Annotated in this window: 185 protein-coding genes, 10 tRNA genes, 3 rRNA genes, 4 pseudogenes and 5 riboswitches (1 of these 207 only partly in view); of the genes and pseudogenes, 107 read left to right on the forward strand and 95 right to left on the reverse strand. The window is 52.0% G+C overall.

The features are described 5' to 3' along the window. The 4 genes from C1A10_RS08600 to C1A10_RS08615 all read right to left on the reverse strand — a co-directional run. A protein-coding gene (locus C1A10_RS08600) for a sodium ion-translocating decarboxylase subunit beta (protein WP_101909894.1) crosses the window boundary here: on the reverse strand, nucleotides 1–189 show its beginning. It extends 990 nt beyond the left edge of the window; only the first 189 of its 1,179 coding nucleotides appear in the window; the start codon lies at nucleotides 187–189; its stop codon lies beyond the left edge, outside the window. A gap of 32 nt (nucleotides 190–221) precedes the next feature. Further along, nucleotides 222–602, reverse strand: a complete 381-nt coding sequence (locus C1A10_RS08605) for an OadG family protein (protein ID WP_101909895.1) — start codon at nucleotides 600–602, stop codon at nucleotides 222–224. A gap of 206 nt (nucleotides 603–808) precedes the next feature. Beyond that, entirely contained in the window at nucleotides 809–1,786 is a 978-nt protein-coding gene (gene galT / locus C1A10_RS08610; RefSeq protein WP_101909896.1) for a galactose-1-phosphate uridylyltransferase, read from the reverse strand. Beyond that, nucleotides 1,779–3,095 (reverse strand): galactokinase, encoded by a 1,317-nt coding sequence (locus C1A10_RS08615; protein WP_101909897.1) that lies wholly within the window; start codon nucleotides 3,093–3,095, stop codon nucleotides 1,779–1,781. Before C1A10_RS08615 ends, galT begins: the two co-directional genes overlap by 8 nt. Before the next feature lie 147 nt (nucleotides 3,096–3,242). Here C1A10_RS08615 and C1A10_RS08620 point away from each other — a divergent pair, with 147 nt between their 5' ends. Continuing rightward, on the forward strand, nucleotides 3,243–4,082 hold the full coding sequence (locus C1A10_RS08620; RefSeq protein ID WP_101909898.1) for an AraC family transcriptional regulator: 840 nt from the start codon (nucleotides 3,243–3,245) through the stop codon (nucleotides 4,080–4,082). A gap of 20 nt (nucleotides 4,083–4,102) precedes the next feature. Continuing rightward, the gene (locus tag C1A10_RS08625; protein ID WP_101909899.1) at nucleotides 4,103–4,987 is read left to right on the forward strand and encodes a mechanosensitive ion channel family protein; all 885 of its coding nucleotides are present in this window, start codon (nucleotides 4,103–4,105) and stop codon (nucleotides 4,985–4,987) included. A gap of 57 nt (nucleotides 4,988–5,044) precedes the next feature. On the opposite strand, the gene C1A10_RS08630 is transcribed toward C1A10_RS08625, so the two are convergent. The 23 genes from C1A10_RS08630 to C1A10_RS08745 form a co-directional block, all read right to left on the reverse strand. Continuing rightward, the gene (locus tag C1A10_RS08630; RefSeq protein ID WP_242968891.1) at nucleotides 5,045–5,482 is read right to left on the reverse strand and encodes a spore coat protein; all 438 of its coding nucleotides are present in this window, start codon (nucleotides 5,480–5,482) and stop codon (nucleotides 5,045–5,047) included. A gap of 14 nt (nucleotides 5,483–5,496) precedes the next feature. Then, on the reverse strand, nucleotides 5,497–5,679 hold the full coding sequence (locus tag C1A10_RS08640) for a spore coat protein (RefSeq protein ID WP_101909900.1): 183 nt from the start codon (nucleotides 5,677–5,679) through the stop codon (nucleotides 5,497–5,499). A 69-nt stretch (nucleotides 5,680–5,748) separates the two neighbouring features. Continuing rightward, complete coding sequence (gene mreB, locus C1A10_RS08645) at nucleotides 5,749–6,765, reverse strand: rod shape-determining protein (protein ID WP_101909901.1); 1,017 nt, start codon at nucleotides 6,763–6,765, stop codon at nucleotides 5,749–5,751. Nucleotides 6,766–6,852: 87 nt separating this feature from the next. Beyond that, entirely contained in the window at nucleotides 6,853–7,572 is a 720-nt protein-coding gene (locus tag C1A10_RS08650; protein ID WP_101909902.1) for a ComF family protein, read from the reverse strand. After that, the gene (gene recD2, locus C1A10_RS08655) at nucleotides 7,569–9,782 is read right to left on the reverse strand and encodes an SF1B family DNA helicase RecD2 (protein ID WP_101909903.1); all 2,214 of its coding nucleotides are present in this window, start codon (nucleotides 9,780–9,782) and stop codon (nucleotides 7,569–7,571) included. Before recD2 ends, C1A10_RS08650 begins: the two co-directional genes overlap by 4 nt. A 72-nt stretch (nucleotides 9,783–9,854) precedes the next feature. Then, entirely contained in the window at nucleotides 9,855–10,187 is a 333-nt protein-coding gene (locus C1A10_RS08660; RefSeq protein WP_145997716.1) for a hypothetical protein, read from the reverse strand. A gap of 60 nt (nucleotides 10,188–10,247) precedes the next feature. Then, nucleotides 10,248–11,429, reverse strand: a complete 1,182-nt coding sequence (gene metK / locus C1A10_RS08665; RefSeq protein ID WP_101909905.1) for a methionine adenosyltransferase — start codon at nucleotides 11,427–11,429, stop codon at nucleotides 10,248–10,250. Between the two features lie 40 nt (nucleotides 11,430–11,469). Continuing rightward, the gene (locus C1A10_RS08670; protein ID WP_180951064.1) at nucleotides 11,470–13,251 is read right to left on the reverse strand and encodes an N-acetylmuramoyl-L-alanine amidase; all 1,782 of its coding nucleotides are present in this window, start codon (nucleotides 13,249–13,251) and stop codon (nucleotides 11,470–11,472) included. Nucleotides 13,252–13,370: 119 nt separating this feature from the next. Next, nucleotides 13,371–13,464: riboswitch (SAM riboswitch) on the reverse strand. A gap of 95 nt (nucleotides 13,465–13,559) precedes the next feature. After that, nucleotides 13,560–14,180, reverse strand: a complete 621-nt coding sequence (locus C1A10_RS08675; RefSeq protein WP_101909907.1) for an ECF transporter S component — start codon at nucleotides 14,178–14,180, stop codon at nucleotides 13,560–13,562. A 100-nt stretch (nucleotides 14,181–14,280) separates the two neighbouring features. Beyond that, nucleotides 14,281–14,400, reverse strand: a riboswitch (FMN riboswitch). A gap of 104 nt (nucleotides 14,401–14,504) precedes the next feature. Further along, nucleotides 14,505–15,707 carry an elongation factor Tu gene (tuf, locus tag C1A10_RS08680; protein ID WP_101909908.1) on the reverse strand — a complete coding sequence of 401 codons (1,203 nt, stop codon included), beginning with the start codon at nucleotides 15,705–15,707 and terminating at the stop codon, nucleotides 14,505–14,507. 132 nt (nucleotides 15,708–15,839) lie between these two features. Beyond that, entirely contained in the window at nucleotides 15,840–17,924 is a 2,085-nt protein-coding gene (fusA, locus tag C1A10_RS08685) for an elongation factor G (RefSeq protein ID WP_101909909.1), read from the reverse strand. A gap of 105 nt (nucleotides 17,925–18,029) precedes the next feature. Further along, entirely contained in the window at nucleotides 18,030–18,500 is a 471-nt protein-coding gene (gene rpsG / locus C1A10_RS08690) for a 30S ribosomal protein S7 (RefSeq protein WP_180951065.1), read from the reverse strand. Nucleotides 18,501–18,627: 127 nt separating this feature from the next. Next, nucleotides 18,628–19,053 (reverse strand): 30S ribosomal protein S12, encoded by a 426-nt coding sequence (rpsL, locus tag C1A10_RS08695; protein WP_101909910.1) that lies wholly within the window; start codon nucleotides 19,051–19,053, stop codon nucleotides 18,628–18,630. A gap of 206 nt (nucleotides 19,054–19,259) precedes the next feature. Continuing rightward, nucleotides 19,260–22,853, reverse strand: a complete 3,594-nt coding sequence (gene rpoC, locus C1A10_RS08700) for a DNA-directed RNA polymerase subunit beta' (RefSeq protein WP_101909911.1) — start codon at nucleotides 22,851–22,853, stop codon at nucleotides 19,260–19,262. Between the two features lie 24 nt (nucleotides 22,854–22,877). Beyond that, nucleotides 22,878–26,615, reverse strand: a complete 3,738-nt coding sequence (rpoB, locus tag C1A10_RS08705; protein WP_101911611.1) for a DNA-directed RNA polymerase subunit beta — start codon at nucleotides 26,613–26,615, stop codon at nucleotides 22,878–22,880. Between the two features lie 333 nt (nucleotides 26,616–26,948). Then, nucleotides 26,949–27,545, reverse strand: a complete 597-nt coding sequence (locus tag C1A10_RS08710) for a LysO family transporter (RefSeq protein ID WP_101909912.1) — start codon at nucleotides 27,543–27,545, stop codon at nucleotides 26,949–26,951. Beyond that, the gene (locus C1A10_RS08715) at nucleotides 27,542–27,841 is read right to left on the reverse strand and encodes a LysO family transporter (RefSeq protein ID WP_101909913.1); all 300 of its coding nucleotides are present in this window, start codon (nucleotides 27,839–27,841) and stop codon (nucleotides 27,542–27,544) included. Before C1A10_RS08715 ends, C1A10_RS08710 begins: the two co-directional genes overlap by 4 nt. A 39-nt stretch (nucleotides 27,842–27,880) precedes the next feature. Continuing rightward, a complete protein-coding gene (locus C1A10_RS08720) occupies nucleotides 27,881–29,287 on the reverse strand; it encodes an aminopeptidase (RefSeq protein ID WP_101909914.1) in 1,407 nt (468 codons plus the stop codon). A 26-nt stretch (nucleotides 29,288–29,313) separates the two neighbouring features. Further along, complete coding sequence (locus C1A10_RS08725) at nucleotides 29,314–29,889, reverse strand: lytic transglycosylase domain-containing protein (protein ID WP_101909915.1); 576 nt, start codon at nucleotides 29,887–29,889, stop codon at nucleotides 29,314–29,316. 14 nt (nucleotides 29,890–29,903) lie between these two features. After that, nucleotides 29,904–30,587 carry a dephospho-CoA kinase gene (gene coaE / locus C1A10_RS08730; RefSeq protein ID WP_101909916.1) on the reverse strand — a complete coding sequence of 228 codons (684 nt, stop codon included), beginning with the start codon at nucleotides 30,585–30,587 and terminating at the stop codon, nucleotides 29,904–29,906. 21 nt (nucleotides 30,588–30,608) lie between these two features. Beyond that, a complete protein-coding gene (locus tag C1A10_RS08735) occupies nucleotides 30,609–31,637 on the reverse strand; it encodes an L-threonylcarbamoyladenylate synthase (RefSeq protein WP_101909917.1) in 1,029 nt (342 codons plus the stop codon). A 34-nt stretch (nucleotides 31,638–31,671) separates the two neighbouring features. Then, nucleotides 31,672–32,742: a peptide chain release factor 1 gene (gene prfA / locus C1A10_RS08740; RefSeq protein WP_101909918.1), complete on the reverse strand. Its 1,071-nt coding sequence runs from the start codon at nucleotides 32,740–32,742 to the stop codon at nucleotides 31,672–31,674. 52 nt (nucleotides 32,743–32,794) lie between these two features. Continuing rightward, nucleotides 32,795–33,016 (reverse strand): DUF951 domain-containing protein, encoded by a 222-nt coding sequence (locus C1A10_RS08745; protein ID WP_101909919.1) that lies wholly within the window; start codon nucleotides 33,014–33,016, stop codon nucleotides 32,795–32,797. A gap of 176 nt (nucleotides 33,017–33,192) precedes the next feature. On the opposite strand from C1A10_RS08745, the gene C1A10_RS08750 reads away from it, so the two are divergent. Beyond that, complete coding sequence (locus C1A10_RS08750; protein ID WP_101909920.1) at nucleotides 33,193–34,134, forward strand: S1 RNA-binding domain-containing protein; 942 nt, start codon at nucleotides 33,193–33,195, stop codon at nucleotides 34,132–34,134. Between the two features lie 36 nt (nucleotides 34,135–34,170). Here the strand turns inward: C1A10_RS08750 and C1A10_RS08755 are convergent, their stop codons facing one another. The 19 genes from C1A10_RS08755 to C1A10_RS08845 all read right to left on the reverse strand — a co-directional run bounded on the left by C1A10_RS08755 (nucleotide 34,171) and on the right by C1A10_RS08845 (nucleotide 49,160). Beyond that, a complete protein-coding gene (locus C1A10_RS08755; RefSeq protein ID WP_101909921.1) occupies nucleotides 34,171–35,430 on the reverse strand; it encodes a replication-associated recombination protein A in 1,260 nt (419 codons plus the stop codon). 71 nt (nucleotides 35,431–35,501) lie between these two features. Next, the gene (locus C1A10_RS08760) at nucleotides 35,502–36,755 is read right to left on the reverse strand and encodes a serine hydroxymethyltransferase (protein ID WP_101909922.1); all 1,254 of its coding nucleotides are present in this window, start codon (nucleotides 36,753–36,755) and stop codon (nucleotides 35,502–35,504) included. 43 nt (nucleotides 36,756–36,798) lie between these two features. Further along, nucleotides 36,799–37,233: a DUF2752 domain-containing protein gene (locus tag C1A10_RS08765; RefSeq protein ID WP_180951066.1), complete on the reverse strand. Its 435-nt coding sequence runs from the start codon at nucleotides 37,231–37,233 to the stop codon at nucleotides 36,799–36,801. 324 nt (nucleotides 37,234–37,557) lie between these two features. Beyond that, complete coding sequence (locus C1A10_RS08770; RefSeq protein ID WP_101909924.1) at nucleotides 37,558–37,884, reverse strand: hypothetical protein; 327 nt, start codon at nucleotides 37,882–37,884, stop codon at nucleotides 37,558–37,560. A gap of 485 nt (nucleotides 37,885–38,369) precedes the next feature. After that, nucleotides 38,370–38,816 carry a cupin domain-containing protein gene (locus tag C1A10_RS08775; protein ID WP_242968974.1) on the reverse strand — a complete coding sequence of 149 codons (447 nt, stop codon included), beginning with the start codon at nucleotides 38,814–38,816 and terminating at the stop codon, nucleotides 38,370–38,372. A gap of 178 nt (nucleotides 38,817–38,994) precedes the next feature. Next, nucleotides 38,995–39,222, reverse strand: coding sequence for a hypothetical protein (locus C1A10_RS08780; protein WP_101909926.1), 228 nt, complete (start codon nucleotides 39,220–39,222; stop codon nucleotides 38,995–38,997). Then, nucleotides 39,219–40,322, reverse strand: a complete 1,104-nt coding sequence (locus C1A10_RS08785) for a GerAB/ArcD/ProY family transporter (protein WP_101909927.1) — start codon at nucleotides 40,320–40,322, stop codon at nucleotides 39,219–39,221. Before C1A10_RS08785 ends, C1A10_RS08780 begins: the two co-directional genes overlap by 4 nt. Beyond that, nucleotides 40,319–41,569: a Ger(x)C family spore germination protein gene (locus C1A10_RS08790; RefSeq protein ID WP_101909928.1), complete on the reverse strand. Its 1,251-nt coding sequence runs from the start codon at nucleotides 41,567–41,569 to the stop codon at nucleotides 40,319–40,321. The genes C1A10_RS08785 and C1A10_RS08790 overlap by 4 nt, the downstream gene beginning before the upstream one ends. After that, a complete protein-coding gene (locus C1A10_RS08795; protein WP_101909929.1) occupies nucleotides 41,566–43,179 on the reverse strand; it encodes a spore germination protein in 1,614 nt (537 codons plus the stop codon). Before C1A10_RS08795 ends, C1A10_RS08790 begins: the two co-directional genes overlap by 4 nt. A gap of 295 nt (nucleotides 43,180–43,474) precedes the next feature. Further along, nucleotides 43,475–43,550, reverse strand: a tRNA-Thr gene (locus tag C1A10_RS08800). A 30-nt stretch (nucleotides 43,551–43,580) separates the two neighbouring features. Then, a tRNA-Trp gene (locus C1A10_RS08805) sits at nucleotides 43,581–43,656 on the reverse strand. Nucleotides 43,657–43,718: 62 nt separating this feature from the next. Beyond that, nucleotides 43,719–43,795: transfer RNA gene (locus tag C1A10_RS08810), tRNA-Ile, on the reverse strand. A gap of 46 nt (nucleotides 43,796–43,841) precedes the next feature. After that, nucleotides 43,842–43,917, reverse strand: a tRNA-Asn gene (locus C1A10_RS08815). 8 nt (nucleotides 43,918–43,925) lie between these two features. Beyond that, a 5S ribosomal RNA gene (gene rrf, locus C1A10_RS08820) occupies nucleotides 43,926–44,042 on the reverse strand. 21 nt (nucleotides 44,043–44,063) lie between these two features. Beyond that, nucleotides 44,064–44,138: transfer RNA gene (locus C1A10_RS08825), tRNA-Glu, on the reverse strand. A 6-nt stretch (nucleotides 44,139–44,144) separates the two neighbouring features. Continuing rightward, a tRNA-Lys gene (locus tag C1A10_RS08830) sits at nucleotides 44,145–44,220 on the reverse strand. Nucleotides 44,221–44,433: 213 nt separating this feature from the next. Continuing rightward, nucleotides 44,434–47,263 (reverse strand): 23S ribosomal RNA (locus C1A10_RS08835). A 146-nt stretch (nucleotides 47,264–47,409) separates the two neighbouring features. Further along, a tRNA-Ala gene (locus tag C1A10_RS08840) sits at nucleotides 47,410–47,485 on the reverse strand. A gap of 162 nt (nucleotides 47,486–47,647) precedes the next feature. Next, nucleotides 47,648–49,160: ribosomal RNA gene (locus C1A10_RS08845) — 16S ribosomal RNA — on the reverse strand. Together the 16S, 23S and 5S rRNA genes with 7 tRNA genes alongside form the textbook arrangement of a ribosomal RNA operon. Nucleotides 49,161–49,635: 475 nt before the next feature. Here C1A10_RS08845 and sleB point away from each other — a divergent pair. From sleB to C1A10_RS08860, 3 genes are all read left to right on the forward strand, one after another. After that, entirely contained in the window at nucleotides 49,636–50,343 is a 708-nt protein-coding gene (gene sleB, locus C1A10_RS08850; RefSeq protein WP_101909930.1) for a spore cortex-lytic enzyme, read from the forward strand. 92 nt (nucleotides 50,344–50,435) lie between these two features. Continuing rightward, nucleotides 50,436–50,891 (forward strand): PH domain-containing protein, encoded by a 456-nt coding sequence (locus tag C1A10_RS08855; protein WP_180951067.1) that lies wholly within the window; start codon nucleotides 50,436–50,438, stop codon nucleotides 50,889–50,891. Continuing rightward, on the forward strand, nucleotides 50,884–52,335 hold the full coding sequence (locus tag C1A10_RS08860; protein ID WP_180951068.1) for a PH domain-containing protein: 1,452 nt from the start codon (nucleotides 50,884–50,886) through the stop codon (nucleotides 52,333–52,335). Before C1A10_RS08855 ends, C1A10_RS08860 begins: the two co-directional genes overlap by 8 nt. Nucleotides 52,336–52,402: 67 nt before the next feature. Here the strand turns inward: C1A10_RS08860 and C1A10_RS08865 are convergent. The 15 genes from C1A10_RS08865 to rpmH all read right to left on the reverse strand — a co-directional run bounded on the left by C1A10_RS08865 (nucleotide 52,403) and on the right by rpmH (nucleotide 65,102). Continuing rightward, a tRNA-Glu gene (locus C1A10_RS08865) sits at nucleotides 52,403–52,477 on the reverse strand. 46 nt (nucleotides 52,478–52,523) lie between these two features. Further along, a tRNA-Met gene (locus C1A10_RS08870) sits at nucleotides 52,524–52,600 on the reverse strand. Nucleotides 52,601–52,699: 99 nt separating this feature from the next. Then, nucleotides 52,700–53,425, reverse strand: a complete 726-nt coding sequence (locus C1A10_RS08875; RefSeq protein WP_101909933.1) for an acyl-[acyl-carrier-protein] thioesterase — start codon at nucleotides 53,423–53,425, stop codon at nucleotides 52,700–52,702. A gap of 146 nt (nucleotides 53,426–53,571) precedes the next feature. Beyond that, entirely contained in the window at nucleotides 53,572–54,843 is a 1,272-nt protein-coding gene (gene serS, locus C1A10_RS08880; RefSeq protein WP_101909934.1) for a serine--tRNA ligase, read from the reverse strand. Between the two features lie 50 nt (nucleotides 54,844–54,893). After that, nucleotides 54,894–55,751, reverse strand: coding sequence for a ParB/RepB/Spo0J family partition protein (locus C1A10_RS08885; protein WP_101909935.1), 858 nt, complete (start codon nucleotides 55,749–55,751; stop codon nucleotides 54,894–54,896). 11 nt (nucleotides 55,752–55,762) lie between these two features. Then, on the reverse strand, nucleotides 55,763–56,548 hold the full coding sequence (locus tag C1A10_RS08890; protein ID WP_101909936.1) for a ParA family protein: 786 nt from the start codon (nucleotides 56,546–56,548) through the stop codon (nucleotides 55,763–55,765). A gap of 337 nt (nucleotides 56,549–56,885) precedes the next feature. Further along, on the reverse strand, nucleotides 56,886–57,710 hold the full coding sequence (locus C1A10_RS08895) for a ParB/RepB/Spo0J family partition protein (protein WP_207654722.1): 825 nt from the start codon (nucleotides 57,708–57,710) through the stop codon (nucleotides 56,886–56,888). 108 nt (nucleotides 57,711–57,818) lie between these two features. Next, the gene (gene rsmG, locus C1A10_RS08900) at nucleotides 57,819–58,532 is read right to left on the reverse strand and encodes a 16S rRNA (guanine(527)-N(7))-methyltransferase RsmG (RefSeq protein WP_101909937.1); all 714 of its coding nucleotides are present in this window, start codon (nucleotides 58,530–58,532) and stop codon (nucleotides 57,819–57,821) included. Further along, nucleotides 58,529–60,439 (reverse strand): tRNA uridine-5-carboxymethylaminomethyl(34) synthesis enzyme MnmG, encoded by a 1,911-nt coding sequence (gene mnmG, locus C1A10_RS08905; protein ID WP_101911613.1) that lies wholly within the window; start codon nucleotides 60,437–60,439, stop codon nucleotides 58,529–58,531. The genes rsmG and mnmG overlap by 4 nt, the downstream gene beginning before the upstream one ends. 70 nt (nucleotides 60,440–60,509) lie before the next feature. Further along, nucleotides 60,510–61,877 (reverse strand): tRNA uridine-5-carboxymethylaminomethyl(34) synthesis GTPase MnmE, encoded by a 1,368-nt coding sequence (gene mnmE, locus C1A10_RS08910; RefSeq protein WP_101909938.1) that lies wholly within the window; start codon nucleotides 61,875–61,877, stop codon nucleotides 60,510–60,512. Nucleotides 61,878–61,973: 96 nt separating this feature from the next. Next, nucleotides 61,974–63,143, reverse strand: a complete 1,170-nt coding sequence (jag, locus tag C1A10_RS08915; protein ID WP_101909939.1) for an RNA-binding cell elongation regulator Jag/EloR — start codon at nucleotides 63,141–63,143, stop codon at nucleotides 61,974–61,976. A 12-nt stretch (nucleotides 63,144–63,155) separates the two neighbouring features. Next, on the reverse strand, nucleotides 63,156–64,223 hold the full coding sequence (locus C1A10_RS08920) for a YidC/Oxa1 family membrane protein insertase (RefSeq protein ID WP_101909940.1): 1,068 nt from the start codon (nucleotides 64,221–64,223) through the stop codon (nucleotides 63,156–63,158). A 16-nt stretch (nucleotides 64,224–64,239) separates the two neighbouring features. After that, a complete protein-coding gene (gene yidD, locus C1A10_RS08925) occupies nucleotides 64,240–64,479 on the reverse strand; it encodes a membrane protein insertion efficiency factor YidD (protein WP_101909941.1) in 240 nt (79 codons plus the stop codon). Further along, entirely contained in the window at nucleotides 64,476–64,811 is a 336-nt protein-coding gene (gene rnpA / locus C1A10_RS08930; RefSeq protein ID WP_101909942.1) for a ribonuclease P protein component, read from the reverse strand. Before rnpA ends, yidD begins: the two co-directional genes overlap by 4 nt. Nucleotides 64,812–64,967: 156 nt before the next feature. After that, nucleotides 64,968–65,102, reverse strand: coding sequence for a 50S ribosomal protein L34 (rpmH, locus tag C1A10_RS08935; RefSeq protein ID WP_101909943.1), 135 nt, complete (start codon nucleotides 65,100–65,102; stop codon nucleotides 64,968–64,970). Between the two features lie 350 nt (nucleotides 65,103–65,452). On the opposite strand from rpmH, the gene dnaA reads away from it, so the two are divergent. The 10 genes from dnaA to C1A10_RS08985 all read left to right on the forward strand — a co-directional run bounded on the left by dnaA (nucleotide 65,453) and on the right by C1A10_RS08985 (nucleotide 77,754). Next, nucleotides 65,453–66,781, forward strand: a complete 1,329-nt coding sequence (dnaA, locus tag C1A10_RS08940) for a chromosomal replication initiator protein DnaA (RefSeq protein ID WP_101909944.1) — start codon at nucleotides 65,453–65,455, stop codon at nucleotides 66,779–66,781. A gap of 428 nt (nucleotides 66,782–67,209) precedes the next feature. Further along, the gene (dnaN, locus tag C1A10_RS08945) at nucleotides 67,210–68,316 is read left to right on the forward strand and encodes a DNA polymerase III subunit beta (protein WP_101909945.1); all 1,107 of its coding nucleotides are present in this window, start codon (nucleotides 67,210–67,212) and stop codon (nucleotides 68,314–68,316) included. A 50-nt stretch (nucleotides 68,317–68,366) separates the two neighbouring features. Next, complete coding sequence (locus C1A10_RS08950; protein WP_101909946.1) at nucleotides 68,367–68,579, forward strand: RNA-binding S4 domain-containing protein; 213 nt, start codon at nucleotides 68,367–68,369, stop codon at nucleotides 68,577–68,579. A gap of 3 nt (nucleotides 68,580–68,582) precedes the next feature. Beyond that, on the forward strand, nucleotides 68,583–69,692 hold the full coding sequence (gene recF / locus C1A10_RS08955) for a DNA replication/repair protein RecF (protein WP_101909947.1): 1,110 nt from the start codon (nucleotides 68,583–68,585) through the stop codon (nucleotides 69,690–69,692). A gap of 16 nt (nucleotides 69,693–69,708) precedes the next feature. Further along, on the forward strand, nucleotides 69,709–69,984 hold the full coding sequence (gene remB, locus C1A10_RS08960; protein WP_101909948.1) for an extracellular matrix regulator RemB: 276 nt from the start codon (nucleotides 69,709–69,711) through the stop codon (nucleotides 69,982–69,984). A gap of 86 nt (nucleotides 69,985–70,070) precedes the next feature. Beyond that, nucleotides 70,071–72,002: a DNA topoisomerase (ATP-hydrolyzing) subunit B gene (gyrB, locus tag C1A10_RS08965; protein ID WP_101909949.1), complete on the forward strand. Its 1,932-nt coding sequence runs from the start codon at nucleotides 70,071–70,073 to the stop codon at nucleotides 72,000–72,002. Between the two features lie 11 nt (nucleotides 72,003–72,013). Then, nucleotides 72,014–72,601, forward strand: a complete 588-nt coding sequence (locus tag C1A10_RS08970) for a YcxB family protein (protein ID WP_101909950.1) — start codon at nucleotides 72,014–72,016, stop codon at nucleotides 72,599–72,601. Beyond that, nucleotides 72,598–73,158 carry a hypothetical protein gene (locus C1A10_RS08975; RefSeq protein WP_101909951.1) on the forward strand — a complete coding sequence of 187 codons (561 nt, stop codon included), beginning with the start codon at nucleotides 72,598–72,600 and terminating at the stop codon, nucleotides 73,156–73,158. Before C1A10_RS08970 ends, C1A10_RS08975 begins: the two co-directional genes overlap by 4 nt. A gap of 59 nt (nucleotides 73,159–73,217) precedes the next feature. Further along, a complete protein-coding gene (gene gyrA / locus C1A10_RS08980) occupies nucleotides 73,218–75,776 on the forward strand; it encodes a DNA gyrase subunit A (protein WP_101909952.1) in 2,559 nt (852 codons plus the stop codon). Nucleotides 75,777–75,972: 196 nt separating this feature from the next. Next, a complete protein-coding gene (locus tag C1A10_RS08985) occupies nucleotides 75,973–77,754 on the forward strand; it encodes a Na/Pi cotransporter family protein (RefSeq protein WP_242968893.1) in 1,782 nt (593 codons plus the stop codon). A gap of 41 nt (nucleotides 77,755–77,795) precedes the next feature. Here the strand turns inward: C1A10_RS08985 and C1A10_RS08990 are convergent, their stop codons facing one another. From C1A10_RS08990 to C1A10_RS09000, 3 genes are all read right to left on the reverse strand, one after another. Then, nucleotides 77,796–78,767, reverse strand: a complete 972-nt coding sequence (locus C1A10_RS08990) for a polysaccharide deacetylase family protein (protein WP_101909954.1) — start codon at nucleotides 78,765–78,767, stop codon at nucleotides 77,796–77,798. 109 nt (nucleotides 78,768–78,876) lie between these two features. Further along, nucleotides 78,877–79,482: a class I SAM-dependent methyltransferase gene (locus C1A10_RS08995; protein WP_101909955.1), complete on the reverse strand. Its 606-nt coding sequence runs from the start codon at nucleotides 79,480–79,482 to the stop codon at nucleotides 78,877–78,879. A 40-nt stretch (nucleotides 79,483–79,522) separates the two neighbouring features. After that, the gene (locus C1A10_RS09000) at nucleotides 79,523–80,074 is read right to left on the reverse strand and encodes an NUDIX domain-containing protein (RefSeq protein WP_101909956.1); all 552 of its coding nucleotides are present in this window, start codon (nucleotides 80,072–80,074) and stop codon (nucleotides 79,523–79,525) included. A gap of 105 nt (nucleotides 80,075–80,179) precedes the next feature. On the opposite strand from C1A10_RS09000, the gene C1A10_RS09005 reads away from it, so the two are divergent. Next, nucleotides 80,180–81,082: a M14 family metallopeptidase gene (locus tag C1A10_RS09005; protein WP_101909957.1), complete on the forward strand. Its 903-nt coding sequence runs from the start codon at nucleotides 80,180–80,182 to the stop codon at nucleotides 81,080–81,082. A gap of 177 nt (nucleotides 81,083–81,259) precedes the next feature. Here C1A10_RS09005 and C1A10_RS09010 read toward each other — a convergent pair whose 3' ends face one another. Together C1A10_RS09010 and C1A10_RS09015 are read right to left on the reverse strand one after the other, a co-directional pair. Further along, a complete protein-coding gene (locus C1A10_RS09010; RefSeq protein WP_101909958.1) occupies nucleotides 81,260–82,258 on the reverse strand; it encodes a GGGtGRT protein in 999 nt (332 codons plus the stop codon). Nucleotides 82,259–82,278: 20 nt separating this feature from the next. Further along, nucleotides 82,279–82,971 carry an iron-sulfur cluster assembly scaffold protein gene (locus C1A10_RS09015; RefSeq protein ID WP_101909959.1) on the reverse strand — a complete coding sequence of 231 codons (693 nt, stop codon included), beginning with the start codon at nucleotides 82,969–82,971 and terminating at the stop codon, nucleotides 82,279–82,281. 299 nt (nucleotides 82,972–83,270) lie between these two features. On the opposite strand from C1A10_RS09015, the gene secA reads away from it, so the two are divergent. From secA to C1A10_RS09050, 7 genes are all read left to right on the forward strand, one after another. Next, on the forward strand, nucleotides 83,271–86,012 hold the full coding sequence (gene secA / locus C1A10_RS09020) for a preprotein translocase subunit SecA (protein ID WP_101909960.1): 2,742 nt from the start codon (nucleotides 83,271–83,273) through the stop codon (nucleotides 86,010–86,012). Nucleotides 86,013–86,227: 215 nt separating this feature from the next. Continuing rightward, complete coding sequence (typA, locus tag C1A10_RS09025; RefSeq protein WP_242968894.1) at nucleotides 86,228–88,054, forward strand: translational GTPase TypA; 1,827 nt, start codon at nucleotides 86,228–86,230, stop codon at nucleotides 88,052–88,054. A gap of 61 nt (nucleotides 88,055–88,115) precedes the next feature. Further along, nucleotides 88,116–88,733 carry a GntR family transcriptional regulator gene (locus tag C1A10_RS09030; RefSeq protein WP_180951069.1) on the forward strand — a complete coding sequence of 206 codons (618 nt, stop codon included), beginning with the start codon at nucleotides 88,116–88,118 and terminating at the stop codon, nucleotides 88,731–88,733. Between the two features lie 164 nt (nucleotides 88,734–88,897). Then, nucleotides 88,898–90,028, forward strand: coding sequence for a betaine/proline/choline family ABC transporter ATP-binding protein (locus tag C1A10_RS09035; RefSeq protein ID WP_101909962.1), 1,131 nt, complete (start codon nucleotides 88,898–88,900; stop codon nucleotides 90,026–90,028). Then, nucleotides 90,025–90,669 carry an ABC transporter permease gene (locus tag C1A10_RS09040; protein WP_101909963.1) on the forward strand — a complete coding sequence of 215 codons (645 nt, stop codon included), beginning with the start codon at nucleotides 90,025–90,027 and terminating at the stop codon, nucleotides 90,667–90,669. Before C1A10_RS09035 ends, C1A10_RS09040 begins: the two co-directional genes overlap by 4 nt. Continuing rightward, nucleotides 90,666–91,268, forward strand: coding sequence for an ABC transporter permease (locus tag C1A10_RS09045; RefSeq protein ID WP_101909964.1), 603 nt, complete (start codon nucleotides 90,666–90,668; stop codon nucleotides 91,266–91,268). Before C1A10_RS09040 ends, C1A10_RS09045 begins: the two co-directional genes overlap by 4 nt. Nucleotides 91,269–91,281: 13 nt before the next feature. Next, nucleotides 91,282–92,178 (forward strand): glycine betaine ABC transporter substrate-binding protein, encoded by an 897-nt coding sequence (locus C1A10_RS09050; RefSeq protein WP_101909965.1) that lies wholly within the window; start codon nucleotides 91,282–91,284, stop codon nucleotides 92,176–92,178. A gap of 59 nt (nucleotides 92,179–92,237) precedes the next feature. Here the strand turns inward: C1A10_RS09050 and C1A10_RS09055 are convergent, their stop codons facing one another. Next, complete coding sequence (locus C1A10_RS09055; protein ID WP_101909966.1) at nucleotides 92,238–93,191, reverse strand: hypothetical protein; 954 nt, start codon at nucleotides 93,189–93,191, stop codon at nucleotides 92,238–92,240. A 403-nt stretch (nucleotides 93,192–93,594) separates the two neighbouring features. Here C1A10_RS09055 and C1A10_RS09060 point away from each other — a divergent pair, with 403 nt between their 5' ends. The 12 genes from C1A10_RS09060 (at nucleotide 93,595) to C1A10_RS09115 (ending at nucleotide 107,981) form a co-directional block, all read left to right on the forward strand. Next, nucleotides 93,595–93,906: a hypothetical protein gene (locus C1A10_RS09060; RefSeq protein ID WP_101909967.1), complete on the forward strand. Its 312-nt coding sequence runs from the start codon at nucleotides 93,595–93,597 to the stop codon at nucleotides 93,904–93,906. Between the two features lie 5 nt (nucleotides 93,907–93,911). Next, nucleotides 93,912–94,955: a V-type ATPase subunit gene (locus tag C1A10_RS09065; RefSeq protein WP_101909968.1), complete on the forward strand. Its 1,044-nt coding sequence runs from the start codon at nucleotides 93,912–93,914 to the stop codon at nucleotides 94,953–94,955. Between the two features lie 124 nt (nucleotides 94,956–95,079). Continuing rightward, nucleotides 95,080–97,068, forward strand: coding sequence for a V-type ATP synthase subunit I (locus tag C1A10_RS09070; protein WP_101909969.1), 1,989 nt, complete (start codon nucleotides 95,080–95,082; stop codon nucleotides 97,066–97,068). A 29-nt stretch (nucleotides 97,069–97,097) separates the two neighbouring features. After that, a complete protein-coding gene (locus C1A10_RS09075; protein ID WP_101909970.1) occupies nucleotides 97,098–97,523 on the forward strand; it encodes an ATP synthase subunit C in 426 nt (141 codons plus the stop codon). Between the two features lie 101 nt (nucleotides 97,524–97,624). Then, a complete protein-coding gene (locus tag C1A10_RS09080; RefSeq protein WP_101909971.1) occupies nucleotides 97,625–97,933 on the forward strand; it encodes a V-type ATP synthase subunit F in 309 nt (102 codons plus the stop codon). Between the two features lie 43 nt (nucleotides 97,934–97,976). Then, nucleotides 97,977–98,576, forward strand: a complete 600-nt coding sequence (locus C1A10_RS09085) for a V-type ATP synthase subunit E (RefSeq protein ID WP_101909972.1) — start codon at nucleotides 97,977–97,979, stop codon at nucleotides 98,574–98,576. Nucleotides 98,577–98,591: 15 nt separating this feature from the next. Then, a complete protein-coding gene (locus C1A10_RS09090) occupies nucleotides 98,592–100,361 on the forward strand; it encodes a V-type ATP synthase subunit A (RefSeq protein WP_101909973.1) in 1,770 nt (589 codons plus the stop codon). Nucleotides 100,362–100,377: 16 nt separating this feature from the next. After that, entirely contained in the window at nucleotides 100,378–101,772 is a 1,395-nt protein-coding gene (locus C1A10_RS09095; RefSeq protein ID WP_101909974.1) for a V-type ATP synthase subunit B, read from the forward strand. Nucleotides 101,773–101,799: 27 nt separating this feature from the next. After that, complete coding sequence (locus C1A10_RS09100; protein WP_101909975.1) at nucleotides 101,800–102,426, forward strand: V-type ATP synthase subunit D; 627 nt, start codon at nucleotides 101,800–101,802, stop codon at nucleotides 102,424–102,426. Between the two features lie 360 nt (nucleotides 102,427–102,786). After that, nucleotides 102,787–105,741 carry an acyl-CoA dehydratase activase gene (locus C1A10_RS09105; RefSeq protein WP_101909976.1) on the forward strand — a complete coding sequence of 985 codons (2,955 nt, stop codon included), beginning with the start codon at nucleotides 102,787–102,789 and terminating at the stop codon, nucleotides 105,739–105,741. Then, nucleotides 105,728–107,095, forward strand: coding sequence for a 2-hydroxyacyl-CoA dehydratase (locus C1A10_RS09110; protein ID WP_101909977.1), 1,368 nt, complete (start codon nucleotides 105,728–105,730; stop codon nucleotides 107,093–107,095). Before C1A10_RS09105 ends, C1A10_RS09110 begins: the two co-directional genes overlap by 14 nt. Before the next feature lie 142 nt (nucleotides 107,096–107,237). After that, nucleotides 107,238–107,981: a VanW family protein gene (locus tag C1A10_RS09115; protein WP_242968897.1), complete on the forward strand. Its 744-nt coding sequence runs from the start codon at nucleotides 107,238–107,240 to the stop codon at nucleotides 107,979–107,981. Between the two features lie 66 nt (nucleotides 107,982–108,047). Here C1A10_RS09115 and uxaC read toward each other — a convergent pair whose 3' ends face one another. Together uxaC and C1A10_RS09125 are read right to left on the reverse strand one after the other, a co-directional pair. Continuing rightward, nucleotides 108,048–109,457: a glucuronate isomerase gene (gene uxaC / locus C1A10_RS09120; protein WP_101909979.1), complete on the reverse strand. Its 1,410-nt coding sequence runs from the start codon at nucleotides 109,455–109,457 to the stop codon at nucleotides 108,048–108,050. Nucleotides 109,458–109,588: 131 nt separating this feature from the next. Continuing rightward, a complete protein-coding gene (locus tag C1A10_RS09125; protein ID WP_101909980.1) occupies nucleotides 109,589–110,584 on the reverse strand; it encodes a LacI family DNA-binding transcriptional regulator in 996 nt (331 codons plus the stop codon). A gap of 316 nt (nucleotides 110,585–110,900) precedes the next feature. On the opposite strand from C1A10_RS09125, the gene C1A10_RS09130 reads away from it, so the two are divergent. Together C1A10_RS09130 and C1A10_RS09135 are read left to right on the forward strand one after the other, a co-directional pair. Continuing rightward, on the forward strand, nucleotides 110,901–112,367 hold the full coding sequence (locus C1A10_RS09130) for a tagaturonate reductase (protein ID WP_101909981.1): 1,467 nt from the start codon (nucleotides 110,901–110,903) through the stop codon (nucleotides 112,365–112,367). A 42-nt stretch (nucleotides 112,368–112,409) separates the two neighbouring features. Continuing rightward, the gene (locus C1A10_RS09135) at nucleotides 112,410–113,891 is read left to right on the forward strand and encodes a UxaA family hydrolase (protein WP_101909982.1); all 1,482 of its coding nucleotides are present in this window, start codon (nucleotides 112,410–112,412) and stop codon (nucleotides 113,889–113,891) included. 60 nt (nucleotides 113,892–113,951) lie between these two features. Here the strand turns inward: C1A10_RS09135 and C1A10_RS09140 are convergent, their stop codons facing one another. From C1A10_RS09140 to C1A10_RS09155, 4 genes are read right to left on the reverse strand one after another with little or no spacing between them, the layout of a single operon-like run. After that, nucleotides 113,952–115,106 (reverse strand): AI-2E family transporter, encoded by a 1,155-nt coding sequence (locus tag C1A10_RS09140; protein ID WP_180951070.1) that lies wholly within the window; start codon nucleotides 115,104–115,106, stop codon nucleotides 113,952–113,954. Then, entirely contained in the window at nucleotides 115,103–116,020 is a 918-nt protein-coding gene (locus C1A10_RS09145) for a DMT family transporter (RefSeq protein WP_101909984.1), read from the reverse strand. The genes C1A10_RS09140 and C1A10_RS09145 overlap by 4 nt, the downstream gene beginning before the upstream one ends. Before the next feature lie 30 nt (nucleotides 116,021–116,050). Continuing rightward, complete coding sequence (locus tag C1A10_RS09150) at nucleotides 116,051–116,230, reverse strand: hypothetical protein (protein ID WP_101909985.1); 180 nt, start codon at nucleotides 116,228–116,230, stop codon at nucleotides 116,051–116,053. A gap of 17 nt (nucleotides 116,231–116,247) precedes the next feature. After that, nucleotides 116,248–116,475 carry a hypothetical protein gene (locus C1A10_RS09155; protein ID WP_101909986.1) on the reverse strand — a complete coding sequence of 76 codons (228 nt, stop codon included), beginning with the start codon at nucleotides 116,473–116,475 and terminating at the stop codon, nucleotides 116,248–116,250. 371 nt (nucleotides 116,476–116,846) lie between these two features. Here C1A10_RS09155 and C1A10_RS09160 point away from each other — a divergent pair, with 371 nt between their 5' ends. Continuing rightward, the gene (locus C1A10_RS09160; RefSeq protein WP_180951071.1) at nucleotides 116,847–117,356 is read left to right on the forward strand and encodes an FUSC family protein; all 510 of its coding nucleotides are present in this window, start codon (nucleotides 116,847–116,849) and stop codon (nucleotides 117,354–117,356) included. A 32-nt stretch (nucleotides 117,357–117,388) separates the two neighbouring features. Here the strand turns inward: C1A10_RS09160 and C1A10_RS18470 are convergent, their stop codons facing one another. Further along, the gene (locus C1A10_RS18470; protein ID WP_180951072.1) at nucleotides 117,389–117,562 is read right to left on the reverse strand and encodes a hypothetical protein; all 174 of its coding nucleotides are present in this window, start codon (nucleotides 117,560–117,562) and stop codon (nucleotides 117,389–117,391) included. A gap of 90 nt (nucleotides 117,563–117,652) precedes the next feature. On the opposite strand from C1A10_RS18470, the gene C1A10_RS09165 reads away from it, so the two are divergent. Beyond that, a complete protein-coding gene (locus C1A10_RS09165; protein WP_101909988.1) occupies nucleotides 117,653–117,868 on the forward strand; it encodes a helix-turn-helix domain-containing protein in 216 nt (71 codons plus the stop codon). A gap of 32 nt (nucleotides 117,869–117,900) precedes the next feature. Here the strand turns inward: C1A10_RS09165 and C1A10_RS09170 are convergent, their stop codons facing one another. Genes C1A10_RS09170 through C1A10_RS09190 form a run of 5 tightly spaced genes read right to left on the reverse strand, consistent with a single transcriptional unit; the run spans nucleotide 117,901 to nucleotide 122,948 of the window. Next, nucleotides 117,901–119,643 (reverse strand): NADH-dependent [FeFe] hydrogenase, group A6, encoded by a 1,743-nt coding sequence (locus C1A10_RS09170; RefSeq protein ID WP_101909989.1) that lies wholly within the window; start codon nucleotides 119,641–119,643, stop codon nucleotides 117,901–117,903. 18 nt (nucleotides 119,644–119,661) lie between these two features. Beyond that, nucleotides 119,662–121,449, reverse strand: a complete 1,788-nt coding sequence (locus C1A10_RS09175) for an NADH-quinone oxidoreductase subunit NuoF (protein WP_101909990.1) — start codon at nucleotides 121,447–121,449, stop codon at nucleotides 119,662–119,664. Between the two features lie 20 nt (nucleotides 121,450–121,469). Next, nucleotides 121,470–121,841 (reverse strand): (2Fe-2S) ferredoxin domain-containing protein, encoded by a 372-nt coding sequence (locus C1A10_RS09180; protein WP_101909991.1) that lies wholly within the window; start codon nucleotides 121,839–121,841, stop codon nucleotides 121,470–121,472. Between the two features lie 51 nt (nucleotides 121,842–121,892). Next, nucleotides 121,893–122,447 carry an ATP-binding protein gene (locus C1A10_RS09185; protein ID WP_101909992.1) on the reverse strand — a complete coding sequence of 185 codons (555 nt, stop codon included), beginning with the start codon at nucleotides 122,445–122,447 and terminating at the stop codon, nucleotides 121,893–121,895. A gap of 3 nt (nucleotides 122,448–122,450) precedes the next feature. After that, nucleotides 122,451–122,948, reverse strand: a complete 498-nt coding sequence (locus C1A10_RS09190; protein ID WP_101909993.1) for an NADH-quinone oxidoreductase subunit NuoE family protein — start codon at nucleotides 122,946–122,948, stop codon at nucleotides 122,451–122,453. 458 nt (nucleotides 122,949–123,406) lie between these two features. Between C1A10_RS09190 and C1A10_RS09195 the strand changes: the two genes are divergently transcribed. Genes C1A10_RS09195 through C1A10_RS09220 form a run of 6 tightly spaced genes read left to right on the forward strand, consistent with a single transcriptional unit; the run spans nucleotide 123,407 to nucleotide 126,988 of the window. Continuing rightward, on the forward strand, nucleotides 123,407–123,763 hold the full coding sequence (locus C1A10_RS09195) for a DRTGG domain-containing protein (protein ID WP_101909994.1): 357 nt from the start codon (nucleotides 123,407–123,409) through the stop codon (nucleotides 123,761–123,763). Then, nucleotides 123,756–124,181 carry an ATP-binding protein gene (locus C1A10_RS09200; protein WP_101909995.1) on the forward strand — a complete coding sequence of 142 codons (426 nt, stop codon included), beginning with the start codon at nucleotides 123,756–123,758 and terminating at the stop codon, nucleotides 124,179–124,181. The genes C1A10_RS09195 and C1A10_RS09200 overlap by 8 nt, the downstream gene beginning before the upstream one ends. Nucleotides 124,182–124,219: 38 nt before the next feature. Continuing rightward, a complete protein-coding gene (locus tag C1A10_RS09205) occupies nucleotides 124,220–125,548 on the forward strand; it encodes a [Fe-Fe] hydrogenase large subunit C-terminal domain-containing protein (protein WP_101909996.1) in 1,329 nt (442 codons plus the stop codon). 41 nt (nucleotides 125,549–125,589) lie between these two features. Next, nucleotides 125,590–125,925 carry a hypothetical protein gene (locus C1A10_RS09210; protein WP_101909997.1) on the forward strand — a complete coding sequence of 112 codons (336 nt, stop codon included), beginning with the start codon at nucleotides 125,590–125,592 and terminating at the stop codon, nucleotides 125,923–125,925. Continuing rightward, nucleotides 125,922–126,632, forward strand: coding sequence for a PHP domain-containing protein (locus tag C1A10_RS09215; RefSeq protein ID WP_242968899.1), 711 nt, complete (start codon nucleotides 125,922–125,924; stop codon nucleotides 126,630–126,632). Before C1A10_RS09210 ends, C1A10_RS09215 begins: the two co-directional genes overlap by 4 nt. Further along, complete coding sequence (locus tag C1A10_RS09220; RefSeq protein ID WP_101909998.1) at nucleotides 126,629–126,988, forward strand: NusG domain II-containing protein; 360 nt, start codon at nucleotides 126,629–126,631, stop codon at nucleotides 126,986–126,988. Before C1A10_RS09215 ends, C1A10_RS09220 begins: the two co-directional genes overlap by 4 nt. Before the next feature lie 77 nt (nucleotides 126,989–127,065). Here C1A10_RS09220 and C1A10_RS09225 read toward each other — a convergent pair whose 3' ends face one another. Both C1A10_RS09225 and C1A10_RS09230 read right to left on the reverse strand, forming a co-directional pair. After that, the gene (locus tag C1A10_RS09225; protein WP_101909999.1) at nucleotides 127,066–128,013 is read right to left on the reverse strand and encodes a transketolase family protein; all 948 of its coding nucleotides are present in this window, start codon (nucleotides 128,011–128,013) and stop codon (nucleotides 127,066–127,068) included. Nucleotide 128,014: 1 nt separating this feature from the next. Then, complete coding sequence (locus C1A10_RS09230; protein WP_101910000.1) at nucleotides 128,015–128,860, reverse strand: transketolase; 846 nt, start codon at nucleotides 128,858–128,860, stop codon at nucleotides 128,015–128,017. A 1,030-nt stretch (nucleotides 128,861–129,890) separates the two neighbouring features. Here C1A10_RS09230 and C1A10_RS09235 point away from each other — a divergent pair. Together C1A10_RS09235 and C1A10_RS09240 are read left to right on the forward strand one after the other, a co-directional pair. Then, nucleotides 129,891–129,976 (forward strand) — tRNA-Ser (locus C1A10_RS09235). Nucleotides 129,977–130,124: 148 nt separating this feature from the next. Next, nucleotides 130,125–130,556: a YkvA family protein gene (locus tag C1A10_RS09240; protein WP_101910001.1), complete on the forward strand. Its 432-nt coding sequence runs from the start codon at nucleotides 130,125–130,127 to the stop codon at nucleotides 130,554–130,556. Nucleotides 130,557–130,744: 188 nt separating this feature from the next. Here C1A10_RS09240 and C1A10_RS09245 read toward each other — a convergent pair whose 3' ends face one another. The 3 genes from C1A10_RS09245 to C1A10_RS09255 all read right to left on the reverse strand — a co-directional run bounded on the left by C1A10_RS09245 (nucleotide 130,745) and on the right by C1A10_RS09255 (nucleotide 132,883). Next, the gene (locus C1A10_RS09245) at nucleotides 130,745–131,329 is read right to left on the reverse strand and encodes a DNA-binding protein (protein ID WP_101910002.1); all 585 of its coding nucleotides are present in this window, start codon (nucleotides 131,327–131,329) and stop codon (nucleotides 130,745–130,747) included. Nucleotides 131,330–131,338: 9 nt separating this feature from the next. After that, nucleotides 131,339–132,565, reverse strand: a complete 1,227-nt coding sequence (locus tag C1A10_RS09250) for a tyrosine-type recombinase/integrase (RefSeq protein WP_101910003.1) — start codon at nucleotides 132,563–132,565, stop codon at nucleotides 131,339–131,341. Between the two features lie 99 nt (nucleotides 132,566–132,664). Then, nucleotides 132,665–132,883 carry a helix-turn-helix domain-containing protein gene (locus C1A10_RS09255; protein WP_101910004.1) on the reverse strand — a complete coding sequence of 73 codons (219 nt, stop codon included), beginning with the start codon at nucleotides 132,881–132,883 and terminating at the stop codon, nucleotides 132,665–132,667. 123 nt (nucleotides 132,884–133,006) lie between these two features. Between C1A10_RS09255 and C1A10_RS09260 the strand changes: the two genes are divergently transcribed. The 20 genes and pseudogenes from C1A10_RS09260 to C1A10_RS09355 form a co-directional block, all read left to right on the forward strand. Beyond that, a complete protein-coding gene (locus C1A10_RS09260; protein ID WP_101910005.1) occupies nucleotides 133,007–133,666 on the forward strand; it encodes a sigma-70 family RNA polymerase sigma factor in 660 nt (219 codons plus the stop codon). Nucleotides 133,667–133,738: 72 nt separating this feature from the next. After that, nucleotides 133,739–134,461, forward strand: coding sequence for a hypothetical protein (locus tag C1A10_RS09265; RefSeq protein WP_101910006.1), 723 nt, complete (start codon nucleotides 133,739–133,741; stop codon nucleotides 134,459–134,461). Nucleotides 134,462–134,639: 178 nt separating this feature from the next. Beyond that, nucleotides 134,640–134,843 carry a helix-turn-helix domain-containing protein gene (locus tag C1A10_RS09270; protein ID WP_101910007.1) on the forward strand — a complete coding sequence of 68 codons (204 nt, stop codon included), beginning with the start codon at nucleotides 134,640–134,642 and terminating at the stop codon, nucleotides 134,841–134,843. Between the two features lie 3 nt (nucleotides 134,844–134,846). Further along, complete coding sequence (locus tag C1A10_RS09275) at nucleotides 134,847–137,987, forward strand: DEAD/DEAH box helicase (RefSeq protein WP_101910008.1); 3,141 nt, start codon at nucleotides 134,847–134,849, stop codon at nucleotides 137,985–137,987. Then, complete coding sequence (locus C1A10_RS09280; protein ID WP_101910009.1) at nucleotides 137,987–138,289, forward strand: hypothetical protein; 303 nt, start codon at nucleotides 137,987–137,989, stop codon at nucleotides 138,287–138,289. The genes C1A10_RS09275 and C1A10_RS09280 overlap by 1 nt, the downstream gene beginning before the upstream one ends. Before the next feature lie 2 nt (nucleotides 138,290–138,291). Next, complete coding sequence (locus C1A10_RS09285) at nucleotides 138,292–138,684, forward strand: (deoxy)nucleoside triphosphate pyrophosphohydrolase (RefSeq protein ID WP_101910010.1); 393 nt, start codon at nucleotides 138,292–138,294, stop codon at nucleotides 138,682–138,684. After that, nucleotides 138,665–138,985, forward strand: a complete 321-nt coding sequence (locus C1A10_RS09290; RefSeq protein WP_101910011.1) for a nucleoside triphosphate pyrophosphohydrolase — start codon at nucleotides 138,665–138,667, stop codon at nucleotides 138,983–138,985. The genes C1A10_RS09285 and C1A10_RS09290 overlap by 20 nt, the downstream gene beginning before the upstream one ends. Nucleotides 138,986–138,987: 2 nt before the next feature. Further along, nucleotides 138,988–139,320 carry a hypothetical protein gene (locus C1A10_RS09295; RefSeq protein WP_101910012.1) on the forward strand — a complete coding sequence of 111 codons (333 nt, stop codon included), beginning with the start codon at nucleotides 138,988–138,990 and terminating at the stop codon, nucleotides 139,318–139,320. 10 nt (nucleotides 139,321–139,330) lie between these two features. Continuing rightward, nucleotides 139,331–141,601 carry a DEAD/DEAH box helicase gene (locus C1A10_RS09300; protein WP_101910013.1) on the forward strand — a complete coding sequence of 757 codons (2,271 nt, stop codon included), beginning with the start codon at nucleotides 139,331–139,333 and terminating at the stop codon, nucleotides 141,599–141,601. 238 nt (nucleotides 141,602–141,839) lie between these two features. Continuing rightward, nucleotides 141,840–142,163, forward strand: coding sequence for a hypothetical protein (locus C1A10_RS09305; RefSeq protein WP_101910014.1), 324 nt, complete (start codon nucleotides 141,840–141,842; stop codon nucleotides 142,161–142,163). Next, entirely contained in the window at nucleotides 142,153–142,554 is a 402-nt protein-coding gene (locus C1A10_RS09310; RefSeq protein ID WP_101910015.1) for a hypothetical protein, read from the forward strand. Before C1A10_RS09305 ends, C1A10_RS09310 begins: the two co-directional genes overlap by 11 nt. A 339-nt stretch (nucleotides 142,555–142,893) precedes the next feature. Next, the gene (locus tag C1A10_RS09315) at nucleotides 142,894–143,979 is read left to right on the forward strand and encodes a tyrosine-type recombinase/integrase (RefSeq protein ID WP_180951073.1); all 1,086 of its coding nucleotides are present in this window, start codon (nucleotides 142,894–142,896) and stop codon (nucleotides 143,977–143,979) included. Beyond that, nucleotides 143,972–145,396: a tyrosine-type recombinase/integrase gene (locus C1A10_RS09320; protein ID WP_180951074.1), complete on the forward strand. Its 1,425-nt coding sequence runs from the start codon at nucleotides 143,972–143,974 to the stop codon at nucleotides 145,394–145,396. Before C1A10_RS09315 ends, C1A10_RS09320 begins: the two co-directional genes overlap by 8 nt. Beyond that, complete coding sequence (locus C1A10_RS09325) at nucleotides 145,389–146,924, forward strand: tyrosine-type recombinase/integrase (RefSeq protein WP_101910018.1); 1,536 nt, start codon at nucleotides 145,389–145,391, stop codon at nucleotides 146,922–146,924. Before C1A10_RS09320 ends, C1A10_RS09325 begins: the two co-directional genes overlap by 8 nt. Next, complete coding sequence (locus C1A10_RS09330; RefSeq protein WP_101910019.1) at nucleotides 146,917–147,480, forward strand: DUF6262 family protein; 564 nt, start codon at nucleotides 146,917–146,919, stop codon at nucleotides 147,478–147,480. The genes C1A10_RS09325 and C1A10_RS09330 overlap by 8 nt, the downstream gene beginning before the upstream one ends. Before the next feature lie 163 nt (nucleotides 147,481–147,643). Further along, entirely contained in the window at nucleotides 147,644–149,329 is a 1,686-nt protein-coding gene (locus tag C1A10_RS09335; protein ID WP_101911616.1) for a DUF8193 domain-containing protein, read from the forward strand. Nucleotides 149,330–149,343: 14 nt separating this feature from the next. Then, nucleotides 149,344–149,814: a hypothetical protein gene (locus C1A10_RS09340; protein WP_101910020.1), complete on the forward strand. Its 471-nt coding sequence runs from the start codon at nucleotides 149,344–149,346 to the stop codon at nucleotides 149,812–149,814. Between the two features lie 70 nt (nucleotides 149,815–149,884). Further along, nucleotides 149,885–150,115: pseudogene (locus C1A10_RS09345) on the forward strand (DUF3852 family protein); the annotation flags it as partial. Between the two features lie 599 nt (nucleotides 150,116–150,714). Beyond that, nucleotides 150,715–152,532: a reverse transcriptase domain-containing protein gene (locus C1A10_RS09350; RefSeq protein ID WP_101908603.1), complete on the forward strand. Its 1,818-nt coding sequence runs from the start codon at nucleotides 150,715–150,717 to the stop codon at nucleotides 152,530–152,532. 102 nt (nucleotides 152,533–152,634) lie between these two features. Beyond that, a pseudogene (locus C1A10_RS09355) lies at nucleotides 152,635–152,742 on the forward strand (DUF3852 family protein); the annotation flags it as partial. Between the two features lie 169 nt (nucleotides 152,743–152,911). Here the strand turns inward: C1A10_RS09355 and C1A10_RS09360 are convergent. Genes C1A10_RS09360 through C1A10_RS09370 form a run of 3 tightly spaced genes read right to left on the reverse strand, consistent with a single transcriptional unit; the run spans nucleotide 152,912 to nucleotide 154,989 of the window. Next, a complete protein-coding gene (locus C1A10_RS09360; protein ID WP_101910021.1) occupies nucleotides 152,912–153,634 on the reverse strand; it encodes a DUF5131 family protein in 723 nt (240 codons plus the stop codon). A gap of 59 nt (nucleotides 153,635–153,693) precedes the next feature. Beyond that, complete coding sequence (locus tag C1A10_RS09365; protein ID WP_101910022.1) at nucleotides 153,694–154,164, reverse strand: VOC family protein; 471 nt, start codon at nucleotides 154,162–154,164, stop codon at nucleotides 153,694–153,696. A 3-nt stretch (nucleotides 154,165–154,167) separates the two neighbouring features. Further along, nucleotides 154,168–154,989: a helix-turn-helix domain-containing protein gene (locus C1A10_RS09370; RefSeq protein WP_101910023.1), complete on the reverse strand. Its 822-nt coding sequence runs from the start codon at nucleotides 154,987–154,989 to the stop codon at nucleotides 154,168–154,170. A gap of 358 nt (nucleotides 154,990–155,347) precedes the next feature. Here C1A10_RS09370 and C1A10_RS09375 point away from each other — a divergent pair, with 358 nt between their 5' ends. The 4 genes from C1A10_RS09375 to C1A10_RS09390 all read left to right on the forward strand — a co-directional run bounded on the left by C1A10_RS09375 (nucleotide 155,348) and on the right by C1A10_RS09390 (nucleotide 157,619). Continuing rightward, nucleotides 155,348–156,241: a helix-turn-helix transcriptional regulator gene (locus C1A10_RS09375; RefSeq protein ID WP_101910024.1), complete on the forward strand. Its 894-nt coding sequence runs from the start codon at nucleotides 155,348–155,350 to the stop codon at nucleotides 156,239–156,241. Nucleotides 156,242–156,307: 66 nt separating this feature from the next. Next, nucleotides 156,308–156,748 carry a GyrI-like domain-containing protein gene (locus tag C1A10_RS09380; protein WP_101910025.1) on the forward strand — a complete coding sequence of 147 codons (441 nt, stop codon included), beginning with the start codon at nucleotides 156,308–156,310 and terminating at the stop codon, nucleotides 156,746–156,748. A gap of 14 nt (nucleotides 156,749–156,762) precedes the next feature. Then, nucleotides 156,763–157,152, forward strand: a complete 390-nt coding sequence (locus C1A10_RS09385) for a VOC family protein (RefSeq protein WP_101910026.1) — start codon at nucleotides 156,763–156,765, stop codon at nucleotides 157,150–157,152. 47 nt (nucleotides 157,153–157,199) lie between these two features. Beyond that, the gene (locus tag C1A10_RS09390; protein WP_101910027.1) at nucleotides 157,200–157,619 is read left to right on the forward strand and encodes a pyridoxamine 5'-phosphate oxidase family protein; all 420 of its coding nucleotides are present in this window, start codon (nucleotides 157,200–157,202) and stop codon (nucleotides 157,617–157,619) included. 161 nt (nucleotides 157,620–157,780) lie between these two features. Here C1A10_RS09390 and C1A10_RS18475 read toward each other — a convergent pair whose 3' ends face one another. Further along, nucleotides 157,781–157,948, reverse strand: a complete 168-nt coding sequence (locus C1A10_RS18475; protein ID WP_180951075.1) for a hypothetical protein — start codon at nucleotides 157,946–157,948, stop codon at nucleotides 157,781–157,783. Between the two features lie 199 nt (nucleotides 157,949–158,147). On the opposite strand from C1A10_RS18475, the gene C1A10_RS09395 reads away from it, so the two are divergent. The 19 genes and pseudogenes from C1A10_RS09395 to C1A10_RS09485 all read left to right on the forward strand — a co-directional run bounded on the left by C1A10_RS09395 (nucleotide 158,148) and on the right by C1A10_RS09485 (nucleotide 178,990). Further along, entirely contained in the window at nucleotides 158,148–159,053 is a 906-nt protein-coding gene (locus C1A10_RS09395) for a conjugal transfer protein TrbL family protein (RefSeq protein WP_101910028.1), read from the forward strand. Nucleotides 159,054–159,072: 19 nt separating this feature from the next. Further along, nucleotides 159,073–159,456, forward strand: a complete 384-nt coding sequence (locus C1A10_RS09400; RefSeq protein ID WP_101910029.1) for a DUF7768 domain-containing protein — start codon at nucleotides 159,073–159,075, stop codon at nucleotides 159,454–159,456. Further along, entirely contained in the window at nucleotides 159,456–161,870 is a 2,415-nt protein-coding gene (locus C1A10_RS09405) for a DNA cytosine methyltransferase (protein ID WP_341456902.1), read from the forward strand. Before C1A10_RS09400 ends, C1A10_RS09405 begins: the two co-directional genes overlap by 1 nt. Then, complete coding sequence (locus C1A10_RS09410) at nucleotides 161,846–162,103, forward strand: hypothetical protein (protein WP_018306600.1); 258 nt, start codon at nucleotides 161,846–161,848, stop codon at nucleotides 162,101–162,103. The genes C1A10_RS09405 and C1A10_RS09410 overlap by 25 nt, the downstream gene beginning before the upstream one ends. After that, entirely contained in the window at nucleotides 162,091–162,693 is a 603-nt protein-coding gene (locus C1A10_RS09415; protein ID WP_479724265.1) for a hypothetical protein, read from the forward strand. The genes C1A10_RS09410 and C1A10_RS09415 overlap by 13 nt, the downstream gene beginning before the upstream one ends. A gap of 61 nt (nucleotides 162,694–162,754) precedes the next feature. Then, nucleotides 162,755–164,284, forward strand: coding sequence for a VirB4 family type IV secretion system protein (locus C1A10_RS09420; protein WP_341456935.1), 1,530 nt, complete (start codon nucleotides 162,755–162,757; stop codon nucleotides 164,282–164,284). Nucleotides 164,285–164,985: 701 nt separating this feature from the next. Next, the gene (gene ltrA / locus C1A10_RS09425) at nucleotides 164,986–166,863 is read left to right on the forward strand and encodes a group II intron reverse transcriptase/maturase (protein WP_101908613.1); all 1,878 of its coding nucleotides are present in this window, start codon (nucleotides 164,986–164,988) and stop codon (nucleotides 166,861–166,863) included. 204 nt (nucleotides 166,864–167,067) lie between these two features. Next, nucleotides 167,068–167,328: pseudogene (locus tag C1A10_RS09430) on the forward strand (type VI secretion protein); the annotation flags it as partial. A 20-nt stretch (nucleotides 167,329–167,348) separates the two neighbouring features. Further along, complete coding sequence (locus C1A10_RS09435; RefSeq protein ID WP_242968902.1) at nucleotides 167,349–167,828, forward strand: hypothetical protein; 480 nt, start codon at nucleotides 167,349–167,351, stop codon at nucleotides 167,826–167,828. Nucleotides 167,829–167,841: 13 nt separating this feature from the next. Beyond that, a complete protein-coding gene (locus C1A10_RS09440) occupies nucleotides 167,842–168,879 on the forward strand; it encodes an amidoligase family protein (RefSeq protein ID WP_101910032.1) in 1,038 nt (345 codons plus the stop codon). Between the two features lie 12 nt (nucleotides 168,880–168,891). Next, on the forward strand, nucleotides 168,892–169,395 hold the full coding sequence (locus C1A10_RS09445; RefSeq protein ID WP_101910033.1) for a gamma-glutamylcyclotransferase family protein: 504 nt from the start codon (nucleotides 168,892–168,894) through the stop codon (nucleotides 169,393–169,395). 124 nt (nucleotides 169,396–169,519) lie between these two features. Continuing rightward, the gene (locus C1A10_RS09450) at nucleotides 169,520–170,917 is read left to right on the forward strand and encodes a peptidoglycan DD-metalloendopeptidase family protein (RefSeq protein ID WP_479724270.1); all 1,398 of its coding nucleotides are present in this window, start codon (nucleotides 169,520–169,522) and stop codon (nucleotides 170,915–170,917) included. 24 nt (nucleotides 170,918–170,941) lie between these two features. Continuing rightward, nucleotides 170,942–171,316 (forward strand): DUF3846 domain-containing protein, encoded by a 375-nt coding sequence (locus tag C1A10_RS09455; RefSeq protein WP_101910035.1) that lies wholly within the window; start codon nucleotides 170,942–170,944, stop codon nucleotides 171,314–171,316. Nucleotides 171,317–171,328: 12 nt separating this feature from the next. Continuing rightward, nucleotides 171,329–171,595, forward strand: a complete 267-nt coding sequence (locus tag C1A10_RS09460; protein WP_101910036.1) for a DUF6103 family protein — start codon at nucleotides 171,329–171,331, stop codon at nucleotides 171,593–171,595. A gap of 380 nt (nucleotides 171,596–171,975) precedes the next feature. After that, nucleotides 171,976–172,392, forward strand: coding sequence for a hypothetical protein (locus C1A10_RS09465; RefSeq protein ID WP_101910037.1), 417 nt, complete (start codon nucleotides 171,976–171,978; stop codon nucleotides 172,390–172,392). Continuing rightward, nucleotides 172,392–175,265, forward strand: a complete 2,874-nt coding sequence (mobP3, locus tag C1A10_RS09470) for a MobP3 family relaxase (RefSeq protein ID WP_101910038.1) — start codon at nucleotides 172,392–172,394, stop codon at nucleotides 175,263–175,265. Before C1A10_RS09465 ends, mobP3 begins: the two co-directional genes overlap by 1 nt. A gap of 147 nt (nucleotides 175,266–175,412) precedes the next feature. Continuing rightward, complete coding sequence (locus C1A10_RS09475; protein WP_101910039.1) at nucleotides 175,413–176,831, forward strand: DUF3991 and toprim domain-containing protein; 1,419 nt, start codon at nucleotides 175,413–175,415, stop codon at nucleotides 176,829–176,831. Nucleotides 176,832–176,897: 66 nt separating this feature from the next. Continuing rightward, nucleotides 176,898–178,712, forward strand: coding sequence for a type IV secretory system conjugative DNA transfer family protein (locus C1A10_RS09480; protein WP_101910040.1), 1,815 nt, complete (start codon nucleotides 176,898–176,900; stop codon nucleotides 178,710–178,712). Between the two features lie 11 nt (nucleotides 178,713–178,723). Continuing rightward, on the forward strand, nucleotides 178,724–178,990 hold the full coding sequence (locus tag C1A10_RS09485; protein ID WP_101910041.1) for a helix-turn-helix domain-containing protein: 267 nt from the start codon (nucleotides 178,724–178,726) through the stop codon (nucleotides 178,988–178,990). Nucleotides 178,991–179,410: 420 nt separating this feature from the next. Here C1A10_RS09485 and C1A10_RS18840 read toward each other — a convergent pair whose 3' ends face one another. Next, on the reverse strand, nucleotides 179,411–180,034 hold the full coding sequence (locus tag C1A10_RS18840) for a TetR/AcrR family transcriptional regulator (protein WP_101910042.1): 624 nt from the start codon (nucleotides 180,032–180,034) through the stop codon (nucleotides 179,411–179,413). A gap of 228 nt (nucleotides 180,035–180,262) precedes the next feature. On the opposite strand from C1A10_RS18840, the gene C1A10_RS09495 reads away from it, so the two are divergent. Continuing rightward, nucleotides 180,263–188,104 (forward strand): GLUG motif-containing protein, encoded by a 7,842-nt coding sequence (locus C1A10_RS09495; RefSeq protein ID WP_101910043.1) that lies wholly within the window; start codon nucleotides 180,263–180,265, stop codon nucleotides 188,102–188,104. 14 nt (nucleotides 188,105–188,118) lie between these two features. Beyond that, nucleotides 188,119–188,207, forward strand: a riboswitch (cyclic di-GMP riboswitch). 141 nt (nucleotides 188,208–188,348) lie between these two features. Here C1A10_RS09495 and C1A10_RS09500 read toward each other — a convergent pair. The 3 genes and pseudogenes from C1A10_RS09500 to C1A10_RS09510 form a co-directional block, all read right to left on the reverse strand. Then, nucleotides 188,349–189,620, reverse strand: coding sequence for a sensor histidine kinase (locus tag C1A10_RS09500; protein WP_101910044.1), 1,272 nt, complete (start codon nucleotides 189,618–189,620; stop codon nucleotides 188,349–188,351). Between the two features lies 1 nt (nucleotide 189,621). Continuing rightward, nucleotides 189,622–190,350: a LytR/AlgR family response regulator transcription factor gene (locus C1A10_RS09505; RefSeq protein WP_101910045.1), complete on the reverse strand. Its 729-nt coding sequence runs from the start codon at nucleotides 190,348–190,350 to the stop codon at nucleotides 189,622–189,624. 110 nt (nucleotides 190,351–190,460) lie between these two features. Next, a pseudogene (locus C1A10_RS09510) lies at nucleotides 190,461–190,661 on the reverse strand (helix-turn-helix domain-containing protein); the annotation flags it as partial. Nucleotides 190,662–190,958: 297 nt separating this feature from the next. Between C1A10_RS09510 and C1A10_RS09515 the strand changes: the two are divergent. The 7 genes from C1A10_RS09515 (at nucleotide 190,959) to C1A10_RS09545 (ending at nucleotide 203,587) form a co-directional block, all read left to right on the forward strand. After that, entirely contained in the window at nucleotides 190,959–192,959 is a 2,001-nt protein-coding gene (locus C1A10_RS09515; RefSeq protein ID WP_101910047.1) for an SH3 domain-containing protein, read from the forward strand. A gap of 157 nt (nucleotides 192,960–193,116) precedes the next feature. Continuing rightward, a complete protein-coding gene (locus C1A10_RS09520) occupies nucleotides 193,117–193,539 on the forward strand; it encodes a hypothetical protein (RefSeq protein ID WP_101910048.1) in 423 nt (140 codons plus the stop codon). A 101-nt stretch (nucleotides 193,540–193,640) separates the two neighbouring features. Continuing rightward, complete coding sequence (locus C1A10_RS09525) at nucleotides 193,641–194,195, forward strand: LemA family protein (protein WP_101910049.1); 555 nt, start codon at nucleotides 193,641–193,643, stop codon at nucleotides 194,193–194,195. A gap of 8 nt (nucleotides 194,196–194,203) precedes the next feature. Beyond that, a complete protein-coding gene (locus C1A10_RS09530) occupies nucleotides 194,204–195,889 on the forward strand; it encodes a DUF2207 family protein (RefSeq protein ID WP_101910050.1) in 1,686 nt (561 codons plus the stop codon). Nucleotides 195,890–195,913: 24 nt separating this feature from the next. Beyond that, nucleotides 195,914–196,822 (forward strand): DUF4428 domain-containing protein, encoded by a 909-nt coding sequence (locus tag C1A10_RS09535; protein ID WP_101910051.1) that lies wholly within the window; start codon nucleotides 195,914–195,916, stop codon nucleotides 196,820–196,822. Nucleotides 196,823–196,859: 37 nt separating this feature from the next. Further along, a complete protein-coding gene (locus tag C1A10_RS09540; protein WP_101911618.1) occupies nucleotides 196,860–197,039 on the forward strand; it encodes a hypothetical protein in 180 nt (59 codons plus the stop codon). Then, the gene (locus tag C1A10_RS09545; RefSeq protein ID WP_101910052.1) at nucleotides 197,036–203,587 is read left to right on the forward strand and encodes an S-layer homology domain-containing protein; all 6,552 of its coding nucleotides are present in this window, start codon (nucleotides 197,036–197,038) and stop codon (nucleotides 203,585–203,587) included. Before C1A10_RS09540 ends, C1A10_RS09545 begins: the two co-directional genes overlap by 4 nt. Before the next feature lie 13 nt (nucleotides 203,588–203,600). Further along, nucleotides 203,601–203,688, forward strand: a riboswitch (cyclic di-GMP riboswitch). 194 nt (nucleotides 203,689–203,882) lie between these two features. Here C1A10_RS09545 and C1A10_RS09550 read toward each other — a convergent pair. Genes C1A10_RS09550 through C1A10_RS09560 form a run of 3 tightly spaced genes read right to left on the reverse strand, consistent with a single transcriptional unit; the run spans nucleotide 203,883 to nucleotide 208,802 of the window. Beyond that, nucleotides 203,883–205,817 carry a sensor histidine kinase gene (locus C1A10_RS09550; RefSeq protein WP_101910053.1) on the reverse strand — a complete coding sequence of 645 codons (1,935 nt, stop codon included), beginning with the start codon at nucleotides 205,815–205,817 and terminating at the stop codon, nucleotides 203,883–203,885. Next, nucleotides 205,810–208,080 (reverse strand): peptidase, encoded by a 2,271-nt coding sequence (locus tag C1A10_RS09555; RefSeq protein ID WP_101910054.1) that lies wholly within the window; start codon nucleotides 208,078–208,080, stop codon nucleotides 205,810–205,812. The genes C1A10_RS09550 and C1A10_RS09555 overlap by 8 nt, the downstream gene beginning before the upstream one ends. After that, nucleotides 208,077–208,802 carry a LytR/AlgR family response regulator transcription factor gene (locus tag C1A10_RS09560; RefSeq protein ID WP_101911619.1) on the reverse strand — a complete coding sequence of 242 codons (726 nt, stop codon included), beginning with the start codon at nucleotides 208,800–208,802 and terminating at the stop codon, nucleotides 208,077–208,079. Before C1A10_RS09560 ends, C1A10_RS09555 begins: the two co-directional genes overlap by 4 nt. Nucleotides 208,803–209,017: 215 nt before the next feature. Here C1A10_RS09560 and C1A10_RS18750 point away from each other — a divergent pair, with 215 nt between their 5' ends. The 8 genes from C1A10_RS18750 to C1A10_RS09600 all read left to right on the forward strand — a co-directional run bounded on the left by C1A10_RS18750 (nucleotide 209,018) and on the right by C1A10_RS09600 (nucleotide 230,456). After that, nucleotides 209,018–209,479 carry a response regulator gene (locus C1A10_RS18750; protein WP_242968903.1) on the forward strand — a complete coding sequence of 154 codons (462 nt, stop codon included), beginning with the start codon at nucleotides 209,018–209,020 and terminating at the stop codon, nucleotides 209,477–209,479. Then, a complete protein-coding gene (locus C1A10_RS09570; RefSeq protein WP_180951076.1) occupies nucleotides 209,470–214,611 on the forward strand; it encodes an S-layer homology domain-containing protein in 5,142 nt (1,713 codons plus the stop codon). Before C1A10_RS18750 ends, C1A10_RS09570 begins: the two co-directional genes overlap by 10 nt. A gap of 245 nt (nucleotides 214,612–214,856) precedes the next feature. After that, a complete protein-coding gene (locus C1A10_RS09575) occupies nucleotides 214,857–215,231 on the forward strand; it encodes a response regulator (RefSeq protein WP_101910056.1) in 375 nt (124 codons plus the stop codon). Next, the gene (locus C1A10_RS09580) at nucleotides 215,228–215,650 is read left to right on the forward strand and encodes a response regulator (protein ID WP_180951077.1); all 423 of its coding nucleotides are present in this window, start codon (nucleotides 215,228–215,230) and stop codon (nucleotides 215,648–215,650) included. The genes C1A10_RS09575 and C1A10_RS09580 overlap by 4 nt, the downstream gene beginning before the upstream one ends. Before the next feature lie 26 nt (nucleotides 215,651–215,676). Next, a complete protein-coding gene (locus C1A10_RS09585; RefSeq protein WP_180951078.1) occupies nucleotides 215,677–221,904 on the forward strand; it encodes an S-layer homology domain-containing protein in 6,228 nt (2,075 codons plus the stop codon). A 197-nt stretch (nucleotides 221,905–222,101) separates the two neighbouring features. After that, a complete protein-coding gene (locus C1A10_RS09590) occupies nucleotides 222,102–222,476 on the forward strand; it encodes a response regulator (RefSeq protein ID WP_101910058.1) in 375 nt (124 codons plus the stop codon). Then, entirely contained in the window at nucleotides 222,473–222,775 is a 303-nt protein-coding gene (locus tag C1A10_RS09595; RefSeq protein WP_101910059.1) for a response regulator, read from the forward strand. The genes C1A10_RS09590 and C1A10_RS09595 overlap by 4 nt, the downstream gene beginning before the upstream one ends. 43 nt (nucleotides 222,776–222,818) lie before the next feature. Then, complete coding sequence (locus C1A10_RS09600; protein WP_101910060.1) at nucleotides 222,819–230,456, forward strand: S-layer homology domain-containing protein; 7,638 nt, start codon at nucleotides 222,819–222,821, stop codon at nucleotides 230,454–230,456. Between the two features lie 14 nt (nucleotides 230,457–230,470). Beyond that, nucleotides 230,471–230,559: riboswitch (cyclic di-GMP riboswitch) on the forward strand. Nucleotides 230,560–230,686 lie beyond the last annotated feature (127 nt).

The raw sequence follows: 230,686 nt of genomic DNA on the forward strand, positions 1-230,686 counted from the left end.
GTTGGGGATATTGGTAAGGAACATACCGAATGCAATCGGGAGCAGAAGAAGAGGCTCAAATCCCTTTCCAATTGCAAGATACATCAGCAAAAACGACACCAGAATCATCAGAGCCTGTCCGCCCGACAGATTAAAAAAACCGCTCTTACCAACAAGCGTCTCCACTGACTGCATAAAGATTTCAAACATATTGTCAGCCCTTTCGTAAAAGTTTGTCTCGATTAAAACGGTTGCGTATTCTGCATCAAACCGGCCGCAGTCCACGCAGAACGGGCTTCTCTGACACGTTTGACACTGCGCAGTGCAAATCCGCCGGCAGCGCCGCCCATAGCAGCCACAGCAGCAGCAATTACAGCAACGATCTCATCGCTGATGCCGTCTTCAACCACCATCGCATTTTTCACAGCAGCGCTGGCAGAAGCCTTGGGGGCTGCTGGTTTCGGCGCTTCCGTTTTTGGCTGGGGTTGCGTTGGTTTCGAGCTGATAGCAACAAACAGCTTGCCAAACAGCCAAACGAGTAGCCAGAGGCCCATCAGGGCAATGAAAACGACCACAAGTCCGGTAATAATTACCGCGCCCGCAAGAGTAAAATCAATGTTCATAGTCCCTCTCCTTGCTATATAAAATATAATATTGATAACAAATTCACATTCCGGATAAAATCCGAAACTGGAAATAAGTATACTATATTTTGTGCTTTTTTGCAATCAATTTCTTGTATGAAAATGAAAAATAATTCACAAACCGGTAACATAAATTTGAAAAATACGGAAAGCCGCCATTCGGCGGCTTTCTGTTAATTCCCCTTTTAAACCTCTGACATCTGATAACGCTGATAGGCCGCCCGCAGTTCTTCAGCGGTTTCTTCCGGACAGGTGGGATTACAGTGCGCCCAGCATCCGGTCTCGGATGACGCGTTATATTTCACTTTCTCTGCGCTGCGCATGGGCGGGAAAAACTCGATATGAAAGTGATAGTCGTTCGAATAATCTTTTTCACCGTTAACCGGCGCATTATGCATACACATCATATAGGGAAATTGATACCCGAACAGGCCGTCCAGCATGCCCACCGTCTGTTTCACGGTTACCGCAAGAGCACGCCGCTCCTCTTCACTGAATTCCGTAATATATCTCCTGTGCGCCTTGGACATGATATAAACGCCGTACGGATACTCTGTAAAAAAAGGCAAAAACACAATAAAATGTTTATTTTGAAAGATCACACGTTTGCCGAATTCCTGTTCGGACTGCCACAGATCGCAGAAAAGGCACTTGCCGTTCTTCTGATAGTATTCCCCGGCGGATTCCGTTTCAAGCTGGATTTTTTTCGGAATAAACGGATAGCCGTAGATCTGGCCATGCGGGTGCGGCATGGTAACGCCCACTGCGTCGCCCCGGTTTTCAAAGATAAAGACATATTTTATGTTTGGGTCGGCCGACAGCGCTTCAAAACGTTTACACCACAAATCGACGAGTTTTTCCACATGGCTGTCGGAAAGTTCGGGCAGAGTAGCGGTATGCCTGGGCGAGTACAAAATCACCTCGCACTTTCCATAGGCCGGCGCCGTTTGAAAGAACGCCGTTTCCACCGCGTCCGGCGCGGGCGGGTTCTGGCTCAGCGCCGGAAAATCATTGTCATAGCAATATACCTCATAGTCCTCAGGGACTTTTCCGGAACCGGGGCAAAACGGGCACCAGTCCTTCGGCATCTGGGGCCTTTCCTGACGGTTGGATGCAATCATCACCCAGTCCTTTGTCAGCGGATGCCATCTCAGCTCAGCCATTGTTTTCCACCTTTCCCATTGAATCACTTAAATCCGGACTTAGGCGGACGCCGCCCACCGGTCTGATTGACAAAATATGGCAGCTTCCCTCACCAAACACGTTTTCCATAACTGCTTTATAAACTCCCAGCAGGTCATTGGGAACAAAGCATTGAATCGTGCCGGCAAATCCTCCGCCATGCACCCGCCATGCGCCCCGCCCGGTCAAAAGATGTTCGCTGATCGCCAGTCCCAGCGAAAGGCCCTGCTCGTCCGGGTTTTTGCAGGTATAAACATTTTGCAGATACATAAATGACGATTGCCCGCTTTCAATCACCAGTTTCTTGAACGCTTCAAAGTCGCCCGACTCCAGCGCCGCAACTTCCAGCGGCACCCGGTCATTATCCGCAAAAAAATGAAATGCGCGCAGGATCGCCCGGTCGCTGCATGCACAACGCACACGGGACAGATTCTGATAAAACAGTTCCGGTTTTACCTCGCGGAGGACCTCCCCGCCAAATACCTTTGCCACCGATTTCATCTCGGCGGGCGCAGAGGCATAATCGCCGGTCAGGTCCGCATGGTTGCCGCCCGTGTCCACAATGCACAGTTTGTGCCTGTATTTTGCAAAATCCACCGCCAGTTTTTTGACTGCCGGTTTGTCCGGGTTTTCAAAATCAATGGTAACAAATCCGCCTACCGAACAGGCAGTCTGGTCCATCAGCCCGCAGGGTTTTCCAAAATAGGCATTCTCCGCATATTGCCCAATCTGAGCGATCTGCACAGGATCGGCTTTCCCGCCTGCATAAAGCTCATTGAGCATCACGCCGACCAGCGTTTCAAACGCAGCCGAGGAGGACAGGCCGGAGCCTTTCAGAACATTGGAAGTGGTATATGCGTCAAATCCCCCGATTTCGAGACCCAGTTCCTGGAAACGGGCGGCAATTCCGCGGATGAGCGCGGCGGCATGATTTTTTTCGCTCTCCTGCACAGACAGGTCACTTAGCTGAATGGTATCCATCGGATACCCCTCTGACTGGATGCGGATGACACCGTCGCTGTTTTTCCCCGCTACCGCCAGAATGTCGAGGTTGACCCCGGCAGCCAGAACCCGCCCATGTTGATGGTCGGTATGGTTTCCGCCGATTTCCGTCCGGCCCGGCGCACTGAACAGCGCGATTCCCCTGTCCGTGCCAAAACATTCTTCAAACTTCTGTATTGCGGCACAGTACCGGTCTTTCTGCCCGGGTGCTTTTTCGCTGTAAAGACAGGAAAACGTCCGGTCAAATGCCCCGCCGGAAATTTGCTCTGCCGTCTGCCGTGTATTCATATGGCAACCGCCTTTCAAGCATTTGTTTCTATGATTAAGCCTACCGCACAAACTTCCATTTTGCAACATAAAATTATCCCATTTCTATGGATATTTGTTGCAACAAATCACGCTTTACGCTACACTCTATAAGAAAGGAGTGATAAGATGGGACCCGGTCTGTTTAAATATTCTTATAAAACCAAAACGCGGGAAAGTCTCCCGATCGCTATATATAACAGCGGAATTCAGCAATGTGCCCCCGGTTATACCTGGGGGCCCGGCCTGCGCGACCATTTTTTGATCCACCACGTCATTTCCGGAAAAGGTGTTATCACTGTCTCCGGAGTGACTCACCGTGTTTTCGCGGGCGATACTTTTCTGATTTATCCATCCGAGATGGTTTCCTATACGGCGGACAGACAGGAGCCGTGGGAATATTGCTGGGTCGGTTTTCAGGGCGCTCAGGCAAAGCTGCTGCTCTCACAGACGCCTTTCGCGGAAGAAGCACCTGTGACACAGTTTAAAGAGACCCAGCAGGTTCAGGACGCCATTTTGGCAATTTATCACGCGGTCGGCTCCACTCCGGCAAGCGAACTGCGCGCAATCGGGCTTCTCTATGTTTTTCTGGCCCTTCTCGTTGAGCAGAAACAGGACACGCCGTCCGCGGAAGAACCCTCGCTGGAATATGTGGAAAATGCCGTCCGTTTTATCGCGCATAATTATTCCCGCGCCGTGGACACAACCGATATCGCCAGTAGCGTGGGGATCAGCCGCAGCCATCTTTACCGGGTGTTTATGAAGCATCTGGACACGCCGCCGAACGAATACCTGACGCGATTCCGTATCTCGCGGGCGTGTGAACTGCTGGAGCATTCGCCGCTGCCCATCTCCGCAATCGCGGCTTCCGTGGGCTATGAAGACCAGCTCTATTTTTCCCGCGTGTTTAAGAAAATAACCGGCAGGCCACCTTCGCTCTACCCACGCGGCGAAAAAAAGCAATCTTGACAAAGGAAAGGATGTAAACCATGGATACTGTTGCAATGGACCCCAACACCGTCACGCAGGAGGCTGTGGACGCGCTCAAAAACCTGGCGGAAATGCCCGGAACCACCCGCTGGGACTACCTGTGGGACGGTTTCATAAAATTGCTGCCCAAGCTGTTTACGGCGGCCGGCATTTTAATTATCGGGATCATCCTGATCCGACTGCTTCTCCGGCTGACCCGCAAAATGCTGCAAAAGTCCAAGCTGGACCCGACCCTTCATCATTTTATGCTGTCTATCTTCGGCATCTGCCTGTACCTTGTGCTCGGCACCATGGTTCTGGCAATACTGGTTCCCGACGCTGTCGGCGGGCTGATCGCACTGATGAGCGTTTTTGGGCTGGCCATTTCACTGGCGGTGAAAGATTCGCTGGCCAATCTGGCGGGAGGAATTTCCGTTCTGTTCACAAAGCCTTTCGCGCTGGGGGATTATGTTCAGATCAACAGCACAGAGGGAACTGTCGAAGAAATCCGCCTTAACTATACCGTACTAAAAACCTTTGACAACAAGGTTGTTCACATCCCGAACGGCGATGTCGCCAAGGCCCAGATCGTGAATTTCACCTGCGAGCCTACCCGGCGGCTGGACATTACCTTCTCAATCAGCTACTATGACGATTTTCAAAAGGTGCAGGAATTGATCCGGGCAGCGGTGAGCACCCATCCTATGGCGCTGAGCGACCCGGAACCCGTCGTCCGCGTATCTGAGCACGCCTCCTCCGCAATTCTGATCTGCTGCCGTGTCTGGTGCAAGACCCCGGATTACTGGCCGCTCAAATTTGACCTTCTGGAAGAAGTCAAACGCAGCTTTGATCAAAACGGCATTTCGATTCCATATAATCAGCTGGACGTCCATATCGCAAAATAACTGCCGAAATACGGAAGAACGCCCGCAAAACGCGGGCGTTCTTCAATTCCTGTCTGTTTAGCCTTGCAGAGAAGCCTGCTGGGTCGCATACTGCTGTTTGCACTGGTCGACTTTCTGCTGCTGTGCGGGCTCGGTCTGATACCAGCCGCGTTTTTGCATTTCATCAAATACCTGGTGCTGTATCTGATGTTCTTCATTCAGAATATTCATCATTTCGCTCAGCAAGGCAGGCGAGGCACATTCATTCGCAAAATTATTATAGTTGCCGGTTAACAGCTTCTGACTGGAAAGCACATCGTTCATCATCTCCTGATCTCCGAACGACTGCTGACTCCCTGAAGACCCCATCTGGCTGCCGGAAGATCCCATCTGGCTACCGGAAGATCCCATCTGGCTACCGGAAGATCCCATCTGGCCGCCGGAAGATCCCATCTGGCCGCCGGAAGATCCCATCTGGTTCATTTGGCTCATCGGATTTTGATTTGACTGTTTCATGATTCATTTCCTCCCTAGTTCAGCTGCGACAGCAGACGGTTGTAATGGTTCTGATGCTTGGTGGAAGCGTTCTGAAACTGTGTTTTGAGCTGAGGATCGGTTGCATTCTGGGCATAGTAGTTGCATTTTTTAATAACTACCTGTTCCATTTTCAGCTGATCTTCAATGGCTGACAATTCTTTGCTTGTTAATGGCATAACAAAAAACCTCCTTAGATTTGGATACTCAAAGTATTCCAATTCAAGGAGGCTTTATACGTCCAATTTTTAATGTTTATGGGTAGAAGAGGTAACAAAACCGTCAACAAGCTGGTCGATAAATTCGAACGAACGCCCCGTGCCGATGGCAACACACTCCACCGGGTTTTCCGCGATCCGTACCGGAATCCGGAACTGCTTGCCGAGATAGGTGTCCAACCCGTGCAGAAGCGCGCCGCCGCCTGTCATAACCAGACCGTTGCCGCGGATGTCCCCCGCAAGCTCCGGCGGTGTCTTCTCAATTACAGAATGTACGGCGTCGCGGATTTCCGTTACGCAGTCGATGATGGTCGGGAACAGCTCTTTCCGCGTAATTTCCATACGAGTGGGCAGCCCCGCCGCAAGATTCCGTCCCTTGATTTCGCAGGAAAGGTCCTCAGCGTTTTCGTCGGCGCTGGCAACCGCAATTTTGACACTTTCCGCCATGCGTTCCCCAATCAGAACGTTATACTTCGCCCGGACATAACGGACGATCGCGGCGTTAAATTTGTCCCCCGCCATTTTTATCGAATTTTTGCAGACAATGCCGTTTAAGGACAGGACGGCAATATCCGCAGTTCCTCCCCCGATATCGAGAATAATATTCCCTTCCGGTTTGGAAATATCAATTCCCGCCCCGATTGCCGCCGCTACCGGCTCTTCGATCAGATAGACGCTGCGGGCACCCGCCATGACCGCCGCATCCACGGCGGCCTGCGCCTCTACGCCGGTAATCAAGGAAGGTACGCAAAGCGCGACGCGCGGCTTGAAAATGCTGGTGCCGCAGGATTTTTTCATAAAATACTTGATCATTTCCTCCGTCATTTTATAGTCGGAGATCACACCGTCTTTCAGCGGGCGGATCGCGGTAATTTTTGCAGGCGTTTTGCCGATCATCTCATGCGCTTCATCGCCGACACTGAGAATATCCTGTGTTTTCGTATTAATCGCGACAACCGACGGTTCACGCAGAACGATTCCCTTCGAGCCAACATAAACCAATACCGTTGCCGTTCCAAGATCAATGCCGATATCATTTGCAGCCATATGTAAAGTCCTCCAATCAGACAGTGGTTTGTACGAGCCGAATTTCTTTTTATTATACATCAACTGTCCTTCCAATGCAATTGCCGTTTACTGGATTCGATGCCGGTAGCAGGTAGTTGCCGCAGCGGCAAGATAGACCGCCTGTGCGCCTTTCTGCCGCATCAGGCCGGCGCAGCGGCCGGCTGTCGCGCCGGTTGTAAGCACATCGTCCACCAAAAGGAAAATCCTTCCTTGCAGCTTTGTGTCTTTGCGGATGGCAAAAGACAGCCTCGCATTTTCCTTTCTGGCTTCCGGCCCCTTTTGCTCCATCTGCGCCCCGCCTTTTCCGGTATGCCGCAGGAACCCGCTTTCGACGGGGATCCCAAGCAAAGCGGAAAGCTCGTCCGCCAGCAGACGGGTCTGGCAATAGCCTCTGCGGCGCAGCTTTGCGGGATGCAAAGGTACATAGGTAATCGCTGAAAACTGCATGTCCCCATAGGTTTCCCGCACGCTTTGCGCCATCAGTTCCGCGAGAAAAGGAGCGTAATAGCGTTTCCCCTGATATTTAAAGCTGCCGATTCCGCGCGCGACGGCATCTGTATAGAAAAGCGGAACCGCCGCGCCGTCAAAGCCGGGAGAGTCCTCTTTGCAGACACAGTCTTCCGGTGCCTTTCCGCACCGCCTGCAGAGAGCCCCGGAGGTAAGCGGCAGCTCGGACAAACACCGATCACACAGCCAGACGTCCGCAGGCACCGACTCGCTGCGGCATAAAAAGCACTTGTGCGGAAAAATAAGCGACAAAAGGCGTTCAGACAGCGTCGTTTTCATCCGCACACCTCGCCAAGCAGATAAACCAGATTGGTGTATCTGCGGGATTTGCGATGGTTGTCCACCATATAGCAGACCGTTTCCCGGGAGCCCAGAATGATCAGCAGCTTTTTGGCACGCGTCACGGCGGTATAAAGCAGGCTGCGGTAGTACATCCGGCTTTTCCCAGCCATCAGCGGGAGAATCACCGCATCGTACTCATTGCCCTGGCTCTTATGAACGGTAATCGCGTAAGCCAGTTCCAGCTCGTTTGCCATATCGAAGGAATATTCGGCCGTCCGGTCATCAAACCGGACAATGATGGAAGTCGAGGGCTTATTAATCAGTTCAATCACGCCGATATCCCCGTTAAAAACGCCCATGCCCGCTTCCCCGTCTTCCTTTTCCCATACCAGATCATAATTGTTTTTGATCTGCATGACCTTGTCGCCTTCCCGGAAAACAACCGATCCCGCGGTGAATTCTTTCTTTGACGGGTCGGGCGGGTTAATTGCCTGCTGCAAAATCCGGTTCAGCTCTCCTGTACCGGCCGCGCCCACGCGGGTGGGGGCGATCACCTGAATATCCCACATTGGGGAATAGCCGTAGCTCTGCGGCAGGCGCCGCACGCACAGATCAGCTGCGGTTGCCGCCATATGGAGCGCGGAACTGTCCGGAAGAAAGAAAAAGTCGTTGTCCCGCGTGTCCATCTGAGGATATTCCCCTGTCACAATCGCGTGCGCGTTGGTAATAATCAGGCTTTGGGCCGCCTGACGGAAAATCTCCGTCAGGTGGACTACCGGGAAGCATCCGGAATCAATCAGATCTCCCAGCAGATTTCCCGCGCCGACCGACGGGAGCTGATCGGGGTCGCCGACCAGAATGAGACGGCAGGAAAATTTCAGCGCCCGCAGCAGCGATTCAAACAACAGCGTGTCCATCATGGAGGTCTCGTCAATAATGACCGCGTCGCATGGCAGCGGATTTTTCTCATTGCGTTTGAATTTCGTCGTCCCTGAGCCGTCGGAAAAGTCCACTTCCAGCAGCCGATGGACCGTTTTCGCCTCGACGCCGGTCAGTTCGCTCATCCGTTTGGCGGCGCGGCCTGTGGGCGCCGCCAGCGACACCTTTTCCCCCATCTGCCCCAGCAGATGGATAATGGCGGAAATCGCGGTGGTTTTTCCGGTTCCGGGGCCGCCTGTCAGAATCATCACCTGCCGCGAAATTGCCGTAATGATCGCTTTGCGCTGCAAATCCGCATAAGTAATGCCCTGTTCCTGTTCGTGGCGCGCCACAAATTCCTCCGCGTCGGGCAGGTTTTCCGGTTCCGTCTGGCCCAGCATCATCGACAGCTTTGAAGCGATGAAGCACTCCGCTTCATAATAGCGCGGCAGATACACAAACGACTCCTCCCGCACTTTCAGGCGTACCAGTTCGTTTTTCTCCACCATATCGGCTATGACATCGCCCACCAGATAACTGTCCACGTCGACCAACTTATGGCCTGTTTCAGCTACCTTCCGTTCGGGCAGGCAGACATGGCCGTTTCCGCTGTTGTGGCGCAGGATATACAGAACACCCGCAGACACCCTTTCGTAGCTGTCCGGCGCAAGCCCGTTTTTCACGGCGATCTGGTCGGCCAGCTCAAACGGCACGCCAATTTCGTCACAGCACAGAATAAACGGATTATTCGAAACCATTTCCTGCGCGGAAACGCCGAACTTTTTCCATGTCCTGATCGCATAGGATGCGGAAATTCCGAACTGATTTAAAAAGATCATCACCGTGCGGATGCCAAACAGTTTTCCGTATTCTCCGGCAATCTGCTGCGCCTTTTTCGGGGAAATCCCATCAATTTCCGCCAGTTTTTCCGGCGTTTGCTCAATTATGGTCAGGGTATCGTCGCCGAATTTCCCCACCATCTTTTTTGCAAGAACAGGCCCCACGCCCTTGATTGCTCCGGAGGACAAATAAGACGCGATAGCTGAAGCGGTGGCGGGCATCAGGCGCTCATAAATCTGGGCTTTCAGCTGAAGCCCGTATTTCGCGTGGGTGGAGTAGGTTCCGGTTACAATCAGCGTCTCACCCACCGCGATATCGGCAAATTCCCCAACCACCGTTACCAGTTCCGAATCCGTCGCCATTTCCAAAACGGTGAAGCCGGTTTCCGCGCTGTGGAACACAATCGATTCCACGCTTCCCTCCAGTCTGTACAGGTCTGCGCCGTTCATCCGTTACACCGTCCTTCATTTGCTTTAACCGTTTTATTATAATGCATTGCGTTCCTGTTTGCAACGCCGCCTCTAAACCTTCATCAGTGCGATCAGTTCTTCCGGAGTTCGCGCGAACAGCGCGCCGGTGCTTTTTGTAAGCTGTTCGCAGGCCTTGACTTCCTCTTCGTTCAGCCCCGCGTTGTAAAGTACATAGATTTGACGGCTGGGGTTGGCCTCCCACTGCATGCAGGCATACAGAAGCGACATCTGGTCCCCGGTATTTTTCCCCTCGCCACCGATTGGGATCACCTTGTAAACACGGTTGGATTTGCGGCTGTAACGGACGGCAGTCCATGTGCATAACTGAACCAAACCAACACACGCCAACAGCGCTACTGCTACCCAGATCAACACATCCAACATAAAAATCACCTCGAAGTATCCTATGCTTCGAGGTGAAAAAGTGTTATGATTTTTGCATTTTTATTTTAAAGCGGCCAAAATGGCATCGGTTTTGTCTGTTTTTTCCCAGCTGACGCCCAAATCTTCCCTCCCCATATGGCCGTATGCCGCAAGCTGGCGGTAGATCGGCCGGCGCAGGTCGAGATTTTTGATAATCATAGCCGGGCGCAGATCAAATACTTTGTCGACTGCCTGCGCAAGCCGTTCGTCGCTGACAGTTCCTGTCCCAAAGGTGTTGACATTGACCGAAACCGGGCGCGCCACCCCGATGGCGTATGCCACCTGCACTTCACAGCGTTTTGCCAGCCCTGCGGCCACAATGTTCTTCGCTACATGCCGCGCCGCGTAAGCAGCGGAACGATCCACCTTGGTCGGGTCTTTCCCGGAGAACGCTCCGCCGCCATGGCGCCCGAAGCCGCCATAGGTATCTACAATGATCTTGCGTCCCGTCAGGCCGCTGTCCCCCTGAGGACCGCCGATTACAAACCGGCCGGTGGGATTCACAAAGATTTTCGTGCGGTCATCCATCAGCTCTGCCGGGATGATTTTGCGGATGACATGCTGTACAATATCCTCACGGATTTGCTCAAGCGGGATTTCCGGCGAGTGCTGATTGGAAATGACAACCGTATCGACCCGGACAGGGCTGTCATTTTCATATTCGACCGTCACCTGCGTTTTACCGTCCGGACGAAGATACCCGAGCGTCCCGTCCTTGCGCACCTTTGTCAGCTGCCTTGCCAGCTTATGGGCAAGGGAAATCGGCATCGGCATCAGTTCCGGGGTTTCGTCCGAAGCATAGCCGAACATCATCCCCTGGTCCCCGGCACCGGTTGAAAAGGCTTCATCCTTCTGTCCTTCCCTGATTTCCAGAGCGTCATTCACACCTTGCGCAATATCGCCGGACTGTTCGTGAATGCTGGTGAGTACCGCGCAGGTCTCGGAGTCAAAGCCGAATTTCGCGCGGTCATATCCGATCTCATGGATGACACTGCGCGCAAGCGTCGGGATATCTACATAGCATTTGGTGGATATTTCTCCCATAATCATCACCATACCGGTAGTAACGGCAGTTTCACATGCCACACGGGCGGTAGGGTCCTGCTCAATAATCGCATCCAGCACGGCATCGGAAATCTGATCGCAGATTTTATCAGGATGCCCTTCTGTTACGGATTCTGATGTAAAAAGATATTTTCCCATTGATGTTCTCCTTTACTTTTGCTGACAGCGCGTTCAGCTTCTAGCGCAGCGCCGTGACAATGCTGTCCCCGACAGCGTTGGCTGTTTTAAAGATGCCCTCGCGTGAAGTCAGGTCATCGTACTCGACCGCGTTGGTCAGGAAGCCCATTTCGACCAGTACAGACGGCGCAAAACTGTTCATGGTCACACGATAGTTGGAAAACAGAGCGCCGCGGTTTTTTCTTCCCGTATAACCCGCCACATTGCTGGAGAGGGTCGAGGCAAAGTTTTTCGCAATTCCTTCATAATAGAACACTTCCGCGCCGGAAACGGTGTTGGAATTCTGCTCATAGCCGATGCTGTTGCAGTGCAGAGAAATAAAGAAATCGGCATAAACATTCTGTGTCATGGTCATACGGTCATTCATGGTCAGGTCCATATCCTTGGGGCGCAGCTGCAGCACAGTCGCTCCCAGCGATTCCAGCCGTTTCTGAACGGCAATAGCCGTCGCAAGTGTGATGTCCTTTTCCATTGCGCCCGCGGTACCGGGAATTCCAATCGCGCCCGGATCCGTACCGCCGTGGCCCGCGTCCAGCGCAACCGTGATACCCGTAAGCGGTTTGCTGCCCGAAGACAGGGACGGCGCATATTTCGCGTAGATGGTGGTAACCCCGTTGCTGTATTTAATATCATACCCCCAGAGCGCCCGTTTACCGGAGAGGGTAAACACAATCGTAGTAGCGCCGTTCTTTTCCGTTACAGATGCGCCGGAAAACAATTTGCTTTTTGCGACCGAGAAGTTCTGAACCCCCGTTGTATGGAACAGCTTCACAGTCAGTTTGTCGCTTTCCTGCACTGCGCGGAAAAACGGGGCACTGGCGCCGGTCAGGACAAGCTGTTCGCCTTTCTGCCCGATTTCATAGGAGGCGCTGCTGATCTGGTTGCTGACAGCCACCTTCCCGGTAAGCGGAATAACAGAATCCTTGGGAATCCATCCGCCGGAGGAAAGCTGGTAGCTTGTGCTGCCGATGTCCGTTACATAATCCACGGCACCAAGGCGGGCAGTCTCAATGAACGCGCTGCGCGCATGGTCCTTATAAATGCTGGCTGCATTGTTTTTTACCTTTACAACAAGGCTGGTGTTGCCTTTCGGGGCGATAAAGACACTTCCTGCGGACTGATACTGTGTAATTTTTCCATTATAGGTCAGCGTATAAGTAACAGGGCCGATATTTTTTGTGGCGGAAACGTTGCCTGCCGTTGTGCTTCCGGTAAACGAAGCAGGAACGCCCGCCTTTTCGGTAGCCGCGGCCTGTTTCATTGCCACCTTGCGTCCGCCGATCGTAGCGGTCACCGACGCGCCCGACGGGGCCACGCAGGAGAGGTTGATCGTACTGCCGGAAAAAGTCGCGCAGTCAAAAGACGGGGCCATGCTGCTGACCACCGAAGTAGTCGGGGCAAACGCGGCGTTCCCCTTCGTAATGGTGACCGTTGCAACCACATTCCCCTGCTGGAATGTATAGACGTTCTTTCCCGAATCCAAAGCCACATAGACGCCGAAGCTTCCACGCGAACCGCGTGTCGTCACCGTCTCACCGTTCATTGTCAGACTCTGCCCGGGATCGGAGTCTCCCGTAATGAAAAAGGCGGCGGCTGTTGTCGTGATATCTGCTGACGGCCTGGTAATGATCAGCTTTGCCGGAACCTTCAGATTGACGTGGCTGACAATCGCGTCAAAATCGTTGTATCCTGTTTTCGCCATCGTGACTGTGCCGATTCCCGCGCAGACCGAGGCTGCTACCGCCAAGCTTACTGTTTTTTTCATCCATACTTTTAAATCCATACTGCTGCCCCATCTCGTCATATATTTTTTATACTGTGTTATTTTTGTCGATTTTTACTGCAAAATCTGTCAATTTCAATTAAAAACGCGCCCGGCGATAATTCCGAGCGCGTTTCTCATCCTCATCTGTCGGTCATACCGCAGGATTTAGCACCTTGCAATGCAGGTTGCCGGGTTTCACAGGGCCTGTCCCTCCGCCACTCTTTATAAGGTAGGTAATATTCACTTTTTAAGTATATTTTACATGATCCGGTGGAGGTTGTCAAGAACTCCCTGCAAATTTCCGCCAAAACAATTCCCAAACCGTTTTATTTATGCAGCAGCGGCGATACTCTTTTGTAAAGCAGGAGCGTGACAACCGCAGTCATGACTCCTTTGAGCAGATTGAAGGGGACAACCGCAAGGAGGATAAACGATCTCATATCGGTAATGCCGGCGTTTACTTTGCTTCCCATCTCGACCAGCGCAGAGAGCGGCATCCCGAAAGCCCCCGCATAGACCGGAAGCAACACATATGCGTTGACCAGTGCTCCAATCGCAGCCATCAGGATGGTACCGGCAGCCATTCCGGCAACCGCGGTTTTGACAGATTTCTTCGAACGATAAATGAGTGCGGCTGGTACGATAAACGAACACCCGAACAGGAAATTGGCAAACTCACCGACGCCGGCGGTGAGCGTACCGTTAATCAGCAGGTTCAAAATGATCTTGATCGCCTCAATCATGACTCCCGCGAGCGGTCCCATAGCAAATGCGCCGATCAGCACGGCCACTTCGCTTAAATCAATTTCATAAAAAGACGGGGCAAACCAGAGCGGAATTTCAAACAGCATGAGCAGGGTGGCCGACGACGCCAGCAGTGCGATTTTTACCAGATTTCTGACGTTGACCCTTCTGGTGGATGTCTGTTTGTTTGTGATTACTTCCATAACTTCTTCCTCCATTGAGGTCTGTTGTTAGGGAATGAAAAAGCCCCTGAACCTCTCGGTTCAAGGGCGTTGCGTTTCGTCGGAATCCATCCGTGCGGATACGCAGTTTCTTTCATCCGGACTGTACCGTTGGTATGGGAATCGCACCCATTCGGCCGATCATAATCGGTTCGCGGACTATACCGCCAGTGGGGAATCGCACCCCGCCCTGAAACAGACGTTTATTTATTTCTTTTTCATTATAAGCAGAATCAATCGAATTGTCAATATGCAAAGAAAGCCTGTCAAATGACAGGCTTTCTTTTAATCCCGTTTCAGGAAAAATTAAGCATTGACCTTGGTAACAACGCCGGAACCAACGGTACGTCCGCCTTCACGGATAGCGAAACGGAGGCCCTCTTCGATAGCGATTTCAGTGATCAGTTCCACATCCATCTCAACGTTATCGCCAGGCATGCACATCTCAACGCCTTCCGGCAGAGAAACTACACCGGTAACGTCGGTTGTTCTGAAATAGAACTGCGGTCTGTAGTTGTTGAAGAACGGGGTATGACGGCCGCCCTCGTCCTTTTTCAGGACGTAAACCTGGCCATGGAACTTGGTGTGCGGATGAATGGAACCGGGTTTGCACAAAACCTGTCCGCGCTCGATATCAGTTCTCTGAATACCACGGAGCAGTGCGCCGATGTTATCGCCAGCCTCAGCATAGTCGAGGATCTTGCGGAACATTTCGATACCGGTAACAACAGTCTTCTTCTTCTCTTCGGAAAGGCCGACAATCTCAACTTCGTCGCCGGTCTTCAGCTGTCCACGCTCAACACGGCCGGTAGCAACAGTACCACGACCGGTGATGGTGAAGACGTCTTCAACAGGCATCAGGAACGGCAGGTCAGCTTTTCTTTCCGGGGTCGGAATATAGGAGTCAACAGCATCCATCAGATCCTGCAGCGGCTTGTAAACCGGATCGCTGGGGTCTTTGCTGTCGGATTCCAGAGCCTGAAGAGCAGAGCCCTTGATGATGGGCACATTGTCGCCATCAAACTCATAGAAGGAGAGCAGCTCACGGATTTCCATTTCAACCAGCTCAAGCAGCTCAGGATCGTCGACCTGGTCAGCTTTGTTCATGAAAACAACGATATAAGGAACACCAACCTGACGGGAAAGCAGGATGTGCTCACGGGTCTGAGGCATCGGGCCGTCAGCCGCGGAAACAACCAGAATCGCGCCGTCCATCTGAGCAGCACCGGTAATCATGTTTTTCACGTAGTCAGCATGTCCGGGGCAGTCAACATGCGCATAATGGCGCTTGTCGGTCTCATATTCAACGTGAGCGGTGTTGATGGTGATGCCGCGCTCTCTTTCCTCAGGGGCCTTATCGATCATGTCATAAGCCTCGAAGTGGGCCTGTCCCTTCATCGCGAGAAATTTGGTGATCGCAGCGGTCAATGTGGTTTTGCCGTGGTCTACGTGACCGATGGTGCCGATGTTTACATGGGGCTTGTTTCTTTCAAAATGTGCCTTTGCCATCGAAAATTTCCTCCCTTATCATACATAATTTTAATTTTTAAGGAATTGGGGCGCCCTCCCAAAAGGTGAAAATTCAGGGGCCGACCCTATTATAGTTTGTATTTTATCAAGTTGCATGAAAAATTGCAAGCATTATTCGTCGGACTTGCCTTTGCTGCTGATAATTTTTTCTGCAATTGACTTCGGAACCTCAATGTAGTGACTGGGCTCCATTGAATAGTTGCCGCGGCCCTGCGTTTTGGAGCGCAGATCGTTGGAATAACCGAACATTTCGGACAGCGGAACGAACGCGCGGATTTCCTGTGCGCCAAAGACCGATTCCATGCCCTGGATCTGTCCGCGGCGGCTGTTCAGGTCACCGATCACGTCGCCCATATAGTCCTCCGGCGTGTTGACGCTTACGCGCATGATCGGCTCGAGAAGAACCGGGTCCGCCTTCTGCATCGCCATCTTGAACGCCATCGAAGCGGCAATCTTAAATGCCATTTCGGAGGAGTCGACTTCATGGTAAGAACCGTCGTACAGCGTAACCTTCACGTCAACTACAGGGAACCCTGCAAGAATACCGGCCTGCATTGCGCCCTGGATACCCTGGTCGATAGGACCAATGTATTCCTTGGGAATCGCGCCGCCGACAACAGCATTGATAAATTCGTAGCCCTTGCCGCTTTCGTTCGGTTCAATCTTGATCTTGACATGACCGTACTGACCTTTACCGCCTGACTGACGGGCATATTTATGGTCAACATCGGCCAGTTTGCGGATGGTTTCCTTGTAAGCAACCTGCGGCTTGCCGACATTCGCCTCTACCTTGAACTCACGCATCAGGCGGTCAACGATGATCTCCAGATGGAGCTCGCCCATGCCGGCGATAATCGTTTGGCCGGTTTCCGGATTGGTGTAGGTCTTAAAAGTCGGGTCTTCTTCTGCAAGCTTGGAAAGTCCGATTGCCATTTTCTCCTGGCCGGCCTTTGTTTTCGGCTCAATTGCCAGGTCAATAACAGGTTCAGGGAACTCCATAGACTCCAGAATGATCGGATGCTTGGGATCACAGAGGGTATCGCCGGTACCGGTATTTTTCAGACCTACCGCGGCGTAGATATCCCCCGCATAGCAAACGTCGATATCTTTCCTGTGGTTCGCATGCATCTGCAGAATACGTCCCATACGTTCTGTGTTGCCCTTATTGGAATTGTATACCGAGGAGCCTGCTTCAATGGTACCCGAGTAGACGCGGAAGAAGCAGAGCTTTCCGACATAGGGGTCGGTAGCGATCTTAAATGCCAACGCTGTAAACGGCGCGTTGTCAGTAGAAGGTCTGGTTTCTGCTTCATCCGTATCAGGATTGATTCCCTTAATGTCGGCAACATCGGTCGGCGAGGGCATATAGTCCACAACCGCATCCAACAGCTTCTGCACGCCCTTGTTTTTATAGGATGTGCCGCAGCAGACAGGCACCATTGTGTTGGCAATGGTGGATTTGCGGATCACGGCTTTCATCTCTTCCACCGTGACTTCCTCGCCGCCCAGATATTTTTCCATCAGGGCCTCATCCTGATCGGCAAGATGTTCCAGCAATTCCTCGTGATACTTCTGAGCAAGCTCCATCATATCTTCCGGAATTGCTTCCTCGCGCATATCTTTGCCCATGTCGTCATAATAGATGTCGGCTTTCATTTCCACAAGGTCGATAATCCCTCTGAAGAAGGCCTCTGCGCCGATCGGCAGCTGAATAGGAACAGCGTTGCACTTCAGGCGCTGCTTCATCATGCTGATCACGCGGTAGAAATCTGCGCCCATGATGTCCATCTTGTTGACATAGCCCATACGCGGGACATTATATTTGTTCGCCTGACGCCATACGGTTTCAGACTGAGGCTCAACACCGCCCTTTGCACAGAAAACCGTTACCGAACCGTCGAGCACTTTCAGCGAGCGCTCAACCTCCACAGTAAAGTCAACGTGTCCGGGTGTGTCGATGATATTGATTCGGTGGCCTTTCCAGTAGGCGGTGGTAGCAGCGGAGGTAATGGTAATACCTCTCTCCTGCTCCTGCGCCATCCAGTCCATTGTCGCCGCGCCCTCATGCACCTCGCCGATCTTATGGTTGATACCTGTATAGTACAGGATACGCTCGGTCGTGGTGGTTTTGCCGGCGTCAATGTGGGCCATTATGCCGATATTACGTGTAAGATCCAAAGAGACGTCTCTTGGCATAGTGTCCTCCCTTTTGATACTCCGACGCCTAGACAGCCAGGGGCTGGCGTCGCCGGTTGAAATAAATGCTTAACATCCGGTTGCGGCAGCTCCAAAAGCAGCAGACTACCATCTGTAATGTGCAAACGCCTTGTTGGCCTCTGCCATTTTGTGGGTATCTTCGCGCTTCTTCACTGCACCGCCGGTCTGGTTGAGAGAATCCATGATTTCACCTGCAAGGCGTTCTTTCATAGTCTTCTCTCCGCGGTTCCTGGAATAAGTGGTGATCCAGCGCAGACCCAATGTCTGGCGCCGTTCCGGACGCACCTCCATAGGAACCTGATAGGTAGCGCCGCCGACACGACGGGCTTTTACCTCTAACACAGGCATGATGTTCTCCATGGACTGCTCAAAAGCTTCCAGGGGATCCTTGCCTGTTTTTTCCTTGACGATATCGAATGCACCATATACAATTTTCTGTGCGACACCTTTTTTGCCATCATACATGATGTTGTTAATCAGGCGTGTAACCAGTTTGGAATTGTACAGTGGATCTGGCAAAACATCACGTTTTGCGATACGACCTCTTCTTGGCACTTCGCTTCCCTCCTTCACAATTATAATGAATTCATTGGTACTCGAAAGTGACAAAACTTTCGTCTGCGCCAAAAAACAAGTCTACTATATAGTAGCCTGAAATTGGCAGAATAATCGAAAAGTTTTATTACTTCTTGGCACCAGCCTTAGGACGTTTTGCTCCGTATTTGGATCTTGCCTGCATTCTCTTCGCTACGCCCTGCGCATCGAGAGTACCACGGATAATGTGGTAACGAACACCAGGAAGGTCCTTAACACGTCCGCCGCGGATCAGCACAACGCTATGCTCCTGCAGGTTGTGTCCGATACCGGGAATATAAGCTGTTGCCTCGATTCCATTGGACAATCTAACCCTTGCAACTTTTCTGAGCGCAGAGTTCGGCTTTTTCGGGGTAGAAGTTCTGATGGCTGTGCAGACTCCTCTTTTTTGCGGGGAATTCTGATCAATGGAAACCCTTTTCTTGGAGTTCCATCCTTTCAGAAGCGCGGGAGCTGTCGATTTCTTCACCATGACCTCTCTGCCCTTACGTACGAGCTGGTTAAAGGTTGGCATATTGCACCTCCTTACATGATTGTTCGGCCTTTCGGCCTTTATTTATTTCAAAGGGGCAAAGCGGAATGCTCTGCCCCACCGAAATCAGGGAGCGGAACGCCACCCTGAGGGTGGCCTCACAAGCTCTAATTATATCTCGTGCAGGGTCAAATTGTCAATACATACAGACTGATTTTACACGTTTTGTACGATTACACAATGACATTTTACGCATTCGACGCTTCGTCAGTATCCACATCAAGGTCGCTGATAAAATCATAATCCGCTTTATCGGAATGACTGCCACTTGTACTGTCAATTTCCAGCGTATCATAATCCACCGTACCTGTGCCTGCGGGAACCAGTTTGCCGATGATGACGTTTTCTTTGAGCCCCATGAGGTGGTCGATTTTGCCTTTGATGGCTGCTTCCGTCAGGACACGGGTGGTCTCCTGGAAGGAAGCTGCCGACATAAACGACTCCGTCGCAAGGGAGGCCTTGGTAATACCGAGCAGCACCGGGATTCCTTCTGCGGGACGGCGGCTGCCGCCATCTTTTGCGTTCAGCTCGCTAATTTCATTATTGATGCGCAGAAGCTCGCCTTTTTCAATGTTCGCGCCTGTAATGAGCGAGGTATCCCCGCCGTCAACAATCTTCACCTTGCGCATCATCTGGCGGACAATGACTTCGATGTGCTTATCATTGATGTCAACACCCTGCGTACGGTAGGTTCTCTGCACTTCCTTGATCAGGTAATCCTGTACGGCAAGATGACCGCTGACAGTCAGAATCTCATTCGGTTCCACAGAGCCTTCAGTAATCAGGTCGCCTTTCTTCACAGTATCGCCGGCAGAAACGCGCAGCGTAGAACCGTAAACCACCTGGCGCTCGAAGCGTTCGCCGTCTTCCGCGGTGATCACCACAAAATCTCCGCCCTTCGGGTCCTTCTCAAAGGAAACCACACCGTCCAAATGGGAGATGATCGCGCTGTTCTTCGGCTTTCTGGCTTCAAACAGTTCCTCGACGCGGGGAAGACCCTGTGTAATATCCGCGGCCGACGCGATACCGCCGGTATGGAACGTTCTCATGGTAAGCTGTGTGCCCGGCTCACCGATCGACTGCGCCGCGATGATACCCACCGCCTCGCCGACGCCGACCGGCTGTCCGTTTGCAAGATTGGCACCATAGCATTTTGCGCAGACACCGATCTTGGATTCGCAGTTGAGCGGCGTGCGGATCTTGATTTCCGTATATCCTGCATCCTTGATTTTCTTAGCGTCCGCCTCGGTCATCATCTTGTCGCGGCTGACCAGCACTTCCCCGGTCTTCGGGTCAACGACGTCGTCAGCCACATATCTGCCGATCATACGCTCCGCAAAATCCTCAATGACACGGCCGCTGTCTACGATATCGCAGACGACAAGGCCTTCGTGCGTGCCGCAGTCATGCTCACGGATGATGACATCCTGCGAAACGTCGACCAGACGTCGGGTCAGATAACCGGAGTCCGCCGTTCTCAGCGCGGTATCGGCCAGGCCTTTACGGGCGCCTCGGGAGGACTGGAAGTATTCCAAAATATTGAGGCCTTCACGATAGTTGGATTTAATCGGGATTTCAATCGCACGTCCGGAGGTGTTGGCAATCAGCCCGCGCATACCGGCAAGCTGCCTGATCTGGTCCATGGAACCACGGGCCCCGGAATCCGCCATCATATAAATCGGGTTGCGCTCTCCAAACGTCTTGGTCAGAGCATCCTTAACCTTGGCGGAGCAGTCGTTCCAGGTTGCAACCACGCGCTCGTAGCGGACTTCATCGGAAATAAATCCGCGGTCGTACTGGCGTTTGATCGCATCCACCTTTTTGTCGGCCTCAGCGATGAACTCCGCTTTTTCCGGCGGAATCAGGGCATCGGATACCGCAACGGTGATCGCGCCCTTTGTGGAATATTTGAAGCCCTGCGCCTTAACACGGTCAAGAACCTCAGCGGTTCTCGCGGTTCCATAGGTGCGGATGCATTTATCAATGATTTTTCCAAGTTCCTTTTTGCGGACGAGGAAGCTGATTTCAAGGTCGAAAGCATGTTCCGGATCGCTTCTGTCGACATAGCCCAAATCCTGTGGGATCGGGTCATTAAAGATGATCCGGCCGACCGTGGTGTCAACAATGCGCGAAACACGCTCATCGCCTACCTGTTTGGTAATACGCACCTTAATCGGAGCATGCAGGCCGACAGCGCCAGACTGGTAAGCCATTATGGCCTCGTTAAAATCACGGAACACCTTGCCGGCTCCGATTTCGTCCTCGCGCACCATGGTAAGATAGTAGGAACCCAGCACCATGTCCTGCGTCGGCACAGTCACCGGCTTGCCGTCGGAAGGTTTGAGCAGGTTGTTGGCGGCAAGCATCAGGAAGCGGGCTTCCGCCTGCGCCTCGGCGGACAGCGGGACGTGAACGGCCATCTGGTCGCCGTCGAAGTCCGCGTTGTACGCGGTGCAGGCGAGCGGATGCAGCTTCAGCGCGCGCCCCTCAACAAGAACCGGCTCGAACGCCTGAATACCGAGCCTGTGCAGGGTAGGTGCACGGTTCAGCAGCACGGGGTGATCCTTGATGACCACTTCCAGGCAGTCCCACACGTCCATGACGGTTGCGCGCTCGACCATCTTACGCGCGTTTTTGATGTTGGTTGCCACTTTCAGGTCAACCAGCCGCTTCATGACAAACGGCTTGAAGAGTTCCAGCGCCATCTCCTTCGGGAGGCCGCACTGATACATCTTGAGTTCAGGCCCGACAACGATAACCGAACGTCCGGAATAGTCCACACGTTTGCCGAGCAGGTTCTGACGGAAACGGCCCTGTTTCCCCTTGAGCATGTCGGAAAGGGATTTCAGCGGGCGGTTATTCGGGCCGGTCACCGGGCGGCCGCGGCGGCCGTTGTCGATCAACGCGTCCACCGCTTCCTGCAGCATCCGCTTTTCATTGCGGACAATGATATCCGGCGCACCCAGCTCCAGAAGCTTTTTCAGACGGTTATTACGGTTAATCACACGCCGGTAGAGGTCGTTGAGATCGCTTGTGGCGAACCGTCCGCCGTCCAGCTGCACCATCGGGCGGATATCCGGAGGGATAACCGGGACAACATCCAGAATCATCCATTCGGGCTTGTTGTGGCTGTGGCGGAACGCCTCCACCACTTCCAGCCTCTTGAGGAGCTTAATGCGTTTTTGCCCGGCGGCGGTTTCCAGATCGGTTTTCAGCTCTTTGGAAAGCGCATCCAGATCCAGCTCCGCCAAAAGCTCCTTGATCGCCTCCGCGCCCATTCCGGCGCGGAAGTCGTCCTCATAAGCTTCCTTCAGGTCCCTGTATTCCTTTTCGGAAAGCAGCGTATATTTTTTCAGGTTGGTCATACCCGGGTCAAGTACGACGTAAGATGCAAAATAAAGTACCTTTTCCAACAGACGCGGGGACATATTGAGCAGAAGGCCCATCCGGCTGCTGGTGCCTTTGAAATACCAGATATGGGATACGGGGGCGGCCAGTTCAATATGGCCCATACGCTCGCGGCGGACCTTGGAGCGCGTCACCTCAACGCCGCAGCGCTCACAGATCTTGCCCTTATAGCGGATCCGCTTATAACGCCCGCAGTAGCACTCCCAGTCCTTGGTCGGGCCAAAAATCTTTTCACAGAACAGCCCTTCGCGCTCCGGTTTCAGGGTACGGTAGTTGATGGTCTCCGGTTTTTTCACTTCTCCCCAGGACCATTCCCTGATCAGGTCGGGCGACGCGAGTCCGATCTTTATTGATTCAAAAACGTTAAATTCCAAATGCGAACCCCTCTTTCCTTTATCTTAGAAATTGTCGTCATTCGCTATATCATCCAGTCCCAGCGCCTCAATGGGATCAAAACTATCCTCTATGTCCTCATCAAGTTCCACATCGAGCAGATCGATATCCGCATCGGTATCCGGGTGCTCAATGTCGAAGCCATCCTCAAAGTCGCTCGCGACTTCGGTGCCCGCCGTCAGCGAATCATCCACAGGGGTCAGCCCCATATTATCATCGTCATCGAAGGTCTGCTTCATATCGATTTCCTGATTGTCCTTGTTAAGAACCCGAATGTCAAGGCCAAGTGACTGCACTTCCTTGATCAGCACTTTAAACGCCTCTGGAATACCGGGTCTCGGAACGTTTTTACCTTTGACAATCGCTTCAAATGTTTTTACACGTCCGACCACGTCGTCCGATTTGACCGTCAGGATTTCCTGCAGCGTGTAAGCGGCGCCGTAGGCCTCCAGCGCCCAAACCTCCATCTCTCCGAAACGCTGTCCGCCGAACTGAGCCTTGCCGCCCAGAGGCTGCTGCGTTACCAGCGAGTACGGCCCGGTAGAACGGGCATGGATTTTATCGTCGACCAGATGATGGAGTTTCAGGTAGTACATATAACCCACAGTAACCGGATTATCGAACTCTTCACCGGTTCTGCCGTCGCGCAGACGGATTTTTCCGTCGCGGGGCAAGCCGGCCTTTTCCAGACAGTCAGCAATATCAGTTTCGTTTGCTCCGTCGAATACCGGCGTCATGACCTTCCAGCCCAGTTCCGCCGCCGCGCGTCCGAGATGGACCTCAAGCACCTGTCCGATATTCATACGGGAAGGCACGCCCAGAGGGTTCAGCAGGATGTCAAGCGGGCGTCCGTCCGGCAGGTAAGGCATATCCTCCTGCGGCAGAACACGCGAAACAACACCCTTGTTTCCGTGGCGTCCGGCCATCTTGTCGCCGACGCTGATCTTTCTTTTCTGGACAATATAGCAGCGCACCACCATATTGACGCCGGGAGAAAGTTCGTCGCAGTTGTCGCGGGTAAATACCTTGACATCCACGATGGTTCCATATTCGCCATGCGGCACGCGCAGCGAAGTGTCACGCACTTCACGCGCCTTCTCGCCGAAGATGGCGCGCAGCAGGCGCTCTTCCGCATTCAGCTCCGTTTCTCCCTTCGGAGTTACCTTGCCAACCAGAATATCTCCGGCGCGCACCTCGGCACCGATGCGGATAATGCCGCGCTCATCCAGTTCCTTGAGCGCATCGTCGCCCACGTTCGGAATGTCGCGGGTAATTTCCTCAGGTCCCAGCTTGGTGTCACGCGCTTCAATTTCATATTCCTCAATGTGAATTGAAGTGTACAGATCGTCCTTGACCAGTTTTTCATTGATCAGAACCGCGTCTTCGTAGTTGTAGCCTTCCCACGTCATAAAGCCGATGAGCATATTGCGTCCGAGACTGATTTCTCCGTTTTCAGTCGAAGGTCCGTCCGCAATGACCTGGCCGACTCCCACCCGCTCGCCTTTATTGACAATCGGGCGCTGGTTGATGCAGGTACTCTGGTTAGAACGCAGGAACTTGATCAGATGGTAGGAGTGCCGTTCCCCCTGATCGTCGCGGATCACGATTTCATTCGCGGATACGGCGTCAATTACGCCGGCCTGTTTCGCAACCACAACGACGCCGGAGTCCACAGCGGATTTGTATTCCATACCGGTAGCCACAATCGGCGCCTCCGGTTTCAGCAGGGGTACCGCCTGACGCTGCATGTTCGCGCCCATCAGCGCGCGGTTTGCGTCATCGTTTTCCAGAAACGGAATCATCGCGGTCGCGACGGACACCACCATCTTCGGCGAAACGTCCATGTAGTCGACTTTTTCCCGTTCACAGATCATGACGGAATCGCGGTAGCGCACACTGACCTTTTCATTGACAAAACGGCCTTCTTCATTCAGCGGCTCGTTGGCCTGTGCAACGATATACATGTCCTCAATATCCGCAGTCATATACTCTACTTCATCAAGAACAATTCCGGTCGCTTTATCCACCCGTCTGTATGGGGCCTCGATAAAGCCGTACTCATTGATTCGCGCAAAAGAAGCAAGGTAGGAGATCAGGCCGATGTTCGGGCCTTCGGGCGTCTCAATCGGGCACATGCGGCCGTAATGACTGTAATGCACGTCGCGGACCTCAAATCCCGCGCGGTCACGGGAGAGGCCTCCGGGGCCCAGCGCGGACAGACGGCGCTTATGCGTCAGCTCGGCGAGCGGGTTTGTCTGATCCATGAACTGGCTCAGCGGAGAAGAACCGAAAAACTCTTTAATAGATGCCACTACCGGGCGGATATTGATCAGTGCCTGCGGGGTAACGACATCCATATCCTGCGCCTGAGTCGCCATGCGCTCACGGATTACACGCTCCATACGGGAAAAACCGATTCGGAATTGATTCTGAAGCAGCTCGCCGACCGAACGGATACGGCGGTTGCCCAAGTGGTCGATGTCGTCCACAGTTCCAACGTCATGGCCAATCCCGCAGAGATAATTGATGGATGCGAAAATATCGTCTTTTATAATGTGTTTGGGAATCAGTTCGTCACGGCGCGCTACAATCTGAACCTTCAGCTCGCCGTCATTCTGACAGTTCTCCAGAATCTCGCGCAGCACCGCGAAGCGAACCTTTTCATTGATTCCAAGCTCCGCACAGTCGAACTGAACAAAGTTCTTGAGGTCCACCATGCCGTTGGAAAAGACTTTGATCTCACGTTCGCCGTCCTTGATATAAACGGTGTCCACGCCGCATCTGCCGATTTTTTCAGCAAGCTCGCGGGACAGGACGGTGTCCGGTTCGGCGAGCATTTCGCCGGTCAGCGGGTCGACAACCGGACGGGCCGCGATACGACCCATAATCCGCGGCGTGATTGCGAGCTTTTTATTGTATTTATAGCGTCCGACCTTGGAAAGGTCGTAACGGCGCGGGTCAAAGAACAGGGAATCGATATGGCTTTGGGCCGAATCCACCGTCGGCGGCTCGCCGGGGCGCAGCTTGCGGTAAACCTCGAGCAGCGCTTCCTCCATATTAACGGTGCTGTCCTTTTCCAGGGTTGAGAGAATCCGCTCGTCGTCGCCGAAAAAGCCTATAATCTCGTCGTTGGACGCAAGGCCCAGGGCGCGAATAAAGGTGGTTACCGGCAGTTTGCGGTTTTTATCGATGCGCACATAAAAAACATCATTGGAATCGGTTTCATATTCCAGCCAGGCGCCTCGGTTGGGGATAACGGTGGCTGTGAACAGTTGTTTTCCGCTCTTATCGTGAGAAGAACCATAGTAAACGCCCGGGGAACGGACTAACTGGGATACAATAACACGCTCCGCACCATTGATGATGAATGTGCCGCTGTCAGTCATCAGCGGAAAGTCTCCCATGAATATGTCTTGCTCTTTTACCTCGCCGGTCTCCTTGTTCAAAAGGCTGGCCCTGACCCTCAAAGGCGCGGCATAGGTCGCGTCGCGTTCCTTGCACTCCTCGATGGTGTATTTCGGTTTGTCGTCCAGACGGTAGTCGATGAAATCCAACACGAGATTCCCCTGATAGTCAGTGATCGACGAGACGTCCTTAAACACCTCTTTCAGCCCTTCATCAAGAAACCACTGATAAGAATTCTTCTGGACTTCAATGAGGTTCGGCATCTGCAGCACCTCATTGATGCGAGAAAAACTCATACGAGTCGTTTTGCCTTGCTTTACTGGCTTGACATTCACCATAGGCTTTTGCTCACTCCATTCATCTGATTTGCCCGACAAAATTTTACCTTTGCCGGACATGGTCCTCCATGCCCCGCGGACATTTGGAAAAATCTATCACAATGTTGTGCAAAATTTATAAGATTTCCAACCAACACCTATAAATTTTGCAAATCACTATTGCCAAACCTGTCGAAACATGTTATACTCTTTATAGTTTAATGCAAAATTAGCCATTTTGATACAGTATATTAGTCTACCATACTTCATTATGGTTGTCAATACAATTTTATAAACCGCAAAAGAAAATCCATGCGAACATGCATGGATTTTTTGTTGTTTTGTCCTTTCGGACTACAAATTGTAGAGAACCGGCACTAAAATTGGAACCAGCGCTGTGAGCACTACGCCTGTGATGACTGCCATCAAAGCGGTTTCATGATCGGTGGATTTTGCGATGGCGGGAAGCGTGGTATCCATGGCGGTCGCTCCGGACGGCGCAATTGCCGCATAACGGCCGCAGTATTTCGCCACAAGAGGAATCAATAAATAGGAAAGCAGTTCCCGGAACATATTCGTCATAAATGCAACGGTGCCAAGCCGGGAGCCTCCCAGTTCGCGCAGAATCACTGCCGAAACGCTGTAAAAACCAAAACCGGAGGAAATCGCCGCGCTGACATTCGGTGCGTCACCAAGGAAAATTCCCAGCAGAATTCCTCCGGAAATCGACCCGACCGCCACGCCCAGCGGAATTGCCAGAATCTTAATATGATACTCCCGTATCTTCCGAAACACTGTTTTATTGGTGCCCACTTCAATTCCGACGGAAACCAGCAGAATCATGAGCGCGTAGGACATCAGCGTATCCATGCCCGCCGTCATCTCCGGAGACAGGAACAGGCCGCCGCATAAAATTCCAAGCACAAGGCTTCCCAATGCGACAAAAATCACTTGTCATCCTCCCCCTTTTTCATGACGGCTCTGCATAAAAGAAATACGGCCAGCACAGACCCCGCGATGGACACCAGCGCATAAAGAAACGCTTTCATGCCCGCGCTGCGCAGATCCGCAAAGAAGGTGGGGCTGCCTGCCATGGACGCGCCCATGGAAAACAGGGTGAGCGCAATGCCCACGATTTGCAGCCAGCCGTTTGCCTTCAGCCATTTGAGGGGGAAAACAGCCGCGCCGATGACAATGCCGATCACAAAAAAGACAATCAGTGAAAACGGCCCCAAGAAGTCAAACAAAATACAAACATCCTGTCATTCAAAATTGCGTGCAGCCCGCTATTCCGCCTCCGCGTAAGCCTTAAACGCACAGTAGGTGGCATAAACGTCGTTTTTGGAAACCACTTCAAAAGGTGCGTGCATCGAGAGCACCGGTACGCCGACGTCCACCACGTCTACATTCAGCTTGGCGACATATTTCGCGACCGTTCCGCCGCCGCCGCCGTCAACCTTTCCAAGCTCGCCGGTCTGCCAGGAAATTTTTGCATCGTCCAGCATACGGCGCACAGAAGCCATGAATTCCGCCGAGGCCTGACTTGTGCCGTATTTCCCGCCCGAACCGGTATACTGGGTGACAACCACGCCGTAGTTGAGATAGGCGCAGTTGCGCTTTTCCATCGTATCCCCGAAGGTCGGGTCAAACGCGGCGTTGACATCTGCGGAAAGGCAGGTGGATTTCGACAGCACATCCCGCGCGTCCGCGTCCTGCTGCGCCGCAAGATCCGCCACAAAATATTTGAGATAATAGGAATCCAGACCGGTATTTCCGTCGGAACCGGTTTCTTCCTTATCTGCAAAAACAGTGACTGTTGTATAGGGAGGATTCTGCACCTCCAGCGTCGCCATCAGGGACGTATATGCGCAGACGCGGTCATCATGACCGTATGCGCCGACCATCGAGCGGTCAAACCCGATGTCACGCGCTTTAAATGCCGGCACCATCGAAAGCTCTGCGGAAAGGAAATCCGCCTCCACAATGCCGTATTTTTCGTTCAGCAGACGGTGAATATTCAGCTTGACTTTTTCGCTGATCTTGTCATCCTTGAACGGGCGGCAGCCGATCAGAACATTCAGTTCCTCGCCTTTCAGCCCGTCTTTCAGACTCCGCTTCATCTGCTCGACTGCAAGATGCGGCAGAAGATCGGTTACGGTGAAAACAGGATCTCCCTCGTCTTCGCCGAGGGCAACACGGAGGGTCTCTCCGTTCTTTTTTACAATCACGCCGTGCAGCGCAAGCGGAATGGTCCCCCACTGATAGCGCTTGATTCCGCCGTAGTAGTGTGTCTTGAAGAGCGCCAGCTGAGCCTCCTCGTAAACAGGGTTGGGCTTCAAATCCAGACGGGGCGAATCGATATGGCTCGCCATAATGCGTACGCCGTCGGTAATCGGTTTTTCCCCGATGGTTGCGAGCAACAGCGCTTTCCCGCGGTTATTGCGATAGACCCGGTCTCCGGGCTGGTAGTTTTTCGTGCGGTCAAATTCCGTATAACCTGCCGCCTGCACCATTTCAATCATCGCAGAGACCGCTTCGCGCTCCAGCTTGCAGCGGTCCAGAAACGCTTTATAAGGCTCACAGAAAGTCTGCGCGGCTTCCTCAGCCGCTTCGTCGTTCGTCATGCCCATATTCTTGCGGTTCAGCAGAAGTTCTTCCTGCAGAAGCTCGCCCTGGGTTTTTTCTTTCTCCATCAAGATTCCTCCCTGTCAATACAAATTTATAAATCATAAAGCTTTCGGTAAATTCCCATCGTCTTCGTTACTTTCGCCACATAGGCCGCCGTATCCTGATACGGAATATTGGTCACCGTCTTCCCGTCCGGCGCATAGTCGCTGTTTGCCAGCCACTTTTTCACACTCCCCCAGCCCGCATGATACGCGCACAGCACATTTTCAGGCTTAGAAAACTCATCCTGCAATAGTTTCAGCATCGTGGTTCCATAGTCAATATTGACCGCCGGGTCGAACAGCAGGTCGTGGTCCAGCCCCGAGGCCTCCCCGCGGCGCATCTGAACCCACTCAAACGCGTCCGGCATCAGCTGCATCAGTCCCCGCGCGCCCACACCGGACACTGCCTTTGGGTCAAAGCCGCTTTCTGTGCGGACAACCGCGTAAACCAGCGCACGGTCAAGCCCTTTTTCAGCGCAGGCTTGGTCAATCAAATCCGAATACTTCATCGGATACGCGCTGCGGTAATACTGCTCAAACCCATATCTTGAGGCAAAAATTCCTCCGAATACGGCAAGGAGCAGCAAAAACAGTTCAAAAATCGTTTTTCGTACATGTTTGCTCACGATCGCCCTCCGTGTCAAGAGTTCAGTTCGCCGAATTCCCCTGTATCACCCGGAGTCCCATCAGGAGTTTCCCGCCTGCCCGGCGGTCCTTTTTCCAGACGTTCACAAAGCTCTATGAACGCGAGGCGAAGCGCATCCATATCTTCGTCGTTATAAAGGACTTCATCGGCCCGGGAACTGTAAAAATCATCCCCATTCTGCGCTTTGATACGGCGCGCAGCTGCTTCCTCTGTCATATGATCCCGGCTGATAATCCGCGCCATCCGGGTTTCTTCCCTGGTAATCACCGCAACCACCAGATCACATTCCTTATCCAGACCCGATTCAAACAGAGTTGGCGCGTCCAGAACAAGGAACGGCACCCCGCGCTTCTCCGCATCTTTTAGTTTATGCGTGATCGCCTCAATGATGTACGGAAAGGTAATTTCATTCAGGCGCCGCAGCTTGCTTTTATCTCCAAAACAAATGGCCGCCAGCTTTTCCCGGTTCAGCGTCGCGTCGGGATGGATGACCTCCGTTGAAAATTCCAAAACCAGATCGGAGAGGCAGAGATTCGATGTTTCCATCGCTTCCCGCGCCACCGCATCCGCATTAATCACTTCATAGCCGTGATCGGCAAACATCCGGCTGAGGGTGGACTTTCCGGCGCCGCTCTGGCCCGTCAGCCCTACCACGGTTGTTCCTCCTGTTTCCTTCAAATTGCAGCCTCCTAATCTATCTCATAGCCGGATCTCGTCAAATCCCGCGGCACGCAAAAGCCGGTTATAAACGGCCTGCCCGATTCCTTCGCCGTCCGCAATCCGGACGTAGACCAGCTTCATTTGTTCTTTATCCACTTTTCGCAGCGCGTCAAACAGATGTTTTGCCTGCGACGCCGCGTCCCCTTTTACGCCGTAAACGATGCACGGCCTGGAAAATCCGGATTCTTCCCCTGAAAAACATAAAATTCCAAAATCGCCGCTCTGTCCGTCGATAAACTGCCGGAACGCTTCCAGCGGCCCGCGCACAAGCACCACCCGCGCCTTTGGGGAATAGTGCTTATATTTCATTCCGGGAGACGACACCTTGCGGTCGTCCGAAAGATGCAGGAATATACCCGGGTCAAGCCGGATATCCGGGAGAACCTCCCGCAGCATTTCCAGCGTCACAGCGCCGGGCCTGAGCACCGTGGGGGGCGTTGTGCAGAGCGTCAGCACAGTGGATTCCACACCGACCTCACAACTGCCGCCGTCCACAATCGCCTCGACGCGCCCGGTCAGGTCATCCATACAGTGCTGCGCGCAGGTCGGGCTGGGAGAACCGGAAAGATTTGCCGAGGGCGCCGCCAGCGGCACGCCGGAGCGGCGGATCAGTTCCCGCGCGACAGGATGCGACGGCATCCGAATCGCAACGGTGTCCAGCCCGCCCGAGGTCTCATATGGCACCAGGTCGGATTTTTCCATTATAATTGTCATTGGCCCGGGCCAGAAACGCTCCGCCAGCCGGTACAGCGTTTCTGGAACCTGCTTGACCAGCGGCGGAATTTCCCGAATATCCGAAACGTGCACAATCAGCGGATTGTCGCTCGGGCGCCCTTTTGCCGCATAAATGGCAGAGGCGGCCTTAGGGTCGAGCGCATTTGCCGCCAGCCCGTAAACCGTTTCGGTCGGGATTGCCACCAGATGACCCGCCGCGAGCAGTCCGGCGGCTTCCTTCAAAATCGCTTCGTCCTGCTGTGTATGAGTTATTTTTAACAATTTGGTCTGCAAAATTACATCTCCGTTAATTTGGTATCCCGCGCTGTCAATCTTCCGCCGACGCCTGCAGCTTCTCCGCCTGATCAAACGTAATCAGTGCGTCCAGCAGTTCGGCAAGGTCGCCGTTAAGGATCGAATCCAGTTTATAGAGGGTCAGCCCGATGCGGTGGTCGGTCATACGCCCCTGCGGATAGTTGTAGGTACGGATGCGTTCCGAGCGGTCGCCGGTACCCACCTGGAGTTTTCGTTCGGTCGCAATTTTGTCGTTCTGCTCCCGCACCTTGATGTCAAGCAGACGGGAACGCAGAACTTTCAGCGCCTTATCCTTATTTTTATACTGGCTACGTTCATCCTGACATTCCACAACCATGCCGGTCGGCAGATGGGTCACGCGGATGGCGGAGGAGGTTTTGTTGACATGCTGGCCGCCCGCGCCGCTGGAACGGAATACGTCAATCTGCAAATCCTTCGGGTCAATTTCCAGTTCGACCTCCTCCGCTTCCGGCAATACGGCGACTGTTACGGTGGAGGTATGGATGCGTCCCTGCGTTTCGGTTTCCGGAACGCGCTGGACCCGGTGGACCCCGCTTTCAAACTTCAGGCGGGAATATGCATTCTCGCCGTTGATAGAGAAACTGATTTCCTTATAGCCCCCAAGTTCCGTCTCGTTGGCGTTTAAAACCTCCCAGTTCCAGCCCAAGGAATCCGCATACATGGTATACATGCGGAAGAGGCTGTTGGCAAACAGCGCCGCCTCTTCCCCGCCGGCACCCCCGCGGATTTCCACGATCACGTTTTTGTCGTCGTTGGGGTCGCTGGGCAGCAGCAGGATTTTTAGTTCCCGCGCGGCGGTTTCCATCCGCTCCCTGTTGAGGTCATATTCCTCCTGCGCCAGCTCGCGCAGTTCCCTGTCGCCTTCCTCCAGCAGCTCAAGCGCGTCCTGATAGCCCTGCTTTGCTTTCTGATACTCCTGATATTTTTCCACAATCGGAGTCAGGCGTTTATATTCCTTCATCAAATCGGTATATTTTTTCTGGTCATTTACCACGTCCGGCTCCATCAGCCTGTGGTTGATTTCCTCGTAACGCGCAGCAACAGAATCCAGCTTGTCAAACATAAATGAACTCCTTTATTCGATAAAATCACATTGGCGGACAATTCCTGTCCGGCTACAAATGTGATTCCCGGAGCGCATTTTTGTCAATCTCCACGCCGTCCCGGAAAACCTTTTTGATGTTCTTTTCCACCTTTGCGCGCGGCACCATCACTTCGTGCCCGCAGCCGTTGCAGCGGATACGGAAGTCCATCCCCACCCGGCCGACGGTGAAATGCGTCTCCCCGCACGGATGCGGCTTTTTCATTGCCAAAATGTCGCCCACCCGGATATCCACAGGAGTCCCTCCATTCTTGCAGAATCTTACAATCTATTATTATACAGGCAACTCCCTCTTAACGCAAGAATTCTGCTGTAAATTATTTGACATTTACCCAAGCGGCCCTTCCTCCCGCATAATCTGTGCGGGTCACCGCATATGATAGGACATGTGCAAAGAGGAGGGGTATCAAAATGTCAACCTATAAACCAGAAGGTATGTGGGCGGATACTTTAGCAAATCGGCAGTCCTTCCGTTCGGTTTCAGCCCTGCAGGATGCCTTTGCCGCCGAAAAAATTCTTGAAAGCCGCGCAATTGTCTGCGATGCCCAGCACAACCTGATTGTGGATATGGGGGCATTCCGCGGCATCATCCCGCGCGAGGAAGGTGCGCTCGGTATTGCGGACGGCACCACCCGCGATATTGCAATCATTTCCAAAGTTAATAAGCCCGTATGCTATAAAATCACAGAGCTGACCCGCCATGAAGACGGGTCTGTCGTACCCCGGCTGTCCCGGCGCGCGGTTCAGCAGGAATGCATGGAGAATTATATCAGCAAGCTGACGCCGGGTGATATCATAGACGCAAAAGTGACTCATTTGGAGTCGTTTGGATGCTTTGTCGATATCGGCTGCGGCATTCCCTCCCTGATTCCCATCGACGCCATTTCCATCAGCCGGATTTCCCACCCGCGGGACAGGTTCCGCCCCGGGCAGGATATCAAGGCGATTGTACGCGCGGTGGAGCCGGACGGGCGAATTTCCCTATCCCACAAAGAACTGCTCGGCACCTGGAGCGAAAACGCCGCACTGTTTTCCCCGGGTGAAACGGTCGCGGGCATTGTGCGCTCGATTGAAGATTACGGTGTCTTCGTCGAACTCACCCCCAACCTTGCCGGGCTGGCGGAACCGCGGGACGACATCAGCGTGGGGCAGCACGCAAGCGTTTATATCAAAAGTCTGATTCCCGAAAAGATGAAGGCCAAGCTGATTATCGTGGACGCGTTCGACGCATCGTATCGGGTGGCGCCCTCCGCTTATTTTCTCACACAGGGGCATCTGGACAGATGGCGGTATTCCCCGGAATGCTCCGACCGCTTAATTGAAACCGTGTTCAAACCTCCTACATACAATTGAAGATAAGCCGCCCGTTACCGGGCGGCTTATCTTTGTTTACTCAGATTCCCGCACAATCTTTTCGCGATAAGCCCTGGCGGCGGATTCCAGCTTGTTTTCCCCAAACCGGTAATAAACACGGTCCTTGAGCGCGTCAGGAAGATACTGCTGCTTCACATAATCATTCGGATAGTCGTGGGCATAACGATAGTCCTGCGCATGGCCCAGCTTTTGGGCGCCCGAATAGTGCCCGTCCCGCAGGTGAGCGGGAATTTCGCCGGTCTTTCCGTCCCGCACGTCCGCCATCGCGGCGTCGATCGCGCAGATCGCGGTATTGGACTTGGGGCTGGTGCAAAGAAGTATCACCGCCTGTGCAAGCGGGATCCTGGCTTCCGGCAGGCCAAGCTGCACCGCGGCGTCCACGCAGGATTTCACAATGGAGATCGCCTGCGGGTACGCAAGCCCGATATCCTCGCTCGCAATGACCAGCAGCCGGCGGCAGGGGGAAATCAGATCGCCCGCCTCCAGCAGGCGCGCGAGATAGTGCAGCCCGGCGTTCTCATCCGACCCCCGGATGGACTTCTGGAACGCGGACAGGATGTCGTAATGGGCGTCCCCGTCCCGGTCATAGCGCATCGCGCTTTTCTGTGCCACCTGTTTGGCGTCCTCCAGCGTAACATGTCCCCCGGCGGAGGCCAGCGCGAGCATCTCCACCGCATTGACGGCTTTGCGCACGTCCCCGCCGCAGGCGGACGCAATATGCTCCGCGACGCCCGCTTCCACGGTAAACTGCCCTCCGAAATACTCCTCCGCTTTTTGGAACGCACGCCGGACCGCGCGCAGAACATCCTCGGGCCCGACAGGCAAAAACTCAAACACCGTGCTCCGGGAAAGAATCGCGTTATATACGTAAAAATATGGGTTCTCGGTGGTTGACGCAATCAGGGTTACTGAGCCGTTTTCGATAAACTCCAGTAACGTCTGCTGCTGTTTTTTATTCAGATACTGGATTTCATCCAGATAGAGGATGACCCCGCCCATCCCGTCCAGGGTATCCAGCTGGCTGACGACCTCCCGGATATCGGAGGTCGAAGCCGTGGTGCCGTTGAGCTTAAACAGTTTTTTCCCCGCGCGCTTTGCAATAATGGATGCAACAGTGGTTTTCCCCACTCCGGACGGGCCGTAAAAGATCAGATTCGGGATATTTCCGGTTTCCACCATGCGTCGGAGGACTTTATCCTTCCCCAGCAGGTGGGGCTGCCCCACAACATCGTCCAGCGACTGCGGGCGGATTTGATCGGCAAGCGGTGCAGACATCACGCCAGCCTCCTTTCGAAATAAAGATGAAAAGCCCGCCGCGGCGCGGCGGGCAGTCGAAAAATACGGCTTTATTCGTACAGCGGATATTTTGCGCAGAGCGCTTCCACACCGGCGCGGATTTCTTCCACTTTGTTGTCAAAGTCGGTGGCGCACAGATAGATAAACTCCGCAATTTTGTCCATATCCTCTTCCCTGAAGCCGCGGGTGGTAACCGCAGGGGTACCAATCCGCACACCGCTGGTAATGAACGGGCTCTGTGGGTCGTTCGGGATTGCGTTTTTGTTGACGGTAATATAAACCTCGTCAAGCTTTTTCTCAAGCTCCTTACCGGTAACTCCGAAGTTGCGCAGATCCAACAGGACAAGGTGGTTGTCGCTCCCGCCGGAAACGAGCTGGAATCCGCGTTTGGTGAGCCCCTGAGCCAGCGCCCGGCAGTTCAGGATGATCTGATGCTGGTATGCCTTGAACTCGGGTTTCAGCGCTTCCCCGAGGCAGACGGCTTTCGCGGCGATAATGTGCATCAGCGGCCCGCCCTGCGTGCCGGGGAAAATGGCCTTGTCAATTGCCTTGGCAAGCTCCTCGCGGCACAGGATCAGGCCACCGCGCGGTCCGCGCAGGGTTTTATGGGTGGTGGTTGTCACAACATCCGCATAGGGGACCGGAGAAGCGTGTTCCCCCGCGGCGACAAGACCCGCGATGTGCGCCATATCCACCATAAAGTAGGCGCCGACTTCCTTTGCGATGCTGCTGAGCTTTTCAAAATCGATCGCGCGCGGATAGGCGGAAGCGCCGGCCACAATCAGCTTCGGCTTATGCTCCAGAGCCAGTTCACGGCATCTTTCATAGTCAATCTGCTGCGTTTCGGGATTGAGCCCGTAAGGGATAAAATGGTAGTATTTCCCCGACATATTCACCGGAGAACCGTGGGTCAGATGGCCGCCGTCCGCCAGGCTCATGCCGAGTACCGTATCGCCGGGGTTCAGCAGCGCAAAATAGACCGCAAGGTTGGCCTGCGCGCCCGAATGCGGCTGTACGTTGGCATGCTCGGCGCCGAACAATTTTTTGGCGCGTTCAATGGCAATTGTCTCCGTGATATCGACATCCTGACAGCCGCCGTAATAGCGCTTACCGGGATAGCCTTCCGCATATTTGTTGGTGAGCACGGTGCCCATTGCCGCCAGCACGGCAGGGCTCACAATGTTTTCAGATGCAATCAGCTCAATATTTCTGCGCTGACGAGCCAGTTCCTTCTGCATTGCCGCCCCGATTTCGGGGTCCCTTTCCGAGACAAACCCAATTGAATCCATGAAATCCTGATACATTTTAAAAACCTCCGATTAAATTCGTATAATAAAAACCCAAGGATCAGAAAAACTGGCGTATAAAATGAAACACCCGCGGAATAACAGCCCGAGGCTCATAAAAAGCGGGATACTGCCCATTGACGTATGCAACGGCCCTGACAATCCACCAAATGACAAACAGGATCATCAGCGGTATCCACAATCCTTTCGCGCGCATCATTTTATCTTTTCCCAAAAGCCACAAAACAGCCAGAATTCCCGCGTAAAGCAGAACAACAAAAATCAGGGGATGATAACGCCACGCCTGCAGAAAATGAAAATGCAGCAGGGCGTTTGCCGCTCTTGTCATCCCGCAGGTGGGACATTCTATGCCTGCTGTCCACCGTAACGGGCAAAAGTATGGCAGTCCATGCGTAAATGCCCATACCAGCAGAGCCGCCCCGCCTAAAACAAGGGCCAGCCGGATACAGCGCCTGCAAAATTCCCGCTTTGTCATCAGATCGGAATTCTGAAAATTGCAATGATTTTTCCGAATAACAGCAGAATAAGCGCCGAAGCTGCACAATATACTATGATTCGCCATGTCGGAGGCGTCGGGCGGTTGAAAAAAGACATCCAGTCATTCCCTTCTTTCATTGTTTTTAGTTTAGCATATTTATGTGAAAAAGAAAAGAATATATCTGACATGAAACCAGTCATACTAACGATCAGAATTCCATCATCTTGCACAATCCTTATCTGATACAGACATAAAAACAAACCGGCGCCTTGCGGCGCCGGTTTGTTTTTATGAATTAGGAGAAAAAATGAAAAGCAATTGTTAAGCTGTTCTGCCCATCTGTGAATCGGCCGGAAAACAGTGCAGCTTTGCAGGCTTCGATTGCCTGGTAGTTTTTTCGCTTCGGGCGCCCAAAACAACTCTGCTGGTCAGATAAGCAATCAGTCCCAGGAAAAGGGATGCCGCCAATTTCTGAGTAAACTTATTCATCAGTGCATAAAGCACTGCCTCACGTGCCCAGCGCAGCAATCCCACGTCGGGCGATATCTCAATCAGGCCCGCGGCGACAACCGAAAAAACAACTAAGGTAGCAACTGCCACTACGCCTGCGATCATGGCAGAAATTTGTTGAATCTCTCTCTTTTTCACAGCAGTCACTCCTTTAAAGGTTACAATTTGTAACTTTTTCAATAAATTAATTGAACTTTTTTACGATTAGTATATCTTATAGTTTTACTATACCATAGTATACGCAAAATGCAAGAGGAAATTACATGTTTGTTAAAATTTTTTTCATATTTGTTACTCTTTTGTTACCGGTCTGTAATTGATTTGTAATATTTGTCCAAAAGTTCATTTCTCTAGACCAATGAAAAAATAATTGGATAAAAAATCGAATCCTGACGGTTCTTGCCGCATCTTGTATCAATGTAGTCTTTTATGCGGCCGCAACCTATTATAAACCGGGGGATAAATATCAGTTTTTACAGATTAACCGCATATATCCGCATGGACAGTATCCATGTCAGAAAGTATGGATACCGGTGACCTCGTCCCATATGCCGAATGAAAACCCGCATAAATTTATGCGGGTTTTTCAAACACTGCGTTTATACCGAAGATCAGCCTGGACGTTAATAACCATTATTTTTTTCGGCAGCCTGTGCAATCTCTTTTGTCTCATGAACTGTACCATGCGGGTGCTGAGGCGGCGAATAGATCGAATACAATTTAAGCGCTGTATTACCTGTATTAATCAGATTATGCCATTTACCCGCGGGGATCATGATCGCGCAGCCATCATAGACCAGTTTTTTGAAATCCACTCTGTCTTTGGTGTCCCCGATCAGGATGAGTCCCTGGCCATCTTCAATCCGCAAAAACTGGTCGACATCGGGATGAATCTCCAAGCCTATGTCCTCCCCGACTTTGATACTCATCAAGGTGACCTGCAAATGTTCGCCTGTCCAAATCGCTGTACGAAACGTATTATTTATCTTAGTCGCTTCTTCAATATTGAATGCAAATGGATTAGGTCCATAATCAGTTAATTTCGTAACCTGCTTTGATAGATTGCACATTTGTGCATCAGCATGGTACGGACATGGACGCCCTTTATAATACATATGCACCTTCCTTTCCACATTTTCTAATTTATCTTATTCCTTTTGTCGGAAAGTGTGTTTGTTCTGCAAAAAATCAGAAAGAGGTGCCGCGGCATCCCATTTTACGCCGGATTTGATACAGTCCGGCGGTGTATCAGGAAATTTGGAAGCTCAGGTGGAGAATATCCCGATAAAATGCCTGAACCGCTTTTATCGGGCTTGGCACTTTGATACCCAGCGCCATGAGTATCGCAAGCGTGAGCACCGCGAGAAAAAAGAGCAAATAGACGGCAAGATCGCGCCACAATTTCTTTTTGATCATGCCCGGCAGGTTGATTGCAGCCATTGCGGCAAACCCGATAAAGACCATCAGAAGCCTCATGACTTCACCTCCGAAACACTGTTTACTTTGCGCAGGCAGGCTACCAGCAGAGAAACCGCCGGCAGAAGAAATTCAAAGGTCAGCGAGAAAAAAGGAGCTGTGCTTGCACCCCAGTTCATGTTTTCCATCACCGATTCAAATACAAAAAGCGAATAAAAAAATACCAACGATGCGGAAAGAAGCGTGAGCGGCAGATAGCTTTTGAGGTTTAGCAGTTCCGACAGTCCCAACACGAATGCATACAGCAGAATGCTCACCTTAAATAAAAACAGAATGATCAGAACCACTGCATAAAGGCTCTCCATCCTTGTCAGGACACCCGCGAGACTCACATAGCGCACAGATTCAAAGGAAGCCAGCGACACGACCGAAACGAGAGGCCCCAATGTTATGATATCGCGCAGGATGACGACCGCCATAAATACAGCCGAAGAGGTCAGTCCGAACAAAAGCGGCTTCCCCGCTTTTTGGCTTTTTTTCAGCATTGGGGCAAGCATGATAAAAGCTAAGACCTCCCCCATCGGAACCGCTGTCACAGAGACCGTGCCCTGCACATATTTCATAGGTGGCAGCCGGAAAAACGGCTTTAGAAAATCAACCTGCACGTCTTTGAGTATCAGAATAAAGTTAAAGACTATCGCACCCACGGCGAGGATGCAAAAAACGATAGACAGGCGCAGCAGGGTTTTCATATTCTTGTAAATCGCATAAACACATACGAGCAGAAAAAGAAGATTGATTGCCGCGATTGGAGTTTCCGGCATCATATAGCCTACCACAAAATCCCCGAGGTCGCGGGTGTTGAGTGCGCAGAGCGACAGGAAGAAAAAGAGATACAAAATAGATACGGCTTTTCCCAGAACCGGGCCAAAGATGATATCATCGATCTCTATAAGGCTTTTCCCCGGGAAGCTATACAGAAGCGCAGCGTAGATCCCAACAATCGGCAGCGCGAGCAAAAGACCGGTAAAGGCCATGGCCCAGGAATCGTTCCGGGTCACGCTGATAATAAAGCCGGAGCGCAGCATAGTGCCCTGCATAAAGCAGAATACCGAAAATAAAAATTCCCATCCGGATATGCATCCCTTTTCGAGTTTCATTCCGCACCTCCCGGAGTCACCGGCCTCGTCAGGCCGCCTGTGGAACGCAGTTCGACCTCTACTTGGACATCCAGCCCGATTTCACGGAATACCTCGTCCCAGTTTTCTTTCATCTTCTCCCACTCCTCCGGGTATTCACGGCGGATCGCTTCCCCGAATCCGAACACGTCGGCAGAAAGCGATCTTGCCTGTGAAAGCGCACTCTCGACATCCGAGCGGATTGCCTCCTGCCCGAGCTTCTTAAGCAGTTCAAGGTTTTCTAAACGCGACATATCCTCGGTGGTCTCATTGCTCTCGATGGCTCCATTCTCATTGATTTTGAGCTCTATCCGGATACTGCCGTCCTCCGCTTTCACGGGCTCTAAGCTGGTTCTTGAATGAACCATTTCCAAAACGACCTGCCCCCACTTCGTATCTACGGTTATTACACTGCTCTTTGCCTTGCCTGTGGCAAACATAAGTCCTCTTGTCTGCATTCCGTCCAGCTCCCCTACCATCTTTCCGTCTTTAAAAACCGCTGTGCCCTCAAGTTTTCCACGCTTCTTCCCGCCCGACTCATGTACTTCGATCATCGGAGCCACAGGAGCCGTTGAACCGCTCAGCATCGCAATAGCGAAGTCGCGCATAGTTACAATCACCGTCTCCGAGTTGGATTCCTGGTTTTCTATCATCCCTGAGATATGGACAGACGGTATCTTTTCAAGCTCGCACTCCTCTTCCAATACCTCTGATGCTTTGCCCTTCGAGACCAGAATATGGACATTCATACGCGCCTCGTAATCACGCAGGAACGCGTCCAATCCTTCCGCAATATCCTGTTTTGCCAGCTCACTGCTGAAAATAAGCACCTGATTATGCGGAAAATACAGCCTCCGGTTAGCCATATGCGATATTCCCCGGACGGCGGCGAGCACGCTTTTATCTGTGCCTTGCATGTTGACGAAAGCTTTCTCCGCCGATGCGCTGCCGTCGGGCGAAGAACCTCCCGACTTCATTTCTCCGGCCCGCACCACCTGCGCGGTCAGCTCCAGCGTATCCGGCTGGTTTCCCACATCCAATCCTGTTCCAAGAACGATGGCCAGCGTATTAAGTTCCCTCCGGTTCCAGCAGGCACAAAAATTCAAAATAAGCACCGTACAAAGAAATAATACGGCGGCCCGGCGCACCCATTCCCGGTACTTTCTGAGGAAGGGGATAGGAAGGAATTTAAAAAATTTCCTGTAAGCTCCAATGGCCTGTTTTTTCATGGTTTCTCCCCCTGATTTCCCCCGTTCCCTGCAGCCGGATCAAATGGGATATCGAAATTCTGCCGCTTCAGGTCCTGCGGTCTTAACGACCTGGGGCGTGTCCGCATAGACCAGAGCGGAGCACGAACGGCGGTATCTTTCAGGTCGGCTGGCCGGAATGGAGCAAACGGAGCAAAATAATCGGCGTTGAAGGACTTCAGCGAGGTAAGGTGGATGAGTATGGCAAGCGTACCAAGGGTGATGCCAAAGCTTCCCATGCTGGCGGCCAGAATCATCAAAACCCATCTCAGCAGTGAAATGGCGTCAGAGGCATATGGGCTCACAAAGCTTGATACCGCCGTAATTGCAATGACGATCACAACCGGCGCACCTACCAGACCGGCCTGCACGGCCGACTGCCCCATCACCAAAGCGCCCACGATGCTGATGGCCTGGCCAACTGGCCGGGGCATGCGGATGCCGGCTTCTTTAAGAATTTCAAAAGTGAACATCATAATAGCCGTCTCCACCGCCGCCGGGAAGGGTACACCCTCGCTTGAAGCCGCCATGGTGAAGAGCAGAGAGGTGGGAATCAGTTCCTGATGGTAAGTGCTGAACGCTACATACAAAGCGGGGGCAAACAGACTGATAAGGAAGGCAGACAAGCGGAGAAAGCGTATGACAGACGCATAATAACTGCGTACAATATAATCTTCCGCGGTCTGAAAGTTCTCCATAAATAACATGGGAACCGATAGCACGAAGGGCGTCCCGTCCACGATAATGGCGGCCCGGCCCTCCATCAGTTTGCCGGCAATGGCATCCGGCCTTTCGCTGTACCAGATGGTCTGGAAAACCGAATATGGCGCGTCTTCGATATACTGTTCAAGATAGCCTGCGGCAAGGATCGCATCGGTGCTGATATCCTTCAGCCGCCGTTCGATTTCCTGGATCAGGGCCGGGTTTGCAATGCCTTCCATATAAAGGATATTCACCTGGGTACGCGTCCGCCTCCCGATTTCAAGGGTACGGATTTTAAGCGCAGGGTCCCGGATCTTCCGGCGGAGCATGGCTGTGTTGGTGCGCAGATTTTCAGTAAATCCTTCGCGCGGGCCACGAACCACCGTTTCCGTATTGGGTTCGCTGATTGCCCTTTTCTCCCAACCTTTCGCACTTACGTCAAGAGCATTGCAAAAGCCATCGACCAACAGTACGGCGTCGCCCGAGAGGCAGGCTCCCATCACCTCGTAAAGAGTGCTGACGACCTTCACATCTCCGACGGATAGGAGTCTGTCCCGAAGCTCACCTATGCTTGAGATACCGGTAGTTTCTTCCGTACGGAAAAAACGGCTGTCATACATCAGCGGCTTGATAATGTTGTTGTTTATCAGCGGCAGGTTCGCCATCCCATCCAAAAAGATCAGTGCAGCCTTGATTTTCCCGTCTTTTCCGAAAGAAAATTCCCGGACGACCAAGTCGCAGCTTTCCCCAAATTCAGCTGTGACAGCATCGAGATTCTTTTTAAGTTCCTGTGAAAGGCTCTGTGGCTTTTCCGCTTCGTCAGCGTTTTCTTTTTTCGCTTTTTTATTTTGTTCTTTAAACCGCCAAATCAACTTTTGAAAATAACGCATTGGGTCAGTCCCCCGCTTTACACGATTAAAGACAATTTACAGTATAGGATTTGCATTTATGTCCATATTTATGTAAATTTATTTTCCCAAGCCTTCCAAAAAAAGTCTAAAAAATAGCCATCTAACAGCAAAGGCAGACAGCGAATTCCGCTGTCTGCCTTTGCAAAAATCTTTAACTGCTCTTTGACTATTCTCTAATATCCAAACTCTCTAAATTAATCACAATCACCGTCAGTTCCATAAATTGCAAAAACCCTGTAAATCAGCCATTCAAGCCATTCTACAAGGTTTTTTCTGGAGCTGATAACGCGATTCGAACGCGTGACCTCATCCTTACCAAGGATGTGCTCTGCCGACTGAGCTATATCAGCAAATACAGGCTGCCCAGCCTGTGTAGATATTGGCAGGGGCAGAAGGATTTGAACCCTCGGCACGTGGTTTTGGAGACCACTGCTCTACCAGCTGAGCTATACCCCTATAAATACCATTTCATAGCGATTTTGCAGGGCCACTCCCTAATCGATGGTCACAATAAGCGATGGTGGGCCATCAGGGACTCGAACCCCAGACCGACCGGTTATGAGCCGGTTGCTCTAACCAACTGAGCTAATGGCCCTAAAAGGGTCGTGCCGCCGTCGCAAGACGACGGCACAATTTAAAATTGGCTCCCCAAGTTGGACTCGAACCAACGACCCTGCGGTTAACAGCCGCATGCTCTACCGGCTGAGCTATTGAGGAATATCAAGAGCTGGCAAAGACCTATTTTCCCAGGCAGCTTCCCGCCAAGTATCATCGGCACTGCTGAGCTTAACTACTGTGTTCGGAATGGGAACAGGTGGGACCTCAGCGTAATAAACACCAGCCATATGAAACTGTAAAAGAGTTGGTGACCCGTACGGGAATCGAACCCATGTTAACGGCGTGAGAGGCCGCTGTCTTAACCGCTTGACCAACGGGCCACAAGATGGTGCGCCATCAGGGACTCGAACCCGGGACCCGCTGATTAAGAGTCAGCTGCTCTACCAACTGAGCTAATGGCGCATATAGCCTCCTCGGCTTTCAGCCGAGCGCGCTTCGCGCGACGGCTATTCAAAGGGCCTCGCCGGTCCTTTGGAACCTGCTTGGTATCGCCTTCGGCGACCCGTCGCTCCGCGCCGGATTTCCTAAAAAGAATGCTTTCGGCATAGCCTATATACGCACCCTCAAAATCGAACAATGAAAACTTTCTCCGCACCAGAGTACCTTAGATTACGCTTGGTCAAGCCCTCGACCGATTAGTATCACCTTGCTCAACGCCTCGCGACGATTACACATGTGACCTATCAACCTCATAGTCTTTGAGGGGTCTTACCTGATTATTCAGTGGGATATCTTATCTTGAGGTCGGCTTCACGCTTAGATGCCTTCAGCGTTTATCCGATCCGCACTTAGCTGCCCAGCTGTGCCGTTGGCACGACAACTGGTGCACCAGAGGTGCGTCCATCCCGGTCCTCTCGTACTAGGGACAGCTCCTCTCAAATATCCTGCGCCCACGACAGATAGGGACCGAACTGTCTCACGACGTTCTGAACCCAGCTCGCGTACCGCTTTAATTGGCGAACAGCCAAACCCTTGGGACCGAATACAGCCCCAGGATGCGATGAGCCGACATCGAGGTGCCAAACCTCCCCGACGATGTGGACTCTTGGGGGAGATCAGCCTGTTATCCCCAGGGTAGCTTTTATCCGTTGAGCGATGGCATTTCCACTCACATACCACCGGATCACTAACTCCAACTTTCGTTACTGCTCGAGATGTCTCTCTCGCAGTTAGGCCCGCTTATGCGTTTACACTCAAAAGCATGGTTTCCGTCCATGCTGAGCGAACCTTTGAGCGCCTCCGTTACCTTTTTGGAGGCGACCGCCCCAGTCAAACTGCCCACCTAACAATGTCCCCCGGCCGGATTCACGGCCGCAGGTTAGAATTTCAGCACTTCAAGAGTGGTATCCCAACGGTGACTCCCCAAACACTGGCGTGCTTGGTTCCCAGTCTCCCACCTATCCTGTACATGAAATACCGAAATCCAATATTAAGCTACAGTAAAGCTCCATGGGGTCTTTCCGTCTTGTCGCGGGTAACCGGCATCTTCACCGGTACTACAATTTCGCCGGGCGGGCTGTTGAGACAGTGTCCAGATCGTTACACCATTCGTGCGGGTCAGAACTTACCTGACAAGGAATTTCGCTACCTTAGGACCGTTATAGTTACGGCCGCCGTTTACCGGGGCTTCAATTCAGAGCTCTCACTCCTCCTCTTAACCTTCCGGCACCGGGCAGGTGTCACCCCATATACGTCATCTTTCGATTTAGCATAGAGCTGTGTTTTTGCTAAACAGTCGCCTGGACCTATTCTCTGCGGCTCACTTTCATGAGCACCCCTTATCCCTAAGTTACGGGGTCAACTTGCCGAGTTCCTTAACAACCCTTCTCCCGTTGGCCTTGGAATTCTCTTCCTATCTACCTGTGTCGGTTTGCGGTACGGGTATCTTGGATATACATAAGACTTTTCTCGCCTGCCGCCAAGTATGCTTCCCTACTAAATTTCGGTCCCTTTCGCCCGGGGCAACCAACGCCCGGGACATACCCTTTGACAGTGTCCTCTTACTTAAATCCTTCGACAGCTACGGAATTTCTACCGTATGTGCATCGGCTACGCCGTTAGGCCTCACCTTAGCTCCCGGCTAACTTGGAGCGGACGAACCTTCCTCCAAAAACCTTAGACTTTCGGCCATTATGATTCTCACATAATTCTCGCTACTCATTCCGGCATTCTCACTCGTGTAAAATCCACATGCGCTTCCGCTCATGCTTCGCCTCTTACACGACGCTCCCCTACCATTCCTTTCGGAATCCCAAGCTTCGGTGATGATTTTAGCCCCGTTACATTTTCGGCGCAGAGTCACTCGACCAGTGAGCTATTACGCACTCTTTAAATGAGTGGCTGCTTCTAAGCCAACATCCTGGTTGTCTGAGCAACTCCACATCCTTCTCCACTTAAATCATCTTGGGGACCTTAGCTGTGGGTCTGGGCTTTTTCCCTTTTGACCACGAGACTTATCTCACGTAGTCTGACTGCTGTACATCAATTATCCGGCATTCAGAGTTTGATAAGGTTCAGTAACCTCTCGGCCCCTAGCCTATTCAGTGCTTTACCTCCGGTAATCTAATACAACGCTAGCCCTAAAGCTATTTCGGGGAGAACCAGCTATATCCGGGTTCGATTGGAATTTCTCCGCTATCCACAGTTCATCCGCCGCCTTTTCAACGGAGGTCGGTTCGGTCCTCCATGGGATTTTACTCCCACTTCAACCTGACCATGGATAGGTCACCCGGTTTCGGGCCCTATGCATGCAACTTGACGCCCTCTTCAGACTCGGTTTCCCTTCGGCTCCGCACCATAAGTGCTTAACCTTGCTGCATACATACGCTCGCCGGACCATTCTACAAAAGGTACCATATCACACATTGACGTGCTCTATGTGCTTGTAGGCGCAAAGTTTCAGGTTCTTTTTCACTCCCCTCCCGGGGTGCTTTTCACCTTTCCTTCACAGTACTGTTCTCTATCGGTCACTAGGGAGTATTTAGGCTTGGAGGGTGGTCCCCCCAGCTTCCCACGGGGTTTCACGTGTCCCGCGGTACTCTGGATCCTGCTCGCTGTCTCAACCTTTCGAATACGCGACTCTCACGCTCTCCGGTCTGCCTTCCCATGCAGTTCTTCTAGGCTTTAACATGCTAAATGCAGTCCACAACCCCGGAAACATTGCTGCTTCCGGTTTGGCCTCTTCCGCGTTCGCTCGCCACTACTAGCGGAATCTCTGTTGATTTCTCTTCCTCGCCCTACTTAGATGTTTCAGTTCAGGCGGTTCCCCTGGTATACCTATGTATTCAGTATACCATGACAGGCCGTTACACCTGCCGGATTGCTCCATTCAGAAATCTGCGGATCAATACTTATTTGCAGCTCCCCGCAGCTTATCGCAGCTTATCACGTCTTTCTTCGGCTCCTAGTGCCAAGGCATTCACTTTGTGCCCTTTGTAGCTTGACCATGCTTGAATCTTTGGTTCTCTGTTTTACGGTTATTTCTAACCGCTCGGCTTTATTGTAGTTTGTTTACCCTTATTTCTAAGTCTAAACTTTTAATAAAACTTTATTGCAGATATTTGTTTTCATTGTTCAATTTTCAAGGTGCGTTGGTGGAGATGAGGAGGATCGAACTCCTGACCCCCTGCGTGCAAGGCAGGTGCTCTCCCAGCTGAGCTACACCCCCACATAGCTGTACGCATGAAGACTCTTTTCATCTGCGCCTCCGCCTCACAGCGGCCGATCGCGCAAANCTACAGCGCCTTCAAAAATAAACAACGAGCAGTCTAAAATCAATCCCTGAAACTGACCAGAGTCACCGGCATTTTACTGCCGGATGTCTCCTTAGAAAGGAGGTGATCCAGCCGCACCTTCCGATACGGCTACCTTGTTACGACTTCACCCCAGTCATCAATCCCACCTTCGACAGCGTCCCCCTTGCGGTTAGACTACTGGCTTCGGGTGTTACCGACTCCCATGGTGTGACGGGCGGTGTGTACAAGGCCCGGGAACGTATTCACCGCGGCATGCTGATCCGCGATTACTAGCAATTCCGACTTCATGCAGGCGAGTTGCAGCCTGCAATCCGAACTGAGACACTTTTTCGGGATTCGCTTCATCTCGCGATGTAGCAGCCCTCTGTTTAAGTGCCATTGTAGTACGTGTGTAGCCCAGGTCATAAGGGGCATGATGATTTGACGTCATCCCCACCTTCCTCCGTTTTGTCAACGGCAGTCTCACTAGAGTGCTCTTGCGTAGCAACTAGTAATAAGGGTTGCGCTCGTTGCGGGACTTAACCCAACATCTCACGACACGAGCTGACGACAACCATGCACCACCTGTCTATGCGCCCCGAAGGGCTTCCCATATCTCTATGGTATGCGCACGATGTCAAGACCTGGTAAGGTTCTTCGCGTTGCTTCGAATTAAACCACATACTCCACTGCTTGTGCGGGCCCCCGTCAATTCCTTTGAGTTTCAACCTTGCGGCCGTACTCCCCAGGTGGATTACTTATTGTGTTAACTGCGGCACGGAAGGGGTCAGTCCCCCCACACCTAGTAATCATCGTTTACAGCGTGGACTACCAGGGTATCTAATCCTGTTTGCTCCCCACGCTTTCGAGCCTCAGCGTCAGTTAAAGCCCAGCAGGCCGCCTTCGCCACTGGTGTTCCTCCTAATATCTACGCATTTCACCGCTACACTAGGAATTCCGCCTGCCTCTACTTCACTCAAGAACTGCAGTTTTGGATGCAGTTACCGGTTAAGCCGGTAGTTTAAACATCCAACTTGCTGCCCCGCCTACGCTCCCTTTACACCCAGTAATTCCGGACAACGCTCGCTCCCTACGTATTACCGCGGCTGCTGGCACGTAGTTAGCCGGAGCTTCCTCTTAGGGTACCGTCATTTTCTTCCCCTAAGACAGAGGTTTACAATCCGAAGACCGTCTTCCCTCACGCGGCGTCGCTGCATCAGAGTTTCCTCCATTGTGCAATATCCCCCACTGCTGCCTCCCGTAGGAGTCTGGGCCGTGTCTCAGTCCCAATGTGGCCGATCAACCTCTCAGTCCGGCTACCGATCGCTGACTTGGTGGGCCGTTACCTCACCAACTATCTAATCGGCCGCGAGCCCATCTTTCAGCGGATTACTCCTTTGGTTGCAATAGGATGTCCCATCGCAACATCATGCGGTATTAGCGATCGTTTCCAATCGTTATCCCCCTCTGAAAGGCAGGTTACTCACGTGTTACTCACCCGTCCGCCACTAACAGAAGCTAAGCAAGCTTCTCTTCTGTCCGTTCGACTTGCATGTGTTAGGCGCGCCGCCAGCGTTCGTCCTGAGCCAGGATCAAACTCTTTGTTTATTGTATTAAACGCCTTTCGGCGGTTTAACCGTTCTACAAAGTGTAGATCCAGCATCATGTTACTTTTGCTGGTTTCGCTTTCGCGTTTGTACGTTCACACTTCCATGTGAATGCACTCAAAAAATTTTCAAGGGTTTTTACTTCGTCTCTTGTGATTGCTCACCAGAAACGTTGTGATTTCTTCCTTACTCGTTGTTCATTTTTCAAGGTGCTGTGCCTCTCGTTTTCGCCGTTTTCCGCGTCGCTCACGAGACAGCTTAGTTATAATACCATTCCCATCCCTTTTTGTCAACACCTTTTTTGCAAAAAGGTTCTATTTTTTTAAAAAACTGTATCTAGGCACCGCTTCTAAGATTCTACACTATATATAGGAAGAATTTGTTCTCCTTTTCTTCCGTTTCATTGTAATTAAGCGCTCATAATTTAGGAACAGCTGTGCATACTACAATTGACCGTTTCAAAAAGGAGGATTTTTATGTCACAGCAGTCAGAAAATTGTTCTCAATCTACTTTCATTTTGCGTGTACTCTCTCTTTGTGTAGCACTTTTTCTGCTGGTCGGCCTTCTATTATATAGTACACAGCTTGAAGTGACCAGCGTGCTTTCAAAAACAGGCTCGCAGGGCAACGAAGTGCGCCAGATTCAAACCGTGCTGAAAAACTGGGGATATTATAACGGTGCCGTAGACGGGATCTTCGGCGTCAAAACCAAAAACGCCGTGGTATCGTTCCAGAAAAAGAACGGCCTGACCTCGGACGGAATCGCCGGACCTGCCACACTCAGGGCAATGGGGATTTCTACCGGCGGCTCCCAGGGCGGCAGCGGTACCTCCGGCAGCGACGTTAACCTGCTTGCGAATATTATTTCGGCGGAAGCAAGAGGCGAACCGTTCGAAGGGCAGGTGGCCGTTGGCGCCTGTGTGCTCAATCGTGTTGAGCACCCCTCCTTCCCCGACACCCTTTACGGTGTTGTTTACCAGCCCGGCGCGTTCACCGCGATTACCGACGGCCAGATCAATGAGGCAATTTCAGAATCAGCCCGCAAAGCTGCACGCGAGGCGCTTAATGGCTCAGACCCTTCCGGCGGTGCCATCTACTATTATAATCCGGATAAGACCTCAAATAAATGGATTCGTACCCGTCCAGTTATCAAACGGATTGGGTCCCACCTGTTTTGCAGCTAATATCAGGCGCCCAGCGCGCCTTTTACATAAGAATCTGTCTTCTGATTGACATGATCCTTTTTCTTCTTATTTTATTCATAGGGGCTTTTTCCATGCAGCTTAAAAAACCGGATCCTCGCATCCTGACTGTCTGGAGGCTGCGGCTGCTGCCAGCCGCGGCCCTTTTCTTTTTTTTGTCGATTCGATTCGTGGCTGTGCACGAACCGGTCTGGTGGCTTTTTACCGGATGTTGGATTACGATATGTATGATTCTTCTGTGTTTCTACTTTCCGTTAAAATATCGTTATCTTTCCTACGCCGTAAAACACCGTGTCTTCCTGCTGCACTGGGGTGTTCTGTACACCCGTATCAGAGCGGTGCCGTTTCATGCAGTGCAGTATGCCGCGATTTTGTCCACACCGCTGGAACGGCGGTTTTCGATTTGCTCGCTGAAGTTATATATGGCGGGCAGTCATATTTCTGTTCCGGGGCTGCATAACGAAGATGCGAAAGAACTCCGTGATATTCTGTCGCCAAAAAAGCCGGAGAGGGAGAATCCGCATGAATAAACCAGACAGTCTTCGGCGTACACACCCTTTCTCGATTTTCCTTTACCTTTACCGGTTTTTGTTCCTGCTGATGATCCCGTTACTGCGCAGTTTTTTCTCCGCGCTGAACGGAGGGCTTGCACAATGGTTTGCAGGGGCGTGGATCGATGTGTTGCTGGTCCTGTTTCTTTTTCTGATATCCACGCTGAAGTGGATGAATTTTAAATACAATATGGATAGTAATGAGTTTTATTTAACTTACGGTATATTAATTCGGCATAAATTACGGATTCCAATGCACCGTATTTCTACCCTGTCCGCGCTTTCTTCTGTCTGGCTGCACCCGCTTCGGATTACAAAAATCCGTATTGATACGGCAGCCAGAGGAGTCAAAAAAGCCGATTTTTCTTTTTATGTCCGTCAGTCGGAAGCGTATCGAATTCTGGAACTGCGCAGCGAACCGCTTCAAAATCAGAACGGCGTTCCAAACGAATACCGTCCGGGCATCTGGAGCATTGTGCTCCTGTCTTTGTTCACCTCCAACACCTTTCCGGGAATTGTAATGGTTTCCACGTTCGTCTCACAGGCGGGCAAGCTTCTGGGGGAGGAACTTTCCGTCCTGCTGCGTCATACGTTTGAGGAAACCGCCCGCAAGATCGCGTTCGGCCTCCCGCCGATTGCCGCTGCCGCCGCGCTCTTTTTATTTATTGGCTGGTTTGTGGCGTTCCTCGTCAACCTTTTGCAGACAAAGGACCTGCTGACTACCCGTACAACGCACACCCTACGGGTAAGCGGCGGCATCCTGATGCGGAAGCGCTATTCCCTGCGGCTCTCCGAGATCAGCTTTGTGGATCTCCGGCAAAGCCTGCTTACCCGTCTGCTGCGGCTCTATTCTGTCTATCTCAATGCAATCGGCTTTGGAAAAGAGCAGGCGGATATTGCCGCCATTGTGCCGTTTTCCCGAAAAACACGCGTCCTTTCCCATCTGTCGCTTTTGCTGCCCGAATTTGTGCCCTCCGACCGCACACTCCGTCCGGGGCGTGGAGCGTTCCTCAAATTCCTGTTATGGCCCGCCGTTTACTGTGCGCTGATTCCGGTCTCAGCGGCTTTTGCCATGCGCCTGTTCCCGTTATGGGCGGAAGTGATCCGGTTTGTCGCTTTTATGGCAGCAGCACCCGCGGTCTGGTATTTCGGGGTGTGTATGCTGGATTTTGTTTCATCAGGCTTATCTAAGGAAGAAAATTATTATACGATTCGTTATTCATCCGGATTTTATCTACACACAGTAGTTGTTTCCTGGCAGAAAATCACGGTGATTGATCTTCGACAGAGTATTTTCCAGCGCAGAAGCAAAAAATGCGATGTTTCAGTTCTAACACGGGCAGAGGGGCGCACGCATCATAAGCTGCGTGCATTCTATCTGGAGGAATGTCTCAGCCTGTTCGGCCTTGGAGACAATGGCTGACCCTCTCCCCTCCCCTGCCATAAAAAAGGGATGAAAAAAGGACGCTTTACAAAGAAAGCGTCCTTTTTGGTGACCTGTGCGGGAATCGAACCCGCGAACCCGCCGTGAAAGGGCGGTGTCTTAACCGCTTGACGAACAGGCCTTGCAGTTATGAGTGAAGCCTCAATTTGAGGCGAAGCTTCACTCGGTGGTAGCGGTAACTGGATTTGAACCAGTGACACTTCGGGTATGAACCGAATGCTCTAGCCAGCTGAGCTATACCGCCATTTATTTCGCTCAGGGATGTCCTGCACAAGTGAGCGAATTAAATTATAACCCACGAATTTGTGTTTGTCAATAGTTAATTTCTGATTTTCAGCACAAATTAACAAAACAGGATTTCCGCTTCAAAGCAGCGTTCTCCAGCAACCCGACCCCCGATGTAATAGCCGCCTTCTTCTCTTGGACAAACTTCCAGATGAATGACCTGTCCGAATTTTGCCTCCTTCTGAAACAGGATGCCAAACGAAACGGGTTCCTTTTCCATTGCCGTCTCAGCGGGGAGCGCGTCCATCACCACTTCGGCATAGATGGCATTGTTCATATGCCCGTTATAGTCCAAATCACTGAACCGTACCTGACGCAGGTGGGTAACTCCCGTGCTGTCCGGCCTTTGAATCCGGTATCGGGTAATGGATTCCCCGTCGTTGGGGAACATTTCCAAGCCATAGACATCAAACATCGACGGACGCAGAATTTTGTGGGTTTGCGGATCGGCAAGCAGCCATGCAATGCTGACATCAATCAGCCGCTCCCCATCCTCCGTTTCAAACAGTGTGTCACGGATAAACTGGGCGCCCTTAGGCTTGCGGGGTATCGTGGTCAGCAGCAGCTTTTCCCCGAAGGAAGGCCGCCTGTGGATGGTAATGAGCTGTTTGGCAACCAGAAATACCATGCCGTCCCTGACCATCTGATTATAATCCAGCCCAAACTGCTCCAGATGGTCACTGCCCATCTGCTGGGCGTGCCGCATGATATTGGAAATGCTCATCTTCTGCCGGATATCACATTCCGGCTCGATAACTTTGATATGTTTCTGGCAAGTCTCCATCCACGCTGTCCCTCCTTATAGCTTGTTCGGTTCACCGCCAAACATGCGCCAGATTCATCTTCCTGATTCTGCCTTTTCCATGCAAAAGCCGGGAACCTGCCGAAACTGACAGGTTCCCGGGCAATCAAAGCCCTTTATAGCCGGGTTCAGCGGATGACGTCTACGCCCATTGCGGCACGCAGCGCCTCCGGAACGGTGACGCTGCCGTCATCATTCTGGTAGTTCTCCAAAATTGCCGCGACGGTGCGGCCCACAGCCACGCCGGAACCGTTCAGGGTGTGCACCAGCTGCGCCTTTTCCTTGACATTGTCTTTAAAGCGGATGGCCGCGCGGCGCGCCTGGAAGTCCTCAAAGTCCGAGCAGGAGCTGATTTCCACATATCTGCCATAGGAGGGCATCCAGACCTCGATATCATAGGTTTTCGCGCTGGAGAAACCAAGGTCGCCTCCGCAGAGCGTTACCACGCGGTACGGCAGGCCAAGGCCCTGCAAAACAAACTCCGCGTCGTTGGTCAGCTTTTCCAGTTCCTCGTAGGAATTTTCCGGACGGGCGAATTTCACCAGCTCCACCTTGTTGAACTGGTGCTGACGGATCAGGCCGCGGGTATCACGCCCGGCGCTTCCCGCTTCGCCGCGGAAGCATGCGGAATAAGCGCAGTATTTCAGCGGCAGTTTTGTGCCGTCAAGAATCTCGTCACGGTGCATATTGGTGACGGGCACCTCGGCCGTCGGGATCAGATAAAAATCCTCATGTTCGATTTTATACATATCCTCCGCGAATTTCGGCAGTTGGCCGGTACCGGTCATCGATGCGGTATTCGCAAGGAACGGCGGAAGAATTTCGGTATAACCGCGGCTGGTATGGGTGTTGAGGAAATAGTTGATGACCGCGCGCTCCAGCCGCGCGCCTAATCCTCTGTAAAAATGGAAGCGGGCCCCCGTCACCTTTCCGGCTGTTTCAGGGTCAAGGATGCCCAGGGACGCGCCGATGTCCCAGTGCGCCTTTGGCTCATAGGGGAATTTGGTCGGCTCGCCAAAGCGGCGTACTTCAAGGTTGTCGCGGTCGTCCTGCCCTCCGGGGACAGATGCATGCGGAATGTTGGGGATACTGTAGATAATCTCCTGCTGGCGGGATTCCAGCTCGGCCAGCTTCACGCCGCATTCCTTTACCGCTTCCGAAAGCTCCTTCATCCTCGCCATCAGCTCATCGGTGGATTTGCCTTCCTTTTTCATTGCGGGAATCTGTTTGGAGGCGGCGTTCTGCTCCGCCTTCATGCCGTCGGATTTCGCGCTGATTTCGCGTCGTTCGCGGTCGATTTCCAAAATTTCGTCTACCTGGGCGTCCATATTTTTATTGCGCTTTTTCATGCCTTCTTTAACGGCGTCCGGGTTGCTCCTGATAAACTTAATGTCCAACATGGTTTTTGTTCCTCCAATTATCTGTTCCAAATGAATTTTGCACGAAGCAGCTAGTTTTCACACTTCTCCAGCACGGCGGCGATCTGCCGCAGATCATCCTCGTCATAGAATTCAATGACCAGCCGTCCCTTGTTCCCTTCCCCTTCCACCTTGACCTTTCGAGAAAGGCATTGGCAGAGCGCGAGCTGAACTTCCGCGAAATAGCTGTTGTCCCACGCGCTCTGCTGCCTGGGAGCTTTCTTTTCCTGACGGCTCTTTTTTGCCAGCGCTTCCACCTGGCGCACCGAGAGCCCTTTTTTGAGAATTTCCTTCGCCACCATGCGGATCGCGCTGTCGCCGTCAAACGCCAGCAGCGCGCGCGCATGTCCCGCCGAAATCCGACCCGACTCCACCATGGCCCGCACCTCGGACGGCAGGTTGAGCAGGCGCAGCGCGTTGGTCACCACCGGGCGGGATTTCCCGACCCTTGCGGAAACCTGTTCCTGGGTAAATCCAAATTTTTCCATAAGTTCTTTATAGCCGGATGCTTCCTCAATCACGTTGAGGTCTTCACGCTGTAAATTTTCAATCAGCGCGAGTTCCATCGTCTGCACATCGCTCAGTTCCCGCACAACCACGGGAACCTCCGAAAGCCCCGCCATGCGCGCGGCACGCCAGCGGCGTTCACCGGCGACAAGCTGATAGCTGCCGTCGGTCATCGGCCGCACCACCAGCGGTTGGAGTACGCCGTATTCCCGTATCGAATCGGCCAGATCAGCCAGAGCCGCCGGGTCGAACTGCTTACGCGGCTGATCCCGGTTTGGCTCGATATCACTGACAGCAAGCACCGAAGTAGAAGCCGCGTCGGTGTTGTTATCCACAAACAGCGCGTCCAGCCCTTTGCCCAGTCCGCCTTTTGCTTTTGCCACTTCGCATCCTCCTAACTGTTCTGTTTCATTAATTTCCTGTTTTTCTGCAAAAATTCATCCGCCAACTCGTCATAAGCGGCACAGCCTCTGGATGCGCGGTCATAATACATCACCGGCTGCCCGAAACTGGGGGCCTCGGAAAGACGCACATTGCGCGGGATTACCGCGCGGTAGATTTTCTGCGGAAAATATTTTTTCAGTTCCGCCACGACCTGCACGGTGAGGTTCAGACGGCTGTCATACATAGTAAGCAGGACCCCTTCGATGTCGATATTGGGGTTATACAGCCGTTTGACCTGCCGCAGAGTAGACATCAGCTGAGAAAGCCCCTCCAGCGCATAATATTCACATTGAATCGGTATTAATAAGGTATCGCAGGCCGTAAACGCGTTAAGTGTAATAATGCCGAGGGAGGGAGGGCAATCGATCAGGATGAACTCATAGCTCGATTTCAGCTTGATGAGCGCGTTTTTTAAACGCATCGTGCGGTTTTCCAGTTCAATCAATTCAATCTCCGCACCCGCAAGCGCAATATTGGAAGGCAGCAGATCCACATTTTGGAACGGCGTATGCACTACCGCTTCAGCAGCAGGAACATTGGAAACCAAAAGCTCATACGTAGACAGCTTCAGGTCCCGTTTATTGACACCAAGCCCGGAGGTGGAATTCCCCTGCGGGTCAATATCCACCAGCAAAACTTTATGACCTTTCGCGCCCAACGCCGCTGTCAGGTTGACGGCGGAGGTCGTTTTACCAACGCCGCCCTTTTGGTTTGCAATTGCTACTATCTTGCCCATTTTTTCCTCCCGCTTACCTATCTGCTGTCGGAAACTTCATTTCTTTTTGATTATAGCACACTTTCTTCCTCCTGGAAAGTATCATCTGTGACAAAAAATGTTTCATGTGAAACAATGGTTTTGCCGGATACCTCTTTTTCTCTCCCCTGCCCTGTTATTCAATTTTCTGAGTATAAATCGACAGACGCAAAAAAACCGCCTATAGGCGGCCTTTTTGCAGGGAAACGTGTATTTATTTTGACCAATTCCGAACGCGATTCATCGTGTGCTGTTTCACGTGAAACAACGCCGCGGAATGTGGCAACCAATTTAGCCTGCCTGTCCGCTTTATGCGGGTTCAGGCAGTGTGCGTTTTATAAGCGCTCTTTTTCGGAATTTTTAAGGTATAATGAATGTACTCGTCATCCTCGGTTTTACGGGTATCCACTTCGATTCCCGCGAGCTTCATCGTTGAGACCGCGCGGGAGATGGTGTTCATAAAAATCCGCAAATCCTTCACCACAAACAGGCGGGTCGGCTTCGGTTTTTCCGGTTCTACCGGCTGTGCGATTTGGTCAATGTATCTCTCGCTCTCGCCCACATTCAGCCGTTCCTGCACAATATGTTCCAGCGCCTGACTGATCATCATTTCATCAGATAGCTTGAGCAGTGCTCGTGCGTGCCGTTCCGTCAGACCGGCATCCAGCATTCTCCGGCGCATCGACTCGCTGAAGCTGAGCAGCCGCAGCTTGTTCGCAATGGTTGACTGTGCTTTTCCAAGTCGCTGTGCAACCTGCTGCTGGGTCATGTGGTAGTGTTCCATCAGCTGATGAATTCCGGCCGCTTCTTCAAAGTAGTTGAGATCGCGCCGTTGCAGATTCTCAACCAGAGAAAATACCGCGGATTTCTCATCGTCATACCGCTCAATAATCGCGGGAATCTGTTCCATGTGAAGTATCTTGCACGCCATCAGGCGGCGTTCGCCCGCAATCAGTTCGTATCCGGAATCAACTTCCCGAACGGTAATCGGCTGAAGCAGGCCGCTTTGCGCGATGCTGTCCGCCAGTTCCTGAAGCGCCTTTTGCTCAAACTGGCGGCGGGGCTGATAGGGACTTGGCGAGATTTTTTCGGTGTCAAGCAGAACAACGCGGTTAACGGTCCGCTGTTTTAAAAGCATCCCCATCTGTTCACACGTCCTTCCAGTTTTATGTTACGCTCATGTTAACATGAATTATGCAAAAATTCCAGAACTTTCGGTCGCAATAACCAACAAAATCCGCTGATTTTATCATTAAATCAGCGGATTTTTTGCGATTTTCGCAGACGGTCTCGGATATTTTGTCGTGTTCTGCGATATTTTTTTGATGATGATGATACTTCTCCGGCTCTCGTCAGGCAGCGAAAAGCGTTTGATTTCCTCTACCTTCCCGCCCAGCAACCCGATTGCTTTTGAAGATTCGGCAAGTTCGGCATCTATATCGCCGCCTTTCATTGCCGCGAACCTCCCCCCTACCCTGACAAACGGCAGGCAGTATTCGGACAGTTCCCGCAGATGTGCAACTGCGCGCGCGGTTGCGAGATCGAACTGCTCCCGGTAAGCGGGGCTCCTTCCAGCTTCTTCGGCGCGGAAGTGGATGCATGTATTTTCCTGCCCCAGTGCAGCGGAAAGCGCGTCAAGAAAAACCACACGCTTGTTTAAGCTGTCGAGCAAGGTCAGGTGAATATCCGGGCGGGCGATTTTCATCGGGACAGACGGAAAGCCCGCGCCGGTTCCCACGTCTATTACTTTGGCGCCTTGCGGCAGTTCCACGGCGGTCAGCAGCGCGAGGCTGTCTACAAAATGCTTAATTACAATTTCCTGCGGCTCGGTAATTGCCGTCAGGTTCATTTTTTGGTTCCACTCCACTAATGTCTGAGCATAGCAGTCGAACTGCTCGAGCTGGACATCCTCCAGCGAAATACCCAGCGCGGACGCGTATTCCTTCAGTTTTGCCCTGACAATCATGGTCCCACCTCTGTCTTATTTGATTTTCGCTCGTTCTTATGCTGTTCCAGCCAGATCAACAGCACTGAAACATCTGCCGGACTGACTCCGCTGATGCGGGAAGCCTGCCCGATATTGGTGGGGCGCAGTCTGGACAGCTTTTCGACCGCCTCCAGACGCAGACCGCCCACACGCGTATAATCCAATCCTTCCGGCAAGCCTTTCCCTTCCAGACGGCGCATCTGTTCCACCTGCGCCATCTGTTTTTTAATATAACCCTCGTATTTGATGGTGATTTCTACCTGCTCGCGGACATCAGCAGGAAGCAGCTCCCGGCCGCTGTCAAACGGCACGAGATCTTCATAGCCGATCTGCGGACGGCGCAGAAGGTCATAAAGCCGGGTACCCGTGGTAACCGGCGCTGTTTCACGTGAAACAAGCAGCTTGTTCAGCGTTTCGCCCGGTGAGACAGAGGTTTTTTCCAGACGTCTGATTTCTGCGGCAATCTGCCCCTGCTTTTTGCAGAATTTTCCCCAACGTTCTTCGCTGATCAGCCCGACTTGATGGCCAATCGGCGTCAGACGGGCATCGGCATTATCCTGCCGCAGCAGCAGGCGGTATTCCGAACGCGAAGTCATCATACGGTAGGGGTCGTTGCAGCCCTTGATGACAAGATCATCAATCAGCGTCCCGATATAGGAGCTTGCACGATCCAGGATAACCGGCGATTTTCCCTGCAGCATCCGTGCTGCATTAATTCCCGCAATCAAGCCCTGCGCCGCGGCTTCCTCATAACCCGAAGTGCCGTTAAACTGCCCCGCACCATAGAGGCCACCCACCATTTTAAATTCCAAGGACGCGTTCAAACTGGTGGGGTCTACCGAATCATATTCGATGGCGTAGGCGTTGCGCATGATTTTGAGATGCTCGAATCCCTCAATCGTGCGATACATTTTGATCTGCACTTCCTCCGGCAGCGAAGAGGACATCCCCTGAAGATAAATCTCGTTGGTATCCAGCCCCATCGGTTCAATAAACAACTGGTGACGGTTCTTATCATGGAAGCGGACAACCTTATCCTCAATACTCGGGCAGTATCGCGGCCCGACACCCTCAATTTTGCCGCCATAAAGCGGAGAACGGTGCAGATTTTCGCGGATAACCTCATGCGTACGCTCATTAGTGTAGGTCATGTAGCAGACCGAACGATTTTGCAAAATAGCAGGATCGGTTTCAAAAGAAAACGGTACAATCGGGTCATCTCCCTCCTGCACCTCCATTTTGCTGAAATCAATCGACCGTTTATCAACGCGTGCCGGTGTGCCGGTCTTAAACCGGCGCAGTGGGACTCCAAGCGCGCGCAGGGAATTTGAAAGCTCCCTCGCGGGGTGCATCCCGTCGGGGCCGCTTTCTGCGGTGAATTCCCCTACATAGATTTTACCGCGCAAAAAAGTCCCCGTGCAGAGGATTGCCGCCTGAACCGGAAAAACCGCACCAAGATCGGTTACAACCGCCGAAACCTTGCCATCTTCTGTACGAATCTCAACAATTTCAGCCTGTTTGATATCCAGCCCGTCCTGATTTTCCACACAGTGCTTCATATAACGGTGGTAGTCCTTGCGGTCGGCCTGCACCCGCAGACTGTGAACCGCAGGGCCCTTTCCCCGGTTGAGCATACGGCTCTGCAGAAAAGTGGCATCCGCGGCCTTCCCCATCTCTCCGCCAAGCGCGTCTATTTCACGAACAAGATGCCCCTTTGCAGTTCCGCCGATCGACGGATTACAGGGCATATTGCCGATCGCATCCATTGATATGGTAAAAAGAATTGTTTTTGCGCCTAAACGCGCGGACGCCAGCGCCGCTTCAATCCCAGCATGTCCGGCACCGATTACCGCGACATCATAGCTGTCCGCAAGATATGTTTGCATACGAATCTCCCCTATTGCCAAGCCAAAATGTTTCACATGAAACATCCGGCAATTTCTCCTACTTGAATTCCTATTTTCCCACACAAAATCTCGAGAACACCTGATCGACCACTTCCTGCGAAGCACGTTTCCCAGTCAGTTCCAGCAGTCTATCAATTGCGTTTTCAATACAAACGCAGACCGCGTCATAAGAGACACCTGAAGCAAGTGCCTCTCTTGCCTCCCTGATTTCCAAAACCGCATCCAGAGCCCCGGCGCGCTGCCGCTCATTTGCCAGCATCGCGGCGGAGCTGTCAAAAGCTCCGAGGCCAAACAGCTCCTGAATTTTCAGCCGAAGTTGTTCAGCACCATTCCCCTCTTTTGCCGAAAGAGACAGCACAACGGAAAACTGTTCCTCCAGTTCGTGAAGGTTAAGCACCTGCGGCAGGTCATTTTTATTGACGAGCGCGATGGAAGTCATTCCTCTGCAAAAAGAAATTACTTTTCGGTCATCCTCATCGAGAGACTGAGAACCGTCGAATACCGCAAGCACCAACTGTGCACGTTCCAGATGTTCCACCGCAAGCTCGACCCCTGCCCGCTCAACCGGGTCATCGGAAGAACGAATCCCTGCGGTATCCGAAAGATGCAATACGATGTCACCAAGCTGTACAGTATCACTCACCACATCACGGGTTGTCCCTGCAAGGTCCGCGACAATGCTTCTGCGATAACCGGACAGCAGATTCATCAAAGTAGACTTTCCCACATTCGGACGCCCCACAATCGCGGTGTCAATTCCTTCACGGATCACTCGTCCCGCGTCGTAAGAATCCAGAAGCTGGGAGAGTTCTTCCTCGCAGTTTTGCAAAGCGGAAGCCAGCTCCCCAGCGTCTACCTCCACGATTTCTTCTTCGGGATAATCAATCCATGCCGCCAGATGCGCCGCCTGTTCCACAAGGCGTCCGCATATACGGTCGACTTTATGGAAGAGCGCACCGTCACGCGCGGTGAGCGCGGCCTTCGCCGACTGCTTTCCCTGCGCGGAAATCAAATCGGCAACCGCCTCCGCTTGCGTCAGGTCCAGTTTGCCGTTGAGAAAGGCACGCTTGGTAAATTCACCGGCAAGCGCGGGCCGCGCGCCATTTTCACAGCAAGCACGCAGGATACGCCGGACGAGATAAACGCCGCCGTGCGACGAAATTTCCACAACATTTTCCCCGGTATAACTTCGGGGGGCACGAAACACTGAGACCACCACTTCGTCAATGTCCCCTTCCGTATCATAAGCGCGACCGTAAGCGCAGGTATAACCCCGCATCTCAGAGATCGCGTGGTTCTGCGCGGTTTTGATCAGCCTGTCCGCAACCGTGAAAGCATCTTCACCGGATATCCGCACGACACCGATCCCGCCGACACCGAGCGGTGTTGCAATCGCGGCAATTGTATTTGTATCCATAGCTTCCTCCAATCACTTCTGGAACAATAGGAATCGCGTTCGTCAAAAAGGGGAAGTTTCACGTGAAACCTCCCCTTTTGTCGTATTCAAACAATCTTACAGCTCAATTTTTCCGTACAGCGGAAGATCGTCGCCCTCTTTGCGCACTTCTGTCCGTGCGGGAACCGGCTTCTCTGCGGGCTGAGGATTTGCCTGAACCGGACGCGGTGTCTGCTCCAGTTCTTTTGCAAAGACGCGGTCAACATTGGTAGGGGTCGGGCGCACAACCTCGCCCGTTCTCTCCCGGTTAAACGGAGGACGGGAACCATTCCCGTTTCCGCGTCCCACATTATCACGGCGCTGGTTTTCTCCACCCTCACGGCGGTCATTTCTGCGGAGTGGGCGGTCACCAAACTGTTTTCCGCTCTTTCCTCTGCCGCCGCGGTTTCCCTGCGGACGCAGACGGTCGGGCGTTATGACGACACGGCGATTTGGTTCCTCTCCGATAGAGGAAGAAGAGACGCCTTCAATTTTAGAAACAGTCGAATGAATGATACGGCGTTCATAAGGGTTCATCGGTTCCAGCGTGGACGGACGTCCATAGCGGATTGCAGACGCGGAAAGCTTCTTCGCAAGCTGTTCCAGCGTATGTTCTCGTTTTTCCCGGTAATTTCCGGAATCGATCGTCACACGCATGTAGTCGCCTTCCTGACGGTTGGCAACCAAACCCGCAAGATGCTGCAAAGCGTCCAGCGTTTCACCGCGGCGGCCAATAATTACCCCCAGTCCTTCACCGGAAAGACGAAGAATAATTCCATTTTCTGTAAATGCAACAGAAATTCCAGCTGTAACGCCCATTTCAGCCAGCACATTCCGGACATAATCAGCTGCAGTCTTTGCCTTGCCATCCACTTCCTCAGCACTTACAAACTTCAACTCAACGGGTTCCGTTTCCTTCTGAGGAGCGCTTGCCTGAATTTTTTCCGGAATCTGTGCTTCCTGCCTGCCTGACTGTTTTGGCTCCGGCTTCGGCTGAACAGGCTTTGAAGGCCTGTCCGCTTTTCTTTCGCGTTCCTGAACAGAATTTACACGAGTTTCCTGAATGGCCTGCTCGGGTTCCTCCACATAAACGCGCACTTTGGCGGGCGTATTCCGCAGCCCCAAGAATCCGCGTTTGGGAAGACTGATAATTTCAAATTCAACTTCATCTCTTGACATGCCAAGTTCCCGGCACGCAAGTTCAATCGCTTCCTCAACATTCCTCGCTTCTTTAATACTCTCTTTCATAGTGCCCTCCTGTCACTTCAAATCTTCATCCGTGACTTCTTTGTATTCTTCGCCGTATTTCTCCGCGTCACGTTTTCTCGCTGCCGCAAGTTTCTGGCGATTCAGTTCCTTCAGGGACACTGTATCGTCGTCCGGAAGCCCCTGCTCCCGAAGTTTTTTCTTCGCTTCTATCCGTTTTTGACGTTCTGTTTCTTTTCTTTCCTCGTATTCCTTTTTCGCCTGCTCAGCAAGTTTTGCGGGGTTCATATACTTATTCAGCAAATAGGTCTGCACTGCCATCAGCAGGTTGGAAATAATCCAGTAGATGCCCACGCCGGCCGGCAAAATAAACGCAAACCAGGTCGACATAACCGGCATCATCAGCATCATACTTTTGGACATGCCGGCCATCTGCGGATTATCCCCGGCGGTCGCGGCAGTCTGCTTCATGGTGAAGAACGATACCAACAGCGAAGTAACGCCGGAGAGTACCGGCACCAGAATCAGCATGTTAAACGCAAGCGTTGGGGTCTGGGTGAGGTCGATACCCAAGAAATGCAGATTCAGAGTGGAAATTGCGTCCATGAAGCCCGGAAGAGAGGCAAATGCATCCGGGTTTTGCTGAGCCGCGCCGATAATTTTCAGCTGAGAGGAATAGTCCTTCGTAAGGTTGGCCACTTCCACATTTAAAAGAGGAGCGGCAATCGTGGCTGCCTGGGAAATCAGATCAGAACCCAAGCGCAGAATATGAGTCATGGGTTTATAAATGACATCGATTAAACCAAAGAGGATCGGAAATTGAATCACCATAGGCAGGCATCCCGACATCGGGTTATAGCCTTCCTCCTGGTACAGCTTCATCAGCTCTTCATTCATCTTTTCCTTATTATTGGCATATTTCTTCTGGATTTCTTCCATGCGGGGCTTAAAAATCTGCATTTTCACCATGGATTTTTGCTGCTTAATCGAAAACGGCACCAAAATTCCTCTCGTAATAATGGTGAACAGAATCAACGAAACACCATAGATGGGAATGACTTTATAACAAAGCCACATTACCCAGCCGAGCGGATAACCCAATATCATATACAACCATTGCATCTATTCTTATTTCCTCTCATTTCAATTTTCGAAACGTAAACTTGTCCGGAACGGGATCCAGCCCGCCCGGATGAAACGGATGGCATTTCAGGATGCGTCTCAGCGCCAGCCATCCGCCGCGAAGCGCGCCAAATCGCTGGATAGCGGTGTAGGCATAAACCGAACAGGTGGGGTAAAACCGGCAGGTAGGACGACCCTTCAGCGGAGAAAGCCGTTTTTGATAGAACCGGATGAAAAAAAGCAGCAAATCTTTCATGATTCAGGAAACAGCCGCAGGATGGCTTGGCGCATCGCTTTCATAATATCTCCCGTTTTGCAGAAAACAGTCCTGGAACGCGCGACAAAAACGAAATCCCATCCGACGGGAAATTCCGGTTCAAGTAACCGATAAGCTTCGCGGATAATGCGGCGCGCGCGGTTGCGCTGCACCGCCTTTCCAATCTTTTTGGTAGCGGTCAGTCCAATGCGGTTGATGCCTTTGTGGTTTTTGATAGCGTAGACCACGACTACGGGAGTAGTAAAGGCACGGCCCCGATAGTAGGCTCTGCGGAATTCTTTGTTCAGCGTCAGTGTTGTGGTATGAAACATGTTTTGCCCTCCGGACAGCGGCGCTCCTAGATTAAAAATAAAGACCACAAGCATAGCTGTGGTCGAATATTTTCTGCCAGCGCCCGCGGCAGCCAAAAATTCCTGACTTGATCGGTATTTTACGCAAAAACGGAACAAAACAGGAATTCTGCGCTCTTAGTGAGTCAGTTTTGCTCTCCCTTTGGATCTTCTGCGGGCAAGCACTTTACGACCATTCTTTGTGGCCATTCTTTTACGAAAACCGTGCTCCTTTTTTCTCTGGAGCTTCTTGGGCTGATAGGTTCTAAGCATCTTTAACCCTCCTCTCATCGTTGCATCAACACCTCCGGCAGGAGGGTGAAATGAACATCAATCATCAAAGCATACTTTCATACCTTGCAGAGTAGCATTATACCCCAGAAACAAGGGTTTTGTCAAGCCTTTTCAGCCGTTGTTCCCAATCGGCACGGGTTTTACACAGCCTGCCAACCCCTTTATACATATTAATATATATATAATGTCAACGGTTGAATACTTGAAACAACCGCGCCGGTGTGTTACAATGTATAAGTTATAAAATAGTTAAAAGTGTGTGTAAAACTTTTTTCTGCACAGAATTTCTCTCTGATTTCCACATGTTATTCACTAAAGGAGCTGCTTTTATGGAATCATTTGCCGATTTGTTTCAGTTCGTTCTTGAAACCTGCCGGGGAAAAATGTCGGATGTGGCGTTCAGCCTCTGGCTGAAAGATATCGTCCCCCTTCGTCTGGACGATACCACTGCTTATCTGAAAGTAAACTCTGAATTTAAGATGAACATCGTTAAGGAAAAATATACATCCATTCTCAAAGCAGCTTTTGAAGAAGTGCTCGGTTTCGATGTGGAAGTAGAAATCACCTGCGACGCGCCCGCGGCGGAGCCTCCGGCCGGTTCCGTCTCCGATGCCGCTGCGCAGAACAGTTTCACGGCAAATGGTGAATATGAATATACATTCGATACCTTTATCGTCGGCCCATCCAATAAATTTGCGCACGCGGCTTCCGTCGCTGTCGCAGCAAATCCCGCCAACGCCTACAACCCCTTATTTATCTATGGGGCTTCCGGGCTCGGCAAAACGCATCTGCTTCACGCCATCTGCACCGATATCCGGAAAAACCGGCCGGGTTACAACATCATCTATGTCAAGGGCGATGAATTTGCCAACGAAATGATTACCTCTATTCAGGACAAGACTACCCCTGCCTTCCGCGAAAAATACCGACAGGCCGATGTCCTGCTGGTGGATGACATTCAGTTCATCGGCGGCAAGGAGAGTACGCAGGAAGAATTCTTCCATACCTTTAATACGCTCTATGAATCCGGAAAACAGATTGTGCTGGCATCCGACCGGCCGCCCAAAGAAATCAAAACGCTGGAAGACCGTCTGCGCACCCGCTTTGAATGGGGCTTGCTCGCGGATATTCAAACACCGGATTTTGAAACCCGCATCGCGATTATCCGCCGCAAGGCGCAGCTTTTGGATATTCAGGTTCCAGACGATGTCGCTGAATATATCGCCAACCGGCTCAAAACTAATATCCGTCAGCTGGAGGGCGCGGTTAAAAAGCTCAAAGCCTATAAGCTTCTACAGGGCACCTCCCCCTCGATCGTAATTGCGCAAAACGCCATCCGCGATATTCTGAACGATAATCAGCCCGTTCCCGTTACGGTAGAACGAATTATCGCGGAGGTTGGACGCACTTACGGCATTACGCCGCAGGATATCCGCTCCAACAAGCGCAGCGCGCAGATTTCATCAGCGCGGCAGATTTCTATTTATATCGTACGGGAAATCACTCAAATGTCGATGTCCACGATCGGAGAAGAATTCGGCGGACGTGATCACAGCACGATTGTCTACGCGATCCAGCAGGTTGACAAAAACATGTCCAACGACCTGCGTTATAAAGAAACGATCGAAGATATCATTAAAAATATCCGCGACAGCTGACTCTTGACCTTCCGCCCGATTCCGAATTTCACTTTCAACATTACACGGATTGTGGAAAAAGTGGAACCAAAAGAAAAGATTTCACACTTTCCACTAAGTTTTCAACATTTTTTTCACTTTCCCCTGTTGTTTTCCACGTTCAAGTGCATTTCTTTTTCTTTTTACACCGCCTCCACAACTATTTCACACGCTCTCTAAGCTGTCCTCGGCTCACGGACGAGCCTGTAAAGCGGGGTCTCGTCCATTCCCAACTTTCCAACTGCTTCTACTACTATTACTATTTGTAATATACTCACTCTATCTATATTATCTTGTTTTTTTCTTTGTGGAAATGATATGCCGCCTATTTTCATCCATGCAGGATTATAATATAAAACTTTCAAGGCAATTCATTTTAATGAATTTTTATCAAACCCGGAGGTGTTCTAATGAATATAGTTTGCAATAAACAGTCTCTGTCAGAAGCGGTATCCAATGTATCCCGCGCCGTCTCTGCGAAAAACACGCTGCCCGCGCTGGAAGGCATTCTGCTGAAAGCAAAGGGAAACCTTCTTTCGCTTACCGGATACGATCTGGAGCTTGCAATTTCCACGGAAATAGAGGCAAAAGTCTATTCACCAGGGGAAATCGTGCTTTCTGCCCGGCTATTTTTTGATATGATCCGTAAAATGCCTTCTGAGGAGATCAGTATTGTTTCTGATGAAAAGCTGCTGACTGTTATCAAAGGTTCTATGATGGAATACACCATTCTCGGTATTCCGGCCTCGGAATACCCGGAGCTCCCTTCGGTTGAACAGACCACAGAGTTGGTTATCCCGCAGAATACACTGAAAAATATCATTGGTCAGACGCTCTTTGCTATTGCGGTCAGCGACAGCAAACCGGTGCATACCGGTTCACTGTTTGACATCAAAGAAGGGGAGCTTAATGTGGTTTCGGTGGACGGCTACCGCCTGGCACTGCGTCGGGAGCCTGTAGCGTTTGCCGAGATGATGTCGTTTATTATTCCCGGGAAATCGCTGTCTGAGGTTTCCAAACTGCTGCATGACGAGGATATTCCCGCGGAGCTTGGTGTAGCGAAACGGCATATTCTTTTCCGTATCGGCGGCTATCAGATCATCTCCCGTCTGCTCGAAGGAGAGTTCTTAGATTACCGCTCCGCGATTCCAGCCGGTGAAGCAACAGTTATTAAAATCAGTACAAGAGAGTTGATTAATGCCATTGAGCGTGCCAGCCTGCTGATTTCCGATAATATTAAAAGCCCTCTCCGGATGCTGTTTGAAAACGGTGTCATCAAAATTTCCTGCTCCACCGCGATCGGTCGCGCGTACGATGAAATTCCCTGTGTTCAAACCGGAGCCAATGTGGAAATCGGTTTTAATAACCGCTATATGCTCGACGCGCTCAAGGCTTCCGAATGTGATGAAATCAAACTGATCCTGAATGGGGCACTGTCCCCGATTAAGCTGGTGCCGCCGGAGGGCGAAAGCTTTACCTTCCTTGTCCTGCCGGTACGGCTGAAATCTGAGCTATAAAATCCGGTACGGCAGAAAAAATCCGTACAAACGGAAACGGAGAGGTCCAAATGAAAAAAGAACAGATCAGGATTGAAACGGAATTTATTAAGCTGGATTCCCTGCTGAAATTTGCGGGAGTCGCCGAAACGGGCGGCCAGGCTAAAGAACTGGTGGCCGGCGGGCTTGTTACGGTAAACGGCGAAATATGCACCATGCGGGGCAAAAAAATCCGTTCCGGTGACAAAGTAGGCGTTGATGAAATTGAAATTGAGGTTGTGTAGCGTTTGAAAGCAGACCGTATCAAACTGCATGATTTCCGAAATATCTGCAATTTGGAGCTTACTCTGTGCGAAACTGCCAATATTATCTATGGAGATAATGGGCAGGGTAAAACCAACCTGATTGAAGCTGTCTGGCTGTTTACCGGAGCAAAAAGCTTCCGCGGCGCGCGCGACAGCCAGCTTGTCCGGTTTGAGCAGCCGCAGGCAAAGCTGGAATTGGAATTTACTTCCGAGGAACGCGCCCAGACAGCGTCGATAACGATTGAGTCACGCCGTTCGGCGCAGGTGAATGAAATCCCGCTCAAATCTCCGGCAGAACTTGCCGGAAAATTCTGCGCTGTGGTTTTTTCCCCGGTTCATTTGGCCCTCGTCAAAAATGGACCGCAGGAAAAACGGCGGTTTATTGATACCGCGGTCTGCCAGATGAAACCCCGGTATATTCATATACTCGGCCAATATAACAGGGTGCTGGACCAGCGTAACCGCTTGCTGAAAGATATTGCTTATCAGCCCGTCCTTCTGGATACGTTGGATGTATGGGACGCAAGGCTTGCTTCTTTCGCAGCGGTGCTGATCAAAACGCGGGCCAGCTTTCTGAAAAGGCTGCTCCCCTATGCGCAGGAAATCTATGCGGGGATTTCCCGGGAAAAGGAAACGCTGGATTTCTTCTACCAGTCGTCGCTTTCCTGCGATCTTTCCGCTGACATCCCCGATATGGAGCAGCAGGTGCTCGGATGTCTGCGAGACACAAGGCAGGAAGACATCCGGGCGCGTGTCACCTGTAACGGTCCCCACAGGGACGACATTGAGATCACGCTCAGCGGCAGCAGTGCGCGGCTGTTTGCTTCCCAGGGGCAGCAGCGAAGCTGTGTGCTTTCACTCAAGCTTGCGGAATGTGAACTGATCCGTGAGACCATCGGGGAATATCCTGTGGTGCTGTTGGATGACGTCATGAGCGAGCTGGACGAATCCCGGCGGGATTATCTGCTCAACCATCTGCGGGGCAGGCAGGTTCTGATTACCTGCTGCGATGAGAAAGATTTCAGAAACCTTGGGCAGGGCCTCGGCGTGCGGCTGGAAAATGGCGCCGTCACTTCCTGCAACCGATACTGAAACGGGAGGAAAATGCATGTATCTTCATCTTGGGCAGGAGACAGTGGTACGTACAGATGATATTATAGGAATTTTCGATTTGGAAAACACCTCAATCTCCAAGATCACCAAGGAATTTCTCGCCAAAGCCGAACAGGCCGGGCGGGTGGTCAATGTGTCCTATGAACTGCCGAAATCCTTTGTCATCTGCACCTGCAAAAGGAAAACCGCCGTCTATATCACGCAGATTTCCTCCGCTACGCTGCGTAAACGCGCGGGATTTATCGATGGGATCGCTAATATTGACCGTTAGACAGAATCTTTTACCAATCAGCTTATAAATTTTCCCCGGCTCTGCCGGCGGAGCTTTTGAAGATAGCCTAAGAGAGGAGTACAAACGTGGAGAACACACCGCAAATTCAAAATTACGATGAAAATCAAATTCAGGTTCTGGAAGGACTGGAGGCGGTTCGGAAACGACCGGGCATGTATATCGGTTCCACAGGGCCCCGCGGGTTGCACCATCTGGTCTACGAAATCGTGGATAATTCCATCGATGAAGCGCTGGCGGGCCACTGCGATAAAATTACGGTGGAGATTCTGCCCGGCGAAATCATCCGGGTAACGGACGACGGCCGGGGAATTCCGGTTGGCATCCAAAAACAAACCGGCCTGCCGGCTGTTACCGTTGTGTTCACCATCCTGCACGCGGGCGGAAAATTCGGGGGCAGCGGCTATAAAGTTTCCGGCGGTCTGCATGGCGTGGGCGCTTCGGTCGTCAACGCGCTTTCCGAATGGCTGGAGGTAGAAGTCTGCGACGGCAGCCACTGTTATTTCCAGAGGTTTGAACGCGGCAAGGAATGTGAACCTCTGAAAATCATCGACGAAGCAGAATCCACCGGCACGCGGATCACCTTTAAGCCCGATACGGAAATTTTTCAGGAAACGACCGAATTTGATTACGATATACTGCTCACCCGCTTGCGGGAACAGGCATTTTTGAACGCGGGTGTTTATATTGTCCTCAAAGATCTGCGCGGCGCCGAGCCGAAAGAAAATGATCTGCATTACGAGGGCGGTATCCGCAGCTTTGTGGAGCATATTCATCAGCGCAAGGGGCTGGAAACGCTGCATGACGAGGTCATCTATATTTCCTCGCGTGATGGTGACAACACCGCCGAGGTGGCAATGCAGTATAACGACAGCTACAACGAGCTGATCCTTTCTTTCGCAAACAACATCCATACGACCGACGGCGGCACCCATGAGGCGGGCTTCAAGGCGGCGCTGACGCGCGTCTTCAACGATTACTGCCATAAATACAATATCCTGAAGGATACCGAGAAACTGTCCGGAGAGGACGTGCGTGAGGGGCTGACCGCGATTGTCTCAGTCAAGCTCACCGATGCGCAGTTTGAAGGCCAGACAAAAGCCAAGCTGGGCAATACCTCGATGCGCACTTTGGTAGACGGCATGGTCAGCGAAAAGCTGACAACCTATTTTGAAGAGAATCCTGCCGTTGCGCGCGCAATCATGGATAAATCTCTGACGGCTTCCCGCGCACGCGAAGCCGCCCGCAGGGCAAGGGAACTGACCCGCCGCAAGTCGGCGCTGGAAACCGCCGCCCTGCCCGGAAAGCTGGCCGACTGCTCTCAGCAGGGACGCGACGGAACGGAAATTTATATCGTCGAGGGAGATTCCGCAGGCGGCTCCGCGAAAATGGGACGCGACCGGAAATTCCAGGCGATTCTCCCCCTCTGGGGCAAGATGCTCAATGTGGAAAAAGCTCGGCTTGACAAAGTCTACGGCAACGAAAAGCTGATGCCGATTGTCACAGCGCTCGGAACGGGGCTCGGTGATGAGTTTGATCTCAGCAAGCTGCGCTACGGGAAAATCATCATCATGGCCGATGCCGATGTTGACGGCTCCCATATCCGCACGCTGCTGCTCACGTTCTTCTACCGGTTCATGCGCCCATTGGTTGAGGAAGGGCATGTCTGCATCGCGCAGCCGCCGCTCTTTAAAGTGAGTCGCGGTAAGCAGGTGCGCTATGCGTTTTCCGATAAGGAACGCGATCAGTATACCAAAGAACTTTGTCCTGAAGGCAGCGGGAAATGTGATGTCCAGCGCTATAAAGGTCTTGGTGAGATGGACCCCGAGCAGCTTTGGGAAACGACCATGAATCCCGAAAACCGCACCATGATCCGCGTGGAGCTTTCCGACGCGGTCAAGGCTGACGAGACCTTTACCATCCTGATGGGGGATAAGGTTGCCCCGCGCAAGGAGTTTATTGAACAGAACGCGCAGTATGTGCAGAATCTGGATATCTGAGGAGGGACGAAATGGAGGATTTGGAGACTACAGGAAGAAGTTCCCCTCTTTTTTCGCTTACATTCCAAATCCCGCTGGAAGACTATATCCGGTTTCATCTGGTTATCGGTGCGGAAAACGAGAAAAAAGGAAGAAAAAAAACGGTTCTGCTGGGATGGGTGGAATTTGTAATCGGCGTTTTGCTGCTGATTTCCCTGTTTGTCAGCGACACCGAAAGCGGCCTGTTTTTCTATTTTATGATCGCCGTCATGATTCTCATGGGACTTTACAGCATTACCTACTACCGGTTTTTTTACCGGAAATCTCTTGAAAAGGTGTTGGCGAAGCAGCACGCCTCCACCCCTTACCTGCAAAGCGATCTTACAATTGATCTATACGAAGACAAATTAACCGAACATGTGGAGGATAAGCAGGCGGATACACCGTGGAATGCGATCCACGAGATAAAAAGCACTGACGCGCTGTTGCTGCTCATGCTCGATACGAAACGATGCCTGCTGATTCCGAAGAGCCAGCTTTCTCCGGTCGAACTGGAAAAACTAGAAAGCCTGCTGGATGAAGTCAGCGAAAAATACGGAAAGCCGAGGTATGCCGTGTGAACGAGCCGGAAAAGAATGAAGGGGTAACCTTTTCCTTTGACAGCAGCGCGGAGGATTTTTACGAGGCGGCCTGTGCGGTTGACCGCAAAAACCGGTCGGAGACCCGCAGGAATCTTGAAAGCGCCGCGCTTGTGATTGTGTTTTTTATGTATCTTCCTCCACAAAGCCTGCTGCACTGGGCAATGCTGGCGCTCTGCGTGGCAATCGGACTGCTGCTTTGGAAATATCCCGATTATACGAACCGCAAATTTGCCGAGCGTAAAGCGGCCGCTTCGCCGCGCTTTGAAATGACCGTCACAGATGAAAAACTCGAATTCCACGACGGCCAGAGCCGCGAAACCATCCGGTTTGAAGAGGGCGGCGCGGTCTATCATTACCGCGGCGTTCTGGCAGTGAACTGGGATAAAAACCGGCTGGTGGCGATCCCGCTTTCCCGGCTGGACGAAGAAACCGCCGGGAAACTGACTGCCCTTTTGAAAAGTGGCCTTGGAGAACGATATGAAACAGTTTCAGATAAACGAAACGCGGGAGGGCTGTTTTTCCGCAAAAAAAGCTGACGCGCCGGCGCGTTTGCTCTGAACAGACATGACAAGTTTGAATCCAGGAGATGAAGCAGATGAACCGCAAAGAAGATTCGTCCATTAAGGACGAGGCCTTTGATCAGGAATTGATTGAAAAACGCATTCACCATATCGATATTGAGAACGAGATGAAAAAATCCTTTCTCGATTATTCGATGTCGGTCATTGTAAGCCGTGCGCTTCCCGATGTGCGTGACGGGCTGAAACCCGTTCACCGGCGTATCCTGTATACGCTGCATGAAAACGGGCTGACGCCCGATAAGGCTTACCGCAAATGCGCCGATACGGTAGGTTCCGTATTGGGACGCTATCACCCGCACGGAGACGCATCGGTTTATGACGCGATGGTCCGTCTTGCACAGGATTTTTCGATGCGCTATCCGCTTGTGGACGGCCACGGAAACTTCGGCTCGGTAGACGGAGACCCGCCCGCGGCCTATCGATATACCGAAAGCCGCATGAGCAAGATTTCCCTTTCCCTGCTGACAGATATTGATAAAGAAACGGTCGATTTCATGCCCAACTACGACGACCGCCTCCAGGAACCGGTCGTCCTGCCCTGCCGCTACCCCAATCTGCTGGTCAACGGCTCTACAGGCATTGCGGTCGGCATGGCCACCAATATTCCGCCCCACAATCTGGGAGAAGTCATCGACGCGGTGGATCTGCTCATCGATAACCCCGACGCCACCCTTGAAGATCTGATGCAGTTTATTAAGGGGCCGGATTTCCCCACCGGCGGCGTCATTATGGGCCGCAGCGGAATCCGCGCCGCCTATGCGACCGGACGCGCACGCCTGACTCTGCGTGCCAGATCGGAAATTGAGGAGCAGCCCAATGGCCGCCAGCGCATTATCGTCACCGAGATCCCCTATATGGTCAACAAGGCGCGTCTGATTGAAAATATTGCCGATCTCGTTAAGGAAAAGCGAATTGAACAGATATCCGATCTGCGCGACGAATCCGACCGCGACGGCATGCGTATTGTCATTGAGCTCAAACGCGACGCGAACGCGCAGATTGTTCTGAATCAGCTTTATTCCTTCAGCCAGCTGCAGGACACCGTCGGCGTCATCATGCTCGCGCTGGTGAATGGTGTGCCCAAGGTTATGGGGCTTAAAGAAATGCTGGTTCACTATGTTGATTTCCAGGGGGAGATCATCACCCGCAGGACAAAATATGATCTGCGCAAGGTGAAGGAACGGGAACATATCCTGGAAGGGCTCAAGCTCGTCTGTGATAACACTGACGAAGTGATTTCAATCATCCGTAAATCCAAAGACCAGCCGGACGCGAAGGTAAACCTGATCGCCCGCTTTGGTGTCACCGAGCTGCAGGCGTCCGCCATCGTGGCAATGCGTCTGGGACAGCTCTCCGGTCTCGAGCGCATCAAGATTGAAGAGGAACTGGCCGAAATCCTCAAGAAGGTGGCGGAATACGAGGAAATCCTCGGCGATTACAGCAAGGTTATGGCGATCGTAAAAAACGAACTGAAAGAGATTAAAGCCAAATTCTCCGACGAGCGGCGCACGGAAATCGTCTCCGTAAGCGGCGAAGTCGACATCGAGGACCTCATTCCTGTGCAGGACTGTGTCATCACGCTGACCCATTTCGGCTACATCAAGCGCCAGCCTCTGGATGTCTATAAAGCGCAGCGGCGCGGCGGCCGCGGCGTTGCGGGCATGACTCAGCGTGAGGAGGATTTTGTGGAGGAACTGTTCATCTGCTCCACCCACGACTATATTATGTTCTTCACGACGAAAGGGCGTTGTTTCAGGCTCAAGAGCTATGAAATCGCGGAGGGCTCCCGTACATCGCGCGGCACCAATATTGTGAATTTGCTCCAGATGGACCCGGACGAAAAGGTCTCTTCCATGATCAAGGTCTCCTCTTATGACGACGAGCATTATCTGGTTATGGTAACCCGCAAGGGTATCATTAAGCGCACCGAACTGACCGCTTACCGTAATGTCCGCCGGATGGGGCTGATCGCCATCGGGCTGGACGAGGATGACGAGCTTGCGTGGGTGCGTCAGACGGACGGCGGCAGCGAGCTGATCGTTGCCACCAAAAACGGTATGGCCATCCGGTTTTCTGAGCAGGATGCGCGCCCGCTCTCCCGTACGGCGCGCGGCGTAAAGGCAATCACGCTGGACGAGGGCGACGAGGTCGTCGATATGGCCCGCGTACGTCCGGGCGCGACGGTGCTGACTGTCTCCGAAAGCGGCCTGGGCCGCCGCAGTGAGTTGGACCAGTACCGCATTCAGAGCCGCGGGGGCAAGGGTATCCGCAACTATTACACCGATAAAAACGGACCGGTTGCGGGAGTCAAGATGGTCAATGAGGATGACGACATTATCATGATTTCCGATGACGGCGTCATTATCCGGATTCAGGCCGTTGAAATCACCGTCCAGTCCCGTTACGGCGGTGGCGTGCGCGTCATGCGTATCGGCGAGGGAAGCCGCGTAGTTACGTTGGCCCGTGCCCCGAGGGAGGAAACGGAGGACGACTCTGAGGAAAAGCCGGAAAATGATGAGGAAAATGATTCCCAAGTTGTTCCGGAATCCGAAAATCAGGAAGAATCCCTGTAATTTTCAGCCAGGCATAGAAAGGACAGGCAGTCGGAAAAACCATCCGGCTGCCTGTTTTGTTGTTGAAAACCGTCTAATTTCACCAAATCCTGCGGGACATACTATACAAAGAACCCCTCGTAAAGTATAATAAAACCTGTGAATGTAAAAGACATGTCAAGAATGTGAAAAAATTTGATTACGAGTGGTGTTGTAAGTGAGTGTATTTGGGGTAATCAGTATGTTCGGCGGGCTTGCGCTGTTTCTTTACGGTATGGCGCTGCTCGGGACTGGACTGGAACGCGCTTCGGGCGGAAGGCTTGAACAAACGTTGGAAAAGCTGACGGATACCGTGCTGAAAGGAGTACTGCTTGGTGCGCTTGTGACAGCCGCTATCCAGTCTTCTTCAGCTACAACCGTTATTGTAGTAGGGCTTGTGAATGCCAATATGCTAAAGCTGCGCAACGCCATCGGCGTCATTATGGGCGCCAATATCGGAACCACTGTAACCGCCCATATCCTGAGGCTGAGCGGCTCCGAGTCAACCGGATTTTTTATGGCATTTCTCAAACCGGCAACGATCGCCCCGCTGGCGCTGATTGTCGGTGTTTTGCTGTTCCTGTCGTCCAAAACGGACCGCCGGCATGATGTGGGGCAGATTCTGCTTGGCTTCGGCATCCTGTTCACCGGTATGTTCACGATGGAAGCGGCCGTAAAGCCGCTGGCGGCTTCTCCGTCTTTCAGCGCGGCATTCACCGCGTTCGGTGATATTCCGCTGCTTGGTGTTCTGGTGGGCGCGGTAGTCACTGCGGTCATTCAGTCTTCTTCCGCATCTGTGGGCATTCTGCAGGCGCTCACAACGACCGGACAGATCACATTTGCCATGGCCTTTCCGATCATTATGGGCCAGAATATCGGAACCTGCATCACGCCGGTTCTCGCATCGATCGGCGCCTCCAAAAACGCAAAGCGCTCTGCCTGCGTCCATGTGACGTTTAATGTGATCGGGACGATCGTATTTTTCATCGCGGGGTACTCTATTCAGGCCATGTATCCCCTGCCGTTCTGGAATCTGCCGATTGACAAAGGCGGCATTGCAAATTTCCACACGGTGTTCAATGTGGTTGTCACATTGATGTTCATCCCTTTGGCCGGCGTGCTCGAAAAAATTGCCTGTACCATTGTGAAGGACCGCTCCCATGGATCGGAAACGGAAGGAATGGCGCCCTTTACTTTGGATGACCGCCTCCTGGTTTCCCCCGGCCTTGCCGTCGAGCATACCCGCGAGGCGGTGGTACGGATGGGAGAACTGGCGCGGAAAAATTTTATCAGCGCGGTTAGCCTGATGAGAAATTACGACGAAAAGGAATTTGAGCGCATCAACGAAAACGAAGATCTGGTGGACAGGCTGGAGGACAGCGTGGAAACCTACCTGCTTAAGCTGTCCCACCTGGAGCTTTCCGAAAGCGATAACCGTTCGGTTTCGGAATTGCTGCGGACCTGCGGAGAATTTGAGCGCATGTCCGACCATGCGCTCAATGTTGCGGAAAGCGCACAGAAGCTGAAGAAGAGCAAATCGGAATTCTCCAAAAAGGCTGCGGAACAGCTTGGCGCGATCAGTGAGGCAGTCATCGAAATTATGGACCTTGCGATTGACGCTTTTAAAACCCGCAACTTCACGGCGGCGGGCAATATTGAGCCGCTGGAGGAAGTCATCGATGTCATGGAGCAGACCCTCAAAGACCGGCATATCGAGCGTCTCCGCAAAGGTAAGTGCACCGTGGACGCCGCGTTCCCGTTTGTCGAAACCCTGTCCGATCTGGAACGGATCGCCGACCACTGCTCCAACGTGGGCGTTTCGGTGCTGACCTATGACAGCGATCAGAATGTGATCGACCGCCATGACTATGTGCACAAGCTGCATAAGGGGCAGACAGAAAACTATCTGGACAAATATACGGTTTACACCACAAAATATATTTCCCGCATCAAAAAATAAAAAAATAGAAACCCTGTCCGGAAAACCGGACAGGGTTTTTACTATTTTGCGGGAACATAAGGCAGATCAAATTTTGAAATTTCCAATCCCTGATCGCGTATTTTATCGATCAGTTGCCCGAGGATTGTCGCATTGTCGCGGCTTACGGCATGAAGCAGATAGATAGCGCCTTCGTGAATGTACTTGGTGGTCCGGGCAAGCGCTTCCTCCTCGCCGACCTGGTTGTTGGGGTCCCAGTCGGAATAGGCGAAACTCCAGAGCACGGTGGTATAGCCCATCTGCTGTACCATGGCAAGCGTCTGTTCACTGAACGCGCCTTCGGGCGGACGGTAAAGATGCATCTCATAGTCGAAGTGTTCCAGCATATAATCATGCAGGTCGCTGATATCGGATTTCGCTTCCGCAAGGGTTTTCTGGGTGGGGTTCCAATGATGGTTTGTGTGGTTGCCCACGATATGTCCTTCATCAATCATCCGCTGTACGAGTTCCGGCTCCGACTTTACAAACGGCAGTGTGACAAAAAAAACAGCGCTTGCGCCTTTTTCTTTCAGAGTGTCCAGAATCTGCGGCGTGTAGCCGTTTTCATAGCCTTCGTCAAAAGTGAGGTAAAATTTACCGCAGTCTTTCGGAGCGATAAAATATACGCCGTATTTCCCATAAGTATCCTGCAACCCTTCGGCATCCGCAGTGCGATTGGTATCGGGGTCCCGCTGGACGCCCGGCCCCCATTTTACCTGACTTGCGCTATGAGCACCGATTTTGTTAAAATCGGTGCTCATAGTCGGCTTTACGGCGCTTTCAACATCTGATGCGGTATCCTCTAGTTCTTCTTCCAGTTCGGACACCGGCTTCGGCTCCGACGAAGCTGCCGGAGATGCTGCCGGGGAGGCCGCGGGAGAAGCTGCTACGGAGGTAGTGGGAGCGCTGGACGCCCCGGTGTTGCCGGTGTTGGTGCAACCAATCATACCGGTTACAATAGCGAGCGTCAAAACCAAGGTCATAAACGCTTTCATAGGATTCTTCCTTTCACTGTATACTGGAAAGCTAAGATTGTCGATGAAATAAAAATGCTTTATTTCGGAGTTAGTTTGTGCAGTTCAGCTGCGAATAACACAATCTTAGTCAGGAATTATTTTCCATTTTAATCGGAATCCGCGTACCCGATACCACATAAAGCTCGGATGAATCCACTAATGTATCCACATCGAAATAAGGATTCAGGGAGATGGTCAGTGTTTTCGCGGCCGGCAGCGGCATTGTGAGCTGGATCGCATTTGCATCGTGGTTGGAATTGACGGCGCTTCTGCCCTGCGGATGGCAGATGATGGCACGCCCGCCCGGCGCAAGCAGATTGTGCAGCTGGCGGATGATGCTGCCACGATTTTCAAACAGCGGAAATGCGCCGCAGATGATGGCGCAGTCGAACTCCTCTCCGGTAATCTCCATAATATCCGCGCAGCGGAATTCCACGCGCGGGTCGGAGCATTTTTCCTTTGCGGTACGTATCATTTCCGGCGAAAAATCGACGGCCAGAATACGGGACGGGTTTTTTTCCAACAAAAAAGGTTCGAAACTTCCGGTCCCGCTTGCCACATCCAGAATACGGGCGCCCTCTTTTAGATCACAAAGCTCAGCAAAACAGCGGAGCTTTCCGGAATCTGCGGGAAATTCGGCGTCCCAGCGGTCGGCCAACTGGTTGAAATAAGCAATTAAAGAGGGTTTGTCCATATCGTTAAGGTTCCTTTCTTATGAAAAAATCGCAAAGCGTTCACGGGCTGATCCGACCCGCGTCGCGCAGGGTTTTGTATTTGAGGATTCCAAGCTGAGTCTTTGCGTCGGGGATTTTGCCCGCAAGCACCAGTTCCACAGCCTCGGCAACCGGAATTTTCTGAACGGTTAAAAATTCGCCGGGATCAAGATGCTGAGCACCTTCGGTCAGCCCGGCGGCATAAAAAACATGAATGATTTCATTGTCGTAGGCACAGGTGGGATAAAGTATCGCCAGCGGCTCAAAAATGTTTGCTTCGCAGCCGCATTCCTCCAGCAGTTCGCGCCGGCCGCACTGCGCCGGATCCTCCCCTTGTTCGAGTTTTCCGGCCGGAAGCTCCAGAAGTACTTCCCCAAACGGATAGCGGAATTGGGAGACAAACAGGATGTTCTCCTCGCTGTCCACGGCAAGCACCGCAACACCCCCGTTGTGCTCCACAACCTCGCGGAAAGCGGTCCGCCCGTCTTCAAGCTCAACCTTATCGCGTCGGAGATTGAGTATTTTACCCTGATACAGCTGGGTGGATTCCAGTTTTTTTTCATAATGCCGCATTGGAAAAACCTCCTTGCCGATTCATCCCGCCGCGTCCCCGGACGGTAGGGAAATCGCGTATAATCCAAGCTTTCCCCTACATAAACTGGCGTAGAGGTGAAGCGAATGTTTGACGGGTTTTACAAAGAGCCGCCATGCTATGAAAATATGCACCGCGCGGTGTGCGAACTGGGAAACAGGTTCCCGGGGCTTCGCACCTTCCCGATTGGGAAGTCGGTGCTGGGACGAAGCATCTATGCGCTGGGAATCGGCGACCTTTATAGGGGCACGCTTTACGTGGGGGGCGTGCATGGAATGGAATGGCTGACCACACTTCTGCTGTTCCGCTTTATGGAAGATCTTTTGTGCGCAATCGAAAGCGGCGCGCCTTTGGCGGATATTGACATCGGCCGCACACTGGAAAACCGTTCTGTCATTGTTGTGCCCTGCCTGAACCCGGACGGGGTGGAAATTTCGGTGAACGGGGCGGCGTCCGCGCGCCATCTTGCGGACTTTGTTGAAAAAGCAAGCGGCGGCGACACCCTGCACTGGCAGGCGAATGCCAGGGGCATCGACCTCAACCACAACTTCAACGCAGGCTTCGAAAGACTCAAGCAGCTGGAGCGCGAAGCGGGCTACACAGCGCCCGGCCCCACGCGTTACGGCGGTTCAGTGCCGTGCAGTGAGCCGGAAACGCGCGCGCTTTGCAATTTCTGTACGGCGTTCGAGCTGCGGCAGGCGTATGCATTCCATTCACAGGGGGGTGAAATTTATTACCGCTACGGCAGCCATACGCCTGCCCGCTCGCAGCTGATGGCACAGGTTCTCGCGTCCGCATCGGGCTATAAGCTGGCGTCGCCGGATGAAATCGCTTCGCACGGCGGCTTTAAGGACTGGTTCATCGATTGCCTGTGCCGGCCGGCGTTTACCATTGAAATCGGCCGAGGGACCAATCCTCTGCCGGTGGAAGAGCTGGAGCCGATCTATGCACGGCTATTGGAAATGATGCTCATTTCTATTTTACTGTAAAATAGATCAGAAAGCATCTGTAAAAAAAAGGAATTTTCCCGGTTCGTTAGTATTATACCGCTTTTCGCACGAAAATGAAAGCGAAAATTTGTAAATATCATATGCAATCAACAGCACAAAATGAACGGGGACCGTCCCGCAAGAGACAGCCCCCGAAAAACGAAATGAGTACCAAACTTATTTGAGCGCTTCTTCCACAGCAACCGCGCAGGCGACGGTAGCGCCGACCATCGGGTTGTTGCCCATGCCGATGAGGCCCATCATTTCCACATGCGCCGGGACGGAGGACGAGCCGGCGAACTGAGCGTCACCGTGCATTCTGCCCATCGAGTCGGTCAGACCATAGGAAGCGGGACCCGCAGCCACGTTGTCCGGATGCAGGGTACGGCCGGTGCCGCCGCCGGAGGCAACGGAGAAATATTTGACGTCGTTTTCATACGACCACTTCTTGTAAGTGCCGGCAACCAGATGCTGGAAGCGGGTCGGGTTGGTGGAGTTGCCGGTGATGGAAACGTCCACTTTCTCGTGTTTCATGATGGCAACGCCTTCAAGGACGTCGTTGGCACCGTAGCATTTTACCTTGGCACGCTCACCGTCGGAATAGGCGGTTTCGCCCAGAACCTTGAGTTCGCCGGTGGCAAAATCATAATCGGTATTTACATAGGTAAAGCCGTTGATTCTGGAGATGATAAAGGCGGCATCCTTGCCCAGCCCGTTGAGGATGATGCGCAGCGGCTCCTTGCGGGCTTTGTTTGCGTTTCTCGCAATACCGATGGCGCCTTCCGCGGCCGCGAAGGACTCATGTCCGGCGAGGAAGCAGAAGCATTTGGTTTCATCTCTCAGCAGCATGGCGCCGAGGTTGCCGTGGCCGATGCCGACGTTGCGCTGCTCGGCGACAGAGCCGGGGATGCAGAACGCCTGCAGGCCGATACCGATTGCTTCGGAAGCGTCGGCGGCCTTCTTACAGGATTTTTTGATTGCGACAGCGCAGCCGAGGGTGTAAGCCCAAACAGCGTTTTCAAAAGCGATCATCTGAACGCCCTTTACGATTTTTTCGACATCAATGCCCTTTGCAGCACAGATATCTTTTGCGTCTTCGAGAGAAGCAATGCCGTATTCCTTCATACAGGCTTCAATTTTGGGCATTCTTCTTTCCTGTCCTTCAAACTTAACCATGTTGTTACCTCCTTCTCCTCTTATTCTTCACGCGGGTCGATGTACTTCGGCGCGTCGGCGTAGCGGCCGTAGGTGCCGATGTTCTTTTCGTAGGCAGCCGCGGGGTCCACGCCGTGGCGGATGTCCTCAAGCATTTTCCCTACGCGCAGGAATTTATAGCCGATTGTTTCTCCGTTATTGTCTACCGCGACGGAGAGGATGTAGCCTTCGGTCAGTTCCAGGTAGCGAACGCCCTTTGCCTTGGTGGAGAAGATGGTGCCGACCTGCGAGCGCAGGCCTTTTCCGAGGTCCTCGAGCCCCGCGCCGATGGGCAGGCCGCCCTCGGAGAACGCGGTCTGGGTGCGTCCGTAGACAATCTGGAGGAACAGCTCGCGCATAGCGACGTTGATAGCGTCGCAGACGAGGTCGGTGTTGAGCGCCTCCAGGATGGTTTTGCCGGGCAGGATTTCGCCTGCCATGGCGGCGGAATGGGTCATTCCGGAACAGCCGATGGTTTCTACCAGCGCTTCCTCAATGATACCGTTCTTCACGTTCAGGGTCAGCTTACAGGTACCCTGCTGGGGAGCGCACCAGCCCACGCCATGTGTCAGGCCGGAGATATCTTTGATTTCGTAGGCTTTCACCCACTGTCCCTCTTCGGGAATAGGAGCCGGGCCGTGCTTGGGCCCTTTGGAGAGGACACACATTCTCTCCACTTCATGGGAATAATTCATATCGGTACTCCTTTCGGTTTTTTGACGGCAAGGTCAATCTTTATTATATTAGGTCGAATCTGAATTATCAAGGGGCTTGTTTCCGATTTGTTAATCTTTAGACAACAAATTCGCCATAGTTATCAGATGTTTTCTGTATATAATAGTAGAGGCCGGCCGATGCCGCGAAAACTTCACAAAATAAGGATTGACATTGACACAGGCACATTGTAAACTATATAAGTTATAATGTGTTCATTTTCAGATGAGAGTACGTTCTGTCCGGCATAATTGCAGAACGAGTTTTATGAGGTGACAAAATGGGATTGATTCAAAAAATCTTCGGGACCTATTCCGAACGGGAGCTGAAACGCGTTTACCCCATTCAGAAGAAAGTGCTGGAACTTGAAGAAAAATACCGGGCGATGACCGATCAGGAGCTGAAGGCCTGCACACCCGCTCTGAAAGAGCGTCTTGCCGCCGGGGAAACACTCGATGATATTCTGCCGGACGCTTTTGCAGCCTGCCGCGAGGCGGCTGACCGTGTGCTTGGGATGCGCCACTTCCCGGTGCAGATCATCGGCGGCATCGTGCTGCATCAGGGTCGTATCTCCGAGATGCGTACCGGCGAAGGTAAAACGCTGGTGGCGACTCTGCCCGCCTATCTGAACGCGCTGACAGGAAAAGGTGTCCACATTGTCACCGTGAACGACTATCTGGCAAAGCGCGACTCCGAGTGGATGGGAAAAGTATACCGCTTCATGGGACTTTCCGTGGGGCTGATTGTCCATGGGCTGGACAACACCCAGCGCCGCGCGGCCTATAACTGCGATATTACCTACGGAACCAACAATGAATACGGATTTGATTACCTGCGCGACAATATGGTCATCTATAAGGCGGACAAGGTGCAGCGCGGGCACAATTATGCCATCGTCGACGAAGTGGACTCCATCCTCATCGATGAGGCAAGAACTCCGCTGATTATCTCCGGGCAGGGCGATAAATCTACCGACCTGTATGAAAAGGCAAACCAGCTTGCCAAAGGCCTGAAATGCTTCCGCGTGACTGAAAAAGACAACAAAGTCGAAAACGACGACGTGGACGGCGATTACATCGTTGACGAAAAGGCCAAAACCGTAACCCTCACCAAAACCGGCGTGGAAAAGGCGGAACAGTTCTTCGGGCTGGACTGCCTCACCGACGGCGATAATATGACCATTCAGCATCACGTCAATCAGGCGATCCGCGCACATGGAATCATGCAGCGCGATGTGGACTATGTGGTGAAAGACGGCGAGGTTATCATTGTCGATGAATTCACCGGGCGCCTTATGCTCGGCCGCCGCTATAACGAAGGCCTGCATCAGGCCATCGAGGCGAAAGAGGGCGTCAAGGTGGAGCGCGAGAGCAAAACCCTCGCCACCATTACTTTCCAGAACTTCTTCCGCATGTACGATAAACTCGCCGGTATGACGGGTACCGCTCAGACCGAAGCGGACGAGTTTATGGAAATTTATAAGCTTGACGTGGTCGAAATCCCCACCAACAAACCAATCGCCAGAAATGACCATCCGGATGTGGTTTATAAGATCGAGGCAGCCAAATTTGACGCGGTCATCAACAATATTATTGAATGCCATAAAAAAGGGCAGCCGGTACTAGTCGGCACTATTTCGATTGAGAAATCCGAGCTGCTTTCCAAGATGCTTTCCCGGCACGGCATCAAACATGAGGTGCTCAACGCGAAGTATCATGAGAAGGAAGCGGAGATTGTCGCGCAGGCGGGCAAATACAGCGCCGTCACCATCGCGACCAACATGGCCGGACGCGGCACCGATATCGTGCTCGGCGGTAACGCGGAGTATCTTGCCAAGGCTGACCTGCGCAAAGCCGGCTATGAGGACGAAATCATCGCGGAGGCCACCGGATTTGCCGATACCGATAATCAGGTCATCAATGACGCGCGCCAGCTTTATACCGAGCTGATGCAGCGCTATAAGAAAGAATCCGATACCGAGGCCGAAAAAGTCCGCGAGGCAGGCGGCCTGTTCATCATTGGTACCGAGCGGCATGAATCCCGCCGTATCGACAACCAGCTTCGCGGACGCGCCGGCCGTCAGGGCGACCCGGGCGAAACCCGCTTTTTCATGTCGCTGGAGGATGACCTCATGAGGCTGTTCGGCGGCGAGCGCATCCAGAATATGATGAACGCCATCGGTGCGGAGGATGATATGCCCATCGAGGCGAAGATCCTCACGAACTCCATCCAGAGCGCCCAGATGAAGGTGGAGGCCCGCAACTTCGGCATCCGCAAAAACGTGCTCCAGTTCGATGACGTTATGAACCGCCAGCGCGAAATCATCTATTCCCAGCGCTCCAAGGTACTTGACGGCGAGGATATCAGCGAAGTGATCAAGGGCATGGTCAAGGAAACCATTGACAGCACGGTTGACCGCTATCTGGTTGACAAGGAAGTGCATGACAACTGGAACCTCGAGGGCCTGCGCGATTACTTCCTCGGCTGGCTCACCACCTCCGATGACCTGCGCTATGATACCCAGCGGCTCGGCGAAATCACCGACCAGGAAATCAAGGATATGCTCAATGAGCGCGCCATGAAGCTCTACGCCATGCGTGAAAAACAGTTCACCCCTCCCATCATGCGTGAAATCGAGCGCGTGGTGCTGCTGCGGATTGTGGATACCAAGTGGATGCAGCATATAGACGACATGGAGGAACTCAAGCGCGGCATGTATCTGCGCAGCTACGCGCAGAAGGACCCTGTGGTGGAATACCGTATCGAGGGCTTCGACATGTTCGACGCGATGATTGAATCCATCCGTGAGGATACCGTGAAGCTGATGTTCACCATCCAGCTGCGCACCAATGAGGAACCAAAGCGCGAGCAGGTCGCCAAGCCCACGCAGGAAGCGGGCGGCAGTGACGGCAGCCTGGAGCAGAGGCCTGCCAAGCGCAGCATTACAAAAGTGGGGCGCAATGACCCCTGCCCCTGCGGAAGCGGCAAGAAATATAAGAAATGCTGCGGGCGTGACGAATAAAGCGTAAAAACCGATAAAAAAAGCCGCTTACGGGCGGCTTTTTTGTCGCCGTCCTGCATTTGCCAGTGGATTTTTCATGTTTTTAGGGAAGTCTTTAGGGAAACTAAACAAAAACGAGGAATCTTTATTGACAGGATAACGGTGAATGGGTATTATATTCTAGTGTGAATAGAGAAACTTTTAGCCGTAAACGCGGCAGATTGGAAGATTACCATATGAAGATCAAACGCGACGACCTTAGAAACGTAGCAATTATCGCCCATGTTGACCACGGCAAGACTACCCTTGTGGACGGCATGCTCAAGCAGAGCGGAACCTTCCGCGAAAATCAGGCGGTGCAGGAGCGTGTCATGGATTCCAATGACATCGAACGCGAGCGCGGCATCACCATTCTTGCAAAGAATGCATCCGCCGAATATAACGGTATTAAGATCAATATTGTCGACACCCCGGGACACGCGGACTTCGGCGGCGAAGTGGAACGTGTGCTGAAGATGGTGGACGGCGTGCTGCTGCTTGTCGACGCGGCGGAGGGTCCGATGCCCCAGACCCGCTTTGTGCTGAGCAAGGCGCTTGACCTTGACCTTGGGGTCATTATCGTCATCAATAAAATCGACCGTCCCGACGCCCGCGTCTATGAGGTCGTGGACGAGGTGCTGGAGCTGCTGATGGATCTGGGCGCCTCCGACGAACAGCTTGACAGCCCGATGGTGTTCTGCTCCGGCAGAGCGGGCACCGCCTCCTATTCCCCGGAGGTTGCGGGAACAGACCTCAAACCGCTGATGGATACGATTGTCAATTATATTACACCGCCTGAAGGCGACCCGGACGATGCCACCGCTGTGCTGGTCTCCTCCATTGACTATAACGACTATGTCGGGCGCATTGCGGTCGGCCGGATTGAACGCGGCACGCTGAAAGTCAACGAGCCGGTTTCCATCTGCGACTATCACGACCACGAGCTTTCCAAATCCGGGAAAATCACCGCGATTTACCAGTTTACCGGCGTCGGCCGCACACAGGTGCAGTCCGCGACGGTGGGCGATATTGTCATGTTCTCGGGAATCGAGGACATCAATATCGGAAACACGGTCTGTGCCGCAGGGACCCACCAGCCGATACCGTTTGTGAAAATTTCCGAACCGACTGTTGAAATGACCTTCTCGGTTAATAACAGCCCGTTTGCCGGGCGCGAGGGCAAATTTGTCACCACCCGCCAGATCCGCGACCGCCTGAACCGCGAACTGCTGCGCGATGTTTCGCTGCGGGTTTCCGACGGTGAAACCGCCGACTCCTTCCGTGTCTGCGGGCGCGGCGAGATGCACCTCTCCATCCTGATTGAAAACATGCGCCGCGAGGGCTTCGAATTCCAGGTGAGCACCCCGAAAGTGCTCTATAAAACCATCGACGGCCAGCTTTGCGAACCGTTTGAGGAGCTGACTGTGGACGTTCCGGCTGAATGCTCCGGTTCCGTCATGGAGAAAATGGGCGTGCGCAAGGGCGAGCTGCAGAGCATGACTCCTGTCGGCAGCCGCATGAAAATGGTATTTATTGTTCCCGAACGCGGGCTGTTCGGATATAAAAGTGACTTTTTAACCGATACTAAGGGTGAAGGCATCATGAACACCCTGTTCCATGATTACCTGCCCTACAAAGGCGATATTGAGCGCCGCACCAACGGTTCCCTCATCGCGTTTGAAACCGGGGAGACCATTACTTACGGGCTTTATAACGCTCAGGAACGCGGAACGCTGTTCCTCGGCGCGGGCGAGCCGGTCTATGCCGGACAGGTTGTGGGCATGTCCCCGAAAAATGAAGATATCGCCGTCAATGTCTGCAAGCGCAAGCAGCTCACCAATACCCGCGCGTCCGGTTCGGATGACGCGCTGCGCCTGATTCCGCCCCGCCGCTTCTCGCTTGAGGAGTCGCTGGAATTTATCGGCGACGACGAACTGCTGGAGGTTACCCCCAAGACCATCCGTATCCGCAAACGCATCCTCGACCACGCGATGCGTATGCGCGAGCAGATGAAAAACCGCTGATACTCAGCAATCCGACAGCTTGGGAACCGTCGGAAGAATGTAACGTTTGGAGTTGTGTTTGTTGGCTAATCCGATTGTGCCGCCGGTTTATTCCCAGATCGCGCTGGATATTGCTCTGCGCATCGCGCGCGGGGATCTTCAGGAAAATACAAAGGTGTACGGCCGGTCGGTCATGGCTTCGGAATATGGGGTCTCCCCCGAAACTATCCGCCGGTCGATGAAGCTGCTGGAGGACATGGAGGTCGTCGAGGTTCGGCAGAACAGCGGCGCGGTGGTCCTCTCGGCGGACAAGGCGCGTGCCTATGTGGAGAAGTTCGGCGAGCAGAATGATATCCGTGCGCGCCAGAAGAGCCTCGGGGAACTGCTGGAGCGCCAGCAGGAGATCAGCCGCGAAATCAGTGAGGTTGCCGGCTCGATTGTCCGCATCAATGAAAAATTCATGCAGACCAACCCGTTCCACAACTATGAAGCAAAGATTCCAGACGATTCCCCTTTGATCGGGCAGACGCTGGGCGAACTCAAGTTTTGGCAGCAGACCGCCGCGACGGTTATCGCCATCCGGCGCGGCGAAAGGATCATCCTGTCGCCGGGGCCGTACGCCGCCTTGTTTGCGGGCGATATCCTGGTCTTTGTAGGAGATCTGAAAAGTGTTTCCGCTGTCAGTGAATTCATCGGGTAACCAGAAAAATAAATGAAAAAAACCATCCGCTTTGAACAATCGGCGGATGGTTTTTTTGTCGTATTTTCACGAATATTTGACAACTGACAACTTGAATGATATAATTGAGTTGTTATTTTGCCCGTTTGTGTGATACTTTATACATTCTGAGAAAGGAGAATTTGATGATACAATTCAAAAATATTACGAAAAGCTATGGCCGCAACGTGATTCTTGATAATCTGAACTTTACCATTAAAGACGGAGAATTTGTTGTCCTGATCGGACCAAGCGGATGCGGAAAGACAACGACTTTAAAAACGATCAACCGGCTCATCGAACCGGACAAAGGTGAAATCGAAATAGACGGCAAAAATATCGCGGCGCAGAATCCTGTGGAATTACGGCGCACCATCGGTTATGTCATCCAGCAGATTGGCCTGTTCCCCAACATGACTGTGGAGCAGAATATCGCGGTGGTGCCCAAGCTGCTGAAATATCCCAAGGAGAAATGGCAGCAGACGGTGCGGGACCTGCTCGCGCTGGTCGATATGCCCTATGAAGCCAACGCGCACAAATACCCCTCGGAGCTCTCAGGGGGCCAGCAGCAAAGAATCGGTGTTCTGCGCGCGCTTGCCGCTTCCCCGCCGATTGTGCTGATGGATGAGCCGTTCGGCGCGCTTGACCCGATCACCCGCGACTCGCTTCAGGAGGAGGTCAAGCGGATTCAGAAAAAACTGAAAAAGACGATTGTCTTTGTTACGCATGACATGGAGGAGGCGCTGCGCATGGCGGACACCATTGTGTTCATGAATCAGGGCAAAGTGGTTCAAATGGCCTCCCCGGAGGAGATGCTCCGCAATCCCGCCGACCCGATGATCAAGAGCTTTATGGGAAGGCATATGGACAGCAGCGGCGGCACGCCGGTGAAGATGCTGGCGGAGGAATTCATGCGCACGAAGGTGCTGAAGGTCCCCAAAACCAGCCACACGCTGGAGTGCATCGACATGATGATGCGCCGCGACGTCAACTCGTGTATTGTATTGAATGAGGATGACACCTACGCGGGAACAGTTTCGATTGAAACCATTAAAACGCAGGGTAAGGCCGGGCGCGAAATCGGCGAACTGACATCGAACGATGTCACAACAATTCATCGCAAGGACGACGCGCACGATGCGTTTGATCAGTTGCTAGCTTCTTCTTTTAATTATCTCGTGGTGCTCAACGACGACAACACCGTTGCCGGATTGATTACCCGAACCAGCATGGCAAAGGCGATGGGAGAAGCGCTTTGGGGGGAACTGCCGTCATGAGTATGATGCAGTTTATCACCCAAAACTACGACAGCCTGGTGGACAGCCTGCTGCGGCATATCATGCTGGTCGCGGTTTCCGTTGGGATCGGCGTGGTGGTTTCAATACCGCTGGGCATCTTCCTGACACGGCATAAACGCCTTGCCGCTCCGGTGCTTGCATTTGCGGGTACCATTCAGACCATTCCCGGCCTTGTCATGCTGGGGTTTGCGCTTTTGCTGTTCGGAATCGGGGAACTGCCTGCGCTGGTGGTGCTTTCCCTCTATGCGATCCTGCCAATCCTGCGCAATACCTATACCGGAATCATTGGCGTGGAGGACGGCTATATTGAAGCGGCCCGCGGAATCGGCATGACCAACCTGCAGGTTCTTTTCCAGGTGGAACTTCCGCTGTCGATGCCGTCGATTGTCAGCGGCATCCGGATTTCTGCCGTTTACATCGTAAGCTGGGCCACCCTCGCGGGTCTGATCGGCGCGGGCGGTCTGGGCGACCTCATCTGGACCGGCCTTTCCACCTATAACACCGGGTATATTCTGGCGGGCGCAATCCCCTCCGCAATTCTTGCGTTTATCATCAGCGGCGCAATGGGGCTTTTGCAGAGAGCGATCACGCCGCGTGGCTTAAAGGGGGGACACGCATGAGTACACTGATGCCATTAATTGTTGAGCATATGCTGATTGTAGCAATCGCTACGGTGATATCCGCGGTACTGGGGGTCGGGCTTGGCGTGGCAGCCTACTGGCTGCGCTATTTGGATTCCGTTATCCTCTGGGTGGCGGAAACCATTCAGACCATCCCCTCGCTTGCGCTGCTGGCGATGCTGATGATTGTGTTCGGGCTTGGCAATACGACGCTGATCGTGGGGCTGACGCTTTACGCGCTGCTGCCGATCGTCCGAAACACCCATACAGGGCTATCCTCTGTGCCGGCCTATCTTAAGGACGCGGCCCGCGGCATGGGCATGTCCAAAATGCAGCGGCTGTTTAAGGTGGAACTGCCGCTTGCGTTCCCGCTTATATTTTCGGGGATCAAAATCGCGGTAGTTAATTCGCTTTCCATTGCGGTCATGGGTGTTCTGATTGGTGCGGGCGGGCTTGGCTACCCGATTTACCGCGGCATTCAGACACGAAATTTTGAAAGGATTATCACAGGCGCCGTGCCTGTAGTCTTAATGGCGTTGCTGTTTGATTATGGAATGACCAAAATGGAGCAGCGTTTGGTGAAAAAATCGACAAAGTAAAAGGAGGTAACTAATGAAACACACAAAAAGAATAACCGGGCTGATTCTGGCCCTGTCCCTGGCTTCGGTCAGCCTGCTTGCAGGCTGCTCGGGGGGAAAATCCGTGACCATTGGATCGAAGGATTTTGGTGAGAATATTGTTATCGGAGAGATGATGGCACAGCTTGTTGAGGCCAAAACAGACCTGAAAGTCAACCGCAAGCTGAATATGGGCGGTACCTTTGTCTGCTTTGAAGCGATTAAAAACGGTGATATTGATATCTATCCGGAATATACCGGAACGGGGCTGACGGCCCAGCTGAAACGGGATGTGATTTCCGATCCCGATGAGGTTTATCAGATCGTGTCAGAGGAATTTGACAAGCAGTTTGGCGTGAAATGGTTGGAACCGTTGGGCTTCAACAACACCTATACCCTTGCGGTAACCGATCAGGTCTATCAGGAATACGGTGTAGAAACCTTTAGCGACCTCGCCAAGGTATCCGAAAACCTCGTGTTCGGCGCCGACCATGAATTCTTCAATCGTCAGGACGGTTACGACGGCCTTGTGGAAACCTACGGGTTGGAGTTCAAAGGGGACCCCAAAAAGATGAATGTCGCGCTGAAGTATCAGGCAATCGGAAGTGGGGACATGGATGTTACCGATGCGTACGCAACCGACGGTCCCATTAAGCAGTATAATCTCAAGGTGCTGACGGACGATCAGAAGTTCTTCCCGCCTTATTACGCGGCGCCGATCATCCGGAACGAGACGCTGGAAAAGTATCCCGAACTGGAGGACGTTCTGAACAGCCTGGCAGGCAAAATCGATGACGCGGCCATGACCGAACTCAACTATAATATCGATGTTGAGGGACAGGACGTGGAAACAGTAGCGAAAGAATTCCTCAAAGGGAACGGCCTGCTCTAAACAAAAAAGCAAATAAAAACCCGCCCGGCCATTTGGCCGGGCGGGTTCTCACGTGACGATTAATAATCCCAGTAGCTGTCGGGCATTTCTTTGGTCAAACGAGATTCCAAATTATCTTTATTTGCTTTATCAGGCAAGTCACTTTCCTTATACCATTTACCTTCAAATTCGTACTGCGTATACTTTTCGATCCAGTTAGCGCGCTTTTTCTCATATTTTTCTTCCAGGCGGTCTTCCTTATCGTTCTGCGCGTCGGTGGAAAGGGCGCGTATACCGTAGCTGCCGTCATAGAGGTAGAAGTTATCCCAGCAGATCACGTCCGGGCGTTCGAAGTTGTAAGCGCTCAGGGACGCATAGGACGGATAGACGTCGGTGGTGGAAAGCGTGCAGTTGCCCAGCTTCTTCTCATCCACATAGTAGGAAATCACGCCGTTGGTGGCTTTGATGAACAGGCTGTGCTCGCCATCCTCTACGATAAAGTCCTCCTGCTCGTCGTCCCCGTTGATAAATTTGTTGCCCATACCCCAGCCGGTGTTGGCTTTCGGGTTGTAGAACTTGAAATAAGAGGCGCTGCTTCCGCCCTTCACCAAAGCGAGAGCCGGAGAGTCCTTGATCGGATTGCCGTCGCCGTCGACCAGATCGATGCGGAATTCGGCACGTTTACGGTTGCTGCTGGAGTTAAACCAGGTGTCGTCAATATCCAGCTTTACAACGGCGGTCCAGGTGGTACTGGAAGTCTGGCCCAGCTTGAGCTTTTTACCCTGCTGTGCGTAATATTTGCTCTTTCTGTCGGCGGGACGGTATTTGTAATAGCCCGATTTGCCGAGCGCAAGATAGAGCTTACCGTCTGAAATGTCGAACTCCTCAGGGTCGTAACGGTCGGTGACCCAGTTGCCGCTTTTGGAAGCGGAGGAGAAGCTGTCGCCTGTAATGATTGCGACTGCCGAGGCGGGTACGGAAAGAACCGTGACCAGCGTCAGCAGGAGGCTGGCAGCGCCGAGTAGTTTTTTCATAATGGAAATTCCTCCCTCACTGTGACCGCCGGGGCGGCGATCTTTATATTTTTAATACTATCAGTATACCAATAGAGAACTGTAAAATCAAGGATCAGGAGGAAAGTTTGTCAAAAAAACACTGCCAATTTATTCTTAAAAGGAATTCATGCGCAGTTCTGATCGAATTTGCTAATAATATGTGCAAGTACGACAAATCCAGGATTATATTTTATTAAAATTGGTAGGTCGCCACAGATTTTTAAGATTTTTTAAGGTTTTATTTAAAATTCCTTGCAATCGCGGATAAATAAGAATAAACTGTAAACCGATAAAATCGGGGCAATAGCTCCTTTTTTGTTCGATGATACTCCTGGTGGGTGTTCTTATCCGAAACACCGACCGGTCAGAAAGGGATGATAGTATGGAGAAAATCATCAGCAAACTGGTCGAGTTTGATCACGCCGGCCAGAAGATCGTTCATGAGGCCGAAGAGCAGAAACGCTATACGCTTGCGCACATGAACGATTACAAAAAACAGATGTCCGACCAGTACCGGCAGCGTTCGGACCATCGCATCGAGTTCTTCCGTCAGCAGGCGCAGACTGACACCGAGGAACAGCGTGAGCAGCTTCGCCGTGAATATGACGCCAAAATGGAAAAGCTGAGGCTGCACTTTCAGGAAAAGGGCGACAGCTGGGTTCATGAGGTCGTTGGCCGCTGCATAGGCGGGTGAGCGGCATGGCAAACTATGCGAACGCGGTGATTGCGAAAACGCGCGCCATGTTCGGGCAGATGCTGTCTCCTGTGCAATATGACGAGCTGCTGCGCAAACAGAGCATTCAGGAGATTTCGGCTTATCTCAAGGAAAAAACGACCTACCGCTCCGCGCTGGCGGGCGTTCAGGACAGTGAAGTCCACCGCGGCCAGCTTGAGATGCTGCTTCATAAGGACGTTCTTTACCAGTATGTCCGGCTGGTCAAATATGTCCGCGCCAAGGACAGCGTCTACGAGTATATTATCATGGATATGGAGATTGAAACAATTCTCTCCCGTCTTCGTGATCTGATTTCTTCCCGTGAGGAGGACGATTATATCACATCGCTCCCCTCATTTATCCAGCCCTATGTCAGCTTCAACATTTTCGAAATGGCGCATGTCGACAGTGTGGAACAGATGGCAGAATTCCTGAAGAACACCCCTTACGGGCCGGTGATCCGTGCTTGCAAGGAACGGCTGGACAATCAGGACGGGCGCATCGACTATACCGCCTATGAAATGGCGCTTCGCAACTATTATTTCAACACCCTGCTCGAGAGGGCGCAGAAAAATGAGTCGGGCGCCGCGCGTGACCAGCTTCGCGAGCTGATCACCATGCGGGCGGAAACGATGAATCTCAACACAATTTACCGCATGAAGGCCTATTTCGGTGCACAGCCGGAACAGATACGGGCGGTGATCCTGCCTTTTCGCTGCAAGCTGTCCCGCCGGGAACTGGATGCACTGATTGAGGCACGGGATGAGCAGGCGTTTCGCAAGGGGCTGTCCGGAACCATTTACGGGAAGCATCTTCCGGAAGATGCAAGATTCCTCGAAAATGAGACAGACAATATGCGCTATCGTCTCGACCTTCGCATGCTGCGGTTTTCCACCGATCCACAGGTAGTGTTTATGGCGTTTATGCTGCTTCGCGGAATGGAGACGGAAAACATTGTACGAATTATTGAAGGTGTGCGGTATCAGCGTTCCCCGGAGAAAATACAGCAGCTTCTCTATCGGGCCTGACGGCTGCCCCCTCAACGGAGCGGGGGCAGCTGCGAAAACCGTGTGCGGCACACCGCCGGCGGCTGTAGGCGCACGGGCAGGCCGGACATCAAAAAATTAGCCGCTGGAGAAAGGACGGGTCAACATGTCCATTGCCAAGCTGTCGCTTGTTACGATCGTAGGCGATATGAAAAGCCTTGACGACGTGATTCTACGTTGTTTGGACAGAGGGGATTTCCATCCGGAAAAAGCAATTCAGTCGGTGGAAGGAATCCATGGGTTCCAGCCGCTGTCGGAGCAGAACCCATATACCGACATTCTGAACAGGATTACCGACGTTGGCGTTCAGGCGGGGCTGAACCCCAAATATATGCCGGAGAGCATCAAGGACGAAAAGTTTGCGCGGCTGACCCCGCATAAAGCGCAGTATTATGAAGATTTCTGCAATTCTTTTAAGGAACGGCTTGATTTTTTGCAGGAGCGGTGCAACTATCTGAAAGGTGAAATTCAGCAGGGGGAAAATGCGTTGACCCATCTCGCCCACCTCAATGCGCTTGAGGTTGACCTCGATGAGCTGTTCTCCTGCAAATACATCAAGGTGCGGTTCGGCAGGCTGCCGCAGGACAGCTATCAGAAGCTTTCCTATTATGACCGCAAGATGTTCCTGTTCTCCTCGTTCGATACAGATAAGGGGTATGTCTGGGGCGTCTATTTTACGCTTGCGGACTATGCCCCCGAGGTGGACGACATCTTCTCCTCCCTTTATTTTGAGCGGATGCGCGTCCCCGATTTCGTCCATGGCACGCCCGAGGCTGCTGTGGAGAAGATCAAGGCCGGGATTGCCGCCAATCAGAAGGAGCTTGTCCTGGCGGAAAACCAGATCAAGGAGCTCGCCGCTGCTCATAAAGACGAACTCTACCGATTTTACACCCGGCTGAAATTCCTTTCGGATTCGTTTGAGATGCGCCGGTATGTTTCGGTACTCAAACGGCAGTTCCTGGATGTTTTTTACATTACCGGGTTCATTCCCGAGGAAGACGGTGAGGCGTTCGTCGCCGAGCTGCGCGAGCTGGACAGCGTGACGGTGGAAGTCAAAGCCCACGACTCCGACAAGCGCATCCAGGCGCCCACCAAACTGAAAAACGGCTGGTTCGCCAAGCCGTTTGAGATGTTTGTGGAAATGTATGGTTTGCCTTCCTATAACGATATCGATCCCACGCCGTTTGTGGCGTTTACTTACAGCCTGCTGTTCGGCATCATGTTCGGCGACTTGGGGCAGGGGCTTTTGCTGGTGGCAGCCGGAGCGCTGCTCTGGAAGTGGAAGCGGATGAATATTGGACGGGTGATCAACCGTATCGGTATTTCCTCCTGTGTGTTCGGCACGCTGTATGGCTCGGTCTTCGGCTTTGAAGAATTGCTGACTCCGCTGTTTGTCGGCGTGTTCGGCCTTGCGGGGAAACCCATTGAAATTATGGCGCCGGAAATGACCAATGTGATCCTGCTGTCCGCAGTGGGGTTGGGTGTCTGTCTCATCTGCGTCTCGATCCTGCTGGATATCTTTATCGGATTTAAGCGGCGGGATATCGAACGCGCGGTTTTTTCAGCAAACGGCATCGCCGGGCTTCTGTTCTATGGTTCCATCCTGTTCGGCGCGGCAACCCTTGCCGTGACCGGCAGAAACCTGTTTACCGCGCCCTATGTTGTAGGGCTGATCCTGCTGCCGCTTGCGGTAATCCTGTTTAAGGAGCCGCTGGGCAGACTTGCAAAAGGGTATTCCGGGAAGAATGCTCTGCCGGAGGACGGTATGGGCGCTTATCTGACAGAAGGCGCATTTGAACTGTTTGAAGTGGTTTTGAGTTTCTTCTCCAATACCATGTCTTTTCTGCGTGTGGGCGGCTTTGTGCTCAGCCACGCGGGCATGATGGCGGTGGTGTTTACCCTGTCCGACATGGTCGGATCGGCGGCCAGCCCTGTTGTCATTATCATCGGCAACCTGTTCGTCATCGGTATGGAGGGCCTCATTGTGGGCATCCAGGTGCTCAGGCTGGAGTTTTATGAAATGTTCAGCCGCTATTTCGACGGGAACGGAAAGCCGTATACCCCTATCCGCATTTTTTCCACCGAGGAATCCTGATAAAAAATTGTTTTTTGGAGGTTTTTAAAATGTTATTTGTTATTCCGACGATTGCTGTTGCGATTGCTGCATTCCTGCTTGTTCCTGTCATGAAGTCCGGCTCCGCTCCCCGCGCCAGAAAGCGTGTTGCGCTCAACGCGGGCGTATTCATGGTATCCACCCTGCTGCTTGTCTGCCTGTCCATGACGGTGGGCGCTGCCGAGCCTGACGCCGCAACTGCCGCTGCCGCCGTATCCGGAGCGGGCGCTGGTATGGGTTATCTTGCCGCCGCGCTGGCCACAGGGCTGAGCTGCATCGGCGCGGGCATCGCGATTGCGTCTACCGCGCCGGCGGCGATCGGCGCGTTCTCCGAGGATCCCAAAGCATTTGGTAAAGCGCTGATCTTCGTGGTCTTGGGCGAAGGCGTTGCGCTTTACGGACTGCTGATTTCGATCCTTCTGATTAATAAACTTTGATGGGATGCCGCAAGTTTCAACGGCCTATCCGGCTTTTCCACAGGAAAAGAAAAAGTTGTTGAAAACTCCGCGGCATCAGACACTCATAAGGGGTGGAAAAAATGAAATTTTACACACTGAGCGATAATGTGGACACGACCATGGGAATGCGGCTCGCGGGAATCGAGGGCCGTACGATCCATACTGCGGACGAGGTAATCTCGGCGCTGAAAACCGTTATGGCGGATCCGGAAATCGGCGTTGTGCTGATGACCGAAAACCTTATAAACACTTGTCCGACTGTCATCTATCGCTATAAGCTGACCTGCAAGCGCCCCCTCATTGTGGAGGTTCCCGACCGCCACGGCAAGGGAGACGTTTCTCAAATGATTGAACGGTATGTAGGGGAAGCAATCGGTGTTCAATTGTAGCGGGCGCACCGGCGTCCCATATCAGGCAGAGAGGTGAACAAGAGTGGCATACACACCGGAAGAAAAGCTCGAACTGTTCGAGCAGGCGATCCTTAAAAAAGCGGAAGCTGAAAAGCAGGCGATCCTGCGCGAATCCGAGGAGGCTAAAAAAGCCGAACTGGATCAGGAGGAAAACAAGCTGCTCGAAGAGCTTTATCATCACATACAGTCCGAAGTGTCCCAGATCAAAACTGCCGGTATCAAGGAAATTTCCCGGGAAAACAGCATGCTGAAAAAACAGCTTTTCCAGCAGCGGGAACAGTATATTACTGAAATTCTTGCCCGCGCCCGCGCGGAGCTGGTTTCGTTTGCCAAAACAGAGGCCTACGGTGAGTTCCTCCTGAAAAAGGCGGGGTCCCTTGCCGAGGCCCACCGGATGGACGGCAGCGTGATCAAACTGCGTACACAGGATCTTTCCTACGGAGATAGGATCAGGGAGATTTACGGCCCCTGCAAAGTGCAGGCGGACGACGCGTCCATCGCGATCGGCGGGATGATCCTTGAAAACCGCGCAAAAGGCATCCTGGTGGATTACAGCCTCGACACCGCCCTGGAGGAGCAGAAAAACTGGATTTACAATTATTCCGGGTTTCACATTGAATAAGGGGGGCGGAACGGATTGAACAAGAATCAGGTTTATTCAATTAACGGCCCGGTCGTAACCGTACGCGGCGCAACCGGGTTTCAGATGATGGAAATGGTCTATGTGGGCGAAAAACGCCTGATCGGAGAAGTCATCAATATTTCCGACGACCATACCACCATACAGGTTTATGAGGTCACCACCGGACTGCGTCCCGGCGAGCCGGTGGCGGGCACAGGCGGGCCGCTTTGCGCAACGCTCGGCCCGGGCATCCTTTCCAATATCTTTGACGGCATTGAGCGCCCCTTGGGCGAAATCGCGAAAGAATCGGGCGCGTTTATCCCGGAGGGCAGCGATATTCCGTCTCTCGATCTGGAAAAACGGTGGAAGACCGCTGTACGGGTCAAGGTTGGCGATCAGCTGAAGGGCGGCGACATCTTCGCCGTTACGCAGGAGTCCTCGGTCATTGAGCACCGCGCCATGGTGCCCCCGACGCTGTCGGGCGAGGTGGTGTCGGCAGCTGCCGACGGCGACTATAAGGTTTTTGATACGATTATCGTGCTGCGTGACGAAAAAGGGACGGAACAGATCCTTTCGCTGGCGCAGAGGTGGCCGATCCGTTCGGCGCGCCCGGTTGCGGAGCGTCTGCCTATCGAGCGCCCGCTGATTACCGGCCAGCGCGTGATCGACACGCTGTTCCCTATCGCCAAAGGCGGCACCGCTGCGGTGCCGGGCGGTTTCGGAACCGGAAAAACGATGACCCAGCACCAGCTCGCGAAATGGAGCGACGCGGATATCATTGTCTATATCGGCTGCGGCGAGCGCGGCAACGAAATGACACAGGTGCTTAAAGAGTTCGGCGATCTGATCGACCCGAAATCCGGCAAGCCCCTGACCGACCGCACCGTCCTGATCGCCAATACATCCAACATGCCCGTGGCGGCGCGTGAAGCCTCTATCTATACCGGCATCACGCTCGCGGAATATTACCGCGACATGGGCTATCATGTGGCGGTCATGGCGGACTCCACCTCCCGCTGGGCGGAGGCCCTGCGTGAGATCTCGGGCCGTCTGGAGGAGATGCCGGCCGAGGAAGGCTTCCCTGCCTACCTGCCGTCGCGTATCTCCCAGTTTTACGAACGCGCGGGTTATATGAACAATCTCAACGGCACCGAGGGTTCCGTGACCATCATCGGCGCGGTTTCCCCGCAGGGCGCGGACTTTTCCGAACCGGTTACCCAGAACACCAAGCGGTTTGTGCGCTGCTTCTGGGCGCTGGACAAGAGCCTTGCCTATGCGCGCCATTACCCCGCGATCAATTGGACATCCAGCTATACCGAATATTTGGATGACCTGACACCGTGGTATTCAAAAAATATTTCGCCCGATTTCATGAAATGCCGCCAGCAGATTTCCAATCTGCTGCTTGACGAAAGCAAGCTGATGGAAATTGTAAAGCTGATCGGCTCGGATGTCCTGCCCGACGACCAGAAACTGGTGCTCGAGGTTGCCAAGGTTATCCGCGTGGGCATTCTGCAGCAGAACGCTTACCACCGCGACGACACCTATGTACCGCTGCCCAAGCAGCTGAAGATGATGCAGGTTGTCCTTTACTTCTATAATAAGGCTAAGGAAGTTGTGGGCAAAGGCGTTCCGATTTCGGAGCTGACTGCCACCGGCCTGTTTGAAGCGCTGATTAAAATTAAATATGATGTGCCGAACGACAACCTTGCGCTGTTCGACAACTATTACAAGGACATCGACGAGAAGCTGGGCAAACTCAACCAGCTCGCCGAGCAATTCTGAAAGGAGGGCATGATCCATGCTCCAATTTGTGGGACTCAATGAAATCAATGGCCCTCTGGTGGCTTTGCAGGGCGTAACCGGCGTTGCGTTTGACGAGATGGTTTCGCTCAAGCTGAATACGGGGGAAACCCGTTTCGGGCGCGTGGTTCAGATTGAGGGCGAGCGCGTTGTCATTCAGGTGTTCGAGGGAACGCGTGGTATGTCGCTGGACAATACCCGTACCACCATGCTTGCGCACCCGATGGAAATGCCCCTTTCGTTGGAACTGCTGGGCAGGACCTTCAGCGGCTCCGGCCGCCCGATTGACGGGCTGGGCGAAATCTTCTGCGAGAAGAGCGCCGACATCAACGGCAAACCGATGAACCCGGTTACCCGCGTCTATCCGCGCAACTACATCAACACCGGCATTTCCACCATCGACGCGCTGGCTACCCTGATTCGCGGCCAGAAGCTGCCGATCTTTTCCGGCTCGGGCATGAGCCATAACAAGCTGGCTGTCCAGATGGTGCGGCAGTCGCGCCTTTCCGGCACCGATGAAAAATTCGTCGTCGTCTTTGCCGCAATGGGCGTAAAAAACGACGTTGCCGACTATTTCAGGCGCTCCTTCGAGGAAGCGGGCGTTATGGAAAAGGTGGTTATGTTCCTCAACCTTTCCAATGACCCGATCATCGAGCGTATTCTGACACCCCGCTGCGCGCTGACCGTTGCAGAATATCTCGCGTTTGAACACAATATGCATGTGCTTGTCATCATGACCGACGTCACCTCCTACTGTGAGGCGCTGCGCGAATTCTCGTCCTCCAAGGGCGAGATCCCGGGCAGAAAGGGTTTCCCCGGTTACCTTTATTCCGATCTGGCATCGCTTTACGAGCGCGCCGGCATCATTGAGGGCAGCTCCGGCTCTGTCACGCAGGTGCCGATCCTGACAATGCCCAATGACGACATCACCCACCCTGTCCCCGACCTCACCGGCTATATCACCGAGGGGCAGATCGTGCTGGACCGCCAGCTCGACCAGACAGGCGTTTATCCGTCGATTTCCGTCCTGCCGTCCCTTTCCCGCCTGATGAAGGACGGCATCGGTGAGGGCTTTACCCGCGCGGATCATCAGGACTGTGCGAACCAGCTGTTTGCGTCCTATGCGAGGGTGCAGGACGCGCGTGCGCTGGCCTCGGTTATCGGCGAGGAGGAGCTGTCCGACGTGGATAAACGGTTTATGGTATTCGGCAAGATGTTTGAAAAGCATTTTGTCAACCAGGGGCCGACGGAAAACCGCTCGATTGAAGAAACGCTTGACCTCGGCTGGCTGCTGCTTTCGCTGCTTCCCCGTGAAGAGCTCGACCGGGTGGGCGACAAGGTGCTCGAGCAGTATTACCGCCCGCAGGCGGCCGCCGAAAAATTCCATGCTTAATGCGCATCCGCTGAAGGAGGGATACGGTTGGCAAATGAACTGAATATCACGCCGACAAAAGGGAGCCTGCTGGCGGTGCAGAAATCGCTCCAGCTTTCCACGCTGGGTTTTGAGCTGCTCGACCGCAAGCGCAACATCCTCATCCGCGAAATGATGCTGCTGATTGACAAGGCAAAGCAGCTGCGCGGAGAAATCAGCAGCACCTTCGGCGAAGCTTACGACGCGCTTCAGGAGGCGAACATCACGCTTGGCGTGGTGCAGGATATTGCCGCCGCGATTCCCATCGACGACGGCCTCACCATTACCTACCGCAGCGTCATGGGGGTGGAAATCCCGAACGTCCGCCTTGCCGAAAGGAAACTGGAGATGTGCTACGGCTTCGACCGCACCAACTCCCGCTTCGATTACGCCTATGCCTGCTTCCAGAAGGCGAAAAAAATCACCGCCCTGCTTGCGGAGGTGGAGAACAGCGTTTACCGGTTGGCCAACGCCATCCGCAAGACGCAAAGGCGTGCCAACGCGCTGGAAAACATCGTCATCCCCCGTTATCAAGAAACGGCAAAATTCATCACAGATGCCCTGGAGGAAAAAGACCGTGAGGAATTCTCACGGCTCAAGGTGATTAAGGCTGCGAAACTAAAAAAACAGGCATAACCAGTCATAGAGCGCCGCGCGGAAATTTTTTATTTCTGCGCGGCGCTTTGCAGCGGATGAAAAAATGCAGCTTTCCGGCCTGAATAGCCGCCGAAAATGATGTTAAGATCATAAAAGTATACAAATTTTGTAAAAATTTAATGGAAATAGAATTCCCAAATTGACCGCGTGACGAAAGAGTGTTAGAATAGGGTTATCCAGCAGGTTGATACAGTTTTCCGGACTGTCTGCGGGATTTTAAACATAAAAAGAATCTGTTTTAGAATACAGATGAACGGGTTCCCCCGGTAGTTCTATCCGGGATGTCGGGGAGCACCCAAGCGATTGTACTGCCTGTTTTGGCACAAAGGGGGAATTCCAATGGGGACGACCGTTGGAATCGATATCGGTTCCACAACTGTCAAGGTCATTGTCGTCCGGGACGGTGACTTGGTTTATCAGCAGTATGAACGGCACCTTTCCCGTGTCCGGCCCAAGACGCTCGAGCTGATCCGGCTCGCGCGGGACGTATTGGGCGGGGAGCCGTTCACCGTCGCGCTTTCGGGCTCGGCGGGACTTGGGCTTGCCAAAGCGGCGGGCCTTGACTTTATTCAGGAGGTCTTTGCCACCGGTGAGGTGGTCAAAACAACGGCGCCGGATACCGACGCCGTAATTGAGCTGGGCGGCGAAGATGCAAAAATCATCTTTTTTACCGGCGGCCTGGAGGAGCGTATGAACGGCTCCTGCGCGGGCGGGACAGGTGCGTTTATCGACCAGATGGCGACGCTGCTCGACGTGACGCCGGAGCAGCTCGACACGCTCGCGCTTGCCAGCACAAAGCGCTATACCATCGCCTCCCGCTGCGGCGTGTTTGCGAAAAGCGACATTCAGCCGCTGCTTAATCAGGGCGCGCGCAAGGAGGACATTGCCGCCTCGATTTTCAAGGCGGTTGTGGACCAGACGATTACCGGCCTTGCGCAGGGGCGTAAAATCACCGGGAAGGTGCTGTTTTTGGGCGGGCCGCTCTATTTCTTCAAGGGGCTCCAGCGGGAATTTGTCCGCTCCCTGAAGCTGTCGCCGGAAAATGCCGTGTTCCCCGAGATGGGGCGTTACGCGGTGGCGCTTGGCGCTGCGCTCTATGCACAGAAGACCGGCAGGCCGGTGACCTTTGAGGAACTGGAGGAAAAAATCGGGCAGGCGGCCAACTGCGCCCAGACTTCCCGCCATCTGGCGCCGCTTTTTGAAAACGCGGACCATTATGCGGCATTTGTAAACCGCCACGCGAAAGCGTCGGTGGAGCGGCGCGATATTTTTCAGTACAGAGGGGACGCCTACCTGGGCATTGACTGCGGCAGCACCACGACCAAGTTGGTACTGATGGCGGAGGACGGGCGCATCCTTTACGATTTTTACAGCGCGAACAGGGGCAACCCCGTGCAGATTGTGAAAGAACAGCTTGAAAAGCTGCTGGATACCTGCGAAAACCGGATTTCGATCCGGGGCAGCGCTGCGACCGGTTATGGCGAGGACCTCATCAAAAACGCGTTTTCCATTGATGCCGGGCTTGTGGAGACAATGGCGCATTTTAAAGCGGCCCGGTATTTCAACCCGAAGGTGGACTTTATCCTCGACATCGGCGGTCAGGATATCAAGTGCTTCCGGGTGCGCGGCAACGCAATTGACAGCATTCTGCTCAATGAGGCGTGTTCTTCCGGCTGCGGTTCGTTCATCGGCACCTTTGCACGTTCAATGGGCTATGAGGTGGAGGAATTCGCAAAACTCGGTTTGTTCGCGAAGTACCCGGTAGACCTCGGCTCCCGCTGTACGGTATTTATGAACTCCTCGGTGAAGCAGGCGCAGAAGGAAGGCGCGGGTGTTCGCGACATTTCCGCGGGGATTTCCATTTCCGTCGTGAAAAATGCGATTTACAAGGTCATCCGCGCATCTTCGGCCGACGAGCTTGGCAGATATATCGTGGTGCAGGGCGGCACTTTCCTCAACGACGCCGTTCTGCGCAGCTTTGAGCTGGAACTGGGCAGAAGTGTTATCCGCCCGAACATTTCGGGGCTGATGGGCGCTTATGGAGCCGCGCTATATGCGAAAGAGCTGGCACTCGACTATTCTGCCCTTGTCACAAGGGCAGAACTGAAAGAATTCCGGCACACCTCCAAATCGACAACCTGCGGGCTTTGCGGCAACCATTGCAGCCTTACCGTCAACGACTTCGGCGGCGGAAAGCGGTTCATCAGCGGCAACCGGTGCGACCGCCCGCTGGGCGGGGGCGCGGCGGAAGAACTGCCGAACCTTTTCCATTACAAGCTTGAAAAGGTAAAGGCGCTCCGGCCTGTCGCTGGCAGACGCGGCAAAATTGGTATCCCGATGGGGCTGAATATGCTGGAAAACCTGCCGTTCTGGCACGCATTTTTCACCGATCTGGGGTTTGAGGTGGTCACTTCCGGCCTTTCCAGCCGCGCGACCTATCTGAAAGGGCAGTTCTCCATTCCGTCGGATACCGTTTGCTATCCGGCGAAACTGATTCATGGCCATATTGCCGATCTGCTCGAAAAGGGTGTGACCGACATTTTCTACCCCTGCCTCACGTATAATTTTGATGAGCGCAAGGGCGACAACCATTTTAACTGCCCGGTTGTCGCTTATTATCCCGAGCTGCTCCGCGCCAACGTGGAGGAACTGAACAAGCCGCCGGTGCGGTTCATCCAGCCCCTGCTGGCGATCGACCGGGAAGTCGGCCTGCCGGACAGAATGCACCGCAAGCTGCTCCCCTATTTCCCTGATCTGACGCGCCGCGAGACAGCACACGCCTGCAAGGCCGCCTACGCGGCTTATCACGCGTGGATGCAGGATATTAAAACCGAGGGCCTCCGTGCCATCGACTACGCCCGCCGCAGCGGCAGGCGTGTGGTCGTGCTGGCCGGACGCCCCTATCATATCGACCCGGAGATCAACCACGGAATCGACCGGCTGATTGCGTCGTTCGGGATTATTGTGGTGAGTGAGGACTGCGTGGCGGACCTCGTGGAACCGGTACGGGTGAAGGTGCTCAATCAGTGGACTTATCACGCGCGGCTTTATAACGCGGCGCGCTATGTCTCCGAACAGCCGGATATGGAGCTTGTTCAGCTGGTATCCTTTGGCTGCGGCATCGACGCAATTACCACCGACGAGGTGCGCGCTATCCTGGAAGAAAACGGGAAGCTGTATACACAGCTGAAGATTGATGAAATCACCAATCTGGGTGCGGTAAAAATCCGTATCCGCAGCCTGCTTTCGGCTGTGGAGGAAAGGGAGAGGGAGAAAACGCATGTCTGTGTCTAATGACCGCGTCCTTTTCACACGGGCAATGAAAAAGGATTATACAATATTGATGCCCACCATGCTGCCCATTCACTTTAAATTAATTGCAAACATCCTGCGGGAATATGGTTATCACTGTGTGCTTTTGGAAAACACGGGAAAGAATGTTGTGGACAGCGGCCTGCGCGGCGTACATAACGATACCTGCTACCCCGCACTGCTGGTCATCGGGCAGATGCTCGACGCGCTGGAAAGCGGAGAATATGACGTCAATAAGGTGGCGCTGCTCATTACGCAGACGGGCGGCGGTTGCCGCGCCTCCAACTATATCCATCTGCTGCGCAAGGCGCTGAAAAAACGCGGCTACGGGCAGATCCCTGTGGTTTCCATTTCCTTGGGGATGGAGAAAAACCCCGGATTTTCCATAACGCCTACCATGCTTGACCGGATCTTTTATGCGATCCTTTACGGGGATCTGCTGATGCTGCTGGCAAACCAGGTAAAACCCTACGAGTGCGTGCCCGGCGCCGCCGACACGCTGGTGGACCAGTGGGTGAAGCGGCTCACCGCGCAGATGAAAGGGCGGGGCCTGCTGCGCTATGGGGGCGTGCGTGAAAACTACCGCAGGATCGTTGCGGAGTTTGCCGGGATTCCCCGCCGCGCGGAGAAAAAAATCCGCGTGGGGATTGTGGGCGAAATCTATGTCAAATTTTCGCCGCTGGGCAACAACAACCTTGAGGATTTCCTGCTTTCAGAAAACTGTGAGGTAGTTGTGCCGGGTCTGCTTGACTTTCTGCTCTACTGTGTCTATAACCTGCTGACAGATCATAAACTTTATGGGCTTCACTCGGCGGTTTCAGACGCGGTAATGAAAGTGGCCTACCGGATGCTGGTAAAGAAACAGCGCGACGTTATCCGCGCGGTAACGGCGGAGGGGACGTTCCGTCCCGGCGGATATTTCCCCCACACTGTGACACTGACGGAGGGCTATATTGACCACGGCGTCAAGATGGGCGAAGGATGGCTGCTCACCGCCGAAATGCTGGAGCTGATTGAACAGGGCGTCGGCAACATCGTCTGCACACAGCCGTTCGGATGCCTGCCGAACCATATTGTCGGAAAAGGGATGATGCGCCTCATTAAGGAGCGCAACCCGCAGTCCAACATCGTCGCGGTCGACTACGACCCCGGCGCGACAAAAATCAATCAGGAAAACCGCATCAAACTGATGCTGGCGAATGCCGCGGCGATTGAGGAACAGGCGCAGGATGCCGCCGAAGCCGGAGAGCCCGTTACTACGGTTTATACCGGGCACACAAACGGACCGTCTGTGCAGGGAACGGCTGAAAAGCCTGTGGCAGCAGCCGCTTCTTAAAAAAGATATCAGGCGGGTCCCGCACTGCGCGGGTCTGTGACGGAAGGGGGATTATGCCACGCATAGGAAACGAACGCTTTTTTGTGAGCTTTGCCCGTTTACCTACCGGCTGTCCGTATGGAAGGGGCAGGCAATCCGGGCTGTGTCGGATCTGTTCCACCCTTCCCCGTTCTGTACTGTAAAACAGGAGGAAAAGCTGCCCGCGCTCATTTGCTGCCATAAATCCCTGATCCGGAGGACACTGGGCGAGGTAGACCCGCGTTTACAGGAGAACAAGGCGGTCAACCTCGGCATTGCCGCACCCAAAGTTTCCGGCATTCTCATCCGGCCCGGCGAATGCTTCTCGTTTTGGCGGCTGGTGGGCTCCTGCACCGTAAAAAAGGGATATCTGGAGGGACTGACCATTAACCGCGGGAAGACGGGAACCGATATTGGGGGCGGCATGTGCCAGTTCACAAACCTGATTCATTGGCTGGTGCTGCATACGCCCCTGCGGATTACGGAGCACCACCATCATGACAGCATCGACCTGTTCCCCGATTTCGGGCGGCAGGTGCCATTCGGAGTAGGTACCTCGGTTTTTTATAATTACCTCGACTACCGCTTTGTTAACATGACCAGCCGGACGTATCAGCTGATCACCTATACCGACGACACGTATCTCTGCGGTGAGATGCGGGCTGACCGGCCGCCGGACAAAAAGTACCATATTAAAACCGAGGGCGAGTTCTTTTCCCGGGAACCGGACGGCGTCTACCGCAACGGCAGGGTCCTCCGGGAATGCGTCGATATAAAAACGGGCATGGTCATTGGAAAAGAACTGATTAAAGAAAACCATGCCAAAGTGCTTTACGATACCGAAGGTTTGGAAACTGTCCGGATTTGAAGCGCAACAAAAAGGCCGGCGCCGTAATAAACGGCACCGGCCTTGGTTCTGTCTTTTGCGTTGGCCTCAGACGTTGAATCCGAAGAAATTTTTCGTGTTATTGTAGCAGATGTCCTCCACCATTTTGCCGAGCAGCTTGCGGTCGTCGGGGAACTCGCCGTCTTCCACCCATGTTCCGATGAGGTTGCAGAGGATACGGCGGAAATACTCGTGGCGGGTGTAGGAAAGGTAGCTGCGGGAATCGGTCAGCATGCCGATGAAGTTGCCCAGCAGCGAGAGGTTGGCAAGGCTGACGAGCTGCTTTTCCATGCCGACCTTGGTGTCGTTGAACCACCAGGCGGAACCGTGCTGGAACTTTCCGGCCACTCCGGCACCCTGGAAGCAGCCGAGGACGGTGTCAAGCATTGCGTCGTCCGACTGGTTAAGGGAATACAGAACTGTTTTGGGCAGCTCGTCAGTGGAATCCAGCGCGTTGAGCAGCCGGGTAAGCGCGACGGCGTCAAGGGTGTTGCCCATGCAGTCGAACCCTGTGTCGGGGCCGAGGCGGTCAAACAGGCGCTTGTTGGTATTGCGCACCGCCGCGAAGTGCAGCTGCATGACCCAGCCGCGGCGTGCATACTGGCGGGCAAGGAACAACAAGATCCCGGTCTTGTATTTGAGTACGTCGTCCGCGCAAACGGCCTTTCCGGCAAGCGCGTTCTTTGTAATGGCGTTGAGTTCTTCAGCGGAAGCCGGCGCGTAGAACGCGAAATCAAGCGCATGGTCGGAAGCGCAGCAGCCGTTCCCGGCAAAAAAGTCCAGACGTTTGTCCAGAGCGGCGCAGACAGTGTCAAAATCCCTGATTTCCACGCCGGAAACGGAAGACAGCTTCTCGATGTATCCAACATAGGGTGCCTGTTCGATGTTCATCGCCTTGTCCGGGCGCCATGCGGGCAGGACCTTGACTTCCCAGCTCTTGTCGGCGGCAAGCTGCTGATGATAGCGCAGGTCGTCCACGGGGTCGTCGGTGGTGCAGATGAGCTTGACATTGGAACGGCGGATGATGCCGCGCACGCTCATGTCCGGCTCGGCGAGCTTTTTGTTGCACAGATCCCAGACCTCCTGGGCGGTGTCGGCGCCAAGCCTGCCATAGTAATCAAAATAGCGCTGCAGTTCAAGGTGCGTCCAGTGATACAGCGGGTTGCCGATGGCCTTGTCCAGCGTTTCGGCCCACGCCTGGAACTTCTCGCGGTCGGAGGCGCCGCCTGTGATCAGTTCCTCGGGGACGCCGTTGGAACGGATCTGCCGCCATTTATAATGGTCACCGGCGAGCCATGGCTGGGCGATGTTGTCATAGCGGCGGTCCTCGGCGATTTCCGCCGGGTTGATGTGGCAGTGATAGTCAATGATCGGCATTTTTTCCGCGTGATTGTGGAAAAGGTCCTTTGCCACCTCGTTGGTCAGCAGGAAATCAGCATCCATAAACGGTTTGCTCATACTTATTACCTTCCTTTATGATAATATAAAATAATCAGCCGATACTATTGCGGGAAGCAAAGCGGCTCTGCGAGCCGCGCATGACAGCGTCCGAACTGCAAAAAACAGGCCTGCGGGAACTTTCCGCTTTCTTACAGTCTGGTCGAATAGCGTTTAACCAATTCACCCGAAAGGGTGGTTTTATCAGGAAAATCCTTTCCGGCGATCACGCCGAACAGCGTGGAAATAGCGGTCATGCAAAGCGCCTCCACGCGGCTGTCCACCGAAGTCAGCTCCGGTTCGCAGCAGCGCGCCAGAATGGAATTGTTGTAGCCGATAATCTCGAGATCGCGGGGAATGGCGCGTCCGTGCGCAAGCGCCGATTTGACAGCGGCGACCGCGAGCGCGTCCTCCGAGGTCACTACCGCGTCGACCGGGAGTTCGGATTCAAAAATCCGGTCGAACTCCCCACGGATATTTTCGATGCCGGAGGAGCGGCATCGCATCACCATCCGCTCGTCGGCAGGAATTCCTGCCGATGCCAGCGCGAAGCGGTAGCCATCCAGTTTCTGGCGGCCGGAATAGGTGGTGGTGTCATAGGCGTAAAGCACATGCCGTCTGTCCTTAGCAATCAGCGCGTCCACGGCGTCACGCACCGAACCGAAATCGTCGCAGACGACGCAATAGACGTTTTTCGCTTTGACATAGCCGTTGATGAGCAGGATCGGCACCTGTTTGGCAGCGCTTTCGATATAAGAGGTATCCCCGCTAAGAAAATGGGAGCCGACCAGGATGATAGCGTCCACCCGCTTGGAAAGCAGGATCCCCAGATAGCCCTTTTTCGCCTCCAGCTCGCCGCCCGTACAGCAAAGCAGGGAATCGTAATTTTGGCGGCGAAGCTCCCGTTCCAGTGTGGAAACGGCCTGCGCCAGATAGATGTCCGCGACGTCCATACAGAGGATGCCGACCGTTTTCATGCTGTTCATCCCCAGCCCGCGGGCGATGGCGTTGGGGGTGTACCCTTTTTCCTCCATGACGGCAAGCACCCGCTGGCGGGTTGCTTCGCTGACGCCTTTTTTATTGTTGATCACCCGGCTGACCGTAGCAATCGAAACACCGGATTTTTTGGAAATATCATAAATGGTCATTGCAGCCACCCCTGACCCGCCGTTATAAAACGGAATCTTTGTCTAGATTATATGCCAAACGTAAGCGCTTTACAACCTCTTTCTTGCGCTCTTACAGAAGTTCGGTGAAAAGCGCCAAATTGACGATACAGAATTACTCGAAAACGACAAATATTCGAAAAAAACGATGAAAACACAGTGCTTCTATTGACTTTCTTTTCATGCGCAATTATCATAGATGTATACAAGAAACGTAACCGCTTACATTATCTGCGCCCTATCTTTGCAGAGGGCCATGCAAGCGGATGATCAAAATGATTTGAAGGGGACTTTTCAAATGAAAACAATGAACAAAGATCTGTTCACCGCAAAATCCCGCCCGATCGGCGTCATGCAGTACGGCGAGGGTAATTTCCTGCGCGCGTTTGCCGATTATATGATTGATATCGCAAACGAAAAAGGCGTTACCGATCTGGGCATCGCAATCGTAAAGCCGATCCCGTTTGGCAGCTTGGACCGCTTCCACGAGCAGGATAACCTCTACACGGTGGTTCTGCGCGGACAGATGGACGGCAAGGTCATCAATGATGCCCGCGTGATTACCTCCGTGCAGAAAGCGGTGGACGCTTACAGCGAATATGCGGACTATATGGAGACCGCCTGCCTTGACACGCTGAAAATTGTGATCTCCAACACCACCGAGGCCGGTATCGTATTTGACGAGACCGATAAACTGGAAAGCGAGCCGCCCGTCACCTACCCCGGTAAGCTGACCAAGGCGCTTTATGCGCGTTTTAAAAAATTCGCGGGCGCAGCCGACAAGGGCCTTGTGATTATCCCCTGCGAACTGATCGAACACAACGGCGATAAGCTGCACACCTGCGTGAATCAGTTTATCGACCTGTGGAAGCTCGGCGATGATTTCAAAAAATGGGTGGAGGAGAGCTGCACCTTCTGCTGCACGCTGGTCGACCGCATCGTAACCGGCTATCCGCGCGACAATGTGGAGGAAACCGCCAAACAGCTCGGCTATGTGGATAATCTCGTCGATACCGCCGAACCGTTCGGCCTGTGGGTAATCGAGAGCAAAAAAGACATTTCAAAGATCTTCCCCATCGACAAAGCCGGGCTTCCGGTTGTCTTCACCGATGACCAGACCCCGTACCGTGAACGCAAGGTCCGCATCCTCAACGGCGCGCACACTTCCACCGTTCTGGCGGGCTACCTTGCCGGATTTGATATCGTGGGCGAAATTATGAAGGACGCCGACGTCCGCAAGCTGATGGAAACCATTGTGTTTGAGGAAATTGTGCCCACCGTCAAACTGCCGCATGATGAGGTTGTCGCGTTCGCGAACTCGGTGTTCGAGCGTTTCGAGAATCCGTTCATCAAGCATCGCCTGCTGGACATCTCCCTCAACTCCGTTTCCAAGTGGAAATCCCGCATCCTGCCTACCTTCCGCGACAACTATAACAAGAACGGCGCGATTCCCCGCCTGCTCACCTTCTCCTTTGCGGCGCTGATGGCGTTCTATTCCACCACCTGCGAGATGGACGGCGGAATCCTCAAGGGCGACCGCAACGGTGAGCGCTATGACATCAAGGACGACGCGGCCGCGCTGGAATTCTTCGCTTCCCACAAAGGCAGCTCAGACGAGGAATTTGTGAAAGCATTTGCTTCCCATACCGCGTTCTGGGGCGAAGACCTCACCAAATATACCGGCTTTGTATCCGCTGTAGCTGCCTATCTGGGCGACATCCGCGCCAAGGGCATGAAAGCCGTCCTACACGGGCTGGTCAAATAAACAGCCAATTTAACCGATTCACCCACAACAGGGAGGTTCACCATGTTAAAATTTCTGGTCATCCATCCGTCGGATAACGTAGGCGTTGCGCTTTACCCGATTGCTAAAGGCGAAGCTGTGGACGCGCGCGGCGTTTCCGTCACTGCCGCCGAAGAAATTACGGCGGGACATAAAATAGCCATCAAACCGATTGCCAAGGGCGAAGATGTCATCAAGTACGGCTATCCGATCGGTACCGCGCAGACGGATATCGCGCCGGGCCAGTGGGTGCATGTTCAAAACATCAAAACCAAATTAAATGATAAGCTGACCTATTCCTACCAGCCCGCGCTGAAACCGCTTACGCCGGAAACGCCCAAGACATTTGAGGGTTATGTCCGTGAAGACGGGCGTGTCGGCGTGCGCAACGAGATCTGGATCATCCCTACCGTCGGCTGTGTCAATTCCATTGCCGCGCTGATTGAAAAGGGCGCGCAGGAATTCGTGAAGGGCACCGTGGAGGGCGTCCACGCCTTTGCGCACCCCTATGGCTGCTCCCAGCTGACCGAGGACCATCTCAATACCCAGAAAGCCCTTGCCGGGCTGGTGCGCCATCCCAACGCGGGCGGCGTGCTGGTTCTGGGGCTCGGCTGCGAGAACAACAATATTGCGGAATTTAAAAAGGTACTTGGCGAAACCAACCCCGACCGTGTGAAATTCCTCAACTGTCAGGACAGCGAGGATGAGGTCGCGGAGGGCGTCCGCCTGATCGGGGAACTTGCCAACTACACGGGCAGCTTCCGCCGGCAGACCTGTTCCGCCTCCGAACTGATTGTCGGTCTCAAGTGCGGCGGTTCCGACGGCCTTTCCGGCATCTCCGCGAACCCGCTTGTCGGCGCCTTCTCGGATATCCTTACCATGCAGGGCGGTACCTCCATCCTCACGGAGGTCCCTGAAATGTTCGGTGCGGAAACGATCCTGATGAACCGCTGCAGGGACGAAGAAACTTTTCAGAAGACCGTTGATCTCATCAACAACTTCAAGGATTATTTTGTCCGCCACAACCAGACCATTTATGAGAACCCCTCCCCCGGCAACAAGGCGGGCGGCATCTCGACGCTGGAGGATAAGAGCCTCGGCTGTACACAGAAGGGCGGCGCGGGCATTGTAACCGACGTTCTTGCCTACGGGGATCAGGTGTCGACCCGGGGGTTGAACCTCCTGCAGGCGCCCGGCAACGACCTTGTGGCGGCAACCGCGCTGGCGGTAGCGGGTGCGCAGATCGTACTGTTTACCACCGGCCGCGGCACACCGTTCGGATGTCCTGTGCCGACGGTGAAAATTTCCAGCAACACTCCCCTATTTGAGAAAAAGCGCGGCTGGATCGATTTCAATGCCGGCCAGTTTGTGGAAGGCGTCCCGATGGAGCAGCTTTCCCGCGAATTTTATGATTATATTCTGTCGATCGCTTCCGGTGAACAAACCACCGGTGAAAAGCATGGCATCCGCGATCTTGCCATCTTTAAGGACGGCGTCACCCTGTAAAATCGAACACAAACAAAAAAGCAGGCCCGGTGAACTTCACCGGGCCTGCTTTTTGCTGATTCAAGTTGTTTCGGTTTCGGAAGGCTTGTCCGTTTCATGAAGCCGGCTCTTGACCAGTCTGCCGAAAAGGAAATAGAAAATTGCGAAGACAGGCGTTCCCAGCACCATTCCGGGAATGCCGAACAGCCCGCCGCCGATCGTCACAGCGAACAGCACCCAGAGCGGAGGCAGGCCCACCGATTCCCCGATGATCTTCGGTGCGATGATATTGCCGTCCACCTGCTGCACCACAAGTACAAAAATGATATATAAAAATGCTTTGACGGGGCTGACCATCAGCAGGATAATAAAGCCGGGAACCGCTCCGATAAACGGCCCGAAGAACGGGATCACATTGGTGACGCCCATGATCACGCCGATCAGCAGAAAATATGGAAAGCGGAACAGCCAAAGCCCCAGGACGCTGACAATGCCGACAAAGAGCGCGTCCAAAAGCTGGCCGGAAACATAATTCGTAAAGGTGTGGGAGGCGACGACAGCAATTCCCCGAACTTGCTTTGCGGAGCGCTCCGGGAGAAAAGCCCGCACAATCCGGTCCATCTGAAAAAACAGGGTCTCCTTGTTGAGCAGGATGTGGATGGATACAATCAGGCCGATGACAGCGTTAATCACACCGCCGCCCAGGGAAACCACCATGCCCGCAAGCTGCGGAACGGAGCTGAGAATACCAAGCAGAAAATTGGGCAGGGAGTTCATCATCTGCCAGAACCAGCCGCTAACCGTTTCTATGATGGCCGGGTCAAGGTTCACTCTGGCGATCAGCTGTTCCACCTCGCTTTGCAGGGAATAGAGATACTGCGGAATGCTTTTTGAGAGGATGGAAAGGCTTGTAACAAACTGCGGTACCACGACGGTGAGCAGCAGCGCCAAAAACAGAAATAACAGAAAATAGGAGCACAGCAGGGACAGCGGGCGCAAAAGCTTTCTCACAATGGGATATTTGTGATGCGCGAGATCGCAGAACACATGTTTTTCAAACGCGCGCATCAGAAAGTTCACAATGAACGCAAGCACAATCCCAATCAGGAAGGGGGTAAACAGACGGGCAACCGTATTCAGCGCGCCCGAAATGGAAGCGAGATTGCTCAGCCCCAGATAGAGTATGACGGTGAATGCCGCGACAATGCAGTATCCCCGGATCGTTTCCTTTCTCAAACAGACACCTTCCTTTCCTGTTTTGTAACGGCTTCCCGACGCCCCAGTGTGCCTTCCGCAATCATAACGCCCAGCAGGATCAGCACGCCTCCCGCCAGCATCAGCAGCGTGATCCGCTCGCGCAGGAAGATGACCGAAAATACCATTGTTACCAGCGGGTTCAGATAAACAAAATTGTTGGCCCGCACCGCGCCCAGGTGGGCTACCACCTGATACCACAGCACATAGCAGACCGACGAGGCCACCAGTCCCAGAAAGACCAGATGGAACCAGACCCACGGCAGCAAAAAGACACCCGGGGCAGGCTGACGCCTGTCCAGAAGCAGGAGCGGCACCATTGTAAGGATCGCATAGAAGAAGATCTTGCGCGTAATGTAGACGGGCTTATACGGGCTGTCAAACCTGCGCAGCAGGATACAGTAAAACGCCCAGAGCAAAGCGGCCGTAAGTGCCAGCAGGTCGCCTGCGGGAGACAGTTTCAGCACGAACTTCCCGTTGCAGACCACGAAAAAAATACCGGCCATCGCCGACAGGAACCCGTAAATCTGCCGGCGGCTCATCTTTTCGTCCCTGGTGCAGAGGTGCGCGGCGACAGAGGTGAGGATTGGCGCGGCGGAAATCAGGAGGCTCACGTTGGAGGCCTGCGTAAAGGACAGCGCGGAGTTTTCCGCCAGAAAATAAAAAGTACTCCCTGTCAGCGCCGCCAAGAGATATCTCAATTCGGATTTCGTACCCTCGGGACGGTGAAAGCGCGGATAGATGACCAGCAGCCCCAGGTAGGCGATCAGATAACGCGCCAGCATAATCTGGATGGGGGTCAGATCATCCAGCAGAATTTTTGTGGAAATAAAAGTAGAGCCCCAAATAAAAATTACCAGGAGCGCGAGCAGGATATAAACGCGGTTTGTTTTCATATTGCGGTTTGTTCCACCCTTTTTATGTTGTCAGCTCCGCTGCGAAGTCTGAAAATTATCCCAGAACCCCTTCCCGTCGGCAACCTCGGAAATCTGGGAAAACACGACAAGCGCAAGCAGCACGATAACCGCCGCGATGATCAGCGCGGCGGTCAGCCTGCCCCGTTTTCGATTGCCGCGCTGCGGCGCTTTTCTCAGCAGCTTTCCCATGAGGGTCTATCCTCCTGTCAAATTTGGCCGCGTCCGGCTTCAAACATCCGCGAAATCAGGCGGCAGAAGGTGAGCAGAACCACGGTTTGAACCAGAGGCGTCAGCTTTTTGCGGTCTCTCACGGCATACATGCCAAAGAGTGTACCCGCCGAAAATAAAAAGATTTTAAAAACAGCGACATCAAAAGCGGTAAAACGTTTCCACTTCTCCATTCCCCAATCCATTAAATCAAAAACAACATCCATTGCAGATCCCTCCTCTCGGCTTGGGCATATACGCATAATTTTCCTGAATTCAGTGTACCATAAATGAAGCTGTATTGAAAGGTCAAATCCTTGCCGGAATCATATAGTTCCGGTATAATAAGCACATTGTAAACCGTATATCGGTTTGCGACCCGCCGTTAGCGGGTAGTCGCGCGCTGCGCGACATCGTGCTTGTTACACGATAGCCAAAACGGACTTGCACTTGTGGTATAATAGCCGCAAAGCGGCCATTATACGCTTATGGCCAGAGCGATGCGCTCGCAAAACTCGCTCCCGCCCTGATGGCCAATGATACCACACGTACTCTGCACTTGTGGTATCATAAAAAAGATTTCATGGAGGTATGCGGTATGAAACTGGGCAAAACCGATTTCCATGTGGGAATGCGCAACCTGAAAACAGCTCTGGCAATTTTATTTTGCCTCCTGCTTTATCAGGTTATCCCGGGATCTGCGTCCTATGCATGCATTGCCGCGCTGATTGTCATGCAGTCCACTCTGGAGGAATCGCTCGAACAGGCGCGCAACCGAATCGCAGGGATTGCGATCGGCGGAGTTTTCGGGGCGTTATTTTCTTCGGCCAATCTGCTGATTCGGGTCTCTTTTCTGCGAATTCTGGCTGTTTCCCTTGGTGTCACACTGCTGATTTTTCTTTGCAATCTGCTGGGGAAACGCGGTGCCATCGTCATGGGATGCGTGACCTTTCTGGTCATTATGCTTCCCGATACCCCGCAGAACCCGTGGCAATATTCCCTGCTCTGTGTAATTGACAATACGATCGGCACCGTTGTTGCCGTACTGGTAAATCTGTTGATCCGGCCCCCAAAAAAGAGCGGACAGAATCTCAAATCCGGACCATAAACAAAACCGCCTTTTGCAGGCGGCTGTTTCATTTAATCCATAGAGTTTTCATCGACGACAGGCTTGGTACATTGAGTGCGGCGGGTTTCGGATTCCTCGCTCTGTATATACAGTTCTTCTGTCTGTTCCTGTATCTGCTGAAGCTCTATGATGACGTCCGTAATTTTGTTAAACAGTTGGCTGTACATCTTTTGATAGTCTGCCATAACGAATCACCTCCGTATAATTTTCGGACAAATAGTCCAATTTGTCAATAGGACAATGCGTCCTAAATTATACTATTTATGGTGATGTAAATGAAATTGAGAATTCGTGATATGCGGGAAGATCATGACCTAACCCAGCAACAGGTAGCAGACTATCTCATGTGTGATCAATCTCTTTACTCCAAGTACGAACGCGGGGAGCGGGATGTGCCCCTGGCGGTCATGGTAAGGCTTGCCCGGCTCTATAAAACCAGCGTGGATTATCTGGCCGGACTTACCAGTGACAAAAATCCCTATCCCAAATAAAAAGCCGTCCTCGCGGACGGCTTTTTATTGTTTTAGAATTTTTCGCGCTCCACATAAGAGGTGTGGAGAATTTTATGTGCGAGATGGCTTCCGAACTCACCGAAATAATCCTCATAAATCTTGAGCAAAGCGGGATTTTCATGGCTTTTGCGGAGCGGGTTGCTGGCGTCGGCGTCATAGAGCGCCTTGGCGCGCATGCTCTTGAGGTCCACGAAGTTGCGCACACTTGCCGGCTGGACAGGCTGTCCGCCGCCGTTTACGCAGCCGCCGGGGCAGCCCATGATCTCGATGAATTGGTAGTTTGCCTCACCGGATTTGACCTTCTCAAGTACCTTCTTGGCGTTGGCAAGCCCGGATGCAACCGCAACATTCACCGTCAGGTCGCCGATCTTGTAGCTTGCCTCCTTGACGCCTTCGATACCGCGGACTTCCTTAAAGTCGACACTCTCGAGAGGCTTTCCGCCGACCCATTCGGCAGCGGTACGCAGCGCGGCTTCCATTACGCCCCCGGTTGCGCCGAAAATGACGGCGGCGCCGGTGGCTTCGCCCAGAGGATTATCGAATTCCTCGTCAGGCAGGGTATGGAACATGATGCCGGCACGTTTGATCATGCGTGCAAGTTCGCGGGTCGTCAGGGCGACGTCCACATCGGGGACGCCTGCGGCTTCCTCGTTGGGGCGTTTCACCTCGAACTTCTTCGCGGTGCAGGGCATGATGCCCACGACAAAGACATCCTTCGGGTCCCAGCCCATCTTTTCGGCATACCAGGTCTTGGCGGTCGCGCCGAACATCTGCTGCGGGGACTTACAGGTGGAAAGGTTCGGAATCATATCCGGATAATAATGTTCGCAGTAGTTGACCCAGCCGGGTGAGCAGGAGGTGATCATCGGCAAAACACCACCGTTCTGGACGCGCTCCACAAACTCATGCGCCTCCTCCACGATGGTCATATCCGCCGCGAGGTCGGTGTCAAATACCTTGTCAAAGCCCAGCCTGCGCAGAGCCGCGACCATTTTGCCCTGGACGTTGGTGCCGACGGGATAGCCGAACGCCTCGCCCAGCGTCGCGCGGATGGAAGGCGCGGTCTGCACGATCACATGCTTCTTGGAATCGCCCAGCGCGTCCCAGACCTCCTGAGTCTGGTCTTTTTCAGCGATTGCGCCAGTTGGGCAGACGACGATGCACTGCCCGCAGGAGACGCAGGCAACTTCGTCCAGGTTCTGCTCAAAGGCGCAGCCGATATGGGTTTTGAACCCGCGCTCGTTCGGGCCGATGACGCCGATCCCCTGCCATTTGGAACAGGCGGCTACACAGCGGCGGCAGAGAATGCATTTGTTATCGTCGCGGAACATATGCACGGCGGAATCGTCAACCGGATAGGTCGGATTGCTGCCGGCATATTTATTTTCATCGTCCACTTTAAAATCGTGGCAGAGTTTCTGCAGTTCGCAGTTGTCGGAACGCACGCAGGAAAGGCATTCCTTTTTGTGGGTGGAAAGGATGAGCTCCAGCGAGAGCTTTCTGGCGGTGAAAACACGGTCGGAATTTGTGACAATTTCCATGCCCTCCGCGACCGGGTAGACACAGGCGGAAACGAGGCTCCTTGCGCCCTTGACCTCCACAACACAGATGCGGCAGGCGCCGATGGCGTTGATTTCTTTCAGGTAGCAAAGTGTCGGAATATCAATTCCGGCCATTCTTGCGGCTTCCAGAATCGTACTGTTCTTCGGCACGGACAAGGGCATACCGTTGATTTTTACATTGACCATTTCCATTTCAGGTACACTCCTTTCTTATTTCTTCACAATCGCGCCGAACTTACATTTTTCCATGCAAGCGCCGCACTTGATACACTTGGTCTGGTCGATAGCGTGCGGTGTTTTCACCGCGCCGGAAATCGCGCCGACAGGGCAAACGCGGGCGCACAGGGTGCAGCCTTTGCACTTGTCGGTGATAATGCTGTAGCTGAGCAGGTGCTTGCAGACGCCTGCCGGACAGCGCTTGTCAACCACATGCGCCAGATATTCGTCACGGAAGTAATGCAGGGTGGAAAGCACCGGGTTCGGAGCTGTCTGCCCAAGGCCGCACAGTGCGTTGTCCTTAATATAATGGCAGAGTTCTTCCATCTTATCCAGGTCTTCCAGTGTTCCCTGTCCGCGGGTAATCTTATCCAGCATCTCGTAGAGGCGCTTGGTGCCGATACGGCAGGGGGTGCACTTTCCGCAGCTCTCGTCAACGGTGAATTCGAGGAAGAACTTGGCGATATCCACCATGCAGTTGTCCTCATCCATGACGATCAGGCCGCCGGAACCCATCATCGAGCCGATGGCAATCAGGTTATCGTAGTCGATTTCGGTGTCGATGAGCGAAGCGGGGATGCAGCCGCCGGAAGGGCCGCCTGTCTGGGCTGCCTTGAACTTTTTGCCGTTCGGGATGCCGCCGCCGATTTCCTCGATGATCTCCCGCAGGGTGGTTCCCATCGGGATTTCAACAAGTCCGGTGTTGTGGATTTTGCCGCCCAGTGCGAATACCTTGGTGCCCTTGGACTTCTCGGTTCCCATGGAAGCGAACCATTCCGCCCCTTTTAGGATGATCTGCGGGATATTGGCATACGTCTCCACGTTGTTGAGGATGGAGGGGCGCCCGAACAGGCCCTTGACAGCCGGGAACGGCGGACGGGGACGCGGCTCGCCGCGGTGGCCTTCGATGGAGGTCATCAGAGCGGTTTCTTCGCCGCAGACAAACGCGCCGGCGCCGAGGCGCAGCTCAATGTCAAAATTAAAGCCGGAGCCGAGGATGTTTTTACCCAGCAGGCCGTTTTCACGGGCCTGTTTGATGGCGATTTCAAGGCGTTTGACCGCGATCGGATATTCCGCGCGGACATATATGTAGCCCTGATCCGCGCCGATGGTGTAGCCGGCAATCGCCATGGCTTCCAGGACGGCGTGCGGGTCGCCTTCGAGCACCGAACGGTCCATGAACGCGCCCGGGTCGCCTTCGTCGGCGTTGCAGCAGACATATTTCTGTCCGGGAGGCTGCGCCTTGGCAAACGCCCATTTTTTACCGGTCGGGAATCCTGCGCCGCCACGGCCGCGCAGACCGGAACGCAGCAGAATGTCGACCACATCGTCGGGGCTCAGCTCGGTGAGCACCTTTCCGAGTGCCTGATAACCGTCATAAGCGATATATTCGTTGATGTCCTCAGGATTGATGACACCGCAGTTGCGCAGCGCGACGCGCTTCTGCTTTTTGTAAAAGTCGGTCTCGTTGAGGGATTTGACCGTGTCCTCCTGAACTGTTTCGGTATACAGCAGGCGCTTGACGATACGGCCTTTCAGCAGGTGTTCGTCCACGATCTCCTTGATGTCCTCGGGTTTCACGCGGGAATAGAATGCGCCTTCCGGGTAGATAATCACCACAGGGCCGAGTGCACAAAGACCGAAACAGCCGGTTTTGATCACTTTTACCTCGTTAGTCAGCCCTGTCGCCTGAATCTCATCTTCAAAAGCCTTGATGATTTTCTCGGAACCGGAAGATGTACAGCCTGTACCTCCACAGACCAACACATGGGAACGATACATGATGTTGCTCCTCCTTCTCTTTATTTGGCGGCAGCGCCGATGGTGTATTCCGTCATGACATTGCCGTTCACCAGATGGTTGGAAACCACCTGAGCCGCCTTTTCAGCGGTCATTTTGACATAAGTAACCTTTTCCTTGCCCGGTTCCGTGATTTCCACGACCGGTTCGTATTGACAGATGCCGATGCAGCCTGTCTGCGCAATCGTTACATTGTGCAGGCCGCGCTTGGCAACCTCGTCTGTAAATGCCTGCAGAACAGGGCGCGCGCCCGCCGCGATGCCGCAGGTGGCCATGCCGACCACAACGCGGATGTTGCCGGAATCATCAGCGCGGATACCCATGCTGTTTCTCATCTTGTCTCTGAGAGCCTGAAGCTCTGCCAAACTTTTCATTACGATTGACCTCCATCCAGTTACGGGTACAGGGCGGCGCCCCGTCCCGGATTAATTGCACTGTGTTTGGATTTCCGCCGAGTTTTCCCGGATGAATTCCCCGATAAAAGCAAGCACCTCGGGGGTTTGGAGCGGGATCTCCCCAAGCGTTTTCCGGAATTCGCGGGTATCGGCAACGAACGAATGTTCTCCATAGCGCCGTGTATAAACGAAATCAATTGCGGGATTGCACTGTATGAGCGAGCAAACGGTGCCCGCCATATCCCCGAGAGGCATCCTGTCGATATGTGAAAGGCCGAACGAGGCAGTAACCGTCGTGCCCTGCCCCGGCTGGGATTCCATATGCAGGGAACCGCCCGTCAGCTCGGCGGCCATTTTGAAAAACGGTACGCCCAGACCTACCTTCCGGGTGGTGCGGGTGGTAAAAAACGGGTCCGTCACATGGGCGGTCTGCTCGGCGGTCATGCCGCAGCCGTTGTCGGTAATGGTAATGATCAGCCGGTCATCCTTTGGCTGTTCATCCACTTCAATGCCGATCAGCGTCGCGCCTGCCCGTACGGAGTTTTCCGCCACATCCAGCACATTCAGCGACAGCTCCTGCATCATGGCTTAATCGTCATACTTCGCCAGAATGGTGTCCACGTCGTCTACGGTAAGACGTCCGTAAACCTCGTCATTAATCGTCATTACGGGGGCAAGGCCGCAGGCGCCGATGCAGCGACAGGCGTCCAGGCTGAACTTGCCGTCGGGAGTGCACATACCGCTGGCAATGCCCAACTTTTCGGATATACGGTTAAAGACATCTCCGGAGCCCTTGACATAACAGGCAGTGCCCAGGCAGACGGAAATTTTATATTTTCCTTTGGGGTTGAGGGTAAACTGGGAATAGAACGTTGCAACGCCGTAGATCTCCTCCAGCGGAATGCTTAAGCCTTCGGAAACCATTTTTTGCACTTCAATCGGCAGATAGCCGTAGATTTCCTGCGCCGCCTGCAAAACCGGCATCAAAGCGCCTTTCTGACCCTTATGCTCCTCGATCACTTCCAGGAGCCGCTTCTCCTGTTCTTTCGTGCCGGAGAAAGGAACCACTGTTTTGGTGTTCGCCATTCGCTTATAACCTCCTTGGATATGTTGGGTGCATAGCGGGCGGATTGCCCTATTGCACATCAATCCAGTTTAATTGTTATAATTATATCAGATTCTTTTGGGATAGTCTATATCATTTACGTCAAAAAGTCTAAAAAATCGCAGGATAATTTTAGTTTTTAAGTAAAGTGAACAAAAATCGTATAGTTACATTCCAATTTTGCATGACTCCTATTCTCTTTTACATATTACACATCTTTTCTCACTTTAATTGTTGCCTTTATCCATTGCACATGCTTTTGTGCGAATGGTATAATAACCGCAAGACGATTATTATATCGGATTATAGCCAACGGCTCGCCGCTTTTGCGGCAGCCGCCTCTGGGTGGCCAATTATACAGAAGGCTGCCCGGCTCACTTCGTTTTTTTGGAATGACCGCTGATTTGGGCTGATTCTGATGCAAAAGGGGGATGGCAGAATGCTGATCAAGGAGATCGAAAAAATACTGAAGGCAAATGTGCTCTGCAAAGGAGACTGGTATGAGGGGGAGGTGCATACTGCCTGCGGCAGTGACCTGATGAGCGACGTGCTGGCGTTCGTGAAAGACCAGTCGGTGCTTCTCACAGGTCTGGTGAATTCCCAGGTGGTGCGTACCGCCGACATGATGGATATGCGGTGCATTGTCTTTGTGCGGGGGAAGCAGCCCGACCAGAGCATCATCGACCTTGCAAACGAGCGCGGCATTGCGCTCATGACCACGCCTTACCGGATGTTCACCGCATGCGGGCTTTTATACGAAAACGGGCTGAAGGGTGGCTGCGAGTCCGATGCCTGAACCGATCAAGATGGAATATGATGTCCCGGGGGACGATTTCACCCGCGCCGGAGCGGCTTCGGGCGATGTGAAGAGCGTTCTGAAAAAGCTGGGGCTTTCCTCCGAGGCGGTGCGCAAGGTGGCGATTTCGATGTATGAGGGCGAAATCAACATGGTGATCCACGGGGGCGGAGGGAAAATCTATGTGGAAATCACACCGGAGGCTGTCCGGATGTCACTGGTGGACCATGGGCCGGGAATCAAGGATATTTCCCTGGCAATGCAGGAGGGCTGGTCCACCGCTCCGGAATCGGTGCGCAACCTCGGCTTCGGCGCGGGCATGGGCCTGCCCAACATGAAAAAATACAGCGACCATATGGAGATCCATAGTGTGGTCGGCGAGGGAACTACGGTGGATATGACAGTGCAGGTAATCTGACATCAGCCGCCGCGGCTCCCGGCAACGGGAGGAACGACATGGATACAACAAATTTTTTTCATTCTGTGACGCTCGACCGTGACAAATGCCACGGCTGCATCAACTGTGTGAAGCGCTGTCCAACCGAGGCAATCCGCGTGCGCAACGGCAAGGCGGTGATTATTAAGGAACGCTGCATTGACTGCGGCGAATGCATCCGCGTCTGCCCGCACCACGCCAAACAGGCGCTGTTCGATCCGCTCACGGTGATGGACCGCTTTTCCTATAAGATTGCGCTGCCGGCGCCCGCGCTGTACGGGCAGTTCAACAATTTGGACGACATCGACCTGATTCTGGGCGCGCTGCTGCGCATGGGCTTCGATGATGTTTACGAGGTGGCAAAAGCGGCGGAACTGGTTTCGGACGCCACCCGCAGGTATATGCAGCGGGAGGACATCCCCCGCCCGGTCATCAGCTCTGCCTGTCCGGCGGTTCTGCGGCTGATCCGCGTGCGGTTCCCGCAGCTGCTGCCGAACGTGCTGCCCATGCACGCGCCCATTGAGGTGGCGGCGCGCATGGCGAAGAAAGCCGCCGCCCAGAAGACCGGGCTGCCGATGGATCAGATCGGCGCGATCTTTATCAGCCCCTGTCCCGCCAAGGTGACGGCGGTCAAAATGCCGCTCGGCGCTGAAAAAAGCTGGGTGGACGGCGTGCTTGCCATCAGGGAAGTTTATCCCAAGCTGATTTCTCTGATGCGGGAGGTGCCTTCTTCGGCCGAGCTGGCGAATGCCGGCAGGATGGGGGTCGGCTGGGGAAGCAGCGGCGGTGAGGCCGCCGCCGCGCTCAAGGAACGGTTTCTCGCCGCCGACGGGATTGAAAACGTCATCCGTGTGCTCGAGGACCTTGAGGATGAGAAATTTTACGACCTTGATTTTGTGGAGCTGAACGCCTGCTCGGGCGGCTGCGTGGGCGGGGTGCTGAATGTGGAGAACCCCTATGTGGCGAAAGCCAAGCTGAAGCGCATCCGCAAGTACCGCCCCGTCTCCTGCAACCACCTTCCCGAAGACGACGACCTTTCCCGGCTGCTCTGGGACGAGCCGGTCGAATACGAGCCGGTCATGGAGCTGGATGCGGATATTAAGGTAGCAATGGAAAAGATGAACCGGATGAAAGAGATTGAAAGTCGGCTGTACGGGATGGACTGCGGCTCCTGCGGCGCCCCCTCCTGCAAAGCAATGGCGGAGGACATTGTGCGGGGCTTTTCCTCGGAGGAGGCCTGTATTTTCAAGCTGCGGGACGAAATGCGCAGCCTTGCCAGCGGGCTGACCCGCCTGTCCCAGTTTATGCCGGGCCCAAGCATCAATTCCGACGTGGAACAGGACAAATAGAGAACAGCCGTACCAATTATAAAAGAAGAAAGGTGATCCGGTTGACCATAGAACAGATGGCAAAAGCATTGGGATATGAAATGATCGGAGAGAGTGGCACGTTTTCCCGGGAAATAGAAAGCGTCTACTGCTGCGACCTGCTTAGCTTTGTCATGGGCAGGGCCCCTGCCGGAAGTGCATGGGTTACGGTGATGGGCAACGTGAACGCGGTCGCGGTTGCGCGGCTGGCGGATGTCGCCTGCGTGGTGTTTGCGGAAGGTGTCAGGCCCGATCAGGACGCCATAGAAAAAGCGGGACAGAATGAAGTTGCCCTGTTGTGCTCCCCCGCGCCGGTGTTTGACACCGCACGCGCCATCGCGGAGGCGGCCGGGCTGTGAAGCCGGTGTTCTACGACCTTCATATCCATTCCTGCCTGTCACCCTGCGGCGACAATGACATGACGGTGAATAACCTTCTAAACATGTCACTGCTCAAAGAACTGGATATGATTGCGCTCACCGACCATAATTCCTGCAAAAACTGCCCCGCCCTGATGGATGCGGCAAAAGATGCCCCAATTGCTGTACTGCCCGGAATGGAGCTGACCACCGCGGAGGAAATCCACATGGTGTGCCTCTTTTCCTCGCTGGACGGCGCAATGGGGTTTGACTCCTATGTGTGGGAACGCCTGCCCGATATCCAAAACGACGTGCGTATCTTCGGCGACCAGCTGATACTGGATAAAGAGGACAGCATCATCGGGCAGGAAAAAAAGCTGCTGGTCAACGCTGCTTCCATCGAAATCGGTGAGGTATCCGGGTTGATGCGCCGGTTCGGCGGGCTGTGCTATCCCGCCCACATCGACCGAAGCAGCTACAGTATCCTCTCGAACCTTGGGTTTATCCCGCCGGAATACGGATTCCACACGGTCGAGGTAGCAAATCCTAGCCGGTTTTTTGCCGACCGACATAATTTGTCCATAAAAGAATGGTATACTGTCATTACCAGTTCGGACGCGCACTATCTGGAGCAGATTTCCGAACGGGAGCACTGTATTCATTTGGATACGGCAGATTTCTCCGGATTGGCGGCTCGTCTTTTATGAAACTGAAAAAGCAGGAACTGATCCTGATTGTAATCATGCTGCTTGCCTGTGTGGGGTTCGGGGTGTGGCTCTATCGCCCGCGCATCGGGCATACCGTCGCGGTGATTACGGTGAATTCAAAAGAATATCGGCGTATTGATCTCGAGACCGCTCCCGATGAGCTGTTTTCGATTTCTGACGATACCGGAAAACCGGTCAGCTTTGAAGTGCAGGACGGAAAAATCCGGTTTATCAATGTCACCTGCCCCGACCACATCTGCGAAAAGGCAGGCTGGTGCGAGAATCCGGGCGACCGCGCGGTCTGCCTGCCCAACCGCACAACCCTCGTCTGTTATGACGCAAAGGATTTGAAATGAGCCGTTAGTACCAATCACAAAAAGAACAGAAAGCCGTCCTGCTGGTATCAGCAGGACGGCTTTTTTCAGTTAGATCGTTATTTTTTCAGGGAAACAGCCAGTTTGGCCTTTTCGACAATTCCTTCGGCAGAAAGACCAAACGCTTTCAGCACCAGAGGCGCTTTACCCGAACGCCCGAAGGTATCATTGATGCCGTGCTTAACGACGGGTACCGGATCATGCTCGGAAAGGAACTCGCAGACCGCGCCGCCGAGTCCTCCGATGATGCTGTGCTCCTCACTGGTCACGATGCAGCCGGTTTCTTTGGCGGCTTTCAGCACCAGATCGGTATCCAGAGGCTTGATCGTGTGCATGTCGATGATGCGCGCGGAAATACCGTCCGCCTTCAGCAGTTCAGCCGCTTTCAGCGCTTCCTGCACCATCATGCCGTTGGCAATGACGGTGACATCCGAGCCATCGACCAGGACCGCACCTTTTCCGATTTCAAAACGGTAGCCCGGGATGGAGTCGGTGACGGTTTCAACGGCGAGGCGTCCGAGCCGCATATAGGCGGGGCCGTTATAGTTGAGCAACGCTTCTACCGCGGCTTCCATTTCATTGCCGTCGCAGGGGCAGAGAACCGTCATGCCGGGAATCACGCGCATCAGCGCGAAATCCTCAAACGCCTGGTGGGTGGCGCCGTCCTCCCCGACCGAGAGGCCGCCGTGGGAACCGACGACTTTGACGTTCAAATGCGGATAGCCGATGGAATTGCGTACCTGTTCATAAGCGCGGCCGGCGGAAAAAATCGCGAACGAGTTGGCAAACGGGATTTTTCCGCAGGTGGCAAGGCCCGCGGCAATTCCCATCATGTTTGCCTCGGCGATGCCGATGTTAAAGAATTTTTCCGGATAAGCCTTTGCAAAGCCGTTGGTCATGGTGGCGGATGAAAGGTCGGCGTCAAGCACAACCAGATTCGAATTGCTGCCGCCGAATTTCACGAGTGCTTTTCCGTAAGCGGCACGGGTTGCAATCACTTCTCCCATCTTATTTCCCCTCCAAATCGCTCAAAGTTTTTACCAGTTCTGCGCGCGCCAGTTCATACTGTTCACTGTTGGGCGCTTTTCCATGCCATCCCGCGTTGTTTTCCATATAGGATACGCCCTTGCCTTTTACGGTCCTTGCAAGGATCATCGTCGGTTTGTCTTTGCAGGCTGCTGCCGCGTCGATAGCATCAGAAATCTCAGCCAGATTGTGGCCGTCAATTTTGATCACATTCCAGCCGAATGCCTCCCATTTCTGATCGAGCGGTTCCGAAGGCATGACATCGGTAGTTCCCCCATCAATCTGCAGGCCGTTCACGTCGATGATGCCGCAGAGATTGTCCAGATGGAATTTCGCGGCAGCCATTCCGGCCTCCCAGATCTGGCCTTCCTCGATCTCGCCGTCGCCCATCGCCGCATAAACACGATAAGTTTTGCCGTCAATTTTTCCGGCAAGCGCCATACCTACAGCGGCGGAAAGCCCCTGTCCCAGAGAACCGGTGGACATTTCGACGCCATTTACATGCACCATGTCGGGATGGCCCGAGTAATGTCCCTCAATACTGCGAAACAGCTTCAGATCCTCTTCGGGGAAATAACCGCGCAGGGCAAGCGCTGCATACAGCGCGGGCGTGCAATGTCCTTTTGAAAGGACAAAGCGGTCGCGGTCGGGATCTTTAGGGCTTTTGGGGTCCACATGCATCTTCTCAAAGTACAGTACGGTTAACAGGTCTGCAATTGACAGAGAACCGCCGATATGGCCCGATGCTGCGGTATAAACCGCGTCCATCGCGGCCAGCCGGATTTTGGCAGCGGTTACTGACAGTTCCTTAGCGCGTTTTTGCTCCATTCTGGTCATCCTTTCACCTTTAAAATAACTGCTTTGAATGTATGATTCCCATATTCTGGAATACTCTCATCCAACCATTCATTATGATAATACACAGTTTGTGAAATATCAAGCATATGCCAGATTTTCTGGAGGATTAGCGCTGGATGCACAAAAGCAGGATTGACTTTGCCAAAAGATTCGGGTATAATAATAACCTGTTGCAGAGGCTTGGCATGTATATCATACTGTTCAGATGCTTAAAAGACTGACATTATGTTTCATATATACATGGAAGCGTATTGAAGTGGCTGTAACGAGCCGCACTCGAAATGAAGTAGGTCGAGTGGAAGTGTCACAGCCCGGAAGCCGCATGAAACCAGCGTTTTTCCCGCTCCCGGAGTTCGAGTAGCCTCAAGTTTTGGGGCTGTTCTATCCGAGTTCTATCCGGGACGGTCTTACAAGTTCATACTATCTGGAGAAGTACCCAAGTGGTGAAGGGGTCGCACTCGAAATCCACTCGGTCAGTTGCCTTGAAAATGCGGGAAACCCTTGAGTTTCTGCGGGTTTGCGGGATTTTGAAAATTTAGCTTTTTACCGATTTCTACGGTTTTTCTACACTTTGCCTTGACTTCTACGAAAGGCTCGGTGTATTAAAATAGAATATGGAGGCGTATCGAAGTGGTCATAACGAGCCTGACTCGAAATCATGGTCGCTATTCGGTAGCTCTGTTTTGAAAAAGCCTTGATTTTACGGGGTTTTTCGGGTACTCAAAACTTAATAATTTTCCTTGTTCTCCCCATCAGTTCTCCCCGTTTTCCGAGGTGCCTGATGATGAGATAAATACGGAGCGGTATCGAAGTGGTCATAACGGGACTGACTCGAAATCAACTCGGTTCGCTACTCACCCCATCGCCGCAAACCCGCATGAATACAGGGTTTGTGCCATCTCAGAAAGCAAGAAAGCAGAGCCTATGCTCACAGCTTGCTCACAGTTATCCAAACAAGTAAATATTCGTTTTTTCGTCGGGAAATCGATTGAAAACAGATGGAGAGTTGTCCGAGTGGTCGAAGGTGCAGCACTCGAAATGCTGTGTACGTCAGTACCCAGGGTTCGAATCCCTGACTCTCCGCCAAAAAGCCCAGATTTCATCATGATTTCTGGGCTTTTCTTTTTTGTTTTATGATGTATAATTTGGTTGTTGGTAAAAATTATCTTTTCGCAGAAATTACATAGCTTATAATGGAACCCAAATATCAATTTAGAAAAAAGGAGAAACAATTATGAGCGAAACGACAAGTTTCTTTAATGAAGAAGCGCTAACTAAAGCTGTTGAATCACACAGCAGTGAAGCCCAGGAAATTATTGAAAGCGAAGATAAATTTGAAAGGTTGATTCAACGTCTTGAAAAGATCCTAAAAACAATTCCCGCCATTGGGAAATATGCAAGTGATTTAGCTTGCATGGTATCATTAGTAAAGAGCTACATAAAAAAAGAATACACCGACATTCCCATAAGTGCAGTAGTTTTAATCGTTGCATCAATAATATACATTGTGTCCTCAATTGATTTGATCCCCGACTTTATTCCGGCATTGGGCTGGCTTGATGATGTAGCAGTATTTCTATGGGCACTCAAAACATTGCATACTGAGATTGAGGATTATAAGACATGGCGCAAAGATAACGGTAAGCAAATAATCGACGAAATCTAATGCTTTACAGTTTGCAAAAAATACATCTCCTATTATGAAAGGCTGCAATGCCATTTTTGAAATAGGAGGTTGTAAAACTGAAAAAACGAGGACTCTTAGGACTAATATTTGATTTTATACTGGTATTTGCACAGGTTGAATATGGCTTATTTGGATAGTCATTCGATACTTAAGAAACAGTTAAAATCTCACAGCGACATGGTAAATTCCATGCCGCTGTTTTTCTGTTCTGCCATAAATTCTGCTATTACACCTTGATGAAACTCCGATTTTTGCACAATGTCCTGTCCGTCCTTGGATGACAGAAAGTCGGCAAGTGACTCTTTTGAAACCAAATATCGCTCATGATATAACACCCCTTTTACCTGTTTTCGATTTACCCATCGCAAAATGCTCGTCCCCACATATCCGCTTATCTCACTTGCCTGTTTTATGGTGAGCATATCGGGCGCATCATACCAATCGGCAAGAAATTGTTCTTTCAACTCATCGCAATCAAGATATTCTTGGGGAGGTTTGCTGGTAGCTCCGCTTGCAAATATGCCGCTTGGAATTGACACATCGAGCGTTCCGCCTTGTGCCTTCTGCAAATAATCAATGACATCATCAAGTTTGATCTTGAACCGCCGTGTCTTTTTGCCGCTGTCCTCGCAGGGGATAATGCCGTTAGTGAGTAGCCAATTTGCTTTCCGCTTGCTGATGTGTGCAATCCGATAAAGCTGCTCCATTGTTATCACTTCGGGGTACTCTTCCCTTAGCTTTTCATAATCCATAGCTTACTCCTACACCTGCATGGTCATGCCCGGCTGCTCCTCCGGCTCCTCTTGTAAAGGGTTCAGCGCCGCACTAATCGCATTGGCAGAATCCTGTTTGGAGCTAAAATCGAGGTGGGAGTAGATATCTGCTGTGGTGTTAAACGTGGAATGTCCCAGCCAATCCTGAATCTGTTTCATGGCAATGCCCTGCGCCAAAAGTAAGCTGGCACAGCTATGTCTGAGGTCATGGAAGCGAATTTTCCGTAGCCCATTTTGCGTCAACAGCAGCTTAAAATGGTCGGTGATGTAGTTGGGGCGAAAGAGCTTTCCCATTTGGTCAACACAGATATAATCCTCGTAGTCCTTGCAATAAGAGCCTTTGAACAACGCCTTGTATTCTGCCTGTTTTTCCTTGGCGGCGAATAGCAGCTCCCGCACACAGGGAATCAGTGGTAGGGTGCGAAAGCTGGATTTTGTTTTCAGCTTGTCCTCGGTAAAAATAGTCACCTTGCCGTCCACCTTGCCCTCGGTCACCTTGTGATTCACCGACAAGGTGTTTTGCACAAAGTCGATACTGCTCCAGCGAAGCCCCAGCACCTCGCTGCGCCGTAGCCCGTAAAAAGCGGCAAGCTGAATGACGATTGCCACAGGGTCATCCTTGGTGGCTTCAAATAATGTGGTTAGTTCCGACTTGCTATAAAAGGAAGCAAGGTATTTATTCTTTTTCGGTCTGTCAACCTTATCTGCAGGATTGTTAGCAATCAGTTCATTTTTCACCGCATATTGCAGTGCCTTGCGCACCACTGCATGGTAGTGAATGACCGAATTGGCATTGCAGCCGTCGGCAAAGATAGACTGGTGAAGTTCACGGATATGCCGTGCTTCTACCTCGTCCAAATGCAGCTTGCGTTCTCTAAAAAAGCTATCCAAGCGAGCATCAATCATGCTTTTATAGCTTTGGTAGGTGGTGCGCTCGATAGTCGGGGCGGTCAGCTCCAGCCACTCTTTTAGAAAATCTGCAAATAGCGGTGACTCTGCTTTTGCCCGTTCAGTTTTGATTTCTTCGCTTTCATACTGGCGCAAAAGATCCTGCAAAGCCGCCTCCGCCTTACGCTTGTTGCCTTTGGTGGGAATGCCAAGGGCGTGATACTTTTGCTGCCGCTTACCGTTTTCATCGTAAGCATTAATCACAGCGGTATACTTGCCGTTTCGCTCCTTTAAGCTGCCCGTAACAGGGCGGTTTTTCTGTTTCATCTTAGTCCTCCGTTCTTAAAATAAATGAGCGTCTGCCCAAGGTGTTGTGATGTTACCTTGGGCAGACGCTTTTTGCAAGTCGTTTCGGTTATAAAGTTTTCACTGGGTATTTCCGCATAGATAGTCGATGACCGCCAGCTTCGGCACACGGTAAATTCGCCCCATGCGAATACCAGCCAGCTCGCCACTTTTCAGCAGGTCATAGGTTTTTCTCCGTCCAATGCCAAGCATCTGCTGCACCTGCTCTGGTGTAACGGCATCAGGATAGTCCCTAAACATCAAACCATACTGCTTTGCCATTTTCTCTTCTCTGTTCATCCCATTCCCCCTCTTGACAAATATAAAATGTAATAGTATATTATAATTACATCAATTACAAATGAGTCTAATATATAGACGTTGAGAAAGTGAAAATCGGAAGTTGGAAAGTGAGGGACACGAATGAAGATGTTTGAAAAAGAAAAGCAAACCCGCTTGTGGGGTAACCACATTGACCCAGAGGTATCTGCCGAGAGCTATTTGAACAGCGAGAATAGCGAGGTATCACAATGGGCAGAAGAGAATGAGCGAGAGCTACAGCAAATGGATCGTGACACCATTAACCTCTATCGCCGCCACATGGCAAATAGTGATTTGAGAAATACCGATACTGTACTGGAAAAGCGGAAAAAGAAAGAGGCCACGCTAAGGCCTCAAAGAGGAAACCAACCAAACGACCCAACTGACCGCTGGATTAATCATATGTTTTCTCATAGTCCGGAGGATTTGTTTCAGTTGGTAAGTGATGAGAAGCTTGCCAATGAGCTCAAGAACCTGACACCTCGCCAGCAGGAGGTGGTTCACATGAGCATCGTCAAGAAAATGAAAAATAGCGAGATTGCAAAGCGGTTGGGCACCACAGACCGCAATGTGCGAGACATTTTGCAAAGAACCTATGAAAGGATGCGTGAGGTTTTGCTGGATAATCGTGGGGAGGCCTCTATCGTCGCCGCCACAGCAATTTTGCTTATCCTGGTATTCCCCACGTTCGCAATTGGATGGGGCATCAGCTGCTGGATTTACCCCAAGCTGAAAAAAGCAGTTCTGGGACAAGCAGCATAACAGTTACAAATTGATATGCCACAAGAAATGTGATATAGTAATTACATCAATTACAAAATTGGAGGTTCACCGATGGAACTAAAAAATATATTTCCCACTTTCAACGCAATGTGGGTGCGATGGTCAGCCTATGAAATAGCAGATGTTCTGAACGGTCGCTATATTATGCCCACTGCTGATGCCACTGCAATTCCATACAGCAGCACCGAAAGCTTGCAGGAGCTACTGACGGATGCTCTAAACCTTGGCAAGGCTGTCTATCAGAAATCGGACGACGTAGAGCATGTCTGTCTTGCTTTTGTGCAGAAGCATGGCTTGCTTGGATTACACAAAAGTAGCGGCAGCCGAGTGTTTCCGCTGAAAGGCGGGAATGTTTCCCCTGCTCGCAAGGAACATAGCAGTCAGGAATACGGCGAGGAACCCGGCCATTTTACAGCGGAGTTTCAAAAGCTGTATCTGCATTTTCTCTCCACCAGAGGAGAACTGCCGACGCAGCTGTCAAAGCATCTGCAAGCCGACCTTGCAACACTGACCACTCAGCCTATCCCCAGCGGGTTAAGCTACCGCCTGACTGCTACCTGCCCGCCGCAAATGGCGTGGCAGCCGGACGATCTGATTGATGTGCTGTACCTTGCCTATGGGCTGGCAGTGACTGATACTGCCACACCGCTCAAGGTCTGCAAAAATTGCGGTACGGTATATTTCAATCCCCACCAGAAAAGCGAGTTTTGCAGCGTGAAGTGTAGGAATTACTTTAATGTAAAGGTGTTTCGGGAGAAAACAACAAGTAAATAGAATTGCATTATTCATGCGAACACATTATTAGCTGTTGCCTTCATTGCCTGAATGTGGTAAAATAATATACAACACTGTCGAAATCCGTTGTTGTGATTGGCAGAAATGATGAAATGTTAGACCTGCCACCTTGGCAGGTCTTTGTTTATATCAAAGCAGAGAAAGCGAGCATGTTCCCATGGCTGTTAGCTATAAAAAATTGTGGAAGCTACCGATTGATAGAGATTTAATAAAAAAAGAACTGTGCCGCCTTTCCACTATCAGCACTGTCACAGTCACCAAAATGGACAAGGGTGGATATGTTTCCACCGAGGTTTTGAAGAAAATCTGTAAAGCACGGAACAGTAAGGTGGAGGACATTATGGAGATTACGGAGGGATAAATCATGCTGAAAAACGGCCTTTATGAGCAGGTTATCAACAAAGAGATACATACCGAGCTTTCAGAATTAACCGACAAGCTCTCCCAAACTGGGGCCATCGACAAGGCGGAGTCCTCAAAGATTTTAGCACAGTATATCACCGATATTATCCAAAAGGGTTTTGATAACGTTCGAGATAATGGCGGTGACACCCCTGCTCAAATTGACCTTGCCAATAAAATTGTAACCACAATTATAAACGAAACAAAAGAAGCTGACTTTGACACGCTGAAAATTCACGAGCGTGCCGAGCAGCTTCTTGCGCTTTTAGACAGGAAAAATAGTGTGCTTGCTTTAAACGAAAAGGCAAACATTATCCGTCCCGAAACCTCCATTGCCCAAAGCAGTTTGTTTACAGGAGCCATTCACGAACCTCAAATGTTCAGCGAACTAAAAAAGGAAATTGTATCTGCAAACAAGATTGATATGCTGGTGAGCTTTATCAAGTGGAGTGGCTTGCGCCTGATTATAGAGGAGCTTTCGGAATTTACTAAAAACGGCGGTGAGCTTCGCATCATCACCACATCTTATATGGGTGCTACCGATGTAAAAGCAGTCGAGGAACTTCGCAAACTCCCAAATACGCAAATCAAGGTGAGCTACAACACCAAAAGCACCAGACTGCATGCCAAAACCTATGTGTTTTATCGAGATACAGGCTTTACAACTGCCTATGTAGGTTCTTCCAACCTCTCAAACGTGGCAATTTCCAGCGGTCTGGAGTGGAACGTTAAGGTGACGAGAAAGGATTTACCCGAAACTATCGAGAAAATCAAAGCCACCTTTGACAGCTATTGGAACAGCAGCGAGTTTGAATATTATGCCGAGAATCAACGGGAACGGCTTGCCAGAGCCTTAAAGGCAGAAAAATATTTTGACAGCAACAGCGAGGTGACGTTCACTTTTGATGTTACACCCTATTCCTACCAGCAGGAGATTTTGGATCAATTAGAGGCAGAACGTACGGTTAGAGGCTACTACAAAAATTTGGTGGTGGCAGCAACTGGAACCGGAAAAACGGTCATTTCCGCCTTTGATTACAAGCGCTTTTGTAAGCAAAATCAAGGGAAGACGTGCAGATTGCTGTTTGTGGCACATCGAGAAGAAATCCTAAAGCAAAGTATGTATACTTTCCGTGGGGTACTTAAGGATCACAACTTTGGTGAAATGTTTGTGGGTGGCCATAAGCCCGAGCGGATTGATTACCTCTTTGTGTCTATTCAAACTCTCAATTCCTCGGAATTTTGGGACAAAACCTCTGCGAGTTATTACGATTACATTGTAGTAGATGAGTTTCACCATGCCGCCGCACCCAGCTATCAAAAGCTGCTGACCTATTACCAGCCCAAACTTTTGTTGGGGCTGACCGCTACTCCCGAGCGTATGGACGGCAAAAGTATTTTGGAATACTTTGACCACCGCATTGCAGCGGAAATCCGTCTGCCAGAAGCCATCGACCGTAAGCTCCTTTGTCCATTCCAATATTTCGGTGTCACCGACAATGTGGACTTGGACACGCTGAAATGGGTGCGTGGCGGGTATGACAAGAAGGAGCTCACTAATTTGTACACCATCAGTGGTGCCGTGGCAAACCGCCGGGCGGATATGGTAATTTCCTCAATTTTGAAATATGTTACTGACCTTGACGAGGTGAAGGGTCTGGGCTTCTGCGTTGGGGTGGAGCACGCACAATTCATGAGTGATTATTTTAATGCCCACAACATTCCCTCTATATACTTAACTGGAAATTCGCCGGACGAGGATCGAAACACCGCTAAGAAAAGTTTGGTAAGTGGCAAGGTTCGCTTTATTTTCGTGGTAGATTTGTACAACGAGGGAGTGGACATTCCCGAGGTGAATACCGTACTGTTCCTGCGTCCCACAGAGTCGCTGACGGTGTTTTTGCAACAGCTTGGTCGTGGTCTTCGCCTGTCAGAAAAAAAGGAATGTTTGACGGTGCTGGACTTCATCGGGCAGGCGAACCGAAAGTATCACTTCGAGGATAAGTTTGCGGCACTGCTGTCCAATTCCACCAAAAGCGTGCAAAGGGAAATCAAAGACGGCTTTGTTTCCGTGCCAAAGGGCTGCTACATTCAGTTGGAGCGGAAGGCACAGCGATATATTTTGGATAATATTCGTGCCTCCTTTGGCGCAAGGGCCGGACTGGTTTCTCGCATTGCAACCTTTACCGAGGATAGTGGCTTGACACTGAATTTACAGAACTTCTTGGACTATTATCATCTGGACATTCGCACAATTTACGCACGAGATAACTTCTCGCGGCTTTGCGTGCTGGCAGGGGTCAAGGACGATTTCCAAGAGGAAATAGAGGAAACCCTAACCAAAGCCTTTGCACGGTTTGCATGCGTGGACTCTCGCCGATGGATTGGGTTTTTGCTAAAAATATTTAGCGCCGAGCAAACAGCGTTTTCTCCGCTGGACAAGCGAATGTTGCAAATGCTCCAATTCACCGTGTGGCAAAAATCCATTGAAGAATGCGGCTTTTCCTCTCTGATGGACGGTGTAAATGCAATTAAGCTTTGCCCAACCTTGTGCGGTGAGCTGCTGGAGGTGCTGAATTATAATTACAACCGGATTAATTTTATCGACGAGCCGGTGGACATCGGCTTTGACTGCCCGCTGGATTTGCATTGCACCTACACGAGGGATCAGATATTGGTGGCAATGGACTTTATGAAGCCCAATACTGTGCGTGAGGGTGTGAAATATCTGAGCGATAAAAAGGCGGACATTTTCTTTATTACGCTTAACAAATCGGATAAGGACTACTCGCCAACTACCATGTACCACGATTATTCCATTAACAGTGAGCTGTTTCATTGGCAGAGCCAAAGCACCACAGCAGACAGCTCTGCCACAGGCAAGCGATACATTGGACATCGGCAAATGGGCAATCACATTTTACTGTTTGTCCGAGAGTTTAAGGTGGATGGAGTGAGTGGCACTGCCGGAAGCTATACCTATCTTGGCAAGGCCAGCTATCTGTCCCACGAGGGCTCAAAGCCCATGAATATCACATGGAAGCTGGAGCGTCCAATCCCCGCAAAATTCTTGAAGAAAACAAATAAATTAGTGGTGGGGTAATGAAACAATTGGAACAGGAATTTGAACAAGAGTTGCAAAGGAAAATGCGAACAGCAAAGAACGAGTGTAAGTATAATCCTACGTATTTCAATCAAATGCTGGCTGAATATGGTGGCGTCGGCACCACAAAAAGACTGATTCAAAAAGGAATAACAACAGGAAACCCTTCGGATGGATACACAACACTTCTTTTGATGGGAAGATTGGATCTAACCATGGAGGATTCCGTCGTTGAAGATAAATACAAGGCAATGTTTGAGCAAACTGAAGTTGAATATTGCCGAAAACTATTAGGGAGATAAATATGACCGAAGTAGTAGCAGCCCTTATTTGGGATAAGGATCAATTTTTAATCTGCCAACGACCTGCCAATAAAGCGAGAGCACTTTTGTGGGAGTTTGTTGGTGGCAAGGTAGAATCTCTGGAAACGAAGGAACAGGCACTGGTGCGTGAGTGTCGGGAGGAACTGGATATCACACTTTCTGTTGGCGATATATTCATGGATGTTATCCACGAATACCCCGACATTACTGTGCATCTTACATTATTTCATGCCAAAATTGCCGATGGTACACCGAGGCTACTGGAGCATAACGATTTGAAATGGATTAATGTATCTGAAATTGATAAGTTCAGCTTCTGCCCCGCAGATGTTGAGATTTTAAGGAGGCTCAAGGATGAGTACCAAAATATATAACAAGCTCGTGCGTGACCGCATTCCTGAAATAATCGAGGCTGACGGCAAAACCTGCGTGATGGAGGTTTTATCGGGTGATGCCTACATCAAAATGCTGGATGCAAAGCTTCATGAGGAGTTAACAGAGTATCAGGTTAGCAAGGAAATTGAGGAGCTTGCAGATTTACTTGAAGTCATTCAAGCTGTCGTCAAAGCTCGAGGATACTCGCTTGAGGATCTGGAACGGATTCGCCATGAAAAAGCGGACAAGCGAGGTGGATTCGAGAAAAGAATATTGCTAAAAGAGGTTAGAGTGAAGTAGATATGGACATTACAAGAGCAAAAGAGCTACTTACCGGACTTGCAGATGGTGTAAATCCGCTCACCGGAGAATTACTTCCCGATGACTGCATTTGTAATCAAGCGGAGATCGTCAGAGCGCTTCACGTAATTCTAAGTGAACTATCTCCTCAAGCAAAAAAAGAACGCTCTTTACCTGCAAATGCCGGAAAACCATGGACAGAGATAGAGGAAAACAAGTTGGCGGACGAATTTGATTTGGGAATGAAATTGTCTGTAATTGCAAAGGAACACAGTCGAACCAGAGGGGCTATCGAAGGGCGATTGTTCCGAATGGGGAGAATTGAAAGAAAATGAGGTGACCACCATGCCGACTTACCGTAGTGCCTCGGGTAGCAGTGCCGAGGATCTATTTATCGACATCTTTTCTGATGCCTTCGGTGCGGAAAAGGCAGGTTTTCTTTATTCTCAATACCCATTTTACGATATTTACCAGAACAGCCGCTTTGCGGATTTCGTGGTGGAAACCGGACTTCGTCGTGTTGCGATTGAGGTAGACGACGAGGCGAGCCACAACAAAAACATCATCGCCGAAAACAAATTTTATGACTATCTGTTAAAGCAAAACAGCATGGTGCATTTGGGCTGGGATGTGTACCGCTTCGCGGTGAAGCAAATGCAGGTACAGCCTGACCGCATCAAGGATGAATTGCGTGTGTTTCTGGGTACCTACCCCAAATTCAAGGAGATTGAGGACTATCTCCCGACCCAGAGAGTCAAGGCAGTGGACGCTGTCAATTTGGAGCTGAAGCAGCACCAAAAGGCTGCGTTGCAATCGCTGCATGAAATGCGTGCAAACAGCGAAACTATCGGGCTTTTGTACCACGCAACGGGCACGGGAAAGACCGTTACCGCCGCGATGGATGCCAAAAGCTGCGGTGGCAGAGTACTGTTTCTTGCCCACACGGTGGAGTTGGTGGAGCAGGCAGCGGCAACATTCCGCAAGCTGTGGAGTAAGGTCACGGTGGGGCGCTATGTAGACAGTATCAAGCAACCCAACGCCCATGTAGTCTGCGGCAGTATTCAGAGCGTTGCACTCCATCTGGAGCAATTCAAAGACGATGCTTTTGATTATCTCATCATTGATGAAGCACATCATGCGGCGGCGGACACTTATCAAAAGGTGCTCAGCTACTTTAAGCCGAAATTCACTTTGGGTCTTACGGCAACCCCAGAACGCACCGACGACAACACGGTTATCTTGGATATTTTCAAGAAAACCGCCCATAAATTAGACATTCAAACAGCGGTGGAAATCGGCGAGCTGGTGCCTGTCCGCTGTATTCGCATACATACCAACATCGACCTCACCAAGGTTCGATTCAACTCCATTCAATATAATATTCGGGATTTGGAGAGTAAAATCTATGTTCCAGAGCGAAATCGCCTCATTGTAGAAACATGGCTGTCCTATGTAAAAAACAAGCGAACTGTCATTTTCTGTGCCAGCGTGAATCACGCAGAAGAAATCTCCGCTCTGTTTGTTTCTGCAAATGTTGAGGCGATGGCGGTTTCAGGAAGCATGAAATCCAGCGAACGCCAGGAGCATTTGGAGAAATTTGCAACAGGCGAAATCAAGGTGCTTTGTGCCTGCGATTTACTCAACGAAGGTTGGGACTGCCCCGAAACCAAGGTCCTGTTCATGGCTCGCCCCACCATGTCCAAAGTGCTGTACACCCAGCAGCTGGGTCGAGGTATGCGACTTTCCGAGAACAAAGAAAGTCTGATGGTTTTCGACTTTGTAGACAATGCAAGCCAGTACAATATGCCACAATCGTTGCACCGCCTGTTCCGCTTGAAGGACTATCGCCCCGGTGCGTTGGTACTGGCACCCGCAACACAGAAAACCGCACAGGAAGGCTTGTACGCCCGAGGTGAGCGACCAGACGCGCTGATTGATTATCCGGTGGATGCCACCGACTATGAGCTGGTGGATATTTTCAACTGGCAGGAGGAAGCGGCAGGAATGATATCCCAGATGGAGTTTGTCCGTCGTGTGGATGTGCAGAGCGAAACCATTGAACGCTATGTCCGTGAGGGCAAAATTGTACCGGATTTGCTGGTACCCATGAGCGAGCATCGCACCTTCAAATACTTCAAAGAGGAAACCTTGACACAGCATGCCGAAAAATTTGGCTGGCAACTCATCACCGATGATAACCGTAAGGACTTGTTTTTAGACATGGTAAGGCAGATGGATATGAGCTATTCCTACAAGCCGGTGCTACTGAAAGCAGTTTTGCTTTATGCGGATGATAAGGGCAGAATCAAGCTTTCCGACATTGTCTCGTATTTCCGTGCCTTCTACGAAAATCGCCGCAGTAGCGGACTTGTGGTGGAGAAGAAAAATAGCATTTTTATCAAGGGTAGTTATACTGACAAGGAAGCTGAGCGAAATATTCTCGCCAATCCGTTCAAGCGATTTGAGGATATGGATATGCTCCGCCACACCAAAACACTGGGTATCGTCGAGGTGGATAGCAGCGTGTGGAAACGGTTGAGCAAAGAGGATAAGACAGAAATACTGCGTGTGTGCGAGGAAAAATTAGAGGGGTACTATCAAAGATTTGAGAAATAGCCCTTGATAGTATATTTAGCAAAGGAGTCCCCTGGTAAAATAATTGGTGAAACCTATTTAATTATAGTCCAAATGGTAGACTTAGGAAGGGAATTCGTATGGTAACGATTTATACCCATTGAAAGACTAACTATGTTGAGTCGACTCATCCGCATCATTAAAAGTTCTTTATCTTCTTTTGGTAGCTATTCCCCTCATCTTGTGGTATTGTGTGTCACTAAGAAGGAGGCGATACACAATGAAAACCATTTTAGAGGAGCTGTACGACAGCTACAACAATTTCATCCCCGACACTGCAGCGCAAGCTGAAGTTGACAATGCGCACCAAGCGCTGATCCGCAGTTTGGAAAAACCGGAGCGAAAGCTGGTGCTGCGCATCATTGATAACAAGGATTTGATTGCCGGGGCTCGTGCCAGAGAAAGCTTTGAATGTGGATTCTGGCTTGCGTGGCGGTTATGCGCACAGTTGAATATGATTGACAACGGTCGTTTGCTTGAGCAGCAGTTCAATGCAGGCGGCCGTTTTGTTATGGAACAGGAGGAATCCGGAGATGAAAGCTAAAATCGTATTCTTCACGAGCGTTACCTGTGCCATTTTGCTGGCAACGCAAATTGGAAAACCGCAGCAGGCAATTCTAAAACCATCGTGCATCCAGCCGAGCATCCCTCAATTTTCTGAGTGCTTAATTTCTGACTTTCCCACAATGGATAAAGGGCAAGCGGACAAGGAATTTCCCCATAGGCCAGTTACACCTCCCCAAGGAGTTGAGATGCCAAAAACGAGTGTAGGCTCCGAGGAAATCGCAAAAACAAGCACTCAGGCAAAGCCTTTTTTTAAGCCACCAGCCAAGGAAGTCACATTACCGCAAAACGATCAAATCACTACACCTAAAATGGGCGACACCCGTGTGGTAAACGGACAAAAGCAATGCTACTTCTTAGGCTTCGGCTGAATAGATGATAACGATGAACCGAATGAATGCATCTATGCCGAGGACATGTGCGAAAACGGCAACAAGATCGGTAGCATGGGTGGTGGCACCTTGGTGGATGGCGATGGTGACATCAATAAAATGGTTGGCACCATGTAATCTTTAGATAAAAGTGACCAAGACGTAAAGTTAATAGAAGCCCCATAACTAAAGGGCTCTTGGTAATTGAGCCGCAGGTGGATTCATCTGCGGCTCAATTTATTTATAAGGTTAATCTCTAAAGCAGTATCGCCCCTTTTTATATGGTACGATAAGGCAATTGTCTTGTTAGACATATAAAAAACGCAGGAGGCGATGTTTATGGAATTAAGCATTATTAAAAGGGAGTCGGAAATCATCGTAGCGCTTTTCGATGATGACATGCGGCTGGTCAAGCCCGTATGGGAGTTTTTGAAGTATCAACGGCTTCGAGGCATGGCGCACAACACAATAAAAGCGTATGGCAGGGATCTGAAAATATTCTGGGACTATTTGAAACACAGCGGATATGCGTATGATGAGATGTCAATCCAGCGCCTGGGCGATTTTGTAGAATTTCTCAGGCAGCCGCAAGGCAGGCATAGTCCAGCCTTGTTTCAAGACAGCTCGCGACAGCCGCAAACCATCAATCATATCTTGGGGACAGTCCACAGCTTTTATCAATACTGTGAAATCATGAATCAGGTTGAAACCCCCATTTTTATGAAGGATATTGTCCGGCCTCAAAGCATGTTCAAAAGTTTTCTGTACCATACAAGGCGTGACAATCAGACGAAACAATCCGTTTTTAAGGTCAAGGAAAGCAGCAAGGCTGTGAGGCTGGTACAGCCGTCAGAGATAGACGCGGTGTCAGCGCATCTGGGCACTTCAAGAGACAGGCTGATACTAAAAACGCTTCAGCTTACAGGGGCACGCATTGCGGAAGTCCTGGAATTACGGATAGCGGATATTCCTTATCCTGATCCAGCCTCACCCATCAGCATCCTTCAGGACATAAAATCAAAAGGAGGCCGGCGCACGCTATATCTTCCGACATCCTTACTGGAAGAAATCGACCGGTATATTCTGGAGGAAAGAGCCCTAATCAATACCGCACACGATTATATTTTCGTATCGCTGAAAAAAGAGCATTATGGAAAACCGCTAAGCTACCGCGCAGCATACGAAGTGTTCCATACGGCAATGAAAAAGGCGGGCGTTTCCTTTCATTTCCACGCACTCAGGCACACCTTCATCTCAGCCCTCGTTGAAAGCGGCATGGATATCAGCGTTGTGAGGATTATTGCCGGCCACCGGCAAATCACCACCACGCAGCAGTACACTCATATTTCCAACCGATACCTTTTCGAGAGTCTGAGCAAGTACTGGAGCCGCTGTTCCGGCATGGGAGGTGCGCATGGTGAATGACAGCCAAGATGTCTGGACTTTATTAGAAACCGATGAATGCTCCCAATACTATGGGCAGGATTTCCGCTTTGATTTTTCCTATATGAAGGCCGCGCAAATCAAAAGAGTGTACAAAGCATATATCCGGCAATGCTATCAAACGCAGAGCAAGTCGGTATGCAGGCTCTACAATGAAATATTAGGGTTTAAGTACTTTTTCGGCTTTGCGCAGCAGAAAGAAATCCACAGTCTGCGTTCGCTTTGCAACGATGACATCTGCCATTTTATCATATATTTGAAAACCTCGGTCTTAAGAAAAAAGCAAAAGCCACTTGCTTACGCATATCAGAAACGTTGTCTGGATGTTGTAAAAAACGTAATCCGCTGGGGCCAGCTTCATATGCCGGAGGAGGTTCCACAAACAGAAATTTTCGCCGGCAATGAGTATATCGGAACAAACAGCAAGCTTAAAATTGAATTCATTCCAGATGAAATTATGGCTCAGGTTTCATCCGCCCTGGAAGATGAGCAAAACCCATTTATGAAATACGGCATTATCATCCTGCGTTCCACCGGAATGCGGATTGAGGATATGCTTCGGTTAAAAACGGGATGTCTCGCCCCACACCCCATCAGCGGCGCCACATTAACCTGGTACAACCATAAAAACAGAAAACCGCAGCCGCCGATGCCAATACCGGACGAATGTGCCGATGCTGTACGAAAGTTGGCAGAGCACACAGAGTATCTAAGAACGCAGGCCTCCCTCGAACTGAAAGAGCTTATATTTTTGAAACTGCGCAGCAAAGGCGGCAACGCGGGCAGGGTCACACGTATTGGGCAATCAGAATTCAGAAACGATATGCAGGATTTTGCATCAAGGAACAATATCACTGACCAGGGCGGTGAGCTTTATCGCCTGACGCCGCACAAATTCCGGCGGACTTTGGCAACGGATATGCTTTCCAAGGGCACGAACATCAGTGTAATCCAGTCTGTCCTTGGGCACAGCGCGGTTGGCTCCACGAAAATGCATTATGCGGACGTAAAAGACAGCTCCCGTGCGGATGTTTTCCGTTCCATCGGAATCATCGGGAATATTCAAGCCGTCGATGAGTCGGTTATACCGGACAGCGCGGAGCTGTCCTGGTTTCAGGAAAACCGGAATGGTTGTGCCAGAATGTGTGACGGCTACTGCACGCAGCCATTTCAGCAGGGCGTTTTATGCGAACGCCTGCTGAACAGGCAAAAATGCTATACATGCAGCCGATATATCACAACCCCGGAGTATTTGGAACACCACAGGGAATATCTGCGTTCCCTGGAGGAGCAACTTGCCAATAACCCATACGGGCATCACTATGCCGAACACTTTTCGGGGACAGTAGCCGTCTTAAAAGAAATCATTGCGGGACTGGAGGCGTTAAAAGATGATTGAGGCATTGAAACAGCAAATCCTCTCCGGAGGGGCTGACTTTGAAAACATAAAAATCGGGAATTCATGGTTTGTAGAGGATACATGGGATCTCACACCGTACATGCCGCGTAAAACGCTGTCAAGTACCCATAAGCAAATCCGTTTTGGGTACATCGGCGATGAGCAAATGAAACAGATTGTGAAGCAGTATGCCTACTTTCGGCTGGGTCAAATCAAACCCTTTTCCGTCCATCATGAGATCAATGGGGTTCTTCCGGTAGTTTTTGAGTATTTCAAGTTGATGGGAATCAACAGCTTCCGGGAGGTTACACAGGAAGTATTCCTGGAATTCGCATTATGGATGAAGGATGTGAAGCAGTATAAACGCTCAGTTGGATTTAAGCGCTCTCGTATTTTACAGCAAATTATTCAGACAGGCCAGATTAAGGGATGGGATGTCCCATGCGAGAATATCTTCCTGCATATGTCGGCGGCCAGTCTGTGGGGAAACCGTGCTTCGATGAATCGGGAAAGCAGTAAGTTCAAACCGATCCCGGAGGATATTTTCAATACAATCCTTGACTGCGCTGTTAACAAAGAAACTGATGTCTTAACAAAGGCGGGCATCATCATCCAAAGTCAGACAGGGCTGCGGATCAGTGAAGTCGTGTCTATTCAGGAGGGCTGTATCCACACCACAGATGACGGGAACGCCTATATGGAGATTATGCTGGGAAAAACGGAACGCGCTGAACCAGCCCCGCATAAGGTATTTGTCAATCAATTGGTATGCGATGCGGTAAGAGAATTGAGCGATTACACGAAGCCGCTTCGGGAAGAAAGCGGCCTGAAAGAGCTGTTTTTAACAAGGGCATTACGGTTTCATAATCATGTGGTGGTATACAAAACCGACCTTTTTGCCACATACAAGATAGCTCCATTCATCAAGCGATGGAACATCTGCGGCAGCGATGGTGAGGTTTACCCTCTAAAAAGCCATCAATTCAGAGCGACTTATGTGCGGGAGCTGATTAAGCGTAAACTGCCAATCTCATATATTATGAAGCAGTTTGGGCACGTATCCATTGAAATGACCGCTCACTACCTGACCTTGCAGGAAACCGAAGTAAAGGAAATCTATGCGGAGATTATTCTAAGCCCTAACGCAAAGCTCGCCGGCCTTAGAGCCTCAGAGATTCAAAACAATCTCCAAGCCTACTTCAGAGGACGGGCTGAAACGGATATCGATTTGGTGATTTCAGAACTGGCAAGTGCCGCCAGTTTCAATCCGCTCCCCAATGGCATCTGTTTGTATGATTTTCGCCGCGGCAACTGTACAAGCGGTGACGGATGCTTCTTTTACAACTGCCCGAATTACATCACGGAAATCAGTTTTTACCCGGTGCTGAAAAAAGAACTGGAGCTGATGGAGCGGGAAATGGAGCGGTTCCGTTCGTTAGGCCGAGAACGGGACTGGCAGCGGCAATATGTGAAATATCAGTATTTAAAACCATTGGTGGAAAATTTGGAGGTGCAGATAGATGATTGAAAGAAACACATCCGGCCTGAAAGCGCATTCTGAAACAAAAAGTGCTAAGACCGAAAAGAAGGTCAATACCGCAATCGACCGTTTGAAACAGGACAAACGACCTATTAATTTCAACACGATTGCTGCGGAGGCTGGCGTATCCAAGGCTACCCTGTATAACCATCCCCGTTTAAGAGAGCGCATCTCCAGCCTTCGGATGATGCAAAAGCAATCACAGCAGCAGCCCGTTCCTGTTGAAAACATGGATGCAGTTAAGCTTCTGCGTGCTGAAGTCCGGCGATTGAAAAAGGATAAAGAAAATCTCATCCTGCAGCTGCTGGAATTTGAGGAGATAAAAGAGGAAAACCGCAAACTGAGGGACAGGCTGTCATTGCAACCCCGGCAAGAAGTGATTGACAACCGATTTATTCAAAAGCTTCGTGAAAGCAGTTTTGCCGCAATCTCAGGCAGGGCTGAAGCCGAAATTTTACGTCGGTTTGGCGGTGAAACTCTTGGGGTAGAGTCAACTGAGCAGGACTTTTATGAGCAGATTCGGAAAATCATCTCAACGTATTAGACGCGGAGGAATATCTAATGTGTAAAAATCCCTGTAAAACAAGGCGGTTGTTTCGTGTTAGACATCCGCCTCCTAAAGATAAACAATGGATTAAAACAATGTTTATATGAAGGTACGGTTGAAAGATACCGTGCCTTTTTCTTTTGCAAAAAAGGAGGTCAGGATGAAAAAATTCCTTTTGAGAGTCTTGCCGATGCTCCTCATTTTTTGCCTGCTTTGCCCGATGACTGCGTTTGCCGACACCGGCGGCAACGGAAACATTGACGGCGGAGGCGGTGGCATGGGGCAAGGAACCAGCACCAATTCATGGAACGGCGGCAACGAAGGTGTGCGTGTGACGGTGGTGCGTGCGAGCGATCATGCGTTTGTTACCACACCGATAGATTTTACAAACAAGAAACCCGATAATATTCAAGTGCATTTTGGAAAAGTGAGCAAGCTGCAATATACCACAGGCAGTGGATTGACGCCTACCACAAGCGTATATCAATATATCAATCCTGCTCAGACCATGCCCCGCATTATCAGCACCAACGGCAGTAATAACATTGAAGCCATCAAAAAATACTTCTGTTCGGAATATGTGGTCAAGCGAATAGCGGATGTCACAGGCATGAATTACGATGTTCTTATTGGCGGTGAGTATAAAATACTTTTAGAGTCTGTCGCCTACTACAAGTTTGAGGGCACCATGATTGCCACCACTGCCACCGAGGCGGCTCTCTATGACGAGCAGACAAGCGGCCTGCTCCGAAAAAGAATGGTATCCCTCACCCACAAGAATCTCCCTCTCGCCATGTTCTTGGAAGTAAGCGACCTGGGCTATCCCGCATGGGGAGGCAGCAAAACCAGCGCCGCCACCAATGCGGATATCAAATCCAGCCTTGGGCTTGGCATCGTCCGCTTTGAGGAAAAGCCGGAGGAACCGCAGATTGAAGCCTACGACTATGAGTACCGGGTCAACACCGACGTCATTACAGCGGTTCGGATCAGCGGCGGCCAGTCCGATCCGGATAAACCCACCCGTGTCAGCTTCAATATCGGCGGTCAGACCTACAGCGTGGGCAATGTTTACTACCCTGACGGCGACAGCCAGCTTGCGTGGGTGAAATGGAAAACCCCGGATACCGAGCAGAACATGGCCATTGAAGTGACGGTGTCCGGCCCCGGCAGCACAGCGAAAACGACCCTCAATGTGAAAATTGTTGACCTTGATAAGAACCCGCCGCCCAATCCTGTAGCCGATGACCGCAATGACAGCTTCTCCCGCGCTTCCGTTCCAAGCAGAGCTGTGAAAAGCACGGCAAGCTGGGGCGTCTGGCGTCCGTGGTGGCAGGAATATTGGGTGTGGCATGGAGATGATGAGGATGGATACTGGTGTGACCATGGATGGTGGGAATTCGATCTGGATCGCTATAGCGCCAGCCTGACCTCCAATATGAGCATCCAGTGCGACAGCAAGAATCCCACCGCCAGCAGGACGGTAATGAAATCAGGATACGGCATCAACCAGACTGCCACCGGGAGCATCGGCTCCAGCCAAAGCTCGGCGGTTACCCAGCCGCAGAACGCGGTCAGCTACTTCTCTGAATTCGGCTACAAAACCTACTGGCGGCTCTTGGAGCGGATGGGTACAGGGCGGTTTGAGTTTCAGAAAAATCCGTATTCCACCTACAAAAACCGCACCCATTTCAGCCCGATCTGGATGCCGGACGGTGCTTATACCGTCAACACATGGCTCATAGATGCGTGGACGCCCGACGGGATGCTGTCCGCCAACCTGACCGACAGTCTGACCATAAAGGGCAATCTGTGGCAGGATTGGCATGCCGGTCCCATCCAGCCGTAAGGGAGGGAGAAGAAATGGCATATGAACGGATTGAGTCTCCCAAAGGCAGCCTATACCACTACACAAAAACGGATCTGCTGGAGGCCATTCTCAAGGATGGCCGCATCCGGCGGTTCGGAGATCGTGAGTGCTGGTTCTGCACCTCTCTTGCGGATACCCTGCGTCTTATGGAAATGACCGTCATGCAGGAGGGGCATCCCTATGTGGACGCGCAGGGCTTCTGGCGGAAATACCCCGCTTTCGTGCCGGAGGATTATGTGATTCTCCAGTTGGAGCCACGCTATCAGAACGGCGATTGGGTGCGCTGGAATCAGGAGCTGCCGCCCGGCTGTTCCGCTGAACTCCTTACGCAAGCAAAAGAGTTCAGTGAACTGAAAAAGGGATTTCGGGGCGACCTGAAGTTTTACCAGAATCCGCAGGTGCTTGCGGTAGCTCCGCTTTTGGAGGAACAGACTCCGGGTATGGGTATGACCATGCAGCTATAAAAGCAGAAAAGGAACAAGGCCACAGGAGTAATTCTGCTGCCTTGTTTGCAATTTTAGAAAGGTGGTCTTTATGAAAAAGTACAAAAAAATCGCCCTTGTTCTTACTCTCGCACTTATGGTAACAATGCTCTTTAGCACAACAGCCTTTGCAGCCAATGGGGATGTAGCCGGGGCGATTGAGGGAACGTGGAACGATGCCTCCGGGCAAATCAAGACGGTGGTCAACAAGGTGGTGTTCCCCGCCATTGACCTGATTCTGGCGGTGTTTTTCTTCGCCAAACTGGGGACGGCGTATTTCGACTGTGCGCCCGTAACGGCGATGTAATAATTCTGGACTTGGCAATCCAGCGGGTAAAAGCTCATTTGCCCGTCATCAACCGGCTTACCTGAGAGGGAAACCTCATAGGGGAAAATAGCACACCGGTAAACCCATGAGTTGGGCAGTTGTCAGCCCACGACTGAATGGGAAGATGAAACAGATGATATGAGGATAAAAGCCATACTGCCTGAAGCGCAGTCCGAGAGGTTTATGTAGGAACTTTGGCGAAAGACAGCTATCGCCATACCGCACAGCCACAATACATTAGTCGAGTATATGTGGGTGAGCTTCTGTGTGGCTCAACTCCGTATGGAGAAAAGGACGGAAACGCTATCCGACAATCATCTACGCTATTATTACATTGCTAAACGGGGATTGCCTAACCCGAAATGCCGGAAATCCGGCTATGCGTAATGCCTTTGTGGTGATAAATTTCAAGGCTTTGCCAAGAAAGATGACGCTGAATATTCGGCATGGCAACGGAGCCGCCGTAGTAGTCCGAGTGCGGTAACGCCGCATACATGGCGAAGGGCGGCAGCTTGTTATCTTAACAATAGAGAAAGGAAGGTGTGTGATACACCATGAGAAATCCAATCAATATGTTAAGCAGTTTACAGAACCACAGTAGTGACAGGTCGTATACCTTTGAACGGCTCTACCGCAATCTGTATAACCGTGAGCTGTTTTTGCTGGCTTATCAGAATATCTATGCCAGCCAAGGGAATATGACAAAAGGCACCGATGGAAAAACCATCGACGCAATGAGCCTGAATCGCATTGATGGCATGATTGCGAGCCTAAAGGACGAGAGCTATCAGCCACAACCATCAAGAAGAACCTATATCCCAAAGAAAAACGGAAAAATGCGTCCGTTGGGAATCCCTTCTTTTGACGATAAGCTGGTACAGGAATGTGTGCGGCTCCTGCTGGAAGCAGTATATGAGGGCGGTTTTGCGAAAACCTCGCATGGCTTTCGCCCAAAACATAGCTGCCATACGGCACTTAGTCAAGCACAGGTCTGTTTTACTGGCGTGAAGTGGTTTGTTGAGGGAGATATTAAAGGCTTCTTTGACAATATCAATCATGAAGTCATGATTGGGATATTAGCGGAACGTATCAAAGATGAAAAATTTCTGCGTCTTATCCGCAAGTTTCTAAAGGCTGGATATTTAGAGGATTGGCAGTACCATAACACCTACAGCGGTACGCCGCAGGGCGGTATCATCAGCCCCATTCTTGCCAACATCTATCTGGATAAATTGGACAGGTATATGGAGGAACTGAAAAAGCGGTTTGATAAGGGAGCTGTCCGTGCTGTCTATCCTGAAACCTATGAGCTGGAGAAAAAACGTGGGGTGCTTGCCAAGAAATTGCGCAACACCAATTCAGAGGAAGAAAAGCAGGTGCTCACAGAGAAAATTCGTGAGATTGACCGTAAAAAGCTGACGATTCCTTATTCCGACCCGTTTGATACCAGCTTTAAGCGACTTCAATATGTCCGTTATGCTGATGATTTTCTTATCGGCGTTATTGGCAGTAAAGAGGACGCAATCGCAATAAAGGAACAGGTAAAGGCTTTTGTTGCTGACACGCTGATCTTAGAGCTGTCAGATGAAAAAACGCTGATAACCCATTCCGAAAAAAGAGCAAGGTTTTTGGGGTATGACATTTATGTACGGCGTTCTACCGCTACCAAAAAGGATAAGACAGGGCGGCTCTGCCGCCACCTGAACGGCACTGTCTGTTTGGAAATGCCAACGGAGCTTATGCGTAAAAAGCTATTGGAATACAGTGCTATGACCATTGAAAAAACGGTCTATGGCAAAGACAACTGGAAAGCGAAAGCCCGGTACTATCTCAAGGATAACGATGACCTCGAAATCCTTGACCAGTACAACAGTGAAATCAGGGGCTTCCGCAATTACTACCGTATTGCCAATAACGCCGCTCATGCCAGCTCTTTTGGCTATATCATGCAGTACAGTATGTTCAAAACCTTTGCGACCAAATATCGCACAACCATGCGCAGAATGATTGAGAAACTGCGTATCGGCAAGAACTTTGGAGTACGCTTCACTGATAAAGAGGGAAAGACAAAAACACGACTGTTTTACAATGAGGGTTTCGCAAGAAAGCCTTTGCAGAAAAATGCCGTTGTAGACGTTATCCCCCAAACTGTGATGTATTCCAGTAAAACAAGCTTGATGGCAAGGCTGTCCGCAGGGCAATGCGAGCTGTGCGGCAAAACTGACTGTGAGATTGAAATTCACCATGTCAGGAAGCTCAAAGACCTGAAAGGTAAAAGCTATTGGGAGCGCTTTATGATTGCGAGAAACCGCAAGACGCTGGCGCTCTGCTTAGACTGTCACGAAAAGTTACACTCTGGAAAACTGAATTAACAAGTGGAGAGCCGTGTGCATCGAGAGGTGCAAGCACGGTTCGGGGGCGAGTGTTCGGAAACCTGCCATAGGAATATGGTAAGGCGCTGGGCACTTAGCCCACATAGAAAACACGGACAATTTGAGTGGGCCGCGCCAGCGATTTTGTTTGCCTGTTTGGTGTTCACCCTGACGGCGCCGACCTATATCTGGACTATATTGGGCATGTAGATACAGCAACAGCCGTTGCATCTAAGTAAGGTGCAACGGCTCAATTTCGTGGCAAGTCAGATTTGATTGTGTAGGTGAACTTAGTCACCAACTGAGGGGTTTCTCATTTGGTTCGTTCAGAACATTCATCAAATAAAACAGGCAATAATGCTTTGCTCCATTGATTTGATCAGAACAACCTTTTCCCATCTGAAATATCAATATCTAACTCTTTTGCCACACTGTTTTGCTTAAATGGATTTATTTTTTCCACTACACCGTCACGTTTGAAAAGTGAGCCTGTATTCTTGAACCAAAAGGTTACATCTGCTTTTACGCATTGTTCACGGATATTAAGTACCCAATCATAATCACACACACGGGTTTCTCGCCCTGTTTCACCACCGACAGTCACATGGTCTACGCCATGAAGATATGGCGTTAAATCTATCATTTCTAAAAGTGGGGCACAAGCAATAAACCGCCTCTTTATCGGATAGGATAAAAAGAGTGGAAGCCTTTCGTCTGCTAATTTTTGATTTTCAATAGTACACCCAATATTCACATTGTCATATCCTGCGTCCCAATCTGATGGAAGCGATATGAGAAAACGGTCAATTCGTTTTGTTAAAATCAAAAAATCTATGTCCGTTCTTTCCTTGATGATAGACCAAACTTCTTTACGCCATTCATCTGCTTCGGGAAGAAAAAAGTCAGTTGCAAAACAGGTCGCAAGAATTTTGTTTCCTTTAATGTTGTATTCGCCTTTTGCAGTTTTTCTTATAGGCCAATCAAATTTATCTGTTTTTTGTATGGTGTTTTGACCATAGCGTTTCGCGTGTGGCCCGTAAAAATAACAATTTGTGCAGCCATCACTTATTTTGTAACAGCCTGTCCACGGCTCCCAATTCATAGATACCCTCCTTTGTTCAGAGTAAAATGGCGGCTTGGATTTACCAAAGCCGCCATGTGTCATATATCAAAGCACGACGCATACTGTTTTACGACTTCAAGGGGAAACATTGTGCGCTTGGCCACTTCCTCAGCAGACATGCCCTGATTTAAAAAGCGCTTGATAGCGGTATTCATATCCTCTGCAATCTCCACAATGTGCTTGTCCGGGTCATATACCCGAATGTCACGCTGCCCCCACGGGTATTCCTTTATTTCATGCACCCATTGTAAGCCGGATATACTTTTCATTTCGGCGTATACTTTGTCTAAATCCTCTACTTCAAAATAGACTTGAAAGTTGTGTGACTGCTCTTTCACGCTATCGACTGCTACACCAACAAGCTCGGCGTATCCTTGTTGCAGAGAAAAGCCCTCAAAGGTTACATGCACGCCAATATCCATGACCGCGTTTTGATGAAGCACATTTTCATAAAAATGCTTAGAAGCGAGTATATCCTTAACCGCTAAAAGACAACCTTGATATTTCATTTTTCAATCCTCCTTTGAGGATATTGTATCGTATATCTCTGTGCCGTCATAGTAAAAATCCGACATTGTTTTCAGATAGTCTTGAGGTGAAACACCGCTGATAGCCTTGAAATCCTTATCAAAATGGGCTTGGTCGAAATAGCCAGCTTGTTGCGACAATGCTGCAAAAAAGCAAGGCGATGTTTGAATGTGCTTTAACACATAGTTAAAGCGGGTTAGGCGTGCAAAGTCCTTAATATTCATTCCAATTTGCGCAAGAAACAAGCGATTTAATTGTCGCTCACTGTAACCCGATTGCCGGGCAACTTCTTTCACTTGTACTTGTCCGTAACTATCAGAAATTACTGTGGTAGCTAATAACAAAGCGTCCGAAATAAGGGGATTTTCCATGCGCCTATATAATATTTTTTCACAAGTATTTACTAACTCTATTGCGGTTTTTGACTCTATAAAGGCTTGATACAACGAATGAAATAGCTCGTTGTCAATGTCCTCAAGCGAAAGGCGCTTGTCTGCAAACTCCGCTTGGCTTTGGCGTGTGATTTGATACAAACCATAGGGCGAAAACTGGATAAGTAGCAGGACATGATAACCATTTGGTTCCATTCCTAAGAAAACAGGGGTTAGGGATGCTCCCCATAGTTCAGCAATTACAGCGGTTCCATCAAAGGCAAGCGACAATGTTCCGCAAGCGTTAGGCATAAGCGTATATTGTGCCATGAACGTATCATTTTCTGGAAACACGATATTGTAATATAGAATATATTTTCGTAGCCCTACATGTGAGGGAAACATATTGAATTGCTTGTCATTTTTAGTAATCATATTGTTCCCCCTTATATTCAAAGTGACGTTTTCATTATGTTTATCCGCCAAATCCAAATTAAGCAAAAATAAATACACCCTTTTGAGGCAATTTTTTCTTCACTATCATTTCAAAATGGTTTTACTCAGTAAATATATGAAATAAGTTTACCATAGCAAAATAGAAGTTTCAATCAATTAAACATAGGCAATAGGGAGGAGTTCGGTGCTATGAAAATTAAAATCCGTTCACCGTCTTTATGCAAGCATTGACTGGACGATTTGGGGGATGTAGTGAAACAAATAATGTTCCATTGTTTTAATATGTCTTGTAGATGTCATATTATCATCTTATAATAAAAGCAGTAGAGGTGATAATATGCAGATTAACAGGCTATTTGAAATGGTTTATCTATTGCTAAACAAAAAAAGTATGACCGCCGGGGAGCTTGCTACACACTTTGAGGTTTCACCCCGCACGATTTACCGGGATGTGGAACTTCTGTCCTCGGCGGGAATACCCATTTATATGACCAAGGGCAAGGGCGGCGGAATTTCACTGCTCCCGGACTTCGTTCTCAATAAAACTGTCCTGACCGATGGCGAAAAGTCAGATATCCTTGCTGCACTTCACGCAGTAGAGGCGGTCAACTTAGAGCAAACCAATACTGCGGTGCAAAAGCTGTCCTCCCTGTTCGGAAACACCAACACCGATTGGGTCGAAGTTGATTTCTCTGGTTGGGCAAATGCTGATGAGGAAGCGCAGCTGTTCAGCCTACTGAAAACCGCCATTCTCGGAAAGAAAAAAGTGGCTTTTCGGTATCACAGCAGTGAGGGCAGCACGCAGCGCACAGCAGAACCCATGAAGCTCTGTTTTAAGGGACAGAGCTGGTACCTTTATGCGTTCTGCACAGTGCGTCAGGATTATCGGTTTTTCAAGCTGCGGCGCATGAAAGAATTACAGCCGCTTGATGAGCACTTTGAACGCACTGCCCCGGCGAAGGTATTTGAGGGCGGCGAGATTTTTAAAGATGATTTCGTGACCATTAGGCTAAAGCTGTCAAAGAAAATGGCGTATCGTGTCTATGATGAATTTTCACAGTACAAAACGCTTCCCAGCGGTGATTTCATTGCGCAGCTCACCATGCCCAGAGGTGATTGGGTCTATCAATATCTCGCGACCTTCGGTGAGTATTGTGAAATTATAGAACCGGAGGATATCCGCCTGCAAATAAAGGATAAGCTGCAAAAAACACTGGCACAATATTTATAATATGACACGCTGCTGTCAATTGGTCTTTGCTATGATAAATGCATCAAAGACAAGGAGGCCGATCAAATGAACTACGAAGTTGTGCATTTAGAGGAAAAGATTATTGTTGGGGTAAGTGCTGCGACCAGCAACAGCGACCCTGAAATGGGAAAAATCATTGGCGGACTTTGGGAGAAGCTGTACCAAGGTGGTATCAATGCCATGATAAAAAACAAGATAAACGAGTACGCCATTGGGCTGTATTCCGATTACACAGCTGACGGGTACTGCGTAACGGCGGGCAACGAGGTTTCCAAGGCAGAAAATCCTGAACTGACCGTAAAAACAATCCCTGCCGGAAAATACGCCAAATTCTCTGTGCATGGGCATAGGGAAAAGGCCGTCTCTGACTCATGGGGAGAGATTTGGCAGACAGATTTAGATCGCAGCTTTACAGGTGATTTCGAGGAATACCGAAATGCCGACCCGGAAAACTGTGATATTGATATTTACATTGCTCTGAAGTAAAGGGGGGAAAACGTATGAAATTAGATGGCTTCGGAATTTTCGTAAAAGACATGCCAACAATGGTGCGTTTTTACCGTGATGTTCTTGGGTTTGAAATCAAGGAGGAAGAAGATGCCAGCAATGTCTATCTGGTGAAAGATGGCACTTTGTTTTTACTTTATCGCAGAACCGATTTTGAGCAGATGGCAAAAAGGTCGTTTTCGTATGCCAACGGCATCCATGGCCATTATGAAATTGCGATGGGTGTAGAAAACTTTGCTGCAGTCGATGATACTTTCAAACAAGTTGTGTCAAAAGGTGCGGCGCCTGTCTTAGAGCCTACAACAGAGCCATGGGGACAGCGGACTTGCTATGTTGCAGATCCAGAGGGTAACTTAATTGAAATCGGTTCCTTTATCAAATAAGCATTGATACGATTGCCTAAGACCTAAAGAAGGATGCGAAATAACCAATGGACTATAGAAAAGAATTTGAGCGCATGATGCATACACAAACAGCTATGGCGCTGGCTACAGCGGCATATGGAGTGTCCAATGTGCGCATCGTTAATTTCTATTATGATGCAGAGACGAAAACCCTGTATTTCTCCACCTTTCGCGACAATCAAAAGGTTGCGGAGTTTGAGAAAAACACGCATGTGGCATTCACAACGATTCCGACGAATGGTGAAGAACACGTTCGGGTCAAAAATGGTATTGTTAAGAAAAGCTCTGTTTCGATTGAAGCAATCAAAGACAAGTTTTTGACCAAGATGCCGAAATACATTATGAGTATCCCGGATGTGCTCCCTGCGCTGCTTCTGTTTGAAATCACCTTTCACGAAGCAGATGTGGTCATTGACTTTAAACACATGGACACCATTGCGGTATAATCTGAAACTCCTGTAAGCATAAGCGAGTTGCAAATATTCTCTAAGGCGCACTGTGAACGAACCCACGGTGCGCTTTTTTATTTCCCCCCAAAAGACGTTTGCAGCAGCAAAACAAGGAGAACGGCAGAACCGCTCTCCTTGCTTTTTATAAACGGGCTTTGCTATTTATCGTTGTTGTCGGGCTCCGGATCTCTTTTGAGCTCCACAATAACGCCGTCGTCGCCGGAGATGAAAAGCTCCTCCGTCTTTTGCTGCGCACGCTGAAGCAGCGAGATGGCATCCGTCACATCGTTAAACAGCGAATCATACATTTTTTTGTAGTCTGCCACGCAATTGACCTCCTTTTCCTTATTTCGGTGGCCACCGTTGTGTGGTATTGAAGCTCTGAATGGGCGGATTGTCAAGTCGTTTTTGAAGTTTTCTAAATCTTTGCTCCCTGTCAGAAATCCGTTCAGACGGATACGCAGGCACACCGCAGCATTGCTATGGTGTGCCTTTTTTATTTTCACAGAAAGGGGTGAGAATCCAATGTTCATATGGGACTTTGTCCTTGGAACCGTCATGGATCAGATCATCGAATGGCTCTACGGACAGGTAGTCGGCTTTCTGGCCGACTTTTTTGCACAGATGGGAAACATGGGCGTGGAGCTGTTCGAAATGAATTGGGTGCAGTCCATCGTCCTGTTTTTTTCCTATCTGGCTTGGGCGCTGTACGGAACCGGGCTGGTGGTGTCGGCGTTTGAAACCGGCATCGAGTACCAGCACGGCCGGGGCAGCATCAAGGACACCGCCTTAAATGCTATCAAGGGCTTTATGGCGGTGTCCCTTTTTACCACTGTGCCGGTGGAGCTTTTCAAGCTCTCGGTGAATCTCCAGAGCAGCCTCACGGCGGGCATCACCGGCTACGGAACCAGCTTCGGCGACCTTGCGGGGAACATCATTTCCGAGCTTGGCAGCTCGGCGGATATCGGCGGCGCCATGGGCTCCGGCGTGTTCGGCGGTCTGGCTGTCATTACCAGCCCCATCCTGCTGCTCTTTATGATTATCATGATGGGCTATGCGGTCATTAAAGTGTTTTTTGCCAACCTGAAGCGCGGCGGTATTTTGCTGATCCAGATCGCCGTGGGCAGCCTGTATATGTTCTCTGTTCCCCGCGGCTACATCGACGGCTTTACACAGTGGTGCAAGCAGATTATCGGCCTGTGCCTGACCACGTTTTTACAGGCGACCATCCTCGCGGCAGGGCTTATGGTGCTGCGAACCCATGCTTTGCTGGGGCTTGGTCTGATGCTGGCCGCCGGAGAGGTACCGCGAATTGCCGGAGCCTTCGGGCTGGACACCAGCACAAAGGCCAATGTGATGAGCGCCGTGTATACCGCACAGGCGGCCGTCAACACTACCCGCACCATCGTGCAGGCGGTTGCGCCAAAATAGCACAGAAAGGAAAAAGCCTATGAAACTAATCTATGTGGCGTCCCCTTATGCCGGGGACATCGAACAGAATACCGAATTTGCCAGGAAAGCGTGCCGCCATGTGATGAGCGAGGGGCACGCTTTTTTTGCGCCCCATCTGTTATACCCGCAGCTCCTTGATGATTCCAAGCCGCAGGAGCGCCAGGCGGGTCTGGATATGGGGCTTGCCATGCTGCCCCGCTGCGACGAGTTGTGGTGCTACGGCGACCGCATCTCCCATGGAATGCACCTTGAAATCGAGGAAGCGGTCAGAATCGGAATCCCGGTTCGCCGGGTGATGGAACAGGAAAACGGCTTTGCTGTCGGCAGAGCGAAAAACAGCGAACCGGCCGAAGCTCCCCAGCAGGCGATGAGGATGGCCTGATGATGACGATGGGGAGCCTCTTCGATGGGATCGGAGGTTTTCCATTGGCGGCTATCCGCAACGGTATCACTCCCGTATGGGCCAGTGAAATCGAAGCCTTTCCCATTGAAGTGACCAAAATCCGATTCCCCGAAATGCTCCATGTCGGGGATATTACAAAGCTGGACGGAGCGAAACTGCCGCCTGTGGACGTCATTTGCGGCGGCTCACCCTGCCAAGATTTATCGGTCGCTGGCCAGCGCCGGGGCTTGGCGGGTGAGCGTTCCGGGCTGTTTATGGAGCAAACCAGAATTGCAAAGGAGATGAGAAAAGCTGATGAGCAACGAAACGTACCAGCTTACCTTGTTCGACCTCGATACCTCGTTTGGGAGAATGTCCCCGGAGCTTTCAGCTCCTCAGAGGCGGAGGATTTCAGGGCGGTCATTGAGGAGGTCGTCCGCATTAAGTACAGTGTCTGTGATGTGCCTCGACCTGAGTCCGGGCGCTGGGAATCTGCTGGGGCTGTCGTATTGGGAGATGAATTCAGCCTGGCTTGGCGTGTCATGGACGCTCAATTCTGGGGAGTCGCCCAGCGCCGCCGTCGCATCTTCCTTGTCGCAGATTTTGGAGGCACGACCGCACCAGAAATACTATTTAAGCAAGACAGCCTGTTTGGGGATATTGCGCAGAGCGGAGGCCCGCGGCAAGGAACTGCCGCCCCAGCTGAAGGATGCCCTGATGATACAGGCGGGGCTTGCCTGACCCCATGGGATGTGCAGAGCCGCCGCATTTTTGAGGAAACCGGGACATGGCCCGCCCTCTACGGCGGCGAAGGCGGCGGACACGGATATATCCAGACAGAAGAAAAAATAGCGATAGCCTTTGCCGCCAACCAGCGTGACGAAGTGCGGGATTTGCACGATATTGCGGGGGCGGTACAGGCCCAGCCGGGGATGAAGCAGCAGACCTTTGTGGCGGATACCGAGAAAATCAGTGCCTTTCATGTCAACCAAAGGGATGAAGTAATTGATTTGGATGGAATATCTGGTGCACTGTTAGCAACCCAAAATATGCAGATGCAGACCTTTGTCACCCGACAGCCGCTGTTCTGCTTAAACGATCAGGGCGGCGAACGGATGGATGTCACTGAGGATGTTTCGTCTACACTGCGCGCCGGTATGGGAGGGCATCCTCCGTTGGTATCCCAGCCCAATTGTATGAACGGCTGGGATACCCAGCATAGCCGTGTGTTTACGCCGGAGGGTGTGGCGCCGACTCTTGTCGGTGCAGACGGCGGCGGGGGCAGAAATCCGGCAGGGCTGCTGTTTGCTGCAGGCGTTGTCAGCAAGGGTAACGGAGATTGTTTTCTGACTCCCGAAACACACACCTCGCTAACTGGCGGTGGTGGGCAGGCCGGACAGGGTTACCCCTGTGTGCTTACCGCAGGCTTCTGCGGCAATGCCAGTGCCGAAGCCAGGGGAATCGGCTATCAGGCGGAGTGTTCCCCTACCATCAAAACGGGTACGGCTCCATCGGTGCTGTGCCTCAACGACCAGGGCGGCGGCCAGATGCACTGCACCGAGGATATTACCGGTACGCTCCGCGCCCAGGAGCATGGACACCAGCCGCTGGTCATGGCAACTCAGCAGGGCGGCGCTGAAATTGGCGAGGGCATCTGCCCGACTATTACCTCCGCCGCAGGAACCTCCGGCAATAATCAGCCCGTCTTGTTTGAAAATCACGGAATCGACAGCCGCTACACCGGCCCGCATGCTGTGGCGCCCACCATGTCCGCACGTATGGGAACCGGGGGTAATAATGTTCCGCTGGTGGGCAGTGCCGTTGCCTTTTCGCTGGATTCAAAGGAATCCAACAGCATGAAATCGGCAAATCCCCATTCAGGATGCCGGGAAACGGACGTTGCCAGAACCATTGACACGACAAACCCCGACCCCAGCAAGAATCAAGGCGGCATTGCGATTTTGCAGGAAACCATCTGCATTGCGGGCAACACCATTGACCGGGAGCCGGAAAATGGCGGCAACGGTCTCGGTTGTCAGTCGGACATCAGCTACACCATTACGACTTCCGACCGCCACGCAGTGTGCGAACCATACCAAGAGGTGGTGGGTGCGCTGTGCCGAGGGGATGAGAAAGGCATCGGCAGCCAGTATGTCAGTCAGAATAAATGCATTGTGGAAAGGCGCAACCTCATTCGCAGGCTGACACCGCTGGAATGTGAACGGCTCCAAGGCTTTCCCGATGGCTGGACGCTTATTCCCGGCGCATCGGACAGCGCCCGGTACAAGGCACTGGGTAACAGCGTGGCGATACCATGTGTGAACTTTGTTCTCCGTGGGATCGCCTATTTTTTGCGAAAAATCTATGAGGAACAGGAGGAATCACCCCCATGTACATCTACCCCGACAACTTAAAATCCAAGGCGACCCTGTGGCTGTGGGAGCTGCGAGACATCGGAATCATCGGCGTTGGCTGCCTGATTTCCGTCTTCGCACTCTCCCGGCTGGGCTGGCTGCCGCCCATTGTTCTGACGGCGGTCTATGCCTTTTTATCCATCCGTTTCGAGGATGTGAGCATTCTTGATTTTATCCGCTACGCCGCCGCTTTCTTTTTTGGAAAGCAGCAGACCTATGAATGGAGGGCGTGAATATGAACCAGAAAAAGAAACAGGAGGCCAGAGGAAAAGCCTCCACCCGCCAGCTCATGGGCATTGATGGCATCACCGGCCACAGTCTTGTAACGCCCCATGGGGAGCTGGTATTTTTTATGATTAAGCCTACGAATATCAGTGTTTTGTCTGAGAGCAGTGTGGGGGCAAGGATTTATGCCCTCATGAATGTACTCAAGGGAATTGCTGAAATTGAAATGCTGTGCTTAAACAGCCGGGAAAACTTTGAGGACAACAAAAGCTACCTGAAAGCCAGAATGGACGCCGAGCAGAACCCTGTCATCCGAAAGCTGCTGGCACAGGACATGACTGCCCTTGACCGTATGCAGGTGCAGATGGCGACGGCAAGGGAATTTTTAATCATCATCCGGCTTCGGAATGAAAAAGAAAGCGATGTTCAGCCCTATCTTTCCCGCATCGAAAAGAGCCTCAAGGATCAGGGCTTCACGGTGCGCAAAGCGGGTGAATCGGACATCAAGCGCCTGCTGGGTGTCTATTATGAGCAGAATGTTACAACGGAACAATACGAGGATTATGACGGAGAAAGGTGGGTGATTTTCGGTGAGTAAGAACAGAAAAAAAGAAAAAACAGTGCCGCAGGAGGATGTAAAAATCAAGGATTTTCTTGACATGATCGCGCCCTCCATCATCAAATTCAACACCGACCACTTCCTCTGCGGCAACACCTACCGCTGCGTTTGGGTGCTGCGGGAATACCCCACTGCCACGGAGGAACAGGCTATCCTGCGCCACCTTGGAGAAAAGGACGGCGTGACTCTGCGCATCTACACCCGTCAGGTAACTGCGGCTGAGGAAAAGAAAATCATCCACAACGCCGCCAACAAAAACCGCATGGACAAGAGCTCCACCAATGATATCCAGCAGACTGTCACCGCTGAAAGCAATCTGCAGGATGTGGTCACGCTGGTGTCCTCCATGCACCGAAACCGGGAGCCGCTCCTGCACTGCGCTGTTTTCATTGAGCTGACCGCTCACGATTCCGATGCGCTGAAACTCCTCCAGACCGATGTCCTCACCGAACTGGTGCGCAGTAAGCTCAATGTAGACCGGCTCATGCTGCGCCAGCGGGAGGGTTTTCTCGCCGTAGGCCCTGCCGGATGGAATGTGTTCGCCAGCCAGTTTGAACGGGTACTGCCCGCAAGCTCTGTGGCAAACCTCTATCCCTTCAACTACAGCGGCAAGACCGATCCCCACGGGTTTTACCTCGGCAGAGACAAATTCGGCTCCAACATCATTGCGGATTTTGACAAACGCGACGATGACAAAACCAACGCTAATGTCCTGATACTCGGAAACTCCGGTCAGGGCAAGAGCTACCTGTTAAAGCTCATTCTCTGCAATATCCTCGAATCAGGCAAGTCTGTTCTGTGCCTGGACCCTGAGCACGAATATGTGGAGCTGGCGGAAAACCTCGGCGGCTGTTTCATTGACCTCATGTCGGGCCGGTACCGGATCAATCCGCTGGAGCCGAAAACGTGGGATGAGGGCGGCAGCCCGGAGGATGCCGATGCACCCCAGGCATTCCGGCAGTCCACCAAGCTCAGTCAGCACATCAGCTTTCTCAAGGATTTCTTCCGGTGCTACAAGGATTTTTCCGACCGCCACATTGATGCCATTGAAATAATGCTGGGCAAGCTGTACGAAAACTTTGGCATCAGTGACCGCACCGATTTCAGAAAGCTGGCTGCCACGGACTATCCCATTTTGTCAGACCTGTATGCCTTAATTGAAACCGAGTACAAGGGCTACGACAAAACCAAATACCAGCTCTATCCGCCGGAGCTTTTGCAGGAAATTCTGCTGGGGCTTCACTCCATGTGCATGGGCGCGGAAAGCCAGTTTTTCAACGGCCACACCAACGTGACCTCAGACCGCTTTATTGTGTTCGATGTTAAGGGGCTTCTGCAGGCCAGCCGGAATGTGAAAAACGCATTGCTGTTCAATGTGCTGTCCTTCATGAGCGACAAGCTGCTGACTGAGGGCAACACCGCCGCATCAATTGACGAGCTGTATCTGTTCCTCACGAACCTGACGGCTATTGAATATATCCGCAATTTTATGAAGCGTGTCAGGAAAAAGGAATCCTCGGTCATTCTGGCTTCTCAGAATTTGGAGGACTGTGCGAAACGTTGTGCATAAATTTAGCTTAACAGGCTAAGTGAACAGCACCCGTCAGTTGCACTAAAACATTAGAAAATACTGATGAGAACTTAAATCTCGAATTCAAGGGGGCAGTACCCTTGCCGTGCAGAATTAACGCCGATGATGAAATGTTAAAATCTATGGCGGCACGAGAAGATGATACTCCACTGTGCGTTAGGCGACTGTAATCGCCTATGGTACAAAGCGTGGTAAAGTCGTAATTTGATGTTCTTGGCAACAAGGGCTATATAATGCGGTCATCTTGAACCTATGGTTATGATAGAAAAAGTTATGCAGCATCGTAAAGGTTTAGGGTCGAAAGACCAGCAAATGAAAAGGGGTATTTCCGTAGTCTTTGGGGGTACTCGCTCACGCTTGAAATAACGTGGGAAAGCATACGCCAACTGTAATTCAAAGTATGCTCAATTTTCACGGTGTAAGGTAACAACCTAAGGGTTCAGCATAAAAAGATAGAGATTTAGGAACGTTTGAGAGCCTGCACACGGAGTGTTACAGCACGATGAAATGTGCAGGAAGTCAGCCGTCCCATAGTAGTCCGAGATTGGGAAAGCCAATTACATGAGGCTGAAATGCCTCACGGCGAAGGGGACGAGTCAATTTGATTAACAGATTTCAAAACCGAAAATCCGTAACTCCCTGAAATATGGGTAGCGAACTGCAAAGGAAGTGATTGCTTTGTGCATATAAACGCTGGATTTTCAAACGAAACAGAGCTTAGAAAATTAACCGATCTGCTGTACGAAAAATCCAAACAAGGCACTACGTTCACAGGTTTAATGGAAGCGATTTGTAATGAAGTGACAATCATTACGGCAATTCACAATATCAAAGCAAACGCAGGCAGTAAAACCGCAGGGGTTGATCGCAACAAAATGGACAAGTACCTGCAAATGCAAAAAGAAGCGGTGATAGAACTAATTTCTCGCACTGTAAGCAACTATAAGCCCAAGCCCGCCAAGCGAATCTACATCGAAAAGGCGAACGGTAAACAAAGACCTCTGGGCATTCCTACTGTGCTTGACCGCATCATACAGGAGTGTATCAGAATTATCATTGAACCAATATGCGAAGCAAGATTTTATCCGCATAGCTATGGGTTCAGACCGTATCGGGCACAAAAGCACGCTGTACGAGACATCGTGAACATCATTAACGGTTCAAACAAGTCGGACAGTATGCCGACCTATGCGTTAGAGGGCGATATAAAAGGCTGTTTTGACAACATCAATCACAGAATACTTCTAAGTAAACTATGGAAAATGGGAGTACACGACAAGCGACTTTTAAAAATCATAAGTCAAATGCTAAAAGCTGGATACATGGAAAAAGACCTATTTTTCGACACATCGGTTGGAACTGGTCAGGGTAGCGTCCTGTCTCCGTTGCTGGCAAATGTATATCTCAACGATTTTGATTGGTACGTCGGACGCAAATACTATCACCCTTTCCCGAAACTCAACCTAAAAAGCAGTGACATGAGAAAGCTACGGCAACAGGGTGTTTTCCCGAAATATAACATCCGTTTTGCCGATGATTGGGTTATCCTCACCACTGCTGAAAAGGAAGCACACAGGCTGAAAAAGGAGCTCACCAAATACTTCAAGCACCGTCTGAAGCTTGATATATCCGAAGAAAAGACGGTCGTAACAAACATGAAGTGTGATGGGGTGAAGTTTCTTGGGTTCAAAATCAGAGTAGCGAAAAGCGAGAAAAACAAGGGCAAACAGATAGTTCGTTGGGTGGCAAAACCCTACCCTGACTACATCAAATTGGGCAAAAAGGTTAAAAACTTGCGCTCAGCAATTCAGGAAATTAAGGAGCATAAGGCACTGAATTGTCGGGTGGCTCAAATTGAATATGTGAATTCGGTCATCATGGGCATATCGGAATATATCAAAAGCAGTATCAGTTCCCATGCCTTTAACATGATTGATTACAGGGTAAACAACATGGTGTTTGCAGTTTGGAAGCGAATGTACCCCAAGAATTATTTGCAGATGAAGGTGGAGTTGCAGAAACTGAGCAACCTTCCTGCAAGGCACGAGGGGCATGAAACCAAAACTTTTGCTGTGAATTATCAAGGTAAGTGGGTAGGTATCACCTATGCATTTCTCACCCATGTGCAGTATGAAAAGAAACCCTTTAACCAAAATATGACACCGTATACTGCCGAGGGGAGAATGCTCTACCAGAAATACTGTTCTGCTAAAAAGCAATTTCTGCGTGACCGCCCTGCTCTGTATAGCCCAGACCTACTCAAAATGTCAGTCTACAAAAGCAAATACAATTTTGAATACTACATGAACCGTGAATACGCCTTTAACCGAGATAAAATGGTTTGTCGCTGCTGCAAACAACCACTTTTACACACAGAACAACGTGAATGTCACCACGTTAATCCTACCCTTCCATTGAATCAACTGAACAAAGTTCCCAATTTAGCGTGGGTTTGTACCGAATGTCATAAACAGATACACGGTAAGGAAATTCCACAAGGTACAGAAGTCAAAATCAAATGCAAAATCATTTCGTTTAGAGATAAACTTAACAACTGAAATCTGTTAAGCGACCATACGCCGTGAGGTCTATGGTTGTATGAAAGCCCAAGAGGGCTATGAAATCAAATTGATGGTGCGCCGGGTGCGCTGAAAGGCGCATGCCCGGTGTGAGGTGGGGGAAAATTCGGAGATAATTTCAAAGAATTACCTATCACAACAAAGTATCTACCCTGCGTATGCCTTACGGCAACGCAGGGATGGTACACATTCAACATTGAGCATATCCGGGAGCTGACCAAGCCGTTGTTTTCTATCCCTACCCACGCCTTTCTGTTCAACGCAGGCAACATCGACAAGCAGTTCTATATCGACAGCCTCCAGTTAGAGGAATCGGAATACAACCTCATCCGCTTTCCCCAGCGCGGCGTGTGCCTTTACAAATGCGGCATTGAGCGGTACAACCTTGCGGTCCACGCTCCGGCGTATAAGGAGAAACTGTTCGGAACGGCAGGCGGCAGATAATGAAGAAGGGAGAAAAAATCATGAACAGACTGCAACAGCAGAAAGAAAACAAATCGGGACTCCTCGAAGATATGCTGTCCTTCATTCGCTACACCCCAAACCGGGAGGCGGATATTTTAGCCTTTATGGAGAAGTATCAGAAAGCGGACTGCGACGAACGCCCCGCTGTTTTGGAGCAGCTCCGCAGCTGCATGGACGGCAAGGAATACCCCGATCCCTACGCTGGGAGCTATCACTATACCCCGGAGGATGTGTCCCTCATGGGGCAGATTCTGGATGAATACATTGACGACCTCATGTCCGCAGAGGGCGATCCCGCCGCCGTTTCAGAGTGTGTGCGGGATACGGTATTGAAAATCAATGCGCTCAACGAGGAATGCGGACGCTATCTCATTGATACCTGGCGCAGGGAGCGGCTGTGCGGATTCATCAATTCCGCGGCGGAGCTGGCGGCGCTGGCTCAGGAAAAAGACCTGACCCTGCACCACAGGATGTGGTAAAGGCGGTGAGTAAATGGAGATACAGGGTCAGGATTTTGGAATCGAAATTGAAATGACCGGGCTTACCAGAAGCCGTGCCGCCGAGGTCATTGCCGCGCATTTCGGCACCACCAAAGAATATGAGGGCAGCTTCTACGACGCCTATTTTGCAAGGGATACCACCGGCCGCAAATGGAAGGTCATGAGCGACGGCAGCCTTGACTGCCAGCGGAAGGATGGGCGCAGGAAGGTCAGCGCCGACCGGAATTACAGCGTGGAGCTGGTCAGCCCCATCTGCCAGTACGGAGATATCGAAACAGTGCAGGAGCTGATCCGTAAGCTCCGGGAGGCCGGGGCGTTTGTGAATTCCTCCTGCGGCATCCATATTCACATCAACGCCGCGCCCTTTGACGCGCCGCATCTCCGCAATCTGGTCAACATCATGGCGGCCAAGGAGGATATGATCTACAAGGCGCTGAAGGTTTCGCGGGGGCGGGAAAGCCACTACTGCCGAAAGATTGACCCCGCTTTTTTAGAGCGGCTCAACCGGCAGAAGCCCGCCACCCTCGACCGGCTGAAAAGCCTCTGGTACAACGGCAGGGACGGCAGCCGGGAGCATTATCACGACAGCCGCTACCACTGCCTGAATCTGCACAGCGTGTTCCAGAAGGGCACGGTGGAGTTCCGGGCGTTCAACGGAGAGCTGCACGCCGGGAAAATCAAGGCATACATCCAGTTCTGCCTTGCCATGACCGCGCAGGCGCTCAACCAGCGGTCGGCAAGCCCTACCAAAACCCAATCCAGCAATGAAAAATACACCTTTCGTGTCTGGCTTTTACGTCTCGGCATGATCGGGGATGAGTTCAAAACCGCCCGTAAGCATCTGCTGGATCATCTGGAGGGCTGCATCGCGTGGAAAGACCCGGCACAGGCCCAGCGGCAAAAGGAACGGCTGCGAGAAAAACGTGAGGCGGAGCGTTCCCAGGTGCAGGCGCCGCCGGAGGAAGCGGTATCGGAACCAATTATGGAAGCGGAGGACGAGCAGTCCCCCGCTTTTACTATGTCCATGTAGAAGGGAGAATGTATGAAAAACAAACTGTATATTGCCTATGGCAGCAATCTCAATCTGCCGCAGATGGCGCACCGGTGCCCCTCCGCCAAGGTGGTGGGGGCATCCGAAATCAAGGATTATGCCCTTGTGTTCCGGGGCGGCCGAAACGGAGCCGTTGCCACCATCGAACCCTGCGAGGGCTCCTCCGTCCCTGTTCTGCTGTGGAAAATCACGCCGAAGGACGAAGCGGCGCTGGATGTTTACGAGGGCTTCCCACGGTTCTATGACAAGGAAACCATGGAGCTGCCTCTGGACGGCCAGACGGTGTCCGCCATGGTCTATGTCATGACGCCGGGTCACCGGCTGGGATACCCTTCGGATTATTACTACAACACCATCCGTGAGGGCTACGAAACCGCAGGCTTTGACACCGCTGTTCTGGAGCAGGCGGTGGATTATACCGAGCAGCTCATGGAAAGCGAGCCGGAGTCGGAACAGCAGAGTCTGTTCGGCTTTGGCGGCTTGAAATGGTGGTGACGGCATGGCAGATCCCGCAACCATTGCAGCGGTTGCAAAGGCCGCCGTTGCCGCGCTTTCCGATGAGCGCACCCGAAAGACCATCGGCTGGGTGATCGCCGCCGTTTTGTCTCCGCTTATTTTAATGATCGTGCTGGTCTGCTCCCTGCTTTCCGGCACCACCAGCCACAACAACACCGCCGTGGAGCTGTGCTTTCACGGCGGTGTGATTCCGGCAAGTATGCCTGCAGATTACAAGGAGTACATCGGGGATATGCGACAAAGCTTCACCCTCATAGACGGAGCCATCGCCACCGTAAACGCAGAGATGGAGGATGGCGACAGCCTTGACGATGACCGGGTCAAGGCAATTTTTTATTCTCTGTTCTTCGGGCAGCGTGACGCTGCACCCATTTCGCACCATACGGCGCGGGAGTTTGCAGATTGTTTTGTGACCTACGAGGAACGCACCCGTACCGTGGACAACGGCGACGGCACTACATCGGAGGAAACCTACACCGTAGCCGTTCCCATTGATTCTCTGCCCACCGTCTACAACAACATCCGCACACTGCTGGGCAGAGCCATAACCTATGAGAATCAGGCCAACGCCAATGAAATTTATTACCGTGCCCGATACGGCACCGGCGCACCCATGGAGGGGGACGGCTCCGTGCTGTGGGAGGACTGGACGCCGGATCAGATGGACGGCTTTTATTCCGATTTGCCTGTCGGAGAAGCAGGTGCGGAGGCTGTCCGGCTGGGGCTTTCCCGCCTTGGCGACCCCTATTCGCAGGAGCTGCGCGGACAGGGCAGCTACACCGACTGCAGCTATCTTGTGCAGTGGGTGTACAAAAAGCTGGGGGTAACCCTCCCCGGCACGGCTGCGGCACAGGGCAAATACTGTGTGGACAACGGGCTGACCATTCCCAAATCCAGCCTTGCCCCCGGCGATTTGGTGTTCTGGAGCCACGAGCCCAACGGTCGCTTCATGAACATTACCCACGTTGGCATTTATGCCGGGGACGGCAAGGTGGTGGACGCGTCCTCCTCCAAAGGACAGGTCGTCTACCGGGATTTATTCGATTCCAGCAAGCAGGTGCTGTACGCAAGGCCCTATGCCGAAGCGCCGGAAGCCTCCGCCACCGGCTTTGTTTCCCCATTGGGAAAGAGCTGGCGTTCCATGGTAACCTCCGAATTTGGCGGCAGGACAGACCCACTCACCGGCGAGTGGGCGGGACATTCCGGCATGGATCTCGGCGCTGCCAAGGGCACCTCCATCCGTGCGGCACAGGCTGGAACTGTGAAAACCGTGGTCTATGGCAACACCGGCTACGGCTACTATCTGACCATCGACCACGGAGGCGGGTTGGTCACCTTATACGGACACTGCTCGGAAATTCTTGTCCGGGAGGGGCAGACCGTCAAAGCCGGGGAAACCGTTGCCAAGGTGGGCTCCACCGGGCGCAGCACCGGAAACCATCTGCACTTCGAGGTGAGGGTGAACGGCGTGAAACAGAATCCGAGAAACTATCTGCCATAAAAAAAGAGAAAGAAGTATGATTTTATGCGTGAAAACAAGATTAGGGTACTCAAAATTGAGCCGGGGCAGGCGCCCCAGGTCAAGGAAATCCAAAACGACCTTGCCAGCCTGCAGGCGGAGGTGGGCGGCCTGATTGAATGCATCAGCTTTCCAAACGGCTGCGTTGCCGTCTGCAATGAGGAAGGCAAAATAAACGGAATGCCGCCCAACAGGCGGCTGGGCGCGGACATTATCTGCGGTCCGTTTTTTGTCTGCGACACCACCCGCAACGGCAACTTTACCTCGCTGGGCAAGAGCAAAATCGCGGAATACAGCCAGCTCTTTGCTGACATTCCCGAATTCACCGGGCAGGAGCCGGAGCTTCAGCCCGGCTTTACCTTTATCGGATTTGAGTATTAGGAGGCTCCCATCATGAAAAAAGAAAACATTACTGTTCAAATGGACGGCGAAAAACTCCGTGCCGTCAAACGCTACATGGAGAAAAAGGACGTGGATCTCACGAAAGAGCTTTGCGATCAGCTCCAGCGTCTCTACGAAAAATTTGTTCCTGCCAGCGTGCGGGAATATATTGACGAGGGCAGCGAAGATGCTCCCTCCGCTGCTTCGTTCAAAAAGCAGAAGGAAAAAGAGAAGGCCGCTGCTGCCACCGATGGAACACAGAACGGGGCGGCGCATTAAGGCACACACCCGTCCCCCAGCGTTGCCCTCTGTTCGCCCCCGTGTGCCGTTTTCAGGACAGAGGTGGCATCCATCACCCATCACGCCCCAAACGGCAACGTGAAGGCTTTGTGCAAGGCGTTTGGAAAGGCACATCGGCTCCCGAATCCGGCAGCTTCCTACGGTCGAAAAAAGAGCAGGATAAAGACGGGTGGTCGCAAGCGACCGCCCGCCGCCCACTTCGCCCAGCAGTGCTGGGCGTTTTTCGCACTTCCCCATGAGGTGGTCGGATTGCAGGTTTGTCACAGCCGGGGTGGTCGAAATCAGAGAAACCGCAGGAAAACAAAGGCTTTCTGACCGTCACCTTCGGGGTAGACGGCAGGCGTTAGGAGGATTTGCCGATGAAAAACAACAAGGAAAGAACCGCCGTCTGGATGTATCCCGAAACCATGGACCGGATGGACGGCTGGCTGGATAAGGACAACTGCAAGAGCCGCAGCGAGTTTATTGAGAAAGCACTCGGCTTTTACATGGGCTACCTTGGATCGGAGGACATCACCTCCTACCTCTCCAAAGCCCTGCTCTCGTCCGTTGAGGGAACCTTGCAGAAAACCGAGAACCGGGTGGCGGCCAACCTCTTCCGTCTGTCGGTGGAGATCAGCATGATGATGCATCTGCTGGCAACCACGCTCAATATCACTGATGATGAACTGCGCCGGCTCCGCGGCCGCTGCGTTGCCGAGGTGAAAAAGACCAGGGGCAAGATCCGTCTGGATGATGCGGTGGACTTCCAGAGCAGCCAGGATGATGAAGAATAATGGCCCGCATTATTCTCAAGTGCCCCTACCTCAAAGGCGGGGAAAAGAATGCCGCCCATCTGAATAACCTGGTCAAGTATATTGCCACCCGTGACGGTGTGGATAAAATAAAGAGCGGCCGTGAGCTTTGGCACGCCACGAAAAAACAGCAGGCGCTCGTGGGGGAAATCCTCCGGGAGTTTCCCGACACCAGGGAGCTGTTCGAGTACGAGGACTATCTGGCATACTCGAACCGGGAAAACGCCTCGGAGTTTATCACCATCGCATTGGAACAGCAGCTTGATAAAATTGGTGACAGGGAAAAATATCTGGACTACATTGCCAACCGTCCCCGCGTCGAAAAGTTTGACAGCCACGGTCTGTTCACGGGCGGCGATGATCCACTGGTCTTAAATCAAGTTGCGGATGAGCTGTCCGTATATACCGGAAATGTGTGGATGCCGATTATTTCTCTCCGGCGTGAGGATGCCTCCCGGCTGGGGTATGACAATGCGCTTGCATGGAAGGCCCTGCTTTCCTCCAAGGCTTTGGAGATTGCGGAGAATCTGAAAATCCATCCGGACCATCTGAAATGGTACGCTGCCTTTCATAATGAAAGCCACCATCCCCATGTCCATATGCTCTGCTATAGCACCGACCCCAAAGAGGGATACCTCACCAGGCAGGGCATTAAAAAAATGAAGTCCTCACTGGCAAATGATATCTTCCGTCAGGAGCTCATTCCGCTCTACGGTGAAAAGTCCCAGCGGCGGGATGACCTGAAGGAACGGGCGGCCGAGTCCCTGCGGGAGCTGATCCGTCAGATGAAAGGGGGTGTTTTGCAGAGCGACCGCATGGAGCAGCTCATCACACACCTTGCCGAGCGTCTGCAAACGGTGGGAGGCAAAAAACAGTATGGATACCTCAAGGCAGAGCTGAAAAATATCGTGGACGAAATCGTGGATGAGCTGGCGCAGGACAGTCGTGTCGCGGAAGCCTACCGCCTGTGGTGGGAAACCAGGGGCCGAATCGAATCCATCTATACCGAAACCCCATCCGAGCCGCCGACTCTTTCCCGCTGTGATGATTTTAAGCCCATCCGCAACATGGTCATTCAGGAAACCTTGCGCCTTGGGACCATGACCTTCGAAGAACCGGCATCCGTGGAAACAGCTCCGCCGGAGCCGGAGAATGATCTGGAGATACCCTCCGCCGATACGGAGGATGAAGAAGATCGGGAGCCGGCAAATGATGAGGAACGGTCCACAAGGGAAAAAACCCCTGACGGCAAGGAATCCTCCGACTCATGGTGGTCGGATAACTATAAGCAGGCAAAGCAATATCTGTACGGCGATGAGGATGCCGGAATCCCACAGGACTTTGAAAAAGCCCGTGAACTCTTCCTTGCGGAAGCAGATGCGGACAATCCGCTTGCTCTGTATGACCTTGGCCGAATGACCGCCGATGGTCTTGGCTGCGAAGCGGACGCCGGGGAAGCATACCGCTGGTATGAAAAAGCCCTTGCCGTTTTCCATGCCGCCGAGGAAGAAAAGCCGTGGAAGTACACCGAATACCGAATCGGCAAAATGGTTGCCGCAGGGCTTGGCACCGAGCAGGACTATCTGCAGGCGGCAGATTGGCTCACCCTTTCTGCGGATGAGAACTACAAATACGCGCAATATTCCCTTGGCGGTCTGTATTACCACGGCAAGGGCGTGGAGCAGGATCATGAAACCGCCTTTGCCCTTTATACCCGCTCGGCAGATCAGAGCTTTCCCTATGCCTCATTCGAGCTTGGAAAAATGCTGCGGGACGGAATCGGCTGTGAAAAAAATCAGCAGGACTCTGACCGCCGCTTCAACGAAGCCTTCCTCGGCTTTGTTTCCATGGAGGAACAGAGGCACGACGACAAGCTCCAGTACCGCCTTGGCTGGATGCTTCTGAATGGTGTTGGTACCGACAAGGATGAGACAAAAGCAAAGGAATACTTTGAAAAGGCGGCATCTGTTGGAAACCTCTTTGCCTGTTTTCAGCTTGCCAAACTCATCCTCTCGGATGAAAAAGCACAGCCGCAGGATGTGGAGAAAGCCCTCGGCTATCTCAGAAAAGCGGTGGAGGCTGAAAATCCCTATGCCGCATATTTTCTTGGAAAGCTCTATGAGAAAGGGCAGCATGTTCCGCAGAATACCGCCGAGGCGATACGGCTCTATACACTGTCGGCAGAACAGGACAATGACTTTGCCGCATACCGGCTCGGCAAGCTGTACCTCGGCGGTGAGGGCGTGCTGAAGGATGTGGAGTCAGCCGTCCGCTGGCTGACCTTTGCCGCAGACAGAAAAAATCAGTTTGCGGAATACGCCCTCGGCGTCCTCTACTTCAAGGGGGAGGATGTCCCGAAGGATATTTCCAAAGCTCTGGAGTACCTGAAACGGTCTGCCGGTCAGGGAAACCAGTTTGCACAATACCGGCTCGGCAAGATTTACCTCATGGGCGAGGATGTGTCAAAGGATGTACAGGCAGCCCTTGGGTTTCTGACTGCCGCCGCTGAACAGGGAAATCAATATGCGCAGTACACCCTCGGCAAGCTGTGTCTGATGGGAAAGGATGTCCCAAAGGACAAAGATACCGCTGTCCGCTGGTTTACCCTCTCGGCAGCGCAGGGCAACATCTACGCTCAGTTTTTCCTCGACCATATGGATAGCTTTAAAGATCCCTCCGTCCTGCTGGCGGGGACACGGCTCCTGAATCACATGAGCCGTATTTTTTCTGACAACACGCCGCCCTTAAAGCCGCCAGGCCCTCGCATTGACCGAAAACGGCGCCTCAAGCTGAATGAGAAAAAGCGTGCGGCCGGTCATGCCCAGGGGGACCACGAACAGACTATGTCGCTATAACGATTGGAGGATAACTGTGAAGAAACAGAAAAATAAAATCAAGCAGCAGCCCATCAAGGGGAAATTGCTCCAGAACCATTGCCGTCCTGTAAAAAGGGCGGCTTTTTTTCATAGAATCGGCAATCGCCACAGGTAGGAGGTGCATCTATGGGTGTCTATGTGCATTTTACAGATGAGCAGAAGTACCGCGCCAATAATGTGGATCTTGTGGACTTCCTCCAGCGGCGCGGTGAGAAGCTGATTCCCAGCGGCCGGGATAAAAGGTTGGCGTCCGACCGCAGCATCACCGTCCGGGGAAACGAGTGGTACGATCATTCCGCGGAGAGCGGCGGGTATTCCATTGACTTTGTACGAAACTTTTACGGTCTCACTTTTCCCGAAGCCGTGACCATGCTGCTGGGTGGTGAGCAGGGGGAGGTCTATCTGCCCGCCTCACAAAAGAAGCAGGAGCCGAAAAAGCCCTTTGCTCTTCCGGCTCCCCACAGCGATATGCGCCGTGTCTATGCCTACCTTACAAAAACCCGGCTTATCGACCGTGAAGTGGTCAGTTACTTTGCCAGAGTAAAGCTCCTGTACGAGAGCTGCGAAAAGTCCAAGGACTGCACGAAGGAATACCATAACGCCGTATTTGTAGGATTCGATGAAAACGGTGTGCCCCGCCATGCCCACAAGCGGGGGCTCTATACCGATGGACCCGGCTTCAAAGGCAACGTGGATAGCTGCGATCCAAACTACAGCTTCCACCACATCGGCACAAGTGGCCGCCTCTATGTATTCGAGGCGCCCATCGACCTGCTGTCTTATATCACCCTGCATCCCCAGGACTGGCAAAGTCACAGCTATGTGGCGCTCTGCGGTGTTTCCGAATACGCCATGCTGAAGATGCTGGAGCTGTATCCAAACCTAAACCATGTGATTCTGTGCCTGGACCATGATGAGGCGGGAATCGAAGCGTCGGAGAAATACCAAGACCTGCTGTACACAAAAGGGATTCCATGTGAGATGGAGTTGTCCATGCACAAGGACTGGAACGAGGATATCAAGGCCAAGCACGGAGTGCCGGCCATCCCCGCCGAGGAACATCCCCAGCATATGCTTCGGGATGAACTCTGCCGGCAGCTTATGGAATCGGGATTGCCTGCGAAATCCGGCTGCTCCGCGGATACCCTGTCCGCCCTGCTCATAAAAGTCCGTTCCCATCTGCATTGGGGGCGGTTTTCCGAGGCGGATGACTGTCTGCGGGAGATGTGCCTCCACGCTATAGCCGGCGCCGTGAGGGAGTACCGGCAGATGGATCACAGCCGGGATCTTTCCGCTGTGCAGACAAGGCTCCGCAATGGGTTCAGAACCTATGAAAACCGCGGGCATCTGAAAACCCGGCTGGATTTACTGGAGTCCGATATCATGTCCCTGCGGGGCTATGAGCATGTGGTGTCCGCCGCCGAAAAGGAAAAGCTGGCAGAGTGCTATGAACACATTGCCGCCCACGGTCTCAAGGGCGCCATCCTGCTGGAGAAACACCGGCAAAAGATGGAGCAGAATCAGGAAATGAAGCTGTCCATGTAAAGCCCGGCAATAGCACTGCCTCCGCTTCTGACATTTCAAGTCGTCAGAAGAATAAGGAGGATCTCTATGCAATCTCAGGTTTACATCTTGATTGGCGCCGCAGCCATTATGTTCGCCGTCATCGGCGGCTTGTCTCTGCTGGCGCATTATTATACTTTAAACGGCATCAAATCCCGCACGGTGGGTGACGGTCAGCATGGTACGGCACGGTTCGCATCAAAACAGGAGATCAAAAACACCTATAAGCACGTTCCGTTTCAGCCGGAGCTGTGGAGGCGGGGCGAAAGCCTCCCTACCGAGCAGGGAGTCATACTCGGAAGCAAAGGCGAGAAAAATGCGGTCACCGCATTGGTGGATACGGACGATGTTCACATTTTGATGATCGGCGCATCCGGCGTGGGAAAAACAGCGTTCTTCCTTTACCCAAACATGGAGTATGCCTGTGCCAGCGGGATGAGTTTCCTGGCGCTGGATACCAAGGGGGATCTTGCACGCAACTATGGAAGCATTGCTCAAAATTACTATGGTTACAATGTGTCAGTCATAGACCTGCGGAACCCCAGCCGCTCAGATGGTAACAATCTGCTCACCCTTATCAACCGCTACATGGATATCTGCCGCAAGGAGCCGAATAATCTGGCCGCCAGAGCCAAGGCGGAAAAGTATGCTAAGATTTTGGCTAAGACCATTGTCAATCCGGAGGGGGACGCTTCCACCTATGGTCAGAATGCTTTCTTTTACGATGCTGCCGAGGGGCTGTTGACAGCGGTCATTCTTCTGTTGGCCGAGTATCTGCCGCCCACCGAGGAAAACCCGCAGGAGCAGCGGCACATCATTTCCGTTTTTAAGCTGGTGCAGGATTTGCTGGAGCCATCTAAGGTGAAGGGCAAAAGCCAGTTTCAGCTTTTGATGAATAAACTGCCCGGAGAGCACAAAGCCCGCTGGTTTGCCGGTGCCGCCTTGAACAGTGCGGAGCAGGCGATGGCGTCGGTTATGTCCACGGTACTGTCGCGTCTGAACGCTTTTTTAGATTCCGAGCTGGAGCAGGTGATGTGCTTTGACAGCGCCATTGACGCCGAAACCTTTGCAAACGAGAAATCAGCCATCTTCTTAATTCTTCCGGAGGAAGATCAGACAAAAAATTTCATGGCCGGACTTATGATCCAGAACCTGTCCCGTGAGCTGTTTTCCGTAGCTGACGAGAACGGCGGTAAGCTGAAAAACCGCGTGGTTCTCTTCTGTGACGAGCTGGGCACCATGCCTCCGTTTGATATCCTGCCCCTGTTTTCGGCAGGGCGCTCTCGCCGCCTGACTCTGGTACCAATCATCCAGAGCCTTGCACAGCTCGAAAAGAACTACGGCAGAGAAGGCAGTGAAATCGTGCAGGACAACTGCCAGGACACCATCTTCGGCGGTTTCGCTCCCAACAGCCAGACTGCCGAGGTACTCTCCAAAGCAATGGGCAGCCGCACCGTGATGAGCGGCAGCATCAGCCGCGGAAAGAATGACCCCAGCCAGTCCTTGCAGATGATGGAGCGCCCGCTCATGACGCCCGATGAACTCAAATCCATTCCAAAGGGCAGCTTTGTTGTGATGAAAACCGGTACCCATCCCATGCGGACAAAGCTGCGGCTGTTCCTTGATTGGGGTATTCGTTTCGGGGAGCCTTATACCGTGGAGGAAAAGGCAAACCGGAAAGTGGCCTATGCCGATAAGCAGGCACTGGAGGAAAATATCGTCCGTAAGCACACGGCCTGCATGATGGTGGATGAGGAAACCGGGGAAATACTGGAGCCGCCGGTGGGAACAGGAACCCTTCATACCCCGGCAGCAGAACCATCTGAAAACACCATGCGCCGCCGATCCATACTCAAAACGTAAAGGAGGGTCCCATGAGCTACTTCGACCACATTTACACCGCCTCGCCCGATGAGCTCCCCCATCGGGCGAGAGCTGTTTATATATACCTTCGTGACCGCACAGGCCAGGGGCAGGACTGCTGGCCTGCTGTAAAAACCATTGCCTCCGATTTGCAGCTCTCCCGCAGCACCGTCAAGCGCGCCCTCCATGATCTGGTCAAGGTGGAGCTCATCGAAAAGGAACCACGCTACCGGGAAAATGGGAGCAATACCAGTAATAGACTCATTTTACGGAAATAGCTGCAGTATTCAAAAAGGACAGTCTTCCCGCCAAGGGGAATGACTGTCCTTTTGCTGAACCGAGGTGTGGTTCACTGTGAACCCACCAGAACCTCTCACTCTAAGAATCTTTATTACAGAAAAAGAACAAAGTGTATCTTCGTATATTTCCAAACATTTTTTGTTGGTCAAATTGATCAAACCATCTTTTCATGAATTTGTTGATCCAGAAAGATTTTGCGTTCAGACAGCACTATAGGTAATGGATCTATATTGTTGTTACCTCCTATGCTGGGAGGCAAAACTGTTCCATTAAGACCTTGGGTTTGCACTCCGTATCCCAGTAATACCCCGATTCCCAACGAAGAAATACAGGATAATGCAAATAGCAACGTTTTTTCTTTTCTTTTTTAAGCCATCATTACTTCTCCTTTTGAATGATTAATGGGCTTGAATCCCTTCTATTAGCAGACGGATATGCGCTATCGTATGCTCTCTTAAATCAAAATCAGGATAGCGGACACACCATTCATAACTAACGCCCCTTATTGCCATCACAAAATGTCGGGAAAGAGCCTCGGGCGGCAATGCAGATGTGATCTCACCGAGCCGGATGCCCTTGTCCAATATGCTGTAAAATAGCAAATAAAGCTCTCTGCCATAGCCCTTGACCGCTTCGGTGTCCACGGTTCCCGTCAGCAGCATCTGATAGATTTTTTTCATATTCTCGCAGCCGATGGTATCCGCAAGTTCATCGGCTATCTTTTGGGTCAGGGCAAGGATCACCTCTGAGGCTGGCATCTCATTGGGCAGTGCTTCCACAAAGGTTTTGTAATTCGTATCGGCACTGGCTACGTAGTCTGCAATTAAACTGGCAATCAGAGCATCCTTAGACTCGAAATGCACATAAAAAGCTCCCTTGGTGATACCGGCTTCATCCGTGATGTCCTCTACACTTACGTCAGAGAAGTTGCGCTCTGAAAACTGCTTTTTCGCAATCTCGTACAGCTTCTTTCTCGTTTCTGCTCCTTGCACTTTTCTCTTGTCAGGCTTTTTTTCTCTCATGTTTCCTCTCCTCTATTGAATTTTCTTAAAAAGTAAAGTATAATAAATCATATTAGTAACCACGTTCACTAAGTTGGGTCATTATAATTTTAGTATAGCACCTGACAGTCTTAAATTCAAGCAGTCTGGCTAAAACGATCCCAGTTCTTCGAGTTTTGCTTGGCGAAGTGTGCGGGAGCAGTTGTAGATTCAATAGGAGTTTTTATAGTACGAAATGGAGGAAATAGTATGAGCAGAAAAAAAGCGTTTCACAAAATCACAGCCATGCTGCTGTCCGCAATCATGGTTGTGGGAATGACACCTGTGCCAGCATCGGCGGATACAGGTATGCTTTCAAATGGTGCAAGCGGCGAGATTATTGCCTTTGAAGCACTGAAATCAGATATTGCGGAGCAGAGCGTTCCCCTTGGCACATCTGAGGCGGATTTGGAGCTGCCGGATTCCCTGACATCGACCATACGGCTTGCGGCTTCTACGGAAGAACCGGTACTGGATTCAGGGGAACCGGATGAGAATTCAGGCAACGCTGATACGGTAAGCGGGTCAGCGATTGGTATGGATGAAATAGGTGATACCGAAGCTGGAGCAGGGGCGCAAATTGCCTCCCCCTCCGATGCACAAGAAGATGGGGGTTACTTTGAAGCCGAACCCACGGAGAAAACCGTGGACAGCGTGACGGAAATCACCGTCCCCCTGCCTGTCACATGGGGTTCCTCGCCGGAATACGACAGCGAAGCGGCGGGTACATATATTTTTACTCCCGAGCCGCCGAAGGTATTTACTCTTGCCAGCAGCGTGGAAGTCCCGGCAATCACCGTGACCGTTGGTGCGGTTACCATTATAGGCGCAGTGACAGCCTTTGACGAACTGCCCGACGACATTCGCTGGCAGAACACCACCGCACCGGAATTCCCGGAAACCGTAAGCGGTACGGTCGAGGGCGAAGCGGTCGAAATCCCGGTGACGTGGGAGGCCGACCATGACTATGACGCCGAGGCTCCCCAGCGCGGCCTGTATGTGTTCACCGCTGTTTTAGGCGAGGGTTATGGCCTTGCCGATGACGTGGAGCTGCCCCGTATCACGGTGTATATTCCCCAGACGGAGGGCAGGATGGGGCGCATGGCAGGCGGCGGCACAGATACAAGCCCGCTGGAAATCACCACGGCGGCGCAGCTTGCCGAGATCGCCGCGCTGGTGAATGCCCGCTTAAACGGGCTGGAGCTGTTTTTATTCAACAACGCGGACGCAAGTGTCAGTCTAAAGCTTATGAACGATATCGACCTCTCGTCGTACTCTAAAAGCGAGGGGTGGATGCCCATTGGTACAAGCGAATTTCCTTTTACCGGTATCTTTGACGGTAACGATAAAAGCATCCTTGGCTTGTACATTAACCGAAACGTTGATTATCAGGGCTTGTTCGGCTATGTTGGAAATGAGGGAGCAGTGAAAAGCCTGGGCGTGATAAATGTAAATATCATCGGCCGAATTAATGTCGGCAGCGTGGCGGGATGGGTTCGCGGAACAGTGCAAAATTGCTACAGCACCGGCAATGTTACCGGCAGCAGTTATGTTGGCGGCGTGGCGGGAGAGGTTGACGAGGGCATGTTGGAAAACTGCTACAGCATCAGCAACGTCACCTGTACAGGCTCCGGTACAAGCGGCGCTGTTGGCGGTGTGGCGGGGTGGGTTTCCGGAACGGTGCAAAACTGCTACAACACCGGCAACGTCACGGGTGCAGGTACCAGTGTCACGATAGGAGGCATAGCAGGATGGGTCACTAATACCGGTATAATACAAAACTGCCTCAACACGGGCAGCCTCACCGCATCCGCCACAGGTACAGGCATTCTTAGAATTTGTGTCGGTGGTGTAGCGGGGTGGGTTTATGGGACGGTGCAAAATTGCTACAACACCGGTAGCATTACAGGCACAGGCATAGGCCCATCTATAAGCGCTTATGTGGGCGGTGTGACGGGAACTGTTTACGGCACGATACAAAACTGTGCCGCGCTGAATCCTTCAGTTATCGGTTTAAGTGCTGTCGGGCGCGTGGCAGGCAGCATCTCCGGTTCCGGCTCACTGATAGGCAATATTGCCTTTGGCGGGATGACCGACCCCGGAGCGGGCAAATTCGGCGGAACTTCAGGCAGCGATGATAAAAACGGCGAAACCAAAACAGCATCAGACATCAAGGCGGCAGGCTTCTTTGAAGAGTTGTTTGACAACGATACTGTATGGACATATGAGGAAGGCGAGCTGCCCGGCTTCGGCGCGGCAATCGATATGCCTTCGCATATCGTAGATGGCAGCGATCCGAATTTCTTTGGTGTCGGCACCAGCGAAAATCCTTACCAAATCAGCACCCCCGCCCAGCTCGCCAAGCTGGCGGAGCTTGTAAACGCGGGGAACGCAAGCTATACTGCTGCGTATTATAGGCTTGAAAATGATATTAATCTTTCCGGTTACGCCGCTGAGGCGGGATGGGTGCCCATCGGTACCTACAGCAACCGATTCACAGGCACCTTTGACGGCAATGGCAATAAAATTACTAACCTAACCATCAACCGCGACACAGGCGAATATCAAGGACTATTCGGGTATATAGGCAGTGGCGGAGCGGTGAAAAACCTTGGTTTGGCAGGCATCAGCATCAATGGTACAAAAATGGTCGGCGGCATCGCAGGCTTTATGGAAACCGCCACATTACAAAATTGTTACACTATGGGCAATATCACGGCTTTAGGCTTTGTCGGTGGTGTGGTCGGTTATGTGGACAACAGCAGTACGGTGGAATACTGCTATAGCACCTGTGAGATCAAGAGCACCGGGAGTGCTCCTGACCAATGCCTGGGCGGCGTGGCGAGTTTAGTTCGCATAGGCAGCACGCTGCAGAACTGCTACAGCACCGGAAATGTTTCCCGCACAGGCACAGTCCAAAATGGTTATGCCGGTGGGGTGGTGGGCAGTGTAGCCGCAGCCAGCGTACAAAATTGCTACAGCACCGGCAATGTCTCCGGTGCCTCGCAGGCCGGCGGCGTGGCAGGTGGGGTTTCTTCCGGTTTAACTCGCGGTATGGTCAAAAACTGCTACAGCACCGGCATCGTCTCTGACAGCTACAAAGCCGGCGGTGTAGTGGGTCAAATCCGAGACACCACGGTAGAAAATTGCGTTGCACTTAACCCCTCAGTCAGTGGTTCAGGCTATGTCGAGCGCGTGTCGACACTATATGAGGAGGGGACTCTAAGTGGTAATTTGGCTTTTGATGGTGTGGAAGTCTTGAAAAATACTGCCTCGCAATCCATTACCAGCGATGCAGATGGCGTAGACGGGTTATCCAAAACCGCCGCCGAAATCAGCGCTGCGGGATTTTGGACGACGGCAAGCGGCTTTACAGCAAATTGGGATACCGACACATGGACGATAGAAACCGGCAAGCTGCCCATCCTCAAGGGCATTGCAGGGCAGGATGCTTCCATGCCGGCACATCTGCTCCCGGCGGGCGCCAGCTTTTTTGAGGGCGCGGGCACAAGCGATAGCGACCCCTACCTCATCAAAACCGCCGCCGACCTTGCCAAGCTGGCGGGGCTGGTAAATGCGGGAGCCTCACCTTATGCGAGTTCAGGAAGGTATTACAGGCTGGAAAAAGACATCGAGCTTTCCGCCTATGCAAGCGGGGATGGCTGGATGCCCATTGGAATAAATGCGAGCTACGGATTCAATGGCAGCTTTGACGGCAACAACAAAACCATTACCGGGCTGACGATCAACCGTCCGGCGGCTGATTATACCGGTTTATTTGGCTATCTCTACGTCGACAGCAAAGTGCAGAATATCAGAATCATCGACGCAAACGTCATCGGAAAAGCCCGTGTCGGCGGTGTAGCTGGAAGTGCCTGGGGTGCAACCGTAGAGAACTGCGCCGTTATTGGCAACGTATCCGGTTTGGAGAGTGTCGGCGGAACAGTGGGTCGTGCCTCAAGCAGTACGTTAGAAAACTGCTACAGCTCCGGCCGTGTAACCGGCAGCGGCAACTATGTTGGCGGTATAATAGGGTATCTTGAAATTGCTGTCACTACGGTGCAGCGCTGCTACAGCGACAGCAGCGTTTCCGGTGCGGAGAGTGTCGGCGGCGTTGCGGGATTCGTTGGAGCTGCTGCCGTGCAAAATTGCTACAGCACCGGCAATGTCACAGGCACTCGCTTTGTCGGTGGCGTTGCGGGAGATATTAGCAGCGGCAGCGTGCAAAATTGCTACAGCACCGGCAGTGTTCGGGGAACGGAGCATGTTAGCGGTGTGCTGGGTTTTCTCGGCGGCGGCACAGCAAAAAATAGCGTAGCGCTGAACCCTTCCATCAACGCAGGCGAATACAATTATGGGCGCATGGTGGGCAATAACACCTCCGGCATTCTCTTAAACAACTATGCGTTCAGCCGCATTCCCGGCACATGGGCAAAGAAGGGTCTAAATGCAAAAGACGGTGCGGATGTGACATCGCAGGCCCTGTTTGGCGACAGCTTCTGGACGACGGCGGAGAATTGGAATACATCTGCCTGGGACAGCGACGTTTGGACATTCGCCGAGGGTAAGCTGCCCACGCTAAAAGGGCTTGCGGGGCAGAACGGCGACGGCGGGCTGTATCTGACGGCGCGGGATATCGGGTACGCCACAGCAAGCACGAACCCCCTAATTTATAACGGCAGTGAGCAAATTCCAACTATTACCTTTGACGGCGAGACGCTGGTAAAGGGCACGGACTACACCGTCTCTATCACCAGCACGGACGGCAGCGGAACCAGCGCGGGTACAAACGCCGGAACGGTGACCCTGACCCTCACCGGCATCGGCAGCTTTTACGGAACAAAGAACCTTACCTATACCATAAGCAAAAAGTCGGTTACCATCACGCCCAACTCCGGTCAGAGTAAAAAATACGGCGCAACTGATCCCACGCTGACCTTTACATCCCTGCCTCTGCTGTTTGGCATGGATTCCTTCACTGGCGTGCTCACCCGCACAGAGGGCGCTGATGTAGGAACCTACGCCATTTCCCTCGGCACTTTAAGTGCGGGCGGCAACTACGCGCTCTCACTCGCTTCCAGTACGGTCTATTTCACCATTGAACAGGCCAAGGTGGCGAGCATCAGCACAATTATGGCCAATGTCAGCAGAACCGCCTATCAAATGCGCACTGCCACAACCGCGCAAGCGGTGGTGGATTCGGTGGGTCTGCCGTCAGATGTAAGTGTCATCACCGATGGCGGCACGGCAATGCTGCCAATCACATGGGGAACTGCCACAATGTACAACGCAAAGGGTGCGGAGTATGCGGCAACCGGTACGCTCACAGGCAACAGCAATATTGATCCAAACGGCGTGATTGCGAGTCTAACCGTTACCGTTGCGCCGGTTACGGCGGTAAACCCCACCTTCAGCGACACGTTGGTGGTCACAAACAGCGACAGCTCGGCTACAGCCGCTGAATTGGGAAGCGCCATTCTCCCCGCAAGCGGCAGCATTGCCGTTGAGGGCCAAAGCATTGCCTATACCATAAACTGGAACGGCGGCGAAATGCTGGACAGAACGGCTGTAGGCACCGAGCAGACCTTTACAGGCGCCGTCAGCTACATAGCTCCACCCGCATGGCTGACCCTGCCGGGTGACCATTCCGTCAGTCGCAAGGTATCTGTTACGGCAAAGCAACCCGTTACCATTGGCGGCATCACAACCACCAATAAAACCTATGACGGCGCGGCATATGCCCCAAGCGGCACGGTGACCGTTGCAGGCGGCTCTGTTCCGGTAAATCAACTGGAATGGCTGTATGAATCCACAGACGGTGCAGGCTACAGCAATAGCACCGCGCCCACAAACACAGGCGCATATAGGTTGACCATTTCTGTGCCGGAAGGTAACCCCAATTATGCAGGCGGCGAGATATTCAACTTTATCATCGCAAAGCGGGAAATCACCCTTGTTGCCGATAACAAGACGGTCATTAAGGGCGGCAGCCTGCCGGAGCTTACCTATACAGTAGGCAATTTGGCTCCCGGCAAGACCAAAGCGGATGCCTTGAGTGCCGAGCCTGTGCTGTCTTGTTCGACCTTTAACGGCAATGCGGTGGGCAGTTACGCCATTACTCTCACAGGCGGCACGGCAACAGATAACTACACCATTACAACTCGCACGAACGGTACCCTTACCGTTACGGAGCAGACCTATACTGTTACCTTTAACTTGAACGGTGGCAGCCGCACAGGAGGGGGCGAGCTGTCACAGACCATCGCGGAGGGTGGAGCGGCAACTGCTCCCATCGTTACCCGAAATGGCTATACCTTTACCGGGTGGGATAAAGCCTTTACCAATGTGGCCTCCAATCTGGCCGTTACGGCGGGCTGGAGCTACAACGGCGGCGGTGGCGGTGGAGGCGGTTCCTCCACTGTGCCGAGCGCTCCAAGTGTTCCTGAAAAGAAGCCGGATCAGCCAGTGACGGCAACGGCTCCTGTCACAGCAACAACGGGAACAAATGGCACAGCCAGCGCAGCTATCCCGGATAAAGCCATCACCGATGCCATTGCCAAGGCGCAAGCTGACGCCAAGGCACAGGGCAAAACTGCAAACGGTATTTCTGTGGAGCTGAACGTCACCATGCCGCAAGGCGGAACCTCCCTGACGGCTACCCTGACCCAAAACGCTCTGAACAGCCTTGTGAGCGCAGGGGTGTCCCAGCTTGAACTGGATGGGACGCCGGTTTCCCTCGGACTTGATTTGAACGCCCTCAAGGAAATTCAGAAGCAAAGCAGCGGCAATGTCAGCATCACCATCGCCCCGGCGACAGGGCTCTCCAAAGAGGCAAAAGCCCTTCTTGGAAACAGGCCGGTATACAGCGTCACCATCAGCTATGTTGATAAAAACGGAAAAGCACAGACCATCACCAGCCTCGGCAGCGGAACAGCTACCCTTTCAATTCCTTATACACCGGGCAAGAATGAGGCTATCGGCTACCTGTTCGGTGTGTATGTGGACGCCAACGGAAAAGCACAGCGCATTGACGGTTCCGCTTATGACGCAAACAGCGGAAGCCTGCTGATCCCCACCGGCCACTTCTCCGTATACGGCGTGGGCTACACGGCTCCAAGCGCCAAGTTTACCGACATCGGAACCCATTGGGGAAAAGAAGCCATTGATTATGTAGTCGGCAGAGGACTTCTCTCCGGTACATCAAAAACTACTTTTGCACCTGACACCGCCATGACACGGGGAATGCTGGTGACGGCTCTCGGCAGACTGGACGGTGTGGATACGAAAGCATACACCACCAATAGCTTTACCGATGTGAAAACGGACAGCGTCTTCCGTCCCTATATCGAATGGGCGTACAAGAAAAGCATTGTGCAGGGCATCGGCAACCAACAGTTTGCACCTGACCGGGCTATCACCCGTGAGGAAATTGCGGTTATCTTCGCAAACTACGCAAAAGCCACCGGCTACAAGCTGCCTGTGACCCGTGAGGCCACCGCCTATGCGGACGCTTCCAGCATCGGCAGTGTTTACCAAACAGCAGTAACAGCCATGCAGCAGGCGGGCATCATGATGGGCGGCACGAACAACCAGTTTAATCCGCAGTCCAGCGCCACCCGCGCGGAGGTCAGCTCCATGCTTCACCGCTATATCAAGCTGACCATTGACCCTAATACTGCACAGGGTTGGGCGAAAAACGATGCCGGACAGTATCTGTATTACACGGACGGCAAAGCCCTTACCGGCACACAGACCATCGACGGCGTGAAGTATTTCTTTGAAACCACCGGCGTACTGAAAACAGGCTGGATAAAGGACGGCGACAACTGGCGGTTCTACTCCGGCAACAAGGCGTTGGTCGGCTGGTGGAATATAGGCAGCGGCGATGCCCAAAAGACCTATTATTTCACCAAGGACGGCCTGATGGTGTCCGGCAAGTGGCTCCAGATCGACAGCAAATGGTATTACTTCTACTCTGACGGCGCTCTCGCCAAGAACACCAAGGTTGACGGCTACGAGGTAGACAAAAACGGTGTGAGAAAGACGAAGTAAGAAAAACAAATCAATATAGACAAGGGCAAACCTGCTGAAAGGCAGGGACGCAAAGCCGAGGGTCTAAGGCGTCTTAGGACGTGATGATAGTCTGGCCGCTGAAAGTCAAGCAAAGCCTGCCCTCTTACGTGGAGGGCAGGCTTTTACGGCTTTTTACAACTATTATCGGTGGCATCAGACAGGACTTTCGCTATGAATGATGATGAAAGAGTTTAATAAGAAGATTTATATATAAAACAACCTCCTATGCAGTAGCCTGAAATATAAACCAGCCATCCTTAACCGAAAACTGAAATACACCGCCATGCTTTTCTACGATATGAGCGATGCTTTTTGTGCCAAAGCCATGCTCCTGTTCTTTTGATACTGGAAACCCTTGCCTAAATATCGGCTCTGCCTGAAAGCTATTGTGCAGATCAATGCACAGCTTATTATTTTTGGAATACATACGCAGCCGGATGATACGTTTGTTGCTATCAGGTATCTGTTCACAGGCATGGATCGCATTTTCCAAAGCGTTGGACAGAAGCGAGCAAAGCTCAGTATCGCTAAAGGGAAGCAAATCAGGTAGTTTCGCATCTACTGTCAGCAAGATTGACCCTTGTTTCGCTTTCGCAGCGAAAGCGGACAAAATCAAGTTGACGGTTTCGTTTCCACAAAAGCGTGTGGGCGTGATGGCATCCATGTCGGACTGGGCAGTTTGTAGGTACTCTTTGATCCCCTCGATGTGTTCTTTGGAGGCCAGTCCCTGTAAAAGAGCAAAATGGTGGCGCATATCATGCCGATAGGATGCGGCGTTCTGCTGTAACTGCCGCAGAGAAGCAAACTCTGTCTGCGCCAGTCTAAACTGTGCATCCAGCATATCCTTTTCTCTTTGAAGGCTTGCCTGTTTTTGTGTCTCAGCGTAGTAAAGGATCACAAACACAAAATAGAAAACAGATATTGTTGAGGGCATGAACTGTACCGCCCATTCGGCGCCGCTGTAAAGCACATCGGTGTAGATGGCGGTCATATAGTCAAACAGATAGTAAAAAAGCGGAACTCCGCCTAAAAATAAGCAGGATTTCGTGGACTTCTCCATCAACTGCCGAACAGATCCGGCTACATATCTTTTCAAGAAATAATAGGCCAAAAACACGAATGCTATGTAAAAAATATGGTCTGCAAGCCTGCTGTCTAAAGCGGCTCCTGCAAGGAAACCAAACCAGCGCGGCGCTTGACAGCAAAGATAACCGGAAAGCACGCTGACGGCGGATATGAGCCATGGCCGTTTATGGTACAGCGAGAATATCACAATCAGCGGCAGGTGGATAATCAGCGGATACAGCTTTGATGTCAAATCCAAGCCCAAAAGCCAATAGCTGGCGGTCTGGACAGAAAGAAAAATGACACAGAGCAGGCCGGTGACGAGCCTGTTTTTCTTTGTGGGTTCTATTCCTGCAAAGAGAACGGACACCGTGAGGCCAAAGACCAAAGAAACACCAAATCGCAAGAGTCCTATCACTGTTACTGCCATTTTAAGCACCCCCCTCCATTTGATAATTCAGATATTGCTGCTTCATCTCCTTTGCCTTGCCCTGTGCAACAGGAACAGAGGAAAGGGTCTGCAAGGTAATCTGAAGGTTTTCAATGGTATCCACATACTGCATATTCACAAGATAGGAGCGGTGGGGCTTCATAAAACACCCATATTTCATCAGATTATCGCAGACAGGGGAAAAGGCTTCCGTACATTCGATGACTTTACCGGAGCGCAGATGATAGAGCACGTTTCTGCCGATGACCTCGGCAAAGATCAAATTGGAGATCAATATTTTTTGAATACCCTCATTGCCCTTTATAATAACTGCATCCTCATCCTTTTCCAATTTAATCTGCTCCAGCAGCTCGTCAAAAGTGAAGAATAGTTTTTCTTTTGAGATTGGTTTGAGTACATAGTTGATAGCCTTCACCGAATAGCTTTCCAAAGCAAACTCAGGCGATGAGGTAAAGAATAAAATCGGTGCGGTTTTGTCAAAGGTGCGAATTTCCTTTGCCGCATCAATGCCGGTAAAGCCCGGCATCATAATATCCAGACAGTATATATCAAACCGCTTTCCTTTTTCCAAGGCTGAAATCAATTCAAACCCGTTTGGAAATACAGCGTGTTCGCAGTTTAGATGTCTTGATGTTCGGTACAGGTCGATGAGCTGTACCATATTGGATAGCTCGTCAATATTATCGTCACAGACCGCAATATGCAGCATAAGCAACCCTCCATGTTCTATTAGACTTCTTTGGAAACTCTCGCAGGCTCGCTCTCCTGCAAATCGGGTAGTTGCCGATTACCAGGTTCAGATTGTATAACGGCATTTTCATCAGGAACATACTCCATGATGTCGCCGAAGTCGCAGCCCAAAACACTGCAAATCCGAACCAAAATATCGACATATATATTTTCATCTTTTGAGATTTTCAGAAGCGAGCCGCTGCTGATACCCGCCGCCTTGCACAGCTCGCCTTTTCTTATTTTTCTGTCGATCATCAGTTTGAATAATTTGTTATAACTGACACCCATAACACGCCTCACTTCTTTCTGAAAAACGAAAATCGTTTATGTAAATATTAGATTACAGTATATCATCAAATTATGACAAATACAAGATAAAATTCGCGAGAACGCATCTATTTTCGTGCAATATTGTGTTTTTCACATCTAAAAGCAAAAAAGGCAGGAGTGTGCTTTCCTCCAAAATCATGTTTCATGTCGAAAAAATTATGTTTCATGCAGCGGACGGTTTTGCAGAGATATTCCTGATAGATTGAATGTGGAGAAATAGATGTTATTTCGTTCAATCAAAAAGGAGGAAAAACTATGAAAAAGCAATTTATGGGCATACTGCTCACTCTGTGTATGGCGCTTACCCTGCTGCCGAGCACGGCGTTTGCGGCGGAAAATGTGACCATACTGTCATACCCCGCAAAAACCGAGTATACGGTTGGCGAGGGATTTGACCGAACCGGGATTAAAGCGGAGGTTACAATAGGCGGCGGGAAAAAGGACATCTCAAGCGAAATCAGTTTCAGAAATTCCGGAAACGTGACGTTAGAACAAGGTACGGTATTCGCGTACACTGCGGGAAAGCAGGAGATTACCCTGCGGTGGACAGCTCCGGGCGAAAAAACGAGCCAAATCGTGGGGAAATATACAGTTACATCAACCGGCACATATGTTCCACCCGCGCAGGCTGCACCTAAGCCAAATGATACTACTTATAAACTGTATGACGCCATGGACAACGGCTGGTACAGCATCCGTCTGGGCCCCATTGGCGGTGGCGGTGGCGGTCTGATGTACGCCGGTGGGAACGACACTTTTATTAATATCGACTCCGCAGGCAAGGCATTCTTACGCACTGGAGGAAGGGCCACGAAATTTTATGTTGAGAAAAAGCGCGTTGTAGACCGTGACTGGGCTGAGATAACCATAAAAATGGCGGATGGGCGCTATTTGGGAATTGCGGGCGAAATAGATAACAGAGCAATGTATAAAGTCGGAACGAACCCGGTCTACCGTGCAAAGCCGGATGGCGACATTGTCGGGGAGTTTCCATCAGGCACCATTCTGGAAGTTACCGAGATCAAGGGCGACTGGGCGAAGGTGAAGCATGAAGGCCGAGAGTATTATATGTGGGCTGCCAGACTGACAAAAGTGAATGCGGGCGGCACGCGGGTAGCGGCTGTGGATAAGCCTTATCTATGGCAGATATCCTTCGGCAACAATGTTGCTATGCGCCCCTCCGAGAATCCTAAAATGATGGTCCGTCCTGCGGAAAAAGGATATCCGGACGGAGCGGGGGTTGTCCTGTCCGAATACATCGCCAACTATACCGATATATCATTTGAGGACTGGAGCAGACCCATCAGCAATGCTGAAATGGCGGGGTTATTCTGGGATGCGTTCAGTATTTTAGGATACCATTACCCTGCAGAAGGTCCGAAAGGTTTGCATGAGAGTTTGCGCAAAGAAGGGGGGCAAGCCGAGGAATACAGGGGCAGTATTGTGCTTTGTTACGCTTGGGGTGTCTTTACTGATAAAAATATGAATTGGAGTGCGAATCCCACCTACGGGGAGTTTACCTCTTACTTAATTAAGCTCATGGACTATAACAAAAGCAGGAACAGTACCAAATTTGCCGCTTTCACCAAGGACACCATCAAGAGCTTTGCCATCAGCGGCGACACAAGCGCAAACGCCAAAATAACATGGGAGCAGGCAGCGGCTCTCCAATACAAAACCATCCATTGGGCGGCAGCAGAACATTTGAGGTTAGGTGAATGGAGTGGCCTTTTGGATAGGGTGGAATCGCTCATTTCGGCCGTGCCGAAGAACCTAACGTCCTCTGGGAGCGCATCCGGACAGACACCCGCTCCGGCGCCGACACCCACCAACACCGTTACGGCAACACCCACCAACACCAAGTTTATGTTAAACGGTGCGGAAGTCGCGCTGCCCGCTTACAGCATCGGCGGCAACAACTACGTCAAGCTGCGGGATGTGGGCGCGTTGCTTAAAACACGCTTTGATGTGCGTTTTGAGGATGGCAAGGCAAAGCTGTATAACCATGCGGCGTACACCAAGACGAGCGGCGAGCTTGCCGCAATCGGCAAAGACAGTAAAAATGCTACACTGAGTACCACAGCCTTTGTATGGGGTGACACCGGTGCGGCGGTGACGGGGCTGACCGCCTATACTATCGGTGGCAACAACTATATCAAGCTGCGGGACATCGCAAAGCTGTTTGACTTCGATGTGGATTGGCGTGACGGCAAAGCGTGGATCGAGCCTGATGTGTCGCCGTACACGGAGGACTAACCGCGCTGCCCCCACGGTACAAACTAACCCCTATAATTATGTTTCATGTCGAAAAAATCATGTTTCATGCAGCAGACGGTTTTCTGTGGCAGGGTTTTGATAGAGTGAGCACAGGGAATCTCCCCTATAAAACCCAACAGAAAACGGAGGATTTAGAATGAAAAAGTTACTGGTACTTATGATGGCGCTTGTCATGACAATGAGCCTTGCAGCCTGCGGAGGCAATGCTGAACCCCCTGCATCCACGCCGGAATCCACCCCCGCCGCTGCGGAACGGAAAGACAATGTAACCCCCGAGCAGGCAGCGGCCATTGTAGACATCATGGCGAAGATGGGACCGCTGTACGAAGAGGCGGCGGCAGCGGCCACGGCAAACGGCTGGGATCAGGACGAGCTGGCGGTGCAGGAGCTGAACGCTGTATATGCCATTATGGACTCTGCAAGGGTTGGACTTGGAGAGCTTGACGGATACGGAGACACCAGCACAGAGGATATTGACGCCGTTATTGAACAGTATCAGACTATGCTGGACGAAATGCCCAACTTAGTCGCCAAGTACAGCGAGCCCTACAGCAACTAATCACTGCGTTTTATCAAATGGATAAACCATAAAAAATAATCTCATGGCAAAAGCGGATGCGGAACACCCGCATCCGCTTTTGCAAAAAGGAGGAAATGACTATGCTGCCAACTTTCATCACAATCGCCGTAATTATTGCGGTTATTGTTCTATGGATTATCTCCACGCAGCGCAGACTGGTAGTGCTGGATGAGAATATCAGCAATGCCATGAGCCAGATCGGGGTGCAGCTTTCCAGCCGCTTTGATGCGCTGACGGCCCTTTTGGATTTGACAAAGGGCTACGCCAAGCACGAAAGCGAAACTCTGATTGAAACAATCAAATCAAGAAGAAGCGTCATCACGGCAAAATCCACGCCGGACGAGGTGATGCGTCAGGAAGGGGTTATTTCCGAAGCCCTTGGCAGGATTTCCATGGTGACGGAGCAGTACCCCGATCTGAAAGCCAATCAAAATTACATCAAAACCATGGATGCGGTGCAGACCTTTGAAAACATGGTTCGCACCAGCCGTCTGATCTACAACGACAGTGTAACAAAGCTGAACCGTGAAATCCGAATGTTCCCGGTCTCCATGGCCGCCGGAATGCTGGGTTTTAGGCAAAGAGACTATCTTGTGGAGCAGGCTGACAAGGCGAATATGCCCAGCATGAAATGAGGTGCCCGATGCGTAAAAAGGTGAGCAGCCTAATTCTATGCTTTGCCTTATTATTTGCCCTCCCTCTCCCGGCTTTTGCGGCAAATCAGGTCAATACCATGGATATTCAGGCGGTCATTTACGAGGACGGCTCCATGTATGTGACACAGGTGTGGGAGGGAGATTTTAACGAGGGAACCGAAAGCTACATTCCCATGAACGCACCCGACTATCTGACCATCAGCCAGCTTACGGTCTCCGACCAAAACGGTGCTTATGAAACCGTACCGGAGTGGAATATTGATTGGAGCTTTGAAGAAAAGGCGAGAAAATGCGGCATCCATGATACGGACAGTGGGTATGAAATTTGCTTTGGCATCAGCCGGTATGGACAAAACCGCTATGCGATTGAATATAAGCTGGACAATGCGGTGGGCGGTTACAGCGACAGGGACGGCGTAAACTTCCGATTTGTAAACGATGGGATGAACACCACACCCACCGATGTGAAGGTTGAAATCCGGCTGGCGGACGGCACACCCATCACCGATGAAACCGCCGACATATGGGGTTTTGGCTATGATGGACAGGTGGAATTTTCAGACGGCGCTATTCTGGCCTACACGGAAAGCCCCATTGCTCCTGAAAACCATGTGACGGTACTGTTTTCTCTGGAGAAAGGAATCCTGTCCCCCTCACGGCAGGAACCGGGCAGCTTTGAGGAAGTAAAAGAAGCTGCCTTTTCAGGCAGCGATTACGATGATACCGGCGAAGAAGTATCCACATTTGAAGCGATTGTCACGATGCTTTTGTCCATCGGACTTCCCATCGGGTTGATGATTTGGTTTTTCAGAATGAAAAAGAAACGTGCGGAGAAAAAAAGGCAACGATTTGCAGAGCGGTTCGGGTATTTCAGGGACATTCCCAACGACGGCAATCTGAGTGCCACCTATGCGCTGGGACGGCTGTTTGATGTGTGTGAGGACGGTGCGATTCTTTCCACAGGAATGCTGCGGCTGATTCAGCTTGGCTGCCTGTCCCCCGTGGAAACGCAGCAGATCGGTTTGAGGGGCAAAACCAAAGAAACCGTAAGCCTGCGGCTGGTGGGCAGCAATCATAGCAGTATGAACGAATTTGACGAGTACCTTTATACGGTGCTCGAAAGCGCGGCCGGTTCGGATTCTACTTTGCAGGCAAAGGAACTGGAACACTTTGCAAATCAAAACGACAAACTGCTGCGTGCCTACATACAGAAATGCGAAAACGCAGGCAGAACTTGGCTGAATCAAAAAATCTGCCTGAAACGGTGGGATATGCCCGCAAAGCTGACGTATTTGACGCCAACTGGTGAACAGGAGCTGGGCGAGCTGATGGGGCTGAAACGGTATCTGACGGATTTTTCACTCATTGCCGAGCGCGGCGTCAAGGAAATGCCGATTTGGAGGGAACTGCTGACCTATGCCATGCTGTTTGGCATCGCCGATCAGGTGGCGGAGCAGATGAAAGAGCTGTACCCCCAAATTTCTGCCGAGCTGACCGATTACAGCGGGAGCATGGCGGCCGCCTATTCCTACCACTACTTGCTTTACAGCAATATGAAGCAAGCCGAACAGCGGCGTGAGCAGGAAAAACGCAGCGGCGGGGGCGGCGGATTTGCTTCCCTTGGCGGGGGCGGCGGCTCTATTGGCGGTGGATCAGGCGGCGGAACAAGATAATGCGAACAAAAGGAGGAACGGAATATGGGCTTATTTTCTAAAAAACCCCCTTGCCCCATCTGCGGCGGCAAGATTCCACTGATTCTGCCATCGAAAATCGAGGGAGAATATATTTGCAACGATTGTTACAACAAGATTGATATGGGTGCCGACAAGGAAAGCAATCTGACCATGCAGGGCTTTCGGGAGTATCTGGCATTCTACGATCAAAACCAAATACTGAAAGGCCAGTTCGTGGTTTCTGAGCGGATTGATTTCGGCCTTTGGGATACTAAAATCATCTTTGATTACCAGAACAAGCTACTGTGTATGAGCAAAAACCCGGATAAAACCGTGTTTGAAGGAAGGCAATTGAAATCCTTTACCATCAGGGAGGACAGTACCCCTCTGTTTGAGGGTTCAGCGGCAGGCATACGCCGCTATACCAGCACCGTAACAGAGCGGGCTATGGCGATGGCGCCGCAAATCGCACAGATTGCAGCGAACAAGCGGATGGCACGAACCCTTGACAGGCTGGACGACGGCAAGGTAAATAACTCCGCACCGGTGCAGTATTTTGATATTCCTGAACCCTTTCAGGCGTTTCACGTGGAGCTGCATTTCGACCACCCTTACTGGACGGTGCTCAAATGTGATATGGACGGTCCCCGGTTTAATAACACCCTCCCGGATGTGAACAACTACCTCCGCTCCTATCAGCAAAGTATAGAAGAAATTGAAAAGCTGGTGGCTGCACTTAGGACGGTAGCCTTTTCCGGCGTGGCCGAGCAGTCTGTTGGCCACGGTATGATGGGAATGGGGGCGTTACATACCAACATGGCTCCGCCTACCGACGCCATCGAAGAAATCAAAAAATACAAGGCGCTCATGGAAGACGGCGTGATTTCACAGCAGGAGTTTGAGGCAAAGAAAAAGCAGCTCCTTGGGATTTGAAGAAAATCAGCCTGTCTATGCGGAAGGGGGACATGACATGACTTACGCCTGCGAGGACTGCGGCTTTTTATTCTGCCGGGTGGGAGCGGTAAAGGAATGCCCTTCCTGTGAAAGACCCCATATTCGCTCTGCCACCGGGGAAGAAATCGGGAGGCTGGAAAAACTTTTGGAACAAGGAAAAACAAGTTTAGAAATCAAGGAGGGACAGACCTTATGAACAAACGACTATTAAGTATGTTTCTTGCGCTGTGCATGATTGTGACCATGCTGCCGGTATCGGCAATGGCGGAAGAAATACATACGGCCATTGGCGGGAGGGTCGAAATTATCAGCTTTGCACCGCTGACAGAAACCAAAAAAGCAGTATCACTCGGAACATCCATTGAAGATTTGGAATTGCCCGAAACGCTGACCGCCACAGTGCGGACAGCCGTGCCTGCCGATGAAAATTCCACACAGGATTCCGGCAGCCCGGAAACGGCAACTCCCACAACGGCCGCCGAGCCTGAATGGGAAGAAACCACCGGGGATATTCCAGTGGAATGGGATTCGCCTGACTATGACATGGATACCGAGGGCGTTTATATCTTCACCCCGGTGATTGTGGGTTATACGGTCAGCGCCCCGCTACCGGAGCTTACCGTGACGGTGGGTGAACCCGTACTTGATATGCGGGGAATCGGGCTGTTGTCGATTGAAGACACCGATGTTGCCGCAATCGACGACACAGGCTATGCCACCCTGCAAGAGGCTGTGAATGCCGTTGCAGAGGGGCAGACTATTAAGCTGCTGGATGACATCAACCTCACAGCTACTGTCGAAACCCTTTCTTCTTCGACTAAGAGCTTCACCCTTGACCTCAACGGCAAGATGCTGAGGTCATCAGACAAGTTGAACCTCCTGCACCGTGGCAGCGGCACACTAACCGTTACCGATAGCAAAGGTGGCGGCAAGATAGAGCATGGCTCCATCTGGCAAGCCATTAGTAACCTGAACTACGGAACCATCATCGTATCTGATACCGAGATAATAACCACCAGCGGAGATGGACGTGGAATTGTCAACGTCGCTGGAACCCTCGTCGTTTCTCGCAGCAAGGTAAGCGGAGGTACCGGTATTGAAAACAGTTCCGGTACAGTGACTATTTCCAACAGTACAATAACGGGAACATCATCTTCCGGTAACGCTTATGGCATTTATAGCATACAAAAATGCACTATAAATATTTCCGGCAGCACAATATCGGGAGAAGGAAACGGCTCCGGTCTATACGGCATTAGAAATACAAACGGCGGCACAGTGAATGTTTCCGGAAGTCCCTCCGTCATCAAAGGCAAAAGCTATGCTATGCATGGTGTGACGCCGACGCTGAACGGCGTAATAGCCACGGCAAGCGCCGACTACGATGGGGGCAGTGCAGTCGCTTATGACGCGGGGAGCATCGCAAGCTACAAATACTTAAAATTTGAGCCTGCCCCTGTTGTCAACTATGACCTATGGGTGGGCGGCGTGCGGGTTACCAGCGATAACAAAGATGGTATCACCGGCGCAGGTATTACTGGAACCGTCATCTATGACAGTGACACAAATACCCTCACACTAAACGGCGCTACTATCAACGGGGCCTATGAAGGGACATGGATTGACAGTACTACATCCGCCTATTACGGCATTTACGCCGACACCGCTTTGAAGATTGAGATGGTGGGAGACAGCACCATCATGGGCAAAAATCTGGCCAATATCGCCAGCATCGGCATCTATACCGGTAGCACGCTGAACCTCTCCGGTAGCGGCAGCTTGTACGTCAGCGGCGGCACAGGAAAATTTAGCGTCGGCATATACAGCGGGGGAAGTATCACAATTGAAGGCGGAAGGGTTACGGCTGTCGGCGCAGCAGCAACCCAGACCTCCATCGGCATAGCCTCTAATGGCAATATAACGATTCACGATGGAGAAGTAGAAGCGTTAGCGAACACTGGTGCAAGCATATCTTGGGGAATGATGGCAACCAACGCTATCACGATTAACGATGGCGAGGTAACTGCAAGCGGAAAAACAGGCTTGCACACAAATGCAGCAGCAGGCTCCGTCACAATCTCCGACGGCATGGTAACTGCAAATGGCTCTGAGGTAGGCATAGCCGGTGCGGTAACTGTCACAGGCGGCACGGTGACAGTCAAAAGTGATGCGAAGGCGCTGAACGGCAGCTTAACGACTTCGGGTTATGAGGGATGCATCGTTACTGCGGGAGCCAATAAAAACGGAGATGGTGCGGGTGCGTATAATGCGGAGAATCTCGCAACCTACAAATATATCAAGGTTGAGCCGGGCGTTGCGAGCACAAATGTTGCCCAAATTGGCAGCACAGGCTACCCAACCCTGCAAGCAGCAGTTGATGCCGTTTCAGATGGGCAGACAATTACGCTGCTGGATGACATTAACCTCACAACTACTGTCGAAATCCCCAGCACTATGGTCAAGAGCTTCGCCCTTGACTTGAACGGCAAAACGCTTAGTGCCAATAAAAGCACCGTCATCACACATCTGGGCACCGGAACGCTGACCATTGCTGACAGCGTCAGCGGCGGCATGGTGATTGGACACGCAAATTCATCTACAATTAATAATTTCGGAATAATGCATATTTCCGGTGGCACAGTGAGTTCAACCTATATTAATACAACCACAATTTTTAGTAGTGGCTCCCTACATGTTTCCGGCGGCATAGTGCGCCAAGATGGGGGTGGTTCACAAACAATTTACAACACTGGCACTGTAACCGTTTCCGGCGGAATGATAGAACATCAAAATGGCAGTGCGATTATTAACTATGACAGTGGCAACATCATAATTGCAAGTGGTACGCCCGTTATTAAGGGCAGCCATATGGTAATGAACACCCCCCCGGATTTGAGTGGTTATGCTAATGTGCGGATTACGGCAAGCAAGACGAAAATAGATGGCACGGAAACCTCTGTAATTACAAAAGAGGATATTGATACCAACATAAAGGTTGGGGCTTATAAATACCTCAAGTTTGAGCCTGACGTCATATCGCCTGTGCTTTCGGCAGGGAGCGTAGACCGCACAAGCGACATAGCGGCTACAATCGGCTTTACCACCGACAAGGCTGGTACAGCGTATTACCTTGTTACGGACAGCGGCGCAGCCGCTCCGGTGAGCATGGCGGTAAAAGCGGGTACTTCTCTCGGTTCCGTAAACGGAACAGTGACGGGCAAAGCCGTTACTCTGACGGCGGGGGCGAAAGATATTTATGTGGTCGTGGAGGATTCGGCGGGTAATATCAGCACCCCATTAAAAATCGAGGCGGCGGCGTATGTCGCGCCTGATACCACAGCTCCCGTCGTCTCTTCGGTAACGGTGCCTACCAACGGAACTTATTTGCCCGGAACTTATTTGGACTTCACAGTAAATTTCAGTGAGAGTGTGGCTGTCACCGGCTCACCGTACATCTCGCTGACGATTGGTTTAGATTCTAGAAATGCAATTTATCAAAGCGGCAGCGGCACAACGGCGCTGGTCTTTCGTTATACGGTACAGGCGGACGACAGCGACAGCGACGGCATCACCGTCGGCACGTCGTTAAACGCCAGCGGCGGCACCATCCGGGATGCCGCAGGAAACGATGCAAATTTGGCGCTGAACAGCGTGGGCAGCACGGGCGGCGTACTGGTGAATCCCCCGGCTCCTTCTATCAGCGGCCAGCCATCCCCTCAAATGGTGGATGAGGGTCAGACGGCTACTTTCTCGGTTACGGCAACCGGAGAGGGTTTAACCTACAAGTGGCAGGTTGACACCGGCAGCGGCTTTTCCTACATTCCAAACGGTGGAGTATACAGCGGAGCCACAACGGCGACGCTGACCATCACAGGAATAACCGCAGGGATGAACGGCTATCAATACCGCGCCGTCGTTGCAGGCACCTACCTGCCTGCCGTTACCTCAAACTCGGTCCTGCTAACGGTAAACGCCGCCCCTACCTACACCATCACCGCCGCCCCGACCAGCAAAGATTTTGGTTCACTGGCAGTGGGCTACAGTGCCCCGGCAACGCAGACCGTGACCATCACAAACACCGGAAACTCCAGCGTGACGCTGACCCAGCCGACCAGCACCAACTACTCCATCGGCGCACTCAGCACCACCACACTGGCGGCAAACGGCACGGCTACCTTTACCGTTGCACCGAAAGCCAGTCTTGCAGTGGGTAATTATAATGAAACGCTGACCGTAAGCACCAACCACAGCACCAATGCTACGGTAGAACTGAGTTTCTCTGTAACGGCGGTTCCCACTTACACCATTACAGCCGACCCGGTAACCAAGGATTTCGGATCGCTGACAATCGGCTATATTGCCCCGGCAGCGCAGACCGTCACCATCACAAACACCGGAAACTCCAGCGTGACCCTGACCCAGCCGACCAGCACCAACTATACCATCGGGACACTCAGTACCACCACACTGGCGGCAAACGGGACGGCCACCTTTACCATTACGCCGAAAACCGGTCTTGCAGTGGGGAATTATAATGAAACCCTGACCGTAAGCACCAACCACAGCACCAATGCTACGGTAAGTTTAAGTTTTTCTGTGACGGCGGCTCCTACCTACACCATCACCGCCGACCCGGTAACCAAGGATTTTGGATCGCTGACAATCGGCTACATTGCCCCAGCAGCGCAGACTGTCACCATCACAAACACCGGAAACTCCAGCGTGACGCTGATCCAGCCGACCAGCACCAACTATACCATCGGGACACTCAGTACCACCACACTGGCGGCAAACGGCACAGCTACCTTTACCGTTGCACCGAAAGCTGGTCTTGCAGTGGGGAATTATAATGAAACGCTGACCGTAAGCACCAACCAAAGCACCAATGCTACGGTAAGTTTAAGTTTCTCTGTGACGGCGGCTCCGAACTACACCGTCACCTTCAACCCGAACGACGGCACGGTCAGTGAAACTTCACGCTTGGTTGCACCCGGTGCTGCGGTAGGAACGCTCCCGACACCGACACGCTCTGGCAGTTACAGCTTTGACGGCTGGTATACGGCGGCAAGCGGCGGAATTCAAATCTCCGCAGGCACAACCGTCAGTGCAAATGTGACCTACTATGCTCATTGGACTTACACCGGTGGCGGTGGAGGTGGCGGCGGCAGCTCCTCAAACGACAACAGCAGCCCTGTCATCGTCACCCCACCCGCACCGGATAAGCCGAATTCACCCACTCAGGGGGAAATCAAGGTTCCCGGCACAGTGGACGGCAAGGGCAATGTCACAGTGAGCCTCACTGACAAAACTGTGACTGACGCTTTTGATAAAGCATTGGCTGAGGCCAAGAAAAACGGCACGGAGCAAAATGGCATCACGGTGGTTCTCCGTGTGGACACCGGTAGCAAGACCGGTTCTCATGTTACGGTCAATCTGCCAAAGGCCGTGCAGGATGCCATCATTGCAAAGAAAATCGTCAACACCATTGTGGTGGTAGATAACCCCGACATCAGAGTCGGTATGGATTTGGCGACCGTACAGGAAATCAATAAGCAGGCAAAATCTGATGTAAATATCACCGCCACCCGCACGGACAGCGGTAAGCTGACGACCGAGGCGAAAAAGGCGATTGGTAGCCGTCCGGTATTTGACCTCAAGGTGAACTACGGCAACGGCAAGGCGGTCAGCAGTTTCGGCTCAGGCAGCGTATCGGTAACCATCCCATATACCCTCGGTGCAAATGAAAAGGCGGGGAATGTGCAGGCTGTGTATGTGGACAGCAAGGGTAAGGTGCATTGGCTGATAAACTCGGTCTATGACAGTGCGGAAAAGGTACTGCGCTTCAGCACAGATCATTTTTCCACCTACGGCATCGGCTATAAACAGGCCAACACCGCATTTACTGACATTGCAGGCCATTGGGCAAAGGAAGATATTGAGTTTGTGGCAAGCCGTGGGCTGTTCAGCGGAACTTCTGAAACCAAGTTCAGCCCGAACACCGCTATGACAAGAGGAATGTTCGTCACGGCACTGGGGAGGCTTGCAAACGCCGATGTGAGCGGCTACGCAAAGAGCACCTTCAGCGATGTGAAAGACGACGCCTACTATATGGGTTACATTGAGTGGGCAAGTAAAAACAACATTGTAAACGGGGTTGGCAATGGAAAGTTTGCCCCGGATCAGTCCATCACCCGTGAGCAAATGGCGGTCATTATGAGCAATTATGCCAAGACCATCGGTTGTACTCTGCCGAAGGTCCATGTGGAAAATATCTTTGCCGACAACGGCAAAATCAGTACCTACGCCAAGGAAGCCGTGAAGCAGATGCAAATGGCAGGCGTGATCAGCGGCAAAAACGGCAATCTCTATGATCCGCAGGGTACAGCCACAAGAGCCGAGGTGTCCGCTGTTCTGCGCCGCTTTGTGAAGCTGGCGATCTCCAGCGACACAGCGCAGGGCTGGTCCATGAACGATTCCGGCAAATGGATGTACTTCAAGGACGGCAAGCCCCTCACCGGCAAGCAGGACATCGACGGGGCGACCTATACCTTTGACCAGTACGGTGTGACAGCGGATGTGCCGAAGAATTTGCGGTACACCACCTACACCGTGCAAAAGGGCGATAGCTTCTGGAGCATATCCCGCAAGCTGGGCTGCCCCATGAGCGAGCTGGAACGACTGAACAACAAGAGCCGGTTTTCTCTTATTCTCCCCGGCGAGGTGCTGAGAGTACCGGAGAAGTAAAATAACAAATAAATAAAGCTATGGGCAAACCCGGTTAAAGCCGGGGTCGAAAGCCGAGGGTCTAAGGTGTCTTAGGACGCTATGATAGTCTGGCTGCAAAGAAGCTGCAAGGGCCTGCTCTCTATTCTAAGGGCGGGCCCTTGCCATATTTTACGGCCATTTGCGTTATTAGGAAAATGAAAAAAACAAGCTGATTTTAAGAAAACAGCCACAACAGCAAAAAGGCAGCCTTTCCGCCGAAGGGAATGACTGCCTTTTTCGATAAAACCAGATACGGTTTACTGCGCATCCACAGCTACCTTGGTAAGGGCTCCCTTTGCTCTACCCCTATTGGCAGGGATACTTCCGCATGGAAGCCCTTTTTATCCGCATACAAATTGATTACCCCGCCGTACCGTTCCACCGTTTCCAGCACTGATGGGATACCTAAACCAAAGCCGGAGCGTTTGGAGGATACATATTTTCCTCCTCGGATGTTCAACTTCCCATCAAAGCTGTTGTCCACCACAAACTCCAGCTGTCCGTCCTGCAACCGCCCTGCGATAAAAATTGTTTTTTCATTATTCTTCTGACGCTGGCAGGCTTCTGTCGCGTTCTCCAGCAGGTTTCCGAGAAGTCCGCATAAATCGACCATGGGAAAGTCCAGCTTTGCAGGTAGCATCAGTCTGGAGCGGAACCGGATGTCTCTGGACTGCGCCAGACCGCTGTAATATTGCACCAACGCATCCAGTTCAATGTTCTCGGTGAGGCGCCCGATACGGGTACCCTCATTGATAACCGTAATTCCGCGGATATAGTTTTCGAGCTCCTCCCGGTGTCCATCCCCGGAAAGTGCCATCAGGGTGCGAAGATGATGCCGGAAGTCATGGCGCAGCTTGGCGCTTTCCTCAACCTTTTGGTTGATTTGGCGCAGATGCTCCACCTGCATGGCAAGTTGGCGCTTCATCTGGCGCTGCTCCTCGGCATAAATCAGGCTGTGCTGGTAGCCCATGGCAACGTCCTTCCATAAGACCATGCCCACGGAGAGAACCAGTCCAAGACCTCCCCATTCCTGAAACCATCCGCCCAACACAGGTTCGTAGTTGGGTAGCAGACGATCCCATGCAAAAGCGCAGGCATACAGAATATCTGTATAAAGCAGAAGCGCCGCATTCTCCATATTGCGCCGTACTGCCATAATGGCTGTTCCCAAAAGATAGAGAGCTGTTAAAAGCTTGAAAGCGAAAATTACATGGGAAAAGACAAGCATCACAGGCAACGTGAGTTGTGAGGCAAATGCGCCGTACAGCAAGGCCAGCGTGCTGATTGAACCGGCCGCAATTCCGCTGACAAACCGAAGCCGCCTTTCGGTGTCACAAATACGATTGTGAAGCAGGAGGACAAGCAACGTCATCAGATACCCGCTTACCAGTTCCACCGTATACCATGGCTGTACAGGCAACGCAAGAATCCCATGTACAATGGAGTAAGAAAGAAATACGGAGGCGGTCAGACATAAAAGGGCAAAAAGCCAGATATTGTTCCTGCGGCGGGTACGCAGAGCGAGATAAAGGCTGAAAACAGCCATCATCAGGGTGGCCGTCACCACAATCAGGCAGATTCCAATCCGCAGCCCCCGTGTGGTGTTTACGTGCAAGGGCTCTCCGAAAGCGGGCGGATAGACAAGACCGCTGTATACCCAGGAGTGGTCGCTGACCGCCAGCAGAAGAGTTGCCTTGCCGGAGGCCTCAAAGGTGATGATGCGGCATTGGGTCTGATCCCGGTAGCTTTGCGAATCCGGCTCGCCCATCTGCAGCTTTAGCTTGTCATTGACATAAAACCGGTATGCGGAATAGATTTCCGGTAGTTCAATGGCGTATGTGTGCTCCGTTTCCGGCAGGTAAAGGGTTATGGCATAGCTGGCGCTGCCGTGGGGGGAGTGGCGGAAGTCACCTGCGGCAAGATTGGATTCTTCTCCGATGGACAGGTACTGATAATTGTCTCCCTGCCGCTTCAGGGTTTCCGGTGTCAGCAAGCGGTCCGGATAGTAACGCCAGCCGTCCCGCAGGTAGCGAATCGGCATGTCCGTCCAGTCTGTTTCCGAAAGATAGAGCGTGCCGTTGATGGCTTGCGAGGCGTCTTTTGTGTACTTATTATCGAAATGATACAGGATGAGGAAAAAAGCGGAGGAAAGGACGACCATCAAAAGCATCGCCAGAGAGCGCCGCAGAATGAAAGCTTTTTTATCCATGGCGCCTCCTCTTGAAAAACACAACTCCCCCGGCGGCCAGAAGCAGACCGCCTGTTACAGGAAGCAGTGGGGGCAGACCCTCCTCTTTTTCGGATGCCTCTGCCGTATCCAAAATGGTATAGGTTCCGGTTTGATTGACCGTAAACTGAAGAATGCTATCCTCATAAATCGTATCCACAAGCTGTTCACCCGACCCATTACGAACAGATATTTCAGCATTCTCTGAAACAGGCGTATAGCGGAGGCGTATGATGGTGCCGGGAAGCTCCGTAACTACGGTTCCGGCGGCCTCCACAGAAAAAAGAATCTTCCTGTCTTCCGGCTGAGTCAGTATGACCGTCAGAGTATCCGTATCCGACAGGTTCAGCGCTAAAAGCAGCTTGCTTGGAATGCTGACGGTTACATCGCCGGAGCCAAACACCACGTTTTCTTCCTCTGTGCAGAGATCCCCCAGACGCAGACCGGAAATGACGGTTTGGGTGGGAGAATAGGATTCGTAAACTGCGGCAGACTCCTGAGAACCCGAAATTTCCTCTTGGGGTGTCTTGTTTCCATCTGGCAACGGGTTCAGCACTGCCTTGACATTGCTATCGGGCTGTGATGCCACATGATTTTCCGGTTCCAGCGAAGCATCATTTACCGCTTCATGAGAATGGGAGACATCGGAATACACCGGTACCGCCGATGGGGCTACCACGGCAGGAGTTCCGGCTGCCGGTTTTTCTGTCACAGGAGCCTGCACAGATAAATTGTTATCGCTGTTATCCTTTTCGTTCTTTTGAGAGTCGTCTGGTGTCTGTGAAGCGGTTGGAGCCGGTCCGGTTTCACCGGATGCGGAATCCTGATTTTCCTGCGGCTTTTTTGATTCTCCCGGAGCGGAGCCGGAATCCTGTGCCGCATCATTGGACTCGGAGGATGAATTATCCGGAGCAGGCGTGTGATTACCTCCGCTCTGATGATTATCATCCTTGGAATTACCGGGTGTCTGCGGAGCAGTTGGGGCTGGCTGGGTACCTGACCCTGCATTGCTGCCGCCTGCGTCGCCGCCGTCCCGGTCACCGCCGGAATAATCGAGGATACTCAGTTCACCGTCATATTGAAATGTCAGAACACCCGTCTGACCGCCGGGATAGGTCACCTTTAACTCATAAGTGCTTCCGCCCTCAAAGATTCGCTGGGAGAGCTGGAGGCCGTCGGAAACAAACAGGAATCCATCACTTAAGCTTACCCATTCCTCGCCATCCTGCCGCAGCCACACAGCAAATTCATCCAGCTGTTCCTCCTGTGCAGAAGAAAGCACCCATGGAAAACGCAGGAAGCCCCGTCCGGCGACGCAGCAGTTGATGTCCGGCTCTCCGGGCGTTTGGATCGAGACAGCGCAAAGCTGCCTGGGCAGAGAAACACCGTCTGCCAGTGTATATTCCGTTCCCAAATCGGGCGACGTCCATGCGTAATAAACGTTAGCCGAAGTCGTATCCACGGCATCCAAATTCCATTCGCCGGACGTCAAATCGTAATAATTGCCCTGTGCATCATAGCCGGAAAAGCCCATGACAGACGCGGAAAACCAGTCGGTAAGCGTCTCCTGTGAGGTTCCAATGGCAAATGCCACGGCATCTGTTCGGTCGGGTTCATCAAAGCCGGTCAGAGTGATTGCCGCAGGTGTTACGGTAGACATCGGAGCGGATATTTGTACGGAAATTGAGATAGTATCCGCCAGCCCATCTGCCAGCGCCGCTCCTTCCGGAATGACAATCGTTCCGACAGCGGTGTATCTTCCGGGCACTTCTGCATCCACAGTACTGAAATCCCATGTGACAGGCATTGAAATCTCATAGGCAGTGCCGTCTTTCTCTGCTGTACCGGAAATAGCAACAGAGTCGAGTGCGTTATGTAACTGCGTAAAACCGGTATCGCCGCGAACCATGTCCAATGTACCCATGAGGGCATCCGGTACAGTATAGGAAATGACACTGCCGGTATAATCAAAACTTCCGGGTGATAAATCATCTTCGACCGTATCCGGTATATCTGTGCTGTCATTTGTTTCGGCAGGACTGCCGACTGTATCGACCGGTTCAGATTCGGAAGGTGTGGCGGTTCCGACGGGAATGTCCGAACCGGTACCGTTGCCGGAATCGGTAAGTATATCTAAAATTTCTGTTTCGGCAGAAACCAAGGGTGCATTTGCCGCCAGTACGGAAGGTGCGAGCATTCCGCAGAGCAAGAGAACGATTAAAATCAGTGTAAGTATCCGCTTCATATCTCATCCCCCCGCAGCGAGCCTGCTGAAAGACTCAGACGCTGCTGCTGTACCTGCTTTTGCAGGCGGCGGCTGATAGGCAGCCGTTCCCCGTTTTTCAGGATAAGTGAATCGGCGGCAAGCTCCCGAACTTCCTTTAAATTGACCACAACACCCTTAAAGCAGGACATAAATTGCGGATAAACTGTGAGCTGCTCGGACAGTTCTGCAAAGCTTCCCGATACAGGGACAAGGCAGTCCTTTAAATGGACACAGGCACAGCGGTTCTGGTAATCGGCATAAAGAATACAGCTCAGGGAAATTTCCAGCGGCTGGTTTTTGGTTATAACCGAAACGGAGGGGTCGCTGACCGGTTCTGCAATTTTACAGTAATGCAAGGCCCGGGAGAGTTTTTCCAGTGTAGCAGGTTTTACGATGTAATCCGCCGCCCGGACGTCGTAGCTTTTTACGCCGAATTCCGAGCTGGTGGTAAGGAATATCAGATTGACCTTCTCATCAAGCTGCCGCAGCTTCAGTGCGCAGTCCACGCCGTTTTCGTTATTCAAAAAAATATCCATAAACACAACATCATAGCTGCCCGGTATGTAATCAGCAAGCAGTTGACTGCCGCTGTGAAACTCTGTGATATGTATGGTCTGCCGCTCTGTTTCTTCATATTGCTTTAAAAGGCTGCGGAGTATTTCACACTCATCCGCCATATCATCTACAATTGCCGCATTCATTTGAAATCCCTCCTCTGCATACAATTTTCCATTTAACATTATACCATAAATCCCGGAAAAATGTTGACCGCTTGTGCAGATTTTCGACCGCTTGATCATAACCCGTTGAAAACCTCTTGACAAAATGCTACCCTAATAAAAACTACCAGACTTCCGAAAAAGGGGGTCTGGTAGTTGTTTTTTTTAGATTTTCTATAAGGAAAGGAGGACTTCAAATGAATCTTGCACTGTGCGGTATCAAAGAGGAAACTGCCCATGAACTGGAACAGCATGACGAATACTGTATCTTGCGTTTTTATGATGAGCCGGAGCGGCGCGGGGATGTGAAGCTGGCTTATTTTCTGCGGGATGGTCCACCCGTTGACCTCGCCGTGGTAGGTTATCCCGGAGCCGAAGGGCTTGCTGCCTGCGATTATCTGCGGACGCAGAGCCGTGCGTTGCCTATCTTGTGGCTGTGCGACAGGAGAGAATTCGAGCCGGAAGCAAAACGGCTTGGTGTAGCCTTTTACAGCACCGGTCCACCCGGTATTGAGCGCCTTGTAGCAGGAATGCTTCGTGCCCGCCCTCCGACCGAGGTCGGATCGACTGCCCTATTAAGGCAAATCAGAACAAAAATAACAATTCAATGCTACTTCAAAAACAAGGGCATTGAGCAATGGAGGGAATTATGGAAATAAAACAAATGGCAGAGCGCCTGAACAGCGTCCCTGTCAGAAAAAAAGCAAAGAGATTATTGGCGGTAACGCTGGCGGTCCTGATAGTAAACCCGGTTACAGGCTACGGTGTTTCCGCCCATGCACAGGAGGCGGAAACCATCACAGCCTTTGCGGAGCTGTCAGGAGAGGTCGCCAGCCAGCAGCTTGCGGTAGGTGCGGAGGAATCCGACATTCATCTGCCGGATACACTGGAGGTAACAATCGGTGTTTCTTCCGCCGATACGGCGGATGACAATGCGGAAGAATCCCAACCCGACGAAAGCGTTGTGGAGGAACCGCAGACGGATGAACCCTCTGACGGGGATTCCACTGTTTCGGGAAATGACACGGCAGAACAGCAGGATGAAGCAAATGATGCAGAGGACGCCACGGCTACGGACAGTAACGCCACGCCAGTCGTGGACAGCGGCGCGGCGCCCACTGTAGAAACTACGACCAATTCCGTAATTCATACGGACACGGAAGATACGGAATCAGGTTCAGCGGAAACGACACAAGCCGTCACGCTGAAGAATATCGAATGGAAGATTGATGCGGACACCAGCAGCTCCGACACCTTTGATTCCAGTGAAAACGGCGATTATTATACCTATGTGCCGGTTCTGCCGGCAGGCTATGTCCTCGCGGACGGCGCTAGTCTGCCGGAGATCAGCGTACTGATTGGCAGCGCTAGGATGCGAACAGCACTTGGGGCCACGGAAATTCCCATTGGCGATACCGTTACCATTGACGGTATCGACTATACCTATCAGGGTGACATCAGCGAGGCAGGACTTAACCTGAGCACCGCCCCCACAGAAGCCACCTATTACAAGGCCGGGGACGGCTATGCGCTGTTCACGCCTGCAAACGGCAGCACGCCCGCAACACTGGTTCTGCATGGTGCGACAATCAGCAGCGCTGCCACCAATACGCTGTACTTGGGCGCAGACACTGTCATCAAGCTGGAGGGTGACAGCACCTTAACCAATAGCACCGTTGGAAGTGGAATAGGCATTTTTGCAGGTGCAGCCGATACGGCTATGTCCATCACCATTGAGGGTAGTAGCCAAGCTTCCTTAACGGTGAATGCACACCAATGCACAAATGTTGGCGCTTTGACCCTCTCCGGCGGCAGCGTTACCATGAATGGTACAGCCTACGGCATGCTTACCACGGGAGATGTCATGTTAAAAGACGGTGCCAAGGTGTCCCTTTCCGGGGGCGAATTTGGAGGAGCGCTGCAAGTCGGTATGCCGCCAATGGGTAGCGGTATGTCCGGTCCTTCTCCCTCCGTTACAATGCAAGGGGACAGTACCCTCACCACGAACGGAGACACAATGATTGTCGGTGGTTTAAAGGTAGAGAGCGGAAGCACCATTACAATACCGGCAGGCAAACGCTTTAGCGTCTTGGGACTAAATGGCAGTGCCATCACAAACAGTGGCACGATTGACAATAACGGCACCGTTTTCTTGCCCTTCACGCTTACCGTAGAACAGCTGACCGCACTGGGCATCGGCGGTGAGGTGATACTGATTGACCCGAATACTCCTGGAAATGAATACATCTATGTAGGTGAAAAGCGCTATCTGCGTGTGGAACTTAAGAGCAGTGGAGGATTTCCGCCAGCCCCAGTAAAATTAGACCTCTCCGCAGCTCTGCCTGCCGAGGCTACCTATTATGAGGGAAATCCCGACACCCCACGCACAAGCTATATTCTCTTTACACCGTCAACAGAGGGTAAACCCCCTGTTCTGACACTTCACGATATGGATAATATCGGTTATCTCATGGGCGGCATTGCATTGCCCGATGCTGCCATTACCATTCATTTAGAGGGAGTAAATATAATAGACTCTATAACTGGTGAAGGCAACATTGCCATTACAGGTGACGGCAAATTGGAGAGCGTAATTAGCCGTATAGGTCATAATGCCACCTTAGCAATCGCTCAGACAGCCACGGCAAATGTGTTGCACAAATTGGGTGCAACGAGTGAAGCTGTTAAATACACGATTTATGGCAGCTATTCACATACCATTGGAGTAGGCAAAAATGGAAAGCTGATTCTGGCTGACGGGGCGGTTTTGACACTGGAAGCTGCCTTTAGGCAAACGCTATCTTTCGATGAAGGTACCACGCTTGACAATCATTTGGAAATCGGCAAAGGTGCTAGGATTGTGAACAATTCTGCTGTTATTCTTCCAAAAGGCACCACGCCAGAACAAATAAAGGCACTTCCTCTTTCGGGAACTGGCTTGGTAACAGTGCCAACCGCATATGGCGATGAGGGAGAGCCTACGGCAGCCGATATCTACCGTAACGACGGAACAAGAATCAATCCAATTAATGGACTGGATGTAACCATAGGTGACCACACCAGCAAAACGGTGGGAAAGGACGGTTATGCGTGGGATGCTTCCACTAACACCTTGACATTGGGCAATGCCGCATTGGGCGGTGAAATTAAACTCCCTGCAACGGTAACTATTAATACTATCGAACCTTCTACCATTGTGGGTGGTTTGGATGCACCATTCGGTGAAGTACTCAACCTGACGCTTAGCGGAATAGCCCCACTGAATATCATGGGCGGAATAAGTGGTAGCGCAGACGGTGACACCTTAACAGTGCAGGGCGGCGCAAAGGTTACCGCAGGGCGCATTTCCATAGGTGGTTCAGGTGGATCCAACGGCACGCTTAGTATCGAAGGTGCAGGCACAAGTCTGACTGTTTCGGAGCAATACTCCTCAGCGGTATATTGCCAAACGGTTAATGTGACGGACGGTGCTACACTTACCGCAAGCAGTGAGCATGGTGTAGGCGTTATGGCAATGAGCGGTAATGTTACCGTGACAGGTGGCTCTACGTTAACCACCAACTGCAGCTACGGTGTTTATATCATAGATGGTAAGCTGACAGTAGATACAAACAGCAAGCTGATTACCAACGCCACAATTGCGCCCTTCTGCATTGTGGACAGAACCTCGGATAAACCGCAGAACGATGTGCTTACACTGGCGGGAGTTCCCTCCGATACGGAAATTGCTTCTGTAACAGGCAGTTCGGCAAAATACTGGAGCCTTGTAACCATGGGCAACGACCTGACGGTATCCAATGAAAACAGCGAGCCGGTCACCTTGACAGGTGCGGTACAGGGTCAGAAGCTGGACTTTTCCAAGCCCTCACCCATCAACCATTCTGTCACTGTGCAACATGATGGAAATGGCACGGCAAGCGCAACCCCTGCCTATGCAAAGCAGGGAGCGGAAATCACGCTGACCGCCACTCCGAAGGAAGGCTACAAGTTCAAGGAATGGCAGGTAATCAGCGGCGGTGTGACGATTACGAACAACAAATTCACCATGCCGGATGGAGAAGTGACGGTGAAGGCAATTTTTGAATCCACCTCCGGCAACAATGACAATGGCGGCGGTAACAATAATAATGGCGGCAACAACGATAATGGTGGTGGCAACAACAACGGCAGCGGCGGCTCGTCCTCTGGCGACAGTTCTTCCGCTGTGACAATATCAGAAAAGAAGCCCGATCAGCCTGTTATCGGCAGCGTCAATGCCAGCGGCAAGGTTTCAGATAATCATGCGGTTATCATCATTACCGACAGCATGGTGAAAACAGCTATTGAAAAGGCACAGTCTGACGCAAAAGCGCAAGGAAAAACGGTGAACGGCATCGGTGCGGAGATTTCCCTTTCTGCTCTCGGTGCAAAAAGCTTCACAATCATAACAGAACGCGCCGCGTTGGATAGATTAGTCAGCACAAATGTAAAACTGTTTCAGATTGTCGGTCTGCCGGTTAATATCTGCTTTGATCAGGCTTCCCTGAAACAACAGCAGACACAAGGCAGCGGTGATATTACAATGACGCTAAAACCTGTCACGGTCAAAAATATCCGCAACGCTTATGACATTGCGCTAAGCACAGTAAAAGACGGGAAAACCGTGAACATTACTTCTATGGGTAAGGGAACCGCGACCGTATCTATCCCCTACACACCGGGCAAGGGCGAAGCAATCGGCGGTCTGTACGCGGTTTCTGTGGACGCAAAGGGCAACGCCACCCGTATCGCAGGCTCCGCCTATGATACGAACAGCAAGAGCATGATTTTTGCTGCCAATCACTTCTCGGTGTATGGCATCAGCTATACGGCACCAAGTGCAAAGTTCACGGATATTTCAAACCATTGGGCAAAGGAAGCCATTGACTATGTGGTTGGCAGAGGGCTTCTCTCCGGCACATCGGAAACCACCTTTGCGCCGAACAGCGCCATGACCCGCGGAATGCTGGTAACAGCCCTCGGCAGACTGGCCGGTGTGGATACCAAGGCGTACGCTACAGGCAGCTTCACGGATGTAAAGGCAGACAGCGCCTTCCGTCCCTACATTGAATGGGCGTACAAAAAAGGCATTGTGCAGGGTACCGGTAACGGCAAGTTTGAACCTGACCGTGCTGTCACCCGTGAGGAAATCGCGGTAATCTTTGCGAATTATGCAAAAGCCACCGGCTACACACTACCTGTGACGCGCACCGCCACAACTTATGCGGATGCCTCCGGCATCGGTAGCGCCTACAAAACAGCGGTTACAGCTATGCAGCAGGCAGGCATCATGATGGGCGGCACCAACAACAGGTTCAATCCGAAAGCCAGCGCCACCCGCGCGGAGGTTTCCTCCATGCTGAGCCGCTATATTAAGCTGACCATTGATCCTGATACGGCACAGGGCTGGGCGAAAAACGATGCCGGACAGTATCTGTACTACAAGGACGGCAAGGCTCTCGCCGGCACACAGACCATCGACGGCGTGAAGTATTTCTTCAACACCGACGGTTCACTGAAAACCGGCTGGGTAAAGGACGGCGGCAACTGGCGCTTTTACTCTGGCAAAACCATGCTGGTAGGCTGGTGGGATCTTGGTGCGAATGGCAGCAATAAGACCTATTACTTCACCAAGGACGGTCTGATGGTATCCGGCAAGTGGCTTGAGATCGATGGTAAATGGTATTATTTTTACACCGACGGCTCCCTTGCCAGAAGCACCAAAATCGACGAGTACGAGGTGGATGAGAACGGAGTGAGAAAAATAAAGTAAAACAGCCTATTTCACGGATAATCAATAACCTTGCAGGAGTCTACCCTCTTTATGGGGCAGGCTCCTGCAACTGTTTATTGCCATGAAATCAGGTGAAGTTTTGACCGCTTGTGCAGATTTTCGACCGCTTGATCATAACCCATTGAAAACCTCTTGACAAAATGCTACCCTAATAAAAACTACCAGACTTCTGAAAAAGGAGATCTGGTAGTTTTTCGTTTTTGATAAGGAAAGGAGGAGGTCGTATGAATGTTGCGTTGTGCGCAGATTTTTTGGAAGAAGATGTTTGGGGAAGCCGTCTGTGTGCGGCCGCTTTTCCGCAAAAGCTTGACATTACGGAATGCAACAGCGCTCAGGCGCTTTTACGGATACTGGAGCTAAAGCCGTTCTCTTTTTTGACGGTAGCCTTAAATGGCGTGGCCGGATTGGAAGCGGTTCGGCAGCTCCGGTCGAAAGCGCCGGACATCCCTATTTTGTGGATTTCCGACGAGGACTACAGTCTGTTTGGGTATCAGTACCGTGTGACCAGTTTTCTGTGCAGACCTGTACCGGACACAGAGCTTCGGGACGCGGTTTCAAGCTGTATGCGACTTGTGGAGAAAGGAGCGGGAAACTTATGAAACGCACGATTGCGCTTTGTGGCACAGATGAAAGTACCGCCCATGAGCTGGCGTGTTGCGGCAGATACCTTGTTTTGAACTTTATTGAAGAACCGGAACGGCGCGGGGATGTGAAACTGGCCTATTTCCTACGGGACGGCCCACTGGTGTCGCTGGCCGTCGTGGGCTATCCAGGCGCCGAGGGGCTTTCCGCTTGTGATTATTTGCGGTCGCAGAGCGGTACGCTGCCCATCCTGTGGTTATGCGACAGAATGGAATTTGAACCGGAAGCAAAGCGGCTGGATGTCTGCTTTTGTGGCACCGGGCCGCCCGGAGCAGAGCGGCTTGCCGTATATTTCATTTTCACCGGTATCAATGGATTGGCCGTTACCAGTGCGGATAGACAAAATAGGAAAACAATAAGAAGAACCATGCCTTGAAAAGGCACGGAGCAATGGAGGTTATTATGGAAATAAAACGAATGGCGGAGCAGATAAACAGCGTTTCCGTCCGAAAAAAAGCAAAGCGGCTATTGGCGGCGGCGCTTGCTCTGCTGATGGTGAACCCGATTACAGGATATGGTGTTTCTGCTCATGAACAGGAAACAGAAATAATCACCGCTTTCGCGCAGCTGTCCGATGGAATTGCCACACAGCAGCTGCCGGTAGGCGCGGAGGAATCGGACATTCATCTGCCCGATACGCTGAATGTGACAGTCAGTATTTCTTCTTCCGATACGGCAAAAAGCACTGAGGAGGAATCCCAACCTGATGAAAACATTGTGGAAGAACCGCAGACGGATGAAACCTCTGACGGGGATTCTACCGTTTCGGGAAACGATGCGGAAGAACCGCAGGAAGATGAGAACAGCACAGTGGACAGCACCGCTACCGACAGCGAGGCAACGGTGGTTTTGGACAGCGGCGAGGTGCCTTTAGTAGCAACCGCCACCGGCTCTGCAATCAGCGCGGATTTAGAGGCTACGGAAACCGAGCAGACGGAAACCGAGGAAATCACCTCAGAAGAGCGGACGCTGACGGGCATCACATGGCAAATCAATGCGGAGCGCAGCGGTTCGGACACCTTTGATTCCGAAAGCGCAGGTGCGGTATTCTTCTATGAGCCGGTTCTGCGGTCGGGCTATGCCCTGGCGGATGGCGTGAGTCTGCCGCAGATTGAGGTTCGGATTGAGGATGGCGGCAGGTGGACATTTAGCCAAAGCCAGACCATAGACGGCATAGAAATCACTGTTAAGGCGGAAAAAGACGTGTTTCCGGAGGGAGCTGTTCTTCATGCCGAGAAGGTGACCAGCACAGAGGACAAAGAGAAAATCCAAAGTGCGGTCAGCAAAGAAGTACAATCCACGGATACCGCTAAAACCGTAATGGAGCTGGTTTCCTTTGACATCACCATCACCGATGCGGAGGGCAACGAGCTTCAGCCAGACACCAGTAAAGGCGAGGTAAAGGTTTCCTTTGCACAGCTGCCTATGGTTACGGAGGACACCTCACCCACGCAGGAGCTGAAGGTTTTTCACATGGATGACACCTTAAGTGACGCACAGGGCTTGGACACCACTGTGGATCAGGAGGACGGAACGCTGGAAGCGCCTGCCGAGCATTTTTCGCTGTATACGGTGGCGTTGCTGACAGCTACAGCTGAGGACGGCGAAGCCAGCGTGACCAACGCAGAGGGCGCAATTACCTACCATGCCACCGTTGAGGAAGCCGTCGTAGCGGCACTGGGCATGGAGGGTGCCACCGTTACTCTGTTGAAGGATCCGGCTGTATATGTATCTATTGTAGATATGAAGGGAGAATTTACACTTGACCTAAACGGAAAAACTTGGAGTGGTCTTGGTTTGGATGTAGGTATTGCCTCTGGCTCGCTAAAGGTACATGTCAAAGACAGCGTGGGTAGTGGCAAAATGGGAACCCTTGCATGTGGAATGCGTTCAAGCGCAACTCTTGCAGGTGGCTCATATGATAAGCTTGATTTTTCTAAATTCACCCACACTACGGTAACCCTTGATAGTATACTTGAGGACGGATATGTTTATAAGAATACTGATGGTACGATTCATCATGTAACCGAAGATGAACACTCGGACAAAATAATCAAAAATGTCAGTGTAAAGCGACAGGTATCTGCGACACTCTATGATGGAACGGTGGTGTATTGTCGTAGTATAGATGAAGCATTAACAAAACCGAATCTTGTAACAATTAAGCTGCTGGATGATATCGTCCGTGACGATTACGTGGCTGCTACCACTGAAGCCCGTACAATAGATTTGAATGGAAAAAGCTGGACTTGTAGAACAGCAGGAACAGCGCTTATACTCAGAGATTGCAGAAATATTACTATTACGGACAGTAGCGCCGAGGCTATCGGTAGAATCTCCAGCACTGGGGGTGAAGCTGTAATCAGTATTACAGGGTCTAACACAGAAAACATCGTAATTGAAAAAGGAAGATATTCCAATACAGGTGGCATGGCGATAAAGCTGGATGCTGATAACAGCAGAATGCAGTTAAGGATTAATGGCGGCACATTTATCAATGAAACTGGTGGTTCTGTTGCAATCCTTAATGGTGGGACTTGCCATATCTTCGGCGGTACATTTAGCGGAGAGCTATCCGCTAACACAAGTGTACGCCTAAGTGGCGGTAGCTTTTCAAAGATTCGCCTGTCAAGCAACTATGGTAGCCCTTTAAATCATATTCTTGGAAGCGAGCGCTGCTACAAGGCGAACGATGGTCAAAAGCTTACAGGGGAAGGGACAACATATCTTGAAAATGTAGAAGTCATACAAGCACCCATTACGATTACGGGGCAAAACAATCCCAATACGCAAGAACAAATAGCAACAGTTCCCCTTTCGGTCAATGTAAAAAAAGCCGCAACAGCCGTGGGAGAAATTACCTATCAATGGTATCAAAGACACAATGGCTCTGAATATACTAAGATAGCAGGGGCGACTACGGCACAATATTTTTTGCAAGGAAGCTTTCTTCCGGGGAGCTATAATTTCCATTGTGTTGTTGCCTGCGACGGGCTTGAGTTAACCGCACGAGAGAGTAGTAACTTGGTTATTGAGAAAATAACCCCTACCATTTCGCTAAAGCTGTTTGAAAAAGACGGAACCGAGATACCCAATGGTGGAAAATGCACAACCGATGCGTATTTTAAGGTATGGCTTAAATACCCGGATGGAACGCCTGCAGAAGTTAACGGCATTAGATTGAGCCGACTTGGACAGGAATCCAATGACAGCAAACCAGCAACTTGGGATGGAACTGAAGGCTGCTACATTACCGGTGCTCTTGGTGATTTATATGCAGGTGAGGTGACGCTAAGGGCTGGCTTTAGAGATTTTTCTCATGAAACCTTTAATGCGGTATGGAGCGAGGAGTTTACCTTTACTGCAACAAAAGTTAAAAAGGATCAGAATCCTCTAAGCACCGAATGGGAGATGAGCACTTACAACAATACCACCAAATATGGTACCGGAAACGGTAAGCTGGCTTGGCTCCAACTTGATGGTGGACCGTCAGGTTTTCATGGAATGTATTTTTATGTACAAAAGGATAATGGCGTTTTAACCGGATACGAGAATCCTAATTATGAGGGAGTATATACCTCCCCATTTAATGTGATAGGTGCAGGAACTGTTACTGTTACTGCTGTGCGTGTGGGTGACGCGGATTACAACGATGCCACAGTCAGCAAGGAAATCACCATTGCAAAGGGCGATGCACCAAGCATTACTTATCCTACAGCGAGTAATATTGCATACGGACAAAAACTGTCTGACAGCAGCTTGACAGGTGGTAGCACACAGTACGGTACATTCGCATGGACAAACGGTGATATTATTCCGACGGTTTCTAACAGCGGCTATGAGGTTACATTTACGCCAAACGCAGACACGATAAAAAATTATGAAACTATTTCCGGCGTCACCGGCAATGTCAGCATTTCTGTAAGCAGGGCAACTCCTGTCGTTACCGTTAGCGCGGCAATTTCCGGAAATACGGGGAGCCGTCAGGCAACCCTGACCGCAACGGTGACCGGCTCGGGCGACGGAGATGTTCCTGCCGGTACGGTGCAGTTTGTCAATACCACCGGTGCCACCGGTGGCAGCTCGGTGAATATAGGCAGTGCCATAACGCTTGAAAATGGCACCGCATCCTTTGACTGGACAGGGCTTGCAGATCAGAGCTACACGGTCAAGGCAGTTTACAGCGGAAACAGCAATTACAATACCGCCGACAGTTCGGAGATGGAAGTGGATATTCGCAAGCAGAATCAGGCGGCGCTTGTCATTGGCAGCATCAGTCCCAAGACCTATGGAGACAACAACTTTGTCCTTTCCGCCACCGGAGGCAGCGGAACCGGAGCTGTGACCTTTGAAAGCTCTGACCCAACCATCGTCAGCATTGCCGGTACCACAGCAACGATTCACAAGGCTGGTACCGTGACCATCACCTCTACCAAGGCGGCAAACAGCACCTATAATGAAGCAATCGCATCGGTATCCCTGACTGTTGGCAAAAAGACGCTGACCATTAAGGCGAATGATCAGCTGAACATTATCAAGGGTGCGGCAATGCCAGCGCTTACCTATATCGCAACAGGGCTTGTGGGCAGTGATACCTTTACCAGCCCGACCATATCAACTACAGCGACGGATACCGGCACCGTTGGAGAGTATGCCATTACGATCAGTGGCGGCACTCTTGCCAATGCTGACAGCTATTCCGTCACCTATACGAACGGCAAGCTGACGGTGGTCAACGTGGTTTACGCCGTAACTGTGACAAACGGAACCGGAGGCAGCAGCTACAGTGAGGGTCAGACCGTGACTATTACAGCAGATAGCCGAAACGGCTATACCTTCACCGGCTGGAGCAGTAGCGACGGGGTCACCTTTGCAAACAGCACAGCAAGCACAACAACCTTTATTATGCCGGACAAGGCAGTTACTGTCACGGCAAATTACAGCAAAAACAACAGCGGTGACGGTGGCGGTTCTTCTGGTGGCGGCAGTTCTTCCTCTGGAGGAAGCTCTACTACAACGCCTGCCGCAACGCCGGAAAAGAAACCTGACCAGCCGGTAACGGCGGCGGCTCATGTTACAGCAACAGCGGGGACGAATGGCGCGGCAAGCGCGTCCATCCCCGATAAAGCGGTAACCGACGCGATTGCGAAAGCACAAGCGGACGCAAGGACACAGGGCAAAACCGCAAACGGCATCTCCGTGGAGCTGAACGTCACCATGCCAAAGGGCGCAACCTCCCTGACGGCGGCTCTCACACGCAGCTCTTTGAATAGCCTTGTGAGTGCAGGCGTAAGCAGCCTTGAAATAGGCGGCTCCCTTGTCTCGGTAAGCTTTGATAAAAAGGCGCTGGCTGAAATCCAGAAGCAGAGCACCGGCAATATCAGCATTGCCATTGCACCTAAGACAAACCTTTCCGTAGCGGCCAAAACCATGATTGGTACAAGACCGGTGTATGACATCACCGTGGGCTATGGCAGCGGCAAGAGTGTAGCAAGCTTCGGCGGTGGAATGGCGACGGTATCCATCCCTTATACACTGGGCAAGGGCGAAGCAGTCGGCGGCCTGTATGCGGTCTATGTAGACGCAAAGGGCAATGCGGCCCGTATTGCAGGTTCTGCCTATGACACAAACAGCGGCTGTGTGATTTTTACAACCACCCATTTCTCCCAGTACGGTATCGGCTACACCGCACCGACAGCAAAGTTTACAGATATCAGCTCCCATTGGGCAAAGGAATCCATTGACTATGTGGTAGGCAGCGGGCTCCTCTCCGGCACCTCGGCAACCACCTTTGCGCCTGACACCGCCATGACCCGCGGAATGCTGGTAACGGCTCTCGGCAGACTGGCAGGCGTTGATGTGAAAGCATATACCACCAACAGCTTTACCGATGTCAAACTCGGCAGCACGTTCCAGCCTTACATTGAATGGGCATACAAGAAAGGCATTGTGCAGGGAATCGGAAATCAGCAGTTTGCACCGGACAGGGCGATTACCCGTGAGGAAATCGCGGTCATCTTTGCAAACTACGCAAAAGCAACCGGCTATACCCTGCCTGTGATGCGCAATGCCGCCACCTACGCGGATGCTTCCAGCATTGGCAGCACCTACAAAACGGCGGTCACAGCCATGCAGCAGGCGGGCATCATGATGGGTGGCACAGGCAATAAATTCAATCCAAAAACCAGTGCCACCCGCGCGGAGGTTTCCTCCATGCTGAGCCGCTATATTAAGCTGACCATTGATCCTGATACGGCACAGGGCTGGGCGAAAAACGATGCCGGACAGTATCTGTACTACAAGGACGGCAAGGCTCTCGCCGGCACACAGACCATCGACGGCGTGAAGTATTTCTTCAACACCGACGGTTCACTGAAAACCGGCTGGGTAAAGGACGGCGGCAACTGGCGCTTTTACTCTGGCAAAACCATGCTGGTAGGCTGGTGGGATCTTGGTGCGAATGGCAGCAATAAGACCTATTACTTCACCAAGGACGGTCTGATGGTATCCGGCAAGTGGCTTGAGATCGATGGTAAATGGTATTATTTTTACACCGACGGCTCCCTTGCCAGAAGCACCAAAATCGACGAGTACGAGGTGGATGAGAACGGAGTGAGAAAAATAAAGTAAAACAGCCTATTTCACGGATAATCATTTAGCACCATGAAATCAGACGGATTTTTGACCGCTTGTGCAGATTTTCGACCGCTTGATCATAACCCATTGAAAACCTCTTGACAAAATGCTACCCTAATAAAAACTACCAGACTTCTGAAAAAGGAGGTCTGGTAGTTTTTTCGTTTCTGATAAGGGAAGGAGGAGGTTGTGTGAATGTTGCGTTGTGTGCGACATTTTTAGAAGAAGATGTTTGGGGAAGCCGTCTGTGTGCGGCCGCTTTTCCGCAAAAGCTTGACATTACGGAATGCAACAGCGCTCAGGCGCTTTTACGGATACTGGAGCTAAAGCCGTTCTCTTTTTTGACGGTAGCCTTAAATGGCGTGGCCGGATTGGAAGCGGTTCGGCAGCTCCGGTCGAAAGCGCCGGACATCCCTATTTTGTGGATTTCCGACGAGGACTACAGTCTGTTTGGGTATCAGTACCGTGTGACCAGTTTTCTGTGCAGACCTGTACCGGACACAGAGCTTCGGGACGCGGTTTCAAGCTGTATGCGACTTGTGGAGAAAGGAGCGGGAAACTTATGAAACGCACGATTGCGCTTTGTGGCACAGATGAAAGTACCGCCCATGAGCTGGCGTGTTGCGGCAGATACCTTGTTTTGAACTTTATTGAAGAACCTGAACGGCGCGGGGATGTGAAACTGGCCTATTTCCTACGGGACGGCCCACTGGTGTCGCTGGCCGTCGTGGGCTATCCAGGCGCCGAGGGGCTTTCCGCTTGTGATTATTTGCGGTCGCAGAGCGGCTTGCCGCATATTTCATTTTCACCGGTATCAATGGATTGGCCGTTACCAGTGCGGATAGACAAAATAGGAAAACAATAAGAAGAACCATGCCTTGAAAAGGCACGGAGCAATGGAGGTTATTATGGAAATAAAACGAATGGCGGAGCACATAAACAGCGTTTCCGTCCGAAAAAAAGCAAAGCGGCTATTGGCGGCGGCGCTTGCTCTGCTGATGGTGAACCCGATTACAGGATATGGTGTTTCTGCTCATGAACAGGAAACAGAAATAATCACCGCTTTCGCGCAGCTGTCCGATGGAATTGCCACACAGCAGCTGCCGGTAGGTGCGGAGGAATCGGACATTCATCTGCCCGATACGCTGAATGTGACAGTCAGTATTTCTTCTGCCGATACGGCAAAAAGCACTGAGGAGGAATCCCAACCCGACAAAACTGCTACGGAAGAATCCGAACCTGACGAGAGCATTGCGGAAGAACCACAGACAGATGGAACCGCAGACAGGGATTCCACCGTTTCGGGAAATGACGCGGAGGAATCGCAGGAAGAAGAAAATAGCGCAGAGGACAACACCGCTACCGACAGCGAGGCTACAGTGGTCTTGGATAGCGGCGAAGTGCCTTTAGCCGCAAGCACCACCGGTTCTGCAATCAGCGCGGATTTAGAGGCTGCGGAAACCGAGCAGGCGGAAACTGAGGAAATCACCTCGGAAGAGCGGACGCTGACGGGCATCACATGGCAAATCAATGCGGAGCGCAGCGGTTCGGACACCTTTGATTCCGAAAGCGCAGGTGCGGTATTCTTCTATGAGCCGGTTCTGCGGTCGGGCTATGCCCTGGCGGATGGCGTGAGTCTGCCGCAGATTACTGTGACGGTGGGCGCACCCGTAGTGGTAGGGCTGGTCACCGCCTTTAATGCGCTTGCGGACGATATCCGCTGGCAGTCGGTGGAGTATGGCACGGCGCAGGAGCAGTTAAACCTCCCCAAAACCCTGTCTGCCATGGCGGAGGGTGAAGCGGTGCAGGCTTCTGTAACATGGGAAGCCGAACCTGCCTATGACGCAAATACCAAGGGTCTGTATCTCTTCACGGCAAGGCTTGCTGAGGGATTTCGCACCACAGCGGAGCTACCCCATCTCGCCGTTGTGGTGCGTGCACCAGAGATGCGGATGGCACGCAGCTTTGGCGGAGGCGCACAGGAAGCCGATCCATTCCTGATTGGCACGGCAGCGCAGCTTGCCGAGATTGCCGCGCTGACCAATGCTGGTCAGCTTGAAACGATCTTTCTTGGTACGTCCAGCGGCAAGGTATACTTAAAGCTGGACAATGACATTGACCTTTCGGGCTATAACGCCGACGGCGGCTGGACGCCCGTCGGAACTGGCACAAACAACTTCAAGGGCAGCTTTGACGGTGACAATCATATGATTACCGGGCTTACCCTTAATCGCCCCGATGACTACTTTCAGGGGCTGTTCGGATATATCGGCAACGGCGGAATGGTGCAAAACATAGGTGTGGTGGATGCCAGTGTCAGTGGCAAAGACTATGTCGGCGGCGTGGCGGGATATGTTTATGGCGGCACGGTGCAAAACTGCTATGTCACCGGCAATGTCAGCGGCGCAGGCTTTGTCGGCGGCGTGGCGGGGCAGGTTGACAGCTACGGCACCATGAAAAACTGCTACAACACCGGCAGTGTCAGCGGCACAAGCAAGGTCGGCGGTGTGACAGGGCGTATTAACGGTGGCACCGTACAAAGTTGCTACAACACCGGCAGCGTCATCGGTACCGGAGACTATGTCGGCGGCGTGGCTGGGGATACTAGCGGCGGCGATGGGATGCAAAACTGCTACAACACCGGCAGCGTCAGCGGCGCAGGCTTTGTCGGCGGTGCGGTGGGCTTGCTTGACGGTGGCACCGCGCAAAGCTGCTACAGCACCGGCAGTGTCATCGGCACCGGTCAATATGTCGGCGGCGTAGCGGGACGGGCTGTAACCAGCACACTGCAAAACTGTGCTGCGCTGAACCCTTCTGTTTCTGGCGGCAGCAATGCGGGCCGTGTGGCGGGGAATATTATGGGCGGCACTCCCTCCGGCAACATCGCCTTTGGCGGCATGACGGTAAACGGCAGCACAGCAACAGGGGGTTCGGCAGACAATAATAACGGCGCAGACACGACTGTTGCCGCCCTCAAGGCGGATACAGCCGGTGTGCTTTCTAGTCTATTCACCTCAGCAAACGGCTGGGAATACACAGCGGGCGGGCTGCCCATCCTCACCGGTTTTGCCGCGGATGTACAGGACAGCACCATGCCTGTGCACATCGCAGACGGCACCGATCCGAATTTCCGTGGCGAGGGCACGGAAGCAAACCCCTACCAAATCAGCACCCCTGCCCAGCTTGCCAAGCTGGCGGAGCTTGTGAATGATGCGGCTACCAACGCAGCTTATGGCGGTACAATGGTTTATTATAAGCTGATGAATCCTCTCAATCTTTCGGGCTATGCCACGGGTGAGGGCTGGGTACCCATCGGAGTTCATTCAGCAAAACCGTTTAATGGTATATTTAACGGTAACGGCAACCAAATCACAGGGCTGACCATCAATCGTACCGGCAGTATAAATCAGGGGCTTTTCGGACATATCGGCGGTGGCGGCATGGTGGAAAATCTTGGTGTGGTGAATGTCAGCGTCAACGGCGGGGATAATACCGGCGGCGTGGCAGGATATGTCGGTGGCGGCATAGTGGAAGATTGCTATGTCACCGGCAGTGTCAGTGGTAATGATGCGGTAGGGGGCGTGACGGGATATGTCAATTTCGGTGGTAGGGTGCAAAGCTGCTATGCCACAGGGCAGGTAACCGCCACAGGAAGCACCGTGAATGCCGGCGGCTTGGTAGGGCGTGTACAAGATGGCACGGTAACAAACTGCGCCGTACTGAACTCCGGTGTAACAGCGATATCCACCGCCCAGGGTATCGGCCGTGTAACGGGTCGTCTGCAAAGTGGCGGCCTCTCCGGCAACATCGCCTTTAGCGGCATGTCGGTGATGGTGGGCGGTACTCCGAAAAGCATCACCGACAGCGCAACCGGCTTAGACGGCGCGGGCCAAAACAAAGCCGCACTGCAAACAGCGGACGCTTTCCCCGCAGTGTTTATAAATAGCCCGTGGACATACACAGCAGGCAAGCTGCCCGGCTTGGGCGGCACAGCGGCGGATATGCCTGCGTACTTACAGGCGGAGGGCGCAGCCCCCTTTGAGGGTGCGGGAACTTCCAGTGAAAACCCCTTCCTTATCAAAACCGAGGAGGATCTCGCAAGGCTGGCGCAGTTTACAAATGCGGGGGATAACTTTTACTCCCAGTATTTTAGGCTGGAAAATAACCTTGACCTTTCAGGTTATGCAACCGGCGGGGGCTGGGTTCCCATTGGAACAGACGATATGGCAACCTTCAAGGGTATCTTTAACGGCAACGGCAAGACGATAACAGGGCTGACCATCAACCGCCCCGATGCCAACTATCAGGGGCTGTTCGGATATATCGGCACAGGCGGCACGGTGCAAAGCTTAGGTATACTAAATGCTAGCGTCAGCGGAAAAATCTCCGGCAGCGTGGCGGGGCGAGTTGACGGCACGTTGGAAAACTGCTACAGCACTGGCAGCGTCAGCGGTGAAAGCAGTGTCGGCGGCGTGGCAGGTATGGTTGACGGCACGGTTAAAAACTGCTACAGCACCGGCAGCGTCAGCGGTATAAGCAATGTCGGCGGCGTGGCGGGGATTCTTTACGGCACGGTGATAAACTGCTACAGTACCGGCAGCATCAGCGGCACAAACTATATCGGCGGTGTGGCGGGGTATGTGACTACTGCCGCCAGCTCCGTGCAAAACTGCGCCGCGCTCAATCCCTCCGTTTCCGGCAGCAGCAATGTCGGTCGTGTTGCGGGGGATGTTTACAATGCAACCCTCACAAGCAACTACGCCTACACCGGCATTTCCAGTACATGGGATAACAAAGGAATCAATGCAAAGGACGGTGCGGATTTAACCTCCGCCACCCTCTTTGGCGGCAATTTCTGGACGAATGCGGCCAACTGGGACACCTCCGCTTGGGATTCTGGCATATGGACTTTCGCAGACGGCAAGCTGCCCACCCTAAAGAATATTGCAGGGCAAAGCGGCGCGCCGGAGCGGTATCTGCTTAATCTTTCTACCGATGCACTGTCTGTGATTCTTTCGGGAACGGATGTAAGCGGCAGCGGCAGTGCCTACACCGCCCTTGCCAGCGCCAACTCGCAGACGGTCACGGTAAACGTCACCGGCATGGAGCGCTGGACAGAACCGGATGTGACCATCACGGCAAAAAATGCGGCTGACAGCGGCGTCATAAGCGTGACCTCCGTAGAAAACGGCAGCGGCACGTTTGACATTCCTGCCGTTTTTTCCGGCGGTATCATCATCACCACCCAATCGGTCAGCAATCCCAACAATAAGCAAGATGTCACCCTCACAGTAAACAAGAGGGAGTTGACGGCGGCGGACTTTACAATTGACCCGAGTGACAGAATTACTCCCTATAGCGGTGTGATACAGTCGCTTCCCGTCATCGCACCCAGCGGAGCGGGTGCTGTAACGCTGAAATATGACGGCACAGCGACCCCTCCGGCAAATGCCGATACCTATGCGGTGACGGCGAATGTAACCGCTGGAACGGTGTATAACGTAGCAACCGATATTTCGCTGGGTAATTTCAGCATTGCGCCCAAGTCAGTTACCATCACAGGTGTAACCGCACCAGCCCGCACCTATGACGGTACCACCTCCGTTGCGCTTGCCGGCGGAAGCCTTACCGGCGTGGAGAGTGGCGATGCTGCAAACCTAAGCTTTACTCTCGGCACAGGCACAACAGAGGACGCAAATGCGGGAACTAACAAGCCGGTCACGATAACCGGCGTTGCCCTGACCGGCACGGCTGCGGACAACTACACCCTAACGCAGCCTACCGGCGTAACGGTGAACATCACCCAAAAACCGCTGACCATTTCCTCCGCTACGGCAGCAAACAAACAGTATGACGGTAATCTGGACGCTACGGTTACAGATGTGGTGTTTAGCGGTTTGGTTGACAGCGAGAATTTTGTGATTGGTACCGACTATACCGCCACAGGCTCGTTTGACAACGCAGATGTTGGCACTGGAAAAACCGTCACCATAACACCCATACTCAATTCTACGGAAATGGCGAATAATTACAGCCTTCTCGGCACGGTTAATGCAACCGCCAATATCACCGCCAAACAGATTGACGGCACGGTTTCCATCGTCGTAACCCAAGGCGGCGGCGATTCTGGCAGAATCGATGCGGGTGATACCCTCACGGCGAACACCGGCGGCATTACGCCCCATGATGCAACCCTTTCCTACCAGTGGTATCGGAATGGAACCCCAATCAGCAGTGCCACCGGTACAACCTACACGATAGCAGGCATAGGCACCGACCCGGTTGGTTCACTCATCACTGTGCGGGTAACGGGAACGGGCAACTATGCGGGCAGCAAGACGAGCGACCCGGTGGAAATCGGCAGAATCCCACTGGGAGGCAGTGTTTCCATCGACGGAACAACCGCCTTGGGCGAAACGCTGACGCTGAATACCGCTTCCCTGACACCGAGCGACGCAACCACCTCCATCGAGTGGCTTCGTGAGGGCAGCATAATCAGTGGTGCGGTCGGCAGCAGTTACACCATCACCAGAAGTGATCTTGGAAAAATAATCTCCGTGCAGGCGACCGGCACAGGTAATTACAACGGCACAATAACCGCAGAAAAGGCAGTCCCTGCAGTCGTGCCCGATGCGCCGGTACTGACCGCCACGGCGGGCAACACGCAAATTACGCTGAACTGGACAGTGCCCTTTAACGGCGGCAGCGCGATTACGAAATATCAAATTTCCAGCGATAACGGCACGAATTGGACGGATGCCGGACTTGTGACCACCCATACCGTTACCGGGCTGACCAATGGCACAGCCTATACCTTTAAGCTTCGGGCAGTCAATGGAGTTGGTAACGGTGCAGAAGCTTCCGCAGCGAGTACGCCTGCTGCGCCTCACTCCGGTGGTGGCGGTTCTTCTTCTGGAGGAAGCTCTGCTACAGCACCTGCCATAACGCCGGAAAAGACACCGAACCAGCCGGTAACGGCGGCGGCTCCCGTCACGGCAGCAGCAGGAAAGAACGGTTCGGCAAGTGCGTCCATCCCGGAGAAATCCGTAACGGATGCCATTGCCAAGGCGCAGGCTGATGCAAAAGCGCAGGGCAAAACCGCTAATGGGATCTCTGTGAAGCTGAACGTTACCATGCCTAAGGGTTCTACTTCCCTGACGGCAACGCTAACCCGCAATTCTCTGAACAGTCTTGTGAGCGCGGGAGTAACCAGCCTTGAACTGAATGGCTCGCCTGTGACGGTTTCCTTTGATAAAAAGGCGCTGGCGGAAATCCAGAAGCAAAGCACCGGTGACATCAAAATTGCTGTTGCACCTAAAATCAACCTTTCTAAGGGCGCGATAAAAATCATCGGCACAAGACCGGTCTATGACATCACTGTAGGTTATGGAAACGGTAAGACCGTATCCAGCTTTAGCGGTGGAATTGCGACCGTATCTATTCCGTATGTGCTGGGCAAGAACGAAGCAGACGGAGGTCTGTATGCCGTTTACGTAGATGCAAAGGGCAACGCCACCCGTATCGCAGGCTCTGCCTATGATACGAACAGCGGATGCGTCATTTTCACAACAACACATTTTTCACAGTACGGCATCGGTTATACGGCTCCCAGCGCTAAACTGGCGGATATCTCCTTCCATTGGGCAAAGGAAAGCATTGACTATGTGGTCAGTAGAGGGCTTCTCTCCGGCACATCGGAAACCACCTTTGAGCCGAACAGCGCCATGACCCGCGGAATGCTGGTGACGGCACTTGGCAGATTAGCAGATGTAAATGTGAAATCCTACAGCACAAACAGCTTCACCGATGTCAAAATCGGAAGCACATTCCAGCCTTACATTGAGTGGGCGTACAAAAAAGGCATTGTGCAGGGTACTGGTAACGGCAAGTTTGAACCTGACCGTGCTGTCACCCGTGAGGAAATTGCGGTAATCTTTGCAAATTACGCCAAGGCAACCGGCTACACCCTGCCTGTGACGCGCACCGCGACAACTTATACGGATGCCTCTGGCATTGGAAATGCCTACAAGACAGCAGTCACAGCCATGCAGCAGGCAGGCATCATGATGGGCGGTACAGGTAATAAATTCAATCCGAAAGCCAGTGCCACACGCGCGGAGGTTTCCTCTATGCTGAGTCGCTACATCAAACTGACCATTGATCCGGATACAGCACAGGGCTGGGCGAAAAACGACGTTGGACAGTACCTGTACTACAAGGACGGCAAGGCTCTCGCCGGGACACAGACCATCAACGGCGTAAAGTATTTCTTTAACACCGACGGTACGCTGAAAACCGGCTGGGTAAAGGACGGCGGCAACTGGTGCTTTTACTCCGGCAACATCATGCTGGTAGGCTGGTGGGATCTTGGTGCAAACGGAAACAACAAGACCTATTACTTTTCCAAGGACGGCCTGATGGTATCCGGCAAGTGGCTGGAAATCGACGGCAAGTGGTATTACTTCTATGCCGATGGCTCCCTTGCCAGAAGCTCTAAGGTGGACGGCTATGAGGTCGATGCAAACGGCATGAGAAAGACGCAGTAAGCAGAACAAATCAATAGAGCTATGGGCAAACCCGGTTAAAGCCGGGGACGCAAAGCCGAGGGTCTAAGGTGTCTTAGGATGCTATGATAGTCTGGCTGCGAAGTTAGTCAAAAGCCTGCCCTTCGCAATTTTGAAGGGCAGGCTTTTGCGGCTTTTAACGGATGCTTCAGGTATCAGGATATCGGCTTTCGCTGGGCTATGGCGAGAGAGGTATCCGCATGAAGATATTT

This window comes from Marasmitruncus massiliensis, assembly GCF_900186535.1.
Classification (GTDB): domain Bacteria; phylum Bacillota; class Clostridia; order Oscillospirales; family Ruminococcaceae; genus Anaerotruncus; species Anaerotruncus massiliensis_A.

Coding starts and splice junctions, on each gene's coding strand:
- C1A10_RS09080 (WP_101909971.1), top strand. CDS start 97,625: ATGAAATTTTACACACTGAGCGATAATGTGGACACGACCATGGGAATG.
- C1A10_RS09310 (WP_101910015.1), top strand. CDS start 142,153: ATGAAAGCTAAAATCGTATTCTTCACGAGCGTTACCTGTGCCATTTTG.
- C1A10_RS09010 (WP_101909958.1), bottom strand. CDS start 82,258: ATGGTTAAGTTTGAAGGACAGGAAAGAAGAATGCCCAAAATTGAAGCC.
- C1A10_RS09190 (WP_101909993.1), bottom strand. CDS start 122,948: ATGGCGAACACCAAAACAGTGGTTCCTTTCTCCGGCACGAAAGAACAG.
- sleB (WP_101909930.1), top strand. CDS start 49,636: ATGTCACAGCAGTCAGAAAATTGTTCTCAATCTACTTTCATTTTGCGT.
- C1A10_RS09450 (WP_479724270.1), top strand. CDS start 169,520: ATGATCGTGCTGGTCTGCTCCCTGCTTTCCGGCACCACCAGCCACAAC.
- C1A10_RS09500 (WP_101910044.1), bottom strand. CDS start 189,620: ATGGCAGTAACAGTGATAGGACTCTTGCGATTTGGTGTTTCTTTGGTC.
- gyrA (WP_101909952.1), top strand. CDS start 73,218: ATGAACCGCAAAGAAGATTCGTCCATTAAGGACGAGGCCTTTGATCAG.
- C1A10_RS09155 (WP_101909986.1), bottom strand. CDS start 116,475: ATGGATGTTGTTTTTGATTTAATGGATTGGGGAATGGAGAAGTGGAAA.
- C1A10_RS09300 (WP_101910013.1), top strand. CDS start 139,331: ATGCCGACTTACCGTAGTGCCTCGGGTAGCAGTGCCGAGGATCTATTT.
- mreB (WP_101909901.1), bottom strand. CDS start 6,765: ATGGCTGCAAATGATATCGGCATTGATCTTGGAACGGCAACGGTATTG.
- C1A10_RS08660 (WP_145997716.1), bottom strand. CDS start 10,187: ATGTTGGATGTGTTGATCTGGGTAGCAGTAGCGCTGTTGGCGTGTGTT.
- C1A10_RS08615 (WP_101909897.1), bottom strand. CDS start 3,095: ATGAATACACGGCAGACGGCAGAGCAAATTTCCGGCGGGGCATTTGAC.
- C1A10_RS09340 (WP_101910020.1), top strand. CDS start 149,344: ATGGCATATGAACGGATTGAGTCTCCCAAAGGCAGCCTATACCACTAC.
- C1A10_RS09410 (WP_018306600.1), top strand. CDS start 161,846: ATGTACATCTACCCCGACAACTTAAAATCCAAGGCGACCCTGTGGCTG.
- C1A10_RS09560 (WP_101911619.1), bottom strand. CDS start 208,802: ATGAATGCGGCAATTGTAGATGATATGGCGGATGAGTGTGAAATACTC.
- C1A10_RS09110 (WP_101909977.1), top strand. CDS start 105,728: ATGTCTGTGTCTAATGACCGCGTCCTTTTCACACGGGCAATGAAAAAG.
- C1A10_RS08875 (WP_101909933.1), bottom strand. CDS start 53,425: ATGGAGACTTGCCAGAAACATATCAAAGTTATCGAGCCGGAATGTGAT.
- C1A10_RS09370 (WP_101910023.1), bottom strand. CDS start 154,989: ATGATTACTAAAAATGACAAGCAATTCAATATGTTTCCCTCACATGTA.
- C1A10_RS09055 (WP_101909966.1), bottom strand. CDS start 93,191: ATGAAAAAACTACTCGGCGCTGCCAGCCTCCTGCTGACGCTGGTCACG.
- C1A10_RS09465 (WP_101910037.1), top strand. CDS start 171,976: ATGAAAAACAACAAGGAAAGAACCGCCGTCTGGATGTATCCCGAAACC.
- rpoB (WP_101911611.1), bottom strand. CDS start 26,615: ATGGTGAATGTCAAGCCAGTAAAGCAAGGCAAAACGACTCGTATGAGT.
- metK (WP_101909905.1), bottom strand. CDS start 11,429: ATGGGAAAATATCTTTTTACATCAGAATCCGTAACAGAAGGGCATCCT.
- C1A10_RS08670 (WP_180951064.1), bottom strand. CDS start 13,251: ATGGATTTAAAAGTATGGATGAAAAAAACAGTAAGCTTGGCGGTAGCA.
- jag (WP_101909939.1), bottom strand. CDS start 63,143: ATGAAAGAGAGTATTAAAGAAGCGAGGAATGTTGAGGAAGCGATTGAA.
- C1A10_RS09130 (WP_101909981.1), top strand. CDS start 110,901: ATGAAAACAATGAACAAAGATCTGTTCACCGCAAAATCCCGCCCGATC.
- uxaC (WP_101909979.1), bottom strand. CDS start 109,457: ATGAGCAAACCGTTTATGGATGCTGATTTCCTGCTGACCAACGAGGTG.
- C1A10_RS09575 (WP_101910056.1), top strand. CDS start 214,857: ATGAATGTTGCGTTGTGCGCAGATTTTTTGGAAGAAGATGTTTGGGGA.
- C1A10_RS09585 (WP_180951078.1), top strand. CDS start 215,677: ATGGAAATAAAACGAATGGCGGAGCAGATAAACAGCGTTTCCGTCCGA.
- yidD (WP_101909941.1), bottom strand. CDS start 64,479: ATGAAAGATTTGCTGCTTTTTTTCATCCGGTTCTATCAAAAACGGCTT.
- C1A10_RS08795 (WP_101909929.1), bottom strand. CDS start 43,179: ATGCGTTATTTTCAAAAGTTGATTTGGCGGTTTAAAGAACAAAATAAA.
- C1A10_RS09230 (WP_101910000.1), bottom strand. CDS start 128,860: ATGGAGCAAAAACGCGCTAAGGAACTGTCAGTAACCGCTGCCAAAATC.
- C1A10_RS08860 (WP_180951068.1), top strand. CDS start 50,884: ATGAATAAACCAGACAGTCTTCGGCGTACACACCCTTTCTCGATTTTC.
- C1A10_RS09125 (WP_101909980.1), bottom strand. CDS start 110,584: ATGACCATTTATGATATTTCCAAAAAATCCGGTGTTTCGATTGCTACG.
- C1A10_RS08990 (WP_101909954.1), bottom strand. CDS start 78,767: ATGAAAGCGTTTATGACCTTGGTTTTGACGCTCGCTATTGTAACCGGT.
- C1A10_RS09305 (WP_101910014.1), top strand. CDS start 141,840: ATGAAAACCATTTTAGAGGAGCTGTACGACAGCTACAACAATTTCATC.
- C1A10_RS09595 (WP_101910059.1), top strand. CDS start 222,473: ATGAAACGCACGATTGCGCTTTGTGGCACAGATGAAAGTACCGCCCAT.
- C1A10_RS09505 (WP_101910045.1), bottom strand. CDS start 190,350: ATGCTGCATATTGCGGTCTGTGACGATAATATTGACGAGCTATCCAAT.
- rnpA (WP_101909942.1), bottom strand. CDS start 64,811: ATGTTTCATACCACAACACTGACGCTGAACAAAGAATTCCGCAGAGCC.
- C1A10_RS09070 (WP_101909969.1), top strand. CDS start 95,080: ATGTCCATTGCCAAGCTGTCGCTTGTTACGATCGTAGGCGATATGAAA.
- C1A10_RS08640 (WP_101909900.1), bottom strand. CDS start 5,679: ATGCCATTAACAAGCAAAGAATTGTCAGCCATTGAAGATCAGCTGAAA.
- C1A10_RS09545 (WP_101910052.1), top strand. CDS start 197,036: ATGAACAAACGACTATTAAGTATGTTTCTTGCGCTGTGCATGATTGTG.
- C1A10_RS08650 (WP_101909902.1), bottom strand. CDS start 7,572: ATGAAAACGACGCTGTCTGAACGCCTTTTGTCGCTTATTTTTCCGCAC.
- C1A10_RS09290 (WP_101910011.1), top strand. CDS start 138,665: ATGAGTACCAAAATATATAACAAGCTCGTGCGTGACCGCATTCCTGAA.
- C1A10_RS08775 (WP_242968974.1), bottom strand. CDS start 38,816: ATGTGCAATCTATCAAAGCAGGTTACGAAATTAACTGATTATGGACCT.
- C1A10_RS09540 (WP_101911618.1), top strand. CDS start 196,860: ATGACTTACGCCTGCGAGGACTGCGGCTTTTTATTCTGCCGGGTGGGA.
- C1A10_RS09390 (WP_101910027.1), top strand. CDS start 157,200: ATGGACTATAGAAAAGAATTTGAGCGCATGATGCATACACAAACAGCT.
- C1A10_RS08855 (WP_180951067.1), top strand. CDS start 50,436: ATGCAGCTTAAAAAACCGGATCCTCGCATCCTGACTGTCTGGAGGCTG.
- C1A10_RS09040 (WP_101909963.1), top strand. CDS start 90,025: ATGAGTATGATGCAGTTTATCACCCAAAACTACGACAGCCTGGTGGAC.
- remB (WP_101909948.1), top strand. CDS start 69,709: ATGTATCTTCATCTTGGGCAGGAGACAGTGGTACGTACAGATGATATT.
- rpsL (WP_101909910.1), bottom strand. CDS start 19,053: ATGCCAACCTTTAACCAGCTCGTACGTAAGGGCAGAGAGGTCATGGTG.
- galT (WP_101909896.1), bottom strand. CDS start 1,786: ATGGCTGAGCTGAGATGGCATCCGCTGACAAAGGACTGGGTGATGATT.
- dnaA (WP_101909944.1), top strand. CDS start 65,453: ATGGAATCATTTGCCGATTTGTTTCAGTTCGTTCTTGAAACCTGCCGG.
- C1A10_RS09295 (WP_101910012.1), top strand. CDS start 138,988: ATGGACATTACAAGAGCAAAAGAGCTACTTACCGGACTTGCAGATGGT.
- C1A10_RS09420 (WP_341456935.1), top strand. CDS start 162,755: ATGATCGCGCCCTCCATCATCAAATTCAACACCGACCACTTCCTCTGC.
- C1A10_RS09335 (WP_101911616.1), top strand. CDS start 147,644: ATGAAAAAATTCCTTTTGAGAGTCTTGCCGATGCTCCTCATTTTTTGC.
- C1A10_RS09220 (WP_101909998.1), top strand. CDS start 126,629: ATGAAACTGAAAAAGCAGGAACTGATCCTGATTGTAATCATGCTGCTT.
- C1A10_RS09530 (WP_101910050.1), top strand. CDS start 194,204: ATGCGTAAAAAGGTGAGCAGCCTAATTCTATGCTTTGCCTTATTATTT.
- C1A10_RS09135 (WP_101909982.1), top strand. CDS start 112,410: ATGTTAAAATTTCTGGTCATCCATCCGTCGGATAACGTAGGCGTTGCG.
- C1A10_RS09360 (WP_101910021.1), bottom strand. CDS start 153,634: ATGAATTGGGAGCCGTGGACAGGCTGTTACAAAATAAGTGATGGCTGC.
- prfA (WP_101909918.1), bottom strand. CDS start 32,742: ATGTTTGACAAGCTGGATTCTGTTGCTGCGCGTTACGAGGAAATCAAC.
- C1A10_RS09185 (WP_101909992.1), bottom strand. CDS start 122,447: ATGATGCAGGAGCTGTCGCTGAATGTGCTGGATGTGGCGGAAAACTCC.
- mnmE (WP_101909938.1), bottom strand. CDS start 61,877: ATGGATACAAATACAATTGCCGCGATTGCAACACCGCTCGGTGTCGGC.
- C1A10_RS08785 (WP_101909927.1), bottom strand. CDS start 40,322: ATGAAACTCGAAAAGGGATGCATATCCGGATGGGAATTTTTATTTTCG.
- C1A10_RS09375 (WP_101910024.1), top strand. CDS start 155,348: ATGCAGATTAACAGGCTATTTGAAATGGTTTATCTATTGCTAAACAAA.
- C1A10_RS08895 (WP_207654722.1), bottom strand. CDS start 57,710: ATGGGGATGCTTTTAAAACAGCGGACCGTTAACCGCGTTGTTCTGCTT.
- rsmG (WP_101909937.1), bottom strand. CDS start 58,532: ATGATTGTCAGGGCAAAACTGAAGGAATACGCGTCCGCGCTGGGTATT.
- C1A10_RS09460 (WP_101910036.1), top strand. CDS start 171,329: ATGAAAAAAGAAAACATTACTGTTCAAATGGACGGCGAAAAACTCCGT.
- C1A10_RS09325 (WP_101910018.1), top strand. CDS start 145,389: ATGATTGAGGCATTGAAACAGCAAATCCTCTCCGGAGGGGCTGACTTT.
- C1A10_RS09535 (WP_101910051.1), top strand. CDS start 195,914: ATGGGCTTATTTTCTAAAAAACCCCCTTGCCCCATCTGCGGCGGCAAG.
- C1A10_RS09315 (WP_180951073.1), top strand. CDS start 142,894: ATGGAATTAAGCATTATTAAAAGGGAGTCGGAAATCATCGTAGCGCTT.
- fusA (WP_101909909.1), bottom strand. CDS start 17,924: ATGCCAAGAGACGTCTCTTTGGATCTTACACGTAATATCGGCATAATG.
- C1A10_RS09065 (WP_101909968.1), top strand. CDS start 93,912: ATGGCAAACTATGCGAACGCGGTGATTGCGAAAACGCGCGCCATGTTC.
- C1A10_RS09515 (WP_101910047.1), top strand. CDS start 190,959: ATGAAAAAGCAATTTATGGGCATACTGCTCACTCTGTGTATGGCGCTT.
- C1A10_RS09330 (WP_101910019.1), top strand. CDS start 146,917: ATGATTGAAAGAAACACATCCGGCCTGAAAGCGCATTCTGAAACAAAA.
- C1A10_RS09265 (WP_101910006.1), top strand. CDS start 133,739: ATGGAACTAAAAAATATATTTCCCACTTTCAACGCAATGTGGGTGCGA.
- C1A10_RS09170 (WP_101909989.1), bottom strand. CDS start 119,643: ATGGAAATGGTCAATGTAAAAATCAACGGTATGCCCTTGTCCGTGCCG.
- C1A10_RS09525 (WP_101910049.1), top strand. CDS start 193,641: ATGCTGCCAACTTTCATCACAATCGCCGTAATTATTGCGGTTATTGTT.
- C1A10_RS08720 (WP_101909914.1), bottom strand. CDS start 29,287: ATGGAGAAAGAAAAAACCCAGGGCGAGCTTCTGCAGGAAGAACTTCTG.
- C1A10_RS09285 (WP_101910010.1), top strand. CDS start 138,292: ATGACCGAAGTAGTAGCAGCCCTTATTTGGGATAAGGATCAATTTTTA.
- C1A10_RS09095 (WP_101909974.1), top strand. CDS start 100,378: ATGCTCCAATTTGTGGGACTCAATGAAATCAATGGCCCTCTGGTGGCT.
- C1A10_RS09200 (WP_101909995.1), top strand. CDS start 123,756: ATGCCTGAACCGATCAAGATGGAATATGATGTCCCGGGGGACGATTTC.
- serS (WP_101909934.1), bottom strand. CDS start 54,843: ATGTTGGACATTAAGTTTATCAGGAGCAACCCGGACGCCGTTAAAGAA.
- mnmG (WP_101911613.1), bottom strand. CDS start 60,439: ATGCAAACATATCTTGCGGACAGCTATGATGTCGCGGTAATCGGTGCC.
- C1A10_RS18470 (WP_180951072.1), bottom strand. CDS start 117,562: ATGGCAGACTATCAAAAGATGTACAGCCAACTGTTTAACAAAATTACG.
- C1A10_RS09105 (WP_101909976.1), top strand. CDS start 102,787: ATGGGGACGACCGTTGGAATCGATATCGGTTCCACAACTGTCAAGGTC.
- recD2 (WP_101909903.1), bottom strand. CDS start 9,782: ATGAACGGCGCAGACCTGTACAGACTGGAGGGAAGCGTGGAATCGATT.
- C1A10_RS09150 (WP_101909985.1), bottom strand. CDS start 116,230: ATGGGAAAGCTGCTGAGAAAAGCGCCGCAGCGCGGCAATCGAAAACGG.
- C1A10_RS09050 (WP_101909965.1), top strand. CDS start 91,282: ATGAAACACACAAAAAGAATAACCGGGCTGATTCTGGCCCTGTCCCTG.
- C1A10_RS09275 (WP_101910008.1), top strand. CDS start 134,847: ATGCTGAAAAACGGCCTTTATGAGCAGGTTATCAACAAAGAGATACAT.
- C1A10_RS09175 (WP_101909990.1), bottom strand. CDS start 121,449: ATGTATCGTTCCCATGTGTTGGTCTGTGGAGGTACAGGCTGTACATCT.
- C1A10_RS08625 (WP_101909899.1), top strand. CDS start 4,103: ATGGATACTGTTGCAATGGACCCCAACACCGTCACGCAGGAGGCTGTG.
- C1A10_RS18750 (WP_242968903.1), top strand. CDS start 209,018: ATGAATCTTGCACTGTGCGGTATCAAAGAGGAAACTGCCCATGAACTG.
- C1A10_RS09350 (WP_101908603.1), top strand. CDS start 150,715: ATGAGAAATCCAATCAATATGTTAAGCAGTTTACAGAACCACAGTAGT.
- C1A10_RS09580 (WP_180951077.1), top strand. CDS start 215,228: ATGAAACGCACGATTGCGCTTTGTGGCACAGATGAAAGTACCGCCCAT.
- C1A10_RS09005 (WP_101909957.1), top strand. CDS start 80,180: ATGTTTGACGGGTTTTACAAAGAGCCGCCATGCTATGAAAATATGCAC.
- C1A10_RS09480 (WP_101910040.1), top strand. CDS start 176,898: ATGCAATCTCAGGTTTACATCTTGATTGGCGCCGCAGCCATTATGTTC.
- C1A10_RS08890 (WP_101909936.1), bottom strand. CDS start 56,548: ATGGGCAAGATAGTAGCAATTGCAAACCAAAAGGGCGGCGTTGGTAAA.
- C1A10_RS08755 (WP_101909921.1), bottom strand. CDS start 35,430: ATGTCTGCACCGCTTGCCGATCAAATCCGCCCGCAGTCGCTGGACGAT.
- C1A10_RS09475 (WP_101910039.1), top strand. CDS start 175,413: ATGGGTGTCTATGTGCATTTTACAGATGAGCAGAAGTACCGCGCCAAT.
- C1A10_RS09600 (WP_101910060.1), top strand. CDS start 222,819: ATGGAAATAAAACGAATGGCGGAGCACATAAACAGCGTTTCCGTCCGA.
- C1A10_RS09405 (WP_341456902.1), top strand. CDS start 159,456: ATGATGACGATGGGGAGCCTCTTCGATGGGATCGGAGGTTTTCCATTG.
- C1A10_RS08620 (WP_101909898.1), top strand. CDS start 3,243: ATGGGACCCGGTCTGTTTAAATATTCTTATAAAACCAAAACGCGGGAA.
- typA (WP_242968894.1), top strand. CDS start 86,228: ATGAAGATCAAACGCGACGACCTTAGAAACGTAGCAATTATCGCCCAT.
- C1A10_RS09395 (WP_101910028.1), top strand. CDS start 158,148: ATGTTCATATGGGACTTTGTCCTTGGAACCGTCATGGATCAGATCATC.
- C1A10_RS08630 (WP_242968891.1), bottom strand. CDS start 5,482: ATGAAACAGTCAAATCAAAATCCGATGAGCCAAATGAACCAGATGGGA.
- C1A10_RS08950 (WP_101909946.1), top strand. CDS start 68,367: ATGAAAAAAGAACAGATCAGGATTGAAACGGAATTTATTAAGCTGGAT.
- C1A10_RS09415 (WP_479724265.1), top strand. CDS start 162,091: ATGGAGGGCGTGAATATGAACCAGAAAAAGAAACAGGAGGCCAGAGGA.
- C1A10_RS08970 (WP_101909950.1), top strand. CDS start 72,014: ATGGAGGATTTGGAGACTACAGGAAGAAGTTCCCCTCTTTTTTCGCTT.
- C1A10_RS18840 (WP_101910042.1), bottom strand. CDS start 180,034: ATGAGAGAAAAAAAGCCTGACAAGAGAAAAGTGCAAGGAGCAGAAACG.
- C1A10_RS09145 (WP_101909984.1), bottom strand. CDS start 116,020: ATGAAAACAAACCGCGTTTATATCCTGCTCGCGCTCCTGGTAATTTTT.
- C1A10_RS08920 (WP_101909940.1), bottom strand. CDS start 64,223: ATGCAATGGTTGTATATGATATTGGGTTATCCGCTCGGCTGGGTAATG.
- C1A10_RS09570 (WP_180951076.1), top strand. CDS start 209,470: ATGGAAATAAAACAAATGGCAGAGCGCCTGAACAGCGTCCCTGTCAGA.
- C1A10_RS09495 (WP_101910043.1), top strand. CDS start 180,263: ATGAGCAGAAAAAAAGCGTTTCACAAAATCACAGCCATGCTGCTGTCC.
- C1A10_RS09270 (WP_101910007.1), top strand. CDS start 134,640: ATGGCTGTTAGCTATAAAAAATTGTGGAAGCTACCGATTGATAGAGAT.
- C1A10_RS09280 (WP_101910009.1), top strand. CDS start 137,987: ATGAAACAATTGGAACAGGAATTTGAACAAGAGTTGCAAAGGAAAATG.
- C1A10_RS09485 (WP_101910041.1), top strand. CDS start 178,724: ATGAGCTACTTCGACCACATTTACACCGCCTCGCCCGATGAGCTCCCC.
- C1A10_RS09015 (WP_101909959.1), bottom strand. CDS start 82,971: ATGAATTATTCCCATGAAGTGGAGAGAATGTGTGTCCTCTCCAAAGGG.
- C1A10_RS08780 (WP_101909926.1), bottom strand. CDS start 39,222: ATGAGGCTTCTGATGGTCTTTATCGGGTTTGCCGCAATGGCTGCAATC.
- rpmH (WP_101909943.1), bottom strand. CDS start 65,102: ATGCTTAGAACCTATCAGCCCAAGAAGCTCCAGAGAAAAAAGGAGCAC.
- C1A10_RS09180 (WP_101909991.1), bottom strand. CDS start 121,841: ATGAAAAGTTTGGCAGAGCTTCAGGCTCTCAGAGACAAGATGAGAAAC.
- C1A10_RS08675 (WP_101909907.1), bottom strand. CDS start 14,180: ATGGAAGTAATCACAAACAAACAGACATCCACCAGAAGGGTCAACGTC.
- dnaN (WP_101909945.1), top strand. CDS start 67,210: ATGAATATAGTTTGCAATAAACAGTCTCTGTCAGAAGCGGTATCCAAT.
- C1A10_RS09240 (WP_101910001.1), top strand. CDS start 130,125: ATGAGCGAAACGACAAGTTTCTTTAATGAAGAAGCGCTAACTAAAGCT.
- C1A10_RS09000 (WP_101909956.1), bottom strand. CDS start 80,074: ATGCGGCATTATGAAAAAAAACTGGAATCCACCCAGCTGTATCAGGGT.
- C1A10_RS09385 (WP_101910026.1), top strand. CDS start 156,763: ATGAAATTAGATGGCTTCGGAATTTTCGTAAAAGACATGCCAACAATG.
- C1A10_RS09205 (WP_101909996.1), top strand. CDS start 124,220: ATGGATACAACAAATTTTTTTCATTCTGTGACGCTCGACCGTGACAAA.
- C1A10_RS09365 (WP_101910022.1), bottom strand. CDS start 154,164: ATGAAATATCAAGGTTGTCTTTTAGCGGTTAAGGATATACTCGCTTCT.
- C1A10_RS09555 (WP_101910054.1), bottom strand. CDS start 208,080: ATGAAGCGGATACTTACACTGATTTTAATCGTTCTCTTGCTCTGCGGA.
- C1A10_RS09250 (WP_101910003.1), bottom strand. CDS start 132,565: ATGAAACAGAAAAACCGCCCTGTTACGGGCAGCTTAAAGGAGCGAAAC.
- C1A10_RS09440 (WP_101910032.1), top strand. CDS start 167,842: ATGGAGATACAGGGTCAGGATTTTGGAATCGAAATTGAAATGACCGGG.
- C1A10_RS08760 (WP_101909922.1), bottom strand. CDS start 36,755: ATGTATCAGGATTTCATGGATTCAATTGGGTTTGTCTCGGAAAGGGAC.
- C1A10_RS09060 (WP_101909967.1), top strand. CDS start 93,595: ATGGAGAAAATCATCAGCAAACTGGTCGAGTTTGATCACGCCGGCCAG.
- C1A10_RS08765 (WP_180951066.1), bottom strand. CDS start 37,233: ATGACAAAGCGGGAATTTTGCAGGCGCTGTATCCGGCTGGCCCTTGTT.
- C1A10_RS09160 (WP_180951071.1), top strand. CDS start 116,847: ATGAAACTGGGCAAAACCGATTTCCATGTGGGAATGCGCAACCTGAAA.
- C1A10_RS09045 (WP_101909964.1), top strand. CDS start 90,666: ATGAGTACACTGATGCCATTAATTGTTGAGCATATGCTGATTGTAGCA.
- C1A10_RS09435 (WP_242968902.1), top strand. CDS start 167,349: ATGAACAGACTGCAACAGCAGAAAGAAAACAAATCGGGACTCCTCGAA.
- C1A10_RS09255 (WP_101910004.1), bottom strand. CDS start 132,883: ATGAACAGAGAAGAGAAAATGGCAAAGCAGTATGGTTTGATGTTTAGG.
- C1A10_RS08790 (WP_101909928.1), bottom strand. CDS start 41,569: ATGAAAAAACAGGCCATTGGAGCTTACAGGAAATTTTTTAAATTCCTT.
- C1A10_RS09520 (WP_101910048.1), top strand. CDS start 193,117: ATGAAAAAGTTACTGGTACTTATGATGGCGCTTGTCATGACAATGAGC.
- C1A10_RS09445 (WP_101910033.1), top strand. CDS start 168,892: ATGAAAAACAAACTGTATATTGCCTATGGCAGCAATCTCAATCTGCCG.
- mobP3 (WP_101910038.1), top strand. CDS start 172,392: ATGGCCCGCATTATTCTCAAGTGCCCCTACCTCAAAGGCGGGGAAAAG.
- C1A10_RS09165 (WP_101909988.1), top strand. CDS start 117,653: ATGAAATTGAGAATTCGTGATATGCGGGAAGATCATGACCTAACCCAG.
- C1A10_RS09400 (WP_101910029.1), top strand. CDS start 159,073: ATGAAACTAATCTATGTGGCGTCCCCTTATGCCGGGGACATCGAACAG.
- tuf (WP_101909908.1), bottom strand. CDS start 15,707: ATGGCAAAGGCACATTTTGAAAGAAACAAGCCCCATGTAAACATCGGC.
- C1A10_RS08995 (WP_101909955.1), bottom strand. CDS start 79,482: ATGGACAAACCCTCTTTAATTGCTTATTTCAACCAGTTGGCCGACCGC.
- C1A10_RS09195 (WP_101909994.1), top strand. CDS start 123,407: ATGCTGATCAAGGAGATCGAAAAAATACTGAAGGCAAATGTGCTCTGC.
- C1A10_RS08750 (WP_101909920.1), top strand. CDS start 33,193: ATGTCAACCTATAAACCAGAAGGTATGTGGGCGGATACTTTAGCAAAT.
- C1A10_RS09225 (WP_101909999.1), bottom strand. CDS start 128,013: ATGGGAGAAGTGATTGCAACCCGTGCCGCTTACGGAAAAGCACTCGTG.
- C1A10_RS09380 (WP_101910025.1), top strand. CDS start 156,308: ATGAACTACGAAGTTGTGCATTTAGAGGAAAAGATTATTGTTGGGGTA.
- C1A10_RS09035 (WP_101909962.1), top strand. CDS start 88,898: ATGATACAATTCAAAAATATTACGAAAAGCTATGGCCGCAACGTGATT.
- C1A10_RS09455 (WP_101910035.1), top strand. CDS start 170,942: ATGCGTGAAAACAAGATTAGGGTACTCAAAATTGAGCCGGGGCAGGCG.
- C1A10_RS08605 (WP_101909895.1), bottom strand. CDS start 602: ATGAACATTGATTTTACTCTTGCGGGCGCGGTAATTATTACCGGACTT.
- C1A10_RS09260 (WP_101910005.1), top strand. CDS start 133,007: ATGAAGATGTTTGAAAAAGAAAAGCAAACCCGCTTGTGGGGTAACCAC.
- secA (WP_101909960.1), top strand. CDS start 83,271: ATGGGATTGATTCAAAAAATCTTCGGGACCTATTCCGAACGGGAGCTG.
- C1A10_RS09550 (WP_101910053.1), bottom strand. CDS start 205,817: ATGGATAAAAAAGCTTTCATTCTGCGGCGCTCTCTGGCGATGCTTTTG.
- C1A10_RS09245 (WP_101910002.1), bottom strand. CDS start 131,329: ATGGATTATGAAAAGCTAAGGGAAGAGTACCCCGAAGTGATAACAATG.
- C1A10_RS09075 (WP_101909970.1), top strand. CDS start 97,098: ATGTTATTTGTTATTCCGACGATTGCTGTTGCGATTGCTGCATTCCTG.